Source organism: Lacrimispora sp. BS-2 (genome assembly GCF_040207125.1).
Classification (GTDB): Bacteria; Bacillota; Clostridia; order Lachnospirales; family Lachnospiraceae; genus Lacrimispora.
Map to the genome: position 1 here is coordinate 3,860,173 of NZ_CP157940.1, position 230,686 is coordinate 4,090,858.

The window sequence follows — 230,686 nt, forward strand, 5'->3', positions numbered from 1 at the left end:
ACAGGCGGAAGGCATATTAAAGGCCCGGGGAGTATTGGAAACAGATGACGCAGGAAGAGTAACGGCGCGGGGGATTGATGTAAAAACTCTTTTGGCGGAAGATGACATTATAAAGAACTATGTGATCCGGAGGATGATCCGGTCTGTCAATGAATCCATGAAGAATATTACCATGACTCACGTGGAAAGCGCGGCAGCGCTTATTTTTGGTTCTGACAGCAGGCAGGTGGATCTGCCCTGCGGACTTATTGGGGTGCGTATTTATGATGAATTGTGGATAAAAAGAAAAAAACAGGAAGGACCTGTGGATAAGGAAAGGGCTGTTTTGCTGCCTGAACTGGATTTTAAGGTCTTTCCTTACAAAAAAGGCCAGAAAATTCCCAAAAACGGGTATACGAAATGGTTTGATTATGATAAAATCAAATGTGCACTGTCTGTGAGGTATCGGGAAACCGGTGATTACATGACACTGGCCGGAGGCGGCAGAAAAACAGTCAAGGCATTTATGATTGATGAGAAGATTCCGAAAGAGGAACGGGGAAAAATACCGCTGGTAGCGGATGGTTCTCATGTCCTCTGGGTCATCGGATACCGGATCAGTGAATATTATAAGATAACAGATGATACCCATACAGTAATACAAATGCAGTTAAACGGAGGAACACTCTCCGGGCATACTACTATGCCGAAAATACAGGGCAGGAAAGAGGAAAAGATAATGGATGATAAGATACGTATATTGTTATCAGAGGAAGAGGTAGCGGCAAGAGTAAAAGAAATAGCAGAAAAGATCAGCAGGGATTATGAAGGAAAGCCCCTTCATCTGATCTGTATCTTAAAAGGAGGCGTTTTCTTTACCTGTGAGCTTGCAAAGCGGATCAATCTGCCGCTTACCATGGATTTCATGTCCGTATCCAGTTACGGTGCCGGAACGGTATCCAGCGGAATCGTCAAGATCACCAAGGACCTTGATGATCCCATTGAAGGGAAGGATGTATTGATCGTGGAGGATATTATTGATTCCGGCAATACTCTGGCCTATCTGATCGAGGTGTTAAAGCAGAGAAATCCAAACAGCATTGAGCTGTGTACTCTTCTTGATAAACCGGAGCGCCGGGTGAAAGATCAGGTCAAGGTGAAATATACCTGTTTTACCGTGCCGGATCAGTTTATCGTTGGATATGGTCTTGACTACGATCAGATATACAGGAATTTACCATATATTGGAGTTATAGAACAGCAATAAGGAGGCAGCATGTTGAAACAACAGCAACCATTCAGAGGCTTGGGCTTTCTGCTCCTTCTGGTCATCATGCTTTTATTTGCCAGTAGGCTGCCCCAAAAGAGTGGAATCATTACCAACCAGGAGCTGATGCAGGCGATTGATAATGGGACCATAGCCTCGGCAACTATCAGGCAGAACGATCCGCCCCCAACGGGAAGGATCGAGATGACCATGACTGACAACTCATCAAAACAGGCCAATGTGTCCAATGTCATTGAGATTCAGGACCGTTTGGACCGCAATGGAATCACCTATACGGTGGATGCAGTACAAAAGGAAAACTTATTCCTGACCATTACGCTTCCATTGATTCTCACAGCGGTAGTTTTAGTTTTTCTTTTCATGCTGATGAATGCCAGGGCAGGGGCAGGAAGCGCTAATGCCAAAATGATGAATTTTGGAAGAAGCCGGGCTCATCTTGCAAAGGATGCCAATAAGGTGAACTTCAGTAAGGTGGCAGGGCTTGAAGAGGAAAAAGAGGAGCTGGAAGAAGTCGTTGATTTCTTAAAGAATCCTCAGAAGTATACCAGCGTGGGAGCACGCATTCCAAAGGGGATCCTCCTTGTGGGACCTCCGGGAACAGGAAAGACCCTTTTAGCCAAGGCAGTGGCAGGAGAAGCCGGAGTGCCGTTTTTCTCCATTTCCGGTTCCGATTTTGTGGAAATGTTTGTAGGTGTGGGCGCTTCCCGTGTAAGAGACCTGTTTGAAGAAGGGAAAAAGCATGCGCCCTGTATCATATTCATTGATGAGATTGATGCGGTAGCCCGACGCAGAGGAACGGGTATGGGCGGTGGACATGACGAGAGGGAGCAGACCTTAAACCAGCTTCTGGTTGAGATGGATGGCTTCGGGATCAATGAAGGAATCATCGTTATGGCGGCTACAAACCGTGTGGATATCCTGGATCCGGCTATCCTGCGTCCCGGACGTTTTGACCGGAAGGTAGGAGTAGGAAGGCCTGACGTAAAAGGAAGAGAAGAGATCCTTAAGGTTCATTCCAAGGAGAAGCCTTTGGGAGAAGATGTGGATTTAAAGAGGATCGCCCAGACAACAGCGGGATTTACCGGTGCGGATCTGGAGAACCTTATGAATGAAGCCGCCATTTATGCGGCGAAGAACAGCAAGAAATTTATCAATCAGGCTGACGTTGACAGAGCTTTTGTAAAGGTTGGAATCGGAGCTGAGAAAAAGAGCAAGGTTATAACCGAAAAGGAAAAGAAAATTACAGCTTATCATGAGGCAGGCCATGCGATCTTATTCCACCTGCTTCCGGATGAAGGCCCGGTGCATACCATCTCCATCATTCCTACGGGAATCGGCGCGGCCGGATATACCATGCCATTGCCGGAGAATGACCATATGTTCAATACCAAAGGCAAGATGCTTCAGGATATCATGGTGGATTTAGGCGGAAGAATCGCAGAGGAGATCATTTTCGGCGATATTACCACCGGAGCTTCCCAGGATATCAAGCAGGCCACGGCCACAGCAAGGGCTATGGTGACCCAGTACGGAATGTCTGATAAAGTGGGCATGATAAATTATGATAATGACGGGAATGAGGTCTTTATCGGCCGTGATCTGGCTCATGCCAAGAGCTATGGCAACCAGGTAGCCAATACCATTGATAACGAAGTAAAGCGGATCATTGATGAGTGCTATGAAAAGGCGAAAGACATCATCTTAAAGCATGAAGAGGTTCTTCACGCCTGTTGTAAGCTGCTCATGGAAAAAGAAAAGATCGGCCAGCAGGAATTTGAAAGTTTGTTTCCTGCAGCAGCAGAAGGTTAAAAACCCTCTGCAGGCTTAAATAGGATAGAAGCGCAGAGTCTGGGAAAATATCTAAGTTTTCACCCCGGAATCTGCGCTTTTTTGTGCCTAGTGCAGAACTAAAGGAAAAATGCATAAAAAAATATAAGTAAAAAAATGATGTTTGTGCACACTTATTTTCACAGCCGTGGTATAGTAATAATCGTAAACCCCCCCAATACATTATATAGTTTTTGCTACACCCCATAAGAAACGAAATACCTTCTCCGAAAAACGGTCAGCTGCCCCGCTGGCCGTTTTTTATGCCTGTTAGTTAAAAAGGCAGGGTTGTATATTTGGATTTAATCGGATAAAATAGAATGTATAGACAATGAGAAAGGAAATGAAAATCATATGTGCTTCCAGGCTGAGGCGTTAAATAGAGATGCGTTATTTACTGATGAGACAGAAAGCTTCCGATTCCCGGCTGAACCCGGTGTGGGGGATGATGTGATTCTGCTTTTCCGAACAGCAAAGGGTAATGCAGACCAGGTCTGTTATATCCAGGAGGGATTAAAGGATGAGACTGCCATGGAAAAGGCAGAATCTGACGGGCTATTTGATTATTATAAACATAGATTGACGGCAGGGCATGAGAAAATCAGCTACAGCTTTAAGGTAGTCAAAGGCGGAGAAGTCTGCTACTATAACCGGCTGGGGGTTTCAGGGGATAATCCGGAAGGGTTTTACTTTCGCATTGTCCCCGGTTTTTCTACGCCTGACTGGGCAAAAGGGGCTGTCATGTATCAGATTTATGTGGACCGGTTCTGCAATGGAGATGAGTCCAACGATGTGGTGGACGGAGAGTATGTATACATTGGCCGTCCGGTATCCAATGTACAGGACTGGGGGAAGTATCCTGACCAGATGGACGTAAGGGATTTTTACGGCGGCGATCTGCAGGGGGTATGGGATAAGCTGGATTATTTAAAAAGTCTTGGCGTTGATGTAATATATTTTAATCCTATTTTTGTCTCCCCATCCAATCATAAATATGATTGCCAGGATTACGACTACATTGATCCTCATTATGGCGTGATTGTAAAGGATGGAGGGCAGCCGGTAGCATCCGATGCAAAGGATAACCGGTTTGCCACAAAATACATGATCCGGACTACGGATAAGGAGAATTTAGAAGCCAGCAATGAATTTTTTGCCCGGTTTGTGGAAGAGGTGCACAAGCGGGGGATGAGGGTCATCCTTGATGGGGTATTTAATCATTGCGGCTCGTTTAATAAATGGCTGGATGGAGAACGGATCTATGAGATGTCTGAAAAATACCAGCCCGGAGCCTATGTGTCAAAGGACAGTCCATACAGGACATTTTTTAAATTTCACGATGAAGGAGCCTGGCCCTATAACCGTTCCTATGACGGCTGGTGGGGGCATGAAACTCTTCCAAAGCTTAATTATGAGGATTCCCAGACTTTGTATGAGTATATCCTGCAAGTTGCCCGGAAATGGGTTTCCCCGCCCTACAACGTAGATGGCTGGCGTCTTGATGTGGCGGCAGATTTAGGCCACAGCAGCGAATACAACCATAAGTTCTGGAGAGATTTCCGAAAGGCGGTAAAAGAGGCTAATCCGGATGCCATTGTACTGGCAGAGCATTACGGTGACCCGTCTGGCTGGCTCCAGGGGGACCAGTGGGATACGGTCATGAATTATGATGCCTTCATGGAGCCGGTAACCTGGTTTTTGACGGGAATGGAAAAGCACAGCGATGAAAGCAACTTAAGTCTGTTTGGCGACGGAGAAAGCTTTTTTAAGTCCATGAACTACCATATGAGCCGTATGATGACAGGCTCCATTCAGACGGCTATGAATGAACTGTCAAACCATGACCATTCCCGCTTTATGACCAGAACCAATGGCCGGGTGGGACGGACTTCCACTCTGGGGCCGGAAGCAGCTTCCCAGGGCATTCATAAGGGGATTTTCAGAGAGGCGGTCATGATCCAGATGACCTGGCCCGGTGCACCTGCGATTTATTATGGAGACGAGGCCGGTGTCTGCGGCTGGACAGATCCTGATAACCGGAGAACCTATCCCTGGGGCAGAGAGGATTTAGAGCTGATCGAGTTTCACCGGTATATGACAGGACTTCATCACAGCATACCGGCACTGCGGTTTGGGTCCTTAAAGCAGCTTCTTGCCGGGAACCATCTCATTTCTTACGGGCGTTTCTGGAAGGACAGCATTTGTGCCGTGGCGGTCAATAACCTGGCAGAAGAACGGCAGATCAGTATCCCTGTATGGCAGCTGGGAATGAAGGATGGAGAAATCATGTCCCGATACATGCTGACCTGTGAAAACGGGTACAATGCAGGCAAAGTTCCCTATGAGGTGATGGACGGCCAGGTGCTTGTCTCCATGCCGGGAACAAGCTCTGTTTTGCTTGTGGCGGACCAGAATTAGAAAATTTATTTTTTTATAAAAAACCTTGATTTTTTAATGTCCCTGTGATAAAATAACACTCGCTTGCTTAATAAAAAGCATGGGTGGGTTCCCGAGCGGCCAAAGGGGGCAGACTGTAAATCTGTTGTCGACGACTTCGAAGGTTCGAATCCTTCTCCACCCAGTCCGTACCGTTGTTAAGAACTGATGCGGTATATGAGAATGCCGGCGTGGCGGAACAGGCAGACGCACAGGACTTAAAATCCTGCGGGACTAATCTCCCGTACCGGTTCGATTCCGGTCGCCGGCATGATGAAAAAGAGACCTTGTACTCTGATATGGAGCACAAGGTTTTTTGGCGTTTAAAAATGAGAAATCCAGGTATATCAATCTTATCTGTTCCCCGTAATTTTCAAAAACTCCTCCATTGCCCGGGTGAAGCGTCTGCCGGTCTTCCAATAGAAACATAAGTTTCGCTGGCAAATGCTACTTTCGATCTTATAATAGATAACATTTGGATGAGACAGAACCTGTGCGATCAGTGTGTCACTAATAAAGGATATTCCCATTCCTGAACAGGTTATATTATAAGAAGTAAGCTGCTGGTCAAGTTCAAATACAATTTCTGGAGCAATGTCGTACTCCTGCAGAATTTCTATTGCGCGCTTCCTTGTATCGTTCTCAGGCTTCAGCATAATAAATGGCTCTTTTTCAAACAGTTTAAGCGGTGCCGGTCTAATATTTTCTTCCAAAAAGGAACCATCAAGAATCCGTTTTACCGGAACCTGGTACTGCTTTGCTTCCCGGTTAATTTCAAAGGTTTTCGGCACAGCCAGAAGCAAATGTTCTTTTTTGTAAATGCGGCTGTCAAATATGGCTTTGTCCAGAGAACAATTATCAATCATCAAATCAATTCTGCCATTTTGGAGATAGGATGCCAATGCGGCTGTGCTCTCTTCAATCAGCTCCACCTTAACCATTGGAAAGCGCCGGGTAAATTCGCCAATTAAAGGAGGCAGTACCCATGAAGAAAAAAGGCTGCTTCCTCCCAGGACCAGCTTTCCAATTTTCAAATCTCCCCAGTCATTCACAAAGTTGTAAAAGTCACTTTCAATAAAAAGCATTTCCTCCACAGACTTAATATATTTTTCTCCACATTCCGTCAGAGTCAAAGGCTTTGTACTTCTGTCAAAAATCGGATAGCCGATTTTATTTTCTATTCTTTTTATGGTAGCGCTTAGGGAAGGCTGAGAGATAAATAATTTTTTTGCTGCGTTGGAAAAACTTTGTTCTTTGTACACCATGTATACATAATCCATTCCCTTAAACATCATGAACCTCCCATTTGGTTATATAACTCTAAAGTTATACTTGTTATAGAAATATACGTATTTGATTATATTATATATAAATTCTATAATAAATACAATACAAAATGGCATTTTGCCAATTATGGAGGATATATCATTGGATAATAAAAATAACAAAGATTACCGGATAGAAAAGGATTCCATAGGAGTCAAAGGTGTACCGGGGAATGTGTATTATGGCGTACAATCACTTCGTGCGGCAGAAAACTTTCATATTACCGGTCTCAACATTCACCCTGAAATCATTAACAGCCTTGCTTACATAAAAAAAGCAGCAGCAATTACCAATCTTGAGATCAATCTTCTGGACAAAAAAACTGCAGAAGCCATTGTTCAGGCATGTGATGAAATTCTGGCTGGAAAATTCCATAAAGACTTTATCGTTGATCCGATCCAGGGCGGAGCAGGAACTTCTCTGAATATGAATGCCAATGAAGTGATAGCCAACCGGGCCATTGAACTTCTGGGCGGACAAAAAGGCGATTATTCCATTGTGAATCCCAATGATCATGTAAACTGCGGCCAGTCCACAAATGATGTCATTCCAAGCGCCGGGAAAATGACTTCATTAAGACTTCTTAAAAATTTGAAAAAAGAACTTCTCCGGCTGAATAAAGCATTTTGTGAAAAAGCTGTCGAATTTGACCATGTCTTAAAGATGGGACGCACCCAGATGCAGGATGCAGTTCCCATTCGGCTGGGCCAGGAGTTTACAGCCTATTCAACAGCAATTATGCGTGATATCCGCCGCATGGACAAAGCCATGGAAGAAATGTGTACTTTAAATATGGGCGGAACAGCTATAGGGACAGGTATCAATGCAGATGTGAGTTATTTGAAACGTATTGTGCCTAATTTAGCCAAGGTGTCAAATATGGAATTGGTGCAGGCTTCAGATTTGATCGATGCAACACAAAATCTTGACTCTTTCGTTGCCGTATCAGGTGCAGTCAAGGCCTGCGCTGTAACACTGTCTAAAATTGCCAATGATCTTCGCCTGATGTCTTCCGGACCAAGAACAGGCTTTCAGGAAATCAACCTTCCTGCTAAGCAAAATGGTTCATCAATCATGCCCGGCAAAGTAAATCCGGTTATTCCCGAAGTTGTAAATCAGGTGGCCTTTAATATTATAGGCAATGATGTAACCATCACCATGGCCGCAGAAGCCGGACAATTAGAATTAAATGCATTTGAACCGATTATTTTTTATTGTATGTTCCAGTCGATTGACACTCTTGCCTATGCCGTACAGACATTTGTAGATAACTGCGTATCCGGTATTACGGCTAATGAAACAAGATGCCGTTATTTAGTAGAAAACAGTGTGGGAATCATCACAGCGATTTGTCCCCATGTTGGGTACCAAAAAGCGGCAGATATTGCTAAGAAAGCCATGAATAGCGGCAAATCCGTAAGAACATTAATTCTGCAGGAAAAACTTATAAGTGAAGAAGAACTGGACCTCATATTAGATCCGGTACATATGACAGAGCCAGGGATATCAGGCAAAAATTTATTATTAAACAAAAAACGGGAGGCATAGATACGCAATAGAGAAAACAAGGCGAAAATCATTTTACAGGACACTGTTTGCCCAGTTTGTAAAAAATAGCCTAAATAAATGTAAAACATTGGTAAAATATATATAGTTATCTGAAAATTTGCCGATATACGCATTAGACCGCTGTAATTGTAATGACAGAGGGGTAAAATGGATATCGGAGGATAACATAATATGAAAAGGAAATACAAGGGAATAAAAAAGGAACTGGTAACATTCACCATTGGATGTATCATCTGCATTGTATTCGTACTGTCCATAGGCTCCATTTATCTGACCTATCATACGACCCGGAGATCCTTGGCCAAGAGCTTAAAGGAAACTTCGTAACTGGTTTCTGAAAAAATAACTCAGAAGCTGGAGGAGTATTCCATCATATCCGAATCAATCGCCCTTTATATGAAGGGAAATGTGCAAAAAGAGGGCAGCATCAATATATTCTTACGGATATCATGTTCCCAGTACGGACTTAATAACATCGATATTATTTCATCTGACGGGACCTCTGTTGTCAATGGAAAATCCTATGAACAGGACAATGCATACCTCCAGGCCAAAAACGGAACTCCCTTTTTATCCGACCCCATGATTCATAAGGATTCCGCTTTCTTTGAATATGCATACCCTTATGATGATCTGGTCATTATGATTGAATTTCCTTATTCTGTTTTCCAGGAAATGATCCAGGATACGAAGCTTGGAGATACGGGAAGTACCTATATTTTAAATCAGGAAGGTACGAAAGTGGCCCACGAGGATTTTTCTCTGGTATTATCCCGGCAAAATGATGCAGAGGCGGCAAAGAAAGATCAAGCCGCTTATGGAGAAATCGCAAAACTGGAAACCGCAATGGCGGCTGGGGAAAACGGCTTTGGATTTTATCACTGGAACGGAGATAACAGATTTGGTTCCTATGCTCCTGTGAAAGGCACCAATGGCTGGTCGGTGAATGTGACCGCTTCGGAATCGGAATTTATGTCCGGTGTTATAACCTCCATGTTAAATGCTGTCATTTTGGGAGCTGTTTCCCTGATACTTGCGGTTTTTGTCATGTTTCGGATCACGGACCGGATAACAAAGCCCATCGGGCAGGTGGTTGATTCCATTGATCAGTTATCTGCCGGAGATTTGAGCATTGAACTGCATATGAAACGTCACGACGAAATAGGGGGAATCGGAGAAAAGGTCAATGAAATGGCAGGGAAATACCGGGATATCATCTATGATATTTCCGGATTTTTACAGCAGGTCTCCTGTGGCAACCTTACGGTTCAAAGTAATTGTGAATATCCAGGTGAATTTAACGGAATACGAAGTTCCATGGAAATGATCGCTTCCCGCTTAAATGATATCATATTAAACATCCGTTCCTCCGCCCAGGAGGTCAATTCCGGAGCAGAACAGGTTTCCGGCGCCTCCCAGGCTCTTGCTTCCGGAGCAGCCATGCAGGCGGCAACGGTGGAAGTATTAAATGCTTCCATTGTTAATGTTTCGGAAATGACAGAAAAGAATTCAGAGCATGTACGGAAGGCTTCCGATTATGTAAAGCAATCCGGATCAAGGGTCAGTGCAGGAAACCGGCATATGCAGAGCCTTCATTCCGCTATGGAAGAGGTAAGCCTGTCTTCTGAGAAAATATCCGGCATCACAAAAATGATTGAGGACATTGCATTTCAGACCAACATACTGGCTTTAAACGCAGCCGTTGAAGCAGCCCGGGCCGGAAGTGGGGGCCAGGGGTTTGCGGTGGTTGCAGGGGAGGTGCGGAACCTGTCAGCCAAATCCGCTGATGCGGCAAAACAGACTGCCAAACTGATTGAGAATACGGTAAAGGCGGTATCAGAGGGAAAAAGACAGACGGATGAGACCGCAGGAATCCTTAAGGAGATTGCAGATAAATCCATTCTTGTGGAACAGGTCATGGAGGAAATTGAATCATCCACTCTGGAACAGGCCAAGGCTATGGAGCAGATCTTAAAAGGGCTGTCCCAGGTATCTGCCGTTGTCCAGTCCAATGCAGCAGCGGAGGAAAGCTCGGCTTCCAGTGAAGAACTGGCGGCACAGGCACAGGCGTTAAAGCAGGAGGTTGCAAAGTTCAACTTGTTTGAGAGTAATTAAAAAAGCCAATCCCGGTTGGGAAGGCTTTTTTTGTTATGCCTCTGTTTTCCAGAATCCATGAAGATTGCAGTAGGCGAAAGCGGCCTTTGGAGAATCGCCGTTTTCCAGTGTAAAGCGGGCCACCGGTTCACAGTCCGGACTTAAGCTTACCCTCATAACGCTGCCTGCCGTTGTCTGCAGGCAGACCCAGGCAATGTTGTGATCCTCAGTCATGGGATGGAACGCGCTGCCTACCTTTACGGTCACATGATTTCCTTCTGTTTCAATGACCGGGGCATGCTTTTCTGCGGCTCCATCCGAGGTATTAGGCTCTAATATTTCAAAAGGTTTCAAGCTGTCCGGGAGTGCAGCGTTGGGAGTTCCGGCAATGGCTTCCAGAATGACGTTATGGTTTTTGTCGGTTAAAAATACAGGTTCGTTTTTCATGGGGATCCTCCAATCACAAATTCTTCTTTTTTATCTCATATCAATATAAATGGGTATTATTGCAGGCATTGATGTAACATGCTTCAATTCATTTATCAGAATTCCCAGATAGGAGCCGAACCATTATGCCAACTTTATCCAAAGGATGCCATGATCTTAAAAAACATGGTTTAAAGCCGTTGAAGCGGACACATTGGTGGCTTATAATGGTTTTATTAAGAAGAGACAGGAGTAAGATGAGATGATACTCAGTGTCAGCAGGCGGACTGATATTCCGCAGTTTTATCCGGATTGGTTTTTTGACAGGTTAAAAGAAGGGTATCTATATGTAAAGAATCCCATGAACAGCCGCCAGATCAGCCGGATCGATCTTTCCCCGGAGCAGGTGGAACTTATGGTTTTCTGGACGAAAAACCCGGAACCAATGATGGGACGGATAGGGGAGCTGGGGAGCATTCCTTTTTATATCCAATTCACATTGACTGGATACGGGAAAGATATTGAACCTGGCCTGCCGGATAAAAGACGTCTGATTGAAATTTTCCGGAATACGGCAGAACAGGTGGGAAGGGACCGTATGGTCTGGCGGTATGATCCCATATTCCTTAACGACCGGTACAGGGAAGAATACCATTTGCGGGCTTTTGAGGAAATCGCCAGGGGGTTATGCGGTTTAACAGAAAAGGTAGTGATCAGTTTTCTGGACAAGTATGGAAAAACAGAGCGTAACATGAAGGGAATCCCGGTAGAAGAACTGGACGAAGAGGGGATGAAGAAGCTTGGTGGAAGGCTGGCCGTGATTGCAGGAGGTTACGGGCTTAGAATTGAAGCGTGTGCGGAAAAAGCAGATTTAAGCTCTGTTGGAATTTTCCGGGGAAGCTGCATTGATCCCGTTATGGCGGAACATTTAACAGGCGGTCCGGTATGCCGGAGAAAGGATAAAAACCAGAGAATGGAATGCGGATGCCTGGAAAGTGTTGAGGTGGGAACCTATGACACCTGCCTTGCCGGGTGCAGGTATTGCTATGCCAATGACAGCGTTGAAGCAGTGAATAGGAAGAGGACTTTATATGATGTGCATAGCCCCCTGCTATGCGGAAGGGTAGAAAAAGAGGATAAGATCACGCAGCGGAAATGCAGGTCTGCCCGGGAAGAACCGACTCTTCCTTTTTTATGAACAAGATCATTTCTTAGAATACCGGATCCATTACAAAGTTTATAAAATTGTGTGGAAATTGCGGTGTGAAGTCTGGTATAATTTGTTATTAAAAGGATTTCTGATGACAGGAGATTTTACAAATGTATGAGTTAAATCAGGTTAGTACAAATAGTTATTACGTTCAAAGTCCGGCAAAAATTGGGATTGTTAAGCTTAACGATACGGATGTATGCCTTATTGACAGTGGAAGTGATAAGGATGCAGGGCGAAAAGTCAGGCAGATACTGGATGCCAATGGCTGGCGGCTGACAGCAATATATAATACTCATTCCAATGCCGATCATATCGGCGGCAATAAGTATTTGCAGAATCAAACCGGATGCAAAATTTATGCACCAGGTATTGAATGCGACTTTACAAATCATACGCTTCTTGAACCGTCCTTTTTGTATGGCGGGTTCCCTCCAAAGGACTTGCGGCACAAATTTCTGATGGCGCAGGAAAGCAGTGCGGAATATCTTACTGATGATGTTCTTCCAAAGGGTCTGAGCGCCATTCGGCTTCCCGGCCATTTCTTTGATATGGTGGGTTTTAGAGATGTGGATGATGTTGTTTATCTGGCAGATTGTTTATCAAGCAAAGAGACCCTGGATAAATATCAAATCGGGTTTCTCTATGATGTATCTGCTTACCTTGAAACCCTGGAAATGGTGAAGACCCTGAAAGCAAAGGTTTTTGTACCTGCCCACGCAGAAGTGACGGACAACATCGCCCCCCTGGCTCAGATTAACATTGACAAGGTTCATGAAATAGCAGACAGGATACTTGAAATTTGTAAGAAGCCGGTTATCTTTGAGAAAGTCTTACAACAGCTTTTTAATGATTATGGTCTGGAGATGAATTTTGAGCAGTATGTGCTTGTTGGCAGTACCGTTCGCTCTTATCTTTCCTGGTTAAAGGATACGGGGCGGATTGCAGTGATTTTCGAAAATGGACAACTGCTTTGGAAAACAAATATTGGGTTCAATGTGTAAAATCAGGAGATATTCAAGGTGTATAAGTTTTGAGCAGGCATGTGGTATGTTTTGATTTGGAAACTGCGTCAGATGAGTATCTGGCGCAGCAGATGAAAGAGGAAAATTTTACTTAGAATTATGTTTTTTTGACATAAATTAGAAAACTTAGCTTGACAAGAGAAGAGAAATCTTGTAAAATTGTTCATGTTGCAGGTGATTATGCCCAGATAGCTCAGTTGGTAGAGCAGAGGACTGAAAATCCTCGTGTCGCTGGTTCGATTCCGGCTTTGGGCATTGTGCTTTTCGAAGCACCTTTGAAATATCTTCGGAAATTCCCTGCGGGTGTAGTTCAATGGTAGAACACTAGCCTTCCAAGCTAGATACGTGGGTTCGATTCCCATCACCCGCTTTAAGGTTATCAGGCTAAAATAGATGCAAGGTTGTATCTGTTTTAGCCTGATTTTTTATGTTATATTTAGATAGCCCAGAACGAAAGATAGATTTGAATGAAATAGGGATTACTTATTTTATTGGAAGCACCTATCGAAGAAAAGGATATGCAACAGAAGCGGCGAAGGCTTATGCAGAAAATTAATGATAAAAATATAATTATGATGTGGTAAATATTTATGCTTATCTGTCATAATAATACTGGAACAAATTTAGCTTCGCTAAAATTTTGCACGAATGACCGGAGGATTTTCAAGTATAATCAGGCGGGACGCGTTGGGGAGATGAAATCTTGCTCTTTTGTTTCTTTTTTTAAATCAGGAATAATTCTTATTTGTGTAACAATGTCACTGAGACATTGCCATAAAACCGATATAATAAAGGCATCGTAAAAAGAATTATTTAAAATAAGAAGGAGATGTTTAAATGAGTATATTTAACTTTTTTTCTAACCGATCGGATTTTGCCTCAGCAGTTGAGCAGGCAAACCACACGCCTGGTGCCGTATTGCTGGATGTGCGTACGGTACAGGAATACGCCGATGGCCATGTTCCCGGCAGCGTTAATTTACCTCTGGAGCAGTTGGAATCCATTCAGCTTAACAAAAACAATCCAGTTTTTGTTTATTGCCGCAGCGGAGCACGCAGCAGACAGGCCTGCATTTATCTTCGGACCAATGGTTATTCCGTTACAGATATAGGCGGGATCGCGGATTATCGCGGCAAACTGGCAAAGGGAATAAAATAAGGAATCAAGATCATACGTATGCTTATCAATGCTTAAAGCAGCTTGAGGAGGAATGTGACCGTTCCGATGCTGTTTACCCGTATTTTGACACTTTCGCACAAATGCTTCAAGACTCGAACTCAGATGTCAGAACCAGAGGGATCATCCTGATTGCTGCCAATACCAAATGGGACAGGGATAACCGGATTGACGAAATAATTGATGAGCTTTTAAAGCATGTGATAGTTGAAAAGCCTGTTACGGTAAGGCAGTGTATTAAAGTTCTTCCTCAGATTGCTGCAAGTAAGTCCTGTTTGGCTGAGTGCATAACCCATGGGCTTTTATAAGCCAATCCGTTAAGATATAAAAGCAGTATGCAATCACTGATATGCAAAAATATTCAGAATGAGCTGGAACGCATCAATCGTAATCAATAAGGAGTATAAACTTCTAGGCAATATCTGCCCTGTTTTATTATTCTTTGCTGAAAAAAGCTGCTGAATTTAAAGCTGTCAATGCCGGCAGCGGGCTGGCGCAGTTGTCCAAAAGAGGTGAAATTAAAAGGAATTAATGAAAATATATAGCACAAAATAACAAAAAAAGTGATATTAACCTCTTGCATATTTTAAAAACCTATGATATAATTCCAGTGTTACAACAGATGAATAAAAGTTGATTTTTTTATGCGCGAGTGGCTCAGTTGGTGGAGTACGACCTTGCCAAGGTCGGGGTCGCGGGTTCGAGTCCCGTCTCGCGCTCTTTTTATTTGTAGCGGAAGCCTTAATTTTAAAGGATTTCCGCTATTTTTTTGCCTATCTCAGATTTAGACAGCTGTATACAATATCTGCAAAAAGCCACTCTCAACACTAAAAGGAAGCGAAAGGCAATGCTTCCGTTTCCTTCCCACCAGCCAAAGGCTATTCTACCTGAGGCAGACGAGGTGCGTGTTTCCTGCGTGGACAGGAATATCAATAAAGAACCTCTGGCCGTCTGCTGGCGTTGTTGTGACAATGGCTGTCATGCAGATTGCACGTGTCTATCATGTAAACATCAGAAGGATTGTGGTTTACCCTCAATTTCAACCAATATTAACGTAACATAATCGTCTCTGTCTTTTGTACCTATCTCAAATATAAGGTATTCCTCATAAGCATTTTTCCCAAGTTTTATCTGATGGTCCTTTGCGTACTGCATAATCTTTGTATACATTTCACTGATATTACGATAACTTCCTTTATAATAGACCTGGAGATACCAGCCTTCTTTTCGCACCAGAGTGTTATTTTTTTTATCAGAATTATTGGTTTTAGTATACAGATAGGAAAAGCTGTCGAATCTTTTATCACGGATACTATCAATGGTAAGTGATGCTCCAAGAAAGTCGATCATGCTTGCATTACCATTGTTTCGGAATGCGATCAGCTCTGTTAGAAAACTTGAGTAAGAATTATCCTTGTCATTATCCATTAAGGTACTGCAAAGGGCTTTCATACTTTTATGATAAGCCGGTTCTATGATATTGTATTCTACGGATAAGGCATTTACTGTTAATTCCTTAAGAGACTCTATCTCCCGTTTCGTGTTCTTTAACTTTTTAATTTCCTCAGACACTTCATTTGATTTTTGTTCCAGTAAATCAACTAATTTTTCAGGGTTTCTTTCATCCATGTACTTTTTAATTTCTTTTAATGGCATTCCCAGCCTTTTTAACGCAGAAATAATTGAAAAAGTATCGAATTGGCGGAAGGAGTAATAGCGGTAACCATTTTCTTTTATGATCTCAGGCTGAAAAAGCTTTATTTGATCGTAATGAAATAAAATATGCTTTGGAATTCCACAGAGTTTTGCAAATTCTCCTGTTGTTAAGTATTCACTTTTATCTTTAGACATAAAATTACCTCTGTTCTATGCTGCACCTTAAGAATTTTATGTTTGCGGCCGCAGCATAGACCCAAACCTGATTATTTCATTCCCACTTATGTGTTACCTAACTAAGCCAGTATTAAAAAAACAGGAAATATCAAACAATAAAGATAATGTACTTTATCGGATTTTTTCTTCTTGACTATAAGATAACCTTATAGTTTATAATAGTCGGGCAGCCTTTTCCTGTCAAGGAATGGGGCTGAAATTATTTATACATTTATTTAATAAAGAGAAAGGAGTTAAGTTATGAAGTTAATGTTAAGATATCTGAAAAGATATCCCAGACTAATTCTGTTAAACACTATAGGAATCTTTAGTTTCGTAGCAGTACAGCTTGGAATCCCTACAGTTATGGCATGGATGATTGATAACGGAATAGGCAAAGGCGATATAGATTATATTAAAAAGATGGGAGGAATCATGCTGATTGTCTGTATCCTTGGAGGTGCAGGAACCATTTTATTAACTTTCGCTTCTTCAAGAATTTCAACCTATATGATTCGTGACATCAGAAATGATGTTTTTGCTCAGTCACAAAAATTCTCTCACACAGAATATAATAAATTTGGTGTATCTTCAATGATTACGCGAACAACAAATGATGCATTTCAGTTAATGTTGTTCTCCAATTTGTTGTTTCGAACGGCACTTTTGGCGCCTGTGATGATTTTTATCAGTGTTTTTATGACGATCAAAACCAGTGTGAATCTTTCTATGGTTATCGGAGGAAGCCTTCCATTTATCGTAGCGGGTGTTATTATCATTGCCAAAGTGACCAATCCGCTTTCCGAGAAGCAGCAAAAGGGTATGGACCGGCTGAACCGGATTTCAAGAGAAAGTTTAACAGGGGTTCGTGTGATCAGAGCCTTTCGAAAAAGTGAATATGAAGCAGAACGCTTTGCAGAGACCAATGAATACTATGCTTCTAATTCCAAGAAGTTATTTAAAATCATGTCATTTACACAGCCGGCCTTTTTCTTCTTATTGCATATTGCAATGATGGCAGTGTTTTGGATATCAAGTGTAATGATTGATAAAGGTACCTTACAGGTTGGGCAGTTAGTTGCTTTCTTAGAGTATCAGTTCCATGCAATGTTCTCTATTATGCTATTTTCCATGGTATTTGTAATGTATCCGAGAGCGCAGGTATCTGCAAACCGTATTCAGGAATTATTAGATGAGAAACCGTTGGTGGAAAGTCCTTTAGAGGGGATCACGGCTGAAAATAAAGGTATCGTGGAATTTGATCATGTTACGTTTCAGTATCCGGATGGGGAGCTTCCCGTTATAAAGGAGGTTTCCTTTACTGCGGGCAAAGGAGAAACCGTTGCGTTTATTGGAAGTACAGGCAGCGGAAAGAGTACATTAATTAATTTAATTCCAAGATTTTATGATGTAACAGACGGTTCTATTAAAATTGATGGTGTGGATATACGTAACTATGACTTAAAGGCACTCCGTCAAAAAATTGGCTTTATCCCTCAAAAAGCATTTCTATTTAAAGGAACCATAGAAGAGAACCTTAAATTCGGCAATCCCAATGCAACTCCGGAAGAAATAGATCATGCAATTGAAGTGGCACAGGCAAAGGAATTTATTGAGAATAAGCCGGATAAATTGCAGGAATATATAAGTGAAGGTGCAAAAAATATATCAGGCGGTCAAAAACAGCGAATTTCCATTGCAAGAGCATTGGTCAGAAAACCTGAAATCTACATTTTTGATGACAGTTTTTCTGCTCTTGACTATAAGACAGATGCAACTTTACGTGCCGCACTTAAGGAAGAAACAAAAGAATCCGTTGTATTCATTGTTGCACAAAGAATTAGTACAATCATGAATTCGGACAAAATAATCGTACTAAATGAGGGCGAAGTGGTTGGCATGGGAACCCATAAAGAATTATTAAAGTCATGCAATGTGTATTATGAAATTGCAGATTCACAATTAACAAAGGAGGAGCTGGAACGATGAGAAAATTATATCCGTATATTAAACCATACTTAAAATTTTTTGTTGTGGCGATTCTCCTTACCATAGGATACTCAGGCTTCTTGTCAGCGGCACCAATGGTGGAAGGTCTAATCACAACAAGGCTGAAAGATGATATTATAGATATCGCGAATAAAGTTCCCGGGGCATCCATCAGCTTTTCCTATATTATTAAAATCTTAAAGATTCTCCTTGCTATTTATATTGGTAATGTGCTCAGCAACTTTGGTTCCCAATATTTTCTCACAAATGGCATACAAAATACAATGCGTGATTTAAGAAATGATGTGCAAAAAAAGATTTCAAAGCTGCCGGTCAGCTATTTTGATAAACGTACCGTGGGAGATATTCTCAGTATCATCTCCAATGATATCGATACCATGTCAAATGCGCTGCAGCAGAGTCTGTCAAGGATATTGAGTGCTTTCTTATCCATTATTTTGGCAACAGTACTAATGTTTTATATTAATCCGGTTATGGGTGCTGTTGCAGTATTACTGATACCGGGAAGTGCTTTTATTATGAAGTTTATTATGAACCGTTCTTCCGCCATGTTTGAAAAACAGCAGGTTGCACTTGGAGACTTAAATGGTTACATTCAGGAACGGTACACTGGGCTGACCGAAATTAAACTATATGGAAAACAGGAAGATTCCATAGAACAGTTTAAGGAGATTAATGATAATCTTTGTGAAAACGGATTTAAGGCACAGTTTATATCCGGGCTGATGTCGCCGTTGATTTCGTTCATCACTTATATAGGGATTGTAGCTGTTAGCATATTAGGTGCAATATTTGCAATTACAGGAGTCATAACGGTTGGACAGCTTCAGGCATTTATCCGGTATATCTGGCAGTTAAATGAGCCGCTTGAGCAGGTGGCACAATTATCTGCCTCCATTCAGTCTGCCATGGCAGCAGGGGGAAGAGTGTTTGAATTTCTCTCTGAAACAGAAGAAGTACCGGAAGCCTCCAACCCGGTAAAAATAGATAACCTGCAGGGAAATGTTACCTTTGAAGATGTATCTTTTGGTTACAGCAAAGATAAAATGCTCATTGAGCATTTAAATATTAACGTGAAAAGCGGTCAAATGGTAGCAATTGTCGGTCCCACCGGTGCCGGAAAAACCACGCTTATCAACCTCTTAATGCGTTTTTATGACGTAAATGAAGGGGCAATCAAGGTTGACGGTGTAAAGATTAAGGATATGAAACGGGATGATCTTCGTTCGATCTTTGGTATGGTGCTGCAGGATACCTGGCTATTTAACGGAACGATTGCTGATAATATCAAATACGGGAAAGAGGATGCAACGCGGCAGGAGATTGAAAATGCTGCAAAAACAGCTAATGTAAATCATTTTATCAAAACACAGCCAGATGGCTACAATATGATATTAAATGAAGAATCCTCAAACGTATCAGTGGGTGAAAAACAGCTTTTAACAATCGCGCGGGCGTTTTTAGCAGACCCGGCCATTTTAATCCTTGATGAGGCGACAAGTTCGGTTGATACCAGACTTGAGTTAATGCTTCAGACAGCTATGAAAAATATCATGAAGGGCAGAACAAGCTTTGTTATTGCGCACCGCCTTTCAACCATTCGAAATGCGGATTTAATCCTTGTTATGAATAACGGAACGATTATTGAACAGGGAAACCATGATGAATTAATAGCAAAGAAGGGATTTTATGAAAAACTGTATATGAGCCAGTTCCAAAATCAGGCTTAAATATAGTTCTAATTAATTTAAGCAGGCTTTCGTTTTCGAGAGCCTGCTTTTGGTTAAGGAATCAATCCCATTATTCTATTTCTTTCAACTTTTCCAGAACGTCCAACACTTCCCAAAGCCCGTTTATGGAGTAAGCCGCCAGGCTGCGGTCAAAACTAAACCTGTCATCAATGACGGAGGTAACGGTCATTCCTGCCCCGTGTCCTGCCATGATCCCGTAGGTGGAATCCTCCACTACCAGGCATTCCTTTGGCTCACATTTAAGGGTGTTCGCCGTATGGAGATATATTTCCGGATTAGGCTTACTTTCCTTAAATTCCTCGCCGCTTACAACGTAGTCAAAGTCACCTTTCAGCCCGCAGCTCGTAAGCACATCTTCAATTCCTGCCCTGCTGGTAGAAGATGCAAGGGCCACCAGATAGCCTTTTCGGTGAAGCTCCCTTAAAAGCTCCGGGACTTCCTTTCTTAAGATGGAGGGGTAGTCCGGGCGGCAATCGGCCCAAAGTCCTGCATACAATTCCTGGAAAGCAGGGGAATCCACATCCTCTCCGATCACACCGCTTATTATTTCCATAGTCCTTTTGGTGGTGGACCCCACCACGGCAAACAGCGCCTCTCTGCTGATATTAGGGTAAAGAAGCCTCAGCTTTTCATATATATGGTCTAAATATATGATTTCGCTGTCAATCAGGACTCCATCCATATCAAATATAACTGCTTTTATCATTGATTCAATTCCTTTCTGCCATACAGGGCTAAACCCGGCCTTTGGTCAGCTTACACCATTAAGTCCGCGCTTAACAATAATTATACTATCAAAGGAATTATATCACAATGCCAACTGGCAGCCCACTTAATATAGTAACCTTTTTTTAATCCTTTTAATAAGATAATGGGAATCAGGCATTGCAATTAGGGCAGGAAAATATTATAATACGGAAATGCAATTTCATAGTTGAAATACCAAGGAGGCACACATGGTACATGTTAAAAACATACTTAAAATTTTTACCGGTGATATAAAACGCATTGCGCTTAACCCGGTAGCCGTTATTATTGCGCTGGGGCTTACGTTGATACCGGCTTTATACGCATGGTTCAATATTGCTGCCAGCTGGGATCCCTATGCCAATACAAAGGGACTTAAGGTTGCTGTTGTCAACCTTGACAAGGGGGCTTCCATTGACGATATATTTGACTCGGATATCGATGATTCTTCCATTAATATTGGTGAAATGATCCTGGATGAACTCAGAAAGAATGAGCAGATAGGCTGGCAGTTCGTCAACAAGGAGGTGGCAATCGATGGAGTGGAATCCGGGAAATATTATGCGGCTGTCATCGTTCCCGAGGATTTCAGCCAGAAAATATCAAGCGTTCTCACCTCTCACATTGAACGGCCGGTGCTTGAGTACTATGTAAATGAGAAGAAAAATGCCATTGCCACAAAGATCACGGGCAAAGGGGTGGAGAGCGTACAGCAGCAAATCAATGAAACCTTTATTAATTCCACCTCAAAGGTAGCTGGGAAGGCCTTAAATAAATATTCAGATAACTGGAGTGTTGACAAGGAAACAGACAGGAACGATGCCATCACCACTCTTACTGATGTAAAAACAGACTTGGATCAGCTGGTGGACACCATCACCATGCTTCAGTCCACCCTCCACACCGTCAACAGTTTAAATGGCGGCATGAAGGGAACGCTCCCTGATGTGAGCAAAATGATTGATTCAGGCGGACAAACGGCTGAAAGTGCAAGAACTCTCATCGATTCGTCCAGAGGGTTCTCTGATACAATGACAGGAGGAATTAAAGATACCCTGGATCATATCAGCAAGGTAGAGGAATCCGTGTATGAATCCTTTCAGGTGATCGGCAAGCTGTCGGATACCTCCGCTGATGGGGCTTTGGATGCATTAAAAGCCACGGAAAATCTGGTTGAAGGAAGCATCAGCCAGTGCAACAGCGTAAATAAGGTATTAGGGGAAATTAACCAGAAGCTTCCCATTCCTCTGAAAGAAATAACAACTCTTCAGCAGAAGCTTACGGATACCGTTAAGCAGCAGCAGGATCTGGCCAGGAAGCTGCAGGCTGCACAGCAGACGATAAAGCAGACAAAAAGGCTGCCGGATAATATGGAAAAGGATATTGGAGATTCTCTTGATGGGGTTTCTAATTCCATATTAGACGTTCTTAACTTTTATACCGGTAAGGTGGAAATCCCCTTAAAAGACAGCCTTGATAAGACCTATGATGCCCTGGGCACCACTGCAGGGGCTTTAGACAGCATTGGGAGCATGGTGGGGCAGATCGATACTACCCTTGACAGCGTAACTGCCTCATCCCAGAGTCTGATCGAAGCTTTGGACAGCGCCGTCAGCCTGATGAACAGGAGCCAGGAACGGGTGGATGATATGATCGACAGTGTGAATAAGCTGGCGGATAATGAGAAGCTGAATAAGATCATGGATATTATGAAGAATGATCCGGATCAGTTCAGTGATTTTATGAAGATGCCTGCGGATATGGTTACCAACAAGATTTATCCTGTAGAAACCTACGGTTCTGCCATGGCTCCGTTCTATACCATTCTGGCCATCTGGGTGGGAGGACTCATTTTGGTGGCACTGGTAAAGTGTAAGGTGGAAGAGAACAGGTCGGAAGGTCTTAAGCTGTATGAGACCTATTTTGGACGGTATCTTACCTTTATGACGTTTGGAATCGCCCAGGCGCTGGTGGTGTCTCTGGGAGATCTGTATATGCTAAAGATCCAGTGCCTTTATCCAGGGAAATTTGTGCTGGCAGCCGTGGTAGCCAGTATCATATTCACCAATATTATTTATTCCATGACGGTTTCCTTTGGAGACGTGGGCAAGGCAATTGTGGTAGTCTTTATGGTCATTCAGGTGGCAGGCTCCGGCGGCACGTTCCCTATACAGGTAACTCCCCGGTTTTTCCAGGTTGTAAACCCTCTGCTTCCCTTTACCCACCTCATCAATGCCATGAGGGAGTGTGTGGGAGGTATTTATGGAAATGATTACTGGAAAGACATACGAAATGTACTGGTCTATATTCCCATATCACTGTTGGTTGGAATCGTATTACGGAAGAAGGTGTTAAAACTGAATGAATTTTTTGAAGAAAAACTCAGCCAAACAGGAATCATGTAAGCCGGGAAAAGGAAAGAGGCCGTCTGGAATCCGGCGGCGGCTGGCCTGGGCCGGCGGGGTGGTACTGCTTTTAGGGATTCTTGGTGTTTGGATGTGGCACGATCTTCCTGTGCATTATGCAAAGTTTTACCTGACCCGCTCGGCGCTCCAGACTAGAGGGAGGCTAATGGATCTGTGGGGCAGGGACCAGGAAGGAGCTAAGGAGGATTCCTTAAAGCTGATAGCAGATGAAGTGGAATGGAATGGTCATTCGGTGCTGATCCTTCCGGGAGGGTTTGGGATCAACTGGAAGGAACAAAGGGATGAGGGAAATACCTTTGCCCAGGGAAGCCTTGACGTGTATTTTCTGGGTGCTGTAAGAGACGGAGTCCATTACCTGGCGGATAAGGAAAATGCTTTGATTTCCGTGCCAGGGATTAACGGAACGACCATAAAAACCAGCCAGGATACATTAAAAAAGGTTCTGGGATTCTCCATTGTCCCGGATGAGCGAAACCACTTAAGAGATCAGCTTGAAACCTTAAAAAAGGATACCATCAGTATGGTGAACCAGAGCCATGTGGAATTTGTTGGAAGGGATGAGAATGGCGTAACAATTAAGGCATTGGTCCCTTCCGGCATCTTTGACTCTTATGTGAGCAAGATAGGAGCGCTGCTTAAAGAAGGCCCTGGAAAGGATATGAAACAATGGGGACAGATGTTAGAAGAACGGAAAACCCAGGGAGAGACCCAGGAAATTCTATTTACCATTGACAAAGGACTGCATATAACGGAGATTAAAGCAGAGGGGCTGTCTGATATGAGCCTTTTAATGGAATCCAATGGCGGGATCCAGCTGGCAGGAAGTGTCATGCTTAAAGAGCGGGAACTTCATATGAGTGCAAAGGTCTATTTCGGCAATGGGCAGGAAGGCAAGAGGGCATTTCAGATCCCCGAATTAAATATTACATATCAAAATGAGGGGTTCCGGCTTGGACTGAAACTGAGCGGAGGCTATGAAGGCGGTAAGATTTCCTCTGAAGCCCTGGAATATGGAAAGCTGTCTGAAACAGAGGCAGAATCCTCCGGGGACGGTTTACAGAAGGTCAAGGATGAGTTCCTTAAAAGAGCCGGAGAATTAGGTCTTGACTTATATAAGTAAATAAAAAAATCTATTGACAAATACAACTGTAACTTTTATAATAACAGTAAAGATACTGAAACTTACAAAGTTACAGTTATCCGGCAGGTAATAATCCAAAAAACGGGGATATTTAAGGCAATTGTGATAAAACTATAAAAAAGAAGACCGTTGTGAATAGTGAATGAAAGGCGCTTTTCGTGAATACACAAAAAGCAAGTCAAGAAGGAGGAACATGATATGGCAGTGATAACATTAACACAGGAAAATTTCCAAACGGAAGTAGCAAATAACAGCGGCATTGTGCTGGTGGATTTCTGGGCGACCTGGTGCGGTCCCTGTAAGATGTTTGCACCGATAATAGACGAAATTGCAGACGAGAATCTCCCGGACGTTAAGGTTGGCAAGGTGGATGTAGACCAGCAGCCGGACCTGGCTGGGCAGTTTAGGGTCATGAGCATTCCTACACTTGTACTTTTCAAGGATGGAAAGGCAGCAGTCACTTCCGTAGGAGTTAAGTCCAAGAAAGAAGTTCTGGAAATGATTGAGAAATTAAGATAAATATGCGCTAACAGGCCACGGGTCATCCGGATCACCGGAAGGCCGGTGGTTTTTTTAACAGATATTTACTGTTTGCAGATGCCATTTTATTTGTATAATTGATTGCATAAGTAGTTGTTGACATTCCCCTATACAGGAAGGATTATACTAAGTTCATCTGCATAAGGAAGCTTATAAATGAAAGGTAATCGAATATTTAACTCTTAGACAATGCACAAGCTTATGGGGGTTACTATGGAAGAAAAGAAATTGTATTCAATTGGGGAAGTTAGTAAGATCTGTAATATTTCTACAAAAGCCTTGCGGTTTTATGATAAAATCGGGATCATATCCCCTGATATGATCTGCAAGGAAAACAGCTACCGGTATTATAACAAAGAGTCCCTTCTGACTGTTCCGGTGGTGAAATACTACAAGCAAATGGGTTTTAAACTGGAAGAGATGCAGGGGCTGGTGGAAGGAAATACTTATTATTACCTGGAACAGAATTTCCGCAATAAGATTGACCAGCTATGTCTTCAGGAGCAGCAGATCCATAACAGCTATATTGCAGTTAAGGACTGGTATGAGCTGATACAGGAGGCCAAACTGGTGCTCCAGAATGATGTACATGATGTTGCTGTAAAATATATACAGCCCATCACCTATTGCGGTATGGAGCAGGACTTTGACTATAATTACATGGAATCCATCATTAATATAGAATGGACCAATCACTTAGAATCAGCTGAAAATGAGATCACGGGGCCGGTAATTTTAAAGTTCGATGCGTTTGAGGAAAAGATGGTTGGCAAGTGCAGCCGCACCAGAATCATGCAGCAAGCCATTCATCCATGCAGGGGCTGCTTGAACCGGCAGATCTTTGGAGGGTTTATGGCTGCATCGGTTTATCATATCGGCAAGCATGAAACCATTGATGAGGAGTATGAGAAGATTCTTAACTGGGCGGCTAAAAAAGGCTATAAGTGCGGAAAAGAAAGCTTTGAACGGTATGTGGTAGATTACTGGACCACCAGAAACCGGGAGGAGTTTGTTTCAGAGGTAATTGTTCCAATATACAGAGAATAAGGGAGCATGTTGTAAGGGTTGGCTTCCCTGGATACAGTATACAAGAGGTGCTGTTCCAGGGGAGCCTTTTTGCTATTCCCGGATGTGGCCGTTTCTCCCAATATTTGGAGCATAAAAAAGTTTAAAAACCTGTTGACATTTCCCCTAGGGGGAAGATTTATACTAAATGCATAGAAAAACACAAAGCGTCTACTTAAAATTAGTAACATTAACTGGCGTGATGTGTTTTCTAAACGTTTTCAGCTGAACGTAAAGAAAAAAGCAGTGAAACAGGCTAACTTGAATTTTGTGCAGTATCAAATGGGGAAGGAAAACTTAGATGACGGAAGCACGAAAGAAATTTAAAGCAATTGGCATTACGACAGGCTTAATATCCGGTCTTATGTATGGGTTATATACCACATTCGTTTTAATTGCCGGCTATTACAAGCCTCTTGCCGGAGCAGTTGGATTGTTTGCTGCTCCCTATGTAACCTCAGGCCTCAATGATTTGTTTGCAGGCCTCTGGCTGACCGCTTATAACGTTAAGACCGGAAGAATCCGGGAAATCGGAAGAAGCTTAAGCCTGTTCCCGGGAAAAATCATTCTGATCGGATCTCTGGTGGGCGGACCCATAGCAAGCGGTGCTTACCTTATGGGACTTGCCATGGCAGGAGCCTATGCAATACCGATTTCCGCCATGTACATACTCTTTGGAGCATTGTTTGCAAGGATTTTCTTAAAGCAGAAAATCGTTCCGAGAGTAGGCATTGGTATGATGATCTGTGTGGTTGGAGCGATTGTCATTAACTGGGTAAAGCCGGAAGGCAGCACTAATTTTACCCTTGGGATCATCTGCGCGTTTGTTGCAGCCATCGGCTGGGCTCTGGAAGGAGTATTTGCAGCTTACGGAAGTGCCATGCTGGATACCGATGTGGTAATCAACATACGCCAGCTGTTATCCGGTATTGTGGATTTGATTGTTATTCTGCCGCTGGTGGGAGGCATGGGACTTTTAAAGGGTACCCTTTTTGCACTGCCGCCGGTTGTGTGGCTGCTGGTTTCCGGACTTTGCGCCGCAATATCCTACTTGTGCTGGTATAAATCCAACAGTACAATAGGCTGCGCCATGGGAATGTCACTGAATATTACCTACGCGTTCTGGGGCGTGCTGTTTTGTATCCTGTTCTTAAAACAGCCATTGACCCCGACCATAATCATTGGTTCCATTATTATCATTCTGGGCGCGGTTTTAGTATCCGTAGACCCGTTTGAATTGCTCAATAAAAAGGAGGAAGTAAGCAATGAAATTTGATGCATTAGGAATGATTGAAACAAAGGGCCTGATCGGTTCTATCGAAGCTGCAGATGCAATGGTAAAGGCAGCAAACGTTACTCTGGTAGGAAAAGAATTTGTCGGCGGCGGACTTGTTACCATTATGGTAAGAGGTGATGTAGGTGCGGTGAAGGCAGCGACCGATGCAGGTGCGGCGGCAGCCCAGAGAGTTGGAGAGCTGGTTTCCGTTCATGTAATTCCTCGTCCTCACGCTGAGGTTGAGACCATTCTTCCGAAAGACAAAAAGGAGTGTAAATAATGAGTAACCAAGGAATGACATCTGGATCCGCGGATGCAAAAATGGCGGTAATAAACAAAAAATTCAGGACAACCGGTATGACAACCGGTGCATTATCCGGACTGACATACGGAATCTATACCGTACTTGTACTGGTGGCCGGATATTATGAACCTCTTGTCAGTGCGGCAGGACTTTTGGCAGGACCATATGTATGTTCCGGCTTAAATGATCTTTTCGCAGGAATCTGGCTGACTGCTTATAATGCAAAAAGCGGCCGTATCCGTGAGATGGGAAGAAGCCTTAATACATTCCCTGGTAAAATGATCGTTATCGGATCCCTTCTTGGCGGCCCCATTGCCAATGGCGCTTATCTGGTAGGTCTTGCCATGGCAGGTGCCTATGCGATTCCGATTTCCGCATTATGCAGTTTGTTCGGAGCAATTTTTGCATGGATCTTCTTAAAACAGAAAATTACCAAGAGAGTCATGATGGGTATGCTGGTATGCGTAGCCGGTGCCATCATCATCAACTGGACAAAGCCGGAAGGCAGTGATAACTTCACCCTGGGAATTATATTCTCCTTTGTCGCAGCCATCTGCTGGGCTTTGGAAGGTGTATTCGCCACTTACGGCGGAGCCATGATTGATACCGATGTGGCGGTAAACTTACGCCAGCTGATTTCCGGTATTGTAGATTTATTCGTGATCCTGCCAATCGTTGGCGGCATGGGACTTCTGGGCGGAACACTTTTTGCAGGAATTCCAGCCATCTGGCTTGCAGTATCCGGCTTAAGTGCCGCAGTGTCATTCCTTTGCTGGTATAAGAGCAACTCCACGGTTGGATGTGCTGTAGGAATGTCCTTAAATGTAACCTATGCGTTCTGGGGAGTTTTCTTCTGTATCCTGTTTTTGGGACAGGCAGTGACACCTACGATTGTAATCGGTTCTTTTGTAATCGTATTTGGTGCGATTCTGGTAACCATGAATCCACTGGATTTATTCAGGAAAGGGGAATAAAGATATGTTATTACCTGCAAGAACAGCGGTTTTAAATTATTTATACGGAGTAAAAAATGCGGATATCGGCCAGATCATGGAGGCTTTAAAGCCCCTTTACGGCGGAGAGCGCCAGTTCACCAAAGATCGTTATTTGGATCATGTCATGTCTTTGGAAGCAAACGGTATGGTCAACTTAAGCAGCTACGACCTGGATCAGAACGGGGAGCTTCGCATGTGCTACGAAATCAACGATGACGGAAGAAGCGCAGTTGACAAATATGTGGATAAGAAATACCGCAAATAAAAAAGTGGAGGTTTACGAAGGTGAGATATTACGGAGATGAAGCTTTAGGGCTGGTAGAGACCGTTGGACTGGTTCCTGCACTGGAAGCAGCAGACAAGATGCTCAAGGCAGCTGATGTAGAATTGATTTCCTATGAAAACGTAGGTTCCACCCTGGTGACCATTATGGTAAAGGGTGATGTGGCAGCGGTACGCTCCTCAGTCGATGCAGGTGCGGAAGCAGCGGCAGCCATCGGTAAGGTGACTGCAAAGAACGTGATGCCAAGACCCATCAAAGAGGTCGGCGACATTGTATCAGTGCACGATATTGACGCATAGAGAAAGGAAAACAGTATATGGAAAGATATGAAGCCCTGGGCTCAATAGAAACATTTGGTCTGGTATTTGTTCTCGAAGCGGCGGATGCAATGTGCAAGGCGGCAGATGTGGAACTCATCGGCTATGAAAATGTAGCTTCCGGTTATATTTCTGTATTGGTACGGGGAGATGTGGGAGCCTGCAAGACGGCTGTGGAAGCTGGAATCAAGGCAGTAAATGATATGGGAGCAGAAGTTTACAGCTCCGTAGTCATACCAAGACCTCATCCCCATCTTGAAAAAATCATCAGACGATATGCCTTAAATACTGCTCCTGAACAGGAATAGCAGGCATCCCGGATGAAGGGAGAATAGGAAATGAGTTTTGTAGATAAAGACCTGCTCTCCATACAGGAGGCAAGGATTTTAATGGAGGGTGCACGGGAGGCCAGAAAGACCATGCTTACCTTCCCCCAGGAAAAGCTTGATCTCATTACCGGCGCCCTGGCTTCGGCAGCAAAGGAAATGGCGGAGGAGCTGGCGGTCATGTCCGCGGAAGAAACCGGATATGGACGTTTCCAGGACAAGTACGTGAAAAACACCTTTGTCTGCAATTTCCTGCCGGAACGATTAAAAAATATGAGATGCGTCGGCATCTTAGAAGAAGATCCGCAGTTAAAGACCATGGCAGTAGGCGTTCCTGTGGGCGTGATTGCCGCCCTGACGCCGGCAGTGAGCCCGGTTTCTACCGCCATCTACAACGTACTGATTGCCGTTAAGTCAGGCAATCCCATCGTTATTGCCCCTCATGAAAGGGCAAAGAAGGTAACGGGCAGACTGCTTGACCGGCTGATAGAAGCAGGAAAAACCTGGGGGCTTCCGGAAGGAGCCATCGGGTATTTAAAGACAGTGACAAGGGCAGGAGCCCTGGAACTGATCCGTCACCCTGCAGCGGCCATGGTGGTCAACACCGGAGTCCCGGAGTTATGCCGGGAGGCAGCGGAAAGCGGAAAGCCATATATTTACGGCGGTACTGGAAACGGACCGGTCTTTGTGGAACGGACTGCCGATGTCAGACAGGCGGTAGAGGATATCATTGCCAGCCGTACCTTTGATTACGGTATCGTGTCTGCGGCCGAGCAGTATATGGTGGTAGACAGCCTCATTGCAGCAGAAGTAAAGGCAGAGATGTTAAAGAATGGCGCCTACTTCATGAATGGGGAAGAGGAGAAAAAGCTGATCGAACTCCTCTGCCTGGAAAGCGGGAAGGCGGATACGGAAATCATGGGAAGACCGGCAGCAGAGCTTGCAGTCAGAGCAGGATTTACGGTGCCTGAGTCCACCACGGTGCTGGTTTCCGAACAGAAGTATATTTCTGACAGGAATCCGTTTGCAAGAGAGCTTCTGTGTCCCGTACTGGCCTATTACATCGAAGATGACTGGATGCACGCCTGCGAGAAATGCATGAGCCTTCTGGTTAACGAAAGCCATGGACATACCCTGGTGATCCATTCCAGGGATGAAGAAGTAATACGCCAGTTCGCCTTAAAGAAGCCGGTGGGCAGAGTTCTTGTCAATACTCCTGCCACCCTTGGCAGCATGGGAGCCACAACGAACCTGTTTCCAGCCATGACTCTTGGCAGCATTACGGCAGGTGCCGGAATCACGGCTGACAACGTTTCGCCCATGAATTTCATCTACATCCGGAACGTGGGATATGGAGTCCGGAATGCCAGGGAATTCCTTGGGGCCGGGAAGAACGCTTCAGGCGGATATGAGAAAGCTCCTGAGACAAAGGGGAGCTGTGAGGATGCGAAAGCACTCCTTAGGCAGATTTTAGAAACCTTGTCCAAAGAGCTTGATGATAAGTGTTGAAAGAAAAGCGTCTTTCAACCTTGAATTTGTGAATCAACTGGATATGCAAGCATATCCCCTTGATTCATTAGGCGGCAAATAATTGAAAGAGAGGGAAACCAGATTGGATATTCGTGAATTTTCAAATAAATTTGTGGAAGCAACGAAGAACATGACACCAGAAGAAAGAGCTTCTCTGATGAAGATGTTTGAAACTGTTTCCGATGAAATCAACAAAAAAGAGCCAGTTACTCAGGCAGCAGCATGCTGTGAGGGAGGAACAGAGATACCGGCTGGCATTACTCCAAGACTTCAGAATTTAAAGGAAAACTATTTAAAGCATAAACCATCTATTACGACCTACCGTGCTCGTGCTATTACCAAGATTGCAAAAGAAAATCCTGGTATGCCAAAGATCATGCTTCGTGCAAAATGTTTCCGTTACTGCTGTGAAACAGCACCCCTGGTCATTCAGGACAACGAGCTTATCGTAGGCGCTCCCTGCGGCGCTCCCCGTGCAGGTGCATTCTCCCCTGATATCGCATGGAGATGGATGGTAGATGAGATCGATACCATCGGAACACGTGCTCAGGATCCGTTCTACATTTCTGAAGAAGACAAGAAAATCATGAAAGAAGAGCTGTTCCCTTACTGGTCCGGCAAATCTGTCGATGAGTATTGTGAGGATCAGTACCGTGAAGCAGGCGTATGGGAATTATCAGGAGAATCCTTTGTATCTGACTGCTCCTACCATGCCATCAACGGCGGCGGAGACTCAAACCCCGGTTATGATGTGATCCTTATGAAGAAGGGCATGCTGGATATTCAGCAGGAAGCTAAGGATCATTTAGAAGAACTGAAATATGAGAACCCTGATGATATTGAGAAGATTTATTTTTACAAATCCATTATCGATACTACAGAAGGCGTTATGATCTACGCAAAGAGGCTTTCCGAGTATGCAGCAGAGCTTGCAGCAAAGGAAACCAATCCAAAGCGTAAGGCAGAACTGTTAAAGATTTCTGAAGTAAATGCTTACGTTCCTGCTCACAAGCCAAGAACCTTCTGGGAAGCGATTCAGGCTGTATGGACCATTGAGTCTCTGCTTGTAGTGGAAGAGAATCAGACCGGTATGTCCATCGGACGTGTGGATCAGTATATGTATCCATTCTACAAAGATGATATTGAATCCGGACGTATGAATGATTTTGAGGCATTTGAGCTTGCCGGCTGTATGCTGATCAAGATGTCTGAGATGATGTGGATCACCAGCGAAGGCGGTTCCAAGTTCTTTGCAGGCTACCAGCCATTCGTAAACATGTGCGTAGGCGGTGTGACCCGCAGCGGACATGATGCTACCAATGATTTAACTTACTTACTTATGGATGCAGTCCGCCATGTAAAGATTTACCAGCCATCTCTTGCATGCCGTATCCACAATAAGTCCCCGAAAAAGTACATGAAAAAAATCGTAGATGTGGTACGTTCCGGTATGGGATTCCCGGCTTGCCATTTTGACGATGCCCACATCAAGATGATGCTTGCAAAAGGCGTATCCATTGAAGATGCACGTGATTACTGCCTGATGGGCTGTGTAGAGCCTCAGAAATCCGGACGTCTGTATCAGTGGACCTCCACTGCTTATACCCAGTGGCCGATCTGTATCGAGCTTGTTTTAAACCACGGCGTTCCGTTATGGTATGGCAAGCAGGTTTGCCCGGATATGGGTGACTTAACAAGCTTCAAGACCTATGAAGAGTTTGAAGCAGCTGTAAAAGAAGAAATCAAATATATTACAAAGTGGACTGATGTTGCCACCGTTATTTCCCAGCGGGTTCACAGAGACTTAGCTCCAAAGCCACTTATGTCCATCATGTACGAAGGCTGTATGGAAAAAGCCAAGGATGTATCCTCAGGCGGCGCAATGTACAACTTCGGACCTGGTGTGGTTTGGTCTGGTCTGGCTACCTATGCAGACTCCATGGCAGCGATCAAAAGGCTTGTATTCGAAGAGAAAAAATATACACTGGAGCAGTTAAACCAGGCGTTAAAGGCTGACTTTGTAGGATATGACCAGATCCGTACCGATTGCCTCAATGCTCCGAAATACGGAAATGATGATGATTATGCAGATTTAATTGCCGCTGACCTGGTTGACTTTACAGAGCATGAGCACAGACAGTATAAGACCTTATACTCTGTTTTAAGCCATGGTACCTTATCCATTTCCAACAACACCCCATTCGGACAGCTGACAGGCGCTTCTGCCAACGGCCGTAACGCATGGCTGCCTCTTTCCGACGGTATCAGCCCGACCCAGGGTGCAGACTTCAAGGGCCCGACCGCTATCATCAAGTCCGTATCCAAGCTGTCCAATGACAGCATGAACATCGGTATGGTTCATAACTTTAAGATCATGGCAGGACTTTTGGATACTCCGGAAGGAGAAGAAAGCCTTATCACCCTGCTTCGTACGGCATGCATGTTCGGAAACGGCGAGATGCAGTTCAACTACTTGGACAACAATACCTTAATTGAGGCTCAGAAGCATCCGGAGCTGTACCGCGACTTGATCGTCCGTGTAGCTGGCTATAGCGCATTCTTCGTAGAGTTATGCAAGGATGTACAGGATGAGATCATAAGCAGAACCATGCTGACACATTTCTAAAAGAAAACGGAGATAAATCATAATGGACCATGGAATGACAGGAGAGATTGAACGTAAGGCGTTTATCTTTAACGTGCAGAAGTACAACATGTATGACGGACCGGGAATCAGAACCCTGGTATTCTTTAAAGGTTGTCCTCTCCGGTGTAAATGGTGCTCCAATCCAGAAGGAATGGTGCGGAAATTCCAGGTGATGTTTAAGCAGAATTCCTGTACAAACTGCGGGGCGTGCGCTGATGTGTGCCCCGTAGGAATCCATGTGATGTCCAGTGAGACCGGGAAGCATGAAATCAAACGGGATAAGGATTGCATCGGATGCATGAAGTGCAAGAATGTCTGCCCCAATAAAGCGCTGACCATTGCCGGAGAGGTTAAGACCATTTCAGAACTGCTTAAAATTGTGGAAGAGGACGCTGCCTTTTATGATATTTCAGGCGGCGGCGTAACCCTTGGCGGCGGCGAAGTGACTGCCCAGCCGGAAGCAGCTTTAAACCTGTTAATGGCCTGCAAGCAGGAAGGAATCAATACGGCCATTGAGACCTGTGGTTATACCAATACGGAAACCATTTTAAAAATTGCGGAGTATGTGGACTTATTCCTGTTTGATATCAAACACATGGACCCTGTCCGCCACAATGAGCTGGTTGGTGTGAACAATGAACAGATCCTTACCAATCTTAAGGAACTGCTTCACCACCGTTTCAATGTGAAGGTCCGGATGCCCATGCTGAAGGGGATCAATGACAGCCGGGAAGAGATCGATGCGGTCATTAAATTCCTGATGCCCTTCCGTGATTACAAGAATTTTAAAGGAATTGACTTACTTCCGTATCATAAGCTGGGCGTGAACAAATACAATCAGCTTGATATGAAATACCCCATTGATGGTGATCCAAGCTTAAGCGCAGAGGATTTAGACCGGATCGAAGGGTGGATGAAAGAATATCAGTTCCCGGTCACTGTGGTAAAGCACTAAGAAAGGGGAAGAGGCCATGATTGAGATGCAGCGTGTCATAGAGGAGTCCGTTCCGGGCAAGCAGGTGACCATAGCCCATGTAATCGCATCTCCCATACCGGAGGTGTATGAATGCCTTGGCATTGATGAACTGGGTGCCATCGGAATTCTCACTCTGTCCCCTTTCGAAACCTCCATCATTGCGGCGGATATTGCGGCAAAGGCAGCGGACGTTGAAATTGGCTTCTTGGACCGTTTCACAGGCTCTGTGATCATTGCAGGCGATGTGGACAGTGTGGAAACCGCTTTGAATGCGGTATGTGATACCTTAAACCGCGGGCTGGGTTATATGGTGCCTGCGGTAACAAAAACATGAGAAAAAAAAGAATCATGATCATCGGTCCCTGCGGCAGCGGGAAAACTACCTTGGCTAATACCATTAACGGCTTTACCGGTCCTGCCAGGAGAACCCAGAACATGGTATATGGGGAAAAGACTCTGGATGTACCGGGGGTTTACTTGGAAAGTCCCTGGATGCATAAACATATCATTGCGGCGGCACAGGATGCCTCCCATGTGCTGATGCTGGTAGACCAGTCATCATGCCGGGAAAGTTATCCGCCTGGATTTGCAAAAGTGTTCCGAATCCCTGTGATCGGTGTGATTACAGGAAGCGGAGAAAAACCGGAAAATGATGAGTGGTGTATCCGTCAGTTAAAAAAAACCGGAGTTCCGGAGCCATATTACCATATCAATCTGTCTGAAGGGACCGGTCTTCATGAATTAATGAAAGCATTAAAATAAAAGGAAAGGAGGGAAATGTAACGTGGAGCAATTTGTAATGAATACAAAGGTATATATGGGATCTTCCTGTCTTGAAAAAATGAAGGAACTTCCAGTGACAAAGGCTTATATTATCTGCGACCCCTTTATGGCCCAGTCCGGAAAGGTGAACTGGATCACAGAGCTTTTGCAGGAGAAGGGGAGCAGCTATGAAGTGTTTTCTGAGGTAGTGCCTGATCCGACCATTGAAGTAGTTTCAAAGGCCATTGGCGGAATGAAGTGCTTTGGTCCGGATACAGTGATTGCCCTTGGCGGCGGCTCTGCCATTGATACGGCAAAGGCTGCAAGCCACATCTACAGTCAGATGGGAAATGAGAAACTGTGTTTGATCGCAGTTCCCACAACCAGCGGTACCGGAAGTGAAGTAACTAATTTTTCTGTAATATCCGATCCTCAGGCCCAGGCAAAATATCCGCTGCGTTCCGATAGTATGGTGCCGGATGCAGCCTTTCTTGACCCCCGCTTTACGGTATCGGTTCCGCCTCACATTACAGCGGATACCGGAATGGATGTTCTGACCCATGCCTTAGAAGCCTATGTTTCGACCAATGCAGGTGATTTTACTGATGCCTGCGGGGAAAAGGCTGTAAGGCTGGTATGGAACTACCTGGCACGTACTGTAGAAGATGGAAGCGACATGGAAGCCAGAACTCACATGCACAATGCATCCTGTCTGGCCGGAGTTGCTTTTAACGGAGCTTCCTTAGGGCTTTGCCACAGCATGGCACATGCGCTGGGTGCACGCTTTCACATTCCTCACGGAAGAAGCAATGCAATCCTGCTTCCCCATGTCATCAGCTACAACGCTGGTCTGGAAGATGCCGGAGAACAGATAGCCTGCGCCAGATATGTGGCGATCGCAAACATGCTTGGAATCGCGGCAGGAACAGATAAGGCCACGGTACACGGCCTGGTGCGTCACATCAAGAATCTGATGAACAAGATCAAAATACCTCAGCAGATTACAGACTTAAAGATTGATAAAGACGAATTTGAACAGGCTGTACATGAAATGGCGGAAAAAGCCCTGGCTGATAACTGCACATTGACCAATCCAAGAGTGCCTGCGGTAGAAGAAATTGAAGCCATCTACCGGAAATTGTGTAAGGGGGGCTATTAATGAAATTCATCACCGAAGACGATTTGAGGATTTTATTTAAAAAAGAACCCTTTACCTCCTATGATCTCCCTGTGGGAACCAGACTGACACCCGGAGCGCGCCAGTTCCTGGTGGATAAGAAGATTCCCATAAGTGACGATCCTATGATGGTAAAACGTAAAAATGAAAAACCTGCAGAGAAAAAAGAAGAAGCACCGAAAAAAGAAATCTGTCAGGATCATTTTTTATTAAAAAAGAAAACCCTTCAGGCACAGTTTCTGGAGGCTGGTCTTGAATTATTAAATCGGGACGTGCTGTTGGCAGAGCAGATATTTGACCTGGAACGAAAGCTTTCTGATCTTGGGAAAGAAGGCAGGGAAGTGGAAATCCCATTAGAGCCATGCACCGGATTTCATAAGGAGAACTTTAACCAGCCTTATGAGGACTGCTTCGAAATCACAGGTTTTCATGCACAGTCAGAAAAGGGAAAGGAAATCCTTATTCTGCACCGGCTGCGCTGCATCGTAAGAGAACTGGCGGCGGAAACGGAAAGTGGGATCCTTAACCCGGTAATCAACCGCTTATCACAGATGATATGTCTGGAATATGGAGGGAAAACATGTCAAAGGAAGTAATAACATTTGATGGCTGCAATGAGCTGGTGAGCCAGTTTGAAGCAGTTGTTAAACAGCCCGTTAAGGGAAGCTCCTCTGTTTATTATACCGGAGTCGATCTGGGAACAGCGTGTGTGGTACTGGCCGTGCTGGATGAGAATTACAAACCTGTGGCAGGTGCTTACCGGTATGCGGATGTGGTCCGGGATGGAATGGTCGTGGATTACATCGGTGCCATCCGGATCGTACGGGAGCTGAAAGAAGAACTGGAGGAAAAGCTGGGCACAGAATTGCTTTATGCGGCTGCAGCCATTCCTCCGGGCACTGATTCCCTGGACGGAGGAGCGATTAAGAACGTGGTCCAGGGAGCCGGATTTGAAATAACGGCCCTTCTCGATGAACCTACGGCGGCAAATGCTGTTTTAAAAATTAAAAACGGTGCAGTCGTGGATATCGGAGGCGGCACCACCGGAATCTCCATTTTAAAGGATGGAAAGGTGGTGTATGTAGCGGATGAACCAACTGGAGGAACTCATTTCTCCCTGGTGGTCTCCGGTGCTTATCAAATGTCCTTTCAGGAAGCAGAGGTTTATAAACGGAAGGAAGAACACCATAAAGAACTGCTGCCGGTCTTAAAACCGGTTGTGGAAAAGGTTGCTTCCATCATAAGCCGCCATATCAAAGGACATGATGTGCAGGAAATCTATCTGGTAGGCGGTACCTGCTGCCTTACCGGAATTGAAGCAATCATTGAAAAACAGACGGGAATCAGGACACGCAAACCTGAGAACCCAATGTTTGTAACACCTCTTGGAATCGCATTTTCCTGTACGCAGGAAGAGCTGGCATAAAGGATGTGGACAATATGGAATACCGTATAATTAAATCACCGTCAAAGGGAACCATGGATATTTTGAACCGAAGGAAAGGCTCCGGCACCTCCTCCCCCATAGGACCGGCGGATGCAGTGGGACTGATACAGGGCAGAATCATCGAAATGGTTTGTGCCGCAGATGTGGCAGAAAAAGCAGTAGGTGTTACGGTAGAAGACATCAGAGGAAGCTGCCCGCAGAACATGATCATGCTGGCGATTTTTGGAGATACGGCATCGGTAGAGGCAGCTATGGACGAGATTAAGCAAAGAGAGAAGAGAGGGGTGGAAGAATGGTAGCGGCCAGATTGATTGATAACATATGGGCGACCAGAAAAGCGGAGTCCTTAAATGGGTATAAATTTATGCTTGCCGAGATCATTGGAGGCACACGGGAAGGCGAACGGCTGATCGTAGCAGATATCATCAGCGCTGGCATCGGTGACCGTGTGATCATTTCCACCGGCTCTTCTGCCAGACGGATGCTGGGGAGCGATGAGGTTCCCGTAGATGCCGTAGTAATTGGGATTATTGATGAAGATTGCCAATTTATATAGGAGGGAAGTGATCATATGAAGCAGTTAATTTGTGCAAAAGATGTAGAAAAGTTAAACGCTGAGGGAAAAAAGGTATTTTACGTGGAAAGCGGAAGTATCATCACTCCATCTGCAAAGGATGCTGCAGATTCATTCGGCATCAAATTCTGCGATAAGGCAGAGGAGCAGCAGACACAGGCCCCGGCTGCTTTTGCAGGCATGGATATTGACAGCGATAAAATTTATATGGTACTGAAGACTTTGATGGAAAAGGGTCTGTTAAATGATATTTTAAAACCCTATGAGTCGGAAAGCCATGGAAACGGTCTTAAGGTAGTTCGCGGAAGCTCTGTGAAAATGGATGTATTTGATACAGGTGATCCTTCTGTCAAAGCTTACTACCAGGAACTTGTAAGCAAAGACGAGTCCCATATCAGTGCAGGTTTCCTTGTGATCGACCATTCAAGCTTTGAATGGGAATTGACCTATGAAGAGATCGATTATGTAATTGAAGGAACCTTAACCGTTACCATTGACGGAAAGACCTACACGGCAAAAGCCGGAGATGTGCTCTTCGTGCCGTCAGGTTCCAAGGTAACCTGGGGTTCACCAGATAAAGCGAGAGTATTTTACGCAACGTATCCGGCAAACTGGGCTGATTTGGTTTAAGGAGGTAAACAATGCAGGCACTTGGCTTTATAGAAACAAAAGGCGTGCTGGTGGCTATTGAGGCGGCAGATGCCATGTTAAAGGCAGCAGATGTGTCTCTTCTGGAAAAGACCAAAGTCGGCGGAGGTCTCGTCGCTGTTACGGTGACCGGTGATGTGGCGGCAGTAAAGGCAGCGGTGGACGCCGGAGCAGCAGCGGTGGAACGCATAAACGATGCTGCTTTAGTAACACGCCATGTAATTGCCAGGCCTCATGATGAGCTGACGGCTGTTATCGGCGGAGGCACTCCTGACGAACCGGAAAAAGAACCAGTTCCGGAAATCGCAGAAGACGTAGAAGAAACATCGGCTGAAGTACTTAAAGAGATACCGGCAGAAGAGCCGGTGGAAGAATCTTCCAATGAACCGGAAACCGTGGATACCATAAAGCGGGAAACAATGGACTTGTGGATGAAGCAGGACGGTCTGGAAGAAACCATGAAGATACTTGAAGATATGAAGGTAACAGAGCTTAGGACACTTGCCAGAGAATATCCGGAATTCAGCATAGCTGGACGGGAAATTTCAAAGGCAAATAAAACCCTGCTGCTGGAAGAATTCGGGAAGTATTACAGACAGAATGATTAATATTTTTAGAAAGGGAGAACGGGAACATGGAAAATTTTGATTATGATTTACGTTCCATCCAGGAAGCAAGGGACTTAGCAAGATGCGGCGAAGCTGCCGCAAAAAAAATCGCCGAATTTACGGCAGAACAGATTGACACCATTCTTAAGAGCATGGCAAAGGCAGGAGAGGAACACGCTCTTTGCCTGGCAGAGATGGCTGTAGAAGAAACAGGTTTTGGAAAGGTCATGGACAAGGCATATAAGAACCATGCTGCTTCCACTCTTTTATATGAAGAGATAAAGGATATGAAGACAAGAGGGATCCTTTCAGAGGATACCGTAAATAAGACCATTGATGTGGCAGAACCGGTAGGCCTTGTAATGGGTATCGTTCCATCTACCAACCCAACCTCAACCGTATTCTTTAAATCCATGATCGCCATTAAATCTGGAAACGCAATTGTATTTTCTCCTCATCCTTCTGCTGCTAAATGTACCTTAAAGGCTGCAGAGGTTATGCGTGACGCTGCAATTGCAGCAGGCGCACCGGAAGGAATCATCGGCTGTGTATCCATGCCATCCATGGGTTCTACCAATGAACTGATGAAGTGCAAGGAAGTTTCCGTTATCATTGCAACCGGCGGTCCTGGTATGGTAAAAGCTGCATACAGCGCAGGAAAGCCAGCCATCGGCGTAGGTGCAGGAAACTCCCCGGCTTACATTGAAAAGACAGCAGATGTAAAGCAGGCGGTAAAAACAATTCTTGCCAGCAAGACCTTTGACTATGGTACCATCTGTGCTTCTGAGCAGTCCATCATCTGCGAGGAGAGCAATCACGCAGAAGTCGTAGCAGAGTTAAAGAGCCAGGGCGGTTACTTCATGACAAAGGAAGAAACCGATAAAGTTTGTGCTATGTTATTTAAAAATGGTCATAACATGAATGCTAAATTTGTTGGCCGTTCCCCCCAGGTAATTGCACAGGCAGCAGGAATCCAGATTCCTGAGGGAACAAAAGTCCTCATCGGAAAACAGGAAGGCGTTGGAGAGGGATATCCTTTATCCTACGAAAAGCTGACAACCGTACTTGGTTTCTATACCGTAAAGAACTGGGAAGAGGCCTGTGGCTTAAGCATCCGTCTTTTACAGAACGGAATCGGACATACCATGAGCATTCATACCCAGGACAGGGATATGGTTCTTAAGTTCGCTGCAAAGCCTGCTTCCAGAATCCTTGTAAATACAGGCGGAAGCCAGGGCGGAACAGGAATCAGTACAGGTCTTCCGATTTCCTTTACATTAGGATGCGGAACCTGCGGAGGAAGCTCTGTTTCTGAAAACGTCAGCCCGAAACATCTCCTCAATGTGAAAAAGGTAGCTTTCGGTATCAAGGATTGTTCTACCATCGCAGCAGATGATCCAACCTTTACATGGAAGGAAACAACCCAGGCTGCATCCTTTAGTCCTGCTGACTTTGTAGCATCCTTTGATAAAAAGGAATGCGCACCGGCATCTTCCTGCCAGGGAGGAACCGATGAAAATGAGAAGCTGGCAGCTCTTGTAAAGGAGATCGTACTGGCTATGAAGGGCCAGTAAAACGAACCAGAAAAGGAGAACAGGAATGGATAAGTATGAAGCGGTAATCAAACTCTTAATGGAAGCCGTGAAAACGGAATCCGGAACCGATGAGTTTCGAATACCAGTTGGCGTTTCCAACCGCCACGTACATCTGTCCCAGGAAGACTTAGATGCTCTTTTCGGCCAGGGTTACCAACTGACCAAATTAAAGGAGCTATCCCAGCCGGGACAGTATGCATGCAAAGAAACAGTCACCGTATGCGGCCCAAAAGGAGCTATTGAAAAGGTCCGTATATTAGGTCCGGTCAGAAAGCAGACTCAGGTCGAAGTTCTGGCAGCAGACTGTTTTAAGCTTGGAACAAAATCAGAACCTAAGATGTCCGGGGAATTAGCCGGAACACCAGGAATCACATTGGTGGGTCCAAAGGGCTCCGTTCAAACAAAGGAAGGCCTTATCATCGCCCAGAGACACATTCATATGACTCCTCAGGATGCCCAGAAGTTCGGTGTACATGACGGACAGACGGTAAGCATTCAGACAGAAGGAATCCGCGGCGGTATCTTTCATCATACGGCAATCCGCGTAACCGATACGTCGAGCCTGGAATGCCATCTTGATACGGAAGAAGCAAATGCCATGGGACTTGGCAGTTCTTCAAGCGTAACCATTGTAAAGTAAGTGAACCATTAAAAATTAATTATAAATCAGGAGGATTTAAAAATGAAATACGATGCATTAGGAATGATTGAAACAAAAGGTTTAATTGGATCCGTTGAAGCAGCAGATGCTATGGTAAAGGCAGCAAACGTTACCCTGATCGGTAAAGAATTCGTAGGCGGCGGTCTTGTTACCGTTATGGTAAGAGGTGATGTAGGAGCTGTTAAGGCAGCAACTGATGCAGGTGCAGCAGCAGCTCAGCGCGTAGGAGAACTGGTATCCGTACATGTAATCCCACGTCCACATGCAGAAGTTGAAACAATTCTTCCGGGCACAAAAGAAGTATAATTAGTAATTTGATAAAGGTCTGTTTTTTACGGGTTTCTCTCGCAAAAAGCAGGCCTTTTTGCAAGGTTTTTTTTGTCTAAAACATGTAAAAGTATGGAGTTTTTTGACGTGTCCAGATTTATACAAAGTATTCATATACGATGGATATACAATTATTGATATTATATACATCTTCCATAAAAATCCAGATAAATTTCCGTATATAATAGACAAAATTAATTTTATTAGGTATAATACCAAGTATATGTGCAGGATGCAGAAAGCAGGTGGAATTATGCGCCATAAAAAGAGCGTAATGAGAAGTTTCATGATGGTGACCCAACTGGGTATCAGTGTCATGGTGCCTGTGTTTGTCTGTATTCTTGCCGGTTACTATATTGACCGGTATGCTGGGACAAAGCTGACGTTATTATTTCTGTTTCTGGGATTTCTGGCAGGAGGCTTAAATGCCTATAAGCTGGCAAAGACCACACTGGCCATGAATGAAAGGGAGGAGCGGGCTGAGGATCAGAAGGAGCGCATGGAGCGGCAGGAGGAGGCAAGACCCAAGGTCCATAAGCCGAAGCAGCCAAGCCGCGTGAAGGGACATGATGATGGGAAACTTTCGTAGACAGGAGGACTTGTAATGGGGAAGGAAACAAAGAATCTGATGCTTGAGGTTTCTGCCGGAATTGTGTTTTTCACGGCGGTAGTTATGCTTGGGGCATTAATTGTGTATCCCAGACGTGCTGTTTTTGCAGGATTGATTTTGGGAATGGCGTTAGCCCTGGCCATGTTTTTATCCATGGCTATGGTACTTGAACGTTCTATGAAGACGGAAGATCCAAAGACTGTTCAGAAGCGGAGTATTGTCAGCTCAGTCATTCGCTATCTGCTGCTTGTTGTTATAATGGTAGCAGTCATTGTCCGGTTTTCGGACTGGTTCAATCCGGTCGCAGTAGTAATCGGAGTCCTCGGACTCAAGGCTGGAGCATTTTTTCAGCCTGTTATACACAAGATCGCGGTCCGCAGGACAAAGGGAGAGTAATCTTTTTAGCGGTCAAGTGGGATCTCTTAAGAAAGGAGGCTTAAGCGTATGGTAGTTGCGAGTGCCAATAATGTGGACTTTATGATCAAAGGAGTAACAAAGTTTCAGGCTTTTGGTCAGGAACTTTGGATTACAACCACAGAAATAGGCCTTAGCATTGTGACAATCGTAATCCTGATTATAGCAGTGATTGCCAACCGGAAAATGAAGCAGGCCACAGAAGTGCCTGGCACCTTCCAGAATATAGTGGAGTTTGCTGTGGAAGCGCTTGATAACCTGGTGAACAGTACTATGGGTCACAATGCAAAAAAATTTGTTAATTATATCGGAACTATATTTATCTTCATACTGTTCTGCAATATTGGCGGCTTATTTGGCCTTAGAACGCCAACAGGAGACTTTGGTGTTACCTTTATGCTTGGTATTTTCACTTTCTGTATCGTGCAATACCAGGGAATCAAGAATCACGGAATCGGTCATCTGACAGGCTTGTTTCAGCCATTTCCGGTTTTGTTCCCGATTAACTTAATCGGTGAAATTACTAACCCATTATCCCAGGCGCTTCGTTTATTCGGCAACATGATGTCAGGTGTTGTTATTATGGGATTGTGGTATGGGATGATGCCAATTTTTGTAAATATTGGTATCCCAGCATTTTTACACGTATATTGCGACGTATTCTCAGGCTGTATCCAGACCTATGTGTTCTGTATGCTGACCATGGTATATGTCAATGATAAGATGGATTAAACTTCAATAATATTAAATTCAGGAGGAATTTTTCTATGAACGGATTTTCAGGACAGGATTTTATCTTAGGCTGCTCAGCAATCGGTGCAGGTCTTGCGATGATCGCAGGTATCGGACCTGGTATTGGACAGGGTATCGCAGCAGGCCATGCGGCTGCCGCAGTTGGACGTAATCCAGGCGCAAAGGCTGATATTACATCTACCATGCTTTTAGGACAGGCTGTTGCCGAGACAACAGGTCTTTATGGTTTCGCTGTTGCTGCTATCCTCATGTTCTTAAAGCCATTCAGCTAAAGAGTGGAGTGGCGGGTGGAAAAAGCCTGCCAGTAGAATGGGGAAAGAATAAAGAGCGAGAGGAGGCGAAACCTTGGAACGATTATTGGGATTTGACCCACAGCTGCTTTTTGGTTCATTTGTGACAGGCATTAACATATTCATCCTGTTTTTTGCGTTATCCTATATGCTGTTTAATCCGGTGCGGGAAGCCCTGGAAAAAAGAAAACAGAAGATTGCGGGAGCATTAAAAAACGCTGCAGACGATAAGGAAGCTGCGCACGCAATGAAGGAAGAATATGAAGCAAAGCTTCATGAAGTGAAGAAAGAGGCAGAAGAAATCTTAGAGGATGCCAGAAAAAGAGCAAAACAGCGTGAGGCTGAGATTATTGCAGAAGCCAGGGAAGAAGCGGACCGCATTGTTACACGGGGCAACCGCGAGGTGGAACTGGAGAGAAAGAAAGCGCTTGATGATATGAAGGAACAAATCATATCCATCGCTTCTGTTATGGCCGGCAAGGTCGTGGCTGCTTCCATTGACACTACGGTGCAGGATGCCCTGATTGACGAGACTTTGAAAGAGATGGGTGAGAGCACATGGCAAAGCTAGTATCAAAAGTATACGGCGATGCATTGTTTGAGGAAGCTTTAAGAAAGCAGGAAGTGGACGCTTTGTTTGAGGAAGTGAGAGGCCTGCAGGTGGTTTGGCGCGAAAATCAGTCATTGGCGGAGCTTCTTGATAATCCGAAGATTGTAAAAGAAGATAAAATCGGCATTATTAAGAATATTTTTGACGGACGCGTATCAGATGACCTGATGGGTTTTCTGGCAGTCATTGTCGACAAAGGCAGGCAGAAGGAGATTCCGGCAATCTGTGAATACTTCGTAAACACTGTCAAAGAATATAAGAAGATCGGCGTGGCCCATGTGACCAGCGCTGTTGAATTAAATGAGGGGCAGAAGGCCCGGCTTTTGGAAAAACTGCTGAACACGACTCAGTATGTGGAGTTTGAGATGGATTATCAGGTAGATCCGTCAATCATTGGCGGCATGGTGATCCGGATCGGTGACCGGGTAGTGGATTCCAGCATTAAGACGCAGATTTACGATCTGCGCCGCAGCCTGTTAAAGCTGCAGTTAGCATGATTTACTTAATGAAAGCAGGCGTAAGCGGAGCTTTTATTCAGCAAATCAGCTGAGGAGCCGTAAGGCGAATCGAGTTTCCATATAAATAAAGAAAGAAGGTGCAAACCTTAATGAATTTAAGACCAGAAGAGATCAGTTCTGTCATCAAGGAACAGATTCAAAGATATTCTACGAAACTGGATGTCTCTGATGTCGGTACAGTCATTCAGGTAGCGGACGGAATTGCCCGTATCCATGGCCTTGAAAATGCCATGCAGGGAGAGCTTCTTGAGTTTCCGGGAGAAATCTACGGCATGGTGCTCAACCTGGAAGAGGATAACGTTGGTGCGGTATTATTAGGTAGTGGCGCTATCAGCGAGGGCGATACGGTTAAGACTACCGGGCGAGTGGTGGAAGTACCTGTTGGCGATGCATTGACCGGACGTGTTGTAAATGCGTTAGGACAGCCCATTGATGGAAAAGGACCGGTCCAGACAGACAAATTCCGTAAGATCGAGCGTGTGGCTCATGGAGTTATTGACAGAAAATCAGTAGACACCCCTCTTCAGACAGGTATTAAGGCTATTGATGCCATGATCCCCATCGGAAGAGGACAGCGTGAGCTGATCATCGGCGACCGCCAGACCGGAAAGACGGCGATTGCCATTGATACCATTATTAACCAGAAGGGCCAGGGAGTTCATTGTATTTATGTTGCCATTGGCCAGAAGGCATCTACGGTTGCCAATATTGTTAAGACACTGGAAGAGTACGGTGCAATGGATTATACCACCATTGTTGTATCCACTGCTTCCGATTTAGCTCCTCTTCAGTATATTGCTCCATATTCCGGATGCGCCATTGGAGAGGAATGGATGGAAAACGGAGAGGACGTATTGGTTGTTTACGATGATTTAAGTAAACATGCAGCCGCTTACCGTACCCTGTCCCTGCTGCTTAAGAGACCGCCGGGCCGTGAAGCATACCCTGGTGATGTTTTCTATCTGCATTCCAGACTGCTGGAGAGAGCCTCCAGGCTTTCAGAGGAGCTGGGAGGAGGTTCTTTAACAGCCCTTCCCATCATTGAGACCCAGGCAGGTGACGTGTCCGCATATATTCCGACCAATGTTATTTCCATTACAGACGGACAGATTTATCTGGAGACAGAGATGTTTAATTCCGGTTTCCGTCCTGCCATCAACGCAGGTCTTTCCGTATCCCGTGTAGGCGGCTCCGCTCAGATCAAGGCTATGAAGAAGATCGCAGCTCCTATCCGTGTGGAACTGGCACAGTACCGCGAGCTTGCAAGCTTTGCGCAGTTTGGTTCCGAGCTTGATAAGGAAACAGCAGAGCAGCTTGCCCAGGGCGAGAGGATCAGAGAGGTATTAAAGCAGGGCCAGTATCAGCCGATGCCGGTTGAATACCAGATCATCATTATCTTTGCAGCGACCAAGAAGCTGCTCCTGGATATTCCTACCAGGAAAATCCTTGATTTTGAAAAGGCTTTGACCAGTTTTATTGATACCAAATATTCTGAAGTTCCCGCAAGCATCCGCGAGACAAAGCAGATCACGCCTGAGACAGAGGAATTGCTGGTAAAGGCAATTAACGAATGCAAAGCAGGTGTTTTTTAAAGGCAGGTGAACAATCATGGCATCCATTAGGGATATCAAACGAAGAAGAGACAGTATTTCCAGTACCGAACAGATCACGAAAGCCATGAAGCTCATATCTACCGTTAAGCTGCAGAAGTCCAAAGCAAAGGCGGAGGAATCCAAACCTTATTACGACATGATGTTTGATACCATAGGTTCCATGCTGCGCAAGTCCGGCAGTATTGAACATAAGTATTTAAAGTCAGGCGACTCTAAGCGGAAGGCAGTCATCGTCATCACTTCAAACCGTGGACTGGCAGGGGGCTATAACAGCAACATTGCCAAGATGGTTCATGGGGATGAGAGGCTTGCGCCAGAGCTTACGGATGTTTACGCCATTGGACGGAAAGGGAAGGAAGCACTGGTGAGAAGGGGATATACGGTTGCTGCGGATTATTCCGAAGTGATCAATGAACCGATCTACCGCGATGCGGCCGATATTACCATGGAGCTTTTAGACGCCTTTGGACAGAACCGGATAGGTGAAATTTATCTGGCTTATACATCTTTTAAGAATACTGTAACCCAAATACCGACTCTTAAAAAGCTTCTCCCGGTTGAAATGGAAAAGGAAAGTGAAAAGACGGATCTGACTTTAATGAATTATGAGCCGGATGAGGACCAGGTATTGGATTCCATTATTCCTAAGTATATGAGCAGCATGATCTATGGCGCTTTGCTGGAGGCCGTTGCAAGTGAGAACGGGGCCAGAATGGCAGCCATGGACTCTGCGACCAATAATGCGGAAGAGATGATAGAAGAACTTGGACTGGCGTATAACCGGGCAAGACAGGGTTCCATTACCCAGGAGCTTACCGAGATCATAGCCGGAGCCAATGCGATTTCATAAGGCGAATCGAACTTTATTTTTCAGGAACGAGAGAAATATATAAGAAGGAGAAACAAGATGGCAGGACAAAATATTGGTAAGATCACCCAGATCATCGGTGCCGTACTGGATATCAAGTTCAGCCAGGGCAAGCTGCCTGATATCAATGAGGCAATTGATATTGCTACAAAGGATGGCAGCAGACTGGTTGTAGAAGTATCCCAGCATCTTGGCGATGATACAGTAAGATGTATCGCCATGGGATCCACCGATGGACTGGTACGTGGTATGGACGCGGCAGCTACCGGCGCTCCGATTACCGTACCGGTTGGAGAGGAGACATTGGGACGTATATTTAACGTTCTGGGTGATCCGATCGATAATAAACCGGCACCGGAAGTAAAAGAGCATTTTCCGATTCACAGACCAGCCCCCAATTTTGAGGCGCAGTCCACGGAAACGGAGGTTCTGGAAACCGGTATCAAGGTCGTTGACCTTCTCTGCCCTTATCAAAAGGGTGGTAAGATCGGCCTTTTCGGTGGTGCAGGAGTAGGTAAGACCGTATTAATTCAGGAGCTGATCCGTAACATCGCCACAGAGCACGGCGGATATTCTGTATTCACCGGCGTTGGCGAGCGTACCCGTGAAGGAAATGACCTCTATCACGAGATGCAGGAATCAGGCGTTATTAATAAAACAACCATGGTATTCGGACAGATGAACGAGCCGCCGGGTGCCCGTATGAGAGTAGGTCTTACAGGCCTTACCATGGCTGAGTATTTCCGTGACCAGGGCGGCAAGGATGTACTGTTATTTATTGACAACATTTTCCGTTTCACCCAGGCAGGCTCCGAGGTTTCCGCTTTGCTTGGACGTATGCCTTCCGCAGTAGGCTATCAGCCGACCCTGCAGACCGAGATGGGCGCTCTTCAGGAGAGAATCACTTCCACAAAGAATGGTTCCATCACATCGGTTCAGGCAGTTTACGTTCCGGCCGATGACCTTACGGACCCGGCTCCGGCCAACACATTCGCCCATCTGGATGCGACCACGGTTCTTGACCGTTCCATCGTGGAGCTGGGTATTTATCCGGCGGTTGATCCTCTTGGATCCACATCAAGAATCCTTGATCCCCGTATCGTAGGTGAGGAACACTACCGTGTTGCCCGTGGGGTTCAGGAGGTTCTTCAGAAGTATAAAGAGCTTCAGGATATCATTGCCATGCTGGGTATGGATGAGCTTTCTGAGGAAGATAAGATCACGGTGGCCCGTGCAAGAAAGATTCAGAGATTCCTTTCTCAGCCTTTCTTCGTTGCAGGACAGTTTACCGGTCTGGAAGGCCGCTATGTGTCGCTTTCTGATACGATTCAGGGCTTTAAGGAGATCCTCGAAGGAAAGCATGATGATATTCCGGAGAGCTATTTCTTAAATGCAGGCAGCATCGAGGACGTTCTTGCCCGTGTGAAAAAATAGGGGGTGGGAATATGGCTGATTTATTCAAACTGCAGATCATCACACCGGAACGAAAGTTTTACGAGGGAGAGGCTTCCATGGTGGAGCTTACTACCACGGAAGGGGATATCGGCGTATACCGGAATCATATTCCCATGACTGCTATCGTTGCCCCGGGAGTCTTAAAGATTCACGAGGAAGACGGAGTGAAGGAAGCGGCCCTGATGTCTGGTTTTACTGAAATCTTACCGGAGAAGATCGTCATAATGGCGGAAGTTGTTGAATGGCCGGGAGAGATCGATGCAAACCGTGCAGAGGAGGCTAAGATCCGTGCAGAACGCCGCTTAAAGGAACAGAGCGGAGAAATTGATATTGTTAGAGCGGAAGCTGCTCTGAAAAGGGCTCATATAAGGCTTTCACTTACAAAGTAATGCAAAGGGATTTGGACCTTGTGAAACAGGTTCAAATCCCTTTTTCTATGACAAATGAATTTTTCCAAATGGGAAGTGGAACTGGGGATAATACGGTATCTATGGATTAAACCCTTTTTTTGTGGTATACTATTAGGCAGATTAAACAAACAGGGAGATAGTATTATGAAGAAAACATCATTAGTGATTATGGCGGCGGGCATTGGCAGCCGGTTTGGCGGGGGCATCAAACAGCTGGAGCCGGTAGGACCAAGCGGTGAGATTATCATGGACTATTCCATATACGATGCTTTAAACGCCGGATTTGACAAAGTCGTGTTCATCATAAGAAAGGATCTGGAACAGGATTTTAAGGAGATCATTGGAAAGAGAATCGAAAAGATCGCTCATGTGGAGTACGCCTATCAGGAGCTGGATGACCTTCCCCCAGGCTATAGGAAACCGGCTGACAGAACAAAACCATGGGGAACCGGCCAGGCGCTTTTATGTGCCAGATCGGTGATCCATGAACCCTTTGTGGTGATCAATGCGGATGACTATTATGGAAAAGAAGGTTTTATAAAGATTCATGAATATCTGGTAAATGAGATGGATCCAATGTCAAAGCCTTTTGATATCTGTATGGGAGGATTTGTTTTGGGCAACACCTTAAGCGAAAATGGAGGGGTCACCAGAGGAGTATGCCAGGTAGATGAAAGAGGGATACTGAAAGAGGTCACAGAGACATACGAGATCAGACGGTGTGAAGACTGGGCAGAGGGCCGCAGTGAGGAAGGAAACCCGGTAAAGATCCCCCTGGATCAAAATGTTTCCATGAATATGTGGGGACTTTCCCCAGCCTTTCTTGAGGAGCTGGAGAGAGGCTTTCCAGAGTTTTTAGCCGGTTTAAAAGAAGGGGATGTAAAAACAGAATATCTGCTTCCTAAGATCATCGATAAGCTGGTTCATTCCCAAAAAGCCCAGGTAAGGGTGCTGGAAACAAGAGACCGGTGGTTTGGCGTGACCTATAAAGAGGACAAGCCTGCTGTCGCTGCTGCGATCAGGGGCCTGGTTTCAGAAGGTGTGTATCCGGAGCGCCTGTTTGATGTGAGGTAAAAAAAGTGCGGTTTTCTGATGGCTTGCCCATGGGAAAACCGTATTTTCTTTTCATAGGATATAGCACCTTACCTTTTTGTTTTGCATACTATAGTGTTGTATAAGCAGAAAGCAGGGAGTGATAACAGTCGTGCCCATTTACCCGGATTATACTTATGGAAACAAATCTCAGGAACTGGAGCCATATATGCTTTATGGTGACAGGAGTGCTGCAGGGCGTTCCTTGGAAAGAAGGGATTCTATCGTACAGGATTTGGAATATCTACAGGGAATGTACCCAGGACATATGAAACAATTGCAGGAATATGTAGTTTCAGCGTGTGATCATCTGGATTATAAGAACAGTCCCATGTATGACGAATATCCGGACCGAATGATGATTAACCAGATCTGCGATTCTATATGCGATCAGATACGTAAGGATGGCATTCTGATGGATGAAGTGGCAGAAGGACCAGATTATGCAGAAACGACGGCTGCGGAGCAAGAACTGGCGGAACAGATGGAGTGGGGCGCAGAAGAGATGGATGAATCGGATCTGCTGTCCCAGGACCGTGGTTCCACATGGGATCCGTGGGGGCCAAGAGGACCAAGAGGACCAAGGGGGCCGAGAGGACCAAGAGGGCCAAGGGGACCCAAAGGGCCGTGGGGACCTTGCGGGCCGTGGGGGCCTTGCGGGCCGGGAGGCCATTGCGGGCCAGGAGGCCGTTGCGGTCCATGGGGTCCATGGGGACCGAGAGGTCCGTGGAGCCAGAGGTCCGACGGTATGCTGGATGGCGTCGTAAACGTGCTTCTGCTTAATGAGATGCACCGCAGGAGATGCCGCAGCGGACTTTGCAGATAAGAAAAAGGAAAGCAGCTGTCCCTGGCAGGACGGCTGTTTTTTATATGGTTAGCAGAGCTGCCCATTCTATGTAACGTTTAACGAATGTTTAAGAAAGTTTTCATTGTAGTTTTGGATATTATTGTATACAATAAAGAAGATAAGGTTGAAAGAAAAAGACTTTCTGCCCTCCGTTTGTGAATTGAACGGATATGCATGCATATCCAGTTGATTCATTAGTACACAAAATTGCAAAAACAGAGGAAATTTGAGATGAATCGATTGGTAAAAAAAATAGGAATTTTATCTGCGGTTTTTGTAGCAGCAATCGCAGTTTATTTTATGTGGAACCAGAAAAATACGGAAAAAAATGATGTTATGGTATATACCTCCATGGATGAGGCGGCTTTGCCCGTAGTATATTCGGATATGTACGGAAGAAAGATGAACCTTCTCCATGGGTATACCCAGGATATGAAGCAGGCGGTTTCCCGGGAAGCCCTTACCGTCCTGCCTGCGGACCGGTCCATGAACATACAGATATCGGATTATAAAGGCAGCATCCAGGGGATCGAGTATGAAGTCCGCAGCATGGACTTAGGACGTCTGGTGGAACGGACAAAGGTGGATACGTGGGACCAGGGAGAGGGAGGCGTCACGGCCACCCTTCCCATCCAGAACCTTCTGACAAAGGATAAAGAATACCTTCTCATCCTGTCGCTGGATACCTCCGGGAATGGAAAACTGCTTTATTATACCCGGATCATGTGGACGGACAGCACCAATGTAAAGGATATGATCGATTTTGCGGTTGATTTCACCACCAGGACCTTTGATTATGATCAGGCCCGGCAGCTGACCACTTATCTGGAAACCAGCCAGGGAGAGGATAACAGTTCCCTCGGCCATGTGACCATCCGTTCCAGCTTTTCCCAGCTTACATGGGGAGGACTTTCGGTGACTCCGGTAGGTGACATAAGGGCGACTCTTAAGGATTTAGATGGAATCATGTGCAGCGTTCAGCTGGAATATGAGGTGGAAAGGACCGGAGAGGATAATATTCAGGAGCTGTACGAGGTGGAGGACAGCTTTACTATGAAATGGGACAGCAGGCGTATCTACCTTATGGATTTTGAGAGAAATACCAATCAGGTATTTTCCGGCCAAAAGGGGCTTTTTTCCGGAAAAAGGATTATGCTGGGGATTTCAGGCCAGGATGCAATACGAACTGCAAAAAGCCCGTCTGGGGATTGCCTGGCCTATGTGGTAAATCGGGATCTATGGACCTTTGACCAGAGCCGGGAACACGCGGTAAAGATATTTTCTTTCCGAAGCGGTGAAGACGATGGACTTCGCAGCGGCTACAACCAGCACGATATCAGGGTATTGTCGGTCAGTGATAACGGAGATGTGGATTTCCTGGTTTATGGTTATATGAACCGGGGCATTCACGAGGGGAGCCTGGGAATTGCCATGTATCAGTATAGCAGCCAGGACAATGCCACCACGGAGCGCCTTTTCACTCCTGTGACCCTGTCCTTTGACATGCTTAAGGAGGAGATTGACCAGCTGGCCCACGTGGGAACCAATGGGATGCTCTATCTGATGGCGGACCGGGCGGTTTACGGTATAGATCTAAACAGCAATGAATATATGGTCCTGGCGGATTCCCTGATTGAGGGCGGATACGCGGTCAGCAGCAGGTCGCGCCGCTTTGCATGGCAGGAGGGCAATGACCATTATGGAGACGAAGTGGTTCATCTCATGGATCTGGACACCGGGGTGAAGCGAGAGATAACCGGCGGTGAGGATAATATTTACAGACCCCTTGGATTTGTAGGGGATGATTTCATTTACGGAATTGCCAGGAAAGGCGATGTGTGGGTACAGAACGGAAGGACAAAGGATGCTCCCATGTACCGGATCGAAATCATGGATCAAAGCGGAAAGATCGTCAAGGAATATGAGCATGAGAATGTTTACATTGCAGATGTGTCCGTGGATGCCAGCCGGATCCATTTAACACAGGTGACGAAATCCGGTGATCAGTCCTATGTGGCTTCCAAGCAGGATACCATTGTCTGCAATCAGGAGCTGGCAGAGGTCGAGATGGAAGGAATTGGCTGGTACGCCTCAGAGGACAGGAGAAAGCTGTATTTTGTCCAGCTGGAGAAAGACGCAGTAAGCCGGGATGTAAAGATCTCGGTTCCCAAAAAGGTTGCCTATGAAACCACGGAAGTGGTGGAGCTAAAGGGCAATACAAGAACCCAGGAAAACAAGTTCTATGCATATGGGGGAGGCCATTACCTTGGAAGCAGCCGTAGTTTTACCGATGCCCTTGCCCTTGCTTATGATAAAATGGGAGTTGTGACCGATAAGAATCAGGAAATCATATGGAGCCGTGTGAACCGTCCGCCGGTCCGCAACATGAAGGAGCCCTTAAAGACCGGAGCAGCCTTTTTGCGGAATCTGGAAGGGTTTACTGAAAACAGCTTCTATGGGGAGGGAGTCCTTATGCTGGATGCCAGGGGCTGCACCTTAAGCCAGGTACTGTATTTCATCGGACATGGTTGTCCGGTGGCAGCCTACAACCTTCAGGGCGGTTATGTGCTTCTTTCCGGCTATGATTCCTATAATGTGACGGTCTATAATCCGGTGTCCGGAGAGAGCCAGAAAATGGGCTTAAATGATGCCTCTGCTTATTTTTCAGGTCAGGGAAATGACTTTGTCTGCGGAGTATTTACAGAATAGAAAATGCGTTCTCTTTACAAATTCGTAAGATATGTTATAATCATAAAAGGCTAAAAGATGAAATTTAAGAATTTTGTAATAGATAACATGATAATCAGAGGTGTGAAATGGAGCAGTATATTATGAAGGGCGGAAATCCCCTGGTCGGTGAAGTGACCATTGGCGGAGCAAAGAATGCCGCTTTAGGAATTCTGGCAGCAGCGATCATGACAGATGAGGATGTTCTGATCGATAATCTTCCTGATGTCAGAGATATAAATGTGTTGCTGGAGGCCATAGAGGAAATTGGTGCAAAGGTGGAACGGATTGACAGACATACGGTCCGCATAAGTGGCAAGACCATCCGGGAAGTTTCGGTAGATGATGAATACATCCGTAAGATCAGGGCTTCCTATTATTTTATCGGAGCAATGCTTGGCAAATACAAAAGCGCCCAGGTCCCCCTTCCGGGAGGCTGCAACATCGGAAGCAGGCCCATTGACCAGCACTTAAAGGGATTCCGGGCTCTTGGGGCTGATGTAAGGATTGAACGCGGGGCAGTGATCGCCCATGCCATTGATCTGGTTGGAAGCCATATCTATTTAGACGTGGTAAGCGTTGGGGCTACCATCAACGTCATGATGGCGGCAACCCTTGCAGAGGGACAGACAATACTGGAAAACGTGGCAAAAGAGCCTCATGTGGTTGACGTGGCGAACTTTTTAAACAGCATGGGCGCCAATATCAAGGGAGCCGGTACGGATACCATCCGTATCCGTGGAGTGAGAAAACTCCATGGAACCGAATACTCCATCATTCCGGACCAGATTGAAGCAGGTACCTTTATGTGTGCTGCTGCCATTACCCGTGGAGATGTTATGGTAAAAAATGTCATACCAAAGCATTTGGAGGCCATTTCTGCAAAGCTTTTGGAGATGGGATGCGAGGTCGTGGAATTCGACGATGCGGTTCGTGTGGTCGGAAAATCCCATCAAAAGCATACGGATATCAAGACACTTCCCTATCCGGGATTTCCAACCGATATGCAGCCTCAGATGACAGTGACCCTGGCTCTTGCCAGAGGTACCAGCGTGGTCACAGAGAGTATTTTTGAAAACCGTTTCCGCTATGTGGATGAGCTTTCCCGTATGGGGGGAAATGTTAAGGTAGAAGGAAATGTAGCCGTTATTGACGGCGTAAACGGCTTTAGCGGGGCGTTTGTCAACGCTCCTGATCTCCGTGCAGGTGCGGCGCTGGTAATTGCCGGACTAGCTGCGGATGGATATACGGTTGTGGATGAGATCGGATATATTCAGAGAGGCTATGAATGCTTTGATGAAAAGCTTCAGGGCCTTGGTGCCATGATCGAAAAGGTAGATTCTGAACATGAAGTAAAGAAATTCAAATTAAAAGTAGGCTAGGCGGGGATATTTCCCGCCTTTTCCTATTTGGGTGAGCAACGGGCCGGGCTAAGGCTTTTCAGAGCCTTTTTCTGAAAGGGACCGTATGGAGGTGGCATATTCCGACGGCGTCATCCCGGTCAGCTTTTTGAACTGCCTGGAAAAATAGTGGACAGAGCTGTAGCCTAAGCGATCAGCAATTTCAGTAAAATTCAGCTGGTTGCTGCGGATGAGATGCTTGGCCGCGTCAATTTTCATGCCTGTAAAGAAATCGATGACCCCGCATCCATAGGCTTTATGGAAAATTTTCTGAAGCTGTGACCGTCCGGTTAAATTATCCCGGCAGATGGTTTCAATGGTAAGGTGATCCCCAATGTGCTCTTCCATATAGCGGACGATGCGGTTGTGGGCATCCCCATGCATGGGGCTTGCTGTCACCCGTCCTGTGGAGATCTGTTCCGGATTTGAAAAGTATCTGCGGTAAAGATGGATGATCAGCTCCTCCAAATAATTCCCGATCAGCTGTTCTGCCCCAAAGGACAGGGGCGGCTGCCTGCGGACCAGCTCTTCCTGGTACGGGTCGTCAAGCCTTCCTGAAAATGCATTCCGTGCCTCAATGATGATCTGCGCCAGCAGAGCCATTTCCGTCTCCTGTACGGAAAGGACTTCTCCCTCAAAGGCTTTCATGAAGGGAGAATTGCATTCAAAGCTTATTACCACCAGATTGGGGGCAACGGTTCCGTTGGTCAGGATATTGTGAAACTCTCCGGGCTTGTGGAAGATGATGTTTCCCCGCTTTAAAGGGATCCGCTTTTCACCGGCCATTACATCGATGACCCCCTTGTCAACACAGACAAACTCCCAGAAGTCATGGCTTTCTCCTGGAAAGGAGAAATCGCTCATGTATTCAAAATAATGAATGGTTATGACTTTTTTTACAATCGCTGAGGAACGCAGCTGGGTGCTCTTATATGCCATGGAAACCTCCTTCCGGACACGTGATTGTGGTTATAGACAGTATACCACATTCCGTGGTAAAATGGTGAGAAGAGTACGATAATGCAAATTAAATAATAAATAGTGCAAATATCTTTTGGCGTGCATTCATTATACTGAGGTTAATAGAATTTAGGAGGTAACATCGATGAACAAGAAACCGGTTCTGGTAATCATGGCAGCAGGTATGGGAAGCCGCTACGGAGGCCTAAAGCAGATTGACCCTGTGGATGCTTATGGAAACAAGATCATTGATTTTTCTATCTATGACGCGGTTTGTGCTGGATTTGAAAAAGTAGTCTTTATCATTAAAAAAGACATTGAGAAGGAATTTAAAGAAAATATCGGGAACCGCATGGCGGCTCATGTACAGGTGGAATACGTATATCAGGAGCTTGAAAAGCTTCCAAAAGGATATGCAATACCTGAGGGAAGAGTAAAGCCCTGGGGAACAGGACATGCAATTTTATGCTGCAAGGACGTGGTAGACGGACCTTTTGCGGTCATTAATGCAGATGATTATTATGGCAGGAGCGCTTTTATTTCCATTTATGACCAGCTTAACAAGGTTTCTGATGGGGAGAAGTACCAGTACACCATGGTCGGCTATCAGCTTTACAACACCCTGACAGAAAACGGCCATGTGGCAAGAGGCGTATGCAATACCGATAAGGCAGGAAAGCTGGTTGACATTCATGAGCGGACCAGAATAGAAAAACACGGCGGCAAGGCAGAATTTACAGAGGATGATGGAAAGACCTGGACAGAGCTTGGAGAGGACACCATTGTTTCCATGAACATGTGGGGATTTACAAGCAGCATATTAAAAGAGCTTGAGGAACGGTTTGCCGCATTTTTAGACAGGGAGCTGACTGTAAATCCGATGAAATGTGAATACTTCATTCCCTTTGTTGTTGATGAGCTGTTAAAGGAAGGCAAGGCAGAAGTTTCAGTATTAAAGAGTGTGGACCGCTGGTACGGAGTCACTTATAAAGAAGACAAAGAAACAGTGGTAAATGCCATCAAAGAACTGAAAAAAGCCGGCCTGTATCCGGAAAAGCTATGGGAGGAAAAGTAATGGGAGACGCACAGTGCGGAAAAATAAGAGAGGCCATTGGACTTCTGGCCTTTGAGGGAGAGCCTGTTTCATGGAACCGCTATGGAAGCGGCCATATTAATGATACGTTTCGCCTGATTTGTAAGACAGGAGAAGGGGAAAAACATTACATCATCCAGAGAATCAACCATGAGGTCTTTAAGGACCCGGTTTCTCTCATGAGAAATATTGCAGGTGTTACTTCCTTTTTACGGGAACGGATTAAAGCCCAGGGCGGAGATCCTGAAAGGGAGACACTGAATATCATAAAAGCACTGGATGGAAAGGATTATTGCCAGGACAGCGACGGGAATTACTGGAGAGGCTATCTTTTTATTGAAGGGGCCACCACTTATGATAAGGTGAGAAATCCTCAGGATTTCTATCAGAGCGGCAAGGCATTCGGGCGGTTTAAACGCCAGCTGGCAGAATATCCGGCAGGTGAACTGGCAGAAACCATTCCGGATTTCCACAACACCCCGGTGCGCCTGGAAGCCTTTAAGGCGGCTGTGAACGCTGATTCCTGCGGCCGTGCCCATCTGGTAAAGGAGGAAATAAAGTTCGTCCTTGACCGGGAGAATGAAGCGTCTGTTGCCATGGATATGTTAAAGGATGGCAGACTCCCTCTCTGTGTTACCCACAATGATACCAAGCTTAATAACATCATGATCGATGATACAACCGGAGAAGCTCTGTGCATTATTGACCTGGATACCATTATGCCCGGCCTGTCCATCTTTGATTTTGGCGATTCCATCCGTTTTGGAGCCAATACGGCAGAGGAGGATGAACCTGATGTGAGCAAGGTATCCTTATCCCTGCCCTTGTTTGAGACCTATACCAGGGGATATTTAGAGGGGTGCAGGGGAAGTCTGACGCCTGATGAAAAGAAGATGCTTCCCATGGGTGCAAAGCTGATGACCTTTGAGTGCGGCGTGCGCTTTTTGACAGATTTCCTTCAGGGAGATACCTATTTCCATACAAGCAGAGAAAATCACAACCTGGACCGTACCAGGACCCAGTTTGCGCTTGTGGCTGATATGGAGAAGAAGTGGAAGGAAATGGAGGAGATTGTCCGCAAGAGTGAAAAATAAGTTTTTAACTCTTGTATTTGTGACTCAACCGGATATACAGATTATATCTGCCTGAGTCATTGGCATACAAAATATAAATGAGAAAGAGGAGAGAATATGAGAATATTGGTAACCGGAGGCGCCGGATATATCGGCAGCCATACATGCATTGAGCTTTTAGAACAAGGCCACGAAGTAATAGTCGTGGATAATCTTTGCAATTCCTCCAGGGTGTCACTGGAGCGGGTAGAAGCCATCACCGGGAAAACGGTGACCTTCTATGAAGCAGACCTTCTGGACCGGGATGCGTTAGATGAGATATTTGATTATGAGAAAATCGATGCTGTCATCCATTTTGCCGGATTAAAGGCTGTGGGAGAGTCCGTTGCCAAACCTTTGGAATATTACCACAACAACATCACAGGGACCCTGATTCTGTGCGATGTTATGAGGGGGCATAAGGTAAAGAACATCATATTCAGCTCCTCGGCCACCGTATACGGGGACCCGGCCTTTGTGCCGATCACAGAAGAATGCCCCAAGGGGATTATCACCAATCCTTACGGGCAGACAAAGGGGATGCTGGAACAGATCCTTACAGACCTTCATACCGCTGATCCGGAATGGAATGTGATCCTTCTTCGTTATTTCAATCCTGTGGGTGCCCATAAGAGCGGTTTAATCGGAGAAGATCCTGCTGGAATCCCCAATAACCTGACTCCCTATATCACCCAGGTTGCGGTAGGCAAGCTGAAGGAAGTAGGAGTATTTGGAAATGATTATGACACACCCGACGGAACCGGAGTCCGGGATTATATCCATGTGGTAGATCTGGCTGTTGGACATGTAAAAGCACTTGAAAAGATGGCCTCCTCAGATCCGTCAGTACGTATTTATAACCTGGGAACCGGACAGGGTTTTAGTGTGCTTCAGATGATCGAAGCGTTTTCAAAGGCATGCGGAAAATCCATCCCATATTCCATCAAACCCCGCCGCCCAGGTGATGTTGCGGCATGCTATGCGGATGCCTCCCTGGCTAAGAAGGAACTTGGCTGGGAAGCGCAGCGGGGAATAGATGAAATGTGTGAAGACTCCTGGAGATGGCAGTCCGGGAATCCCAACGGATACAGATAAAGGCTTTAGGGTCTGTGCCCTGCATTATGCTCCGGCTGGTCTGATCGATGGCCAGCCGGGAGCAGATGCTCTTTGTAAAACGGAAAAGCCGGAGTCACAGGTAAATAACTTTGTAATGTTTTAAACTCATATTTCCTGTTGTCAAAGTATCTATCCTTAGGACCTTCATTCTTAGGACGGATGCTTTTTTTTAACCTGGAATCAATTATATAAAGATAATTTCATTATCGTGTTAAGGATTGAGTTTGATGTTAAAGACTAAGAAAGGAACGTATGACTGTATACTGCATACATAAAAAAATGCAAATTATTGAAAAATTTATAGCTTCAAAGTATGGCGATGATGCTTTGTGCGAGGATGGGTTATTTATCAATGATAAATTTATTGCTGTAATGGATGGAGTCACTGCCAAGGGAGATATTTTATGGAACAATAAGACCAGTGGATTTCATGCGAAAGAAACGCTGTTGAATGCAATGGCACAATTAAATGGAAGTGAAAGTGCGGTTCAGGCATTCGAATATTTAAATTCCCAGCTTCATAAGCAATACAATGGCAACGATGATTTTTTTCTTAAAAATACAACAGAGAGAATACGGTCTACCATTGTGATTTACAGCCGCAGGTATAAACAGATCTGGTGCTTCGGAGATTGCCAATTCAGCATTAACGGGCAAGTGTTTCAGGAAGAAATGGAAATTGATCGATTGCTGGCGGAAGTGAGATCCGTATATCTTCAATCAGAGCTTATCAGCGGAAAATCAGTAGAAGAACTATGTATTTCGGATTCATCTCATGAAATTATCTTTCCTGTCATAAAAAATCAGCTGTACTTTTCCAACTGTGATAAAGGCGGTAAGTATGGATTTCATGTATTAGATGGTTTTTGTAATGACTTCTCAAAGATAATCATCCGTGACGTGAAAGAGGGAGATACGGTCATATTGGCATCTGACGGATACCCCAGATTAGAACAATCATTACATGAAAGTGAGCGGTATTTAAAGGAGCTTAAGGAACATGATCCGTTGTGCATTGAAAATTATAAAGCTGGGTCCGGCTTTACAAACGGAAAAGTTTCCATCGATGACAGGACATATATAAGATTCATAGTATAAAAAAGCTGAGGCAGGCAAAGAAGAGACTTCACTGAATTCCGGTGAAGTCTTTTCTTTATTACTCTTTAATCAGCCGATGAACCGCTTCATGTATTTTTTTGGCAATGTAAGGATTGTTCATTGTATAAAGATGAATGCCATTAACGCCATGGACAACCAGATCAACAATTTGATCAATTGCATATGCAATGCCTGCATCGCGCATTGCCTCCGGATTATTTTCGTACCGATTCATCATCGCGATAAATTTTTTAGGCAGTTCCACATGGCAGAGTGATACCATGCGTTCAATCTGCTTTTTATTAATTACCGGCATAATTCCTGCTTCAATCGGAACATGGATTCCTGCAAGGGAACAGCGCTCCTGAAATTTATAAAGATAGTCATTATGAAAGAATAGCTGCGTAATTAACTGATCCGCGCCTGAATCCACCTTTTTCTTTAAATTACGGATGTCCTCAATGAGGTTCCCTGATTCCGTATGCCCTTCCGGATAGCAGGCCGCTGTTATGTCAAAATCTCCATGCTCCTTAATAAACGCAATCATGTCACTGGCATAGGAAAAGTCACCTCTGGACTGCTGAGAATCTAAGATATCTCCACGGAGCGCAAGAATATTTTCGATTCCGTTTTGCTTGAAAATCTCCAGCTGAGAAAGCAAATCTTCTTTCGTAAGGCCAACACAGGTTAAATGGGCCAAACTTTCAATTTTATATTGATTCTTAATCGTGGATGCAATTTCACAGGTAGCGTGACCGTTGCCATTGCCGCCCGCTCCATAGGTCACGCTGATAAAGTCGGGATTTAGTTCATGCAATGCGTTAAGTGTATTGTAAATTGTCTGGATAGAGCTGGTTCTTTTGGGTGGAAAAATCTCAAAAGATAACGTCGCCTGATTTTTTAGGATATTAGATAGTTTCATTTCTCAACCGCCTTGCCGCCTGAACCATGTTTTCAAGGCTGGGTTTTGTTTCTGCATACCGCCGTGTTTTCAGCCCGCAGTCCGGGTTTACCCATAATTTTTCTTTGGGCAGCCTTTTAAGCATTTCATGGAGAGCTGATTCTATTTCCTCCGCAGACGGAACTCTGGGCGAGTGAATATCGTAAACGCCTGGTCCGGCCTCTGTTTTAAAATGATTTTCTTTCAAAGAATCCAGGATCATCAAATCCGAACGGGATGCCTCAAAGGTGATCACATCAGCGTCCATATTGTCAATGGCAGGAATAATATCGGTAAATTCACTATAGCACATATGGGTATGTATTTGAGTCTCAGGCTTTACACCGCTGTGTACCAGCCGAAACGCGGGAATTGCCCAGCTTAAGTATTCGCTTTCCCAGTCGGATTTTCTTAAAGGAAGTTTCTCCCTGAGTGCGGCTTCATCAACCTGAATGATCCTGATGCCGTTTGCCTCAAGGTCAAGCACTTCATCGCCGATGGCCAGGGCGATTTGGTATGCAATTTCTTTCAGCGAAATATCCTCCCGGGGGAAAGACCAGTTAAGGATTGTAACCGGCCCTGTAAGCATACCTTTCATGGGCTTTTTAGTAAGACTTTGGGCATAAACAGACCATTCAACAGTCATGGGCTTTTCCCTGGAAATATCTCCCCATACCACCGGAGGCTTTACGCAGCGGGTACCGTAAGACTGAACCCATGCTTTCTCCGTAAACAAATACCCATTCAGGCATTCACCAAAATATTCCACCATATCGTTGCGTTCAAACTCACCATGTACCAGAACATCCAGTCCAATTTCCTCCTGGATCTTGACGCATTGGGCGATTTTTTCCTTAACAAAATCACGGTATTGTTCTTCTGTTATGCTGCCCCTCCGAAAGGCGGTGCGGTTGGCCTTTACATCGGCTGTCTGCGGAAAGGAGCCAATCGTTGTGGTTGGAAAATACGGAAGACCGAAATTCTTTTTCTGGATCGCCTCACGAACAGAAAACTCCGGAACCCGTGTAAATTCACTTTCTTTTATTTCAGATATCCTTTTCTGCACTTTCTCATTGCTGCAATTTCTGTCCTCCCTCAACAGACTGACGTTTCTTCTGTATTCCACTGTTTCAAAGGGGGTTTGAGATAAGCAAATTTCTTTTAATTCGTTTAGTTCCCCCAGCTTTTCTTCGGCGAATGAAAGATATCTCTTTTGCTGCTTGGGCAATTTTGTTTCATTCTGTAATGTATAGGGAACATGTAAAAGCGAGCAGGATGTCTCAAGGACAACATTGCGGCAATGCTTCTGCAATTCAGAGATAATTTCCAAAGATTTTGCGTAATTGTTTTTCCAGATGTTCTTGCCGTTTACAATACCTGCAAACAGCGTTTTACCGGAGGGGAATCCCTTCGCTTTTACAAGCTCCAGTGATTTTTTGCCCTCAATGAAATCTATTCCAATCCCGTCAAAATCCAGTTCTGTAATATCCTGATAACAATCGCGGACATCCCCAAAGTATGTTTGTAAAAGTACATTTACTGTTCCTTTTGCAGGTAGGATGGCACTGTAAAGCTGCTTAAATAAGAGAATGTCTTCACCAGTAAGATCGTGTACAAGGTATGGCTCGTCAAACTGCAGCCATTCAACTCCTATATCACGAAATGTTGCAAGTATTTCCTGATAAGCAGCTATGATAGCAGTTGTATAGTCACTGGCGTACCTTCCGCCTGTAAACCTTGCCAGCTTCAAAAAGGTAAATGGTCCAATTAAAACCGGTTTCGTTTTGATTCCCAGTTGCTGCGCCTCTTTAAATTCATCAAATGGCTTATTTCCTGCAAGCTGTATTTTTGTATGTTCATCAATTTCCGGAACCATGTAATGGTAATTTGTATTGAACCATTTTTTCATGGCAAGGGCTTTCACATCACCGTTTGCACCTTGGTATCCTCTTGCCATTGCAAAATAAGTATCTAAAGGCGATAACGCCAGATTACGGTAGCGGGCCGGAATAGCATTTAACAGAACCGCAGTGTCAAGAACATTGTCATAAAGAGAAAAATCATTACTTGGAATGAAGTCGATCCTATGATTCTGCTGTGTATACCAATGGGTACTTCTTAAACTTTTTGCAGTTGCCTGTAATTCATCTGCGGATATTTCTCTTCTAAAGTATTTTTCCGATGCAAATTTTAATTCTCTTAAAGCTCCCACCCTTGGGTAGCCAATAACAGATGTTTTCATATAGCATAATCCCTTCCATTTATTTTAATACAAATAATAACATGGAAATGGGGTTATTACGTAATATCAAATAAATATAGATACCTATAGAAAAAAACTATGACGCTTTAATAAAAACAGCCATAGTTTTTCTAAAAAATAATTCCCAAGGCTGCAGGCAAAAGCTTACAGGCTTGGGTCACGCAGCATATTTTTCTCAGACAGCTTTTTTATGGAGGTGGAGTACTCCGTAGGCGTCATCCCAGTCAAATGCTTGAATTGCCTGGAAAAATAGTGGACCGAGGTATACCCAAGCTGATTGGCGATCTGAGTGAAGTTAAGCTGCCGGTTCCGGATAAGCTGCTTGGCCGCATCGATTTTCATACTGTTAAAATATTCAATGACACCGGTGTTTCCCTTTTCAAAGAAAAGCTTTTTTAACTGGGAAGTGCTGATTAAATTGTCCCGGCTGATCTGATCAATGGTCAGCTGGGTGCAGATGTTCTTCTCGAAGTAAAGAAGTATGGTTTCATAGATGTCTTCTGCAGAAGGGGTGTCCTTATGGAGGGCGGGAGTCCGCCGGGATGAAAAGGAACGGCGGTACATTTGTATCAGGAACATCTCCAGATAAATTTTTATCATCTGCTCTGCCGCAAAGGGGCCATGGTCTTTTCGCACCAGCACTTCCTGATAGGGATTGTCAAGCCTTCCGTCAAAGCACTGGCGGGCTTCCGCAATGATCCGTGCCAGAAGCTCCTGCTCCTCCTGCCCCACCTTTAAGATCTGTTCCTTAAAAGAAGCCATGCGGGGCGACTGGCAGTCAAATCCGATGACCACAAGGTTGGGAGCGATGACCCCATTAGCCAGAACCCGGTGAAATTCATTTGGCTGATGGAAAATAACATCACCTTTTTGAAGCGTCAGCCGTTCATGATCGGCTACCACTTCCACCTCTCCCTTATCGACACAAAGCAATTCCCAAAAGTTATGAGATTCTCCTGCAAAGGTGAAGTCGCTCATATATTCAAAATAATGGATGCTGATGATCCGGTGTATTGTCAGCTCTTCTGTTAATACCGTATACTTATATTTCATGCTATCCCCCTGGTCTCATTTACTAAATGCTTTTCCATTCTCAAAAACGATATTGTGCAAAAGGTATATAATTTATCTATATTTTAACTTCTAATTATGAAAAAAGCAAACCATAAAAATCTAAAATGTTAAAAATGATGACCTTTTGTACAAAGCATTTTATCCAAAAGTATAATAATATAGACTCACCAAGAACATCTGACAGAAAAAGTTGGATAACAGAGGGAGGTAAAATTATGAAAAAACGTTTTATGAGTGTTATGCTGAGCACAGTCATGGCTGCCGGTCTTCTGGCAGGATGTGCAGGAGGGGCTTCTACTGCCACCACAGCGGCAACGACGGCTGCCGGGGATTCCACGGATGCGCCCAAGGAAACGGCTGCAGGCGGCGGAGACGGGCTTATTTACTGGTCCATGTGGGAATCAACGGAGCCTCAGGGTCAGGCGATCCAGATGGCAATCGACAAATTTACGGCAGATACAGGGGTTAAGGTGGATGTTCAGTTTAAGGGACGTACGGGAATCCGTGAAGGTCTGCAGCCGGCTTTGGATGCTGGAACCAACATTGATCTGTTTGATGAGGATATTGACCGTGTGAATACCACATGGGAGCAGTACCTGATGGATTTAGAGGACCTTGTAAAGACTTCCGGTTATGAGGCCAATGCCAATGCAGGCTTAATAAAGGCCTGCAGGGAAGTAGGAAAGGGAACATTAAAATCCATTCCTTACCAGCCCAATGTATTTGCATTTTTCTATAACCAGTCCATTTTTGATGAGGCAGGAATCAAGGAAGTACCAAAGACCTGGGAAGAGCTTGATGCAGCATGCCAGAAGATCAAGGATGCTGGCTATACTCCAATTACCTGCGATGACGCCTACATTACAGCCATGTTTGGCTATCACATGTCCAGACTTTTGGGCGAACCGGGAACAGAGGCAGTTGTAAAGGAAGGCAAGTGGGATGACCCGGCAGTCCTTAAAACAGCTCAGGCTTATGAAGACTTTGCAAAGAAAGGGTATTTTTCAGAGACCATTGCTTCTAACGTGTGGCCTGCAGGTCAGAACCAGGAGCTTGCAATGGGAACGGCAGCCATGTATTTAAACGGTTCCTGGCTTCCCAATGAAGTAAAGGATATGGCAGGAGAAGACTTTAAGTGGGGCTGCTTCAGCTATCCGGCAGTGGAAGGCGGAACGGATGGCACCAATGCATCCAATTATGGCGCCCAGGTTCTTGCAATCAACAAGAATTCCAAAAATGGAGAAAATGCATTTAAGCTGATTGAATACATCACTCAGGGAGAGTTTGACAAGAAGATGTCAGAGATGTCAATGGGTATCCCGGCAGATTCCAGAAATGCAGAGTGGCCGGCACAGCTTGCCAGCGTGAAGCCTGTTATGGAGAGCTTAAACGTGCGCTATCCATGGGCAGCCGGAGCGGAAGCCAATGCTGACTTAACACCGATTATCAAGGAAAACTTTATGAAGCTTTGCGGAGGTTCCATTACTGCTGCAGAGTTCACAGACGCTCTTAAAGCAGCAGGCAAATAATCCGGATCAACAGATCTTATATGGTGACACCGCTTTGGCGGTGTCACCATGTGATTAAGGAAAGCCGGGGGAGGTATTTAACGTGAAGAAGAATAAGACAATGATTGCCGTATTTCTAACGCCGGCAGTAGTAATGTTTGTCCTTGTATTCCTATATCCTATTCTCAGGACAGTTTTAATGAGCTTCTTTAAGATTGAAGGAATCACGGATTCCATGAGCAAGTGGCAGTTTACCGGATTAGCTAATTATAGCAAGCTGGCGGCGACCAGCTTATTCCGCATTTCCATGTGGAACCTGTTCCGCATCTGGCTCATAGGCGGGTTGGTTGTTATGTCACTGGCTCTTTTGTTTGCGGTGATCCTGACCAGCGGGATACGCTTTAAAAGTTTTTTCAGGGCAATGATCTATCTTCCCAATGTAGTCAGCGCGGTGGCTCTTGCGACCATGTGGCTTCAGTATGTATACAGCCCTAAGTTCGGTCTCCTTAAAAATGTATTTTCATCCATGGGACTTAAAGCTTTATCCAAGGTCCAGTGGCTTGACAATGATCATAAATTCATGGCCCTGCTTGTTGCTTACTGTTTTGGTATGGTTGGATACCATATGCTGATTTTTGCAAGCGGGATCGAGCGGATCGGGGAGGATTACTATGAGGCGGCCACTTTGGATGGAGCAAATAAGGTAAACCAGTTCCGCTATATCACCCTTCCCCTGTTAAAAGGGGTATTTAAAACCAACATTACCATGTGGAGCGTCACATCCGTAGGCTTTTTCGTCTGGTCCCAGCTTTTCTCAACAGTTACTGCGGATACCCAGACCATTACCCCCATGGTTTATATGTATATGATGATCTTTGGTGCCGGAAACAGCATGACCGAGCGGAATGCCGGTCTTGGAGCGGCAATCGGCGTTCTGTTGAGCATCTGTGTGGTAGCGGTCTTCCTGATATGCAATAAACTGATAAAAGAGGATGATCTGGAATTCTAAGGAGGGAAATCTATGGCTAAAAAGGGAAGGTTTATGGAGCCATTTAACTGGAAAAGAGAGCTTAGGCTTTTTCCGGGATACCTGCTCCTGAGTGTTTGGATTTTATTTACCATTGTATTGCTGGGCTGGGTGGTAGCTGCCAGCTTTTCTACGACAAAGGCTATATTTTCAGGCCATGTCCTGTCCCAGGGGATTCATTTTGAGAACTATGCGAAGGCCTGGACCAATTCCAATGTGTCCTCCATTTTCTTTAATTCCCTGATGTACTCCGTTGTTTCGTGCACACTTCTTATTTTGATCTGTGCACCAGCCGCGTATGTACTGTCCCGTTTCCGTTTTGCAGGAAATAAAATGATCCAGACCAGCCTTGTATCTGCCATGGGAGTGCCTGTGGTCATGATCGTTCTGCCTCTGTTCAGCCTGATCGCGGGTATGAACGTGTTGAACAACTACATTGCAAATAAGGCAGTACTGATATTTCTTTATGTGGGGATCAACGTTCCTTATACAACGATTTTTCTTCTCACATTTTTTGCCAATATCTCCAAGGCTTACGAGGAAGCGGCTGCCATTGACGGCTGTCCTCCCATGAGGGCTTTCTGGCTGATCATGTTTCCCATGGCTCAGTCCGGAATCATTACGGTTACTATTTTTAATTTTATTAATATATGGAATGAGTATTTCATTTCCCTGATATTCGCCAATTCCGACAGGGTACGGCCGGTTGCGGTAGGACTTTACTCCATGATCAATTCCATGAAATATACGGGAGACTGGTCAGGTATGTTCGCTTCTGTTATCATCGTATTTCTCCCTACCTTTATCCTTTATATCTTTTTGTCGGAGAAGATCATTGCCGGCATTACCGGGGGCGGAGTCAAAGGCTGATAAAAAACCTCCTGCTTTACGTGGGACTGCGAGATAATCCATTTACTGAAAGGATTATTATTTCACAGCCCAGGAAAGGCAGGAGGTTTTTAAGTTATTACTTATCTATGACTGGAATCGGCGTTTCATCCCTTTCGTCCAGGTGGTTTAAATAATATTTGGTATCCTTTGCTACAACACCTGATAGAAGCAGCACGGCCACAAGATTGGGGATCGCCATCAGCGCGTTTAGGATGTCTGAAATTGTCCACATCAGATCCAGCGACAGCACAGGACCGACAACTACGATCGACACGAAGATGATCTTATAGGGCAGCATACCTTTAGCACCGAATAAGTATTCGCAGCAGCGCTCGCCGTAATAAGACCAGCCAAGAATGGTGGAATAAGCAAAGGTGACGATGCCAATTACCAGAATCGCCGGACCAAGCACAGGAATCTGGCTGAAAGCAGCGGTGGTCATCTGGCCGCCGTTTTGAATCATATCCATGTTGATGTCCGGATTTTTCATTATGGTCGTAACCAGAACCAGACCGGTCATAAGGCAGACTACAACCGTATCCCAGAAGGTACCGGTAGAGGAAACCAGCGCCTGACGCACCGGATTTCGTGTCTGTGCGGCCGAGGCTACTAACGGCGCAGAACCCATACCCGACTCATTGGAAAACAGGCCGCGGGCAATGCCGTACTGCATGGCAAGCATAATGCCCCTGCCAACCAGACCGCCTGCGACTGCACCGGGCTGGAAGGCCAGGGTTACAATCGTCTTTAGCCCGGGAATGATGAAGTCAGCGTTGATACCAAGAATAATCAGGCAGCCTGCCACATAGAAAAACGCCATAAACGGTACAAGTTTTTCACATACTGTTGCGATGGACTTAATGCCGCCGATAATAACCACAGCGGTAATGGCACCGAAGGCAAGGCCGATTGCAATGCGCGGAATCGGGAGAGGTACGTTGTTTTCAATAATCTCAGCAATGGCGTTGATCTGAGTCCCGCTTCCGATGCCAAAGGAAGCGAACAGTGAGAACAGTGCAAAGAGTATGCCCAGCCATTTCAGGCCAAGTGCGCGCTCCAGGGCATACATGGCACCGCCCTGCATACGGCCATCTTTTGTCTGCACACGATATTTGACTGCAATCAGGGACTCTGCATATTTGGTGGCAATGCCGAATACACCGGTCAGCCAGCACCAGAGAACAGCACCCGGGCCGCCTAGGAATACCGCCGTACCCACACCGACAATATTGCCGGTGCCGATGGTGGAGGCAAGCGCAGTAGTCAGTGCCTGAAACTGGCTGACCTCACCAGGTGAATCAGGGTCCTTTGTTACAGACAGCTTAATGGCAGTAAAGGTTTTGCGCTGGATAAAGCCTGTGCGCACGGTCAAGAATAAATGGGTGCCAAACAGCAGTGCAATCATGGGCAACCCCCAAATTGCTGAGTCCAGCTTGTTGAAAAATTCTATAACAGCTTCCATTGTTTTTCTACTTCCCTTCCTTCGTATTTTTTGAAAAAAAAGAGTGGGATATACTCCCACTCACAAAAAAACAGAGATAACGCGATATTCCAAAAAGAAAGGGAAAAAATCGCCTCTGTCCTTTTGCCTGAGAGTTTCGCGCTTAAGCGCTTGCCCCTTCGGCCCCTGCATCTGTGCAGGCGTCTCCAGAGTGCCATCCGTCTACGGTCTGCGCTGGGGCATTCCGAAGATTTCATATGGCGACCATTTAAAGAATGGTGTCATTATACAATAATGATTAAATTTTTGCAAGAACTTTATCTATTGATGCAATGGGAAAAAATTCCCTTGACAGCCGTTTTTAAATACGATAAAATATATATGCAATAAAAAATTTACAATTGAATAACAAATGAAAAGTACGTAATATCCCTTATTCAGAGTGATGGAGATACAAAGGATCTGTGAAGTCACGGCAACCCCGACCGGAAATGATGGCCTTAGCCAGAAAAGAGCGGCTGGAAGGTGCCAACCTGAGCGAGAAATCGAGCAATAAGAGGATTTGATACATTGTTGAATCAAGTCCGCGTTGCTGCGGACTTTTCTTTTTGTTATTCCCCCATGTGATATCAAGGAGGAACGCCCTGCGGATATTGATCCGAAGAGCGCGGCAAGAAGGAGGAAATGACAACATGGAAAAGTTATTATTTACATCCGAGTCCGTTACAGAGGGACATCCGGATAAAATGTGTGACCAGATCTCAGATGCGATTTTAGATGCGATGTTAGAGCAGGATCCCATGAGCCGTGTGGCTTGTGAAACCTGCTGTACCACAGGTCTTGTTATGGTTATGGGAGAAATCACGACCCATGCTTACGTGGACATTCAGAAGGTGGTACGGGAGACTGTAAGAGAAATTGGCTATGACCGTGCAAAATACGGGTTTGACTGCGATACCTGCGGCGTGATCGTAGCTTTGGATGAGCAGTCCCCTGATATTGCCTTAGGTGTTGACCGGGCTCTGGAAGCAAAGGAACATAAGATGTCTGACGAAGAGATCGATGCCATCGGAGCGGGAGACCAGGGAATGATGTTTGGCTTTGCCAGCAATGAAACCGAGGAGTTTATGCCATACCCCATTGCTCTTGCCCATAAGCTGGCTCTCAGGCTTACAAAGGTCCGCAAGGATGAACCCTTACTTATCTCCGTCCCGACGGAAAGACCCAGGTAACCGTAGAATATGATGAGAACGGCAATCCTCTCCGATTAGATGCGGTGGTTTTATCCACTCAGCATGATGAGAGCGTGAGCCAGGAACAGATTCACGTGGATATTAAAAAGTATGTATTTGATGAAGTTCTGCCTGCAGAGCTGGTGGATGGGAATACCAAATTCTTCATTAACCCTACCGGACGCTTTGTGATCGGGGGACCTCATGGAGACAGCGGCCTGACCGGCCGTAAGATCATCGTAGATACCTACGGAGGTTATGCACGCCATGGCGGCGGCGCATTCTCCGGCAAGGACTGTACCAAGGTGGACCGTTCCGCTGCTTATGCGGCACGTTATGTTGCTAAGAACATCGTAGCGGCAGGCCTGGCTGACAAGTGCGAGATCCAGCTTTCCTATGCCATCGGTGTGGCACAGCCCACTTCCGTTATGGTGGATAGCTTTGGAACCGGAAAATTAAGCAATGAAAAGCTTGTGGGGATCATCAGGGAAAACTTTGACTTACGTCCTGCAGGAATCATCAAAATGCTGGATTTACGCCGTCCTATCTACAAACAGACTGCGGCTTACGGACATTTTGGAAGAAATGACTTAGACCTGCCATGGGAGAAGCTTGACAAGGTTTCACTTTTAAAAGAATATTTATAATCTGCATGTATAAGAAAGATGCCGCAAAGTCAGCTGGTTCACAGCTGCCAGACGGCATCTTTCTTTATTTGAGCCATAAAGTCAGATTGATTCTTAAGGATATCAGGATATTTAAGGTTTGGCACTAAAACTAGCGCCAAATCCTTGTTTCTTCCTGTTGAAACCGGAAGCTGACATTGATTATAATAAGGCTATCGAAAGGAATTGATTGGCCAATCATACCTTACACGGATCATACAGTAAATACTATATAATTAAGTGAGGGTATGTAATATGAAAGAGAAGGTACAAGTATTTGGCCGCTTTTTAAGCGGCATGGTAATGCCGAACATCGGTGCATTTATTGCATGGGGACTGATTACGGCATTGTTTATTCCCACCGGCTGGTATCCCAATGAAGCAATTGGTGCTCTGGTCTCCCCTATGGTTTCTATGCTGCTGCCGCTTCTCATTGCTTATACGGGCGGTTCAGCAATCTACGGACAACGGGGCGGCGTCATCGGTGCAATCACAGCCATGGGCGTGATTGTTGGCTCCAGTATCCCTATGTTTATGGGGGCAATGATCGTAGGACCTGTCAGTGCCTGGGTGATTAAGCAGTTTGACCGAAAGATCCAGAGCAAGATCCCTGCCGGATTTGAGATGCTGGTAAACAACTTTTCACTGGGCATCATCGGTGCCATCCTGACGGCCATCGCCTTAAAGGGGGTTGCTCCTTTTGTTGAGGTGATGAACCGGGTGATGGAGTCAGGAGTTGGTTTCTTTGTGGATCACAGGCTGCTTCCGCTGGCAAGCGTTTTTATCGAACCTGCCAAGATCCTGTTCCTTAACAATGCCATTAACCATGGAATCCTCTCTCCTATGGGAATCCAGCAGGTGGAGGAAATCGGAAAGTCCATATTCTTTCTTCTTGAGGCAAATCCGGGGCCTGGACTTGGTATTTTACTGGCTTACTGCCTTGCAGGAAAAGGATCAGCCAAAAGCTCTGCTCCCGGCGCAGTTATCATTCACTTTTTAGGCGGAATCCATGAGATTTATTTCCCATACATACTGATGAATCCCCTTTTACTTCTGGCGGTGGTAGCAGGCGGAGCCAGCGGAATCTTCGTTTTCCAGCTACTTGGTGTGGGATTAACCTCACCGGCATCGCCGGGAAGTATCCTTGCTGTTCTTGCAATGACACCAAGAGGCGGATACTTTGGAGTTTTGGCCGGCGTTACGGTGGCAGCCGTGGTTTCCTTCCTTGTAGCCCTTCCCTTGCTGCGGTTTTCAGGAAAAGGCGGGGATTTAGAAGAATCAACGGAAAAAATGAAGCAAATGAAGCAGGAGTCTAAGGGAAATCAGAACGCAGAAAAGAAAATGACGCCTGCAGAAACCGTTAAGAAGATAGTGTTTGCCTGCGATGCCGGTATGGGCTCCAGTGCTATGGGTGCTACTATATTAAAGAAAAAGCTGGCGGCAGCAGGGTTCGGAGATATTGAGGTGGTTCATTCCCCGGTGTCTTCCATTCCCAAGGATGCCCAGATTGTGGTAACTCATAAAGAACTGAAGGAGCGTGCGGCACGCAGCAATCCCGAGGCAGAACTGATATTGATCACTAATTTTATGGCAGCCCCGGAATATGATGAGCTGGTGGAAGCGTTAAAAAATAAACAGACACATTAATAGAATGAAATAGACAGCCTCCCTGGTATCCGATTACAAATCATGGTAAAATATACACGAAAGCAATGAGCAGTGCGAAATAAGGCAGGGAAAAAATTTCGTTGTGCTTGCACATAAGAAATTTTTTCCCTGTCTTATTTCATAGGGCGAATGCCCGTGAGCGGGTAAAACCGCAGGTTTTACCCGCTGCACTGCGGACTCACGCCACAATACTTTTAAATCATGTACAACAGGTTCAAAAGGGGATTCACATAAATGAAATTTGCGGGGAGAATACTGAAGTATTACAGCAGAGTAATTGCGGAGTGCATACCTTTGTTTGTGACAGCGGGGCTGCTGTCAGTTTTATCATCAGTAATATTCCAGAACAGATACGTATCTGAAATGTCCAATATATTATCTTTTCTGGTGATTCCGGTGTTTATGGGATACAAAGCAGGCACTATGTGCGGCGGGGATGCAGGCGGTTTAGCCGGCACCCTGGCCGCTTCTGCTGTTGTCATGACAGAACCTGCATCTGCCATGATTTTGTCTGCCATAGCAGGCAGTGCCGCCGGTTATTTATGCCGGAAAGGCCTGGACCGGATCAAGCACCGGATTCCGGCCGGATTTGAGATGCTCTTTATCAACTTGTACTTATCAGGTCTGGGGTTATTAGCCGGAGCACTTACCCATTATCTCCTGATACCGGTGGCTGCATGGCTGCTAACCTTTCTGGGAAATGGTCTGTCCCTTATGATCGCAAGGGGAATCATTCCTTTTATCAGCATTGTAGTAGAGCCTTTAAAAATAATTTTCTTTAATAACTGGATCAACCACGGCTTTTTCCTTCCCCTGGGATTGGAACAGATGAAAACACAGGGAAGCTCCATTTTATTTCTCCTGGAGACCAATCCAGGCCCGGGCTTTGGAATTCTCCTCGCCTATACCTTGGTCCACCGGAATACAAAAAAACAAATGCTTTCCAGCCTGATTATTCAGTCCCTTGGCGGCATCCATGAGGTTTATTTCCCCTATATTCTGTCAGATATCCGATTATTGGCTGCTGCCATAGCCGGCAGCATAGCCGGAAACTACTGTTTCATGGCCACTGGCAGCGGGCTTTTAGGACCGGCATCTCCCGGAAGCGTCATCACAATTATGATTATGGCAGACAAACAGCATTGGCTGGGAATCCTTATGGGAATTTTTGTCTCTGCCGGAGTGACCTGCCTTCTTTCCTGTTTAATTATGTCAGGAGAAAAACAAAAACCAGTTACTGATGAAGAAACAATACAGAAAGATAAAGGAATGCAGATGAAGAAAATAGAACATGCCAGAATCTATTTTGTTTGCGACGTTGGCATGGGATCCAGTGCCATGGCCAGTGCGCTGTTTAAGAAAAGGCTTAAGCTGGAAGGCATAACGGACGCCCAGGTATTTCATGTGTCGGCTGACCGTATTCCGCCTGATGCCGATGTGATTGTATGCCAGAAGGATTTTGCCCGTTCCTTATCAGGAATTGATAAACCATGCTTTACAGTCGATAATCTCACGGACATGTCCGGCTATAAGGAACTCTTAAACTGGTTAAGGGGAGGTGGAGAAGATGGCAGGTAGTGATTTTACACCCAGGATGCAGCAGATCGTCCTGGCTCTTCTTAAAGAGGACGGACCTGTTCCTGTTAAGCGGCTTGCGGATCAGATCCATATCAGCAAAAGAACAGTACAAAGGGAACTGGAATATATTCCAAAGGTATTAAAAAAATACGGGCTCACTTTTTGCTCAAAAACCGGAACCGGTATCTGGCTGGAGGGAGACAAAGTTCAGACTGAAGCCTTAAAAGCTGAACTGGAAGAGGCTGACGCTCTTGATGTTTCTGACCGTATTGAACGTCAGAAGCGTCTGACCCTGGAGATCCTCAAGGATAAGACACTGAAAAAGCTGTATTACTACAGCGATATGTTTGGAGTGAGCGAGGCCACCGTCAGTTCCGATTTAGAGGTGGTAAAAGAGTGGTTTCATAAGTATCATCTGGAGATAAAGAGAAAACCTGGATATGGTGTATTTATTGAGGGCAGTGAACGGGATTTCCGCCGCGCCCTGCGGGTGTTCATTGATGAAAACATCCATACAGAGATCATACAGGAGATGTATGAGGCCAGGAACCAGTCTGTGTTAAATGTGATTCAGAATAAAAGTGAGAGGAATATTTACCGGATCCTGGATGACGACATTGTTAAACGGGTAACAGCCTGTATCTTAAGAATCCGGGATAAACGGATTCTCAATCTGACCCAGGATTCCTACCTTGGACTGGTGATTCATGTGGCAATTGCTGTAAACCGGATCCGCAGGCAGGAGATCATTGAGGAAAATCCCCTTATGACAGATGGTTTGCGCAATGATCAGGACTATGATCTGGCAAAGACAATCACAAAATCCCTGGAAGCTGAATTTCAGATTCATATTCCGGAAATTGAGTGTGCCTATATCTGTCTGCATATTAAAGGCTCTAAGATCCAGCAGCTGAATATTGACGAGAAGTCCAGAAGTGAAATAGAGGAATCCAGGGAACTGTGGGATGTGGTCAATGAGATGATCGACTGCTATGACGACAGCATTGCCTATCTGCTGAAACAGGATGAGGAGTTTGTGGTCCAGGGACTGATAGCCCATTTAAAGCCCACTCTGGTCCGCCTTACCAATGGCATGAAGATCCAGAATCCTTTGCTGGAACAAATTAAGCAGGATTATCCGGTGATATTTGAACGGTGCAGAACCGTTGCAAAGGTGATCGAAGGGCGGTATGGATATGAAGTGCCGGAATCGGAGATTGGGTTTCTTGCCATTCATTTCGGTGCGGCAGAGGTCCGGATGGAAAGCAGGAAAGAAAGCCGGAGAAAGGTGAACATAGGGATCGTCTGTGCCAGCGGGATCGGAATCTCACGGCTTATGTCTTCCAAGATTGCCAGGGATTTTGCAGACAGGGTGGAGCTGTCGGTCTATGGAATGGCGGATCTGTCTCCTTACGTGCTGAGCAAGACGGATTTCTTTGTATCCACCATACCCCTTAAGGAGGAGGCTGATATCCTGTATGTAAGCCCTCTGCTTCCTGCTGAGGATATGGAGCAGATTGCCGGAAAGGTGCGCCGGTGTGAGTTCATGCCTAAAAAGCAGGACAACAAAGAATTCACCATTCAGCTGGACCAGGTGAATTTTATAGCCGTTCAGATTAAAAATGTCATAAGGCTTATGGAATACCAGAGGGTAAATAATGGGATCACCTTTGAGGAACTGCTGATTGCTGTCAGCGAGAAGCTGGCTGCCTACCCGGAACGGCAGGGCATCATTCAGGAGGATTTAATGAGGCGGGAAAGGCTGAGCAGCCAGATATTCCCGGACTTAAGCTTTGCCCTGCTTCATGCCAGGACCGAAGGCGTGGTAAAACCGGTGTTTTCCGTGTGCCAGACAAAGGACGGAGAGGCTTTTAACGACCCTTATTTTAAGGGGGTATGTGTCGTGTTAGTCATGCTGGTGCCAAAGGATGGCCATGAGGTAGAAAACAGCGACATACTGGGCGTCTTAAGCGAGCGGCTGATCGAGGAGGAAGAATTTCTGGAAGCTGTGAGACATGGAGGAAAAGAGGAAATAAGAGCGTTAGTTTCCCAGTATTTAAACCAATATTTCAAACATTATCTGGATAAGATATGATATAAATAGGTAATTAAAGCCGAAATCCCATTTTTGCTGTTTGAAGATGGGGTTTCTTGTTTATTATGAAATTCCTCAATTTGAAAAAGTAGTGTATAATAGAAGATGTAATAAAGAATCGCCGCTACTTTGTCCATGAAGTAATTTCAAAGGAATGAAAGGAGAAAAAATATGAAAAAAAGATTTGGAAGCCAAGAGGATTCCAGCGATCAAGGACCGGTAAATGACGAAAAACTTCCAAGAGAAAAGCAGAAAAAGGTAATTTTAAAGGGTATCTATCTTATATTAGGAGTGGCACTGGCTGTTTTCTTTTTTTTCAACAGCTTTTATACGTTGACGGAGGATAAGGTTGGGGTAGTATGTACATTTGGTAAACCTGCCAGTGTAACAAAGACGGGTCCTCATTTTAAGATTCCATTTGTACAAACAGTTTACAAGATGTCAAAAGAAATCAAAGGCATGAGGATCGGCTATAACGAAAATAATGAATCAACCGTTAGTGAATCCGAAATGATCACGAAAGATTTTAATTTTGTTAATGTTGACTTCTATGTAGAATATCAGGTTGTGGATCCGGCCAGAGCATATATTTACCGTGACAATGCTGTGGATATCTTAGAAAATCTTGCACAGTCTTATATCAGAGATACAGTAGGGGTTTATAGTGTAGATGAGGTGATCACCACAGGAAAAGCTGAAATCCAGGCAAAAGTAAAGCAGCTTCTTTCTGAACGATTGGAAAGAGAAGATATTGGTATCGGCATTAATAACGTAACCATACAGGACTCAGAACCGCCTACCGTAGAGGTCAGTAATGCATTTAAGGCAGTAGAAGATGCAAAACAGAGTATGGATACGAAAATTAATGAAGCGAAAAAGTATCAGTCCGAGCAGCTCCCGGCGGCAAATGCCAGGGCAGATAAGGCAAAAAAGGATGCGGAAGCCTATAAGCAGCAAAGAATTAGTGAAGCAGAAGGTCAGGTATCAAGATTTAACGATATGTATGGGGAATACATAAAGTACCCGCTGATCACAAAAAGGAGAATGTTTTATGAGACCATGGAAAGTATTCTGCCGTCGCTAAAGGTTATCATCGATGGATCTGATGGAACACAAACGATGCTTCCTTTAGAACCCTTTGTAAGCAGTGAGAAAGGAGAACAATAACAATGGTTAAAAAAATAAAATATGCGGTTATTATTTTACTTTTATTTTTTATAGGTTTAAATTCACTTGTTATTACAACGGCAAACGAATACACATTAGTCAAGCAGTTTGGTAAGGTCATGCGTGTGGAAAATACGGCTGGTCCGTCTTTTAAGATTCCTATTATTCAAAGTACACAAAAGATTCCAAGAAAAAAAATGATCTACGACCTCATTCCAAGTGATGTTACCACCAAAGATAAAAAAGTAATGAATGTTGACTCCTTCGTAATCTGGGAAATCACAGATCCGGTTAAATACTTATCCTCCTTAAATGCAAGCATTGAAAAGGCTGAGGTAAGGCTTGACAATGTTGTATATAATTCCATCAAAACGGTTATGTCTGCAACCAGCCAGGAAGAAATTATTTCAGGCAGGTCTGGAGAACTGGCAGAGGCAATTACAAATAATATAGGAACATCAATGGATTCTTATGGAATTCGTATCCTTGCTGTAGAAACAAAAAAGCTTGATCTGCCAGATTCCAATAAAGAGTCTGTATACCAGCGTATGATCTCTGAAAGGAATAATATTGCAGCCCAGTATACGGCAGATGGAGATTATCAGTCATCTCTAATCCGAAACGAAACGGATAGAACAACAAAAGAGACGGTAGCAAAAGCAGAAGCAGAGGCTGAAATGATTAAGGCAGAAGGCGAAGCTCAGTATATGCAGATTCTTAGTAACGCATATAATGACGAGTCCAAAGCGGATTTTTATAACTACGTCCGTTCTCTGGATGCCTTAAAGTCTTCATTAAAAGGTACGAATAAAACAATTATCTTGAATAAAAACAGTGAACTGGCAAGAATTTTGTCCGGAAATTAAAAAGTCCATATCCAAAAGGTCACTGTCGCGAAAGGCGCTATACAATGTTTTGAATTTCAAAAAAGGTTTATAAGCTCTAAGGGCTTATAAACCTTTTTTGTAGTTCCATGTTCTGGTAATACAGGCCTGACAAACCGTCTAGTGATTGCAATCTGATAAGCATATTTTTTCTTTGGGGCCATTGGCCCCTTATTTTATATAATTCTCGGCTTTCTATGCGGCATTTCAGATTTGGCGTTATCAGATGGCGCCAAATGCCATTTTGTTTTCATTGAAAAGAAGGAGATAAGGCCCCTATAATTTAGATAGAAAGTTAACACAGGAGGGCAAAAAACGTGTTTGGCTACGGAAAAAAGAATGAAAAGAAGAGTACAGAGCTTCTGGAAATTGGGAATATCCGTTTGAATTGCAGACCAGGAAAAAAGGAGGCTGTAATAAGGGAGGTAGGGCAGCTGCTTTATAAGTGCGGCTGTGTAGAAGAATCCTACATAGAAGCCATGCTTCAGCGGGAACTGTCGTTTTCTACGAATATCGGCAATGGAATTGCACTTCCCCATGGCATAGAGGCTGCTAAAAAATCCGTTAAGCGCTCCGGCATTGCAGTTATGGTATTCCCTGAGGGAACAGACTGGGGAGGAGAAAAGGTAAAGCTGGTCATAGGAATTGCAGGGGCAGGAGAGGAGCATTTGGAAATACTCTCAATTATCGCAGAGTGTCTGGCTGATCCGGCTGATGTGGACCGGATTACCGGGTGCAGTGCAGAAGAAATCCTTACCATGTTTACAGGAAAGAGGTGTCAGCAATGATTGTTACGGTCACTATGAACCCTGCCATTGATAAAACCGTAGATATTGACCGGTTTGAACGGGGAGATTTAAACAGAATAAAACGTGTGGAGCTGGATGCAGGAGGCAAAGGCATCAATGTTTCCAAGACCATTAAGGAATTGGGCGGAGAAAGCATTGCCATGGGTTTTGTGGGAGGAACCAGCGGAACCATCATCAGACATGTGCTGGCTGACCAGGGCATTCAAACAGATTTCGTGGAAGTAAAAGGGGAGACGAGAACGAATCTGAAGGTGGTAGAGAAAAATGGAGAAGTGACAGAGCTTAATGAACCCGGACCTGAGGTGTCAAAAGAGCAGCTGGAAGATCTTCTTAAAAGGCTGAATGGATATGCAGCTCCTGATACCTTGTTTGTACTGGCAGGAAGCATACCGGCAGGCATACCAACAGATATATACCGGAGGATCACGGAAGAAGTCCACCGGAAAGGGGCAAAGGTCTTGTTAGATGCAGACGGCCCGCTGTTTGCCGAATCCTTAAAGGCAGTACCGGATATGTTAAAGCCTAACCGTTCAGAGCTGGAACGTTATTACCAGATGGATTACCGTGCATCGGAGCAGGAACTGGTTTCCATGGGAGAAAAGCTGCTGGAGCATGGATCAGATATGGCTGTGATTTCTCTCGGCCAGATGGGGGCATTATTTTTAACAGGGGATAAACGGTACCGGTGCCCTGGGCTTCGCGTAAAAGCACATTCAACCGTTGGAGCCGGAGATGCCCTGGTAGGGGCCATGGCTTACGGGTGGAATGAAAAGCTTCCCCTTGAAACCTGCATCCGATTATGCATGGGGGCCTCTGCAGGTGCGGTTACCAGCATAGGAACCAAACCGCCCGGCCGCAGTCTGGTAGATGAATTGATGCAGCAGGTAGAATTGTTGGAAATCCGGAAGTAAATGGAATGAATAAGGTTGGAGGATAGAAAGATGAAAACAAAAGCGGTAAGAATGTATGGCACAGATGATTTAAGATTAGAGGAGTTTGAACTGCCCCAGATTGCAGAAAATGAGGTTCTTGTAAAAATCATGAGCGACAGCATCTGCATGTCTACCTATAAACTGGTAAAACAGGGCAAAAAGCATAAAAGAGCCCCTCAAAATATAGATACCAATCCGGTGATCGTTGGCCATGAGTGCTCAGGACTGATTGTGGAAGTGGGAAAAAAGTGGCAGGATCAGTTTCAGCCGGGACAAAAGTTTTCTCTCCAGCCTGCTTTAAACTATATGGGAAAACTGGATTCGCCGGGATATTCCTATGAATTCTGCGGAGGCGCCTGTACATACTGCATTATGCCAAACGAGGTCATGGAGCTGGGATGCTTGCTGGAATACACGGGAGAGAGCTTTTTTGAGGCATCCCTGGGAGAACCAATGAGCTGTATCATAGGTGGATTTCATGCCAATTATCATACCAACAAAAGAAATTACGATCATGCCATGGGAACAAAAGTGGACGGAAATATCCTGATCATGGGAGGCTGCGGCCCTATGGGGCTGGGGGCGGTCAGCTATGGCCTTCAGTTTGAGAATAAGCCGAAAAGGATCGTAGTTACGGATATCAGCGATGAGCGGATCGCCAGGGCCAGGGAAGTGATTTCAGAAGAATCCGCAAAGGAGAGAGGAATTGAACTTCTTTATGTAAATACAGATAAAATGGCTGATCCTGTTTCTGATTTAATGGCTGTTACCGGTGGCCATGGCTATGATGATGTGTTTGTATATGTGCCTGTAAAAGAGGCTGCAGAGATGGGAGATAAGCTTCTGGCCTTTGATGGTTGTATGAACTTTTTTGCCGGTCCTTCGGACAGCCGGTTTAAGGCGGAAATAAATCTTTATAACTGCCACTATACAAGCACTCATATTATGGGAACCACCGGCGGTAATACAGATGATCTGATTGAGGCCAATAAGCTTTCAGCAGAAGGAGCCATAGAAGCGGCTGTTATGGTAACTCATGTGGGAGGGATCGACAGCATTGCAGAAGCAACAAAAAATCTGCCTTCCATACCGGGAGGAAAGAAGCTTGCCTATACACAATTTGATATGCCATTGACAGCCATTGAAGATTTTGAAGAACTGGGCAAGAGTGATCCGCTGTTTAAAAAACTCAGTGAATCCTGTAAGGCTCACAAGGGATTGTGGAACGGGGAAGCAGAAAAAATTCTCTTTGATCATTTTGGTATAGACCCAAAGGAATTATAAAACAAAATAAAGACGAATGATCTTGTATGCTGTATTCTTTCATCTGTAGGAAGGATACAGCATTTTTGATTTGCAATGAGGAAATAATAGGACTGGATAAGTGTTTTTTTACTGGTAAAATTCGGAAATCTTGCAGAAATGCTTTAAATTTTAGAATTGTTTTATAAATTCTCTTGTCCATGTGTGTTATAATACCCCTATGTAATATTAATTTTTTGTTATAATAAAGTTTCAGAGCATGGGAGAGACGAGAAAAGTGAAATTAAGATTGAGAACCCGTCTTGTTGTGGCATTTTTGATTATAACGGTGATTCCCCTGGTCCTGATCTTTGGAGTGGTGGCAGGGCTTAGCAATTACCAGATGAAGGCGTTTCGTAAAGCCTATAATTTAACGGAGCAGATCGATCTTCTGTCAAGCAATTCCTTGCAGCTATTTAACCGTCTGACCTTGACGGAGCAAAGGGAAATCAGACAGATTCTTCAAAGTGATCCCGGACAGTTTCAAGATATGGATTATCTGGTAAAGCTTAATGAAAATCTGGTTTCAAAGTATGCTTATATGATCGTCCGAAAGGGAAACTCTCTTTTTTTTGACGGAAACAGCCATATCACCCAGGGCCTATACGGCCAGCTTCCCAAATTTGAGGATATAGACACCACCATTGACGGTGCCATTTATCTGGATGGAGAAACACAGCATCTGGTAAAGCAGATGGATTTTCTCTATCCCGATGGGGATAAAGGGAGTGTGTTCATTGTTTCCAATGTGAACGGCCTTCTTCCTGAGATCAAGGTCATGATGACGGAAATGCTGATGGCCATTATTATGATCATCGTGTTTACCGATGCCATCCTCATGATGTGGGTATACCGGTCCGTGGTAAGTCCTCTGGGACGTCTTCAAATCGCCACCAAGAAAATACGGGACGGAAACCTGGATTTCTCCCTTGAGGTGGAAAATGACGATGAGATCGGACAGCTGTGCCAGGATTTTGAGGAGATGAGGATCCGCCTTAAGGAATCTGCGGAAGAAAAGGTGGAGTATGATAAGGAGAACAAGGAACTGATCAGTAATATTTCCCATGATCTAAAGACTCCCATCACCGCTATTAAAGGATATGTGGAGGGGATCATGGATGGCGTTGCTTCCTCACCGGAAAAGCTGGACCGGTATATCCGCACCATCTACAACAAGGCCAATGACATGGATAAGCTGATAGACGAATTGACTTTTTACTCAAAGATTGACACCAATAAGATTCCCTATACCTTTTCCAAGATCAACGTGGCAGGCTATTTCAGGGACTGCGTTGATGAAGTAGGACTTGAGATGGAAGACCGCAGCATTGAGCTGGGATACTTTAATTATGTGGATGAGGATGTGATGGTCATTGCGGACGCAGAGCAGCTTCGCAGGGTCATTAATAATATTGTCAGCAATTCTGTAAAATACATGGATAAGAGGAGCGGGATCATCAATATCCGGATCAAGGATGTGGGAGACTTTATCCAGGTGGAGATTGAGGACAACGGAAAAGGTATTCCGGCAAAGGATCTGCCCAATATTTTTGACCGGTTTTACCGCACTGATTCCTCCAGAAATTCCGCTCAGGGCGGAAGCGGAATCGGTCTGTCTATTGTTAAAAAGGTCATTGAGGATCATGGCGGCCGGATCTGGGCTACCAGCAAAGAAGGCATTGGAACGGAGATACATTTTGTTTTGAGAAAATACCAGGAGGTCTTACAGGAATGAGCAGAATTCTGATAGTAGAAGATGAAGAAAGCATTGCAGAGCTGGAGAAGGATTATCTGGAGCTGAGCGGATTTGAGGTTGAGATTGAGAATGACGGAGAAGAAGGACTTCATATGGCACTCCACGAGGACTTTGATCTGGTGATCCTGGATCTTATGCTGCCGGGAGTGGATGGCTTTGAAATATGCAGGAAGGTCAGGGAAGTAAAAAACACCCCCATCATCATGGTCTCCGCCAAAAAAGAGGATATCGATAAGATCAGGGGACTGGGCCTGGGGGCTGATGATTACATCACAAAACCCTTTAGCCCAAGTGAGATGGTTGCCCGTGTAAAAGCCCATCTGGCCCGTTATGAAAGGCTGATCGGAAGCGGAGTGCCGGACAATGAGATCATTGAGATCCGGGGCCTTAAAATCGATAAAACAGCCAGACGGGTATGGGTCAATGGAGAGGAAAAGAACTTTACCACAAAGGAATTTGACCTATTAACTTTCCTTGCACAGAATCCTAACCATGTATTTACGAAAGAAGAATTGTTCAATAAAATATGGGATATGGAATCCATTGGCGATATCGCCACGGTTACCGTTCATATTAAGAAAATCAGGGAAAAGATTGAGTTTAATACGGCAAAGCCTCAGTATATTGAGACTATTTGGGGAGTTGGATACCGGTTTAAGGTGTAATCTTGGCATCATTCTAACTTTTGCATAATATAGAATTAGCTGGAAAGTTGAGTATGTCCATCTGAACATAAAGCGAAATCCCGTGTATGCCAGTACACGGGATTTCTTTTTGGCTGGCTGTCCTTATGGTTTGGGTCTGGCTATTTGCAGATAAAGCAGCCGGCAGTAAATTTATTGCCCCTAAAAAGGAAGGTGCCTGCAGAATGGTAAAAAGGATATAAAATATGAAGGAAAAATTATATGAGATACCGCTAAATGACGCCTTGGATGCAGATGACGAGTGCCTGTTCTGCTATCTCGAGAGAAAAGCGGAACAAGAGCTTATGGATTTTGTATTAGGTTCCTGCGCTTCCTATATGGAAAGTGATACAAGAGAAGCCACGGACCGGTCAGGCTTTTGCCGGATCCATCAAAAGAAAATGTTTGATTATGGAAATGCCCTGGGAAACGGCTGGATATTAAAAACCTATTATAAGAAACTGATAAAGGAAATGAAGGAGGAATTTAAGGAGTTTGCTCCCGGAAAAACCTCCTTAAAGGACCGGCTTACAGGAAAAACAGGAAATTGCAATTCCATCAGCGCCTGGATCCAAGGGAAGGAAAAGACCTGCTATATATGCGACCGGTTTTCTGAAACCTATGAGCGGTATGCAGCAACCTTTTTCCACTTATATAAAAAGGATCCTGTTTTCCGGGAAAAGCTTAATAAAAGCAAGGGATTCTGCCTTCACCACTTTGCTGATCTGTGCACCGGAGCGGATAAATATTTAAATGACAGGGAACGGAAGGAGTTTTATCCTGCCATTTTTCAGATCATGGAGCAAAATATGGAGCGGATATCCGGCGATGTGGACTGGTTCATTGAGAAATTTGATTACTTAAACCGGGATGCGGACTGGAAGCAGTCAAAGGACGCCATTCAGCGCGGGATGCAAAAGCTGCGGGGCGGTTATCCGGCAGACCCGGCCTATAAACAGCGGTAAGCCTACCGGCTTAACCGCTTAAACTGTCCGGGCGTATAGCCGGTGGTCTGGCGGAAGGTGCGGATAAAGTTGGAATAATCATGAAATCCTGATAGATGGCAGGCCTCTGAAACCGTATGTCCCTGGATAAGCAGCTCCTTTGCCAGGGCTACACGCTTTACCACGATATACTGGAAAATGCTGCTTTCTGTCTCAGATTTAAATAAGTGGCTGATATAATATTTATCAAGGGAAAGAGCCTGGGAAATAGAATCCAGGGTCATGGGAGTTGTTAAGTTTTTATCAATATAATTCATGATCGCCTGGGTCCGGTGGGGCTTTGGTGCTGCCCCTCCGGGACTTGTTTTTTGCCAGGCTATGTTAATGAGAATAAGGATCTGGATCAATGTGGTCATTGCTGTTAGATCGCTGCCGTAGGAGCAGCGATTTTTTATTGCCTCATGAAGGCTCTGAGCCATGGAAACCAGGCTCCCATATTCTTCTTTTGAAAGCAGGACCAGATTGCCTATGGCAGGTTCCCGGTGGAAACACTCCAAAAGGTTAGTGTCAGGGGTACAGTAAGGGCGGATAAAGGCGGGATTTACGTGAATGACCAGGCGGGTGAAGGCTTCACTTGTGGTGTTAATGGCCTTATGGATCTCCCGGTTGGAAAACAGGATCAGGCTGCCCGGCTTCATATCATAGCAGGAATTTTCCACAAAATACTGGATGTGTCCGTCCATGAGCAGATAGATTTCATGGCTGTTATGCATGTGAAAATCCACATTTCCGGCAATATGGCTGGTGGTAAAATCGCAGCTGAAGGGCTCGGAAAATTCGCTGTAATGGTAAAGGCTTTCCTTTTTCATGGCTTCCTCCTTAAATAGACAATCTATGCATACTTATAGTCAATCTACGCAAACAAATTGCGTTAAAAACAATATATAATAAATCTATCACAGAAAGAGGAAAAAGAAAAGAGGAGGCAATCATGGTTCGGGTTGGGGTAATCGGATGCGGAAACATCGGGGGAGTTCACGCCGTGGTACTGAATGATATAAAACAGGTCCGGATCTGCGCTCTGGCAGATATCCGCCTGGAACGGGCAGAGGAATATTCGGCCCGCTTTACGGCCGGAAAGGCAAAGGCTTATGAATCCATGGAGAATATGCTTGAAAAGGAAGAGCTTGACGTAGTTCATATCTGCACGCCCCACTACTGCCATGTGCCCATGGCGGCAGCGGCCTTAAAGAAAGGGCTTCATGTATTCATGGAAAAGCCGCCTGCCATAAGCAGAGAGCAATTTGAAGAGCTTTTAATGATTTCCGGCCAGAGCAGCGGAAGGTTAGGTATCTGTTTCCAGAACCGGTATAATGAAACCACGAAAAAGGTAAATGAGCTTTTGACCCAGGGAACTCTTGGCAGGATAAAAGGCGGAAGGGCCTTTGTGACCTGGCACAGGGATGCTTCCTATTACACAGAAAGCGGCTGGAGGGGAAAGCTTGAGACAGAGGGCGGCGGGGCGTTAATCAACCAATCTATACACGCTCTGGATCTGCTTCTTTCCTGGCTCGGAAAACCTGTAAGAACGGAAGGATCTATGAGCAACCACCACTTGAAAGGAATCGTTGAGGTGGAGGACACCCTGGAAGCCTATATGGCTTTTACGGAAGGAGCAGAGCCGGTAAGCGCCAGCTTTTATGCAACTACCGCCTACGCCATGGATGCGCCGGTTTTTTTAGAGCTTGCCTGTGAAAAAGGGTTTATCCGCCTGGAAGGAAATTCTGTCTGGTATCAGACGGAGGGACAGGAGGAGCCTGTGGTGTGGAAGGCAAAAAAAACTTCCCTTCCGGGAAAAACCTATTGGGGCGGCGGACACGAAGCCTGTATCAGAGATTTTTATGATTGTTTGGAAACCGGGAAGGCCTGTTTCAATGACCTGGCCTCGGTTCAGAATACATTTTACACCATGATGGATATTTATGATTCCGCAAGAAATGAGGGGAGATAGGGCATGGACAAGGTAAGACTGGGTATTATCGGAATTGGAAACATGGGGAGCGGTCACTTAAAGAATATTCTGGAGGGAAACGTTCCGGAGATGGAAGTGACTGCGGTGGCGGACCGCCAGGAAGGCAGAAGAATCTGGGCACAGGAGCATTTGCCGGATTCAGTTGCTGTTTTTGAGGAGGGAAAGGATCTGATTACGGCAGGTGTATGCGATGGGGTCTTAATTGCGGTGCCTCATTACCAGCATCCGGAGCTGACCATTGATGCCATGAACCACGGACTGCATGTGATGTGTGAAAAGCCTGCGGGAGTTTACACCAGGCAGGTTCAGGAAATGAATGATGCGGCTAAAAAAAGCGACAAGGTCTTTGGCATGATGTTCAACCAGAGGACCAACTGCATTTACCGGAAAATGCATGAGCTTGTAACCGGCGGGGAGCTGGGAGCCATCAAACGGGTCAACTGGATCGTAACGGACTGGTACCGCACTCAGTCCTACTATGACTCAGGAAGCTGGAGAGCCACCTGGGATGGGGAAGGCGGCGGTGTGCTGCTAAACCAGTGCCCCCATAACATGGACTTAATCCAGTGGATCTGTGGAATGCCAAGTAAGGTACAGGCATTCTGCCACAACGGAAAATGGCATGACATTGAAGTGGAAGATGATGTAACGGCTTATATGGAATATCCGAACGGAGCTACAGGAGTCTTTGTCACCACAACCGCAGATGCGCCTGGAACCAACCGGTTTGAGATCACTTTGGAAATGGGCAAGCTGGTCTGCGAAAACCATAAGCTCATGCTTCATAAGCTGTCGGAAAACGAGCGCACCTTCTGCAAAACAGCAAAGGGCGGGTTTGATACCCCGGAATGCACGGTGACAGAAGTCATGACAGATGGAGAGAATGAACAGCATGTAGGTGTTTTAAAGGCATTTGCAGGGAAGATCCTTCATGGCACTCCTTTGATTGCGGAAGGCGTGGAAGGAATTAACGGGCTGACCTTATCAAATGCCATGCATTTATCCAGCTGGTTAAAGCGGGAGGTGGAGCTCCCCTTTGATGAGGACTTATTCCTGGAGGAACTTAATAAGCGCCGCAGGGAATCCGGGAAAAAGGAAGGGACCGGCGTGGTATTTGACACAGAAGGAAGCTATTAGGAAACACCCTTCGGATATCCCTTTATGACCAAAGAGCATGGGCAGCAAATAGGAAACACCCTGCGGGTATCCCTTCATGCCCAAAGGACATGGACAATAAATAGGAAACACCCTGCGGGTATCCCTTTATGTCCAAAGGACATGGACAATAAATAGGAAACACCCTGCGGGTATCCCTTTATGTCCAAAGGACATGGACAATAAATAGGAAACACCCTGCGGGTATCCCTTTATGTCCAAAGGACATGGACAATAAATAGGAAACACCCTGCGGGTATCCCTTTATGTCCAAAGGACATGGACAATAAATAGGAAACACCCTGCGGGTATCCCTTTATGTCCAAAGGACATGGACAATAAATAGGAAATGAAAAAAGGAGAAACGATTATGTGGGATGGAATTTTATTATCTGGTTTTGCAGATGAAATCGATATGGACTTAGGAAAGCAGATTGAAGTATTAAAGAAGCTGGATATTCATCATGTGGAGATGCGGGGGGTTAACGGGAAGGGCCTGGTAGAGCATTCCATAAATGAAGTAAAGGAAATCAAAAAGCAGCTTGATGAGGCGGGAATCCGTTTATCCTCTGTGGGCTCTCCCATTGGAAAGATAAAAATCACCGATGATTTTGCCCCTCACATGGAGCTTTACAGGCATACAGTGGAAATTGCCCATGTGATGGAAGTTCCATACATCCGTATGTTCAGCTTTTTCATGCCTGAGAATGAAAGCTATGCTCCTTACCGTGGAAAGGTCATGGACCAGCTGGGACAGTTTGCAGACTACGCAAAGACCAGCCAGGCCGTACTTCTTCATGAGAATGAAAAGGATATTTACGGAGATGTGGCGGACCGTTGCATGGAAATCATGAAGGAATTCTACGGGGAGCACTTTAAAGCAGTCTTTGACTTTGCCAATTTCGTTCAGTGCAAACAGGACACCCTGGAAGCTTATGAGATGTTAAAGCCCTACATTGCCTATATTCATGTAAAGGATGCCCTGTGGTCCGATGCCAGCGTGGTTCCAGCAGGCATGGGAAACGGACATGTGGAAGAAATCTTAAAGGTGCTGAAAGCCGGACGATATAAAGGATTTTTATCTCTGGAGCCCCATTTAAGTGATTTTGCAGGGTTTCATGCCTTGGAGCAGAATGTTTCCCAAAAGAAAAAGATGAGCGGAGAAGAAGCATTTACCATGGCATATGAATCTCTTAAAAAGATATTAGAAAAAATCTAACCGAATTAAGTAGGGCGCGGATTGCAAGTATCCGCTTGACCCATATAAAATACAACTAAAAAGCGTATCTAAGAGTCCGGTCAGACGGAAACTCCTGGATACGCTTTTTTCCTGCCCCAGGGACAGAGCTCTGTCCTATGGTTCAGACGCGATCTCAATGGTACAGCCCAATTCCCGGCAGCTGGAGCTGAATTCATCATCAGGCATCTGCTCGGTCAATATATAATCAAACTGCCCGATCTCTCCGAAGGTCATGAGAGAGGTACGCCCAAATTTTGAGGAATCTGCCAGAAGATAATGCTTTTGGCTCTTTTTTAACGCCGTTTTCTTAATGATGTATTCCTCTGTGGAAGCGTTGCAGACCCCGGCCTGAAGGGAAACTCCTGTGCAGGCCATAAATGCCCGGACAATGTTATAATCCTCTAAGTATTCCACGCAGGCGCTGCCTACCAGGGAAGCGGTATTCCTTTTTAAAGACCCGGGCAGAACGATCAGGTTAATGTTTGGATAATTCATGGATTTGTTGATGACCTGGAGGCTGTTGGTAATAACCGTTACCATGTTCAAATGGGCCAGGTGATCCACAATGTTCATGGTGGTGGTCCCGCTGTCAATGAATATGATATCCCTCTCCCGCACAAAGGAAGCGGCCAGTGCGGCGATCCTCTGCTTGCTCTGGGCATTTTTGCCGGCACGTTCATGGAAGGCGACCAGATTGGGGACAGGGGACGCATTTTCACATGCAATGACGCCGCCGTAGACCTTTTCCACGGTACCCCGGGCAACAAGGATATCTAAGTCCCGGCGAAGGGTGTTTTTTGAAATTTCAAACTCTTCACACAGGGCATCAATGGAGGCTGTTCTGTGCTCCAGTATATATTGTTCCAGTTGGTCGATTCGGGAAATTCTCATAGGTGTACTCCTTGCTTAGCTGCCTCTCCGGCATGCTGTTATAGTTAGATTATAGCAGATGTGCAAGAAAATATCAAGAAGTAACCAACATTTAACCAATATTTAAAAAATATTACAAGATTATCTTGACCAATGCCTTAGAAAGTGCTAAGATATAACCATAATATAACACAAATGAAATCAAAACATGATCATAAGGGGGAAGGGTAAGAAAAACTCTTATTGTCACTGATGAAATGGTGGCGGGGTCAGGAAGTGTGATTTCCTCCTCAATACCGGAAAAGAGATGATTAGGGCTGACGCGGCGGAGATTCCCCCAGTCTGTGGGATTGAAGCCCGGTTAAAGGAGAAGAAGTATGGGATTAGTAAAAATGAAGGAATTGCTGAATCAGGCCTCAGAAAAAAACAGGGCGGTCGGAGCCTTCAGCGTGGGAAACCTTGAGATGGTGAAGGGAGCTGTAAAGGCAGCAGAAGATATGAATACTCCCATTATCTTACAGATCGCGGAAGTGCGTCTTCCCCATTCCCCGCTGACCCTGATGGGACCCATGATGGTGGAGGCGGCAAAGAATGCAAAGGTCGACATCGCAGTTCATTTAGATCACGGCAAGACCATTCAGGTGTTAAAGCAGGCCTTGGATTATGGGTTCACCTCCGTGATGATGGATGGTTCCAACCTTCCATTTGAAGAGAATATGGCAAAGACCCTGGAAGCGGTTAATCTTGCCAGGGAATATGGAGCCACCGTAGAAGCGGAGCTTGGACTGGTGGGCGGCAGCGAGGATGGGAGCACGGATGAGGGGATCCGCTGCACGAATCCTGAAGATGCCGGAACTTTTTGCCAGAGGACCGGCGTGGACGCTTTGGCAGTAGCAATCGGTAATGCCCACGGAAATTATCCGGTGGCTCCCAGACTGGCCTTTGATGTTCTGGAAGCCATTGATCAGAAGACCAACGTACCTCTGGTTCTTCACGGCGGGACCGGAATTACTCCGGAGGACTTTAGGAAAGCCATAGGTCTTGGAATCCGGAAGATCAACATTGCCACGGCCAGCTTTGACAGTCTGACTAAGGAAGCTGCAAAGTATCTGGAATCGGAAGGAAAACATGATTATTTCGGGCTGAATGAAGCCATGGTTCAGGGAGTGTATGAGAATGTAAAGCAGCATATCAGGATCTTTAGCTGTGTGGAGCCGCTTACATAAGGCCGGACAGACCGCTCACTTTTTTGTGATTTACCGTGTGCCAAATTCCATGTATGAAACTATAAAATAAAACCGCTTAAAGCATCCGTTTTTCATAACATTTTGTGTTTTAAGCCAAGAGAAAGGAAAGGATATAAAAATGGGAGAAGTAAAAAAATTAAAGTATCTTGTAAATGGCCAATGGAAGGAATCAACAACAGATAAGTATTCTGATGCCTACGATCCCAGTACCGGCGAAGTAATTGCCAAAGTACCATGCTGTACTCCGGCAGAAGTGGAAGAAGCTGTGGAGGCAGCCAAAGCGGCGTTTCCGTCCTGGTCATCTACTCCTGTGATAAAAAGAGTCCAGGTACTTTATAAGCTCAGGGATCTGCTCATAGAGCATATGGATGAACTGACCATGCTGGTAGCAAAAGAGAATGGTAAAAACTGGGAAGAGGCTCAGGGTGATGTACTGAAAGCCAAAGAAGGTACCGAACAGGCCATAAGTGCCCCGTCACTGATGATGGGAGACAGCCTGATGGACGCTTCCACCGGATTTGATACGGTGCTGTACCGTATGCCTCTGGGGGTATTTGCCGGCATCGTGCCATTTAATTTCCCGGCAATGATACCTATGGGCTGGATGACCCCCATGTGTATCGCCTGCGGCAACACCATAGTACTAAAGGCAGCATCCTTTACCCCACAAACCTGTATGCGGATCGCAGAACTGTATAAAGAAGCAGGGCTGCCGGATGGCGTTATTAATATTGTCACCTGCTCCAGAAAAGAAGCAGAGATTCTTCTCACCCATCCCGACATCAAAGGAATCAGCTTCGTAGGTTCTACATCTGTAGGCATGCATATTTACTCCACTGCTGCAGCCACAGGTAAGAGAGTTCAGGCTCTCTGCGAAGCCAAGAACCATGCCCTGGTTTTAAATGATGCTCCGGTAAAGCGGGTAGCTGCGGGAATTATTAATTCTTCTTTCGGATGCGCGGGAGAAAGATGTATGGCTCTGCCTGTTATAGTAGCACAGGAGGGAATAGCCGATGCCCTTGTGGCGGAGATAATAGCTCAGGCCAAGACTCTTAAAGTGGGTCCTGCCTATGATAAGAGCACAAAACTCGGCCCGGTTGTAAATAAGGCTCATAAAGATTCCATTGTGAAGTGGATCGAAAAAGGATTAGAAGAAGGTGCAGAGCTTGTACTGGATGGACGGGACATTGCAGTCGAAGGCTGCAAAGGCGGTTTTTACTTAGGACCCACAATATTTGATCATGTGACGCCCGACATGAGCATAGGAGAAAAAGAAATCTTCGGATCGGTACTGTGCATCAAGAGAGTGAAGACCTTTGAAGAGGGATTGAAGATAATGAATGCCAATCCATATGCAAATGGTTCTGTTATCTTTACCCAGAGTGGTCACTATGCCAGAGAGTTTGCCAGACACACGGACGGCGGTATGATCGGCATCAATGTAGGAATTCCGGTTCCGGTAGGCATGTTTCCTTTCAACGGCAAGAAACTGTCGTTCATCGGAGATCTGCACTGCTTAGGCAAGGACGGATATAGATTCTTCACAGAAAATAAAGTTGTCACCAGCAGGTGGTTCGACGAAGAAACCGGAGAATCCACAAACGTGAATACCTGGGATGGCACAATCTAAAGGATGCCGCCAATGATGGAAAAAACGCCCTGCAAGGTGGTTAAACCTTGCAGTGTGTTTTTTCACGCAATGGGAGGGATGTAACATGGAATATATAAAATTTGATGAAACCAGAGAGTTGGATTTAATTCTTCTTGGAAGGGTAGCTATTGATTTCAATCCGGCTTATAATGAGTATGTAAAAGAGGAATTCAAGCCGTTAAAAAAGGTGCACATGTTTGAAAAGTTTGTGGGAGGTTCTCCGGCTAACATTGCAGTAGGTGTGACCAGACATGGCATGAAGGCAGGATTCATCGGGAAAGTATCGGATGACCAGTTCGGTGAATTTGTAGTGGATTATTTCAATGAACAGGGAATCGATACCACTCATATTACAAAATGCAAAAATGGAGAAAAGCTGGGACTGACCTTCACGGAAATGCTTTCTTCCAGTGACAGCAATATCCTGATGTACCGGAACTGCATTGCTGACTTGCAGCTGGACGTAGAAGACATAGACGAAGGGTATATCAGGAAAGCAAAAGCAATTTTGATATCAGGTACGGCGCTTGCACAAAGCCCGTCAAGAGAAGCAGCCCTTAAGGCGGTCATGCTGGCAAAGAGAAACGATGTCAGGATTATCTTTGATATTGATTACAGGGCCTATAACTGGAAAAATGAGGATGAAATATCCATTTACTATTCCACAGTTGCCAAAGAAGCTGATATTATTATGGGATCAAGGGAAGAATTTAACCTGACGGAAAAACTGATCAAACCGGGCATGACAGACGAAGAGAGTGCATCCCTGTGGCAGAGCTATCGTGCCAGGATCGTGGTCATCAAGCATGGAATGAAGGGGTCTACTGCATATACCTGCGACGGACAGTCATTTTCCATCAAGCCGTTCCCGGTAGAGGCCAGAAAAGGATTTGGCGGCGGTGACGGATATGGTTCAGGCTTCCTGTACGGTCTTTACCAGGGCTGGGATATTATTGACTGCCTGGAGTTTGGTTCTGCAGAGGCTTCCATGATGGTAAAGAGCAATAATTGCTCGGATTCCCTGCCCACACCGGAGGAAGTGCATGCATTTATAAAAGAAGAAAAGGAAAAGTTTGGTGAAATGATTGCCCGTGTATAATAAGATAAAGGAGAGCGGAACATGTCAAAAACAATAAGAATGACAACAGCACAGGCACTTGTGAAGTTCCTGGATAACCAGTATGTTTCTGTTGATGGAGCGGAAACAAAGTTTGTTGAAGGTGTTTTTACTATTTTCGGTCATGGAATCGCGGTTGGCTTAGGAGAGGCTCTGGATACGGATCCCGGACAGCTTAAGGTGCTTCAGGGAAGAAATGAGCAGGGGATGTGCCACACGGCCATTGCATTTTCAAAGCAGAGTAACCGGAAGAAAATCATTCCGTGCGCCTCATCCGTGGGACCTGGTGCGGCCAATATGGTAACGGCCTGTGCAACCGCTACGGTAAATAATATTCCGCTTCTGGTATTTCCGGCGGATACCTTTGCCTCCAGACAGCCTGATCCGGTATTGCAGCAGCTGGAGCAAAGCAGCAGCCTTGCGGCCACCACCAATGATGCGTTCAAACCAGTGTGTAAATACTGGGACAGGATCACCAGACCGGAAATGATCATGAGCGCTTTGATCAATGCCATGCGTGTGCTGACGGATCCGGCAGAAACCGGAGCGTGCTGCATTTCCATCTGTCAGGATGTGGAAGGCGAATCCTATGATTATCCGGATTATTTTTTTAAGAAACGGGTACACCGGATTACCAGGCCTCTTGCGGTGGAAGAGGAACTGGATGAGATCGCAGACATCATTGCAGAGGCAAAGAAACCCCTTGTAATCGTAGGCGGAGGAGTCCGCTACTCTGATGCGGGAGAAACTGTAGAAAAATTTTGTGAAGAATTTAACATACCCTTTGGAGAAACACAGGGAGGGAAGAGTGCCTGTAAATCAAGCCATCCCTGCTGCCTTGGCGGAATTGGAGTTACCGGCACCTATGCCTCCAATGTGATCGCAAAGGATGCAGATGTGGTGATCGCCATCGGAACCAGGCTGAGCGATTTTACCACAAGTTCAAAGTGGCTGTTTAAAAGGGAAGATGTCAGATTTGTGACCATCAATAACAGCAGATTTCATGCATATAAGATGGATGCGGTCAAGGCAGTGGGAGATGCAAAAGTAACCCTTCAGGCCCTGACGGAAAAGCTTAAGGAAAAACAGTATGTGTCCCAGTACAAAAACGAGATCGCTGATGCAAAAAGTAAATGGGCTGAAGAAATGGAGCGTTTGGGCAGCATCGAATACACAGGTGATGATTTTGAACCCAACATAAAAGCACGGGATCCCAGGACTATCCCGGAGTTTGTCCGTTTGACCAATGGAAAGATCACCCAGACCGCCGCACTTGCAGCAATCAGAAGGGTCATTGATGAAGATGCCACCATCATTACGGCAGGAGGCTCTCTTCCAAGCTGTATGCAGCGTATGTGGACGACCGACAAGCGGGGCGGATACCATGCGGAGTACGGGTATTCCTGTATGGGGTATGAAGTGGCGGCCACACTGGGCGTTAAATTTGCGGAGCCTGAAACAGAAGTTTACTGTGTTGTAGGTGACTCCAGCTTCCAGATGCTCCACAGCGAGATCATGACCATTATGCAGGAAAGGCAGAAGGTCAACATTCTGATATTTGATAACTGCGGCTTTGGCTGTATCAACAATCTGGAAATGAACCACGGAATTGGAAGCCTTGCCACGGAATTCCGCTATTCGGACGGGAAAAAGCCTTCAGGGGATTTAATTCCCGTTGATTATGCCAAAATAGGGGAGGGTTATGGCCTGAAAGCTTATACCTGCAGAACCATCAAAGAACTGGAAGAGGCTCTGGAAGATGCCAAAAAACAGGAAAGAGCCTGTCTGTTTGATTTAAAAGTGATCCCCAAGACCATGTCCGATGGGTATGAATCCTGGTGGAATGTAGGAATTGCCACAACCTCGGAAAAGGGCAGTGTAAGAGAAGCATGGGATAGGGTCATGGAAGGCAGAAATGAAGCCAGAAAGTATTGATGTCGTAAAACCGGCGGTATAAAAAATATGATAAAACAGGGGGATTCAAACATGTTAAACAAGGAGAAAGTGAAATTAGGAATCGCACCGATTGCATGGACCAATGATGATTTGCCGGATCTGGGGAAGGAAAATACCTTTGAACAGTGTGTCAGCGAAATGGCCCTGGCAGGCTTCACCGGTTCCGAGGTAGGCAACAAATATCCAAGAGATGTGGAAAGCTTAAAAAAGGCATTAGACCTTCGTGGCGTAGAGATCTGCAACGCCTGGTTTTCCACCTTTCTGATCAGCAGGCCTTATGAGGAGACGGAAGAAGGATTTGAAAAGCATGTGGCTTTCCTGGCAGCCATGGGAGCCAAGGTCGTAGGTGTTTCCGAGCAGAGCTACAGCACACAGGGGATCCAGGACCAGCCTGTGTTCGAAGGAAAGCATGAGATGGATGACAGGGAATGGAATCTTCTGTGCGAGGGCTTAAACCGCCTTGGAAAGCTTTCCAAGGAAAAATACGGGGTGGCTTTGACCTTCCATCACCATATGGGAACTGTTGTCCAGAGTGCAGCAGAAGTGGAACGCATGATGGCTGGCACTGATCCGGAATATGTGAGCCTGTTATTTGACAGCGGCCATTTTGCATACTGCGGCGAGGACCCTGTTGCTATGGTGGAAAAGTATGTGGGACGCATCAAACATGTACATTTAAAGGACATCCGCCCGGAGATCGTGAAAAAGGTAAAAGAGGAAAAAATGAGCTTCCTGGCAGGGGTCCGGGCAGGTGCATTTACCATTCCAGGAGACGGCTGCGTGGATTTTGATCCGATTTTTAAGGTACTGGAGAAAGCTTCTTATGAAGGATACATGGTAGTGGAAGCAGAGCAGGATCCTGCAAAGGCAAATCCTCTGGAATATGCCATCCGCTCAAGAAAATTCATAGCCGAAAAGACCGGTCTTTAAGAAAAGAGAAGGAGAAGAAAATTATGGTAACAGTAGGAATTATTGGAGCAGGAAGAATCGGAAAAGTACATACCACCAGCATCTGCAACCTGGTAAAGAACGGAAGGATCAAGACCATTGCCGATCCATTCATGAATGAGGAAACTGACAAATGGGCAAAAGGCATGGGAGTTCCCAATACCACCAAGGATTACAAGGAGATTTTAGCAGACCCGGAGATTGATGCCGTGTTGATCTGCTCATCTACCAACACCCATTCCCCTATTTCCGTTGAGGCCATTCAGGCAGGAAAACACGTATTTTGTGAAAAGCCCATTGACCACGACATTGAGAAGATCAAGGAAGTTATGGAAGCCTTAAAAGGCAGTAAGATAAAATATCAGGTAGGTTTTAACCGCCGCTTTGACCACAACTTTGAAGCAGTGAGAAATGCGGTTGCAGCAGGTAAGATCGGAGAACCTCATATCATCAAAGTTACCTCCAGAGATCCGGAGCCGCCAAGTGCCGAGTACGCAGCAGTATCCGGAGGCATGTTCTTAGATATGACCATCCATGATTTTGATATGGTCCGTTACTTAGCTGGCTGTGATGCAGAGGAAATCTACGTTCAGTCCGCAGTACTTGTGGATCCGGCCATTGGGGAAGCAGGGGATGTGGATACCGCAGTCATTACCCTTAAAATGGAGAACGGTGCCATTGCAGTCATTGATAACTCCAGAAAGGCTGCTTACGGCTATGACCAGAGAGCAGAGGTGTTCGGCTCCAAGGGAATGGTGGCAACCACCAATGATACCGAATCCAGTGCAGTATTAAGCACTGCCGAAGGCGTTACCGGAGAAAAACCCTTATACTTCTTCTTAGAGCGTTACATGCAGTCCTTTGCAAAGGAAGTGAACTGCTTTATTGAAGCCATTGAGAATGATACCGATACCCCTCTTGGCGTAGAGGATGGATTAAAGCCTGTATTAATGGGCATTGCCGCCAAGAAGTCCGTGCAGGAGCACAGGCCTGTAAAGATTTCTGAAATCATGATGTAATGAGCGCAAGAGAGCGAAGATGAGCTCGCTCATCGGCGCGAACGGTGAATGCTGCTCAGGAACCGTAGGTTCATGAGATAATGAGCACAAGAGAGCGAAGATGAGCTTGCTCATCGGCGCGAACGGCGAATGTCGATCATGAACAGCAGGTTCATGATATAGGATATAAACGGAGAAAGGAGCTGCCATGAGCGAATTATTCAGTTATCCGGAGTTTGATCCCAAAGGAATAAAACTTCTCACCAAAGCAGGAGACAGGGAAAATGACATGTTAATGGACATTGCCGTTTATCAGATGAAGGCGGGAGAGGAACGGTCCTTCTCCTATCCGGAGGATGAGATGGCGGTCCTTCTCCTTACCGGAGAAATCTCGTTTTCCTGGGAAGAGAAGAAGGAGTGGGGAAAACGGAGCAGTCTGATAGAGGAAGGGCCATACTGCCTTCACGTTTCAAAGGGCGTTTTGGTCGGAGTGGAGGCAAAGGAGGACAGTCAGATCCTGGTTCAGTGCACCAAAAATGAAAGGGCATTTGACAGCGTTTTCTATAAGCCCGGGGACTGCACCAATGATATTTTTGGGGAAGGGCTTTTGGAAAACAAGATGAAGCGGACGGTCCGCACTATCTTTGACTACAAAAATGCCCCTTATTCCAATATGGTAAACGGAGAAGTCATCACTCATCAGGGAGGGTGGTCCAGTTACACCCCTCATGAGCATCCCCAGCCTGAGGTTTATTATTACCAATTTGAACGGCCGGAGGGCTTTGGTGCCTGCTTTATCGGGGAAGATGTTTTTAAGATCAAGGATGGGAGTTGTGCTGCCATTCCCGGCGGCAGGACCCACCCCCAGGTGACTGCGCCTGGTTACCCCATGTACTATTGCTGGATGATCCGGCACCTTCCGGGGGATCCGTGGACAACACGGGTAGATGACCCCAGATACAACTGGATCAAAGAATTAAAATAAATTGATCCTGGTCCCCCTTGCCAAAGGCCAGAAAAAGATGGAAAGCATTCAGGCTTCTGTCTTTTTCTGGCTTTTATCTGTTAAAAAGCTATTTCAGGAAAACATAAGGACAGAAAAAGGGCCGGCCCGTACAAACAGATGCCCTGCAAATGCCTTTTCACAAACATGATAAACTCTGTCAGCATATTTTATAAGATATTGAAGGATAATTGATATCAGAAAAGAGGAGTAATCATGAGCCAGGTTTGGAGAATCCTGGTAAGCCTTGTGGAAAGGTATGACCTTATCTACCAGACGGGTTTATTTTTTCGAATTGTTGTAGCAGGGTTTTTAGGGTATCTGATCGGATATGAAAGAACCAATCGTTATAAGGGTGCAGGGATGAGAACCCATGCCATTGTGGCTATGGGAGCGGCTCTTATGATGGTGGTTTCCAAGTACGGGTTCCGGGATGTTCCCAATTTTGATGCTTCCAGGATCGCTTCCCAGATCGTATCAGGGATCGGTTTTCTTGGAGCAGGAGTCATCTTTGTTAAGAATCATTCAGTCAGCGGTTTAACAACTGCAGCAGGCATCTGGGCGACGGCGGGAGTGGGGATGGCAATCGGCGCAGGCAACTACTTTTTGGGATGCGGAGCAGGCCTTTTTCTTATTTTTACCCAGATCATTCTTCATGATGTTCCCTTTCTTTCCAGGGAGCCATACCCAGGTGTCTTAAAAATAACCACGAATCAATACAACATCGTCATCACGGAGTTGCTTCATAACTTAAATGAGGAGAAGATCAAGGTTTTAAACATTAAGGCAGGAAAAACAAAGGAGGCGGTCAAGGTGGAACTGGACCTCCTTTATCCGGCCGGATATGAGAAAAATGATCTGGTCGTCAAGTGGTCAAATGATAAACGGATCGACTCCATCAGCGGCTAAAGTAACAGGTATGATCTTCCAGTAAAAGGAGCTTTTAACTGTTTTTCAAATTAAATCACCATAAAACCTATAGAAAAAGTAGGAAATAAGCTCAAAAACAGTTGCAAAATAACCGGAAATGTGTTTATAATGAATCTGACTTTTCAACTGATAGCCGGATACGCCATCAGTTATAATTAAGGGAAAACTGAAAGGAGAAATGTATGAAAAAAGTTTTTATGAAGAGTGCGGCATTCCTGCTGGCATCTGTCATGGTGCTGGGAGGCCTTACCGCCTGCGGAGGAAAGGACCCGGTTGCAGAAGGAACCACAGCTGCTAACGGCAGTTCAGCAGGCGGATCAGATGAAGGAGCCGGAACAACGGCTGCAGGAGGGGAAAGCACATTTACCTATGCAATTGCAGGCGATCCTGGAGCTAATGTGAATGTAATCACCACAAGCGACCGTTTCGGCCTTATGACCATAAAGATGATCTATTCCCCACTGTATATGTACAATGCGGATGGGATCAATTACTTCCTGGCAAAGAGCATAGACACCTCTGAGGACAAACTAACCTATACCATACACCTGCGGGATGATGTAAAATGGTCGGATGGAGAGAAATTCACTGCTGATGACGTTGTCTTTACCTTTGAAGCCATGGCAGACGAGAAAAACGCAGGCTGGGCATATTCACAGCTGGTATTCCCGGAAGGAGCAGTTAAGATCGAAAAGATTGACGACTATACGGTTTCCCTTACCATGCCTTTTGTAAACTCCGCTGCGGTGGAGATGTTTTCCCAGATATTCATCATGCCAAAGCATATCTATGAAAATGTGGAGAACTTTGAAAATAATGACGTGAACACCAAGCCTGTAGGCACAGGGCCTTACGTAATGGCGGAATACTCCCCGGGTTCCTACGTGAAATTCACGAAGAATGAGAATTACTTCCTGGGCGCCCCCTCCATTGACAATTTCGTATACAGGATCATTGAAAATGAAAATACAGCCATGACAGCGATTCAGAGCGGAGAAGTAAACGCATGGATCGGAACTCCTGCACAGGTGGCTCAGATGAATCTGGAAGCAGCGAATCTGACCGTTTATCCATATCAGGAAGGCCGTGTGGGATACATGATGATTAATGCAGGCCGCGTTAAGGATGAAAACTTCAGGAAAGCTATTTTCTATGCCCTGGATAAAAAGGCCATTGCAGATGCAGCTCTCTTAGATTCCCAGTATTACGACCTGCCATGGAGCTTCATGCCTCCTAACAGCCAGTTTTTTGCAGAGGATGTGGAGAAATATGAACAGAACCTGGATAAATCCAAGGAGTTTCTTGCTGCTTCCGGCGTGACAAATCCGGAACTGTCACTTGCCTATAACGCTTCCGACAGCCTTCAGTCCACCTCTGCCATCATGATACAGGAGCAGCTTCAGAAGGCAGGAATTAAAGTGAAGTTAACAGGCGTGGATTCCACTGCTCTCAGCCAGCAGATGAAGCAGGCTGATAACCCTTATGATATGTACTTTGGCGGCTATATCATGGGCATTGACCCGGATACGTTCTCAAGCTTATTTGAATCAGGTGCCCCATACAATTACATGCATTATGATTATCCTGAGATGAATGATCTGTTTGCACAGGGCCGTAAGGAAACGGATGAGGCAAAGCGTAAGGAAATCTATACAACCATCCAGCAGAAGCTGCAGGAAACCGCTTGCTTCTATCCGTTGTATTCCAATAAACGGCTTCTTGTAGTATCTAAAAATGTATCAGGAATTGAAGAATCAAAGCTGGTTCCTGTTTATACCTTTGAAGATACTTCCAAACTACAGATAAAGTAATACAGACAGCAGGTGCGTAAGCTCCAGAAATGGCGGGTTGGGGATCAGCTGTGAAGAGGAAAGGGTGTTCTGCTGCCGGAATCCTGCAGCAGGCACCTCTTTCTATATATAAGGAGAAACCATATGGCGAAATATATATTAAGACGAATATTAACAGCCATACCCATGGTCCTTTTCATTACAATTCTATGTTTTGCTTTGATGCATTTTGCACCTTATAATGCTATTGATGCTATGACAACACCAAAGATGTCACCGGAAACAATTGAATTGATTAAGGCAAAATATGGGTACGACAAGCCTCTGTTCATCCAGTATTTACGCTGGCTGAACGGAATATTAAATGGAAATTTCGGATATTCCATCGTAACCAAGCAAAGCATTGCAGGAGATCTGGCGGTGAGGATTCCAAACACCATAAAACTGGTACTTCCGGCCTATGCTACCGCTTATATCCTGGCAATCATCCTTGGGCTTTTAGCAGGCTCCCATAAGAATAAGACAGCAGACAAAGTGATTGACGGAATATCCTCCATAGCGATCGCCGTTCCGTCCTTCTGGTTTTCCATGCTTTTGATTTTTGTCCTGGGTTATAAGCTTAAGCTTCTTCCCATCGTGGGGATGCATTCCGTAGGAAAGGAAGCCTCCATGGTGGACTTTCTAAGGCATTTTATCATGCCTTTTATCACCCTTACCTTTACATTTTTACCTGCCAATGTAAAATTTGTCCGTTCCTCCACTGTCACCCAGTTTTCTGAGGATTATGTGCTGGTTCAGCGGGCCTTTGGGGCTTCCAGAGGGGAAATTATGTATAAGCATGTCTGTAAAAATGTGCTGCTTCCCATTATTACAAGGCTTGGCATGGCCCTTCAGCTGCTGGTAACAGGGGCCATCATTACGGAAACCGTATTTGGCTGGCCGGGAGTAGGACCTTATTTTATCAAGGCGATCCAGGGCATGGATTATCCGATTGTCATGATTGTTCTGGTGCTGTCCTCTACCCTTGTAATTCTTGGAAACCTTCTGTCGGATATCCTCTACTGCATTACAGATCCGCGCATAAGGGAAATGGGGTGACTGGAAGATGAAACCAAACAAAGAGAACATAAAGAAGAACAGATCCGTCAGAGTAGACAGCGTATTGCTGTCATTAAAGCATGATAAGGCGGCAATCATTTCCCTGATTCTTTTGGGAGTGATTATTTTATTTGCATTGATTGCGCCCCTTCTTCCTGTAGAGCCAAATGCCACTGATATAGCAAACCGCCTCCAGCCCCCATCGGCCGGGCACTGGTTCGGGACTGATGAAGTAGGAAGGGATTATTTTGCCAGAGTCATCTACGGGGGCCGTGTTTCCCTGCTGGTTGGATTCCTGGCCATGCTTACCAGCCTTACCATCGGAGTGGCGGTAGGCACTGTTTCCGGCTTTTGCGGCGGTATGGTGGATATGGTCCTTATGCGCATTGTAGATGTCCTGCATTCGATTCCATGGATGATCCTGGTTACCGTTGTCAGCATCTTTTTAAGGCCAGGGTTAAAATCCATTATTCTGGTCATCGGCTTTTTTACCTGGATGGAAATTGCCAGGCTGGTGCGGGCAGAGACACTTTCCCTAAAGGAAAGGGAATTCATCCTTTATGCCGAGTTTTCCGGCGTGGGCATCTGGAAGATCATTACCAGCCATATCATACCTTCCGTATTTCCCACGATCATTGTATCGGCAACTACCAGCATGGCAGATGCAATTATGACAGAATCTTCCTTAAGCTTCCTGGGAGTAGGCATTCAGCAGCCCATGTCTTCCTGGGGAAGCCTTTTGCAAAATGCCCAGGGAACCATGCAGAACACCTTTTACATGGCACTGATTCCAGGACTTTTGATCATAATCACGATTTTTGCCTTTAATAAGCTGGGAAACCTGCTCCGGGTTTTCGTGGAACCGAAAATTATGAACGACGAGAAAGAGTAAAGCGAGGAAACAGGAATTGGAAGAGACAAAGAAAAACGATGATAAAATCCTGTCCGTACAAAATGTGCATACCACCTTTCATACTCACGGGAAATCGGTAAAGGCGGTGCGCGGCGTAAGCTTTTACGCAGGCCGCCAGGAAATCCTTGCTGTAGTGGGAGAATCGGGCAGCGGAAAAAGTGTTCTGATGAAATCCATCCTGGGCCTGATGCCGGAAAATGCAGAGGTCACTGTGGACCAGATCATGTTCATGGATAAGGACATGCTTAAAATGACACCGGAACAGCTAAGAAAGATGCGGGGAAAAGAGATTGCAATGGTCTTCCAGGATCCCATGACGGCATTGAATCCTGTAAGAACCATAGGTTATCATCTGACAGAAGTACTTAAACGCCACAGAGGTATGGATAAGCGGGCAGCCCATAAGGAAGCCATGGCGGTTTTGGAACAGGTGGGCATTCCGTCTCCGGAAAAGAGGTTAAACCAGTATCCTCATGAATTTTCCGGCGGCATGAGACAGAGAGTGCTAATTGCCATGGCCCTTTGCTGCCGTCCGAAGCTTTTAATTGCAGATGAGCCGACTACGGCTCTTGATGTGACCATTCAGGCCCAGATTCTTGAACTTTTAAAAAAGCTGCAGGATGAGACGGGAATGAGTATCATACTCATCACTCACGATCTTGGAGTGGTGGCAAGCCTAAGCCGCCGGATCCTGGTTATGTACGGCGGGCTTCTGATGGAAGAGGGGCTGACCGAAGAAATCTTTTATGCACCAAAGCATCCCTATACAAGAGCCTTACTTCAGGCCATTCCCAAACCCCAGGCAGGGGACCGGAAGCGGCTGGAGCCAATCCCCGGAATAGCTCCGTCCCTGGTGGATCCTCCCGATGGCTGCCCGTTTGCAGAGCGGTGTAAATTTGCCTGCGAACAATGTGTAAAAGGAATTCCCAGGTACCGGGTATATTCAGACACTCAGAGAGCCATGTGCATCTTTTCGGAAGAGGAGCTTAATGCAAGGGAAAGGAAGGTGGAGTGATATGGATAACAGGAACCAGGAAATCCTGCTGGAAACCAGGGAACTATGTAAATATTTTCCTTCCAAGGACTTTTTTGGCCGTAAGAAGGCAGAAGTAAAGGCAGTGGACGGTGTGAACCTTACCATCCGGAAAGGGGAGACCTTTGGACTGGTAGGAGAATCCGGCTGCGGAAAATCCACCTTAGGACGGACTTTGATCCGCATGTACGACCCTACCAGCGGGTCCATCCTGTTTAAGGGACAGGACATCACCAGGGTGAAAGGCAGTAAATTACTTCCCATCCACCGGCAGATGCAGATCATTTTCCAGGACCCCTATTCTGCCCTGGATCCCCATCACAATGTGAGAGAAATCGTTGGAGAGTCCATGACGGCTGTAGCCGGCATAGCGGCCAGCGAGATAGACGGCCGGATCGAAGAAATGCTTATAAAGGTGGGAATGAAGCCGGATGACATGTATAAGTATGCCTATGAATTTTCGGGAGGCCAGCGCCAGAGGATCGGAATTGCCAGGGCGCTTGCAGTGGAACCGGAATTTTTGCTCTGCGACGAACCGATTTCAGCTCTGGATGTTTCCATACAGGCCCAGGTAGTGAACATGCTGGAGGATCTGCAGAAGGAAATGGGCCTTACCTACTTATTTGTGGCCCATGACTTATCCATGGTGCGCCATATATCCACAAGGATCGGTGTTATGTATCTGGGCAGGCTGGTGGAGATCGCAGACAGTGACGAACTGTATGAAAATCCCCTTCATCCGTATACAAAGGCGCTCCTTTCTGCCATCCCGGTGGCCGACCCGGAGCTTTCTGCAAAGTCAAAGCGCCTGATGCTTAAAGGAGAGCTTCCCAGCCCCATGCATGTGCCCTCTGGGTGCCATTTTCATACCAGATGCATGTATGCCAGGCAAGATTGCAGCAGTAAGGTGCCGGAGATGAAAGAGGTTTCTCCAGGACATTTTGTGGCCTGTTCCTGCCTTCCATTTATTGGATAAAAAGAAAATAATCCTTGACTTTTCAAATAAAACTTTTTATAATAACAACAATTAAAAAAAGACTAAGCAAAGACGCTTAAGAAATTAAAACTCTAAGGCGTCTTTTTGCATATTTTTAGGAAAATCTTACATAATGCCTTACAGGCATACCTTTGTGTCCAAAAAATATAGACAAAAAAGAGGAAAGGGGATGGAATTATGCCAGATATGGTGAAAGTTGAAAACTTAAAAAAGAACTTCGGAGATTTAGAGGTTTTAAAGGATATAAGCCTGACGGTAAAGGAGGGCGAAAAGCTGGTCATCATCGGACCCTCCGGTTCAGGAAAGTCCACCTTTATCCGCTGCATCAACTACCTGGAGGAACCCACCAGCGGAAAGATAACCGTGGCAGGTACGGAAGTGACAAAAAAGAATCATTTGGAAATGGCTAAAAAGTATTCCTCTATGGTCTTTCAGCAATTCAATTTGTATCCCCATCTCACTGTCTTAGAAAATCTGACTCTTGCACCCATCAAGCTTCAGCATGTTCCCAAGGAAGAGGCAAAGAACAATGCCATCAAATGCCTGGAACGAGTCGGCTTAAAGGAAAAAGCGGGGAATTATCCGGTCCAGCTCTCGGGCGGACAGCAGCAGAGGGTGGCCATTGCCAGGGCTTTATGTACCAAACAGCCATTAATACTTTTTGATGAGCCTACTTCTGCACTGGATCCTGAGATGGTTCAGGAGGTTTTAAATGTTATGGTGGAGCTGGCCCATGAGAATATTACCATGATCTGCGTAACTCATGAAATGGGCTTTGCACGCCAGGTGGCAGACCGTGTGATCTTTATGGATGGGGGCTACATCCTGGAAGAGGGAACACCGGAACACTTTTTTGAATGTCCGGAGCATGAGCGGACCAAAGCGTTTTTAAGCAAGATCCTTCATTAGGAGGCTGTTTAAATAATAACAATGAGGAGGGAACCAATTATGATGAAAAAAATGTTATCACTTGCCCTGGCTTTTGCAGCTATGGCATCCTTAACCGCATGCGGAGCAAAGGCTCCGGAGGCTACCACCGCAGAGACGACTGCAAAGGAAGGAACAACGGCGGCCGGTTCAGAGGCAGCAGGCGGAAACATGACTGCAGACGTACAGAAGATTATTGACCGAGGAGCTTTAAAGGTTGGCTGTAAGGCTGATATTCCAAAGTTCAGCTTACTGAATACGGCAACCGGTGAATATGAAGGCTTTGAGGATGACCTGGCTTATGAGATCGCCGGTACTATCTTTGGCTGCACTGCGGATGAAGCAAAAGAAAGGAAGCTGGTAGAATTTCAGGGCGTAACTGCTAAGACCAGAGGACCTCTTCTGGAGAACGGAGAGATCGACCTTGTTATCGCTACCTTTACCATTACACCGGAAAGAAAAGAGACTTACAACTTTTCTACTCCATATTTTACCGATGCGGTAGGACTTCTGGTCAATAAGAATTCCGGAATCGAGTCCATCGAAGATCTGGATGGCAAGATCATTGGTATCGCCCAGTCCTCCACCACTAAGGACGGCTTTAAGAAATATGTTGACGAAAAAGGATTCAAGGTTAATCCTCAGTTCCAGGAGTTTGACGGTTATCCGGCACTGGCTCAGGCGCTGGCAACCAAGCAGATCGACTGCTTCTCTGTAGACCGTGCTATCCTGACAGGCTATTTAAATGACGGCAACCAGATCTTATCTGACCGGTTCGCAGAACAGGATTACGGTGTGGCAGCAGCAAAGCAGAATGCAGGGCTTGCAGCCATTGTTGATGAAAAGGTGACTTCCATGGTTTCTGACGGCTCCCTTATGGCCCTTCAGGACAAATGGGAATTGCAGTAAAACCTTATGTAAAGGATAGATGACATGATAAAAGGTCTTTTTGATGCAAAACGTTGGAATGCCCTGTTTCAGGCATTTCCTGAATATTATATACCGGGCTTTCTTATGACGCTTAAAATATCACTGGTGGGGCTGGCCGTTGCGCTGGCCCTTGGAGTGATATTTGGTATGTTTTCCACGGCTAAATTTAAGCTGTTAAGGATAATTTCGCGAATTTATGTGGAATTCATACAGAACACGCCTTTGGCTTTGCAGGTATTATGCTATTATTCCGTGCTGCCCATGTTATTTTCCAGCTCAGGCTTCCGGATTCCCAAGTTCGTACTGGGAGTGATCGGAGTAGGTGTTTATCACGGCGCCTATATATCGGAGGTCATCAGGACCGGAATCGAAGCCATACCAAAAGGCCAGTCCGAGGCTGCTTCATCTCAGGGCTTTTCCTATCTGGAAACCATGTATCATATCATTCTGCCTCAGACCATAAAGATTATAATGCCGCCTCTTGCGAATCAGGCACTTAATCTGGTAAAGAATACTTCCATTCTGGCAATGGTGGCCGGTATGGATCTTATGTACTTTACGGATTCCTGGGGAGCTGACCGGGGATACTTTGCCCAGGCGTATTTTACAAGCGCCGTGATGTACTTTATCATCTGTTTCCCATTGGCAAGGCTGGCCCGTTATCTGGAGATCAGATCCATGCGGCTGCCTATCGCAAAAACGCTTGATATTAATGCAGATGAGGAGGCAGCATGTTAGAATTATTTCAGCAGATATTTACTCAGGCCAACGTGACTTTCATGCTGAAGGGACTGAGAATGACTGTCATGATTGCCGTTTTCGCCACCCTTATCAGTACATTTTTCGGAACGATCCTGGCTCTTATCAGAACCTATTCAACAGGAAAATGGAAATGGGCAGGAGGGATTGTGGCTGTTTATACAGAATTTTTCCGCTGTACGCCCAATCTTTTGTGGATACTCTGGATCTATTTCACCGTGAAGGGGAATAAGGTAGGAGTATCAGTATTTGCCATTTCCCTTTTCACTTCAGCGGTCATGGCTGAAATATTCCGGGGGGGCTTAAACTCCATTCCAAAGGGGCAGTTTGAAGGTGCCCAGTCCCAGGGATTTAGCTTTGTAGAGACTCTTATCTATATCGTGCTTCCTCAGATGTATAAAAAGGTGCTTCCGGCCCTGCTCAGTCAGGTGATCACCATCATCAAGGATACTTCCTTCTTAAAAATGGTGGATGTGGCGGAGTTTATGAGAAACTGCTCCGTTGTTCTTGGAAGCATTTACGATGTCAGGGGCATGCTGCTTTTGTTCGGCTTTGAAGCCCTCTGTTATTTTACCATCTGCTTTGCTCTTAGCTGTGTGGTGAGGGGATATCAGAAAACCATTGTAACTGGTTAGGGAGGAACATCTTGCTATGAAAAAGTTTACAATCACCATTACCCGTGAATTTGGAAGCCTGGGGCGCTCCATCGCCAAGGAGCTGTCCAGAGAACTGGGAGTGGAATTCTATGACCGTGATATTGTTGAGGAGGTAGCAAAAAAGCTGAACCTTCCTGTCTCCACGGTCAGCAATGAGGAAGAAAAATCAAAGCATAGCTTTCTGCCCCGTATGTTTCCTTTGGGGACGGACGAGACTTACATGCAGGACATTATTTTTGATGTTCAAAAAGGCATTATTCTGGATCTGGCTAAAAGGTCCAGCTGCATCCTGGTAGGAAGGTGCTCGGATTACCTTCTGGAAAAGGAAAAGAACAACATCAATATTTTTATTTATGCTCCTTATGAAAAAAGGCTGGAAAACTGTGTGAACACACTTGGCATGACTGAGAGTGAGGCGAAACGAATGATCGCGTCCGTTGACAAGGCCAGAAATACCTATCATAAAAAATACGCCGGTTATCTGCCCGGTGATCCGGAACATAAGAACCTGATGATCGATTCTTCCCTTTTAGGGGTCACGGGAACTGCAAAGCTGATCGCAGAGATTGTGCACCAGCTTTATGGAGAATAGTCAGAATAGGAAGCTTTTTAAAAACAGGTCTTTTTGGTAAAGCTTGGGTGAAAGCCCGGTTTTTCACTGAAGGGGCCTGTTTTGCCGACTAGGAGACAGGGGATGGAAATCATTTCCTGCTAAAAAAGATATGAAAAATTCAAGCCATCACCTTGACACTCAAAAGAAAATCTGCTATAGTATATCTTTGTGTGAAGCGAGAGGATGAAGGTCTGAAACGTGCCTGATACCTCTCGTTTTGTTTGCGAAAAGTGTGTGCGAGGCCGTCGGCAACATGGGAAGCCGGTTGGCCGTAAGAAAGGAACCAAGCATTTATGGAGACAGTTAGATTTGATGAATTACAGCTAGATGAAAGAATTCTGCGGGCAGTAGCAGATATGGGATTTGAAGAGGCATCTCCTATTCAGGCCCAGGCCATTCCGGTTCAGGCAGAGGGAAGGGATATTATTGGGCAGGCTCAGACTGGAACAGGAAAAACAGCAGCCTTTGGCATCCCTCTGTTGCAGAAAATTGATCCCAAGGTGAAAAAGCTTCAAGCGGTTGCCCTCTGTCCAACCAGAGAGCTTGCTATTCAGGTGGCAGATGAAGTCCGCAGGCTTGCAAAATATATGCACGGTGTGAAGGTTCTTCCGATTTATGGAGGCCAAGACATTGTAAAACAGATCCGTTCTTTAAAAGACGGTACTCAGATCATCATCGGAACTCCGGGACGTGTTATGGACCATATGCGGAGAAAGACCGTGAAATTCGAACACGTTCATACTGTAATCATGGATGAAGCCGATGAGATGTTAAATATGGGATTCCTGGAGGATATGGAAACCATTTTAAGCCAGCTTCCGGAAGAGCGGCAGACCGTTATGTTCTCCGCTACCATGCCGCCGGCTATCATGGAGATTGCCAGAAAGTTCCAGCAGGAACCGGTGATTGTCAAGGTGGTAAAAAAGGAGCTGACCGTTCCAAAGGTAACCCAGTATTATTATGAAGTAAAACCTAAGAGCAAGGTAGAGGTTATGTGCCGTCTCCTGGACATGTATGCGCCGAAGCTGTCTGTTGTTTTCTGTAATACCAAAAAGCAGGTAGACGAGCTGGTACAGGCCCTTCAGGGACGTGGATATTTTGCGGAAGGACTTCATGGAGATTTAAAGCAGATCCAGCGTGACAGGGTCATGAACAGCTTCCGTAACGGTAAGACGGAGATCCTTGTGGCAACTGATGTTGCAGCCCGGGGAATCGACGTAGACGACGTTGAGGCGGTATTTAATTACGACCTTCCCCAGGATGACGAATATTATGTTCACAGAATTGGCCGTACAGGCCGTGCAGGCCGTGAGGGGATTGCTTTCAGCTTTGTAGTGGGCAAGGAAGTTTATAAGCTTCGTGACATTCAGCGCTACTGCAAGACAAAGATCATTCCTCAGGCAATTCCATCCTTAAATGACGTAACTGCCATTAAGGTGGATAAGATTCTGGAAAATGTGGTGGGCACTATCGGTGATACAGATTTAAGCAAGATGGTGAACATCATTGAAAAGAAGCTTTTGGAAGAGGATTACACCTCTCTTGATCTGGCCGCAGCCCTGCTGAAAATGATGATGGGCGAGGAAAATGAGGATATCATTGATGCAAGACAGCCTCGTTCCCTTGATGAGCTGGACAGCTTCTACGGTGGCGGAAGCCGTGGCCGCAGCAGCAGAAGCGGAAATGGAAACAGCCGGGGAGGAAGATACGATTCTCCCAGAGAGGATATGGCCCGTCTGTTCATTAATATCGGAAAGAACCAGAACGTGAAGCCGGGAGATATCCTGGGTGCCATTGCAGGAGAATCCGGTATGCCAGGAAAGATGGTCGGAAGCATTGATATGTATGACAAGTATACATTTGTTGAGGTGCCGAGAGAAAGCGCTGACGCTGTGTTACAGGCCATGAAGGATGTTAAGATCAAAGGAAAAAATATCCATATGGAAAAAGCCAACGGAAAAGGCAGATAAATTTCCGGGAGCTGGGCGAGAAAGGAAGACGGAGCGTCTTACCGGATCCGCCTTGCTCCCGTTTTTTTGTCCACAGTCCGTAAAAGGTTTTCTTGCTTCTTGTGGAAAAAGAAGTTACAATATGTTCAAGATGTGCATATGGTACAGGTTTCAGGAGGTTATGATGGCAGAGTGGAAAAAGAATGATCGAATAGAAGTAATGATTGAAGATATGAGCGAAACCGGGGAAGGGATCGGCAAGACCGATGGATTTATCTGGTTTATTAAAGATACAGTTATGGGAGATAAGGTCCAGGCCAAGGTGATGAAGACCAAAAAGTCTTATGGGTTTGCAAAGCTGGAACGGATCACTGAGCCGTCTGTAAACCGTGTGACGCCCAGGTGTCCGGTTGCAGGCCCATGCGGAGGCTGCCAGCTTCAGGCAATGGATTATGAGGAGCAGCTTCGGTATAAGGAGCGGAAGATCTATAACAATATCACCAGGATCGGCGGCTTTTCTGAGGTTCCCATGCTGCCTATCATGGGTATGGACGAGCCATGGAGGTACCGGAATAAGGCGCAGTTTCCATGGGGGCTGGATAAAGATGGGAATATTATTGTGGGGTTTTATGCGGGGCGGACTCATTCCATTATAGGCTGTGAGGACTGCCTTCTGGGGGCAGAGGAGAACCAGGAGGTTTTAAAGCGGATAAAGGCGCATATGGAGCGGTATCATCTGCAGCCTTATGACGAAGCCACACATAAGGGGCTGATCCGCCATACTTTGATCCGCAAAGGATTCCGGACCGGAGAACTTATGGTCTGTCAGGTTATTAATGGAAAGAGCCTGCCACACAGCGGGGAGCTGGTGGAAAGTCTTCTGGAAATTCCGGATATGACCAGTATTTCCTTTAATGTCAATAAAGACAGGACTAATGTGATTTTAGGTGACCGGGTGGAAAATCTTTATGGGCCAGGGTATATCACGGATTATATTGGAGAGGTGAAATACCGTATTTCTCCCCTGTCCTTTTATCAGGTGAATCCGGTGCAGACGGAAAAGCTTTATGGCACTGCCCTTGAGTATGCGGGGCTGACAGGCGGGGAAACAGTTTGGGATCTTTACTGCGGGATCGGGACCATCTCTCTTTTTCTGGCTCAAAAGGCAAAAAAGGTGTATGGAGTGGAGATCGTACCCCAGGCTATTGAGGATGCCAGGGAAAATGCAAGATTAAATGGTCTGGACAATGTGGAGTTCTTTGTTGGGAAGGCGGAAGAGGTTCTGCCGGAGCAGTATGAGAAGAATCATGTGTATGCGGATGTGATTGTGGTGGATCCTCCCAGAAAGGGATGCGATGAGACTTGTTTGGAGACCATTGTAAAGATGGCGCCGAAGAGAGTGGTGTATGTGAGCTGTGATTCGGCTACTTTGGCAAGGGATATGAAGTATCTGGCGGAGAGAGGGTATGTGGCGGAGAAGGTCAGAGGGTGTGATATGTTTCCTCAGGGGCTGCATACAGAAAGTATCGTGTTGTTAAAAAGGAAATTCACAGATGCAGGAAAAATCAGTACAGAGCAAGCAAAGCTCCATGCAGAAACGGAATTTGAAAAATACTGAATTGTGCCGGAAATATGTGCACCAATATCCTGATAGTATCAAGTTTTATATTGGTGACCATCGAAAGGTGTAGGATTTTAAATGAACAATATATCGGTTGAGGCGACAGAAATACGAATTGAGATGGTATGGATTCACTGTACAAGTATTAATGGGTTAATTATGTGACTATTGAGTGTGGAAAGACACTGAGAGATATGAAATTGAATGATTGGAGGAGGGCGTAGTGGACAATCGTGGAGAAATTATAATCTATCAGACGGAAGACGGCCTGACGAAGATAAATGTCAATATGCAGAATGAAACTGTGTGGTTGCCTTTGGAACAGATGGCTGATTTGTTTCAAAGAGATAAATCCACAATTTCAAGGCATATTAAAAATATTTTTGATGAAGGTGAATTGGTTAGAAGTTCAGTTGTTGCAAAATTTGCAACAACTGCTTCTGATGGGAAGACATATCAGGTTGAATATTACAATCTTGATGTTGTCATCTCTGTCGGGTATCGTGTGAAATCTCAGCGTGGCGTACAGTTTCGTATATGGGCAGCAAGTATATTAAAGGAATATATTAAAAAAGGCTTTGCGATGGATGATGAGCGCCTGAAGGAATTGGGCGGTGGCGGCTATTTCAAGGAACTGCTTGAAAGAATTCGAGATATCCGGGCGTCCGAAAAGGTGTTTTACCGTCAGGTACTCGAAATCTATGCAACCAGTGTTGATTACAATCCCAAGGCAGAGGTATCCGTTCAATTTTTTAAGAAAGTACAGAATAAAATTCATTATGCCGTTTCCGGAGAAACTGCAGCTGAGGCAATTTACCATCGTGCGGATGCAGAAAAAGATTTTATGGGACTGATGACGTTTTCAGGTGACCAGCCTACACTGCGTGAAGCAAAAATAGCAAAGAATTATCTGAATGAAAAAGAACTGCGAGCTATGGGGCAACTTGTTTCTGGATATTTGGATTTTGCGGAGAGGCAGGCAGAAAGAGGAATCCCCATGACAATGGATGATTGGGCAAAACATCTTGATGGGATTTTGACTTCGACGGGAGAGAATCTCCTTACAGGAAATGGAACCGTTAGCCATCTTCAGGCTATGGAAAAGGTACAGACAGAATACAAGAGATATAAGACAAAAACGCTCAGTAACGTGGAGAAAGATTACTTGGATAGCATAAAGTCATTAGAACAAAAAGGTAAAAACAATAATTCTGGAATTTAAGGAGTGAATTATCCGGAATTTCCGAATAATTGAAGCTGCTGAAATCAACTATAAAAATTTCTTTATGGATGCCATGTCTAATTTCAGGTCGAGACATGTGGAAACAGTAATATTGTTGCAGAAAAAAGCTAAAATATTAGAGAAATAAATACAAAAATACAATAAAAATTATAAAATGGATATACGCCAAGGCCCAACCCCACCTTCCAAGAATCGGAATTATATCCTTATAAGTTGACAAAAAAACGCTGTGATGATAGTATGTTTAGGAATTGAATACTATATAGAGTAGAAACACCAAAGAAATAAACATTTAGTGTTTTTAAAGGGAATCAGGTGAGAGACCTGAACGATCCGGTCACTGTAAGAAAGGAGTCCTTCTTTATTAATCCATTGTAGCAAAGCTATGAGAAGGAAAAGAGGATGTTGAAAATCAAGTCAGGAAACCTGCTTTATGTAGAAGAACGATGACGCTTCCGAGCAAAGCAACCATCTAGAAGACTAAAGGTAAAAAAATTACTGAATAGTCTTTTTTGTGGTGCCTGTGTATACAGACACTTTTTTTCTTTGTTTTAGGAAATGAAGTTGTTCATTCAATAATAAAACAAGGAGAAAAGATTATTATGAGAAACAAGAAAAGAATTGCCAATTTATTATTGGCTATCATGCTTTTATTCACATTGACAGGCTGTGGATCAAATGTAAAGAATGAAAGTACTGGAAGAAAAGATGTAGAAAAAATTATCGAAGATAATGTGGATAATACCGCACATAACCAAGAAGATTCAAGTAGTGAAGAAAGTACAGCGAAGGAAAAAAGAACAGAGTATCCGGTAACTATAACTACATATGGAACCGATGGAAAAGAATTAATAACTACTTATGAGAAGGCACCTGAAAAAGTACTGGCCGTATATCAAGGAAGTATTGAGACCTTATTAGCATTAGGTCTTGAAGAACCCATAGTTGCAACGGCCGGATTAGATAATGAGGTACCAGATTCCTTAAAAGCTGCATTTTCAAAAACAAACTATTTGGATGAATTTACTCCTTCATTAGAAACAGTAACAATGCTGGAACCAGATATGATTTTATCATGGGGTTCTCTTTTCAAAGAAAAGACATTGGGAGATGCATCGGCTTGGATAGAAAAAGGCACGAATACTTATATTAATAGTAATACAAGACTAGCTACTGGAGAGGTTTCTTATGATAGAACACTGGAAAATGAGTACAAGGATATTTTAAACTTGGGTGTAATTTTTGATGTACAAGATAAAGCTGAGTCCATTGTAAAGGATATGAAGGATACAGTTGAAGCAGTAACAGAAGTAGCATCAAAACAGGAGAAAAAACCATCTGTCCTAATCTTAGAGTCCTATGATTCTACTTTTACAAATTATGGGGCAAGTAGTTTAGGTGGTGATATGGTTACTGCTTTAGGTGGTATATTAGCCAAAGAAGATGGCAGTGATTTAGGGAAAGAAGATATAATAGCTTTAAATCCAGATGTAATTTTTGTTGTATATATGCCTTATGAAGGAGACGATGCAGAAAAATTAAAACAGGAAAAATTAGATGTATTTCTTAAAGATGAGTCCTTGGCAAGTTTAAGTGCTGTACAAAACAGTAGAGTGGTGCCAATTATGTTAAGTGAAATGTATGCAAGTACGACTCGAACTAAAGATGGTATTGTGACTCTTGCCCGGGGATTATATCCAAATATTGAAATAAAATAGGTATGAAAACAGGAAAAAAGACAGGAAACTTATTTTGGGGCCTATGTTATCTGGGATTGATTATGGTGCTCATACTTTCGGTGCTGACTGCAATTACCTTTGGGAATGCAGAAATCACAGTCAGCCAGGTCTATGGGGTTATATTTTACAAATTATTTCATTTAGAACAATACGAGGCATTCTCGTCAGGTGCAATTCATGATGTTGTGTGGTTGATCCGTTTTCCCAGGGTACTACTTGCAATCGGGATTGGAATTGGACTATCTGTCTGTGGAGACGTTATGCAGGCAGTTGTAAAAAATCCTTTGGCTGATCCCTATGTATTAGGAATTTCCTCAGGAGCTTCTTTTGGGGCAACGCTGGCAATTATGTTGGGAATAGGAAGTCTATTTGGTAATAATTTTATAGGAGTTATGGCCTTTTTGGGTGCTCTTGGTTCTTCCTTCCTGGTAATTAGCTTATCTAACATCAGAGGAAAAGCAAAGACAGGAAAACTTATATTAGCGGGAATGGCAGTTAGCTCCATTTGTTCTGCCTTTTCCAATTTTGTGCTATATATTGCAAATGATCGAAATGCTACAACAGAAGTTGCTTTCTGGACTATGGGTAGTTTAGCCGGTGCAAAATGGGACATTGTCAAGGTGGTATTACCAATTATGATTTTAGGAGCTTTGTTTTTCTGGACACAATCAAGGAATCTCAATCTAATGCTATTAGGGGAAGATACGGCAATTACACTGGGAACAGACCTAAGAGCTGTAAGAATACTATACCTTATATTGGTATCTATTATGGTGGGGTTTTCCGTTTATTCTTCTGGTATAATCGGGTTTGTGGGATTAATTATCCCCCATGCAGTTCGTATGGTCACTGGAACTGATCATAAGAAATTAATACCAACTAGTGCGCTTGTAGGAAGTATATTCCTGGTATGGGCAGATGTAGTAAGCCGGGTCATACTAAAACATTCCGAGTTGCCAATCGGAATATTAATTTCTTTAATAGGTGCGCCTTGTTTTGTAATTTTAATGTTACGCAAGTCATATGGAATTGGAAGGAAGAAAACATGAGTATAAAGGTAGAAGACTTAACCTATTCCTATGGACATAAAAATGTATTAGATCGTGTGGAAATTCAGTTAAAAAGGAAAAGTTTTACCGGAATAATCGGTCCAAATGGATGTGGGAAATCAACCTTATTAAAATGTATTTACCGTGTACTTAAACCTCAAATAGGGACCATATGGCTGGAAGATAAACTTCTAAATAGTTATAGCGTAAAAGAATCATCAAAGTATATATCAGTTATGGCTCAGCACAATTCATACCAGTTTGATTTTAAAGTAAAAGATATTGTAATGATGGGAAGAGCCCCACATAAAAGACTGCTGGAAAGAGATACTCTAAAAGATTACCAAATTGTTGAAAAAGTTTTGGAGAGTGTGAATATGTTGGAATTTTTGGAAAGAGAATTTGCAACATTATCTGGCGGGGAACAACAAAGGGTACTCTTAGCAAGGGCATTAGCTCAAGACGCGAGGACACTCATACTCGATGAGCCAACCAATCATTTGGATATTACATATCAACTGCAATTAATGAGAATCTTAAAAAAACAAGATATCACCATATTTGCTGCTATGCATGATTTAAATATTGCCGCCATGTACTGTGATTACCTATATATTATGAAAGCAGGAAAAGTAATCGCACAGGGTGAAACAAAAAAGATATTAACCCCAGAGAAAATTTTTGAAGTTTATCAGGTTGAATCGCAAATAGTACAGGATAAGAATGGGAAACTTCATATATTATTTACAGGAGACCAGCTATAATAAGTCAAGCTAAAAGGAGACCTATGACTAATAGCCCTAAATTAATCACACAAGAAAAAATGGGAATAAAAATAGGTATATTACATTGCTTAGAGGCTACTAAGGTATGTGCCGGATGTGGATGTCTAAATGCTTTTAATCTAAAGAAAGGAAGTTTTACAGAATATGCGAAGGAAGATGTACTTGCAGCATATTTTACTTGTAATGGATGTAAAGAACAAAATTGGGCTTCTCCAACAGAAGATATGGGAATGATAGAAAAAGTAGAAAGGTTACAATCAGAAGGAATAGATGTGGTGCATGTTGGAGTCTGTTGTGAAAATGCAGATGGAAGTTTTTGTGAAAGAATAGTAGAAATTGTTGAAATGATAAAGCTAAAAGGGATTCGGATAAAAAACAGGACTCACATGTAAAACATAATTCTGGCATAATACCTTGTATAATTAACCTAAGATATCGGAAATGCTGTTAAGGCAAGCTTTTCAGCCTTAACAGCGTTTCCGATATCTTATATTACAAAACAGGCATTATGTCAACCAATATAAAACTTGAAACAGTCTCTATAGCCAAGCGGTTCTATGGCATATTCGCAGGCAGCCCACAACCCTGCATGGACATTTAAAGTTTCTGAATATGGTATTGAGTATTAATAATAAACCACATTTGTGCATCGAATTTCATAACAGTCCAAAAAGATAAGCCCTGGATATCATATTCTTCTACCAGTCCAACCCTTGCGTTAAAGCTTCTTGCATCTTTAGTCCATATTACATGAAGAATCTCATCACTATCCATATAGTAGAAGTAAGGTGCCTGTGCTATTTCGTTAAATTGTATTGGTATACCATTATCCGAGGCAATTTCTACCGCACTATTATAAGTTATTACAGTTGCTTCTGTGGCACCGGGAATATAGGGAAGTGTCCAATCATAACCCAGGGCAGTGATTCCCAGAAAAATTTTTTCAGGGGGAATAATACTAACCATGTAATCTAACAATTTTCTTATTATATTAATCGGAAGAATTGCGTTTGGATAGCTGTAATACCTTGCCCAATCATAGGAAGAAATTATGATTCCATCTACAAAGTCAGATAATTTTGAATAGTCTATTTTTTCGAAACTAATGTCAGGTGTAGCAATACTTGTAGCAGGCGTAACGGTAATCATCACCCTGAAACCTTCTGAATGAAATATTGCAGCGGCCCTTTTTAAATATTCTGCAAGGTAATTTATGTTATCAAAGGTTATAGTTTCAACATATATGTTTATACCATAAAATCCTTTCGCTCTTAGTATTTGAAGAACATTATCAATCAGGAGATTCTGCACAGAAGGATTATTTAAAATATCATAGGTCACTTCACGGCTAATGATTCCCTCTCCTGTCATAGTGGAAACAAACATCATGGGCGCGGTACCGTAAGATTTAGCCAGCTGGATAAGTTCAGTATCGTCAGCATTGGAGATAATTTCTCCGTCACTTGCAGCCCTGTAATTAAATATGGTCAGATAAGATAAAAAAGGAAGTGTTTTTATTAAAACAGATTTTTCTATATGAGGAAAGATATAACCATTAGTGGCAATTGTTCTTGTTTTATTGGTTTGATAGCTTATTACTATAGTTTCACCAGCGTACAGATATTCTCTATCGGATAGATAGGGATTATTTCTTAATAATTCCATGGGTGTAGTACCGTGCTGCTCTGCAATACTCTCCAAAGTGTCGCCAGGTTGGACGGTATAGAGTGTTTCCGGTTGTACAATCACGATGGTTTGGCCGATTGCTAAATTATCAGGGTTTGTAATTCCATTTTCCAATATCAATCGGCCAATAGGGATTTTATAATACTCTGATATAGAATAGATGGTTTCATTGGGTTGGACAACGTGTATGATCATGGATTTCCTCAAACGATCTTATTAATATTATTATATGCTAATCCTACATGTTCATAACATCATAGTATAATTATAATAGGTATCTCAATAATATTACGCGATATCCGGTTTAGGAAGTTGCGATAGATCATAATATAGGCGGGTATCCGCTATTCCGGGCCCGCCTCATGTTGTCAACGACTACGATTTGACAACCGTGTATAAGTTTTATTTTATTATATATTAACTGGATATTAGACTTTCATCTTATTACTATCTGAAAACCTCCAGTTTTTGCCGAAAGGTATGAGTTGCATTTAGAGATTTTCTTTATAGAATACAACTAACTTTTCAACGGCTTGTCTGACTGGTTCTGGCTGGTCATATAAATCATAGTGACTTTCACCTTCAAGAATAAATAAATCCTTTTTATTTGATGCTGCTCTATTATAAAACTCATGACCATCTCTGAAGGAACCAAATGCGCCTTGCTTATTACCTATTATGATTTGTAATGGCTGAATCAGCAGTGTTTCGGCTAGATTGAAAGCGTCAAAACCTAATACAGAAGCTAAGCTCGTAAATTTCAGCATGTTTGGAGAGTTAGGGCACTGTCCCCTCGGTGTTGTATAATAATCTACAGCCTCCACAATGCAGCTTAGTAAAAAGATAAATAAGATAAACTCTGAAAAGGATGCTGAAATACTTCTGCGATTTTTAAGTATGGCTGTCTTAGGCATTGTAGAATCCTTTGTATTGAACCAATTTAATATTGGTACGGAGCAACTGGCAAAACAAGTGAGAAAATTACTGGCACAAAATATTTCGCTAGCTTTAGATTAAGTTTTAGATTAAGTACGTCAGCCTGAGCAGACTGTATCAAATCTGCCGCCAAGGCAATGTTAGGCTCTGGCAGCATCCTTTTTGTATCCTCAAGGCATGTTGAATGGGTGGTATTGATGCTTTCAGACCTTTGGTATTGTTACTTGTTGCTTTGCAATTGGTAAGTCACCGATGGGGGATTATCAAATAGATATCAGGGCACAATAACAAGGAGCGCGGGTGAAATGTGGAAGTGCCCGAAGTGGCTCCCAGGATATAAGACTTCCAAGGGAGCAATTCAGCTGCCGCTTGGGAAGCCGATGGATTATAAACCCGTCACCCATATCGTGGGGTGGAGAATAAAACGGAAAGCGAAAGGGAGTGACACTTATGACAAACGAGCGCGTATACAAGATGGCGTTTTCGACGGTCTACCCGTTACTTGTTCAAAAGGCGGAGCGTAAAGGGCGCACTAAATCCGAGGTTGATGCTGTGATTTGTTGGCTGACAGGGTATGACGATTCTGGTCTGAAAGCACAAATTATGAAAAATATTGATTACGAAACCTTCTTTAACGAAGCTCCACAGATAAACCCCAACGCCACCAAAATTTCAGGAGTGATTTGCGGGCACCGCGTTGAGGAAATCAAAGAACCGCTTATGCAGAAAATCAGGTGGCTTGACAAACTGGTGGACGAATTGGCAAAAGGTAAGCCAATGGAGAAGATTTTAAGAAGCTGAAAGTGAATAGCTAATAAAACTCCGCAAAATGCTTGGCGACAAAAACGCAATGAAAGAAGTTAAGAAGAAGGTACCTGGTGCCAGCCTTGAGTTAATGATTTGCACAAAAGCCATAGCCACGACTTTGGATTCTCTTCCATAAAGCTCATGTTGTGCTGATGGAAGAGATAAATACAGCGTATATTGTTACATCATTGTGTAGGATACTTACCCTCCATTTTTTCTTTGTATCTGGCTTGGCGCATAGCCGGTGCGTTTTTTGAATAAACGGCTGAAATGAAGCGGATCGGCATATCCCACAGCATCCGCAGCCTCGGTCACGGTACAACCCTGTTCACGCAAAAGCTTAGCGGCCATATTAATCCTGTAATCTATAAGAAAATCAATGGGCCGGCACTGGGTATATTTATAAAAAAGATAGGAGAGCTGTGACTTGCTTTTCCCGATATAATTTGCCAGATCCTCCATTGTCAGTGGACTTCTGCAGTTATCTTCTATATAGTCCACAAGCTCTTTTACGATGCGGTAATCTTCGGCAGAATTATCTTTTTCACCGTTGAAAAAAATACTCTGAAAAATTTGCCGGGACAGTAACTGCTTTTGAAGGATAGAATGTATGTCTATCTCTTCATTGGCATCAGCCAGCTCCTGCAAAACCGGAGAAACAGCAGGCAGATCAATGGGTATGGAAAACAATAAATTACTGCTTATTTGATGGTAATAAATATTGATATGAGTAAACGGATTCTCTCCTGATACATGAAAGGCAAGCTGACACCCCGGGCAGCCATGCACCACTGTTCCCGGTTTTGCAAGAAAGCATTTATCATCAAACCTTATTTCTGCTTCTCCCTCAAGGGGAAAGATAAATGCCCCGTGTATGGTTTGGTAAGAGGTAGGCTTGTCTGATGGCTGCTTCACAAATCGTATTACATTATTTACGCGGAACGGAGAAAGCCGATAGGCCTGTTTCAGTATATTCAGAGCAGTTTGAGCCTCCATTTTATCCCTTCTTTCTTTCAATACGGTAATAGGGAAACCACCGCATAAGGACAGACTGCTCCTTTGCGGTGTTTTCCCAAATAGATTTAATTCGTATGGATTTATGCTTGTTATTGGAACTGCTTATCCAAATAAGTCAATGCCCCGGATAATTTCAGAGGAATATTTTCATGATGTCCGTAGGGATTCCACTGCATTTCTATATTGCACTGGGGCAAGTGATTTATGAGCGCTTCATAAGTATCCTTTGTTGCCTGTGCAGCATTTCTTTTTATATCATGGGCACCTTTTCCCTCATCTTCCCCTGAAGAAAGAAATACGGACGCCTTTTTGTTGATCAGAGAGTTCTTTTTCACAAATCCGGTCCAGTCCGGATACCAGAAAGAACCCGAAATTGATACAACATCATCGAAGATATCTGTCTTATACAAAGAATAAATCCCAAGCAGTCCGCTAAGGGAGTGCCCCAATAATGCGGTTTGAGAGGGAAATGCATTGCCAAACAGCTTCTTATTAACGCCTGGAATCAGAACCTTCCCCAAATAATCCAGAAACTCCCCGCCCTTACCTCCGAAATCGGCAAAACGTTCATGAAGCGCTTTGGCTGGCCAGGGTGTATACTCGGACAGCCGGTCCAAAGGCGGTATACCCACTAAAAGAAAACGGTATGATTTTTTTTCTCCCTGGATTTTTTCCAGCGCCTTGAAAATGATGTCCGAATCCAGCGCATATACAACCGGACAACTGCTTGTTCCGGGAGAAAAGCCGGATGGCACCAGTAGTTCTAAGTCTCTTCCTGCTATATGAATTGTTTGCATTTGTTTCACCTTAATCAGTTATAAAGGAAGTCTGAAAGTTCTTCCAACGTATCGAAATTGCGCACACCGTAGTCCATAAAAGCGTCATAGGGTATTTCGATGATCCGGTTGTTTACGATAGCTGGTATTGATGCCAGTATTTCTTCATTTTTTATACTTTCTACAGCCTTTGCATCAGTTTCCACGTTGCGGTCTGAAGTAATATAAATAATTACATCGGGATTTGCTTCTACAAGGTTTTCCAACGTAAGATTGGAGCCGCCCTTATCCATGACATTTGCACAATTTAATGCGGAAAGCATTCCATTTTGCAGCTTTGCATTTGCACCGAAAACCACAAAGGTTCCTTCTTTATAAGTTGCCATAACCAGGACTTGAAGAGTTTTGTCTTTGGCAGAGGCCGCCACCTTTTCTGAAACCGTGTTTAAACGTTCTGTCAGGTTTTCTGCATATTCCTTTGCTTTATCCTGAACATCGAAAATTTCACCAAGGGCAATTACGTCATCAATAATATTCTTCATGGAAACAGCCGTGCTCATATCACTGGCTTTTTGTGCATAAACATTGATTCCCAGCTCATTCAGTTCCGGAATGGAACCAAAGGTTCCCTCTGCAAACGTGGCGCTGCGTCCGATAATAACATCCGGTTCCGCTGCCGCAATCACTTCTTTGCTGATGGTCATTTTATCGCCCAGGATGTCCAGTGAATCATACAGTTCTTTCCAGTCCTCTCCCGGTGCATTATCAATTGCAATGGTACCGGCAATCTTATCTGAAAGACCTAAGTTGTAAAGCAGTTCTATGGATGAGGCGTTTGCTGTAACCACTCTGTCCGGTGCTTTGTTATATGTCTGCCTGGCAGGGACATAGTCGCTGCCTTTGGTTTCTACCGTAATTGGATATACTGTATTCCCGGCGCTGCTTTGTGGTGCTTCTGATGTAGGCGCAGACGTACTTTGTGAGGCAGAAGTATCTTGAGGGGTGTCCTTCTTTGGACTGCAACCGCTTAAAATTGCTCCTAATATCATAGTGCCTGCTGTGAAGGCCGCCATTTTTTTTCTCATTTTATTGATCCTCATTTCCTGCTCCTTTATTTATAATATTTGTCATGTTATACAAGGGGGAAATAGCTGATTGCCATTCCCGCCTGGCTGTCTTCCGTTATCTTACAATCAACGCCATAAATCCGGCGCACCATTTCACGGTTAATAATATTTTTGGGCGATCCAAAGGAATCAATCTCCCCTTTATTTAAAATGTAGATGGTATCGCAATATTGTGCTGCCAAAGATAAATCATGGAGGGCCGCCAATACGTTAATACCTAAATGTTTGATAATACTTAAAATCTGAAGCTGATATGTAATATCAAGGTGATTTGTGGGCTCGTCCAAAATAAGAAGGGACGGCTGCTGCGCAAGCGCCCGTGCCAGAACAATCCGCTGCTTTTCTCCACCGGACAAGGTGGAAAAGCTTCGTTTGGCATAGCTCTCCATACCTACCTTTGCTAAAGAATCCGACACAAGATCACGGTCCCTTTGCTTTTCTCTTTCCAGTGTACCAAGGTGGGGGGAACGCCCCAGCATAACAATTTCTTCAACCGTCAAATCAAAATTTATATTGTTGAACTGTCCCACTACTGCCATTTCTCTGGCCAATGCTTTTGGTTTGTAGCTTTGCAAGGGCTTTTCATCCAGCATTACCACACCATCGGATGCCTTTTGCATACGGTATACCGTTTTTAGCAGTGTTGATTTACCACTGCCGTTTGGCCCTAAAACACCAATAAATTTTCCGTTTGTAACCTCCAGGGAAACGCCTTTTAAAATCTCATTTGCTGCTAAATGAACCTTTAAATCCTTTACAGTAACATCCATGTTCAAACCTCACTAACCAAAACGGTAATGCCGTTTTATTAAAATATAGGCAAAGAACGGTGCACCAATCATAGATGTTACAATTCCAATGGCAAGCTCCCCATTGGGTATTATGATTCTTGCCAGTGCATCCGCCCAAACCAGAAATATCCCGCCCATCAAAACCGTAATGGGCAGCAGACGGCGGTGGTCCGCCCCCACAACCGCTCTTGCAATGTGTGGAATCATCAGTCCCACAAAGCCGATCACACCGCAGGCAGAGACCAATACGCCGGTCAAAAGAGCAGCCACTGACATGTACAGCTTTCTGTAAAAGCTGAGATTTACGCCCAGGGTAGATGCCGCCTCATCACCAAGCAGCATGGTATTCAGGGTTCGGTACTGGCTGAGAAAAAATATGCAGCTGGCAGCTACAACGCAGCTGGGCAAAATAAGGTTATTCCAGCTTCCCCGGGTCAGGGATCCCATTGTCCAGAATTTTATGCTTAACATCCCATTGCCATCGCCGGATACTGAAATAATAAAATTTGAAAAAGAGGTACATATGGCGTTAATAATTGTACCGGAAAGAATCAGCTTGCCGGATGTGGCTTGTCCGCCCATAGAAGCCAGAAATAAAACCGCACCAGTGGCTCCGGCTGCTCCCAAGAAAGCAAGCAGAGATACGGAAGATATGCTGCCGGCCAGCGGAACGGCTGTGCCGATAAAAACCGCAATCGTGGCTCCCAGGGACGCTCCGGAGGATATTCCCAGAATATATGGCTCTGCAAGAGGGTTTTGTATTGTGGCCTGCATGACTGATCCGCACAGTGAAAGACCGGCACCTGCGGCAACGCCCAGCAAAACTCTGGGGAAACGGATTTTCCATATGATTGAAGCATTGGCGCTTCGTAAAACTTCACCGGTTCCCGGCCGCTCCAGGCCAAACAAGCGGTTCATTATTATGGCATATGTATCAGGAAGGGATATGTGTACCGCACCAAGTCCGAGTGCTAAAAATATAGACAAAACAAGAGCGGCGCACAAAAGTGCAACAACCAGCCTGAAAGGAAATAACTCCGTATTGCCTGCTGCACTGCTTTTTTTACTCTTTAATACTTCCTGGCCAAATGTAATCTTGTTATTTGCAGAACTGAATTTTACCTTATTCAAAACAGGCCTCCTACTTTTGTTAGGCACAACTAACTACTGGGTTATTATACACAATTTTATCCTCTGTTACAATGGGGAATAATTCAATGACATGGACTATTATTAAAAAACTAGACTATGCCAATCCTGATCAATGCTTTAAAAGAGAACAGCGGCCTTGTATGGAGAAGTATAAAAGACAGTGTTTAATAAATTATACTTGACAATCATATTAATAAGTATTATATTCAAAACGGTGTTATGAAACACCGTTTTGAATACAGGAGGAAAAATGTATGGCAAAACAAATTGAAGGTGTATATGAGAAAGTGTATGAATGTGCGAAAAAGGAATTCTTAAGGAAAGGATTCAAGGACGCCTCTCTTCGTAATATCGCCCAGGAGGCTGGTACCAGCACAGGTTCCATTTATACACGTTTTCATAACAAAGAAGGATTGTTTCATGCCATGGTTTATCCGGTAGTGGAAGAATTAAAAGCATGGTTTCTGGGTATGCAGGAGTCATTTCATCAAATGAATGCTGATTATCAAAAGGAAAATATGCTTCATTATAGCGGAATGGAAGCTGAAAATTTAGTGGCTTACATTTATGATCACTATGATGTATTCAAGCTATTGCTGGAATGTTCAGAAGGAACAGAATTTTCAGATTTTTTAAATCAACTGGTTGAGATCGAGATGGAATATACGGTGAAGTATATGGATGCGACTAAGGATGATGCATTAAAAAATGAAATGATCACAACTGAGTTTCTTCACATTGTAACCAGTGCATATTTTTCCGGAATATTCGAGATGGTGCGGCATGATATGAAAAGAGAAGATGGTATGCTGTATGCAAAACAGCTGAGGGAATTTTATTACGCCGGTTTTGCAAAAATTTATAACTGGGAATAAGGATACACATACCTGAAAAATGCGGGATATACCCGCATTATTTTAAAACATAAGGTTAGCCTAAACTAACCAAAAGGAGGATTTATGGAACAAAAAGATCAAAGTCCACTAAAGCGGATATGGGCATTGGCAAAATCAGAGCATCCAAGGCTTAAACTGGCGGTTTTACTGGCTGTTATAGGTGTTATGGCAGGCTTTATCCCATATTTGTGTGCGGGGAAAATAATTATTATGCTGCTTTCCCATACGGCAGATATGCAAAGCTGCATTCCGTGGCTGGTTCTTGCCTTGGCAGGCAGTATTGGAAAAGTACTGCTTACTACCTTTTCGACTGCACAATCCCACAAGGCCACCTTTGCAGTATTGGCAGAAGTGCGGAACAGATGTGTACATAAACTGGCAAAGCTGTCTATGGGGACCTTACAGAATCAGTCTGTTGGAAGGTGGAAGAGCATTCTGGTTGACCAGATTGAGAGCATGGAAACGACCCTTGCCCATCTTTTACCCGAAATGACTTCCAATGTTTTATCACCGCTGGTTCTTTTAATTGCCTTGTTTTTCATTGACTGGAGGCTGGCGCTGCTATCAATTGCCACACTTCCACTGGGCATGGTTTTCATGATAGCCACCATGAAATCCTATCCGGTAAAATATCAGGAATCCGTTCATATTGGAAAGAAAATCAACGATTCGATTGTAGAATATATCAATGGCATTGAAGTTATTAAGGCTTATAATCAGGGTCATGTAGCTTATGCCGGATATATGGATGCGGTAAATGCCAATGCATTATTTTATTATAACTGGATGAAAAGCGCCCAGTTCGGCTCTGCCTGCTACCGGAATTTCAGCCCCGCTGTTTTGGTGGGCGTTTTACCGGCAGGCCTGGCATTTTATCTGAACGGCAGTATTACGGCCTCACAGTTTATTATGGTCATGATTTTGTCCATGGGAGTTGTTGGACCGATTATTGCTGCCACTAATTTTGTTGATTCCCTGGCACAGACAGGTACGATTATAGAATCCGTAGAGACCATATTAAAAGCGCCGGAACAGCACCATCCAAAGGAGCCGGTCCATCTGACAGGAACGGATATTGAAATGAATCATGTTTCCTTTGCTTATGAAAAAGAAAAGGGGAATATCTTAACAGATGTCACCCTAAAAATCCGTCAGGGCACAGTAAATGCCTTTGTTGGACCAAGCGGAAGCGGAAAATCGACGATTACAAAACTGATTGCAGGATTTTGGGATATTGAAAAAGGAAGTATCAGAATCGGTGGAAAGGAAATCAGTGAAATTCCCCTTGTACAGATAGCCGATCAGATAGCCTATGTATCCCAGGATAATTTCCTTTTTGACGATACCATCCGGGAAAATATCCGAATGGGAAAAGAAAATGCCACGGATAAAGAGGTAGAAGAAGTGGCAAAAAGGGCAGGCTGTGATGCATTTATCCGAAATCTGGAACGTGGATATGAAACCAGAGTAGGCGGAGGAGGAGCCCACTTATCCGGCGGCGAACGGCAGAGGATCGCCATTGCAAGAGCAATGCTAAAAGATGCACCCATTGTCATATTAGATGAGGCCACTGCTTATATTGACCCGGAGAATGAAGCTGTCCTTCAAAAGGCAATATCCAAACTGGTGCAGGGGAAAACGCTGATTATAATTGCACACCGGTTATCCACGATTGTTGGTGCAGATCAGATTCTTTTAGTGGATCAGGGAAGAATCAGTGCTTCCGGAACCCATGAACAGCTATTGCAGAAATCAGAATTATATCAGAACATGTGGAATGCACATATCGGAGTAAAGGATGGGGAAAAGGAATGATAGAAATTTTTCGTAAAATATGGAGATTCGCCGGAGAGGAACAAAAAAACATTCGAAACTCTATCATTATAGGGTTTATCAATGCGATTTTTCACATGCTGCAGATTGGAGCGATTTTTCTTACCATTCAGGCGCTGGTAGAAAAAGAAGCGGATAAAGCAACCATATGGTATGTGTTAGGACTAATGGTTGTAAGCATAGCAGGTAAAATTGTTACAAATTATTTTTCTCAGCTTCAACAGACACATGCAGGATATTTTATGGCTGCAAATAAACGAGTTTTTATCGGCAATAAGATGAAATTAATACCCATGGGATTTTTTAACCAGAGCAGTCTTGGAAATATTACAGGGATCTGCACCACAGTTCTTGGTGATGTGGAAACCACTGCCCCCATGGTTATGGTGCTGACGCTGGGCGGTTTTATTACTACCATCGTATTTACGGTTTATATGCTGGTCTTTGACTGGAGAATGGGACTAATTACAGCGGCTGGGGTTCTTTTCTATTGCCTGATTACATCCTCTATGGAGAAAAAGTCCCGGAATACGGCGCCAAAGAGGCAGAAAGCACAGGCTGTGCTTGTAGAGAATATGTTAGAGACCATTCAGGGAATGGGAATCGTAAAGTCTTTTAATCTTACAAGAATGGATAACAAAAAAGTCGATCAGGCGATTGAAAACAGTAAAAACACAAATCTGGCAATGGAGCAGCTGATTACGCCTTATACGATTATGCAGGAAGTGATACTGAGAATATTCAGTGTTATCATGATGGGGGCAGCACTGTTCTTCTATTTTAAGGGAACCATGGAGCTTACTTATTCCCTGATGTTTATTGTAGTTTCCTTTATTGTCTTTGAACAGATTGAATCTGCCGGACACGGAGTTGCGGTCCTTCGCATATGCGGAAGCTCCATTGAGCAGGCGAATCAGATGGATGATGTGCCATTAATGGATGAAAAGGGTAAGATTATAAAGCCAGACAATCATGAGATCATATTTGAACATGTGAATTTTTCTTATGAGAAGCGGCAAATCCTAAAAGACATGAACCTTCAGATTAAAGACAAGACAACGACTGCCATCATCGGACCAAGCGGCTCTGGAAAATCAACGATTTGTAATTTGATTTCCAGATTCTGGGATGCAGACAGCGGTAAGATTAAAATTGGTGGAATTAATGTGAAAACTTATACGCTGGAGTCCTTGATGGAACAGATCAGCATGGTATTTCAAAATGTATATCTTTTTCAGGATACCATTGAAAATAATATCCGGTTTGGAAGACCAGATGCGACCAGGGAAGAAGTCATTGAAGCAGCGAAAAAAGCATGCTGTCATGAGTTTATCTGCAGTCTTCCGAAAGGGTATAATACCGTGATTGGAGATAAGGGCTTTGCCCTTTCAGGAGGCGAAAAGCAGAGAATATCCATTGCAAGGGCTATCTTAAAAGATGCACCAATTATCATTTTTGATGAGGCCACAGCCAATGTAGATCCAGAGAATGAAGTACATTTACAGAAAGCCTTTGAAGAATTGACAAGAAATAAGACGATTATTATGATCGCGCACCGCTTAAAAACAGTCCGCAATGCGGATCAGATCCTTGTGGTAGATGGAGGGGAAATTGTTCAAAAGGGAAAGCATGAAGAGCTGATGAAACAGGACGGTATCTATAAACGTTTTGTGGGTGAAAGAAAACAGGCCGTTTCCTGGAACATTTAAGGAAGACTATAAAGACAAAAATAGATTTATGGGAGGTGGTTATAGCGGAGTCAGGCGGATTCTTAGAGTATGATGCATTTGAAGGAAATTCTGGTATCTGCCAGCCCTCCTGTACAAATCGTGCCGGATATCCATGTCTGGCACGATTTGTCATCTTTACAACCGGTATAGATGCTTCTGTTTGTAGTCTTTTATATTCTTTGGTTTAAACGTTCTTCTAGTTCACAACTCTCCGGTATTCTCCGGGGAGAATACCAACATTTCTTTTGAAAAGTTCTGCAAATCTGCTGGCATTGGAATATCCAATGGTCTGTGCAATCTGTGCGATACTCAAATCCGTATGAGATAATAAAAATTCAGCATGCTCAATCCGTGCCTGCTGGATAAATTCCGTAATGGTACAGCCATGAACCAGCTTGAAGCTCGTTTTTAATTTAGTCTGTCCCATACAAGCTATTTTTGATAGCTGTTCCAAGGTTAAAGGGAAAACAGCATGATCCTTAATATATGCCGAAACATTATAAATCTGTTCCGTATCGTTATCCGAAATATGAGGCTGTTTTCTGCCTTGCTTATGAAAATGTTCCACTACCAGAGAAACAGCCTCATTTACCTTTGCTTCATAAAATAGCTTTGCACTGATTCCGGTACCCCGGTATTCAGCTACCTGGTTAAGAAGTAACAACATTTCAGGGAAGTGCAGGGTTTCATCAATGGAGGAAAAGGCATCATAAGGGTTTAAATAATCATCCGGATACTTTTCTTTCAAATAGTGGAGGTAATAAGCAGGAAGTATTTCGATTCCTACTGCCTTAATGGGTATCTTTTTATGCATGACAGCTTTATAAGGACTCTTTCCGCCGATAATGGTCTTAATACAATTCGCATTGATTCTCCGATATGGATTCAGTTCATGACCGGCAATGGATTGATAATAGGACACGCTCATGCATTCCGGCAGTTGGCATTCGAATAAATAATCTTCAAAAAAGAAAAAATCATGTATCTTGATATCATATAAATCAGTTTCTGAATAAAGCCAGTAAAATCCTTCTCCTAAGTCTTTGGAAAGCTCATAGGTCTGTCCGCAGGAGTTAAATCTTCCGTTTGGGTCAATCGGCACAAAACCTCTGTCTGCCAATACATTTTCATAAAAAAAATCTATCTTCTCTTTCATTAGATTCTCCATTCTCTACAAAATACCTTGATTGGACGAATGATTACCACGATTAGACGAAACTAACCAATAACCATTGAAAACGAAACGCCTGTGTGGTAATTTTATTTACCGAGGTTAGTTGTAACTAACATATATCATAACATAATTTCTTGTAACGTCAAGAAATAAAAAAGGAGGAAGATTGTGAGTAATCAGACGAGAACAAACAAAAAAGAGCTAAGCATAAAAGACCTGGTAACGATCGGTATTTTTACCGCACTTTTATTTGTGACCATGTTAGTGGGGGGGATTGTATTTGCGCCTAATCCGGTTCTTACCTTTTATATGCCGCTGGGATCCGCTTTACTTGGAGGACCTGTGATGATGCTCCTGATTGCAAAAGTTCCGAAGCGGGGAGCGATTGCAATTGCCGGTATCCTGTGTGGATTGATATGGTTTGCAACCGGGATGCACTGGGCAATGGATTTAGGCTATATGGTTGGAGGAATTATGGGAGATTTCATAGCAGGAAGCGGAAAATACAGAAATAAACTGCTGAATATGCTTGCATTCATCTGTCTTAGCTTAGGCGCTTCCGGAACCTATATCTGCTATTTTGCAGACCGCAATACATGGTGCAATTACATGTTAAAAGGCGGAACATCTTCCAGCTATATTAACGCCATGAATGCAGCAGCAAAGAACTGGATGCTGGCTGTTATTTTAATTGGAACGGTTGTCGTGGCAGGAATCAGCGCGTGGGTTGGAAGTATACTGTTGAAAAAGCAGTTTGAAAAGGCAGGAATTACAGCGTGATGAAAGTTCGATTTGATCCCAGGACAAAGTTACTCCTGCTGTTGCTTTGTGTTCTTTGCACCATGTTTGCACCCTCTTTACAATATGAATTGGTTCTGGTGTGCCTGATCGCAGTGTTTTCCCTGTTGTCAGGGCAGGTTGTACATGGTTTATTGGGCATTTTATTTTACGGGCTGATTTATGCAGTTACTCTGTTTTCTATCACAAAGATGACAGGAACCACGCAGGCAATTTTTGCAGCTTTTTTGGGGCTGGTAAATAAGGTGTATCCCTGTGGACTCATGGCGGGCCTAATGATCAAAACCACCAAAACCGGAGAATTTATGGCGGCTTTTTATAAAATACATATGCCGGATCGGTTTGTTATTCCTTTTGCAGTTATGATGCGCTATCTTCCGGTTGTAAAAGAAGACTGGCATTATATCAAGGATGCCATGCGTATGAGAGGGATTTCGCCATCCATTAAAGATATCTTTCTGCGTCCCATGGTCGTAGCAGAATGTCTGTATGTACCGCTTATGATGGCTGCTTCCAATACAGCAGATGAACTATCCATAGCAGCCATAACACGGGGAATAGAAAACCCAAATCCCAGAACAAGCCTTACTGAAATTAAATTTTTATTCAGGGATCTGATAGCGGTATTTGTTTTTACCGGTTACTTTGTCATTGGGCTTATGGGACTTAAATAAGGAGGGCATGATTATGGATAAAATTCGATTTGAACATGTTTCCTTTGCCTATGACGGCACAGGGGATGGAAAAATTAAAAACATAAGCTTTTCCGTTCCGTCAGGAGGATGCATTGTATTAACAGGGCGCAGCGGCTGTGGAAAGACTACCGTTACAAGGCTGATCAACGGACTCATACCGGAGTTCTTTTCAGGGGAATTAACAGGCAGCGTATTTGTAGATGGCGAGGATCTCAGGGAAAAACAGCTTTATGAAATTGCAAAAAAGACAGGGTCTGTATTTCAGAATCCCAAGACCCAGTTTTTTAATACGGATACGGATGGCGAGATTGCTTTTGGGATGGAGAATTATGGAGTGCCAAGGCAGGAAATTGTAAAAAGGGTAAAGAAGACTGCAGATGATTTAAAAATCACCAATCTTTTAAACCGCAGTATCTTTTCCTTATCGGGCGGTGAAAAACAAAAGATAGCATTTGCTTCTGTATATGCCTTAAATCCTGAAGTGTACCTTTTGGATGAGCCATCTTCCAATCTTGATACCGATGCGATTTGTGATTTACGGGAATATATTCAAATCCTGAAGAATCAGGGAAAGACCATTATCATTGCGGAACATCGCTTATATTACTTAAAGGATCTGGCTGATACGGTTTACTACATGGATACCGGGGAAATCAAGTATAGATGGACGCAGGAGGCTTTTTTAAAATTATCTGTAGATGAGAGAAAGCAGCTTGGGCTGAGAAGTCTTCAATATGAAGAACCTGAAATTGAGGAAAAATCAATAAAAGATGACAACGCTTATTTTGAAATCAGGGACTTTTCCATTGGATATGGTAAAAAAGAAGTGTTAAATGATATTCATTTCAAAGCGAATAAAGGAGATATTATTGCAGTAACCGGACATAACGGAGTCGGAAAATCCACCCTGTTAAGAACCGTATGTGGTCTGCAAAAGGCTTTGGGCGGGACGGCCTTATGGAATGGAGAAGTCCAGAGCCAAAAGGATCTTTTAAAAAGAACTTATATGGTCATGCAGGATGTGAATTATCAGCTGTTTGCTGACAGTGTGGAGCATGAGACCTGTTTTGGTATAAAAAATCCCGATTTAGCAAAAGTGGAACAGGTATTAAAGGAACTTGATTTATATGAGTTAAAAGAGAAACATCCCAATACCCTGTCAGGCGGACAAAAGCAGCGCCTTGCAGTTGCAGTAAGCAGGCTTTATGAAAAGGATGTTCTGTTTTTTGATGAGCCGACCAGTGGCCTTGACTTAGAAAGCATGGGGCTGGTAGCGGAATTAATGAAAAATCTGGCAGGCATGGGGAAGATTATTTTTATTGTTACCCATGATTTTGAATTGGTTTCACTGGCGTGTACAAGAATTTTCAGGTTAGGTCTTGGAAGTATTAAAGAAGAAAGGAAGAACAATAATGAGGAAGAAAAAAGACAGTTCCATAGGTCTGCTCTTAAAGTGGGCTGGTAAGGATAAATATTTTCTGTATTTGTCTGCATTTTGTTCATTGATAAGCGGACTTTGCACGATGATTCCCTACTATGGGGTATACCAGGTGCTTACAGCAATTTATCAAAATGCCTGCACAAAAGAGGTGCTCCTTCATAACAGCATATTGATTCTGGCGGCAATTGTGGTCCGTTTTGTCTTATTTGGATGTTCGGGCGGATTATCACACAAGGGAGCCTACCGCACCCTTTATAAGGTCCGGTGCATGATCATAGACCACATGGCGAGGGTTCCGTTAGGTGTATTAAGTGAACATAATACAGGTTCCATTAAAACGGTATTAAATGAGGATATTGAAAAGCTGGAATTATTTCTGGCACATCATCTCCCGGAATTTATCTATTATATGTGCGGTCCGGTTGCAGTATTTATCTATCTTTGTTCTGTTAATGTCCCGCTGGCCCTGGTTTCTTTGGTTCCCCTGGTGCTTGCAATGGCAGTGATGGGCGTGATGTTTTCCGGCATGTCAAAGGTGTTAGGGGATGCAAATCAGTCTCTGGTAAATTTAAATTCGGTTATCATTGAATACATAAGCGGAATGAAAGTCATAAAAGCGTTCCACATGGGAAGCAACTCGTTTCAAAAATATAAAAATGCCATTGAGAAAGAAAATACAATATGGAATAAAATATCAAAAAAGATGGGGCCTCCTTATGCAGCCTATATCGTCATTACGGAATGTGGATTGCTTTTTATGGTGCCGATTGGAGGATATTTCTTTTTACATAAATCCCTTCCCATAAATGTATTTATTCTTTTTCTGTTTATTGGTTCGTTGTATCTGACAGAACTAAGACCGCTTCAGGAGCTTGGATCAAACTTTGCAAAGGTTCTCCATGCAGTGACGCAAGCAAAAGAAATACTGGATATCCCTGTTTTTGAGGGGGGCGGCGATTTTCCAAAGAAACATGATATCTGCTTAAGCAATGTAAGCTTTGCTTATCCCTCCAATGAGAACGAACCGGTTCTGACAAATTGTAATCTTTCTATCCGCCATGGAGAGAAGGTGGCTTTGGTCGGGAAATCCGGTGCAGGGAAAAGTACAGTCATTCAGCTGATTGCCAGATTTTATGATACAGGGAAAGGCAGAGTCACCATAGGTGGAACGGATGTGCGGGAATTAAATTATGAACAGCTGTTAGAGAATGTGTCCATTGTATTTCAAAAGACATTTTTAACAAGAGACAGTGTTTTTGAAAACATCAGAATGGGAACACAGGCAACCCTTGAGGAAGTCAGGGAGGCAGCAAAAAAAGCTCAGATTGATTCCTTTATCATGAGTCTGCCAAAGGGATATGAAACAAAGGTGGGAAGCTATGGCACTCGTTTTTCAGGAGGAGAAAAACAGAGAATTGCAATAGCAAGAGCGATCTTAAAGAATGCTCCCATACTGATTTTAGACGAGGCCACCTCCGCAGCAGACCCTGAGAACCAGTTAGAAATTGATAAAGCGATTCATAATCTGTGTGAGGGAAAAACGGTGCTTATTGTTGCCCATCGCCTCAGTGCATTAAAAATATGTGACCGTATTGCAGTAGTAGAAAACCATACGGTCAGCTGCATTGGAAGTCAGAAGGAGGTCTTAAGAGAAAACTCTTATTTCAAAGCAGCCTGGGAAAGCTTTCAGAAGGCAAGGACAATGGCTTATCAGATGGAAGGAGGTTTTGAAAATGAATGAGAATCATCCAATGAAATGGAACAAACAGCTTTTCCTCTCCATATTTTGTGTCATGTTAGAAGGACTTCTGTCCGGCTGTAATTTTATGGTGATGTATTATATATTTCAGTCCTTGTGGAACCATCAGATGGCCATGGGAAAAATCATGGAAATCACAGGAGGGATTGCCCTTATCTTTCTTCTCAGGCTTATTATTTACAGCTTTGGTTATGTAAAAGGCCAGATCGGCGGTGCCAGAGTCAGTAAACAGATACGGCTATTTCTTGGGGATAAGCTAAGAAGGATCCCTCTTTCCAGATTCCAAAAATCCCAGACCGGAGAGTATATCAATGCAGCAACTGCAAATGTTAATAGTTATGAGCAGATTTTAACACATAAAATAGGGGATATCATAAAAAATCTCACACTGGCGGTCATGCTGGTCATTTTCGTAGCAACCTTGTATGTGCCTTCGGCATTGATTTTACTGGCAGCTGAACTTTTATTCATACCTGCCATTGCCGCCTCTTTCTATGCCGTTAAAAAGTATGGGATGAGAAAGAATGCAATCTGTGCGGAAAATGTCAGCAGTATAGTAGAGTACATTGCCGGGATTCAGACCTTTCGGGCTTATGGAATCGGGGGGACAAAAAACAAATCGGTCACCAGCTCTATGAAGAAATTCAGTGATATCAGTTTTATTTATGAATTAAAAATCATTCCGGTTGGAGTGGTCTATAGTATTCTGATTGGGTGTACGCTGCCGCTGGAAATTCTGGTTGCCGGAGAACGCTGGATGAGCGGAACCATGGAAACCCCGTCTTTTGTCATAATTTGCCTGCTGCCCTTATTTTTGACGAAATTATTAGGCACCATATTTGTAGATATGACAAGCTATAAAAATCTGATGATTGCAAAACAGAAAATCAATGGGGTTGTTGAGATTCCGGAAGAAATGCAAAGCAGCCAGGCATTTGCTCCGCAAAAACATGATATCCTTTTTGAACATGTTGATTTTTCTTATGAAAAGGGAGAACTTATCTGCAAGGATATGAATATCCGGATCGATGATCAGAGATTGACTGCCATTGTCGGGGATTCCGGTTCTGGGAAATCTACGGTTCTGAATCTGATATCAAAGTATTATGAGCCGGATGGAGGAACGATCAGGATAGGCGGACATTGCATTCAGAATGTGGGAACGGAACAGGTTCTCTCACAGATATCCATGGTGGATCAGGATGTATTTCTTTTTGACGATACCATCCGGAATAATATCCGGTATGCAAGACCAGAGGCTACGGATGATGAAATTGAGTGGGCATGCCAAGAGGCAAATTGTGATGAATTTATACGAAAAATGCCCCAGGGATATGAAACAATGGCTGGCGAAAACGGAAACCAGTTATCAGGAGGTGAGCGGCAGAGACTTTCCATAGCAAGAGCCATCTTAAAAGACTCTCCAATACTTTTACTGGATGAAGCTACGGCAAATCTGGATGTGGAAAATGAATTAGCCGTAAAACAGGCAATTGTAAATCTGCTGAAAAAGAAAAAGACTGTTGTTATGATCGCTCATACCATGTCCATTGTTAAAAATGCGGATAAGATTCTTGTGATTGGTGACGGGAAAGTGAAGGAAGAAGGAAAGCATGAAGAATTGCTTTGTTTAAATGGAAAATATGCTGCCATGTGGAATGCAGAGCAGATGTTATAGCTGTTGTATGATATAAAAGACAAATCAGCATAAAAAATATGCAGCGATGCATATGCAAAATTGATTTACATTATTACTTTCGTCCAATTGGACCAAAATGGTCTGATTGGACTAGATTTTTCAAAAGGCTTTTTATATGCTAACAGATAGAAACGCTCTCAGAGCGTTTTTATTTGCCAGTTCAGTTAGCTGAGACTAATCAAAAGGAGGAGTCATTTATGTCACAAATATCAAGAGGCGGTAGTTTGAAAGGAAAAGACCTGATTACAATTGGCATCTTTTCTGCGATTTATTTTGTGATCAATTTTATTTTTATGCTGATGGGAGGACTGCATCCCATCCTGTGGATTCTTATGCCCGGATTTATCGCTTTGTTTACAGGGGTTCCCTTTATGCTGATGTGTTCCAAGGTTCAAAAAGCGGGAGCCATACTATTAATGGGAGTTATTACAGGTTTGATCTATTTTATAACAGGTATGTTTACTGTTGTGATATTGGCTACATTTACAGTTGCCTGTGTTTTAGGAGAAGCGGCACGTCTGATCAGTAAGTATCATAGTACAAAGGGAAATATAGGGGCGTTCGTCTTTTTCTCTCTTGGAATGACAGGATCACCGCTTCCGATCTGGATCATGCATGATAAATTTATGGCACAGATCAGCGGGCAGGGAATGCCGGACGCCTACATAAATACCTTGGAAAGTCTTTCATCTCCGGCCATGCTTTTGGTTCTTTTCCTTGCACCAGCTCTGGGAGCGGTTCTTGGGGCATGGATCAGCAAAGGACTGTTTCATAAACATTTTGTAAAGGCAGGAATGGTTTCTAATGCATAACAGGGCAGGCAGCGGTTCCTTTTTGGATCCACGAACCTTTTTACTTCTTTTGCTGTTCGCAAATGCAATCACCTTCTTTCAAAAAAGCTTATGGATTGAAATAGGATGGATTGTATTTATAGGTATTGTGATGATGGCAGCCGGAAGATACCAGATGGCAGTTCAGTGGCTCCTGTCATTTGGTATCTTGTTACTTTTACAATATATTGTGCTGCCTGCAGCACCTGAAATAATATCCGCGATTTTTGCGCTTTTGGTGAACTATTCAATCCGGATGTTCCCATGTCTGATGACAGGTGCTCTTATGATCAGGGAGATAACCTTGCGAAGATTTGTTCTTGCTATGAGAAAATTACATATTTCAGAGAAACTGATCATTTCGTTATCAGTCACCATCCGCTATTTCCCGGCCATTAAAGAAGAAACACGCTATATCAGAGATGCCATGAGTTTAAGAAAGATAAAATTTTCAAAGAAGCTGGAGGCAATGCTGGTGCCGCTTATGATGTCAGCTACTGCGACTGCGGAAGAACTATCTGCGGCAGCTGTAACAAGAGGGATTGAGAATCCCATAAAAAAGACAAGTTTACTGACATTAAAATTAAACTCTGCTGACTATATATGCTGTGTGACAGGCTGTTTGTTTCTTGTCGGAACCTTTATAATAAAATAAGGAGCAAAAGTTATGATATCCATACAAGGTGTATCCTTTGGCTGTGGTGGTCAGGACAAAATACTAAAAAATATTAATATGGAGATCAGGCAGGGGGAATGTATCCTTTTATGCGGGGAATCAGGCTGCGGAAAAACAACCGTGACAAAGCTGGTCAATGGTCTGATACCGCATTTTTGTGAGGAATGCCAACTGGAAGGAACTGTACTGATACAAGACATAGAAGTAGCAAGAACAAGGCTTTATAAGATTGCAGAATCGGTTGGTTCTGTATTCCAGAATCCAAAGAGCCAGTTTTTTCAACTGGATACGGATAGCGAAATTGCATTTGGAATGGAGAATCAGGGGAAAAGTCAGGAAGACATGAAAGCCAGACTGAAAGAGACCGTTCATAACCTTCATCTGGAGAAGCTGTTAGGCAGGAGTATATTTGAACTGTCAGGAGGAGAAAAGCAGATCCTGGCATTTGCATCGGTATATGCCGTGAATCCATCTGTCTATGTATTGGATGAACCTACTGCAAATCTGGATTTTTCTGCAATAAATTCATTAAAAAAACTGCTCCGCATTCTAAAACAGAATGGTCATACAATTATCATTGCCGAGCACAGGCTCTCATTTTTATATGATTTGCTGGACAGAGCGTTCTATTTGAAAAATGGAGAACTGATTCAGGTTTATTCCAGAGAGGAGTTTTTAACCCTGCCGGAGCAGGCACGTAAAAGAATGGGTTTAAGATGCTTGAAGGATGAAGAAGGGGAGCTTCCGGAAGCTCATTCTGCCGGAAAAGTAATTGGATTATCTGTAGAAGCAATTTCAGTTGGATATAAAAAGAAGTCAGCCCTGTTCCGGAACATTTCTTTTTCGGCACTTCCGGGTGAAATACTTGCCATAACAGGGTATAATGGAATTGGGAAAACAACCTTGATTCGTTGTATCTGTGGATTAATGAAACAAATGAGCGGGAACATATTACTGGATGGAAAGGCAATGTCCGAAAAAATGAGGCGTAAGCAGTGCTTTATTGTCATGCAGGATGTCAATCATCAGCTATTTGCTGAAAGTGTATGGGAAGAATGCAAAATGTCAGGAGATAGTCAGGAGGATTCTGTGATACGATCGGAATTAAAGCAAATGGGATTGTTATCTTATGCCGACAGTCATCCCATGGCTCTTTCAGGAGGGCAGAAGCAGCGCCTGGCGATTGTTACCGCTATCCTTTCTGATAAAAAAGTTCTGGTTTTTGACGAACCGACCAGTGGACTGGATTATGCAAATATGAAAATTGTATCCACTCGTTTAAAGAAACTTGCAGATTCGGGACGGATCGTAATTGTGGTGACACATGATAAAGAGTTTATGTTTTCTACCTGCGACAGAATGCTAAAGATATAGAATATTTATCAAGGAGGGGCTGGATTATGAGGTTTCGGGAAACAAACGAAGAAGAACAGATGCTTCTTTTGGCAGAAACAAAAGAATGCAGTGTTTTTCAGATGAAAAATAATACCGGAGAAGGTATCATGACAATGTATCAGGTATTTCCGGGAGTAAGCATTTCCTATAATGACTACCACATGGAAAGTTTTGATTCAACTTATACCACCAATCGTAATCTGTTCTGTATTGATCATTGCAGGGAGGGCAGGCTGGAATATGCTGCAGCGGAAGGAGCTTTTTCTTATTTTGAGGCTGGAGATTTAAAATTAGACCGGAGAATTACACATCAGGGACATTTTGAATTTCCCCTTGCTCATTACCATGGGCTGATGATTGCTTTCGATATGGATCAGGTGGGGGTAACTTTAAAAGAAGAAATAAAGGATTTTCCTGTAAATCTCTTAAGCTTGCAAAAGAAATTCTGTAAGGGGAAGCAGCCCATGGTGATTCATAATGCACCTGCCATAGAGCACATTTTCAGCGAACTTTATATGGTTCCGGAGAAGATCCGCATACCCTATTTTAAAATCAAAATATTTGAACTACTGCTATATCTGGACGCGTTAGAGCTTCCAAAGAACCTGGAGGAAAAACCTTATTTTTATAAAAACCAAGTTGAAAAAATAAAAGCCATACAGAAATTGATGACAGAAAATCTGGAAAAGCACTATACACAGGAACAATTGTCGGAACGCTTCGATATTCCCCTCACGCCCATGAAGATTTGCTTTAAAAATGTCTATGGAAGCCCTGTTAATACTTACATGAGGATATACCGGATGAACCGGGCTGCAGTTCTGCTGAAAAATCGAAACGATATGAGCGTTACGGATATTGCCGGTAAAGTAGGTTATGACAGCCCCGGCAAGTTTTCGGCAGCTTTTAAAATGGTAACAGGAAAATCGCCTTTGGAGTATCGTAAAATATTTGGTCCAAATGGAATAAAGTAGTCGGTATGGAGAAGAAAAAAACATAGTATAGTTTTATGATATGGATGGTCGGAGAATTCTGACGATCCATTTTTTAACCTTATCAAGGAAGCCTTCCTATATCCGATTTTACATACGGAAAGGGCAGAATTCGATGCAGAAAGAAAGGAGATATCATATATGGAAAAGAAAAAAGAAAACTGGTTTTCCTGCCTGATGAATTATGCAAATGGGAGCAAAGGGAAACTTTCGCTGTCTGTGCTGCTGTCTATTATAAGCGTCGTGTCAGGTCTTGTACCATATTATTGTGTGTACAGAATGATTGAGCTATTTACGGGAAATGAAGTAACAAATGCTTCCATGGTTCATTGGGGTGTAATGATCCTGGGAGCGTATGTGGTAAAGGTGGCTGCCTTCGGGCTTTCAACCGGTATTTCCCACCAGGTAGCCTACCATATTCTGGAGAACTTAAGACTTCGTGTCTCAGATGCATTTATGCATGCACCCCTTGGAGAGGTCACAAGCCATTCGATCGGAGAAATAAAGAATATTATGGTCGATAAAATTGAGAACATCGAACCTCCGCTGGCACATTTGATTCCGGAAGGAACCGGACATACCATACTGCCGCTGGTAAGTCTTGCCGGACTTTTTATGGTGGACTGGAGAGTCGCGCTTGCTTCACTGGTCACCCTGCCTCTTGCATTTGTCTGCATGGTGCTTACCTATAAAATCAGCGGAAAGAATTTTGATAAATATAATGAATCCAATAGTTATATGAACAGTACAATCGTTGAGTATATCGAGGGAATTGAGGTCATTAAGGCGTTTGGGAGGGAAGGGACTTCCTATGAGAAATTTGCAGGAGCAATTACGGATTACCGTGATTTTATCTTAAAATGGCTTTCTTCCACATGGGTCACCATGAAATTGTCATTTGCCCTTTTACCGTCAACACTTCTTGGAACGCTTCCAGCTGGGCTGTTATTATACAGTCAGGGAAGTTTTTCTCCTTCACAGGCAGCACTTTGCTGTATGTTATCCATGTCCATGATTGGTTCGTTAGCTAAGCTGGAGGTATTTAGTGAAGGCATAAGGGAAATGCAGTTTACCATAGAAAATTTACAGCAGTTTCTTAATATGCCATCATTACCAGAAGCAAAAAATAATGTGAAACTCAATAAATTTGATATCAGTTTTCGTAATGTTACCTTTTCCTATGATGGAAAAGAAGAGCATGAGGTATTGCATGGAATCAATATGAGCCTTCCTCAGGGAAGCTTCACGGCGCTGGTAGGGCCTTCTGGCGGAGGGAAATCAACCATTGCCAAATTGCTGGCACGTTTTTGGGATGTAACTGGCGGAACAATAGAGATTGGCGGTGTGAATGTAAAAGACATTCCGCTCAAACAGCTTGCAGATACGGTCAGCTTTGTCACGCAGGATAATTTTCTGTTCCGCTGTTCCCTTCTTGAAAACATTCGGTTAGGTAATCCTAACGCGTCAGATCAGGAGGTATATGCCGCTGCAAAAGCAGCCCAGTGTGACGAGTTCATCCGTAAGCTGGAAAAGGGTTATGAGACTTTGGCAGGAGAAGCTGGAAAAAGATTATCAGGCGGAGAAAAGCAGCGTATTGCCATTGCGAGAATGATATTGAAAAATGCACCGGTTGTTATTTTGGATGAAGCAACCGCCTTTACTGATCCGGAAAACGAAGAAAAGATCCAGCACAGTATTGCAGCACTTACAAAAGGAAAGACGCTTTTGGTGATTGCCCACCGTCTTTCTACAATTAAGAATGCAGATAATATCGTGGTCCTGAAAAATGGCAATATTACTGCTGAGGGAAAACAGGATGAATTACTGAAAAGCTCACCCCTATATGAGGATATGTGGAAGGCTCATATTGGCGCAAAGTCATGGTCTGTCGGATTACAGGGAAAGGAAGTGAGCCAGAATGTTTAAAACAATAAAACGAATCATTAACTGGTGCGGCGAATTTAAAGGGAAATTATATATAGGGTTTGTATTTTCCTTCTTTTCCTCATGGTTTGCGGCAATGCCAGTTATTATAGCTGCATATACAGTTGGCATGGTGATTGAGGAGAAAAGGGGAGGGGCTGAATTTGATACGAAATGGATCGGGCTCAGTATTATACTGATGTTACTCTTTATATTCCTTCGTTTTCTCTTTGATTATCTTAGAGCCATATTTCAGGAAGCAATCAGCTATGAGCTGGTTTCCAGAGACAGACTTGCAATTGGCGATTTGCTAAAACGGGTATCTCTGGGATATTTTCAGAATGTGAATACCGGTGATATCTTAAATTCAATCACAACAGGTCTGCATACCTTAGAGAATATGGGAATCCGAATGGTCAATGATTTTATCGGAGGATATCTGAATTTCCTATGCATCTTCATATGGATTACTGTAATTAATCCAATGGTATCGTTAATAACAATCGCAGGTGTGGCCGGTTCCTTTTTATTCCTGGTGGTAATTTCAAGATATAGTATGACGAATGCTCCTGTATCTGCGCAAACGGATCGTGATCTTACCAATGCGGCTATTGAATATGCAAGAGGATTGCCTGTAGTAAAATCCTTTGGACAGGATGGTGCATCCATAGCTACCATGAAAAAGGCTTGCAAAGAGAGCAGAATAATTCATTTGAAAATCGAATGGGGGTTTGTACCAGGCAACTGCCTGCACTTACTTGTGCTGAAAATTGCTTCTCTTGGTCTACTTTTGTCAAGCTTTTATCTTGGCTGGACGGATCAGATATCAGTCTCTAATATGCTGTTATTATCTTTCCTGTCATTCAGCGTATTTGCTTCCATTGAACCAATCAGCGATAGTGCACATGTTCTGGGTGTTATTGAAAACGCCATGAATCAGCTGGATGCACTGAAATCCGAAGAATTTATTGATGAAGGAGGAAGGGAGATTCCCCTTACTCACTATGGGATAGAGTTTCGTGACGTATCTTTTGGTTATGACTCCAGATTGATATTAAACCATGTGAGCTTTACAATTCCGGAAAAAACCACGACTGCAATAGTTGGATCATCTGGAAGCGGAAAAACCACGATTTGCAACCTGATTGCAAAGTTTTATAATGTAAACAGCGGATCCATTAAAGTAGGCGGTGTTAATGTAAAGGAATTTACCTGTGACAGTCTGCTGTCCAATATTTCAATGGTATTTCAGAACGTCTATTTATTCCATGATACCATTGGGAATAATATCTGTTTTGGAAATCCTGAGGCAACAGAGGAAGAAATGATACGTGCAGCTAAAAAGGCTTGCTGCCATGATTTTATCACAGCCTTACCGGAAGGATATGATACGGTAATTGGAGAGGGCGGCGGAACGCTTTCAGGCGGGGAAAAGCAAAGAATATCGATTGCAAGGGCAATCTTAAAAGATGCGCCTATCGTCATTCTGGATGAAGCTACCGCTTCCATTGATCCTGAAAATGAACACTATATCCAGGCAGCGATTTCAGAATTAACAAAAGGAAAGACGATCATCACAATCGCCCACCGTCTGGCAACCATCGAGAATGCTGATCAGATACTTGTTGTTGATCATGGGGAAATTGTTGAAAGTGGTACCCATAAGGAATTGGTAAAAAAAGACGGGATCTATAAGAAATTTGTTGAAATACGTGAAAAGGCAGAAGGGTGGTATATTGAATAAAACAAAATAAACCTTTTATAAAAAACATAAGTAAAAGAGCAATGCGGAAGTTTAAAGTCTGCAAGATTTGATTTCAAAATTACAATTTCATACAGGCAAAGTTAAGGACATCAGAACAGTAAATTCGGGTGTCCTTGTTAAGTAACATAATTCATTAGGTTTTTCAGATGTTTGTGAATGAGTAAGATCAAGATCAATAAATCTGGTATCAAGTTAATTGACAAAATTTATAATAAGGAGTAATATAAAAAACCATATCAATTTGATATATAAACGAGTGATATTCCATAAAGATATTTTTAAAGGCAGAATGATGGGATTAAAAACCCCCCATGGCACACAGCTGTTAAACGACTAAGAAAGGAGAATATGATATGCATAAAAAAACAACATACAATTATCTATGGAGGATAATACCTCTATAATTTGGAGGAAACATGTTAAAGAAAAATATTTCAATAAAAGGTATTCCTGCTATTTTATGGGGAAACGACAGCACAGAACTATTTATTGCTGTACATGGCAATATGTCTTCAAAATCAGATATTCCAATTCACATACTTGCCGAAGAAGTCGTTCCATCAGGTTATCAGGTGCTTAGTTTTGATTTACCGGAACACGGCGGCAGAAAAAATGAACCGACACTTTGCAATGTTGAAAATTGCGTTTCAGATTTGAAGAAGGTTATAACATTTGCAACCGAAAAATCAGATTCAATCAGCTTATGGGCCAATAGTATGGGAGCATATTTTAGTTTATTGGCTTATAAAGATGAAGCGATAAAGCAGAGCTTGTTTTTTTCTCCTGTGGTAGACATGAGCCGGGTGATTCAAAATATGATGAAATGGTTTGATGTTACGGAAGAACAGCTATGTAGGGAAAAAGAAGTATCTCTACCCATCGGTCAAACTTTATATTGGGATTACTACCGGTATGTTATGAATAACCCAATTGTAAAATGGAGTGCTCCCACCTCAATTCTATATGGGAAAAAAGATGAACTTTGTGAGTATGATATCTTATCATCATTTATTAAAAGATTCAATTGCAATCTTACTGTTTCAGATGCTTCTGAGCATTATTTTCACACAGAGGAAGATTTGGCTATTTATAGAAAATGGCTTGAGAAAAACATTCTTAAATAATTCAGGGTGCCCTGGAGCGGTAATAATACTGCTCCAGGGCATATTCATTATAATTTGGATATTATTAGGAAAAAAATCGCTTGTCAAAAATCAGTCAGAGCGATATTATCATTAAGGGATACAACATCCAAAGGATTAAAAAAAGCCGGTTCCAAATAAAGATAGAAAGCTGGAAGAGATAATGTTATAATATGAATTGTTTTATATACGTAGGATGATGTGTATCAACAAAATCTATCAGAACTGCCATTGGAGGTAATAATGAATAAAAAGATGCTGTTTACAATTATCACAACCTCTCTCCTTATTGTAGGTTGTGGAAAAAATGACACAACCAATAGTCTGCAACAAAATGAGAAACCGTCCCTGGAAGCTTCTACAGAAAATAATGTAACCACAGAATCTCAAGAAGAGAGTATATCTATAACAACAACTACAGCGGCTGCAACAGCAGCAGGTAATACAATTGACTATAAGCAATATCTTAAAAAGACATGGATTAGAAATACTGATTCCGATTTCCCAGATAATGGCGGCTTATCTATTTTAATTTCAAAGATTGGGGAAGGGAAGATTCAGGGAGAGGTCAGTGCAGTTGGCAATGGACCGGCATACAATATAGATAGCGCAGAATTTGAAGGAACCGTTAATAATGATACAGCGGAGTGCCAGCTTGTAAATGATTCCAGGGGAAATAAGGGAAAGATTGAACTTTTATTTAAATCGGATAACACCCTTGAGGCAACAATTACAATAACCGGGAGATCAAATGATACAGTAATGAGCCTTCCAGAAGGCAAGTTTGAGTTTACTCCGTATAATCTTAAAAATATAAAGGGTCTTGAGCTTATCAAAGAACAAACCTTTATGGTGGATTTAAATTCATGGGGTAATGTTAAATTCGTATCAGGAAAATTAACAGGAGGTGACCATATACCTGTTGTATTTTATTTGACCAATGAAGATGGAGATATTCTTTATAATTTCTATGCAGCTCTTCCCTATAGCATAGATGTTAAAGCAGTTTCATTTCAAGATGTAAACAAGGATGGGCGGAAGGATATAATCATTATTGTTGCAGATAACTATGACGGCGCAACTGGAGATCCTATCGCTACTGTTTTCCTGCAAGAGGCTGATGGGTCATTTACAAATGATTATAAGCTGGACCAGGAAATAAATGATTCTGGAAATAGTAAAGATATAAGTACTATAGCGAATTACATTTTAAGTAAATTCTAGTCATATTTTTGATTGTCTAATTGTCTATGGAAACAAAAAGATTTCAGCCGCATCAAATGATATAGTCAAAGTAAAGTTAAGAGAACTGTAAAAGGTTCTCTTTTTTATTCCTAAATTTCGGGAGGATAAAACGTGCAGCATGATATGCAGAAATAGGCGTAAAGTTCCCTGTTCTGAACATAAAATTGATTGTAAATAACAAATCCGTTGGCTTATGCAGATAAGAGGGGAGGTCACCAAAAAAAGCTTGGCAGAATATTATAGTAATACAGAATTTATATAAAGGAGTTAAAAAATATGGCAACGGTATCAGGTCAAATTATATTTGATAGAAATAGAAGTGCTGCTATGGATGCTGGAGATTCTGGAATAGCTAATGTACCTGTTGTATTACAGAATATAACACCAGGCCCAAATCCGGAGAATAACACTTCAACATCAGAGACACCAATATTAACTCCTGCACAAGCAGATGTTTCGGTTACAAAAACTGCATGTCCCAATCCAGTGGCTCCAGGACAAGAGATGACCTTTACTCTTGTAGTATCCAATGCAGGCCCCAATACTGCAGAAAACGTGATTGTAAATGATAATTTTTCAGCCAGCATTACAGGACCTGAATATTCACCCCATGGAGGGGCAGCATTTAATCCATGGCTGGGATCTCTTAATATAGGAGCACTGCCGGCTGGAGCATCAAGAACCATTATCATCAGAGGAACAGTATCAGAATCAGCTTCCGGGTGTATAAATAATACGGCAATTGTAATTTCAGCAACACCGGACCCTGATTTTCTGAACAACGTATCATCAATGTGTATAGTTGTAGCAACTGAAGAAGGATCAGATTACCATAGTGGTATCCAAGGCAGGACCAGCAATGTAGAAAAAGCATTTTAAATAATAATCTTGACAAATAGTCAGCGCTGAGTATAATTATAGTCAGTACTGACTATTTTTTGTTAAGAAAGGCGAATATTATGATCCCCCTTTATATTCTTGGTTTACTTCAAAGATACGGCCCCCAGCACGGCTATCAGATAAAAAAGATCATTGCAGAGCAGCTTTCCGATTTTACGCAGATCAAGCTGCCGACAATTTATTATCATCTGGAAAAGATGGAAACAGATGATCTGCTTTCTGCAAACAGAGAAAAGCCGGGCAGCAGGCCGGAAAAAACGATTTATACGATTACGGATAAAGGAATCGCGGCATTTAAGAACATGATCGCCGGGCTGGTTGAATTTGAATACCGGCCGGTCTTTCCTTCAGACGGTGTTTTCTACTTTTCAGATTACATTGAAAATGCAGAGATTTTAAGCCATTTAACGGCCTATATTCATAAGCTGAATGCAACGATATCCAATATTGAAAAACACAGGGAAGAGACCATGGATTTCGTACCGGAGAAGGACAGAACAATGGTAAATATCATATTCAGCCATCATCTGCACCATTACCGGGCAGAGCTTGAATGGGCGGAGGAAACATTAAAGCGTTTGAGTTTAAAGGGAGAGAGATGATGAAAAAGCAAAGAATTATAGAAACACACGAAGGCATTCAGGATAAGATGACGGTAGAAATCTTCGACGATTTCGCCAGAATCATGCGGGATAAGGGCTGGAACAATGTAGACGCCTTCATCAAAGCAGGGATCACAAAAGGAAATGTACTGGAGATCGGCCCAGGTCCCGGGTATATTGGCCTTGAGTGGCTTAAGAGATTTCCAGATTCTTCTCTTACCGGATGCGAGATAAGCCGGGAAATGATCAGGCTTGCAGAAAAGAATGCGAGGGATTACGGCTTTGAAAAAAGAACCACCTACGTTGAAGGCAACTGTATGCAGATGCCGCTTCCGGACAGCTCCTTTGATGCTGTTTTTTCCAACGGATCCCTTCATGAATGGGAAGACCCTGTAAAGGCTTTTAATGAAATAGACAGAGTATTAAAGCCCCAGGGACTTTTCTGCATCACAGACATGCGCCGTGATGTTAACCCTCTGATCAAGTGGTTCCTTTATTCCTCAACCAGGCCCAAAGAGATCCGTCCGGGCTTTTTAACTTCTTTTAATGCCTCATATACGGCCGGTGAGATAGAAAGCCTGCTCAGTCAGTCAAAGCTAAAAGATACTGCTGTCAGCAAGGAGTTTTTCGGTTTATGCATAACAGGAAAGAAGTCAGCTTTATAGCAGCAGTGTCATGTAATATGCTTACTATACAGATCCAGACTGTGTTTTATGAAATATGGCATATATGAAAAGAAAGGTGATTGTCCGTCTGGGGCAATCACCTTTCTCTTTCCACCTTAATTATAACATATACAACCAGCCACAACAAGACTGTTTTTATGATACGGGTTGTGCTAGACTATTCTGAATAACGGTTTAGGAAATAAATTTTCTGCCGATTCTATGAGAGAGGTGGTATTTGTTATGGATAATAACCGGACGGAATCAGAATTTGAAAAGAGCAGGCTGGAACAAACCATTGCTTTAGCGAAAAAGCATGTGGATCAAGCCAGAGATCGCAATGAGGAGAATAAGTCTGCCATAATTTCTGCCAAGAAAGAGCTGCGTGATAATACATCTCACTCCATATCAAATCTATGGAGTAGCGAAGGCTTTGAAGCCCTTGCCGCCTTAAACCAGTATATGGATCCGATCACAGATAAAATCGCCGATTATGAAGCGGTAGAAAACAAAATCCTGTTACTGGAGAACATGATCCAATCTCCTTATTTTGCCCGGATTGATTTTAAGTTCGATGATGAAGATACATTTGAAAAGGTCTACATTGGACGCACCTCCTTAAAGAAAGATGATACGAATGAATTTTTTATTTATGACTGGAGATCTCCTATAGCAAGTGTTTTTTACCGTTTTGTATTGGGGCAGGTATTTTACGATGCTCCTGGCGGAAGAATCACAGGAGAAGTTAATTTAAAGCGCCAGTATGAAATTACCAAAGGGGAGCTGGAATATTATTTCGATGCTGATGTACAGATTGTCGATGAATTTTTAAGGAAGCTGCTGTCCCAGAATACTTCTCCTAAGATGAAAACCATTGTAGAAACCATTCAAAAGGAACAGGACATTGTCATCCGGGATATGGAAAATGATCTGATGATGGTACAGGGAGTGGCAGGCAGCGGCAAGACGTCCATTGCTCTTCACAGGGCAGCCTACCTTATGTACCAGGGTCTGTCCTCAAAGCTGTCTGCTGACAATATATTGATTATTTCACCAAACTCTTTATTTGAGCAGTATATTTCCAATGTATTGCCCGAGCTTGGAGAAGATCATGTTGTTTCGGTGGTATTTGAGGATATCATTGCTTCTGTTCTGCAAAATGAGCACGTACAATCGAGAAATCAATTTTTAGAAAACCTGATCTCAAATTTTAAATACAGAGATATTATAAAAAGCACCATAGAATTCAAAACATCCCGCCGGTTTTTGGAAATACTGGATCGGTTCATTGATGATCTTCCCCACAAATGGATGAATTTTGAGGATGTCTGCTATGACGGCCAGTGCATCATAAGCGGAGAAATGATAAAAGAGAAAGTATTATCCGGAAGAAACGAAACCCCTCTGGGAATGAGATTAAAGCTGATAAAGGGATATATATTGGAGTTGATCAGCGAGTCAAGAAAATCCCGCTTAAAGAAATCAGAAAAAATTCTGATTCATGAAGAAATGCTGAAATTCATGGAACTTGATGTAAAGGCTGTTTATAGAAAGCTGTTCCATGATAAAGAATATTTTTACAGCCTGGCAAAAGATATAGAGCTTCCCGGCTCCATGGACCATATTTTAACCTTTACCCAGGAAAATTTAGATACCAATCTGCTATACTATGATGATGCAACGGTTCTCACTTATCTGAATTTAAAAATATATGGGGTTCATAAATATAAAGCCATTAAGCAAGTGGTAATTGATGAAGCACAGGATTACTATCTCCTCCATTTTGAAATTTTTCGTTTGCTGTTTCAAAAAGCAAAATTTACGGTACTGGGGGATATCAACCAGACCCTGGAAAAAAGAGAAGACCTATCCTTATACCAGCAGATCAGAAAAATCTTTAATAAGAAAAAAGCTTCCCTTGTTACAATGGACAAAAGCTTCCGCTGTACAAATGAAATTTTAAATTATGGTTTAAGATTCCTTGAACAAAGCACAGAGATAAAGAGCTTTAACCGAAAGGGGGATGAGCCGGAGATATTTGCGGCTGAAGACCAATTATCGTTTCATGATATGATTGCATCAGAAGTGAAAGCCTGTCTTGAAATGGGGTATCAGTCAATCGGACTAATCTGTAAAACTGAAAAAAATGCCCTTTTTCTCTTTGAGTGCTTAAAGGACAAAGCTGATATCCAATTAATAAAAAACGAAAGCACAACAGATTTACATGGTGTATTCATTATACCGGTCTATATGTCCAAAGGGCTTGAGTTTGATGCTGTTTTAATATGTGACGCTGATGCTGAAAATTATTACAGCCCGGATGATAAAAAGCTTTTATATATCGCCTGTACAAGGGCTCTTCACAGGCTCAACCTGTTCTGCAGAGGAGAGGCCAGTCCGTTGCTTAAAGAAAGAGAATCGTAGATTTGATTAATATGCTGATAAATTTTGTGAGGTAATGAAAAATGGATCAAATAATTATGCTGGATATAAATTTTCAATATCAGAATGAAACCCGGACAATTCATCCGGTTTTATTGTTAAGCGCCAATGATGTTGTTCTTGTGGACTGCGGATATCCCGGTTTCCTGCCTTTAATAGAAGAAGAGATGAAATCAAAGGGTATTGATCCAGGCTCCTTAACAAAGGTATTGATCACTCACCATGATGACGACCACATGGGGGCTTTATTTGAAATAAAGGAAAAATATCCTGAGATTAAGGTCGTGGCAGGCCATGCGGAAAGCGGGTATATTTCGGGCAGGAATAATCGCTGCGTTTGTTACAGGCGGAAGAAATGCTGAATGTGCTGCCCAAAGAGCAAAAGACTTTTGGAATTCAATTCTGTGAATCCCTGAGAATGGTAAAACCGGTTTCCGTGGACATAGAGGTCAAGAACGGGGAACATTTTGAAGGAGAGCAATTCCGTTATCACAGGAGATGCAGCAGTCATTGAGGGCGGCCAACTGGTCATCGCAAATCCACAGTTTACCCTGGATCTGGATACGGCCAAAGCTTCGTTTCATAAACTTATTTCTCTGGATGCAGACCGTTATTATTGCTATCATGGAGGAATACTGGAAAACCGGAGATAATGAGTTTTCCTTGTTGAGGACGGGCTTATCAAGTAAATGGCTCCTGAAGTATTTTTGCCGGAGGATCAGGGAACAAAAGGCTGAGTTTATTGGCGGTAATTATGGCCAATAAGCAAGGCTTTTTTTTAGTATGCATTTCAATGTTTGGCATGTCACTATATGTTGAAATATGTCGATTTTTGTGGTAAGTTATAGTAAATTACTATATTATGACAGAATATTTATAAGGACAAAAAGCTGGAAAAGTGGGGCATTGGGAAAAGAAGAAAGTCATATTCTCTCCCATCAGAAACAAGGGGGATTATTTTTGTATCCTCCATAGGAGGCTTGTATTTCAATGAAATGCCTGGCTATGGAGAAATAAACCAGTACCGAGGTGGCTGTAATGAGAAATAATTATTCCAGATATATAGCCGTACAAACGGTCATAATGCTAATCATTTTCATGACGATTGTTTTTGCTCTTTTGCGTTCCCAGCAGTCAGAAAATAATTTTCTTCTTTCAAGCATCGGACAATCTGTGTCCTATTCTGTGCAGCAGCATATTGCCATAACAGAAGGCGTATTAATCTCCCTTGCTTATAATTATGAAATTGATGATAAAATCGATAAGCGCAAGTTCGATATTTTGGCAGCCAAATACATGAAGGAAAACCCGGATATCCTCTATATCCAGCATAAAAATAAGGATACGGTCACAGATATGGTGTATCCAGATATTTATGACTATACCATTGGAGCCTCCCTATACGGACGTCCTGAGGTGGTGGAGGCCCTTGAAAAGGCAATTAAAAACAGGATCATAACAGTCAATGACCCCTTTATCCTAAAGGGCACCAGGGACCTGCTGGGGCTTGTCATACGGTATCCCTTATATAAGGACGGTCAGTTTGACGGATTTTTTGTTGTGGTTTTTAACTTTAATTCTTATATGGACAAGATGATCAAAGAGGCGGTACCGGATTCCTACCACATCAGCCTCTATAATAAAAAAGGAGATCTCATCTGGGGAGATTCCCCCTGGCTGGACAGGAATCCATACATAGTCCAGATCCCTGTCATGGATACTCTATGGACGATGAAGCTGTCAAAGGGCGGAAACAGCATCAATGCCAACGGAGCGGTTTTAGGGTTTATCTCGGTGTTAATATTGTTTTTAATGGGAGTTCTCATCTATGTGCAGACGTGGCTCTTTAAAAAAGATGAAAACATCCAGCATCTTGCCAGCCTTCATAAGGAACTGGAACGGATGAAGGAAAGTTATACCCTGGCTCTTGACAGTGCCAATGATGCGCTCTGGGAATGGAATCTCCTGACCGATGAGATCATTACTTCCGATAAATGGATCGATATTACCGGAAATGCTCCCAAAGGTCATGGGCTCCGGGGCATTTTGCAGGAAGAGACCATTCATCAGGAGGATTATCCGGCAGTGCTGGCAGCATTTGACTCCTGCTTAAAGGGGGAGACCCGGGAATTTCACCGGGAATACCGCATCAAAAATAAGGATGGCAGTTATACCTGGGTCTTGAACAGGGGAAAAGTCTATTTTGACGGGGAAGGCCTTCCCAGCAAGGTTGCAGGGGCTGTGTCCAATATTGAAGACCGGAAGCAGAAAGAATCAAAAATGGAATACATGGCATTTTATGATACGCTGACAGGGCTGCCTAATAAGGTGAAGTTTATGAGTACCCTTGAGGATACCTTAAAAAACATAGGAGAAACGCTGTGTCAGTATTCCATACTTATGATTGATCTGGACAATTTTAAGATTCACAATGATCTTCTTGGGCTTGATTTCTGCGACCAGCTGCTTAAGCAGGTGGGCAACCGGCTGTCACAGATCCTTGGCCAGGAAAATATGGTGGCAAGGTTCGGAGGGGATGAGTTTTTAATTCTCATCAGGGATCATCAGGACATCAGGGAGGTGGAAAAGATTTGCCAGACTATCTTAAGCATCTTTGGTGCCCCCTTTGTACTGATGGAAAAATCAGTTTATTTATCTGTCAGCATAGGTGTTGTCCATGGTCTTGAAGCCGGTCAGACGGCTAATGATGTGCTTCGGAACGCAGATACGGCTCTTAACAAGGCAAAGGAAAGCGGAAAAAACCAGTACTGCATCTACGGTGCACAGATGCATGATGAAATTATCAGAAAATCCAATGTGGAGGCATGCATCAGAGAAGCTCTGGCAAAGGATAACCTTCTGATTTATTATCAGCTGCAGCAGGACTTATCAGGGGATCAAATAAGAGGAGTGGAGGCCCTGGCAAGACTGTATTCAGAAAAATTAGGCATGATCCTGCCTCTTGAATTCATAGAGGTGGCTGAATATACGGGATTGATCATTCCTCTTGGCAGCTGGATCTTAAAAAATGCATGTAAGCAGGGAAAGGCCTGGATTGACAGCGGCTATGAAATCGGAAAACTGTCCGTAAATATCTCAGTCCATCAGCTGCGCAATGAGAATTTCTATGATCAGGTAAAAGAGGTCCTGAATGAGACCCGGTTTCCGGTAAACCAGCTGGAGCTGGAAATTACGGAAAGCGTTCTTTTGGAGTTTTCCCAGGACAACATTGAGATTCTCAAAAAGTTGCGGTCCCTTGGGGTCAGCATTGCCCTGGATGACTTTGGTACCGGATATTCCTCCCTTAATTATTTGACAGTCCTTCCTATTGACATATTAAAAATTGACAAGTCGTTTTTAAGACGAGCCCTTGAAAGCGAAACAGAACGTCAGGTAATAAAAAGCATTACAGAGCTGGCTCATGGACTGAATTTAAAGGTGGTGTGTGAGGGGGTGGAAACAGTTGAACAAAGGCAGATTCTAAAGGAGATGGGATGTGATTATATCCAGGGGTATTATTTTGCAAAGCCATGCGATGCAGAAAGTATTGAAAAGTGGTTTGGGAAAGGATCAGCAGAAGCTTAGGAGCAGATGCTGGGTTTTCAAAAGGCCGGAACTTACAGATACGTAGGAATTAATTAAGGAGGTCTTAGGATGATGAATAAACTTAAGAAAAAAGGAGCAGTCTCCATCAGGTTCAAGCTGATACTCTTTACCAGCCTGCTGATCTTAGTGCTGACAGCGGTAAACCTAATTACCAGCCTGTTTACCAGCTATCAGGGGATTTTAAAGAATGTCAGGGATGACCTTGCGTCCTTAGGGGCGGTTGCCAATCTGGCCCTTTCCGCTAAAGTAGAGGATTTAACAAGTGATTTAGAGGATGTGGCTGAGCTTGGGCTTTCGTCGGTTTCCTCTGCTGAGCTTGAAAAGCTTGCAAAGAAGAAAGGCTGGCTGTATCTTGCGGTTGCAGATGAAAATGGAATCATCAGAAGCGGGCCGGGGGGACACGAGGGGAGCAACATTGGCTCCCAGGACCTTTTAAACAAAGCTTTGGGGGGAGAAACCGTCATATCTTCTCCTTACACTGACAGCCAGGGAGCTTTTGTCCTCCAGGTGTACACTCCCATGAATGGCAAGGTTTTAATTGCCGGCATTGATGGGATGTATTTAAGCGGTCTGATCGGTGATTTCAGAGTAGGTAAAACAGGAAATATATTTATCATTGACAGCCAGGGGACAATGATTGCCAATATGAGGCCGGAGTTGGTGCAGGAGCAGCGGAATTTCATTGAAATGTCAAAAACAGACAGCAGCTACGCATCGGCAGCCAAAGTTTATGCCAAGATGATCACAGGGGCTTCCGGTGTGGATACCTATTCCTATGCCGGCGTTAAACGGATCTGTTATTATTCTCCTGTGTCAGGAAACAACGGCTGGTATTTTGGTGCAGTGGCACCTATCAATGAAATGACGTCTTCCATCCGCACCGTGTTATTCAGCCTTCTGGGCGCAGCCCTGATCATGCTGACCGGGGGGATACTGATTGCGGTTTTCTTTGCAGGAGGGATAGCAAATCCAATTATAAAGATCACAAACCGCATGAAATTGCTTTCTGAAGGAAATTTAACAGAGGAAACGCCGGAAATTAATAGTAAGGATGAGATCGGGGAGCTTTCATCCAGCATTGACAGTTCCGTTAAGACACTTTTTCTTTATGTGGAAGACATCACGAGAAATATGGAGCAGATTGCGGCAGGCAATCTTAGGACCGGCCCTGCTCAGGAATACATCGGTGATTTCAGGCGGATTGAGACTGCTATTTACGATTCTGTGAGAAATCTTTCAGCAACCTTGTCTATGATTCATACGGCCTCTGAAGAGGTCAGCACAGGAGCAAGCCAGGTTGCATACGGAGCCCAGGATCTTGCGGCAGGATCCACAGAACAGGCCGCTTCCATAGAGGAACTGGGAGCTTCCATAGGAAGGATTGCGGAGCAGGCTTTGGAAAATTCGTCCAATGTTAAAATGGCGGCACAATATGTGGGAGAGACAGGTGCCAGCGTCAATGACGGAGATGAACACATGAGCAGGCTTACTGAGGCGATGACGGATATCAGCACAGCGTCTGACCAGATCACCAGTATTACAAGAGTCATTGAAGATATTTCCTTCCAGACCAATATTCTTGCCTTGAATGCCGCTGTTGAGGCTGCCAGGGCAGGAGAAGCGGGAAAGGGATTTGCGGTTGTAGCAGATGAGGTCCGGAATCTTGCCTCAAAGTCCTCAGAAGCCGCAAAGCGGACAGCGGAGCTGATCCAGCACTCAGCAGCTACCGTGGCGGAAGGCTCCCAGATAGCGGAGAAGGCTGCCCAGATCTTGCGTAACATCAGAGAAAATGCTCTGAAGGTAAACGAAAGCATTGTTAAAATCGAGCAGTCTTCCATGGATCAGGCCAGTGCCATTGAAGAGATAAAGATAGGGCTTTCTCAAGTTTCTGCTGTGGTGCAGACCAATGCGGCTACCGCAGAAGAGAACTCTGCAACAAGCCAGGAAATGTCTGCTCAGGCTGCAACACTGCGCGCGCAGGTGGAAAAATTCAAGTTAAATAATGAGAGATAAACGGCTTTTATGATGATTTACTTATCGGCTGCATTTCTGGTGAAGTTTACCAGGATGCAGCCGGTTTTTTGTCTCTGTTCTTAACATGGAGCATGTATTATTTATTCAGGGATATGGCGAAGGAAATCATCAAGCATAAGCTTTTCAACTCCCGTCAAAATAGTGATTCCAACGCTCTCCATATACGTGGCAGGCGCTTTCTTCCCAAGGAAAGTAATTGTTATCGCTGATGTTGTAACTTTCGTATTTCATAAAAGATATCTTACAAGGTGCATCTCATCTTACTTTTAAGCCTGTAAAAGTTTTCTTATTAAGTTTATTAAGCTTCTTGGACTCTATATTTTATATTATAATGGATAATAGTATTATAAATCTTATGTAATTGGGACTTTTTTTGATTAAATCATACTTTTGGCTACTGATATGAAGGATGGAATGGAGTGGGAAAAATTGTTATAAAATTGTCTTTAACTATTATATAGAAAATGATAGAATAAACATGTCATTCTGGTATGATTTAAGTACAGATATCCTTTCACCATGGGTTGAGATAAATAAAAAAATGGATTAAAACAGGAGGAATTTTTATGAAGTTTTGCTGGAGCACTTTAAACGTTAAGAATTTAGAAGAATCAATTAAATTTTATGAGGAGATCATTGGTCTTAAGGTAACCAGAAGATTTCCTGCCGGCCCTGGTACTGAAATTGCATTTTTAGGCGGCGGGGAAACACAGATCGAATTGATATGCGGCGGGGACAGGGAAATCCACGTAGGAGATGATATCAGCTGGGGCTTTGAGGTGAAATCCCTTGATCAGACCCTTTCTCTGGCAAAGGAAAAAGGCGCGGCTATTTTAGGAGAACCGGTACAGCCAAATCCCCACGTAAGATTTGCCTTTATAAAAGATCCTAATGGCATGAGAGTACAGCTTGTGGAAAATATGGGGTAAGGAGCGGATAACCCGGGCGGCGGAAACTACAGAGCAAGGAGCAAAGAAAATGAAGCATTTGATTGATAAGCTGTATGAAACTCATAACCTGGAAAAGGACGAGTTCATTTACCTGCTGGAAAATTATGATAAAGATACCAGTGATTATTTATTTTCCCTGGCAAGGTCCTATAGTCAGGATCATTATGAAAAGGAAGTCTATATCAGGGGACTGATCGAATTTACGAATTACTGCAAAAATGACTGCTATTACTGCGGCATAAGAAGAAGCAATAAAAATGCCAGCCGGTACCGGCTAAGCAAGGAAGAGATCCTCTCCTGCTGTGAGTCCGGATATGGATTGGGCTTTCGGACCTTTGTGCTTCAGGGAGGGGAAGATCCTGCATTTACAGATGAGGTGATGGTGGATATTGTAAAAACCATCCGTGAGAGGTACCCGGACTGTGCCATCACCCTTTCCATAGGGGAGAAAACCTATGACCAGTATTTGAAATATTATGAGGCAGGGGCAAACCGCTATCTCCTCCGCCATGAAACGGCAGATGAGGAACATTATTCCCTTCTTCATCCGGATTCCCTGTCCCTGGCAAACCGGAAGGAATGCTTAAGGAATATAAAAAAGATCGGCTATCAGGTGGGCACCGGATTCATGGTAGGCTCCCCTTACCAGACGGCCAGGTGCCTGGCAGAGGATCTGGAGTTTATCAAAGAACTATCCCCCCACATGGTCGGCATAGGCCCTTTTATTCCTCATAAGGATACGCCCTTTAACTCCTTCCCTGCGGGAAGCGTTGATCTCACCCTGTTTCTCATAGGGATTTTAAGGCTGATGCTGCCGGGAGCGCTGCTGCCTTCCACTACAGCATTAGGGACTCTTGACCCCAAGGGAAGGGAAAAAGGGATCTTATCAGGAGCCAATGTCCTCATGCCCAATTTATCCCCCATAGGTGTCCGGAAGAAATATGAATTGTATGACAACAAGATCTGTACCGGAGAGGAAGCGGCAGAGTGTAATGTCTGTCTGAGAAACCGTGTTGCCTCCATTGGTTACAATGTGGTAGAAAAAAGAGGGGATTTTAAGGAGTGAAAAGGAGCCTGGTCCGGTCTGTGGTGAACCGGCTGCATGATGGGAAGAAGATTTGATGCTTAGTAAATAAGGAGCCGGACAATGGTTTAAGGCAGAGCAGGCGGTTTTACATCAGCCTGTATCTGCCTTTTAAAATCATTTCAAAGATGGACATTGCTATTGATTTTACCGGATCAATCGCCTATACTATGCTCAAAAAGTGAACATCCAGTGTTCAAGCCTTGTAAAGGGAGGTTTTAAAATCAATGTTGAATATATTTGTCTGGTTCATGCTCCTGGCAACAATGGGCTCCGTCATGCTGATGGTATACTCCGTTGCAAGCCACAGCTCTGAACGGTCATTTTTTCTGATCTTTGCTTCCATCTGTACTTTTTTGTACACTGCAGGCTATTTGCTGGAGATCATTTCCACCACTCTGGAAGCCTCCTTTATGGGAGTCCGGGTACAGAAAATGGGGACGCCGCTGCTTGTGGTTTTTAACTATCTTTTCATACGGGATGTTTATGGGGAAAAACGCTTTAATATTTCCGGGTACTGCCTGCTTTTTGCGCTGCCTGTTTTTAACCTGTTCACCGCTCAGGCATTTCCTTTTGTGCGGCTGCACTATACGGGCATAGAATATTTTCATAACGGATATTTTGCCAACTGCCAGGGGCATCCGGGACCCATGACCTATGTAGCGAATGATTATAATTTCCTGCTGGTTTTTTTGACCCTCCGGCGGATTCTTAAGCATTTAAAGGGCGCAAACAGGCTGCAGAAGCGTCAGGGCATTTGCCTGCTGGTGTCAATTCTGATTCCCCTTATTGTAAATATTTATCATGCTGTTTCCTACAATTACCTTCGGCCTGACATAAACCCTTTTGCGGTTTCTGTTTCACTGGCTCTGCTCCTGTATTCCGTCAGGAATCAGAATCTGCTCAATGTGGTGCCGCTGGCACGGGCCAAGGTGATCGAGTCTATGGCGGATGCCTTTATTGTCTGCGGCAAGGACTTCAGCTTCCTGGATGCAAACCAGGCGGCCAGGGAACTGTTTCCGGAGCTGAACACCCTGACTTCCGGTGAAACCATGGAGAAGATGAAGCAGTTTGAAGGCCATAGGGAGTTGTGCCTCAATGTAAACGGGGAAATGAGATTTTACAAGGTGACCCAGACCTACATCAGGCAAAGCAGTAAAAACAGCGGTATCTGCATTGTATTCCATGACATTACCGATAAGGAAAAGCAGCTGAAAAGCCTGTATGGCAAGGCGACCTTTGATCCTTTGATGCATATCTACAACCGGGCAGCCTTTTTTGATCTTGCAGGTTTTATGCTCCATGCCTGTGAAGCGAAAGACCGATCCTATGGTCTTTTAATGATTGACCTTGACCATTTCAAGATGGTAAACGATACCTATGGCCATCCCTGTGGGGATATGGTGCTGGAGACCATTGCTGCCATGGTCAGGAACCATTTTCGAAAGGAAGATATTGTGGGCCGATACGGCGGCGAGGAAATTGTGATCCTGCAGGAAAACGTCTCTGCCAGACAGATGCTTGACTCGGTGGAAAAGCTCCGTGCGGCCATTGAGAATGAAACTGTTTTCTTCCATGATACTCCCGTTTGTATTACCGTCAGCATAGGGCTGGCCCATTCTCCTGCCGGAAGCATTCATTCCCTGGAGGATATGATCCTTCAGGCGGATCTGGCTCTCTATGAGGCTAAAAACGGCGGACGCAACCGTGCCTGCGTGTATGGCGGGGCGGTTGCGTCCTTATAGAGAATGGAATATTTGATTATAGTCAAGCGGATATTCGCAGTCCGTGACCCTGCTTGATTCGGTTAAATCAGTTTAATGCGATAGGCAATGGATTGAGGAGGAATGCTGGCGGTCTGGAAGTTGGCATGCTCGACCTTTACCAGCTGTCCGGGCTGAAGGGAGCCTAAGGGAATGGGATTATCGTTTTGATCCAGTATTTCCGTAACCTGGGAAACGACAAATCTCATCTGGTCCGCTTTATCGCCGGGATTGCCGGTATTGAGAAAGCCATTTTTAACATCAACGGAAACGATCCGGTCCGTTGTTATGCGAAACAGGGGCTTTTGCAGGATTGCCACGATCCGGTATGCTTTTGATTGAGGAGGAATGCTTTTTGTCATGGCAGAGGAAAATTCTGCACTGACCCACATCCCCTTTTCTATGGTGCACAAGCTGATGGGATCGCCAAATTGATTGACTAAGATCGTGTCCCAGCCTATGTTCAATTGGAGAAGTTCAATATAGACCATTTCATTCTGGCCTGGGTTCGAGTAAGAAACGATGACATAGCCGGTTCTGCTGTTGGAAGTATATACATTTTCTACAAGGGCGTTATCAATGTGCAGGATGCTCCCGACCTGGGTGATGCTCCCCCTCCTGCCTGCAGCGGTATTATTCATATAAATCCCCTAAATAGCATGCGTATTAATTAATATTATATGACAACGACAGGAAATATTCCAAAATCACCATCCTTTACCTGGGGAGCATTTCTTAATTTTTTTAGTATAAGCTTAAGGAAAATTTCAGGAACTTTAGGCGGTGATTATTAGCAGGAACAGACGACAATTTTTCATGAATGTGATATACTGTTTTTTAAGCGTATCTTTCGCAAAATACAGGACCGTTAAATTGATTAACTGGAAAGAAGGGATTTTCCATTAAAAGGTATAATAAGTTAGTCAGGGACAGGATACCCGAGGTAATTGAAGCAGAAGGAAAAAAAGCGGTGTGCCGCATTCTGACTGATGAAGAATATATGGTGAAACTGGAAGAAAAGCTTAATGAAGAGGTAAAGGAATATCAGGAAGATAAGAGCCTTAAAGAGATGGCAGATGTGCTGGAGGTGTTATATTCTCTTTGCAGTGCCAGAGGTTATACGAAAGAAGAGTTGGAGGCTGAGCGGGAAAAGAAGGCAAAAGACAGGGGCGGTTTTAATAACAGGATTTTTCTGGAATATGTGGATGAGTAAATGAAAAGGTGCTTACATGATATGCAAAAATATACATTCCAAAAAAGGAGGAATGCGTTATCAAGCGTAAATACACAATATTTCTATCCACAATCATCAGCATGATCTGCATTGTCATGGTATGCTTTTATTTGTTTTCCATTGATAAGGTCGGCAATATTTATATAGAAAAGTCAGAGGAAGCGATCTATAACATTAAGAAGGATTTTCTAAAGGATACGGTCAATAACTTGATTTCCGAAATTGAATTAAGGCGGGCGGCCAAATCGTCATACGTGGAGACCTTTATTTCCAGGACGTCTGATATCATTAACATGAAAAAGGATCTTCCGGACAGCGAATTCAATGATTTTTTTATCCGGCTTTTTCGGGATAATCCGGATTATAAATCCATGACCGTGGTCCTATGGGACAATCAGGCAAATAAAGCTGTTTATGACCCTGGAAATCTGGCAGGAGCTACCTGGAAGGATACTCTTAAGGCCAATACCTCCGGCCTGTCCTCTTACCGGGTTTTCCTTCACGGAGATTACGCATTCCTCTTTGGATTTACAAAAAGCTACGTAAATGAGCTTGTTAAGTCGGATATTGCCAATGTGATCAGAAATTCAAAATTTGATGGAAATTCCTATATTTGGGTAAACGAGATACAGAATTACCAGGGGGGTAAAAATTATGCCATCCGAAGGATCCATCCCAGCCTGCCGGAAACAGAGGGAATCTATCTTTCTACGGATATGACTGATATTGCAGGAAATTATCCATATTTAACTGAGCTACAGGGAATTAATAAGGATGGAGAGCTGTTTTTCTCATACTATTTTAAGGAACCAGGCAGCGATAAGGTATCAAAGAAGCTGGCTTATGCCAAGCTTTATAAGGATTATAACTGGGTAGTTGCCATGGGAGTTTATCTGGATGACTTACAGCCATATGTTGATCAGACGAAAAAAGAAAGCAAAGAGCTGGTATCCCGGATTACCCTTCTATTGGTTTTATTGCTTATTGTTATATTGATCGTCAGCCTGTTTTCCGTTTCCTTATTGGAAAAAATATATTACCGCAATGCGGAAAAGGCAATGGAATCTGAGCTTAACCAGGATGTCCTTACAAAGGCGGGGAACAGAAGAAGCGGGACCAACGATTTGACCAATGCATTTGAAGAATTTAAACGGACAGGCTTGAGTCCCGGAATTATGATGTGCGATGTGGATCATTTTAAAGGAATCAATGACAGATACGGTCATTTTACAGGGGATATGGCTCTGGCGGAATTTGTAAACGTGATGAAAGGGACCTTAAGAAGCACAGACAAGATCATCCGCTGGGGCGGTGATGAATTCATTGTCATTCTTTATGGCATGGAAGAGAAACATGTGCTGGATTTTGGAAACAAATTTTTGTCAACCGTGTCTTCTTTGAAAATACTGAATCAGCAAGAAGAGATAGGGATCACTGTATCCATGGGCTTTTCCTTCTTTAAGGAAGGAGATGAGGATTTTCACTGGGCATTAAGGCGGGCGGATGAGGCACTTTATAAGTCTAAGTTAGAAGGACGGAACCAGGCCAATGTTATTTTATAGGCAATAAGGCTTTGAATCCGGAAGGAGAGAGCTTATATATCTGATTTTTGAAAATGATAAAACGACCCGTACTACCAGCGGGTCGTTTTAATTTTCACAAAAAGCAAAGGCTGCTTAAAAAGCACATTTTATGTAAGACTTTTATAGCCGGGTCAGGGCAGTGGCGGCGCTTTCCATATTTAAAAGATACATATGGTTGAATTTTTCAATGGCAGCCTTTTTTTGTTCCATAAGGGAATGGGAATACACATTAAGGGTGATGGAAACGCTGGAATGGCCCAGCAGTTCACTGATGGTCTTCACATCCACGCCCAGCTCCAGGGCCCGGGTGGCAAAGGTATGGCGGATGGCATGAAATTTACGGTCCTGGACGTGGGCTTCCCTTAATAGTTTCTTGTATAGCTTTTGAAAGCAGCGGGGATCTAAGGGAGTATTCCCGTCGGAAAAAATATAGTGGTCCGGGTTTGCATGAGAAAATCCCTGTTCCTGCAGCATCTTTAACACAAAGTCCGGCAGGGGGATTTTCCTTAAAGATTTACGGCTTTTTGGAGGACCTACCTGCAAGGATGTTTTATTCCCGCCTTCTTCAAAATGTTTTATTCTGGATACGGTCCGTGTTATGGACAGGGTACCGGTTTCCATATCAATATCTCCCCATTTAAGGGAACACAATTCTCCAAGGCGTATGCCGGTATAAAAGCTGAGGATAATTCCTGCCCCACGCCTGTCTTTGGAATACAGCGCGGTATTTTCTATGAGCCTCTGCTCTTTCAGCGAGAAGACGATAACCTCCTTGTCCTCCGGTCTTGGGACTTTTACCTGTTCAATGATGGAAAAACTCTCCGGCGTCCCCTTTAAGACCTCTTTTAGCGCTATTTTGAAGATGGTAAGATATTTTTTCTTAGATGAATCTGCCAGCCCGGTATTTTCTCTTATGGCTTTTACAAAACAAAGAACAGAGTCTTCTGTAATTTGCAGATTCTTTTCCTGCTTAAAAAAGGGAATCACGTACTTATCCATGCACCGGTAATAGCTTTCATAAGTAGAGGGCTTCACCCGAAGGGCGGCATCCTCAAGCCATGCCTCAAACAAGCTGCAGACATCGTTCCCGTCCTGGAAAAAGTTTTCCTTAACGGATTCCTTAATTTCCTGGAAATTTTTCATTTTTTCTTTTACGCCTTTGTAGGTTCTGGAGTAGAAATACCGGTACCTTCCATCCAGCTTTAAAGTTCTTCCCTCCCAGCGCCCATCTTTGCGTTTATAAATATTTTCTCCTCTTCTCGGCATTGTAAAATACTCCTTTGCTTATCATGTATTTATTATAAAATGATTTAAGTAACGGCAAATACTCCAAATATTACCAAAAAACTGTTGTAATATCCACAAAACAGATGGTTAAACCAATATACCGGAGCTTTAAGCGGGCTTTTGTCCATTGTTTTTGATGAAAATGAACTTTTATTAGCTTGTGCTATTAACGTCGTCTGTTGGAACGACTTTTTTTATTGCTATTTTATTTTCATTGGGGAATCATAATAAAGAAAGGATGATTCCAATGAAATTCATGAGAAAGAAAACAATCAGCACTCAGAGCCAGAAAAACAGGCTCGACACGGAAAAAAAACTCAGAGCCTATGCATTTCTTGAGGAAAAAATGCTCCTGTCAGCTCTTTCTGCTTCAAAGACCGGCCTTACCAGTGAGGAGGCTCAGGAAAAACAGGATGAATTCGGGGCAAATGTTATTACTGCAGGAAAGAAAGATACAATGCTTCACAGGCTGAGAGAAGCTGTCATCAATCCCTTTAATGTTATTTTGCTGGTCATTGCGGCTGTTAATTATTTCACAGATGTAATTGCTTCTTCAAGGCCTGATTATCTCACTGTTTCCATTATCATTTTCCTGGTGCTTGTCTCAAGTCTGGTTGCTTTTGTCCAGAATCAGCGTTCCAATGCCGCTGCAGAAAAGCTTTCAGAGATGATTTCCAACAAGGCAGATGTGTGGAGAGATGGAAAACTGACTGAGATCCCTATGGATGAGGTAGTTCCGGGAGACGTTGTCAAGCTTTCTGCGGGACATATGCTTCCGGCAGATGTACGTTTTTTGTCTACCAAAGACACCTTTTTGGCTCAGGCAGCCCTTACCGGCGAGTCTGCTCCTGTGGAGAAATTCTCTGACGGGGACAATAAGCCTGACGATGCATTAACAGATTTACAGAATATCGGCTTTATGGGATCCAATGTGGTAAGCGGAAGCGCCACAGCAGTGGTTCTGGCAACCGGAAATAATACCTATTTCGGCTCCATGGCCCAATCCCTGTCAGGTGATAAGGCTAAGACCAGCTTTGAGCGGGGAGTGGAATCGGTCAGCGGGCTTTTGGTCAGAAGGATGCTTGTCATGATTCCTGTGGTGTTTTTGATCAATGGAATTGCAAAAGGTGACTGGGCAGGAGCCCTTCTTTTTTCCATCAGTATTGCAGTTGGCCTTACGCCGGAAATGCTGCCCATGATCATGACCTCCACCCTTGCAAAGGGAGCGGTTTCCATGTCCAGGCACAAGGTGATCGTCCGCACTCTTGGAGCCATACAGACCTTTGGGGAAATGGATGTGCTCTGCACGGATAAGACAGGAACCCTGACCGAGGATAAGGTGATCCTGGAAAGATACATGGATTTAAATGGGGATGAGGATACCAGGATTCTGCGCCATGCTTACTTAAACAGCTATTTTCAGACCGGTCTTAAGAACCTCATTGATTTAGCCATCATAAACCGTGCAAAACAGAACGGACTGGAAACCGTTTTAAGCTCTTACCGCCGGATTGATGAAATCCCTTTTGATTTTACACGGCGCAGGATGAGCGTGGTATTAACCGATCAAAAGGAGAAACTCCAGCTTATCACAAAGGGAGCTGTGGAGGAAATTCTGGAGATCTCCTCCTTTATCGAGATAAACGGGACGGTTCTTCCAATGGATGAGGAAGCCCGCCACGTTGCCATGGCAACCTATGAAAAGTATAATAATGACGGCCTGCGCATGATTGCCGTTGCTCAGAAGAACGAGGTGCCCGGCATAGGGGTATTCAGCGTAGAGGATGAGCGGGATATGGTTTTAATAGGCTTTGTAGGATTTCTTGACCCGCCAAAGGAGAGCGCAGGCGCTGCCATTGCCGCCCTTCACGACCATGGGGTGAGAACGGTGGTCCTTACCGGAGACAGCGAGGGCGTGGCGGCAAAGGTCTGCGGCAAGGTGGGCGTAGATGCTTCCACCCTGATGACAGGCCGGGATGTGGAGCAGATGGATGACAAAGAGCTTTTGCATGCAGTAGGCACATGCAACCTGTTTGCAAAATTGTCTCCATCTCAGAAGGAGCGGGTAGTAAAGGCTTTCCAGAGCGCAGGGCATACGGTGGGTTATATGGGAGACGGCATCAACGATGCGCCGCCCTTACACCAGGCTGATGTGGGGATCTCCATTGACAGTGCTGTGGACATTGCCAAGGAAACAGCCGATATCATTCTTTTAGAAAAGGATTTAATGGTCTTAGAGGAAGGGGTCCTAGAAGGCCGCCGCACCTTTGGAAATATCATCAAATATATTAAGATGGCGGCAAGCGGAAATTTCGGAAACATGATCTCCGTTATCGCTGCCAGCCTGTTCCTGCCTTTTCTGCCCATGCTGCCGGTGCAGATATTGACCCAGAACCTGCTGTGTGATTTTTCCCAGATGGGGATTCCCTTTGATGATGTGGATAAAGAATATCTAAAAAAGCCTCACAAATGGGATACAAAGTCCATCAAATCTTTTATGGCTTTCTTTGGTCCCCTCAGCTCTGTTTTTGATATTTTATGCTTTGCGGTAATGTGGTGGGTCATTGGCGCTGATAAAGTGGAGCTTTCCCCATTGTTTCAGTGCGGCTGGTTCGTATTCGGAACCGTATCACAGGTGTTAGTTATCCACTTAATCCGTACTGAGAAGCTGCCCTTTGTGCAGAGCAGACCTTCCATGCCCCTGTTTTTCTCCACATTTATCGTTGCGGTCCTTGCGCTTGCCATTGGATTTTCGGGTCTTGCCATCGGTCTTGATATGTACCGCCTGCCGGCAGATTTTATTCCCTGGCTTGTTTTGATCCTGGCCGGTTATCTTGCAGTCGTGCAGATGATGAAAAAGGTATATATGCACCGTTATAAGGAATGGATGTAACCTTTCTTCAATCATTGAAAGAGCAGCCGGCATGTTTTTGCCTGACTGCTCTTTTTGTTTTCCTTTTTATGCTTCTTTGCCGCTGTTTACATGAGCTTTAATGGCTGCAAAGCTTTCCGCGCTTATTACATGCTCGATCCGGCAGGCGTCATCCAGTGCAGTCTTTTGGGTTACCCCCAGGTCAATCAGCCACTCCGAAAGCAGGGTGTGGCGTTCATAAATCCTTTCTGCTATTTCCAGACCTTTTTCCTGCAAAGTGATGTGGCCGTTTTCGTCTATCCCGATGTACCCGTTTTCCCGGAGATTTTTCATTGCCACGCTGACGCTTGGTTTTGAAAAATCCAGTTCTTCGGCAATGTCTATGGAGCGCACATGGCCATTGCGCTTCTTAAGCATAAGGATTGTTTCAAGATAGTTTTCGGCAGATTCCTGTATCTTCGTATCATCACCCTCTTTCATAGGATATTCTTTTATTCTAACATGAATCGGCATAGATTTTCAAGATGACTTCTCCTTATATTGTCTTGTTACTTAATTATTTTGGTTACAGAAAATTTCTGTTACCATTTTTTTGTTGAAATTTGTCGGAATTTTTATTATAATATAATATGGTTGACTTTAATCATTTGGCAGATATCCTATATTGATCAAAAGGTATCCCTCTTAATTGGGTAGTTAAATGAAAAAGCAAACAGAAAATGGTAATAATCAGGCAAGATATGCTTAAATAATGAATGTACAAGTAACTAACCCAGGGCGAAGCAATCAGGCCGTGCAAGCGAAGATACAGGAGGAGGCATATGTTCAATACGTTTCAAACAGGAGAAGAGAATAATTTTTCCTGGAACATGATAGGAAATATAGCGGAAGGGAGGAAGAATCTGGGGGAAGAGATGCCCGTCATGATGTACCGGCTGTTCCAATATTCCTTAAGAAGTGAATTGTCAAGGAAATTCAATGAAGAAATGGCAAGAGAGCTTTTCCGAAGTGCAGGAGAGATTTCCGGAAGAGAATTTGCCCTGCACATGCTTGATCTGACTCTTCCGCCAAATGACTTCCTTGCATCCCTGCAAAAAATCCTGGAGGTACATAAGATAGGTATATTAAGAATTGAAAAGTTTGATCCCCATACTGGAGATGTGGTTCTGACTGTTGGAGAAGACCTGGATTGTTCCGGCCTTTCTGTGACGGGGGATCAAATCTGTAATTATGACGAAGGGTTTCTTTCCGGTGTATTAAAGAAATACACGGGAAAGGAATATGTGGTAAAAGAAGTTGATTGCTGGGCCAGTGGTTCACGTGTATGCAGATTTGAGGCCAGTGTCGACCATCGGACGAAGGTGTAGTGGATGACAGAAAAAGATGCTTCTGTTCTTTTGGAGCAGATCCGCAATATCATTTTAAATAAGCCGGTTTCCGGGGAGCTGGAGGAGAAAACACAGGTGTTTTCAGACCTGGAGCAGGCAGTTTTCTATCTTTCTCACTGTCTCATGGAATCCAACGAGTTTCTTAAGAATCTGGCGGAAGGGAACTTAGACGTTCCTCTGCCTGCCCGCCATAATTTTCAGGCAGGAGAATTAAAACAGCTTTATGCCGCCTTAAAGCATTTAACGTGGCAGACCGGCCAGGTGATTAAGGGAGATTATAAGCAGCGTGTGAATTTTATGGGCGACTTTTCCCGGGCGTTTAATGAGATGGTGGTCAAGCTGGAGAAAAGGGAAAATGAGTTGAAAGAGCAGGCGGAAAAGATCAAAAGGTTTAACAGGCTGCTGATATCCATCATGGACAGCCTGAAGGAATGGGTCGTAGTTATTGATGAAGAGAATGGGGCGGTATTATATACCAATGAAGCAGCCAGAAGGCGGTTTTATGACCCTGGGACAGGTCAATATGCCTGTGGGGAAGAAAACTGTCTCTTAATGGACCGTATCAAGTCCTATGCCGGACTGGAGCAGGAGTTGCGGTATGAATTCAAATGCGCCCGCAATAAGACCTTACAGGTAAAGTCCTATTCTCTTATGTGGGAGGAGAAAAAGGCAGTGGTCCATCTTGTAACGGATATTACATATCAGAGAGAAAATGAAGCCTTCTTAGAGGTCATGGCCTATAAGGATGAACTGACAGGACTTGATAACCGGCGCAGCGGCCTGCGCACCATTGACTCTTATATCCAGAAGGGCATTCCATTTTCCCTTTGCATGATCGACATGGATGGGCTGAAAAGTATCAATGACCAGTTCGGCCATTTGCTCGGAGATGAATATATAAAGTCTGTTTCGGAAGCGCTGAAGGAATCTGCCCGGGATATTGACTTTACCTGCCGGTTCGGAGGCGATGAGTTTATCATGCTGTTCCGGGATTGTGAGAAACAGTTTGCAGAGGAGAGGATGGATCTTATCGATAAGAAACTGTCTGATGCTGAGTTAAACTATCCAATGTCCATAAGCTATGGAGTGGTTTACATTCCAAAGGGTACGGCACTGTCTCCGGAGGCTGCTTTAAACATGGCAGATGAGAGGATGTACCGCTTTAAAAGGCAGCGGAAACAGATAAATAACGGGCCAGGCGGTGAAGGAATTTAGAAACCTCAACTTTTCTTGTGTTTTTCATGATTTTACATTATAATAAAAGGCAGGTTAAAATGAAATAGGAGCAAGAAAAGAATGAGATTTATTGGAAGCAAGACATTGCTGCTGGACCAGATTAAGCATGTGATTGATGAAAAGGCGCCGGGAGCGGAGAGCTTTTGTGATATATTTTCTGGAACCGCAGCGGTTGCCAGATATTTTAAACAGTGGTACCAGGTCTGTTCCAATGACCTGCTGTACTTTTCCTATGTGCTGCAAAGGGCTACCGTTGAAAATGACAGTGTGCCAGAGTTTACCCGTTTGCAGGAAGAAACCGGGATCAAGGATCCTGTGGATTTTTTTAACGGCAGGGAAAAAAAGGATTTAGAGGAGCTTCAAAAGGAGCGCCGGTTTTTTCAGAACACCTACGCGCCTGAAGGCGGCCGCATGTATTTAAATGATGAGAACGCCCTGCGCATTGATTATGCCAGGTGTACCGTTGAGGACTGGAAGGCTGCCGGTCTTTTAAGTGAGGATGAGTATTATTATCTGGTCGCCTGCATTGTGGAGGGGATCCCTTTTGTTTCCAATACCTCAGGAACCTATGGGGCTTTCCACAAGGTCTGGGAGAGGCGGAGCTACAAACCGTATGAGTTGTACCGGCTTCCCGTGACCCAGAATGGAAAGCAGAACCGCTCCTTTAATGAGAACGGTGTGAGCCTTTTAACACGCATAGAGGGGGACATCCTCTACATTGATCCTCCCTATAATGCACGCCAGTACCTTTCCAATTACCATGTCCTTGAGACAGCCGCCAGATATGACTATCCAGTGGTGCGGGGAGTTACCGGGCAGCGGCCGGACGGAGGGCAGAAATCAGAGTTTTGCATGAAGAATAAGGTGGTTCCGGCGTTTGAGGAACTCCTTGAAAATGCACGGTTTAAGCATATCATATTAAGCTACAGCACGGACGGGCTTATGACGGTAGCTGAGATTGAAAAAGCCATGAAAAAGCATGGTAAGCCGGAAACCTTCCAGATCTATGAGATTCCTTACCGAAGATATAAAAGCCGGAAGGTGAAGGAAACAGAGCGGTTAAGAGAGCTTTTGTTTTACATAGAAAAGCAGGTGCCGCCATGTACATAAAAAGTCCCCTGAATTATACAGGGGGTAAATTTAAGATCCTGGAGCCCATCCTTCAGGTTTTTCCAAAGGATATCCGTACATTTGTGGATGTCTTTGCAGGAGGCTTTAACGTAGGGATCAATGTGAACGCTGAGCAGATCATCTGCAATGACCAGATCACGTATCTGATCGAACTGTATCAGATGTTCCGTTCCACAGATATCAAGGATATTCTGGATAGGATTCATAGCCTGATCTCAAAATATGAGCTGACCCAGCAGAACAAGGAAGGGTATTATGCCCTTCGTTCCGATTATAATAAAACAAAAGATTTAACAGAGCTGTTCGTGCTGGCCTGTTATGCGTTTAACCATCAGATCCGCTTTAATAACAGCCATGAGTTCAATTCCCCCTTTGGGAGGAACCGAAGCTCCTTTAACGGAAACATTGAAAAGAATCTGACGGAGTTCTGTAAGGCTCTCCATGAGAAAAACATTGCGTTTTCAAACCTGGACTTTACGGAGCTGGATTTTTCCGGCCTGGGAGGGGAAGACCTGGTTTACTGCGACCCGCCTTATCTGATCTCAACGGGGAATTACAACGATGGGAACCGGGGATTCAAGGACTGGAGGGAAAAAGAGGAGCGGGCACTTTTGGAGCTTTTGGACCGGCTTCATGAAAAGGGCATCCGTTTCGCCCTGTCCAATGTTCTGTATCATAAAGGATTGTCCAATGACCTTTTAATTGAGTGGAGCAAGGGGTATCAGGTCCATTATATTGATAATACCTATTCCAACTGCAGTTATCAGTTTAAAGAACGGAATGCGGTCACGGTTGAGGTGCTGATCACCAATTATTCATGAAGGCTGTGCTTTAGAACAAGGTTCATAATGGATTATAAAAGGGGAAGCCGCTCAAGGACTTCCCTTAATTTATGTTTTAAATAATTCCTTTATCTTAGAATAAAAGCCATATATTCTTCTTTTCCTGCTTCTGTCTCTGCGTACATGCATGGCTGCTGCTTTTATCAACAGTTCTTATTCACGGACACTCCGCTTTGGCCAGCCGGCAGTTTTTAATATATGATATGCCTCAACCGCCTTACGGCAGACATTACCCAGAAAGCTATGAACATGATAGCTGAAATACACAAGCGGCATATAAAAAAATACGTTCCGGCTGAATAGACTGGATAACATAAACAAATTGCCCAAAAGTGTGAAACATAGGATAAAGCTGCAGATCAGACCAATCAACAGCCATTGAATGCGCTGTGTATACGGTTTTGCCAGCTGTGCCAGCTGGTAAAAGCCCATTACCCCTATCAGGAAGACGACCATGGTTGAAGATTCCGTTGTGGGGATATGGAAGAGAATGCTGGCTGACTGTATATAAAGTGTATTAAAAACAACTGTTATTGCGGCAGGAATTGTATGTTCTAAAATATTAGTAAGCAGCTTTCCCTGTGGCCGTGAGTAATTTGCCTGCAGCGCCAAAAAGAATGACGGTATGCCAATCGTAAGTTCATTAATCGGCATCATTTGCAGCGGCGCAATGGGATAGGGATATGGAATAAAAATATAAATCAGGGTAAGCAAAACAGAGTAGACTGTCTTTAAAAGAAAAATTGCTGCAACTTTTTCAATGTTATTGATAACCCTCCGCCCTTCCTTTAAAACGTCAATCATGACACTGAAATCATCAGTTATTAACACGAAATCAGAAGCGGAGCGGGCAGCATCACTTCCGCCAACCATTGCAACGCTGCAATCGGCTTCGCGCATTGCAAGAATATCGTTTACACCATCTCCGGTCATACATGCTGTATGGCCGTTTTTCTTAAGGCCACGGATCAGCTCCCGCTTTTGCTGCGGTGTCACATGGCCGAATATGGTATATTCTTTGGCGATAGCTGCGTAGTCAGCTTCATTTTCCACCAGGCTCATATCAATGCTTTTTTCTGATCCTGAGATTCCAGCCTTTTCTGCAACCGCTCGGACGGTACGGGGATTATCTCCGGAAATCACTTTTAGAACCACACCTTCCTGTGAGAAATACCGGAAGGTCTCATTTGCATTCTCCCGCAGATGGTCAGATAGAATCAAAAGAGCAAAGCAGCTTAGTTCCTCTGGAAGCTTCTCTTCCGAAATAGATAGAGGAGAATGTGCAAGGCACAGTACTCTGAACCCTAAGGCGGCCTCTGCATTGGCTTGTTCTAAAAAATCTTTATTACTGCCCCTGAATACCATATTTGGTGCACCAAGGATATAGCTGCCCTTTTCTTTAAAAGCAGCACCGCTCCACTTGCGCTCCGAGGAGAAAGGTAAAATTATGTCAGCAGTCCAATTTTCAGTTTTCCCAAATGCTTTGGTCAATGCTGCGGCTGTTGCATTTTTATCTTCCAAAGTCCCCATTAGCTCAGATACGGCTGATGCCACCTCTTTTTCAGAAACCTGGGAATATAATTCCAGCCTTTCAAACTGCAGTGATCCGTCTGTTATGGTTCCTGTTTTATCCAAACACAGCACATCTGTCCGGGCTAAAGTTTCTATACTGTGTAATTCCTGGACCAGTGCCTTTCTTTTGGCCAGTTTAAGCGCTCCAACAGTCATAGTGACACCAGTTAATAAGATCAGCCCTGCCGGTATCATGCCCAACACAGATGCCGACGAGCCCAGCACGGCAGTCTCCAGCGTATCTCCAAGCAAAAAATATTTCATATAGAATAAGGTGGTGCCCAGCGGCAGTATCACAATGGTCAAAATCATGATAATGCGGTTTAATGTACGCAGAAGTGGAGGGACCTGTTTTTTGCTTTTTTTAGCCTCTGCGGTCAGAGAGTGAGCATAACTGTTTTCCCCTATGGCGATTATTTGAGCATAGCCATGTCCACTTGTCACATAACTGCCTGATAGAAGCGTATCGCCCTTTGATTTTTGAATTCTGTCCGCCTCTCCGGTCAAAAGGGATTCATCTACTTCAAGCCGCTCCGAAGAGACAACCATGGCATCTGCACATACCTGGTTACCGATAGCCAGTATCACAATATCGTCGAGTACAATCTCATCCTGAGCCACAGTATATTCAGCTCCATCCCGGATTACGGTTATATGTGCTTTTGCTAATACAGATAGTTTATCTAATCCGCGTTTTGCCCTTAATTCCTGAAAAATACCCATACACGTATTGCTTACGGCGATTCCAAGAAAAAGTATATTTTCCGGATGTCCGACAATTACCAGAATTACCGCCAGGAAAACATTGATGAAGTTGAATAGTGTAAAAATATTTTTTGAAATAATACTGGGGATTGTTGGGGTCAGACCTGTTCTCTGTACATTTACTGCCCCTGCATCGATACGGTTACGGACTTGTTCTGCAGTTAGTCCTATACTGATATCAGGGCTGCAGCGCTTTAAAGATTTGTAAGTTTTATTTATTAATAACCCTTTGTCTTTTCTATCTTTCATAAGATGATCACCATTACAATTAATATATAACTCCGTCGTTAACTGGTCCATAAGTATTCCAATTAGGTTTCCCGTTTTTTGGGCGAGTTAAACAAATCTTCCCTTACTTACAGAGGAAGGCACAGCCTTAATAAAAAAAGAGCGAAAATTTTTCGCTCTTTTTACTGTATTCCCATCTCCTGATGGTTAATTGGATTTTACTTCTTTCCAGGCCTCATTGTAAATGGAATCCACCTGATCCCCAAAATACTTATACACTTCGCTGTTCTTTAAAGTATCCATGTCCGGGAAAACAGCTTTGTTGTTCTGCAGTTCCGGGTCAAGCAAATCAAAGGCTCCTTTGTTTGGAGTAGGATAGGTGATGTATTCAAAGTTCTTTTTTGCAATATCAGGACGGCAGAGGAAGTTGATCCATTTCTCTGCATTCTCCTTATTAGGAGCATTGGTGGGAATGACCCAGGAATCCAGCCAAAGGTTGGTTCCATCCTCAGGAATCACGTATTCCAGGGAGTAGTCAAGGCCAAGATCCTTTACTTCATTCTGGATATAGAGCATTTCTCCGGAATAGATGACGCCTACGGCAGCCTCGCCGCCGATCATTTTATCCCTGACCTGGTCGATGACATAGGCCTGGACCAGGGGCTTTTGCTTGATCAGCAGTTCCTTTGCTTCCCTGATCTCTTCCTCATTGGTGGTGTTGGCGGAATAGCCAAGGGATTTTAATGCCACCATAAAGGCATCCCGGACGCTGTCCTGCATGAGGATATTGTTCTTAAACTTTTCATCCCAAAGGTCGGACCATTTGGTCGGAACGTCTTTCGGGTCTACCATGCTGGTGTTATAAAGGATTCCTACGGTTCCCCAGCAGTATGGAACGGAATATTTGTTTTCCGGGTCAAAGCTCTTTGACATCTCCTGGTATCTGGGATCAATCTCCTTTATATTAGGAACATTATCAGAATTGATTTCTGCCAATAGATTATTTTCAATCATTTTCTGGATCATATAATCGGAAGGGCACACCGCGTCATATTTTACGCCTCCTGCCTCAATGACAGGATACATCTCTTCGTTGGTTTCAAACATATCATAGATGACCTTGATCCCGGTCTCTTTTTCAAATTCCTGGATAACAGATTCATCAATGTATTCTCCCCAGTTGTATACGTAAACCTCTCCGGCACTTCCTGATTTGGGGGCGGATTTTCCGCAGCCGCTTAAAAGGGAGAGGGTAAGAGCACACAGGCAGCCGACTGCCATGACCTTAGATAAAGTTTTTTTCATGTATTTGTTCTCCTATTGTTTTTTACGCTTTGGTGCAAAGTTGGTGATGAGCAGCAGCACCAGCACCGTGATAAAGATGATGGTTGACAGCGCGTACATGGAGGGCTTGATCCCCCGGCGCACTTCGCTGTAAATTAAGGTAGAAAGAGTATTGATACCAGCTCCCCTGGTAAAGTGTGTGATGATAAAATCATCCAGTGACATTGTAAATGCAAGGAGAAAACCGGAAAGCACGCCCGGAAGGATATCCGGGAACACCACCTTGAAAAATGCGGAGACCGATGTGGCTCCTAAGTCCATGGCGGCTTCATAGGTGCTTTTATCTGTTTGCTTTAACTTGGGGCTGACGCTTAAAATGACATACGGTATGTTAAAGGTAATATGTGAAATCAATATGGTCTGAAAGCCCAGGGAAATTCCAAAGGCAATAAATGCCAGCATAAGAGAGATTCCTGTAACAATATCCGCGTTCAGCATGGGGATGTTGGTAATGCCCATGAGAAGGGATCTGGGGACCCGTTTCATGCTGTTAATGGCAATCGCTGCCGCAGTGCCTATAATGACCGCAATCAGGGAAGACAGAAATGCGATCAGCAGCGTATTGTAAAGGGCTGTCATAATGGTGCTGCTTGAGAACAGCTGTGTATACCATCTTGTGGTAAAGCCGCCCCACTGGGTACGGGATTTGGAGCTGTTAAAGGACAGCACAGCCATGGTGGCAATGGGGGCATATAAAAATACCATAATAATCACCAGGTAAAAATCCTGAATAAAACGTTTAATAAATCCAGTCTTGCTGTTCATCAGAATGCCGTTCCCTCCCCGTTCTTATCATATTTGGCAATAAGTGCCATGCTGATCAGAATGAAAATCATCAGAACCAGGGAAAGGCCGGAGCCTAAATTCCAGTTGCTTCCCTTGGTAAACTCCTGCTCGATCACATTGCCGATCAGAAGGATCTTGCTTCCTCCCAAAAGGTTTGAGATAACGAATGTGGTAAGAGCCGGCACAAACACCATGGTGATCCCGCTGACAATGCCGGGGACGCTTAAGGGAAACAGGATTCGGAATAAAACCTGGACCGTATTGGCCCCTAAATCCCTGGCAGCGTTTATCACGTTGTCATCAATTTTCATCAGGACATTATATATGGGGAGAACCATAAACGGCAGAAAATTGTAAACCATGCCGAGGATAATGGCTCCCGGTGTATTGATCAGATTCTGGTTAGGCAGATGGAGTGCGTTCAGCACGCCGTTTATGACGCCGTTCTTTTCCAGTAAAGTCTGCCATGCCAGGGTCCGAAGCAGGAAATTCATCCACATGGGAAGGATGAAGATAAAAACGATAAAGCTTCCCTGACCCATTCCCCTGGAACGCAGAACCATGGCCAGCGGATAAGCAAGGATCAGGCATAAGGCTGTGCTGATAAAGGAAAGCCCCAGGGAAAGCCAAAGGGCTTTTGAGTGCTCCGCCGTTGTTACGGAGAGGACATTTGCCAGGGTAAAGGCCCCGGACCGGTCCGTCAGCCCGTAAAACACAATCAGCGCCAGCGGGATCAGGATGAAGCCGATCATCCACATAATATATGGGCCGGATAATAATTTTTTATTCATTGATTCCCACAGCCTCCTCATCCTCAGATGTCGGCTTGTTCATGATCTGAATGTCGAAGGGATTTACGTGGATGCCCACCTTCTGTCCCACCGGGAACATATCCGTGCTGTGTACCAGCCATTCAAAGCCGTCAGGCGAGGTCACTTCCATTTCATAGTGAACACCCTTGAAAATCAAATGGGTCACAGTTCCTGTCAGTGTACCTTCCTCCGGAGCTACCAAATCAATATCCTCCGGGCGTATGACCACGTCAACCGGGGTATTGGTTCCAAAGCCCTTATCAACGCAGACAAATTTAGCATGAAAGATCTCCACCAGCTCATCCCGGACCATAATTCCGGGCACAATGTTGCTTTCACCGATGAAGTCCGCCACAAAGGCGTTTTCCGGTTCATTGTAGATGTTTTCCGGGGAGCCCATCTGCTGGATATAACCTTGGTTCATGACCACGATGGTGTCGGACATGGTCAGGGCTTCTTCCTGGTCATGTGTAACGTAAATAAAAGTGATGCCCAGCTCGTTTTTCAGTCGGATCAGCTCATACTGCATATCCTGGCGGAGCTTTAAGTCCAGGGCTCCCAAAGGCTCATCAAGGAGAAGGACCCTTGGTTCGTTTACGATTGCCCTGGCAATGGCGATCCGCTGCTGCTGGCCGCCGCTTAAGGAGCTTACGGAGCGGTTCTCATAGCCGTCTAAGTTCACCAGCTTTAAAGCATATTTGATCTTATCCTGTATATAAGTCTTTGGCTTATTTTTTATTTTTAATCCAAAAGCGATGTTTTCTGCAATGGACATGTGGTTAAACAAAGCATATTTCTGGAAAACCGTGTTAAGCTGCCGCTTGTTGGGAGGCAGATTGGTAATATCCTGCCCGTCAAAAATCACCTTTCCCTGGTCAGGGCTTTCAAAACCGCCGATAATCCGAAGAGTTGTGGTTTTGCCGCATCCGCTGGGTCCTAACAGGGTAACAAATGCGTTCTCCTTTACGGAGAGGTTTAAATCATCCAGTACCATAGTACCGTCAAAACTTTTTGTGATATTCCGTAAATCAATTAATGGCTGACCCATAACCCTTTATCCTCCTGTCAAAAGCTCGGCGGGGAACTGACCCAGATAAGGGTAGCGCCGGCCTTGCTGCTTAAGTAATGTTTTTTGTCTGATACAAAGTAAAAGGATTCCCCTTTTTTAACTTTGTATGTTTTATTTCCTATATGAATGGAGATATTACCCTGTAGCACATAGCCGAATTCCTCGCCCTCGTGGGGATTATCCGGATAGGTCTCCCCGCCGGCCTCCAGGGTGAGAAGGATCGGCTCCATCATGTTTTTCTGCGCATTGGGAATAATCCATTTGATTATATTCTTAAGTTCCGCATCGTGCTTTTCAAAGTAATCGGTTTTTCCGAATACAATCTGTTCCTCAGGGCTTTCATTGAAGAACTCGCCCACAGAGGTTCCAAGGCATTGCAAAATATCCAAAAGGGTAGCAATGGATGGGGAGGTCAAGTCCCTTTCCAGCTGGGAGATGAACCCCTTTGACAGCTCTGCGCGGTCAGCCAGCTCTTCCTGGGTAAGTCCCTTTAAGACCCGAAGCTCTTTTAGTTTTGTACCGATATCCATATGCTCCTCCTTTTTGTTAATAATAAGCTGAAAGTTTACCTATACTAACTGACGATGAAATTAATTAAAAAGTTTAGTAATGATAAACAAGCAGCAAGATACATTATACTGTTTTTTCTTTGTATGTCAATAGTTTTTAAGGAAGTTTTTCCTTAACAAACAAGGAAATTTATGATATGATAGTTTCAGGTTATACAAGGAAGTTCGATTCGCCTAAAAGCTTGTCGAACAGCTGATTTTCTGAGTTAAGGCTTCATCTGGAATTGTCTTTATTCAGAGAGTTATGCTAAGGAAGAAATCAGGAGGAAATGTATAATGAAAGGCAAGTATATGGCTTATGTAGGTTCTTACTCCTACAACGGACAGGCAAAGGGAATTACCGTATACGATGTTGATGTGAAAGAGGGCCGTTTTATTCCGAGATGCGAGGTTGAAGTTGATAATTCTTCTTATGTGATCGCTTCTAATGATGGAAAGACCCTGTACTCCATCGCAGACGAAGGAATCGTATCCTTCCGCATTCATGAGAATGGGGCGATTACAAGACTTAATTCAGCAAATATAAAAGGAATGAGGGGCTGCCATTTGTCTACCGATGCAGAGGACAAGTATATCTTTGTATCAGGATATCATGATGGAAAGTCCACCGTGCTGCGGCTGAATAAGGATGGCTCTGTAGGAGAGATCGTAACCGGAGTGTTCCATAAGGGCCTTGGCAGCGTGGCGGAGAGAAATTTCCGTCCCCATGTAAGCTGTACCAGGAGAACTCCTGATGGGAAATTTATCATGGTGGCTGATTTGGGGATTGATCAGGTCAAAATTTACCGTTTTAATGAGAAGGATGAGGAAATGATCCTTGTGGATGCCCTGCACTGTGAGCTGGAATCCGCTCCCAAATGCTTCCGCTTCAGTTCTGACGGAAGGTTTTTCTATCTTATTTCCGAGTTAAAGAATGTGATCGACGTGTTCACCTATGAGACAGGGGAGCGCCAGCCAAAGATTGAGAAGATACAGACAGTTTCCACTACCGGACTCAAGCACAGCCAGCTTACTGCGGCTTGTTCCATGCGCATGTCCAATGATGAAAAGTATTTATTCTGCGGCAATGCCGGGGACAATTCCGTTTCTGTTTACAAGCGGGACAAGGGCACAGGGCTTTTAGAAGCCTTATGCTGTCTTCCCATAAGCGGCAGTTATCCCAAGGATATCTGCGTTTTACCGGATGATAAGCATATTGCTTGCATCAACCATGAGACAGGCAGTATCACCTTCTTTACGGTTGATTATGGGAAAGGGCTTCTGGTCATGAACGGCAAGGAAATCAAGGTCAATGAGCCCAATAGCTGCGTGATCGTAAAAGTAAGCAATTAAATACCTTACAGGCATACCTCTATGCCCAAAAAGCATGGGCAATTGAGAGGAAAGGAGAGACATAATACATGGCAGGATCAACACTGGGGACAATATGGAAGGTGACAACCTGGGGGGAATCTCACGGAAAGGCAATCGGCGTTGTGTTAGATGGATGTCCGGCAGGACTTAACCTGGAAGAGGCAGATATCCAGGAATACTTAGACCGGAGAAAGCCGGGGCAGAGCAAATTTACCACAAAGCGCCAGGAGGCCGATCAGGTGGAGATCCTGTCCGGAGTTTTTGAGGGAAAGACAACGGGAACTCCCATTTCCATGGTGATATGGAATACAGACCAGCGCTCCAGGGATTACGGAAACATCATGGAGGTCTACCGTCCTGGCCATGCGGATTTTACCTTTGATGAAAAATACGGAATCAGGGATTACCGGGGCGGCGGCCGTTCCTCCGGAAGGGAGACCATAGGAAGGGTGGCAGCCGGTGCTGTTGCCGCCTGTTTTTTAAAGAGCCTGGGAATTACCGTGACCGCTTATACCAGATCCGTTGGGCCTTATGAGGTAAAGGCAGGCCATTTCAACATAAAAGAGAGGGATAATAACCATCTTTTCATGCCTGATAAGGAAACAGCGGCCCTTGCCTGCGAATACTTAGAAGAGATGATGGGAAAACTGGATTCTGCAGGAGGCGTGGTGGAATGCGTCATTGACGGTGTCCCAGCCGGAATCGGCGATCCGGTATTTGAAAAATATGATGCAGCTCTTGCAAAGGCTGTCATGTCCATTGGAGCGGTCAAGGGCTTTGAGATCGGAGATGGCTTTGGAGCAGCCAGAGCCCTGGGATCCCAGAACAATGATGGATTTTGTGCGAATCCGGGAAAGGGTGTTGAAAAGACCTCTAACCATGCAGGAGGAATCCTGGGAGGGATCAGCGATGGTTCCCAGGTGGTTCTGCGCGCGGCATTTAAGCCTACCCCGTCTGTGGCGCAGCCCCAGAAGACAGTGACGCGCCAGGGCGCGGAAACAGAGATTCAAATTAAGGGGCGTCATGACCCTATTGTTGTTCCCCGGGCAGTGGTGGTAGTGGAAGCCATGGCAGCGCTTACCACTGCAGATTTACTGCTTGCCAACATGGCCTCCAGAATGGACAGGATCCATGCCTTTTACGGCCGGTCATCGGCTTTGGAAGGTGACTTGGAAACTTGATAAAATCCGGCATTTATGATATGTTAAATGCCGGATATATTTTACGCGGTAATGAACGGAACAAATATGCCTGCATATTCATTCGGCGAATGCCGCGGCAAATAAGAAAAACCCACAAAGCGTGTTTTTTCTTATTTTACTCAGACAACGGTATGGCGGACATGTCTGCATGTTCTGCCGGCAATGACAGAATAACAGGAGAATGACGATGAAGATTGCAATGGGAAATGACCATACGGCCATAGAAATGAAGAATTACATTAAGGAATTTGTAGAGAGCAAGGGATATGAGGTGATCGACTTTGGAACCAATTCCACAGAAAGCTGCGATTATCCGGAGTATGGGGAAAAGGTAGGACGCGCTGTTGCAGACGGAGAAGCTGATTTGGGAATCGCAATCTGCGGAACAGGAGTGGGAATCTCCCTTTCCTGCAATAAGGTCAGAGGGATCCGGGCCTGCGTCTGCAGCGAACCCTATACTGCAAAGCTTTCCAGAATGCACAATGATTCCAATGTGCTCTGCTTTGGAGCCCGTGTCATTGGAGTGGAAATGGCAAAGATGATCACGGAAGAATGGTTGGATGCCAAGTACGAGGGCGGAAGGCATCAGCGCCGGGTGGATATGGTAATGGATATCGAAAAAAGAAGCTAAAAAATATGGGAGGGGGAAACATATGAAAAAGATCGGGTTTATCGGAATTGGAATTATGGGAAAGTCCATGGTGCGCAATTTAATGAAGGCAGGTTATGAGGTGGCAGTATACTCAAGAACCAGGAGTAAGGCAGAGGATGTCATTTCAGAGGGAGCCATATGGTGCGAAGATGTGAAGGCATGCTCCAAAGGCAGGGATGCGGTCATCTCCATCGTAGGATATCCTAAGGATGTGGAAGAGGTCTATTTCGGGGAAAATGGGATCATCGCAAACGCAGACAAGGGAACCTGCCTGATTGACATGACCACCACAAGCCCAAAGCTTGCTGTGCGGATTTATGAGGAAGCAAAACAGGCAGGGCTAAAGGCCCTGGATGCCCCGGTGACAGGAGGAGATACCGGGGCAAGAGAAGGAACCCTTACCATACTGGCTGGAGGAGATAAGGATACTTATGACCACTGCCTTCCTGTTTTTGAAGCAATGGGAAAGGCCATCCAATATGAGGGAAAGGCCGGAAACGGCCAGCACACCAAAATGTGCAATCAGATCGCCATTGCAGGAGCTATTTCCGGGGTCTGCGAGGCAATGGCCTATGCAAAGGCCAATGGCCTTGACGTAGGGACCATGGTGGACTCCATCGCTACCGGTGCAGCAGGAAGTGCCCAGTTAAATGCAATGGCTCCCAGAATCCTTTCCGGGGACTTTGCCCCAGGGTTCTTTATCAAGCATTTTATCAAGGACATGAAGCTTGCAGCCGAGGAAGCGGAAGATACCGGCATACGGCTTGGTGTGCTTGATTACGTACTTTCCATGTATGAAACCATGGCTGCCTCTGGCCATGAAGACGAGGGAACACAGGCTTTGGTCAAATATTACCAGTGGTAAGAGATATATAAAAACGCAGGCAGAAATGCCCTCTACCAGTAAGGATGTTTTCAGCTCTTGAGATTTGCCGTAGGATGTTAAGTCCTACGGCTTTTCTCTTGGCCTAAACCCTGCCAACAAAATTGAAATTATCCTATGTGTGGGGGGCACCTCGCCCATTTTATTTTACCTGTAACAGCGCTACTAGTTCAATTTAGAATCTTTCATTTATTGCAGTATAAAATAAATTGTTTGCTTGACAATCATTATATATGTATGCTATGCTTACATATGAAGTTAGATGAAACTAACTGAATTTCTGTTAGAGGAAGGAGGATTTCAGCATGGCATACAACGTGGAAAATAGTCCCGGCAGATACTATCAAATTATGCACAATTATCAAGAAGCCCAACTGCTTTTTGCGGCCATTCGTTTGAATGTATTCTCGCATCTCGATGCTCCACAGACGGCAGATGCGGTTGCGGCGGCTCTCGATTGCGATAAGAGACAGATTGAATTATTGTTGCTTTCCCTGACCTCCTGCGGATGGGTAAACAGGCAGGGGGATTTTTATTTCAATACGCCGGAAACCAAGGATTTCTTGTCCCGGAGCAGCGAGGTATTCTTGGGGGATGCTCTGCTTTTTCGTGAGAACATGACCTCGCTGGCAAGGCTGGAGCAACAGGTGAAATCATCCGACACGCCCAAGACTACTTATGATTTTTCGGAGATGGCAAGGGTTACTATTCCTGAACTATATACCGGGCGGGTGCAGGCCTTTTTGAACCAGATGACCAAGCTGTATCCTGATACTGAGCGCCCCTTGCATCTCTTAGATTTAGGCGGTGGAACAGGTATCTTAGCGATTGAGTTTGCAAAGAAGTTTACTAACAGCAAAGCAACGATCTTTGAAGCCCCCGATGTAGCAGAGGTCACAAAAGAGATTGTGAGTCAGCATCATGGGGAACGGCGAGTTGATGTGATTGCCGGAGACTTTAATGCGGATGTTCTTGGCGGCCCTTACGATGTGATTATCGCCTCCGGTATTCTGAACTTTGTGAAAGGTAATCTGTCGGATTTCATTGGTAAAATATCCGCATCTTTAATGGAAGGCGGATATTTGTTGATTGTCGGTCAGTACGCGGAACACGAGCAGAACGCTCCACCCAATATGCTCAGTTGGCTGTCAGGGTTGCTGAACGGTGCGCCTCTGCCCCCCAGCAGTCGGGAAATTGGATTGGCTGTACAAGACGCAGGGCTGACAGTGGCCGACCGCATGGAGGATGCGCGGTATGAAGGACAAATCTATCGCAAGGGAGTATCTAATTCAGATGTTTGTTCGGGCGACGTCATTCGCTCTTTTATTGAACTGAACGAACAAATTTCCAACACGAAAACCAATATCCTTGACTTTGGCAGTGAGGACATGACCTTCTATCGAGGGGAAATCCACATTATCAAAATGATTGGTGATTTTCCAGGTATTCACAGCGCTGAGCTTGCTCGGAAATTCGGTATTACCCGACCTGTCGTTCACAAGACGCTGCAAAAGCTCATGGAGCAGGGATTGATTATAAAAGAGGATGATACCGAGGATAAAAAACGCAGTCTGCTCTACCTGACTGAAAAAGGGAAGGTCGCCTATCGGGAACATGAGAAATATCACAACGAGCAGGATAAGGCGCTTTTCGATTTCCTTGCAGATATGCCCGGCGAAAAATTAGCCGCCATCAAGGGCTTTTTGGACAACGCAATCGGTCTCATTAAAAACCATGCGTAATCCAATCAGCGTCATATCAGAGCGAAAGCGGGGTGGTGATGTGGAAAAAACCGAATGGGTTCGGTGTCCTGTATGCGGACATAAAACGAGGGTTCAAATTCGGGAAGATACAGTTTTGATTCGGTTTCCCCTGTTTTGCCCGAAGTGCAAGCACGAAAATTTAATCAATGTGAAAAATTATAAAGTTTTTATTGCAGATAGGCCAGACGCTAAGACGCAGTGCCGGTAAAACATATGGGTGTTTTATCGGTATTGCGTTTTTTCTGTGTATTGAGGGGAGGTAATGCTTTGAATCAAGACTTATTGGTCAAAGAAATGAAAAGAAAAAATACCGGCTCGAATCTTCTGATTGCAGTCGGTGCGGTGCTGGACTTGGTTCCACGATTTTTAACAATTCACATGGCAGCATCTTTCATTGCTGGACAGCTTACATGGAGGACGATTGGGCTGGCTGGAGGTCTCATGCTTTTGTCCATGGTCCTAAAATCGGGGTGTTTTTACTTTTCCACATGGATGGCACACAAGGCAGCATATACCACCTTGACCGATTTGCGGTTGCGGCTGATTCGCCATCTGAAAAAGCTGCCGATTCGCTTTTTCCAAGAGCGCAAGACTGGAGGACTAACAAGCATCATTGAGCATGATGTAGAGCAGGCCGAGTTCTACCTTGCTCACGGTTTGCCGGAAATTATGACAGCCACCGTGGTTCCAGCTGTCCTTTTCATCACCATGCTCCTGATTGACTGGCGGTTGGCTCTGCTGATGGTTTCCACATTGCCGCTGATGTTGCTCACAAGAAAATTATCTGCGGCAATCTGGAAAAAGAATCAGCAAACCTTTTCGGAAAGCACAAAGACCATGCAAGAAAATGTGCTGGAGTATGTGCAGACTATCGCCGTTATCAAGGCATTTGGCAAAGAGGAAACCAAAACCGAGCGCACCATCCAGTTCGCAAAAGATTATGTTCGTGCCGCCCGGAAAGCGGCGGCAGGCGTTTCTGTGTCAATGGGAATTCTGGATGTTTTCATGCAGGGCGGCGTTGTCCTCATGATGATTGCAGGCAGCCTGTTCCTTGCTACGGGGGAACTCTCCGTTCCCATGTTCGTGCTGTCCATCCTATTGGGTACTGCTTTTACATCATTCATTGCAAAGGCAGCTACCCTGCAACACTATGGCATTGTATTTTCCAGTTCCATGAAAGAGGTCGCCTCCGTTTTAGATGCACCTATTGCAGAAGCAAAAGAAGTGTTGACGAACATCACCCATGGGGACATTGAAATATCCAGCTTGTATTTTGCCTATCCCGGAAAGGAAACCACGCTGAATAACATTTCCGTCACATTTCCGCAAGGCTCCCGAAGCGCACTGGTGGGAGCATCCGGCTGTGGAAAAAGCACCCTTGTGTCTTTGCTTATAGGATTTTGGCAGCCGCCCCGCGGCAGCATCAAGATTGGCGGCGTGGATGTGACGGATTTATCCGAGAGTGAGCTAAACGCACTGATAGGGATTGTACAGCAGGATGCGTTCCTCTTTAATATGAGCATTGCCGAGAATATACGAATGGGCAAGCCGAGCGCATCCGAGGATGAAATCATAGCGGCGGCAAAAAAAGCCCGCATTCATGATTTCATCCAGTCACTCCCGGAGGGTTATCAGACAAAAGCCGGTGAATCCGGGGTGAAGTTTTCGGGGGGTGAAAAACAGCGGGTCGCCATTGCCAGAATGATTTTGAAGGATACTCCTATACTTATTTTTGATGAAGCGACAGCGGCGGTAGATGCTGAAAATGAAAAGCATATCCATGCCGCAATCGAGGAATTTAGCCGGAATAAGACGGTGATTACCATTACCCATCACCTGAATACCATCCGGGGTGCGGAACAAATCATTGTCATGGAGACAGGCCAAGTCGTTGGAATCGGCACACACAGCGAACTTACCGCCCGATGTCCGCAGTATGGAGAGCTTATTTCCCAACAGGACAAAGTTGACCGCTGGAACATCAAGGAGGGATGCGTATGATACGGCAAATTCTTAACACCTTAACCGCACAGGGCCGACGCGCATTGTCTTCTGCAATCACATGGTTTACGCTGTATGCCCTTTCTGGCATTGGGACGGTGCTTCTGGTTTTGCGCATATTGGACAAGGTTGTATCAGGGAGCGGCGGTTCACTGATTCCCTTTTGGTTGGGGCTTGTGGTTCTGCTTCTAATCCGGGGTGCGTCCAATGCGCTTGCGGATATGCGCAAACACTTTGCTGGATTCGACTTAAATTATGAGCTGCGGACAAGGATTGTCCGCCGATTGAAGGACTTTTCTTTGGGTTTCTATACAAGTGAACGGCTTGGCGAGGTCAGCACCATCGTCCATAAGGATGTAAACAATATGGTGATGGTGGTGGGCCACCTGTGGCCAAGAATGCTGGGCGACATCATCGTATCGCTTGTGGTTGCCGCAGCACTACTTGTCCTGAATTGGCGGATGGGTCTGCTGATGATTTCTGTTCTGCCGCTTGCACTCTGCCTGCTTTTTTGGGGACTAAGGCGTGGCTCTGAACTTGAAGCGGAAAGTGGAAATCAGCTTGCTGATTTTGTCAGCCTGTTTGTGGAGTATGTCAAGGGCATCCCCTTGCTCAAAGCCTTTTCGGGCAGTAGGCAGCTCGATGAAGAAATAGAAAAGCGTACAGAGGCGTTTGGCGAGAGCAGTAAGCGGTTATCCCGGTACAAAGCCCAGAAGTTGTCTTACTATGGCTTGCTGGTGGATATGGCCTTTGGCATTATGTCCGTCATGGGAATGGTACTTGTGTTCAGCGGAAAGTTGGAGCTAATAACCTTTTTTCTATATATCATCATCAGCAAGGAGTTTTACAAACCCTTTTCCGCAATGGAAAGTTATTGGATGAACTACCTGACCGTCACAGACAGTTACCGCAGGATTCAAAAACTGTTGGATGCCCCTTTGGTAAGAGAAGCGGAACATCCCCGCCAGCCGGCCGGTGCGGACATCGCATTTTGTGATGTGGGATTCTCCTATGGGGAGAATGATTTCGCTCTAAAGAAAATGACATTTTATGCACCGGAAAGAAGCATCACCGCCCTCGTGGGGGCATCAGGTTCCGGCAAAACAACCGTAACAAATCTTCTGCTTCGTTTTTGGGATGTGGACAGCGGGAGCATCCAAATCGGCGGGGTAGATATTCGGGATATGCGCTATGACGATTTGCTGGATTCCATCAGCATTGTTATGCAAAATGTTCAGCTTTTTGCGGACACCATCGAAAACAACCTCCGCATCGGCAAATCAGCTGCCTCAGAAGAAGAAATTGTGATGGCGGCAAAAAGGGCCAGAATCCATGACTTCATTATTTCGCTGCCGCAGGGCTATCAAACACCAATCAGTGAAAACGGAACAACCCTATCTGGCGGTCAGAGGCAGCGCCTTTCCATCGCCAGAGCGTTCCTAAAGGATGCCCCCATTCTGGTTCTGGATGAATTTACAAGCAATGTTGACCCCGGAAACGAACTGCTGATTCAAGAAGCCATATCAGAGCTTGCGAGGGGAAGGACAGTGCTGGTCATTGCCCACCGTCTACGAACAATCCGCACAGCGGATAAAATATTGGTTTTTAGGGACGGTGAGATTACGGAACAAGGCAGCCATGAGGAACTCATGCACAAGGATGGTCAGTATAGCAGCCTTTTCCACGCACAATCCGCCGTTCTTTGAAACAGATAAACACACATACACAAGGAGGATATTTACATGAAAAACAAGATTGTTTCCGCAGTACTGGCGGCTGCTCTGTGCTTGTCACTTGCAGCTTGCGGAAAGCCCGCGTCGCAGGGCGGTAAATCCAATGTACCCGTTACATCCGAAACGCCCTCCAGCACCGCCCCGGTGGAATCGAGCGGGCTGCGCACCATTACAGATTTGGGCGGTCATGAGGTCACCATTCCCGCCCCCGCCGATATTCAGAAAATCGTAATTCTAAGCCCGCCGGTCATGTCCTTTGTGGTGAGCGCCATCCCGGACACCGAGATGATCGTCGGTATCAACTCGCGCTCCTTCCTGACCTCTAACCCGCAAATCGTCGAAAAAGTATTCCCCAACTGGAAGTCGGTGGAATCTTCCTTTGTCGATGTAAACTTTGCCGTCAACACCGAATCCCTGCTTGCGCTGGAGCCTGATATTATCTTTTATTATGGTGATTTCCAGAAAAAAGGCATTGAGGGCCTCAATGTCCCGGCGGTGGACTTTCTCATGAAAGGCGTCAATAGCCCGGAAAAAATGTCCGTTGCTTGGGATGCGCAGATTAGAGGAATTTTAGGTACGGATACCTCCGTGGGCATTCAGAAGGAATGGGACGACGCCAATGCAAAGCTGGAGAGCCTGCTGAAAAATGTGGGAGACCAGAAAAAACGAGGGCTTTGCATCAAACTCAATCAGGCAGGCAGCGTGGTGGTCATGGGTTCTGACTCCTTTGACGGCTGGGCGCAGAGCTTTTTTGCTCTGAGCGGCATAGAGAATGTCGCTGCATCGGTTGAAGGCACGGGCGAGGTCAGCATGGAACAGATTTATGAGTGGAATCCTGACTTTATCATGTGCTTTCAGGATGTTCCCGCAAGCTATATTCTGGACAATTCCATTGAAGGACAAGACTGGTCTCTGCTGAGTGCATGGAAGAACAAGCAGGTCTTTGATGTGCCAAGAACAACCTATGCTTGGGTAACGCCTTGTGCAGATTCCCCACTCTTTCCTTTTTGGCTGGTTTCCAAGGCATATCCTGAGCTTGTAAGCGACGACGAGGTTCGCACAGAAATCAAGGAATACTACCAGCGCAATTACAATGTTGAATTGACAGAAGGGGACCTTGATTCCATCTTGGATTATCGGGAAGCGACAGGGATATGAGGAAAGAGCATAACGCAAATTACAACAAGACGATGTTCATCGGTATCTTGCTGTTGGCAGGCGCAGTTATCAGTGGGGTGTTGCTGGGGAAATACGGCATCCACCTTTCTGACCTTGCGGCTATCCTGTCCGGCAAGCTGAACGGCAATATAGACAGCACCCTGGAAACAGCCTCCTTTGTCGTTTTCAATGTGCGTATTCCACGAATCATTTTAGCTGCAATGGTCGGGGCCGGATTATCCATATCCGGCTCCGCCTTGCAGGGCACGTTTCAAAATCCGTTGGTAAGCCCTGATTTGCTGGGGGTCAGTTCCGGCGCAGGTTTTGGCGCGGCGTTGGGCATTCTGCTCACCGGCGGCTTGGGGTTGTTCACGCCGGTTCTGTCTCTGGCACTTGGACTGACCAGCGTGATTCTGGTGTTCTTTCTGGCAGGGACGAAAAATGGAACGGGAACGCTGTCAGTCGTGTTGGGCGGCATTATTGTGTCCTCCATCTTTTCGGCGCTCATTTCCCTGATTAAGTATGTGGCCGATTCATCCGAAACACTCCCTGCCATTACCTTTTGGCAGATGGGTAGCTTTGCAAACGCCACCTATCGCGATATAGGGATTGCCTTTATCCCCATCATAGGCGGCATCATCGGGCTATATCTGCTGCGCTGGAAAATCAATTTGCTTTCTCTCGGCGACGAGGACTGTTTCACACTTGGAATCAATCCGAACACCACCCGCTGGCTGGTGATTTTATTTGCCACGCTGACAACGGCTGGCAGCGTGACCGTTTCAGGAGTCATCGGCTGGGTGGGCTTGGTCATCCCCCACATTTGCAGGCGGCTGGTCGGTGTCAACCACGGGCATCTGCTGCCCGCCTCTTGTTTGACGGGCGCAATCTTCATGATTCTGGTCGATACCGCCGCAAGAAACCTGACCTCCGCGGAGATTCCTATCGGAATCCTGACCGCTCTAATTGGCGCACCATTCTTTGCAATTATCTATAATCGCGGCAGAAAGGAGGGGTGAATCCATGAGTAAACTATTGGAAGTGCAGGATGGCTGCTTTGCCTACACGCAGAATCACCCCCTCCTACAAAACATCACATTCTCTTTGGATGGGGGGCAAGTGATGGCTATCATGGGCAGAAACGGCATCGGCAAAACGACGCTGATTAAGTGCATTGTCGGTATTCTAAGTTGGAACAGCGGTTTCTCTGCCATAAGCGGAAAGAGAAGCCAGAAAAACAAGCCTATGAAAGAAATCGGCTATGTCCCACAGGCGCATAGGGTTTCCTTCGACTACTCTGTGCGGGATATGGTCGTTTTCGGCAAGGCTGGCCACAGCTCCTTTTTTGCAATGCCAAGCCCAAAGGATTACGATTTGGCAGACCAAATGCTCAAAAAGATAGGGATTTATGACCTGCGGGACAATCCCTGCAACAAATTGAGCGGAGGGCAGCTTCAACTGGTGTATATTGCTCGTGCGCTCATCAATGCCCCTCAGCTTCTGGTATTGGACGAGCCGGAATCCCATTTGGATTTTCGTAATCAAATCCGGCTGCTCAAATTGATTCAGTCTGTTGTGTCCGAGAAAAACATTGCCTGCATCATCAATACCCACTATCCCAATCATGCGCTCCGCATTGCGGATAAATGTTTTCTGCTGGGCGAACAGGATTACATTGTGGGCAAGACGGAACAGGTCATGACAGGTGCAAACATTCAGAAGTTCTTTGGCGTGTATTCTCACTCGGTCGAGTTTCAATACAAGGGAGAAAGGATGACATCGTTCTCGTTCTTGGATGAGGCGTGAAGTAAGTACTAAAGCGGAAGGCGGGAGCCAAACGCAGACGGCACAAGGATAATTAAGATAGCGACAACAAAATAAATACGACCAAGGGCAAACCCGGCAAAAGCAGGGGACGCAAAGTTGAGGATTTAAGGCGTTTATGTGCTATGATAGTCTGGCTGCCAAAACCGAGTAGAGTCTGCCCTCTATTCTGGGATTGGGTTTCTGTTATGTTTTCCAGGCATTTTGGGTATTGGACGGAGCTTTCGTTGCAGACCACGGTGGAAGGGGGCCTTTATGAGTATACCCTGCTTCTTGCTTTTTTGCAGGCAGATATACGGGAGCGGCCCGTACATACCGCTCTTTATACGTATAATTTCATACCGATAATCTAAAAAAGTCAGTATTTTGCCATGAGCAACATACTGACTTTTTTTGTTCGACAAAATTCCTATCAATCTTGCAAAGCATCCCACATTCAGGGATTGGCAGTATCCTATCTGCTTCGCCGCGCTGTCATTCCCCACCCTCCGATCTGTTTTAGCATTTCAGCAAAACAGACCGCATTGTAGAAATCACGCTGGTGGACTACCTTGCAGAGAACCCCGGCAAGACGGCACAGGATTTTTTTATATGAAAGCCTTATCGGATGAAATCTACCATCAGCAAGTCACACATGAAAATGGGACAAGCCGTTTGGATGTGAGCATCAATGGGCTGGAGGAAACTGAGCAGCTTGCCGCCCCTCCCCTTGATTTGGACTTGATACATAAAAGCGATACCAGAAAAGCGATACCAGAAAAGCCAAGGAAGCCGCAAGGCGGCTGCTGGACAGTGGAGAATTGACAGAAATCCAGCGGCGTCGGTTTTCCACCAATTTCAATATTGGGATACAACACCCCATCAATTTCCGTGTACTCAAACTCGAACTTTGCCATAAAGCAAATCCTCCAATAAAGATTATTTACAATTCATCGGTGATCGTTCGGCTGTGTGCTAAACAATTTTGATTTTCGTAAACATCCTTATTAGAGGACTGCTAAAGCGGCCTGCGTTTTTTTCTTATTCAATTTTTTTAATGGAAGGGAAATACCGGAACAGAACCTTTGCAATGATCTTGTCTTTTTCCACGTATTTATGTTTCCATCTTCTTGCATCTGCGGAGAAATTCCGGTTGTCTCCAAGCATGAAGTAACAGTCTTCCGGCACTTCATAATGGGCATCAGGCTCCGGTTCCATTGGCTCCGGAAGATAAGATTCCTCAAGAGGTGTTTCGGAATTATTTAAATATACCTTTCCGTCCCGGATATCGATGATATCACCCGGAAGGCCGATGACACGTTTTACGTAATAGGTCTTACCGGTAGGATCATCTGGAAAATGGAAAATAGCTATATCGCCCCGCTTTGGGTCGCCAAAATAATAGGATAGCCTGGAGCCGATGACCCGGTCTCCTGTCATAATGGTCTTTTCCATGGATCCGCTGGGTACCCTGCTGTTTGCGATGATAAAATTATTGAGCAAAAACGCAATGACAGCTGCAGTAATGATGATTTTGATCCAACTGATGATTTCTTCCCTCCAGCTGAACGGTTCCCGTTCTTTTGGCATGTTATCGTCTCTTTTCATATGATCTCTTCTTTTCCTTATTATTGTCCACGTTTTCTGGGCATAAAGGTATACCCGCAGGGTGTCCCCTTCCTGGTGGTCCCATTACAAAGTTTAAATGAGATTGATTTATAACGCAAGGGGTTTTACAAAATGGTAAGAAAATATTCACAAATACTCTACGGATTGTCCATAAAATCGCGATAGAATGAACGCAAGAGAGTGAAGATGAGCTTGCTCATCGGCGCGAAGGTTGAATGTCGATCATGAACCACAGGTTTATGATATCATGATTTACAGATAAAAAAATCACAGCAGGGGGAGCCGGATCATGGAAGGGAGAAGCCGGAATCAGGATAGGAGGCTTATTGCAGCTTCTGCATTAATGTTTGCAGTTTCATTGCTGCTTCAGATACTGGCAAGAAAGGTTCCGGGATTTGGGGACTGGTACGCCAGACGGGTTTACCGGTTTGTGGTAGGAAGTGTGGGAAGGCTGTCCGGGGTTTTTTCCTTTGCACTTGTGGAGGCCGGCATTTACCTGCTTATTTTGTATATTATTTATTACGTTTTTACCCACCGTAAGGAGGGGAAAAAGATCCTCATAAGAGCCGTGTTTCTTGTTACCGGCCTTTTTTTACTCTTTACGGTTAATTGCGGGATCAACTATTACCGGAAAACATTTTCCAGCTATTCGGGGCTGGATGTGAGACTGTCTTCCTTAGAGGAACTAAGGAGCCTTTGCCTTACCCTTACGGATGAGATAAACAGGATATGCAGGGAAGGCTTGGCAAATGATACGGATCTAAAAAGTCTGGAAAAAGAAAGTGTGAAAGCCATGAAAAGCCTGGGAGAGGCTTATCCGGAGCTGGCAGGCTATTACCCGCCCCCCAAGGCGCTCCTGTGGTCTTACTTCTTTTCGGTTCAGCAGCTTTGCGGCCAGTATTCCCCTTTTACGGTGGAGGCTACTTATAACCGGTCCATGCCGGATTACAACATTCCCCATACTGTCTGCCATGAGCTGTCCCATTTAAGAGGGTTCATGAGAGAGGATGAGGCCAACTTCATCGGATATCTGGCCTGCATCGGCTCTGATGATGCCGCATTCCGTTACAGCGGATACTTAACCGGATGGATTTACGCCACCAATGCCCTGGCAAAGGCGGACCAGGAGGCATACGCAGAAATCTGTGGATCGCTCAGTGAAAGGGCTTGGGAGGATTTAAGGTACAACAATGAATTCTGGGGGAAATACGAGGGGAAGACTGCCGAGGTTTCCAACTTGATGAACGATACTTATTTAAAGCTCAACAGCCAGTCCGATGGGGTAGGCAGCTATGGCAGAATGGTTGATTTAATGCTGGCCTATGCACGGTTTAAATAAGCCTCAATTCCGGTAAGCTATTGAAAATTACGTGTCCTGGTGATAAAATATTTTCATAAAGAGGGACCAGGAGGAGCCATGTATGGATGGAAAATTGTATGATTTGATGGATTGGGCCGGCATTGAAGAAGTTGTATATTCAGAAGCAGCGAATCCCCACGAGATTCTGGGCCCGCACGTAACAGAGCAGGGGCTGCTTATCCAGGCATTTATTCCTACGGCTGAATCGGTGACTGTCCGGTTTAGGGAAAGCGGTAAGGAATACCCCATGGAGCTTGCAGATGAAGCCGGGTTTTTTGCGGCTCTCATACCGCGCAAAAAAGCAGAAGCTTATACTCTGCTGATCACTTATGACAATGGGACGTCAGAGGAATGTCTGGATCCCTATTCCTTTCCGCCTTTCTATAAGTCGGAAGATATCAAAAAGTTTGAATCCGGAATTCACTACAGCATCTATGAAAAAATGGGGGCGCACCCCATGTCTGCAGGCGGAGCGGAAGGGGTATACTTTTCCGTGTGGGCTCCATGCGCCATGCGTGTCAGCGTGGTAGGGGACTTTAACCTGTGGGATGGCAGGCGTCATCAGATGAGGAGGCTTGGGGATTCCGGTATTTTTGAATTGTTTATTCCCGGCTTAAAGACAGGAACCATATATAAGTATGAGATAAAGCATATGGATGGAAATCCCCAGCTTAAAAGCGATCCCTACGCCAATTACTGTGAGCTGCGTCCAGATAATGCTTCCATTGTCTGGGATATTGACCAGTATTCCTGGAGTGACCAGGAATGGATGAAAAAGAGGGCGGGTTTTGATTCCAAGCAAAATCCCATGTCTATTTATGAGGTGCACTTAGGCTCCTGGCTTCGGAAGGAAGCGGAGCTTGATGAAAGCGGAGCGGCAGTTGTTGGTTCTGAATTCTACAATTACCGTGAAATTGCGGAAAAGCTTGCAGAATATGTTAAAGATATGGGCTACACCCATGTGGAAATCCTTCCCATCATGGAGCATCCCCTTGATGCATCCTGGGGTTATCAGGTGACCGGGTATTATGCACCCACCAGCCGCTACGGAACGCCGGATGATTTCATGTATTTCATGGATTATATGCACAAACAGGGCATCGGCGTGATTTTAGATTGGGTTCCGGCTCATTTTCCCAGGGACAGCTTTGGGCTTGCCGGCTTTGACGGAACCTGTGTTTATGAGCATAAGGACCCAAGACAGGGGGCACATCCCCATTGGGGAACTTTGATTTATAATTACGGAAGACCTGGAGTCAGCAACTTCCTCATTGCCAATGCCCTTTTCTGGGCGGACAAGTACCATGCGGATGGAATCCGTATGGATGCAGTGGCTTCCATGCTGTACTTAGATTACGGCAAAAATCCGGGAGAATGGATTCCCAATATTTACGGCGGCCATGAAAACCTGGAAGCTGTGGAATTCTTAAAGCATTTGAATTCCATATTCAAGGGGCGAAAGGATGGGGCGGTTCTGATTGCAGAGGAATCTACGTCATGGCCCAGGATCACGGCTGATGTAAAGAATGAAGGCCTGGGCTTTGACTATAAATGGAACATGGGCTGGATGAACGATTTTATCGGCTACATGCAGTGTGATCCATACTTCCGGAAGCATCATTATGGAGAGATGACCTTCAGCATGCTCTACGCCTACAGCGAAGATTTTATTCTTGTTTTCTCCCATGATGAGGTGGTTCATGGAAAAGGTTCCATGATGGGTAAGATGCCGGGGGAGACCCTGGAGGAAAAGGCAGCGAATTTAAAGGCGGCCTACGGCTTTATGATGGGACATCCCGGTAAAAAGCTTCTGTTCATGGGTCAGGACTTTGCACAGATCAGTGAATGGAATGAAAATAAGAGCCTTGATTGGGAGATTCTTGAATACCCCCTTCATAAACAGATACAGGATTACGTAAAGGCCTTAAATTATCTTTATAAGAGCCAGCCGGCCCTGTACCAGATGGATTATGATCCGGACGGCTTTGAGTGGGTGGAATGCACGGATTCCAAGGACAGCATCGTGGGCTTTTTAAGAAAGACAAAGAAAAAAGAAGAAACCCTTCTTATCCTCTGCAATTTTGATACAATGCATCATGAGAAATATCCCGTAGGGGTTCCCTTTGAAGGAAAATATAAGGAAATCTTAAACAGCGATGACAAGGCCTTTGGAGGACAGGGCCGTGTAAATCCCCGGGTAAAAACCTCTAAGAAAAAGGAGGCAGATGAAAGGCCGTATTCCATGGAAATTACCGTGGCTCCCTTAAGCATCATGGTCTTTACCTGCATTCCAGAGAAAAAGAAGCCGGCTTTGGCTGGGAAAAAGGCTAAGAAGCCCGCATATACTAAAAAAGCAAAGGTTGAAAGCAAAGGCCTTTCAGCCCGGGATTTATAAATCAAAGGGATATGCCTGCATATCCGGATGATTCATTGGTCTTAAAAATTAAAAGGATCAGGAGGTTTTTAAATGATATTCCATATGGTTTCCGATGTGCTTCCCGGTGTGCTTCCGGGAGAGTCCCTGGCGGATCTCCAGCAGGAGGTACAGGAAAACTTAAACCAGCTAAAGCCTAATGTTATGCTGGAAACCTTAAAGGGCTGGGCCCCCGAGCTGATTGCATTTGGGATAAAGCTTTTAATTGCTCTGGTGATTTTTTTCATTGGCTCCAGGATCATTAAAGTCCTGCGCAATATGCTGAACCGCTCATTTAAGAGAGTGGATATGGAGGTCAGCTTAAGAAAGTTCCTTCTGTCCGTTTTAAACGCCGTCATGTACTGCCTGCTGGCTTTTATCATAGCAGGGCAGATCGGGGTGAATTCGGCTTCCATTGTGGCTTTGCTGGGATCTGCAAGTATAGCCGTGGGTCTGGCAGTCCAGGGAAGCCTGGCCAATTTTGCGGGCGGGGTGCTGATCCTTCTTATGAAGCCGTTCCGGGTAGGGGACTATATCGTATCGAAGGATGGAGAAGGTACGGTCCGTACCATCGGGCTTGTGTACACTGTTTTGAACACAGGCGATAATAAGCAGGTGGTCATTCCCAACGGGACCCTTTCCAATTCTCCCCTTACCAACGTGACAGCCATGGATAAGAGACGGCTGGATGTTTTAGTGGGGATCGGGTATCATTCAGATTTAAAGAAGGCAAAGGAAATTTTGGAAAACATTTTCCGCAGCCAGAATGGAATCTTAAAAGAAGAACCCATAGAAACCTTTGTCAGTGATTTAACGGAAAATGCAGTTACCATCGGAGGCCGGGGCTGGACCTCCCTGGACGATTACTGGCCGGCCAGGTGGGAGATATTAGAAAAGGTGAAGCTTGGATTTGAAGAGGCCGGAATTGAGATTCCTTACAGCCGGATGGAGGTGCAGATGGAGGATCGCCATTCCTGATACAAATGAGCTTTAAAATAGTGAAGTGCACCGGAGGTTAGATATGATTTCGTCTAACAGCCGGTGCACTTTCAATTAATTAAGATTCATTATTACACTGTTTTTTACTAGAATGCTTACGGCGGTTCCTTTAAAGCCTGGTGCCTCTTCGTTTATTACTTTACCCGGAAGGTCACGGTTACCTGGGCTTCTACGCCGATCTGTCCTGGCTCCACAACCACGGATTTGGCTGCTGCTGAGATATCTTCCGTTGCTACGGAAGAGGAGTACCTGATATTCGGGTAGGAATTAAGCTCTTCGATGTGAGCGATTCCATCCAGGGTGACTCCGCTGGCAGCTGCAATTGCCTCTGCCTTGACTTTGGCTGCATCAACGGCCTTTTTAAGGGCTTCCTTGTAGTTATCATCGTATTTGCTGGAAAGATAGTTTACGCTGTCAATGCAGTTAATGCCTGCTTCTACGCTGGAAGAAAGCATGGTGCCCACCTGGTCAATGGGAAGGTCGGATACGGTAATGCTTGTGCGCATCTGATATCCGGTGATCTGCTGGCCGGTATTGTTCCAGTCATACATTGGCTCAAGGCCGTAGCTGGAAGTCTGAATGGATTTTTCATCGATGCCGGAATTTTTCAAAAATGTTATGACACTGCTTGTATCTGCGCTGTTGTTTTCCTGGCAGGCCTTTGGGTCTCCGGCCTGGGAGAGCACTGCAAAATTGACCTGGGCCATATCGGGAACCACTTTTACGCCCTCTGTGCTGTTTACCTGTATGGTATTGGTATCCACATTGCTTATGGTGGTCACATTGTTTCCTGGTACGGAAGCGGTTCCTGTCTGGGCACATGCGGTCATGCTTAGTACGGCTGCAGCAACGAGAGTGGCTGCCAGTGGTTTATTCATTTTTCTCATAAATAGTTCCTCCTTTTTATATTTTATATTCTACAGGAAAATTAAGGAATTAGTATTTCTTTTCTCTTAACATTCCAGTCAAATTTCCTAGGTTTTATTTACAAAAATCTGACTATGGAAAAATATGGATATAAGGGCTAAAAGATAATGAGAATAAGCTGATGAAAAGGAATAAGCTATGCAATGTGCACAAAGAAAGAAACAAAAATTCAATAGATTAACGAAAAACAAAATTTTGGCTAAATCTATTGCATTTTTTTGTGCATTATGTTATCTTATAGCCATAAGGTTATTGGAAACGTTACCGATATCGTTACCAGAACCGGTGTATTCAATGACCAGGATAGATAAAGCCTGGGAATAAGCAGGTGCAACAAGTTTCTGTATGGAAGGCATGCAGGAAAAAAATTGGGGGTTGAGCGGACGATTCATCAGATCCATCAACCGGAGGGTGCATATGCACGGAAGGAGGATATTATGAAACTTAGGAAACTGGCAGTACTTACGCTGGCTGCGGCAATGGCGGCAGGAACACTTGTGGGATGTTCTTCCAACAAGGCGACGGAAACAACGGGGACAGAGCAGAAGACCGAGGCAGGGGAAACCACTGCTAAAGCCGGAGATACAGCAGAAGCCAAAGGGCAGGTTTATTATCTGAATTTTAAACCGGAGGTTGCAGACACATGGGTGGAACTTGCGGCGAAGTATACCGAGGAAACCGGCGTACCTATGAAGGTACAGACAGCGGCAGCAGGTACCTATGAGCAGACCTTAAAATCAGAGGTAGCAAAAAAGGAACCGCCGACACTGTTCCAGATCAACGGACCGATCGGCTATAAGTCCTGGGCAAAATACTGCAAGGATTTAAAGGATTCCGCGATCTACGGACATCTGGTTGATAAGGATATGGCAGTAAAGGACGGAGATGGAGTTTACGGCATTCCTTACGTAGTGGAAGGATATGGAATTATATATAATGATGCCATCATGCAGAAGTACTTTGCTCTTGACGGTGCAAAAGCAAAATCCATGGATGAGATCAATAACTTTGCTTCTCTTAAAGCAGTTGCAGAAGATATGCAGGCAAGAAAAGCAGACCTTGGAATCGAAGGCGTGTTTGCTTCCACCTCCTTTGCTCCTGGCGAGGACTGGAGATGGCAGACCCATCTGGCAAACCTTCCGGTTTACTATGAATATAAGGATGACAACGTATCCGATAAAGATGCTCTTGACTTTAAGTATGCAGACGACTACAAGAACATTTTTGACTTATACATTAACAACTCCTGTACAGATCCAAAGATGGTAGGCGCAAAGACCGTTGAGGATTCCATGGCGGAATTTGCTCTGGGCAAGGTTGCCATGGTTCAGAACGGAAACTGGGGCTGGGGACAGGTGTCCGGTGTTGAAGGAAACACGGTAAAGGAAGAGGATGTGAAATTCCTTCCTATCTATACCGGTGTGAACGGTGAAGAAAAGCAGGGACTTTGCATTGGTACGGAAAACTTCTTCTCCATCAACGGCCAGGCAGCAGAAGAGAACCAACAGGCATCTCTCGATTTCCTGGAGTGGCTCTTTACTTCCAGCACAGGAAAAGATTATGTGACCAACAAGCTGGGCTTTATCGCTCCATTTGATACCTTTGCAGCAGATGAAAAACCAACTGATCCTCTGGCAAAAGAGATCGACCGGTATATGAACAACAAGGACTTATATTCTGTATCCTGGAACTTTACCTCCTTCCCAAGCCAGACCTTTAAGGATAACTTCGGAGCATCTCTTCTTGAGTACGCTCAGGGAGGCAAGGAGTGGAAGGCAGTAGTGGATGAGATGAAGGCCGACTGGGCAAATGAAAAATCCATGACAAAATAAAAGAGTTAAAATAGTTTTAAAGGAAATGGGTGAGCGCGGGGGAAATGCCTCACCCATTTTTATACAAGAAATTCAATTACCCTCGGATCACTGAGGGGTTTTACAGAATACCCTGCGGGTATATCTTTACGCCCGATGCCCGATGATACGGGGCACGCTGTAAAGCGGGGCGGGCCCTGTTCAATAACATGGACAGTAATAAAGAAAGGAGAACTGCTATGCAAAAGTCAATGAAACGGTACTTCCCAATATTTGTTCTTCCCACACTGACTGCATTTACCATTGCATTCCTGTACCCGTTTATCATGGGCATTTATTTATCCTTTACAGAATTCACTACGGTAAAGGATGCATCCTGGGTAGGGATATCAAATTATAAAAAAATATTTTTGGACAGGAATTTTATCAATGCACTGGTATTTACCGTGAAGTTTACCCTTGTGTCAGTTGTGACCATTAATACCCTGGGATTTCTGCTGGCCTATGTCCTCACAAGAGGAATTAAGGGAACCAACCTCTTCCGGACTGTATTTTTCATGCCAAACTTAATCGGAGGCATTGTGCTGGGTTATATCTGGCAGCTTCTGTTAAACGGAATTCTTGCAAAGTTTGGCGTTACCCTTTCTTTCAGCGCTAAGTACGGCTTTTGGGGCCTGGTGATCTTAATGAACTGGCAGCTGATCGGGTATATGATGATTATTTACATTGCCGGACTTCAAAATGTTCCTGGAGAGCTGATTGAGGCCGCAAGGATCGACGGGGCTACCGGATCCCAGATATTAAAGCGTATCATGATGCCCATGGTCATGCCGTCCTTTACCATCTGTCTGTTTCTGACCCTGACAAATTCCTTTAAGCTGTTTGACCAGAACCTTGCGCTGACGGCAGGCGGGCCTGGAAGGCAGACCAGCATGCTGGCCCTTGATATTTACAATACCTTTTACGGCAGAGTTGGCTGGGAAGGGGTAGGCCAGGCAAAGGCCACGGTGTTCTTTCTTATGGTTGCGGTCATATCTTTGACCCAGCTTACATTAACAAGGCGTAAGGAGGTGGAAAACTGATGAGCAGAAAGGGAAAAAACACAGAAATTCAGCAGATGGAAGTAGGAAAAACCACGGGAGCGTTTTTAACGGCTGTTTTGGCGGTCCTTTCCCTGACATTTTTGTTCCCCATTGTCCTGGTTTTCATGAACTCCTTTAAGAGCAAGCTGTTCATCAGCGATGCACCGTTTCAGCTTCCAAAGGCAGGCACCTTTGTGGGACTTACCAACTATGTGGAAGGCATCCGGAAAACAGGGCTTTTCCCGGCTTTTGGCAGGTCTTTGTTTATTACGGTAGCTTCTGTGGCAGTGATCATCCTGTTCACCTCCATGACGGCCTGGTTTATAATCAGAGTGAAATCTGCATTTACAAACGTCTTGTACTATGTCTTTGTATTTGCAATGATCGTGCCGTTTCAGATGGTTATGTTCACCATGTCAAAGACAGCCAATGACTTATATTTAAACTCCATGTATGGTCTTGTGCTTCTTTACCTGGGCTTTGGATCCGGGCAGGCGGTATTTTTATTCTGCGGCTTTGTAAAGGCAATTCCCCTCGAAATCGAGGAGGCGGCTATGATCGACGGCTGTTCTCCCATTCAGACTTATTTTCATGTGGTATTCCCTATGTTGAGGCCCACGGCAGTGACCGTTGCCATCTTAAATGCCATGTGGATATGGAACGATTATTTACTTCCAAGCTTGATTCTTCCCCAGGAAAAAGGTACAATACCAATGGTCATCCAGAATCTTAAGGGCGGATATGGTTCCATCGATATGGGAGCCATGATGGCAATGCTGGTTCTGGCGATTTTTCCTATCATTGTATTTTATTTAAGTTGTCAGAAATATATCATAAAGGGCGTAGCTGCAGGTGCGGTGAAGGGCTAAAATTACAGAGTATTTGGTCCCTGCAGCATTCGCCGGATGCAGGAATGCAAGTCTCCCTGCGCCTGGCTCATTGCTTGCGGAAATAAACAGAAAAAGGAGACTGATTATGCGGGAATGTGGTATGTTGCTCCCGGTTGCAAGCCTACCGTCAAAATACGGGATCGGGGCATTTTCAAAAGAGGCATATGAATTTATTGATCTATTAAAAAAAGCAGGTCAGCAGTATTGGCAGATACTCCCTCTGGGGCCCACCGGCTATGGGGATTCTCCTTACCAGTCATTTTCCGCATTTGCGGGAAATCCCTATTTTATTGATCTGGATGAACTGGTTGCTGAGGGACTGCTTACCATAGCGGAATGCGAGGCAGTGGATTTTGGAGATGATCCGAGAGATATTGACTATGAGAAAATGTATTATAACCGTTTTCCTCTGCTAAGAAAGGCTTATGGACGATGGAAAGAGCAGGGACATACGTCAGATGAGCCGGAAAAGCTTCTTGGAGAGGAAACGGCCGGATACTGCTTTTACATGGCAGTTAAGGATCATTTTAAGGGAAAAAGCTGGATCTGCTGGGATGAGGATATCCGTCTCAGAAAGGAAGAGGCAGTCTCCCGGTATGAAAAGAAGCTGTCAGATGAGATCGGATTTTATGGTTTCCTTCAGATGAAGTTTGAAGAGCAGTGGAGCCGGTTAAAGTCCTATGCAGGAAAACAGGGCATCAGGATCATCGGCGACATGCCTATCTATGTGGCATTTGACAGTGCGGATTCCTGGTTTCATCCGGAGCTGTTCCAGTTTGATGAAAACTGTGAACCTGTTGCGGTGGCAGGCTGTCCGCCGGATGGATTTTCCGCTACCGGACAGTTATGGGGAAATCCCCTTTACCGCTGGGATTACCATGGAAAGACGGGCTACGAGTGGTGGATGAAGCGGATGGAATACAGCTTCCGCCTTTACGATGTGGTGAGGGTGGATCATTTCCGCGGTTTTGATGAGTACTATACCATTCCTGCAGGAAGCGAGAATGCCATCCACGGTGCCTGGAAAAAAGGGCCTGGAATTGATATTTTTAACAAGATGCGGGAGAAATTCGGGACCTTTGATATCATAGCGGAAGACCTTGGATTTTTGACCTCATCGGTTTTAAAGCTGGTAAAAGACACGGGATTCCCAGGCATGAAGGTGCTGGAGTTTGCTTTTGATTCCAGAGAGGAAAGTGATTATCTGCCTCATAACTATACGCAGAACTGCGTGGTATATACGGGAACCCATGATAATAATACCATCAGTGGATGGTATGAAGACTTATCTTCAGATGACCGTCAGCTTTCCATTGACTATATGAATAACGAAAGAACGCCTCGAGAAGAGATCCACTGGGATTTTATCCGCCTGGCACTGGCAAGTGTTGCCAGACTGGCAGTGATACCGGTTCAGGATTATCTGGGTCTTGGCGGGGAAGCCAGGATCAATGTACCTTCCACTCTTGGGAAGAACTGGAGATGGCGTATGGTTTCCGGAGAAATAACAGAAGAGCTTGCAGAAAAATGCAGAAAAATTGCCAGGCTTTACGGCAGGGCATGATGAAAGGAGATGAGTATTTCTGATGGACTCCATTAATATTAAGGATATAGCCAGATTATGCGGGGTGGGAGTGAGCACCGTATCCCGGGCCATCAACGACCATCCGGATATCAATCCAGAGACAAAGAGCATGATCATGCAGGTGATTAAGGAAAACAACTATATTCCCAATAACAGCGCGCGGAATTTAAAACGTACTGATTCCAGGGCCATTGCGGTACTGATCAAAGGAATCGGTAATCCCTTTTTCAGCAAAATGATCCGTATCTTTGAGGAGGAGATCCAGAAAAAGAAATACTCATTCATCCTGCAGCGGGTCGATGAACAGGAAGATGAAGTGGATGTGGCTTTGGAACTGATCAAGGAAAAGAAACCAAGGGGAATCGTATTCCTTGGGGGATATTTTTCCCACAGCATGGAAGAGCTTGAGCAGCTTACTGTTCCTTATGTGCTAAGTACCATCGGAATGACAGAGTACTTAGGCGAATCTCCTGATTTTTCCTGCGTATCCGTAGATGACTATGCTGAAAGCTATAAGATGACGGATTATTTATGTAAACTTGGCCATAAAAAGATCCTTATCCTGACCGCCGCTTCTGATGATGAGAGCATCGGACGCCTCCGTCTGGAAGGATACAAAAAGGCCCTTTCAGACAACGGCATCACTCCTTCCCCATCCCTGATCATATTCTCAGAGGAATGTGAGGAATGCTATACCATGGACAACGGGTATCGGATGATGAACCGTGTTCTGAATGAAAAGCCGGAATTTACGGCTGTTTACGCGATCTCAGACAGCATTGCCATCGGTGCATGCAAAGCCATCTTTGAGCGTGGCATGCGGATACCGGAAGACTATTGTGTGGCCGGCTATGACGGCCTTGATATCGCCCGCTATTATAACCCCTCCATCACCACCATCCGCCAGCCGGTAGAAGAGATGGCAAAGGCCACCATTAAAATCTTATTCGATGTGATCAAAAACAAAGCAGAGCATCAGAAAAAGGTATTTAAAGCCGAGTTAATTGAAGGAGAGTCCACAAGAAGGATCAAGTAATTTCACATATCGGAAACAATCCCTCCAGATCAAATGCAACATTATGAGAAACTATATCATTAATGCTTCATTTTTACGCATTATTTGATATAATTATTATTAATATCTCATATTCGATCAAGGAGGGATTATTCTATGCCTGATACCATGTTTTTCAGTCTTCTGCTAAATATTGGCCTCCTGGTGCTCATCGCCACTTTGCTGACTAAAATACCCATCGTACGCAGCATGCTTCTGTACGATAAAAATTCCGTCGGCTGTACGGTAACTCTGTCAGCCATATTCGGTCTGGTCAGCATTATTTCCACCTATACGGGCGTGCGGGAACAGGGAGCAATCGTTAACACTCGCGTGATCGGTGTATTGGCGGCCGGTCTGTTAGGAGGCCCCTGGGTCGGTATGGGGGCGGCTCTGATCGGAGGACTTCACCGTTACTTTTTTGATATTGGGGGCTTTACTGCCCTTTCCTGTGCCTTGTCTACCCTGATGGAAGGCCTGGCAGGCTGCATATTTTCCCGCCGGTTCAAAATGGGGAAAATAAGAGGTACCGGGATCTTCCTGATCACCGCAATTGTTGAAATGGGGCAAATGGCAATCATACTCCTGATTTCAAGGCCTTTTCAGGCGGCCATGCAGCTGGTGAGGGTGATCGCATTTCCTATGATCATCATGAATGCTCTGGGCATGATCGTCTTTTTAGGAACCTTTAACATGGTATTCATGGAGGAAGACAGCCAGTTTGCCGAAAAAATGCGTCTGGCATTGGGAATTGTAGAGAAAAGCCTGCCCCATCTGCGCAAGGGTTTATACAGCAAAGCAGATGTGGAGGCTGCTGCGGAGATCATTTACCGCTCTACTTCCTGTGCCGCTATATTGATCACGGATACCCAGAAGATCCTGGCTATGAAATCCGATGCAGGCTTATGCGCCCTAAAGGGAGATTCCATCCTGGCTCCTATCCTGGCGTCTCTTCATGACCGTAAGCCCACCATTTTTGATCATGCAGAAAAAGAAGACCCTTTCTATCCTATTTTAAAAAACCACATGATCGTAGCTGCTCCCATGATCGAAATGGACCATCTTATCGGCAGCCTGACTATGGTAGTCAAAAAGCACTGGCACAGTTCACAATCAGACTTAAGTTTTGCTTCTGAACTGGCCAGGCTTTTCTCTACCCAGTTAGAGCTATCTTATCTGGAATACCAGAAAAAGCTGCGGCGCAAAGCGGAATTTAAGGCTTTGCAATCTCAGGTAAATCCCCATTTTTTATACAATGCACTTAATACCATTTCTTATGTCAGCCGGGAGAATACGGATAGGGCAAGGGAACTTCTCCGATCCCTCTCCACCTACTACCGGCAGACTCTGGAAAATGACCAGTATATGCTGAACTTACACACGGAACTTTATCACATCTCAAGCTATCTGGACCTTGAAAAAGCCAGGTTTGAAGAAAAGCTATGTGTGGAAATCGATGTGGAAGAGGATTTAAACTGCATGGTTCCCGCCTTCATTCTCCAGCCCCTGGTGGAAAATGCCATTCGTTACGGTGCCGATCAAATAGGAAACCGACTGGTGTCTATTCACGCCCATACCGGCAGCGGCTGGGTCGAAATAGCGGTTTCCGACCATGGGACCGGATTCCCCCAGGAGGTCCTTACACGATTGTATGCAGGAGAGCGCTATGGTGGAGTAGGCCTGGAGAATGTACATAAGCGGTTAATGAGCATCTACGGACAGGATAAGGGACTTCACATTCAAAGCTCAGAAAATGGCTCCAAGGTCTTTTTTCTGATTCCTGAGGCGATTTCAGAATCCAGATATATTGATGAGCTTGCTGTAACCACTTGGCAAAAAAACAATGGAATGGAGGAACCTTCATGAAAATTGCAGTAATCGATGACGAACGTCCTGCCCGAAAAGAGCTGATCCACCAGATCTTATCCATTTTGCCGGACAGCCTGATCAAAGAGGCAGACAGCGGAGCTGCCGCCCTGGAACTTCTTGAGGAGGAATCCTTTGATCTCATGTTTTTGGACATTGACTTAAATGATATGGAAGGAACTACGCTGGCATCGGTGGTAAAGCGCATGCTGCCGGAGACCCAGATTGTTTTTGCCACGGCCTACTCCCAATATGCGGTGAAGGCATTTGAACTGGGGGTAAGTGATTACATCCTTAAACCCTTTGAACTGGTAAGAGTACGGCGGGTCCTTGAAAAATGCAGCCGGGATCTGGCCAGGGCGCAAAAAGAAAAGTTCACGGAGGAAGACAGGATCCCGTCTTTTTCAGCCAACCGGATGCCCATCTGCGTGAACCGTACCATCATACTGTTAGATATCAGCCAGATCGTCTATATTGAAACCTGCTTAAGAAGCTGTATCATACATACCGTCTCAAAGGATTACACGGAAAACCAGCTGCTGGGAGAATATGAAAAGCGTCTGGTGCCTTACGGCTTCTGCCGCATCCATAAAAGCTATCTGGTCAATTTAAACCACATCGCAGAAATGTTTCCCTGGGCCGGAAACAGTATGGCGGTCAAGATGCAGGGATTTGAACAGAATATCCTTCCTGTAGGCAGGGAAAAAGTCAAACATTTAAGACAGCTCATCGGGATTTAAATTTATTCATCCTGTTTATGACACCCATTCTGCTTTTTGTGCATTTAGCACTTCCGTTCATGCAAAAAACGTTTATTTTTATGCATATTATTGTATAATTGGTAATAAGAATGGTTTTCATAATATTTTACAGGAGGTATGAATATGATAAGTTTCTTTGTGTGTCTGGCACTGCTGATCATCGGTTTCTTAATCTACAGCAAGGTGACTGAAAAGGTTTTTGGCCCGGATGACAGAAAAACTCCTGCTCTGACCATGACAGACGGGAGTGATTATGTACCAATGGGAACGCCCAGGATTTTTCTGATCCAGCTTTTAAACATTGCAGGCCTGGGGCCAATTTTCGGTGCTCTGGCCGGAGCCTGCTGGGGTCCCAGCGTATTCCTTTGGATCACCTTTGGTACTCTTTTAGGAGGGGGCGTCCATGATTATATGGTTGGCATGATGTCCATGCGCCATAAAGGAGCCAGTGTTTCTGAGCTTACGGGTACATACTTAGGAAATACCATGAAGCAGGTCATGCGTGTGTTCTCGGTGGTCCTTCTGGTTCTGGTCGGGGTTGCTTTTTCAACCGGTCCCGCAAATCTGTTAGCCATGCTGACTCCGGATGTACTTGATTCCCGCTTTTGGCTTGTGGTAGTATTGATTTACTATTTTATTGCGACTTTTGTTCCTATCGATAAGGTTATCGGCAAGATTTACCCGTTTTTCGGCATTTGCCTGATTGTTATGGCGCTGGGGGTAGGAGGTGCCATTCTTTTTAAGGGTTACCATATTCCTGAAATCACCTTATCAAATCTTCATCCATCAGGAACTCCCATCTGGCCGACCATGTTCATATCTGTTGCATGCGGCGCGATTTCCGGCTTTCATGCAACCCAGTCTCCGCTTATGGCCCGCTGCCTTACCAATGAAAAGGATGGCCGCAAGGTATTTTATGGAGCAATGGTGGCAGAAGGTGTGATCGCTTTAATCTGGGCGGCTGCAGGTGTTGCATTTTACAACGGTACAGGCGGGCTTTTAACAGCAATAGGCAACGGACAATCCAGCGTAGTTTATGAAATCTGCTTCAAACTTTTGGGGCCGGTGGGTGCGGTCATCGCTATGATCGGAGTCATCGCCTGCCCAATTTCTTCTGCGGATACCGCCTATAGAAGTGCCAGGCTGACGCTGGCCGACTGGTTCCAGATGGACCAGAAGCCTGTAAAAAACCGCTTGATTCTTACAATCCCCCTGTTGACAGTCGGTGCCATACTGACCCAGTTTGATGTACAAATCGTATGGAGGTACTTCTCCTGGAGCAACCAGACTCTGGCAATGATTGCACTCTGGTCCGCAAGCGTGTATTTATACCGGAGGAAACGTTTTTACTGGATCACAGTGCTTCCGGCAACTTTTATGTCCGCAGTATCCTTTACTTACATCCTGATTGCGAAAGAAGGGTTCCAGCTTTCCACCGGAATTGCTTATCCGGCTGGTATTCTGTTCGCCGCAGTATGCTTTGGAGCTTTCGTTTATACCTGTGTTCTTGGTAAAGGTAAGAATGCTTCCGCTGCCTCAGAAGAGGAAGAGGCCACAGCATAATTTTTTAAGGGGTTTGAGAATTAAAAATTCCATGCGAGCTTATTTAAGAGCAGAGAAATTTGCATCTTGAATAAGCTCTCCTTTTAATATTCAGTAGAAAGACTCCATGATAGCCCTCTTTTATCGTGTCCTTGGCAAAGATACGGCTTACCCTTTCTTTCATTGATTTAAAAATATTAAACATTATCATAAAATAATTAAATTATACATACATGTGTTTTTATGGTACATTAGAGTTACTTAGAAATCCGTACATATTGGTATGTATTTTCCGGAAGATCAATGATATTGCAGAAAGGACTTAAAGTTAGTATGGAAAAGGCAGATATAAAATATGGTGCCTTTGTGCAGATATTGAGAGAAGAGCTTATTCCTGCCATGGGCTGTACCGAACCGGTCGCTTTGGCCTATGCTGCTGCCGTGGCAAGAAGAACGCTGGGGGAACTGCCAGACAGAGTGGTAGTAGGGGTAAGCGGAAGCATCATCAAAAATGTGAAATCTGTGATTGTTCCTAACACAGGCCATTTAAAGGGCATATTTCTGCTGCAGTGACAGCGGGTATCGTGGCAGGGAAGCCAGAGAAAGAGCTGGAGGTCATTGGCGCGGTAATGCAGGAACAGATCATGCAGATGAAAGAATTTATGGAAGAAACGGAGGTCAGGATAGAGCACATTAAAGACGGATTTACCTTTGACATTATAGTCACTCTGTATAAAGACTCTTCTTACAGTAAAGTTCGCATTGCCAATTTCCATACCAATATCGTTCTCATTGGGAAGGACGGAAACATATTGAAACAACGGGAAGCATCGATGGAAGAACAGCCATTGACCGACCGGGGTTTACTCAATATGGAGGATATCTGGGACTTTATCAATACAGTAGACATCTCGGATATCAAGGAAATCCTGGACCGGCAGATTCAATATAACTGGGCTATTGCTGAGGAAGGGCTTAGGTGCAGTTATGGGGCTAATATCGGCAAGGTTCTTTTATGGACGTCCGGGAATGATGTTGCTGTGAAGGCAAAGGCTATGGCGGCAGCTGGTTCGGATGCCCGCATGAATGGCTGTGAATTGCCGGTCATAATTAATTCAGGAAGCGGTAATCAGGGGATTACAGTTTCCGTACCTGTCATTGTATATGCAAAAGAGCAAAAGGTCAGCGAGGAAAGAATGTACCGGGCCCTGGCTTTATACAATCTGGCTGCAATTCATCAGAAAACGCCCATCGGCAGATTATCCGCTTATTGCGGGGCGGTTAATGCAGGGGCGGGGGCAGCAGTTTCTTGATGGTGACGGCATCGTTACCAAAGGTGTGGAGGCCACACTAAAAAATGTTGGTAGATTAGGGAAAGAGGGTATGAAGAAAACCAACGAGGAAATTATTAAAATCATGATAGGAGAATAGGTATGAAAAAAATAATAAGTAGTTTACCTTTTAAATTACTTCTGGGGGTTGTTTTGGGGATCTTGATCGGACAGGTAGCAGGCGAACCTGTCATGAATTTTGTCGTGACAGTGAAATACATATTAAATCAGGTTATTACATTCTGCGTTCCTCTCATTATCATTGGCTTTATCGCCCCTTCGATTACAAGGCTGGGCAATAACGCTTCTAAAATGCTGGGCGTAGCAGTTACTGTTGCATATATATCTTCCATTGGAGCGGCGCTTTTTGCAATGACGGCCGGCTACGTCATGATTCCTTATCTGTCCATTACTACCGATGTAAACGGACTCAAGGAACTTCCTGGAATCGTGTTCCAGCTGGATATCCCGCAGATCATGCCGGTAATGAGCGCATTGGTATTTTCCCTTCTCCTGGGTCTGGCCGCAACCTGGACAAAGGCAAAGGTGATTACCGAAGCATTGGAAGAATTTCAGGAAATTGTGCTTTCCATTGTAACAAAAATTGTTATCCCTATGCTGCCTGTATTCATCGCATTTACCTTCTGTGCCCTCTCCTACGAGGGAACCATTACTAGGCAGCTTCCGGTATTCTTCCAGGTTGTCCTTATCGTCATGGTAGGCCATTTTATCTGGCTGGCACTGCTTTATGCAATCGGCGGCATTTATTCCGGGAAGAATCCTATGGATGTCATCAGAAATTACGGACCTGCTTATATCACCGCAGTAGGTACTATGTCATCGGCCGCTACCCTGGCCGTAGCACTCCGCTGTGCAAAAAAGTCTCAGCCTACTTTACGTGATGATATGGTGGATTTCGGCATTCCGCTGTTTGCCAACATTCATCTGTGCGGCTCCGTTTTAACAGAGGTATTCTTTGTATTGACTGTCTCAAAAATACTATACGGAGCCTTTCCGTCCTACGGAACCATGTTGTTGTTCTGCATTTTATTAGGTGTATTTGCCATTGGCGCCCCAGGCGTTCCAGGGGGTACCGTGATGGCGTCCCTTGGTCTTATAACAGGAGTTTTAGGCTTCAGTGAAACCGGGACGGCACTTATGCTGACCATTTTCGCATTGCAGGACAGCTTCGGCACAGCTTGCAACGTAACCGGTGACGGTGCATTGACCATGATTCTGACCGGATTCGCTGAAAAGCATGGAATAAAACGAGAAAAAATAGAATCAGGAATTTCATAAAAATAATTTACCAAATAACCCCTGCAGCCGTTTCCTGGCTGCAGGGGTTATTTGAAACTATTTTACGGCATAATTAACAAGGTTTATTTTTATAGCACCAGATTGTGTAAGAATTGTTATTTTTGTGGTGAGCTTGTTCAGATTGATTGGAATAAGGCGGTTCCCGTTGGTGCAAGACATAAATAAAAAAAGACCACTTACAAGCAGTCTTTTTTATCACGTGATTTATGCAGTTTGAACATTAACGGCCTGTAATCCACGATTACCTTCTGTTACATCAAATGTTACAGACTGACCATCGTCTAAAGACTTATAACCGTCCATAGCAAGACCTGAGAAATGAACGAAAATTTCGTTACCCTGCTCATCGCTGATAAAACCAAATCCCTTTTGTGCATTAAACCATTTTACTGTACCTTTTTTCATGAAAGATACCTCCTTAATTATTAAAATTATATTTGCTAAAACTAAAAATCGCATATATAAGTAAATCATCAATAGAATAATGACTTACGTATATATGCGAAATCAAGACTTTATTAAAGTACTTATTTAATATAACACAATAGTCTGAATAAGTCAAGAAAAACTTGGGAAAGAGGTTCCCCATTGAAAAATTATCAAAAAGGTATAAATGAACAGCGCGAGGCGAAGGGTGTTCTAGTCTGAACTTGGTAAGGAATCAGGATAATAATCCGAATTCAGTAAGATGGTAAGAAAACATCATTTATTGAATAATATTGCAGATTAGGTTTAAAAGGTATCTGGTGATTAGTTAGGTTTCAGCCAGCTGCCAGATACCTTATGTGGCCTCTTCACTGGTAATTATAACATTTTTTTACCTTTTACTATAAACTCAGGTTCGTTTTACGTTAAAACAGATCTTATCTTTGGGGAATAATTATAATGAAAACAGTAGTTGATTTTTATGGGAGTTGAAGTGGTCTTGACACGCTAATAAGGAATGATAATGATTTGCATTTGATAAACTGTAAAATTTAGGTTCTCTGCTGCTCATAGATAAACGGAATAACCTCTTCACGCTTGATGTTCAACACGTAAGCAAATTCCTCGCAAAGTGTTTTTTCAGCATCCTTGAGAAAGTCTTCATCGAAATTCTGTAGTTTCTTATTTTTATTTATGTTTTTTAACTCTTGTTTGTGCCAACGTAAAGTTTTTATCATTTTTATAAGTTCGGAATGGTTACCATCTGCAAGAATCTGCCTGTATAATTCTTTACGCTTAAGATTATCCTTATTCCAAATGTAATCTTTATCCGACATTTTCTTAACTAGAGAGAAAATGTCATCGGCAGAGAGAATGTGGCGAATTTCAGTTTTTCTTCTGTTACTTATAGCTGAAACGTATACTGTCGCGGCAGTATGGTAAATAGGTTTGAGTACATAATATGGACGGATTTTTTCATCCATGCACATATCCTGTAATCCGGTAACCTTACAAATACCATGACTTCCGTATATGATGATATCACCTATGTTTATAATATCTCACCTCTTTCTAATAAAATAAAAAATGCGGTTCACTAAAACTGGACTTACGTCCCTGTAAAGCAAACTACATATTTGGTATATATCATACCATAATTGTAGATGAAATGTATATGGTAATTTTACCCAAAGTTTACGACTATATCATGCGCTAACCTATTTAGTGTTTCCCGGAGTACCGGGAGAAAGGAATGAGATATGACAGTAGAACAGATTGAATTAAGGATCAAGAAGATCCAGCCAAAGAGACCTTTATGAGTTTGTGCAAAACAGAGAAATTATCTGAGGAGAAAAAATGCATTTCTTTTTCATAAATACACTTATCCACAAGAGAATACAAGGACTTTTCTCCTGGCCCTGATCCCTCTTTTGCAGAGCGGATTCCTTGTGGATAATAGTCCCGGATATCCTGATTTTTTAGTCATTTCTACTCTTTTTTCTACCTGTCCTGTTTCGTCAAAATGCTGATGCCTCCGAATCCTTAGATTCGCTTTTTCCTGCTCTGTGTAGTATAATAAGGCTATCATAATCAGGAGTGGGTGAGCCAGATGAACCGGAACATGGAACTTCTGATTGAACAGCTTTCCATTGCAAACCAGAAGCGCTTTGGACGTTCCAGTAAGAAGCTGGAAATTGATGGCCAGCTGAGCATGAATGACTGCTTCCCTGGTCTAGTGGCCTGCCAGCAGAATGGCGGAAAGCTAATCCGTAGCTCAGACCGTCAGAAATGGCGTCCGTTATTTTGTCAAGGGACTGGCTATGGTGCGGTTCTTTCCAGAGTTGGTTGTATTCACATTAATAAAGATGTATAATTACTCTATAGGACGGTGATTACATGGAGACTAAAATTATAAAACTATTGGATTCTTCTTTAGAATGTATTGATTGTAAAATTAAAAATGATAAGATAATTCTACATGTTTATTCCACAAAGCAAAAACTGATCTGCCCTTATTGTGGTAATGCATCTTCAAAAATACATTCTGTTTATCAAAGGGAAATTCAGGATATCCCTTTACATGAGAAACAAACAATTCTACTATTGGATACAAGAAAGGTATACTGTGATAATCCGGAGTGCAGTCACAAAACTTTTTCGGAACGCTTTGATTTTGTTGTACCTAACGGAAAGAAAACGAAACGTCTTGTTGAAAAGATATTAGTGACATCTGTTAAATTAAGTTCAGTAAATGCATCATCTTTACTTAAAGCGGATTATGTCAAAACCAGTAAAAGCAGCATCTGTGATCTGATTAAAAAAAATGCCTTCCCTTGTGGATAAATCTGCTGTTACAAAAGTTTGTGTGGACGATTTTGCTTTTCGAAAAAGATATACTTACGGCACAGTTATGGTGGATTTAGAAACACACAGAATTATTGATATTATCGACTCAAGAGAAACGAAACAGGTTGAGGATTGGCTAAAATCCTATCCTAACTTAGTGGTTATTTCGCGTGATGGAGCCCAAACATATTCATCTGCTTCAACGAATTCTCATCCAGATGCACTTCAAATCAGTGACAGGTTCCATCTGTTGAAAAATCTATCGGATGCAGTACAAAAATATATGTACCGTCTATTTCCTTCCAGATTGGTGATATCTGCCACTTCACAGAATGCAGAAATGCAGGCGCTATATGATACAAGAAACCGTACAGAAAGAATCCATTTTGCACATAAAAAGCGTCAGGAAGGATATATGACGGCTGATATTGCTTTGCTTTTGCACTCATCATCCTCTACGATAAGAAAATATCTTGCTATTCCAAAAGATAAAATCCCTGAAGCGAAGGAAAATGCCCGGGAACGTCAGCATATCAGGCAAATGCAAAATAAACAGCAAGCAATTGAAGAAGTCAGAACTTTATATGCACAGGGGAATGCAATTGACAAAATCACATATTTAACTGGTCATACTACCTTAACGGTAAAAAACTATCTGAAAAAAGACTGCCCACTGAGTAATGGACACTACGATTGCAGGAGGCCAGGAAAATTGGCACCTTACGAGCAAACAGTCATTGAAATGCGTTCAAATGGAATAACTTATGAAAAAATTCATGAGCATATTTGTAAAAATGGGTACACAGGCACGGTTGCTTCTTTAAGAATGTTTATGCAGAAAGAAAGAACACATTTAAAGAACGTATCAAAAAATGAAAACGAGCCTGTTGAATATATTCCACGCAAGTTCTTTTGTCAGCTTATTTATAGGGAATTAGAACGTGTAAAAGGGTTAACACTTAAACAATATGAAGCTGCAATTAAAAGATATCCTGTCTTAGGAAAAATCTATTGGCTGCTTAGGGAATTTCATCGTATTATATTTTCCCGTCAAAGTAAGGAATTGGATTCATGGATTACAAAAGCAAAACAATTAGAAATTGATGAGGTGGATACATATATTAATGGTTTGAAACATGATATTACAGCAGTAAAAAATGGTATAGATTTTGAATATAATAATGGGTTGGCTGAAGGAAGTGTGAATAAAATCAAGCTGATCAAACGAATTATGTATGGGAGAAACAGCTTTTTGCTATTAAAAGCAAAGCTGCTTCTCAATGAATATTATTATCAAATCAACTAACTCTGGAAAGAACCTATGGTGCGTTTACTATTTGCCTGTGAAAAACACTAATCTGATTATTTTAATAATTATTCCAAAAGCAGAAGTGCTTTATCAGTTAACTAATATTAGCCACATTATTTTATTTATATTTCTTGCGTTAACGGCTAGTGTATTATATATTTAAGTTAATATGTTACAACATCTATATTTGAGTTTTTTCGAGAAATCTGAGAGGGAGGGGTCAGGGGAGCACATCTCAAGGGATTATCTGGAAATAAGATCCCTTTAACAAGTAGAATTATTGCAGTTGATGATTCATACGAGGTCATAATGGGAGACCGGCCTTACAGGAAATCAATAGAATATTCAGACTGATTAAAGTTTTACATAAATATTAGTTGATAGAATGATGTAATGATTATTTTGATGGTTGCACCATTTAAAGCTAAATATAAATGTAACTTTGTCCCTGCATAGCATTTTTATGACAAATAATATTATTAAAGGAGGTTAAATTATGGAATACGACTAAAAGTTTAACTCAAACTAATATTTTATTAGAATCAGAAACCAACCAGGAGGTGAGGAAGGTGTAGCAACTGGAATTGCTGAATATAGCAATAAATTAATCACCATCTTTGATTTAAAAAAAATTATTGCTGAGATTAGTCTGGAGACCAACATTCAAAAGCAGTCTATTGAAAAATTTGGTCATATGAGAGTTAGTGACAAAAATTTTTTCATTGCTAAAAATTCAATGCTTTTATCGAAATTAATACTTGAGTTTTTCGTCGTGCAGGTTACAGTTATACAATAAAAACTGATAATGGATAGGAAGCACGGAATTATTTACTGAAAACAAAAGCTTCTGGTGATCCATTAAAGGATCATGTAGCATGTATTGTTTCTGATATTGAAATGCCATTAATGAATGGAAATAGACTTACAAAACTTGTTAAAGACAAAAGATGGGAGGCTTTTTATGAGATTTATAAGTAAAAGTATTACTCGAAAACTGCTGGTTTGGATATTAGCACCATCTATATTAATGTTTGGAGTCTTAAGTTTTTTGATTTTAAGCAATGTAAAAAAGAATATGAGTCTTAAAACTGAAGAAGTAATTAAAAGAAGTAGTATTAGTGCAGCGTGGGAAATTAATCAATTTTTTACTAAGTATATTAATATTGTTGATACAGGTTCTGTAAATAATGAGTTTGCTGATTTTCTAGAAAGTTTAATACCTGGCACGAAGTTTAATGAAACAGAAGAGTACAATAAAATAAAAGAACAATTAAATGATATTTTAACACTTGATAAAGATAATATATTAGCAACCTGGATTGCAGATACAGATTCAAGTCAAATAATGATTTCTGATGGATTTGTTTCAGGAAAGGATTGGATTATAACAGACCGCCCATGGTATACCCCTACCATAGAAAGTGGAAGGGCATATTTGACTGAGCCATACATAGATTCAAATACAAACGAAGTTGTAATAAGTATAATTGCTCCTATTTATAATAATCAAACTGTTTTGGGTTGTTTTGGAATTGATATGACTCTAAAACATTTAAATGAAATTATGCAAACTTTTAAATTAGGAGATACGGGATATTATACATTTATAACAAAAGAAAATATGGTGATTTATCATAAAAATAGCGATTACATACTAAAAAGTATAAGCGATTTACCGTTAGATTCGAATCTAAAGCAAATACTATCGAACAAACAGGAAGGGGCTATTACATATTATTTAAACGATGATTTGATCCATGGATATAATGCGACTATAGGTGACTTATCATGGAGGGCATTATCCACATTATCAGACACAGAGTTCAGTCAAGATTTTAATCATTTACGTAATTTATTATTATCAATTATAGTTGTAATTATGTTTTTAATATGCATAACAGTATATATATCTTCAATAAATATTGTTAGACCTTTGAAAAAGCTTGCTTTTGCATCTGATAAAATAGCTGAAGGTAATTTAGACGTTAATTTAGATATAAAAACAAAAGATGAAACTTTCATTGTTGCAGATTCCTTTAATAGAACTGTAGTCAGATTAAAAGCATATATTTTATATATCAATGAAATTTCTGAACTGCTAGTTCAGGTTGGCGATGGAAACCTTAACTTATGTTTCAATCAAGTATATGATGGAGGCTTCAAGAAAATTAAGGAATCACTACTACATGCAACGGATAAGCTAAATAATACTCTTATTCAATTTAATTCTGCAGCAGATCAAGTGTCAAGTGGCTCTGAACAAGTATCTTTTGGAGCACAAGCTCTTGCACAAGGAGCAACCGAGCAGGCAAGCAGTATTGAAGAGCTTTCTGCAACGATTAATGAAATTTCACAACAAATTAAGCATAATGCTGATAATGCTCAACTTGCCAACACAGAGGCCTTGTCGGCAGGTAAGGAAGTTAAGAACAGTAATAATCAAATGCAAGAAATGATTGTTGCAATGAATGATATTAATGCAAAATCTAAACAAATCAGCAAAATTATTAAAGCAATCGAAGATATTGCATTCCAAACAAATATCTTGGCCCTTAATGCTGCTGTTGAGGCGGCACGTGCTGGTGCTGCTGGAAAGGGATTTGCTGTTGTTGCTGATGAAGTTAGAAATTTGGCACAAAAATCAGCTGAAGCGGCAAAAAGCACAACGATACTTATTGAAGAAACAGTACAAGCGGTTCAAAATGGTACAAATATTGCTGATAGTACAGCACAATCAATGTATTATGTGGTTGACAGTACCGATAAGTTAATTGGCCTGATTAATGAAATAGCACAAGCTTCAAATGAACAAGCAAATGCTGTCTTACAGGTGACTACAGGTATTGACCAAATCTCTGCTGTTGTACAAACAAATAGTGCAACTGCCGAAGAAAGTGCTGCGGCAAGCGAAGAACTTAATAGCCAAACCCAATTGCTAAAACATCACATAGAGCAATTTAAATTAAAGGATGATACTAATACAATATATGGCACTTTTGATGCTAACCAGGAATATAACTCATTATCTGAATCAAAGGCCAATAATAATAGCAAATACTAACTTGAGTAAAGTATCCCCTATAATTGTAGGTTGGACCATCCTGAAATACTATATTGCAGTTACAAATTCTGCACTAAATTTTTGGGAATACTCAAAAGTAGTGAATTAATAAAATGATCCCCGGGCTTTTTTCGCTTGGGGATCGTTATGTATTAAGTTTGCTTTTCTTAAATTGTCATTATTAGTGGTAAACACTTATCCTTTAACTAGGTGACAGTACCCGGAACTTCAGCAAACATAGAGGGTTGGGAGACAACTGTTTGAACTTTAGGTTTTCTTTCAGCAGGAATTGTATCAAACGCTTCGCGCTTGATCTTGCGAAGCCAGTAATAATAGGATTTTATACTGACATCATGAGCGGGTACACCAATCAGATACGTTTTGATTGCTTGCCCTGCATTCCTGAATCCGTTCAATCCAAAGGCTGAGTTTCTGGGAATCAGTTGCAACGGTTAAGCGCTCCATAGATAAATCTACAATCCCTTAAGGTACTTAATTTGACGCTTACGTAACAGGAGACAGAACAGGACACATGAAAGGTGTTAAAGTAATATTTTACGAAAACGATTAAGTAAAAACAAGAGAGATATAGAGAAATAATAAAGCAGCTATTTTAAATTAACAAGAGTTATTTAGAAAAATGAGGGACAACATTCTTACGGATTAGTTGTTTTATATAAAATATATTATTGAAAACTATATAAGTTAGATAAAGAATAAAAATATATTGATTTATCTCCTGAAAAGGAGTATATTGGAATTGCGAAAACGATTAAGTAAAAGGGTGAGGCATATGACTTCTATGAAAGAACTGGCACAGTATTGCGGAGTATCTGTTGCCACAGTAAGCAAAGCACTCAATGACCAGAGCGACATCGGGGAAAGTACAAAAATCAGGATTAAAAATGCTGCAGGAAAGCTGGGATATTATCCCAATGCAGCCGCAAGGTCTTTAAAGACAAACAGAAGCTATAACATCGGTGTTTTGTTTGTTGACGAGGCAAGCAGCGGATTGACTCACGAATATTTTGCTGCAGTACTGGAAGGCTTTAAGGTGGAAGCGGAGAAACAGGGGTATGATGTAACGTTTATCAATAGTCAGATAGGAACAAGAAAGGTCTCTTATTATGACCATTGCAAATACAGAAATTTAGACGGTGTGGTAATCGCCTGTGTAAATTTTGATAACCCGGAGGTAATCGATCTTTTGGGAGGTGATATTCCTGTGGTTACCATTGACCACATCCACGAAAACTGTTCCTCTGTTTTATCCGATAACATTAAAGGAATCCAGTGCCTGATGGAATATATTTATGAAAATGGGCACAGAAAGATTGCATATATACATGGACAGATGAGTTCGGCCGTTACAAAGGCAAGGCTTACCAGCTTTTACCGTTTTATGGAGAGCCATGATCTGCATATACCAGACAAATATGTATTGGAAGCAGATTATCTGGATGTCGGCCAGGCTATGGCATACACCAGGGATCTGCTGGACAGAAGGGATCCGCCCACCTGCATTTTATACCAGGATGATACGGCTTTAATAGGTGGATTAAATGAAATGCGGGTGAGGAATTTAAGGGTTCCGGAGGATATTTCCATTGCCGGATATGATGGCAACCGGATCTCACAGCTATTAAATCCCAAGCTGACCACCATACGTCAGGATACGGCCGCCATTGGCATGAAGGCCGCTAAAAAATTAATAAACACCATCGAAAAACCTAAGACAACTTTTACAGAACAGATCATTGTAGAAGTGGAGCTGCTAAAAGGGGAATCGGTTGGAAAAGTAACTATTTAATAATATAAATAAAGTGGGGCCCCATGTCCGGGAACCCCACTTTATTTGTATTCTTTCTGTTTACTTATCATACGGCACAGTTTAAGATTCTGTCTGATCCTCTGCCTGGAGGTCTTGTAATTCTTCCTCTTCAATGCTTTCGCCCTGAGGGGTAAAGGTTCTATGAAGCTCATTGCCGATTTTGTCTTTGGCAGTGATGGTTAAATTATCCTTTTTAAGCTCAAAGGTCACGCGTCCTGTACTCCGGTCTATGGACAGGGGAGAAATATCCTGGTTGTCCTCATCACAGCCGGAAATGGAGGAATAATCCACGCCTGACTGAGTGTCTTCCAAGCGGAAGGAAAGAACTCCGTCTTCAAATACCTGGTCCTTGATCACTGGAGGAGTATCATCTAAAACATTCACCTGTTCATGTAAAATGGTCTTCATTTTGTTAAAGGATGTAAGCTTTATTTCAAGCCCACCGTTATTTGTAAGGACTGTGGAATAGGTCTTAAGGCCTGTTTTCGTCAATTCAACAGGAGTGCCGTCCAAAGTCACTTCCATGCCCTTTACAGGAAGCAGGGAATTGATCTTAAGTTCCATGGTTGTGGATATATAATCGCTGCTTTCACCGATCGTAATCTCGCCCTTTGGTTTTGAAGTCACCAGAAAAAAAATCAGGCTATTTACAACGATGAAAGGAAGCACATAAAACAGAAGGATCGATAGAAAACCGTTGTGCCCTGCATCATTCCTGTTGCCGGAGCGCGTTTTCCTGCGGTTTGATCTGACTTGGTTGTTATATTGGTTCATACTGATTCCCTTTCCTCCTGATGATTTTTACGCCTATAAGCATATCAGAAAATGATGAATCTTACAAGATTATCTATTAAATCGTAATAATTTAATTTATTCTTACAGAATGCCCTGTTCATGCGTGTTTGAAGGCCATTAACTTGTTCTCTGACTGCATTTTGACGAATCCGGCTGGGAATAGTATCCTGAAAAACCCTTATTAAAAAGGAGGCCGGCAGGATCGGGGAAGTCCTGCCGGCCGCAAAAAAATGTTGAAATGCTGTTCTGCAAGGCAGGATCAGGAATTTCTTGTTCTCTGGACCGTATTCCATGGATGACTGGGAGGAGCATAAAAAGATGATATTTTTAGTGGACTGTTGCCAATATTAATGATGTTATGAAAAATACCGGCGGGTACTATTATAATATAATTAGGAAATGCAAGATATTGTCCGTACATTGAGAGTTTATCTTCACCTAGCTGAACTAAGCCCAGCCCTTCCTCTATTCGTAAAATCTGGTCAAGATCAGGGTGAGACTCAATACCAATACTACCATGGACAGGAATGCTCATGAGAGTAACCTGTAAATTAGTTCCTGTCCATAAAGTCGAACGGAAATTATCGTTCTGCTGAGCCGCCTTGTTGAGATCAATAATGAAAGGGTTCGGCCCATAATCATAAGGGAAGGTTGGTATATTAGCATCATCATAGTTTGAGTTTTCTGAATTAGACATGCAGTAAGTCACCTTTTATATGTTTTATACTAATATATGTTACATAAATATCACTGCTATCAAAAATAAGGAATTTCTAAAAAAAGGAAAATGTGATGATCTGTCTGGATCCCCATTATATTACCAACGCGGACCAGGAAGCCGGAAAAATCGGGGAATCCTGCCGGCTGTGAATATCTAATACAGAGTGGTTATCATATTAAAAAATTTATCATATATTGTAAATAATATATATAAGCGGAGACAAAAGGTGAATTTCACTGTGAACAAGTATCTGCAGAAGTCATACATGCAACAAGCTCCATATAGACAGAGGGAGATTGATACCAATAGAATAAGTGTACCTGTAGGTTATCAAATAGAAGTCTTTGCTCAAGGATTAAATGCACCAATTGGCATGGCTTTCACAGAAAAGGGTGATATGTTAATTGCTGATTCCGGAATGACTACAATGAATCCGTTGGTTATGCGTATAAGTAATGGAAGTATGGAGGTTATTGCCGATGGCTTTAATGTCCCCATAACTGGAATCAATTATAAAAATGGATACATTTATGTATCCCATAGAGGAGTTGTAACTGTTCTTAATCCGGATGGTACAAGACAGAATATTATAAGTGGCTTGCCAAGCAATGGGGACTTTAGCAACAACCGGGTTGAGTTTGGTATTGATGAGAAAATATATTTTGGGCAGGGAACCACAACGAATTCCGGAGTAGTAGGACTGGATAATGGCTGGCTTCTTGAGCATCCTCATTTACATGATTATCCAGGTTCCTTTATATTCCTTAACTACGAAAATTTTGAAACTAAAAATGTGTTGATACCAGCCATGGAGACGGCTGCTACCGGAGCTTTTTCCCCCTTTGGGGTTCCCACTATCCAACAATATCAAGTAAAAGAAGGCAGACTTTTAGCTTCCGGCAGTGTATTAAGGGCAAATATGGATGGCTCTAATATAGAACAGGTTGCATGGGGGCTTCGTAATCCATTTTGTATGAAATTTGACAGCTTGAACCGGCTAATCATATCAAACCAGGGAATGGAGGCAAGAGGAAGCAGACCGATTGCCAATGCAATGGATGAATTGCATTTGCTTAATATGGGTGCATGGTATGGCTGGCCAGATTACTCAGGAGGAGTTCCTGTTACATTGCCCAGATTTAATCCAATCAGAGGCAGAAAACCAGAATCATTACTTCATACCATTCCATCGATCCCGCCAGCACCAAGTGCAGTTTTCCCGTCTGGATCCAACATCATGGGATTTGACTTTAACAAGTCATCAGATTTTGGACTGATCGGCGATATTTACATTGCGTGTTTTGGCGGAATCCAATACGAAGAGTCCAGTGATTATATACGTTCAGGTTTAGGACACAGGGTATCGAAAGTTAATGTTATTAATGGAGATATATCGACATTTGCCATAAATAAATCAGGATTTCCGGAGGATAGGGGGTTGAGCAGGCCCACTGATGTTGTTTTCGGACCTGATAATTCAATGTATGTATCAGATTTGGCAATCTCTGATTTAGATATGCAAAATGTATATTTGCCTAACACAGGAGTAATATGGAGGATAAGAAAGATAAAGTTGTAGATGTAATTTATAAACGAAAGGTAATGAAGAAAGAAGTGTTTGAATGATTATTGAAAAGAGAACCTTTAAGAAAAGCTGAGTTCTTTTTCTAAAATATTTTCAAATAATGCATTTTCCACTCATATCATTGATAGTCAGTAAGTTTGGTGATATTCTACTTATAAGAATCTTTTGATTTATTACAAAGCGAAAAGGAATAATAAAAATGAAAAACTGGTTTACACTCGATCAAATTGATGAGGACACTCACATTATCAGCGAATACCGCCATTGGGAGGAAACGCACTGCTACCTGCTTGAAGGTGAAGAACGATGTTTGCTCATTGACACCGGGCTTGGTATCTGTAACATTTCCGAAGAGGTGAAAAAATTAACAGACAAACCCGTAACTGCCGTGGCGACACATATCCATTGGGATCATATCGGCGGACACGAATACTACCCGGATTTCTACGCGCATGAGGCGGAACTAAGCTGGCTGAACGGCAAATTCCCTCTGACAATGGATACTATCCGGAATATGGTCATAGATCGCTGCGATTTGCCTGAGGGCTATGACGTCAACGCCTACAAGTTCTTTCAGGGAATGCCTGCACGGGTACTACAAGACGGTGATATCATCGATCTGGGTGGACGTAAGATTACTGTGCTACATACACCAGGGCACTCTCCAGGGCATCTATGTTTTTGGGAAGCGCAAAGAGGATACTTATTTACTGGTGATCTTGTCTACAAAGACACGCTGTTTGCGTACTACCCATCTACCGACCCGCAGGCATATCTTGCGTCTCTTGAAAAGATAGCGGTATTGCCCGTGAAAAAAGTATTTCCGGCTCATCACAGTCTGAACATTCAACCGGAGATTCTGGGACGTATGCGGGACGCTTTCCGCCAGTTGAAAGCCGATGGCAACCTTCATCATGGCAGCGGCACCTTTGATTACGGGGATTGGGCTGTTTGGCTCTGATATCCATTGAATTTCTGTTGATGGTTGATCTGGTATATTAACGACAGCGGCAGACTAATCTGCAACATTCAGCAGGGTGTCTCACGTCCTCATACTGTCATTATGACCTACAGTAAGATGATACTGCCTTTGGTATCCCATTTTTAGATGAAAGCTTGTGGTTTTATGTCAATTAAATTGTGTTTGCGATTATATATTTAAAATGAAACTGTTAAAGTATGCATTTATCAAAGGAGGAATTTAAATTGATGAAAATGAAAAAAAGATTAACCAGCTTTGGCCAATATACACCATTTGCTGGTTTTTCGTTAGATTTTGATTGGTCGGAAAATAGTATTGGTGCAACAATTTCTTCTAGTGGAAAAGATGTACATGTTTATAATGACGGAACACTTGATAATTATTTTTCAATAGATGGATTGTTAAAACTTAATAGCAAGCCGATTCGTATGTCTGGGGATGCAGCTATAATATGGTGATTATCATGGGATTAATTGATTACATTTGGTCAGTTATGAATTATTCTTTAGTAATAATTGTTATTGTTTTAATTATAAAATATATAAAAAACCATAAGAGGTAAAGATTAATTTTACATTTGTTAATTTTAAAAATAATCAAGGGGCAAGGCGAAGACGAGATGCCGTAGGGCAATCCTTGATTCTCGCATCCCCTGCAGTATCCTTGCAATACAAAGGATTAGTGAATCTTTTTCGGCATCTTTTCGATTTTTCTTTCAACCAAGAAAATGCAGTTTTTTTGGCTGTGGCAGACGGCATGGCATATGCTTTAAATGGTAAATTGAAAGCTGCTTCTAATGACAATTTTGATAAATGGTTCGGATACCATATTTCAACATGCGAAGAGCCAAGTATTTTGGGAGCAAGTCTGCATGGATTGTATATTGGTAAGTTTGTTTAATTTTATTATATTAATCATCAACTACTAACTATCAATATTGGGTTAGTAGTTTTTTATTATGGGTCGTGACCCTGTTGAGCACGCATAGCGTGCGAAATATAAACCACCCGCTATGCGGGTGCGCGTCGCGTGTTATACAAAAAAATCACCTTTCCGTTATAATAGAGTTGTTCAAGCTACTATATAACGAAAGGAAAGGTGATTTTAATGGCAAACAAGAGTAACAGTCTTGCACATACAAAATGGATGTGCAAGTATCACATCGTGTTCACACCTAAGTATAGACGAAAAATAATATATTATCAATACAAAGAAAGCCTCCGTGACATATTAAAGCAGTTATGTAACTATAAAGGTGTAGAAATTATAGAAGGACATATCATGCCAGATCATGTACACATGCTGTTAAGTACCCCACCTAAAATGAGTGTATCCAGTTTTATGGGATATTTAAAAGGAAAGAGTGCTCTTATGATGTTTGATAAGCATGCAAATTTAAAGTATAAATTTGGGAATCGAAAGTTTTGGTCGGAAGGATATTATGTGAGCACGGTAGGACTGAATGAAGCCACCATCAAAAAGTATATAGAAGAACAGGAGAAACACGATATCATGGTGGATAAATTAAGCGTAAAGGAATACGAGGACCCTTTTAAGGGTTAGAAGGTATTACGAACGCCTCTTTAGAGGCAGCAAAGGTGGCAAAGGCATAGTGGCTTGAACGAAGTGAAAGCCAGCGTCTTGAGGCGCTGGCCGGTAACAAAGGCTTACAGCCTTAGTGCAAACCACCCGTTTTTACGGGTGGTCATGATTGCTGTAAATCAGAATTACAAACTTAAAGACCCAAAAGCTAATGCTCATAGCACAACGATGTCAGCTTATCCATATACGAGCTTATGCCAGTATCAGAAAGTGGGAGTGCGAATAGACAAACATTAGGATTGACGATAGCCAGAAACAGTTAGACCTGCTTGAATATATAGATAATAAAAAGAGCCATGGAAATGATGCCATGGCTCAATAATAGTTACTTATTATATACGTCTTCTATTACGTATTCAAAAGGAATTGAAATGTCACAAGGAGCAACTGAATAATGGTGGGAATC

The 230,686-nt window shown here is 44.0% G+C and carries 200 protein-coding genes, 5 tRNA genes, 3 pseudogenes and 4 riboswitches (2 of these 212 running past the window's edge); of the genes and pseudogenes, 172 read left to right on the forward strand and 36 right to left on the reverse strand.

The features are described from left to right. The 6 genes and pseudogenes from tilS to ABFV83_RS18170 form a co-directional block, all read left to right on the forward strand. Nucleotides 1–622: pseudogene (gene tilS, locus ABFV83_RS18145) on the forward strand (tRNA lysidine(34) synthetase TilS) (its annotated part extends 701 nt beyond the left edge of the window); the annotation flags it as partial. A gap of 96 nt (nt 623–718) precedes the next feature. Next, nucleotides 719–1,246, forward strand: coding sequence for a hypoxanthine phosphoribosyltransferase (gene hpt / locus ABFV83_RS18150; protein WP_349948948.1), 528 nt, complete (start codon nt 719–721; stop codon nt 1,244–1,246). 12 nt (nt 1,247–1,258) lie between these two features. After that, nucleotides 1,259–3,076 carry an ATP-dependent zinc metalloprotease FtsH gene (ftsH, locus tag ABFV83_RS18155; protein WP_349948949.1) on the forward strand — a complete coding sequence of 606 codons (1,818 nt, stop codon included), beginning with the start codon at nt 1,259–1,261 and terminating at the stop codon, nt 3,074–3,076. Between the two features lie 372 nt (nt 3,077–3,448). Beyond that, entirely contained in the window at nt 3,449–5,512 is a 2,064-nt protein-coding gene (locus ABFV83_RS18160) for a glycoside hydrolase family 13 protein (RefSeq protein ID WP_349945839.1), read from the forward strand. Nucleotides 5,513–5,593: 81 nt separating this feature from the next. Continuing rightward, nucleotides 5,594–5,675 (forward strand) — tRNA-Tyr (locus ABFV83_RS18165). Nucleotides 5,676–5,715: 40 nt separating this feature from the next. Next, nucleotides 5,716–5,801 (forward strand) — tRNA-Leu (locus ABFV83_RS18170). An 82-nt stretch (nt 5,802–5,883) separates the two neighbouring features. On the opposite strand, the gene ABFV83_RS18175 is transcribed toward ABFV83_RS18170, so the two are convergent. Further along, nucleotides 5,884–6,825, reverse strand: coding sequence for a LysR family transcriptional regulator (locus ABFV83_RS18175; RefSeq protein WP_349945840.1), 942 nt, complete (start codon nt 6,823–6,825; stop codon nt 5,884–5,886). Nucleotides 6,826–6,958: 133 nt separating this feature from the next. On the opposite strand from ABFV83_RS18175, the gene ABFV83_RS18180 reads away from it, so the two are divergent. The 3 genes from ABFV83_RS18180 (at nt 6,959) to ABFV83_RS18190 (ending at nt 10,540) form a co-directional block, all read left to right on the forward strand. After that, nucleotides 6,959–8,404, forward strand: coding sequence for an aspartate ammonia-lyase (locus tag ABFV83_RS18180; RefSeq protein ID WP_349945842.1), 1,446 nt, complete (start codon nt 6,959–6,961; stop codon nt 8,402–8,404). Between the two features lie 192 nt (nt 8,405–8,596). Next, a complete protein-coding gene (locus tag ABFV83_RS18185) occupies nt 8,597–8,752 on the forward strand; it encodes a hypothetical protein (protein ID WP_349945844.1) in 156 nt (51 codons plus the stop codon). Nucleotides 8,753–8,833: 81 nt separating this feature from the next. Next, nucleotides 8,834–10,540, forward strand: a complete 1,707-nt coding sequence (locus ABFV83_RS18190; protein WP_349945846.1) for a methyl-accepting chemotaxis protein — start codon at nt 8,834–8,836, stop codon at nt 10,538–10,540. A 33-nt stretch (nt 10,541–10,573) separates the two neighbouring features. On the opposite strand, the gene ABFV83_RS18195 is transcribed toward ABFV83_RS18190, so the two are convergent. After that, nucleotides 10,574–10,966 (reverse strand): desulfoferrodoxin family protein, encoded by a 393-nt coding sequence (locus tag ABFV83_RS18195; protein ID WP_349945848.1) that lies wholly within the window; start codon nt 10,964–10,966, stop codon nt 10,574–10,576. A 241-nt stretch (nt 10,967–11,207) separates the two neighbouring features. Between ABFV83_RS18195 and ABFV83_RS18200 the strand changes: the two genes are divergently transcribed. The 7 genes from ABFV83_RS18200 (at nt 11,208) to ABFV83_RS18230 (ending at nt 15,075) form a co-directional block, all read left to right on the forward strand. Next, a complete protein-coding gene (locus ABFV83_RS18200; RefSeq protein WP_349945850.1) occupies nt 11,208–12,143 on the forward strand; it encodes a DUF1848 domain-containing protein in 936 nt (311 codons plus the stop codon). A 122-nt stretch (nt 12,144–12,265) separates the two neighbouring features. Next, nucleotides 12,266–13,159 (forward strand): MBL fold metallo-hydrolase, encoded by an 894-nt coding sequence (locus ABFV83_RS18205; RefSeq protein ID WP_349945852.1) that lies wholly within the window; start codon nt 12,266–12,268, stop codon nt 13,157–13,159. A 203-nt stretch (nt 13,160–13,362) separates the two neighbouring features. Then, a tRNA-Phe gene (locus ABFV83_RS18210) sits at nt 13,363–13,435 on the forward strand. A 44-nt stretch (nt 13,436–13,479) separates the two neighbouring features. Next, nucleotides 13,480–13,550 (forward strand) — tRNA-Gly (locus ABFV83_RS18215). A 467-nt stretch (nt 13,551–14,017) separates the two neighbouring features. Beyond that, complete coding sequence (locus tag ABFV83_RS18220; RefSeq protein WP_349945853.1) at nt 14,018–14,338, forward strand: rhodanese-like domain-containing protein; 321 nt, start codon at nt 14,018–14,020, stop codon at nt 14,336–14,338. A gap of 101 nt (nt 14,339–14,439) precedes the next feature. After that, complete coding sequence (locus ABFV83_RS18225; RefSeq protein ID WP_349945854.1) at nt 14,440–14,664, forward strand: hypothetical protein; 225 nt, start codon at nt 14,440–14,442, stop codon at nt 14,662–14,664. Between the two features lie 338 nt (nt 14,665–15,002). Next, a tRNA-Gly gene (locus ABFV83_RS18230) sits at nt 15,003–15,075 on the forward strand. Between the two features lie 292 nt (nt 15,076–15,367). Here the strand turns inward: ABFV83_RS18230 and ABFV83_RS18235 are convergent. After that, nucleotides 15,368–16,207, reverse strand: coding sequence for a MerR family transcriptional regulator (locus ABFV83_RS18235; RefSeq protein WP_349945856.1), 840 nt, complete (start codon nt 16,205–16,207; stop codon nt 15,368–15,370). Between the two features lie 282 nt (nt 16,208–16,489). On the opposite strand from ABFV83_RS18235, the gene ABFV83_RS18240 reads away from it, so the two are divergent. Next, nucleotides 16,490–18,217 (forward strand): ABC transporter ATP-binding protein, encoded by a 1,728-nt coding sequence (locus tag ABFV83_RS18240; protein WP_349945858.1) that lies wholly within the window; start codon nt 16,490–16,492, stop codon nt 18,215–18,217. Next, a complete protein-coding gene (locus ABFV83_RS18245; protein ID WP_349945859.1) occupies nt 18,214–19,968 on the forward strand; it encodes an ABC transporter ATP-binding protein in 1,755 nt (584 codons plus the stop codon). Before ABFV83_RS18240 ends, ABFV83_RS18245 begins: the two co-directional genes overlap by 4 nt. Nucleotides 19,969–20,038: 70 nt before the next feature. Here ABFV83_RS18245 and ABFV83_RS18250 read toward each other — a convergent pair whose 3' ends face one another. Further along, entirely contained in the window at nt 20,039–20,695 is a 657-nt protein-coding gene (locus tag ABFV83_RS18250; protein ID WP_349945861.1) for an HAD family phosphatase, read from the reverse strand. 250 nt (nt 20,696–20,945) lie between these two features. Between ABFV83_RS18250 and ABFV83_RS18255 the strand changes: the two genes are divergently transcribed. From ABFV83_RS18255 to ABFV83_RS18445, 39 genes are all read left to right on the forward strand, one after another. After that, nucleotides 20,946–23,141, forward strand: coding sequence for a YhgE/Pip domain-containing protein (locus ABFV83_RS18255; protein WP_349945863.1), 2,196 nt, complete (start codon nt 20,946–20,948; stop codon nt 23,139–23,141). Beyond that, entirely contained in the window at nt 23,098–24,282 is a 1,185-nt protein-coding gene (locus ABFV83_RS18260) for a hypothetical protein (protein ID WP_349945865.1), read from the forward strand. Before ABFV83_RS18255 ends, ABFV83_RS18260 begins: the two co-directional genes overlap by 44 nt. Before the next feature lie 219 nt (nt 24,283–24,501). Then, on the forward strand, nt 24,502–24,822 hold the full coding sequence (gene trxA / locus ABFV83_RS18265; protein ID WP_349945867.1) for a thioredoxin: 321 nt from the start codon (nt 24,502–24,504) through the stop codon (nt 24,820–24,822). A gap of 234 nt (nt 24,823–25,056) precedes the next feature. After that, nucleotides 25,057–25,890 carry a MerR family transcriptional regulator gene (locus tag ABFV83_RS18270; protein WP_349945868.1) on the forward strand — a complete coding sequence of 278 codons (834 nt, stop codon included), beginning with the start codon at nt 25,057–25,059 and terminating at the stop codon, nt 25,888–25,890. 319 nt (nt 25,891–26,209) lie between these two features. After that, nucleotides 26,210–27,184, forward strand: coding sequence for a DMT family transporter (locus ABFV83_RS18275; protein ID WP_349945869.1), 975 nt, complete (start codon nt 26,210–26,212; stop codon nt 27,182–27,184). Beyond that, on the forward strand, nt 27,174–27,464 hold the full coding sequence (eutM, locus tag ABFV83_RS18280; protein WP_349945871.1) for an ethanolamine utilization microcompartment protein EutM: 291 nt from the start codon (nt 27,174–27,176) through the stop codon (nt 27,462–27,464). Before ABFV83_RS18275 ends, eutM (ABFV83_RS18280) begins: the two co-directional genes overlap by 11 nt. Next, nucleotides 27,464–28,462: a DMT family transporter gene (locus ABFV83_RS18285; RefSeq protein WP_349945873.1), complete on the forward strand. Its 999-nt coding sequence runs from the start codon at nt 27,464–27,466 to the stop codon at nt 28,460–28,462. Before eutM (ABFV83_RS18280) ends, ABFV83_RS18285 begins: the two co-directional genes overlap by 1 nt. A gap of 4 nt (nt 28,463–28,466) precedes the next feature. Beyond that, the gene (locus ABFV83_RS18290) at nt 28,467–28,748 is read left to right on the forward strand and encodes a hypothetical protein (protein ID WP_312441077.1); all 282 of its coding nucleotides are present in this window, start codon (nt 28,467–28,469) and stop codon (nt 28,746–28,748) included. Between the two features lie 20 nt (nt 28,749–28,768). Continuing rightward, entirely contained in the window at nt 28,769–29,065 is a 297-nt protein-coding gene (locus ABFV83_RS18295; RefSeq protein WP_054738270.1) for a BMC domain-containing protein, read from the forward strand. A gap of 17 nt (nt 29,066–29,082) precedes the next feature. After that, nucleotides 29,083–29,391, forward strand: a complete 309-nt coding sequence (locus ABFV83_RS18300; RefSeq protein WP_054738271.1) for a BMC domain-containing protein — start codon at nt 29,083–29,085, stop codon at nt 29,389–29,391. Between the two features lie 30 nt (nt 29,392–29,421). Then, the gene (locus ABFV83_RS18305) at nt 29,422–30,918 is read left to right on the forward strand and encodes an aldehyde dehydrogenase family protein (protein WP_349945875.1); all 1,497 of its coding nucleotides are present in this window, start codon (nt 29,422–29,424) and stop codon (nt 30,916–30,918) included. Between the two features lie 82 nt (nt 30,919–31,000). Beyond that, nucleotides 31,001–33,565, forward strand: coding sequence for a choline trimethylamine-lyase (cutC, locus tag ABFV83_RS18310; protein ID WP_349945877.1), 2,565 nt, complete (start codon nt 31,001–31,003; stop codon nt 33,563–33,565). 22 nt (nt 33,566–33,587) lie between these two features. Beyond that, nucleotides 33,588–34,541, forward strand: a complete 954-nt coding sequence (gene cutD, locus ABFV83_RS18315) for a choline TMA-lyase-activating enzyme (protein ID WP_349945879.1) — start codon at nt 33,588–33,590, stop codon at nt 34,539–34,541. A gap of 16 nt (nt 34,542–34,557) precedes the next feature. Then, a complete protein-coding gene (locus ABFV83_RS18320) occupies nt 34,558–34,896 on the forward strand; it encodes a BMC domain-containing protein (protein WP_349945881.1) in 339 nt (112 codons plus the stop codon). Further along, entirely contained in the window at nt 34,893–35,324 is a 432-nt protein-coding gene (locus ABFV83_RS18325) for a EutP/PduV family microcompartment system protein (protein WP_349945883.1), read from the forward strand. Before ABFV83_RS18320 ends, ABFV83_RS18325 begins: the two co-directional genes overlap by 4 nt. 22 nt (nt 35,325–35,346) lie before the next feature. Further along, nucleotides 35,347–36,483, forward strand: a complete 1,137-nt coding sequence (locus tag ABFV83_RS18330; RefSeq protein WP_349945885.1) for a 1-propanol dehydrogenase PduQ — start codon at nt 35,347–35,349, stop codon at nt 36,481–36,483. After that, nucleotides 36,483–37,097 carry a hypothetical protein gene (locus ABFV83_RS18335; RefSeq protein WP_349945886.1) on the forward strand — a complete coding sequence of 205 codons (615 nt, stop codon included), beginning with the start codon at nt 36,483–36,485 and terminating at the stop codon, nt 37,095–37,097. Before ABFV83_RS18330 ends, ABFV83_RS18335 begins: the two co-directional genes overlap by 1 nt. Next, the gene (eutJ, locus tag ABFV83_RS18340; protein ID WP_349945888.1) at nt 37,082–37,927 is read left to right on the forward strand and encodes an ethanolamine utilization protein EutJ; all 846 of its coding nucleotides are present in this window, start codon (nt 37,082–37,084) and stop codon (nt 37,925–37,927) included. Before ABFV83_RS18335 ends, eutJ begins: the two co-directional genes overlap by 16 nt. A 14-nt stretch (nt 37,928–37,941) precedes the next feature. Further along, nucleotides 37,942–38,247: a BMC domain-containing protein gene (locus ABFV83_RS18345; protein ID WP_349945890.1), complete on the forward strand. Its 306-nt coding sequence runs from the start codon at nt 37,942–37,944 to the stop codon at nt 38,245–38,247. Continuing rightward, nucleotides 38,241–38,504 (forward strand): EutN/CcmL family microcompartment protein, encoded by a 264-nt coding sequence (locus tag ABFV83_RS18350; protein WP_054738277.1) that lies wholly within the window; start codon nt 38,241–38,243, stop codon nt 38,502–38,504. Before ABFV83_RS18345 ends, ABFV83_RS18350 begins: the two co-directional genes overlap by 7 nt. Nucleotides 38,505–38,519: 15 nt before the next feature. Continuing rightward, entirely contained in the window at nt 38,520–39,152 is a 633-nt protein-coding gene (locus ABFV83_RS18355; RefSeq protein ID WP_349945891.1) for a cupin domain-containing protein, read from the forward strand. 11 nt (nt 39,153–39,163) lie between these two features. Then, the gene (locus ABFV83_RS18360) at nt 39,164–39,778 is read left to right on the forward strand and encodes a BMC domain-containing protein (protein WP_349945893.1); all 615 of its coding nucleotides are present in this window, start codon (nt 39,164–39,166) and stop codon (nt 39,776–39,778) included. 26 nt (nt 39,779–39,804) lie between these two features. Next, nucleotides 39,805–41,352: an acetaldehyde dehydrogenase (acetylating) gene (locus ABFV83_RS18365; protein ID WP_349945895.1), complete on the forward strand. Its 1,548-nt coding sequence runs from the start codon at nt 39,805–39,807 to the stop codon at nt 41,350–41,352. A 25-nt stretch (nt 41,353–41,377) separates the two neighbouring features. Next, nucleotides 41,378–42,013 (forward strand): phosphate propanoyltransferase, encoded by a 636-nt coding sequence (locus ABFV83_RS18370; RefSeq protein ID WP_054738279.1) that lies wholly within the window; start codon nt 41,378–41,380, stop codon nt 42,011–42,013. Nucleotides 42,014–42,055: 42 nt separating this feature from the next. After that, nucleotides 42,056–42,340, forward strand: coding sequence for an ethanolamine utilization microcompartment protein EutM (eutM, locus tag ABFV83_RS18375; RefSeq protein WP_313580089.1), 285 nt, complete (start codon nt 42,056–42,058; stop codon nt 42,338–42,340). Between the two features lie 274 nt (nt 42,341–42,614). Continuing rightward, nucleotides 42,615–42,950 carry an AtpZ/AtpI family protein gene (locus ABFV83_RS18380; RefSeq protein WP_349945897.1) on the forward strand — a complete coding sequence of 112 codons (336 nt, stop codon included), beginning with the start codon at nt 42,615–42,617 and terminating at the stop codon, nt 42,948–42,950. A 15-nt stretch (nt 42,951–42,965) separates the two neighbouring features. Then, nucleotides 42,966–43,367 carry an ATP synthase subunit I gene (locus ABFV83_RS18385; RefSeq protein WP_349945898.1) on the forward strand — a complete coding sequence of 134 codons (402 nt, stop codon included), beginning with the start codon at nt 42,966–42,968 and terminating at the stop codon, nt 43,365–43,367. 48 nt (nt 43,368–43,415) lie between these two features. Then, on the forward strand, nt 43,416–44,117 hold the full coding sequence (gene atpB, locus ABFV83_RS18390; RefSeq protein WP_349945900.1) for a F0F1 ATP synthase subunit A: 702 nt from the start codon (nt 43,416–43,418) through the stop codon (nt 44,115–44,117). A 35-nt stretch (nt 44,118–44,152) separates the two neighbouring features. Beyond that, nucleotides 44,153–44,410, forward strand: coding sequence for an ATP synthase F0 subunit C (gene atpE, locus ABFV83_RS18395; protein WP_054738282.1), 258 nt, complete (start codon nt 44,153–44,155; stop codon nt 44,408–44,410). Between the two features lie 73 nt (nt 44,411–44,483). Further along, complete coding sequence (gene atpF / locus ABFV83_RS18400; RefSeq protein WP_349945902.1) at nt 44,484–44,999, forward strand: F0F1 ATP synthase subunit B; 516 nt, start codon at nt 44,484–44,486, stop codon at nt 44,997–44,999. Then, a complete protein-coding gene (gene atpH / locus ABFV83_RS18405) occupies nt 44,987–45,535 on the forward strand; it encodes an ATP synthase F1 subunit delta (RefSeq protein ID WP_349945904.1) in 549 nt (182 codons plus the stop codon). Before atpF ends, atpH begins: the two co-directional genes overlap by 13 nt. Nucleotides 45,536–45,645: 110 nt before the next feature. Next, nucleotides 45,646–47,148 (forward strand): F0F1 ATP synthase subunit alpha, encoded by a 1,503-nt coding sequence (gene atpA, locus ABFV83_RS18410; protein WP_349945906.1) that lies wholly within the window; start codon nt 45,646–45,648, stop codon nt 47,146–47,148. A 16-nt stretch (nt 47,149–47,164) separates the two neighbouring features. Then, entirely contained in the window at nt 47,165–48,019 is an 855-nt protein-coding gene (gene atpG / locus ABFV83_RS18415; protein WP_054738283.1) for an ATP synthase F1 subunit gamma, read from the forward strand. A 57-nt stretch (nt 48,020–48,076) separates the two neighbouring features. Continuing rightward, entirely contained in the window at nt 48,077–49,471 is a 1,395-nt protein-coding gene (atpD, locus tag ABFV83_RS18420; RefSeq protein WP_349945908.1) for a F0F1 ATP synthase subunit beta, read from the forward strand. An 11-nt stretch (nt 49,472–49,482) separates the two neighbouring features. Next, nucleotides 49,483–49,881: an ATP synthase F1 subunit epsilon gene (atpC, locus tag ABFV83_RS18425; RefSeq protein WP_349945909.1), complete on the forward strand. Its 399-nt coding sequence runs from the start codon at nt 49,483–49,485 to the stop codon at nt 49,879–49,881. Nucleotides 49,882–50,046: 165 nt separating this feature from the next. Further along, nucleotides 50,047–50,976 carry a sugar phosphate nucleotidyltransferase gene (locus ABFV83_RS18430; protein WP_349945911.1) on the forward strand — a complete coding sequence of 310 codons (930 nt, stop codon included), beginning with the start codon at nt 50,047–50,049 and terminating at the stop codon, nt 50,974–50,976. A 118-nt stretch (nt 50,977–51,094) separates the two neighbouring features. Continuing rightward, a complete protein-coding gene (locus ABFV83_RS18435) occupies nt 51,095–51,820 on the forward strand; it encodes a hypothetical protein (RefSeq protein WP_349945913.1) in 726 nt (241 codons plus the stop codon). Nucleotides 51,821–52,072: 252 nt separating this feature from the next. Beyond that, nucleotides 52,073–54,550, forward strand: a complete 2,478-nt coding sequence (locus tag ABFV83_RS18440; protein WP_349945914.1) for a hypothetical protein — start codon at nt 52,073–52,075, stop codon at nt 54,548–54,550. 107 nt (nt 54,551–54,657) lie between these two features. Beyond that, nucleotides 54,658–55,950, forward strand: coding sequence for a UDP-N-acetylglucosamine 1-carboxyvinyltransferase (locus ABFV83_RS18445; RefSeq protein WP_349945915.1), 1,293 nt, complete (start codon nt 54,658–54,660; stop codon nt 55,948–55,950). 48 nt (nt 55,951–55,998) lie between these two features. Here ABFV83_RS18445 and ABFV83_RS18450 read toward each other — a convergent pair whose 3' ends face one another. Further along, nucleotides 55,999–56,907 carry an AraC family transcriptional regulator gene (locus ABFV83_RS18450; protein WP_349945917.1) on the reverse strand — a complete coding sequence of 303 codons (909 nt, stop codon included), beginning with the start codon at nt 56,905–56,907 and terminating at the stop codon, nt 55,999–56,001. Nucleotides 56,908–57,073: 166 nt separating this feature from the next. On the opposite strand from ABFV83_RS18450, the gene ABFV83_RS18455 reads away from it, so the two are divergent. The 4 genes from ABFV83_RS18455 to ABFV83_RS18470 all read left to right on the forward strand — a co-directional run bounded on the left by ABFV83_RS18455 (nt 57,074) and on the right by ABFV83_RS18470 (nt 61,347). Next, complete coding sequence (locus ABFV83_RS18455) at nt 57,074–58,003, forward strand: sugar phosphate nucleotidyltransferase (protein ID WP_349945919.1); 930 nt, start codon at nt 57,074–57,076, stop codon at nt 58,001–58,003. Further along, nucleotides 58,003–59,115, forward strand: a complete 1,113-nt coding sequence (locus ABFV83_RS18460) for an aminoglycoside phosphotransferase family protein (RefSeq protein ID WP_349945920.1) — start codon at nt 58,003–58,005, stop codon at nt 59,113–59,115. Before ABFV83_RS18455 ends, ABFV83_RS18460 begins: the two co-directional genes overlap by 1 nt. A gap of 96 nt (nt 59,116–59,211) precedes the next feature. Continuing rightward, nucleotides 59,212–60,228, forward strand: coding sequence for a UDP-glucose 4-epimerase GalE (galE, locus tag ABFV83_RS18465; protein WP_349945922.1), 1,017 nt, complete (start codon nt 59,212–59,214; stop codon nt 60,226–60,228). Between the two features lie 300 nt (nt 60,229–60,528). Beyond that, the gene (locus ABFV83_RS18470; protein WP_349945923.1) at nt 60,529–61,347 is read left to right on the forward strand and encodes a hypothetical protein; all 819 of its coding nucleotides are present in this window, start codon (nt 60,529–60,531) and stop codon (nt 61,345–61,347) included. A 58-nt stretch (nt 61,348–61,405) separates the two neighbouring features. Here the strand turns inward: ABFV83_RS18470 and metF are convergent, their stop codons facing one another. The 3 genes from metF to ABFV83_RS18485 all read right to left on the reverse strand — a co-directional run bounded on the left by metF (nt 61,406) and on the right by ABFV83_RS18485 (nt 65,603). Continuing rightward, entirely contained in the window at nt 61,406–62,269 is an 864-nt protein-coding gene (gene metF / locus ABFV83_RS18475) for a methylenetetrahydrofolate reductase [NAD(P)H] (RefSeq protein ID WP_349945925.1), read from the reverse strand. Continuing rightward, nucleotides 62,256–64,529, reverse strand: coding sequence for a 5-methyltetrahydropteroyltriglutamate--homocysteine S-methyltransferase (metE, locus tag ABFV83_RS18480; RefSeq protein WP_349945926.1), 2,274 nt, complete (start codon nt 64,527–64,529; stop codon nt 62,256–62,258). The genes metF and metE overlap by 14 nt, the downstream gene beginning before the upstream one ends. A gap of 165 nt (nt 64,530–64,694) precedes the next feature. Continuing rightward, the gene (locus ABFV83_RS18485; protein WP_349945928.1) at nt 64,695–65,603 is read right to left on the reverse strand and encodes an AraC family transcriptional regulator; all 909 of its coding nucleotides are present in this window, start codon (nt 65,601–65,603) and stop codon (nt 64,695–64,697) included. A gap of 275 nt (nt 65,604–65,878) precedes the next feature. Between ABFV83_RS18485 and ABFV83_RS18490 the strand changes: the two genes are divergently transcribed. From ABFV83_RS18490 to ABFV83_RS18500, 3 genes are all read left to right on the forward strand, one after another. After that, nucleotides 65,879–67,153, forward strand: coding sequence for an ABC transporter substrate-binding protein (locus tag ABFV83_RS18490; RefSeq protein WP_349948950.1), 1,275 nt, complete (start codon nt 65,879–65,881; stop codon nt 67,151–67,153). Nucleotides 67,154–67,235: 82 nt separating this feature from the next. After that, nucleotides 67,236–68,141, forward strand: coding sequence for a sugar ABC transporter permease (locus ABFV83_RS18495; protein ID WP_349945930.1), 906 nt, complete (start codon nt 67,236–67,238; stop codon nt 68,139–68,141). A gap of 12 nt (nt 68,142–68,153) precedes the next feature. Continuing rightward, nucleotides 68,154–69,029, forward strand: coding sequence for a carbohydrate ABC transporter permease (locus ABFV83_RS18500; RefSeq protein WP_349945932.1), 876 nt, complete (start codon nt 68,154–68,156; stop codon nt 69,027–69,029). A 97-nt stretch (nt 69,030–69,126) separates the two neighbouring features. Here ABFV83_RS18500 and ABFV83_RS18505 read toward each other — a convergent pair whose 3' ends face one another. Next, complete coding sequence (locus tag ABFV83_RS18505; RefSeq protein ID WP_349945934.1) at nt 69,127–70,512, reverse strand: alanine/glycine:cation symporter family protein; 1,386 nt, start codon at nt 70,510–70,512, stop codon at nt 69,127–69,129. A gap of 105 nt (nt 70,513–70,617) precedes the next feature. Beyond that, nucleotides 70,618–70,711: riboswitch (glycine riboswitch) on the reverse strand. Nucleotides 70,712–70,921: 210 nt separating this feature from the next. Next, nucleotides 70,922–71,050: riboswitch (SAM riboswitch) on the forward strand. A gap of 133 nt (nt 71,051–71,183) precedes the next feature. Between ABFV83_RS18505 and metK the strand changes: the two are divergent. The 12 genes and pseudogenes from metK to ABFV83_RS18565 all read left to right on the forward strand — a co-directional run bounded on the left by metK (nt 71,184) and on the right by ABFV83_RS18565 (nt 86,227). Then, nucleotides 71,184–72,370, forward strand: a pseudogene (gene metK / locus ABFV83_RS18510) (methionine adenosyltransferase). Between the two features lie 273 nt (nt 72,371–72,643). Beyond that, nucleotides 72,644–74,035 (forward strand): PTS mannitol transporter subunit IICBA, encoded by a 1,392-nt coding sequence (locus ABFV83_RS18515; protein ID WP_349945935.1) that lies wholly within the window; start codon nt 72,644–72,646, stop codon nt 74,033–74,035. A 255-nt stretch (nt 74,036–74,290) separates the two neighbouring features. Then, nucleotides 74,291–75,634: a protein-N(pi)-phosphohistidine--sugar phosphotransferase gene (locus ABFV83_RS18520; RefSeq protein WP_349945937.1), complete on the forward strand. Its 1,344-nt coding sequence runs from the start codon at nt 74,291–74,293 to the stop codon at nt 75,632–75,634. After that, complete coding sequence (locus ABFV83_RS18525; protein WP_349945938.1) at nt 75,624–77,729, forward strand: BglG family transcription antiterminator; 2,106 nt, start codon at nt 75,624–75,626, stop codon at nt 77,727–77,729. Before ABFV83_RS18520 ends, ABFV83_RS18525 begins: the two co-directional genes overlap by 11 nt. A gap of 171 nt (nt 77,730–77,900) precedes the next feature. Then, a complete protein-coding gene (gene hflK, locus ABFV83_RS18530; protein WP_349945939.1) occupies nt 77,901–78,896 on the forward strand; it encodes an FtsH protease activity modulator HflK in 996 nt (331 codons plus the stop codon). Between the two features lie 2 nt (nt 78,897–78,898). Then, nucleotides 78,899–79,762, forward strand: a complete 864-nt coding sequence (locus tag ABFV83_RS18535) for a protease modulator HflC (protein WP_349945941.1) — start codon at nt 78,899–78,901, stop codon at nt 79,760–79,762. A 335-nt stretch (nt 79,763–80,097) separates the two neighbouring features. Continuing rightward, nucleotides 80,098–80,568: a PTS sugar transporter subunit IIA gene (locus tag ABFV83_RS18540; RefSeq protein WP_349945942.1), complete on the forward strand. Its 471-nt coding sequence runs from the start codon at nt 80,098–80,100 to the stop codon at nt 80,566–80,568. Further along, entirely contained in the window at nt 80,565–81,500 is a 936-nt protein-coding gene (gene pfkB / locus ABFV83_RS18545; protein ID WP_349945944.1) for a 1-phosphofructokinase, read from the forward strand. The genes ABFV83_RS18540 and pfkB overlap by 4 nt, the downstream gene beginning before the upstream one ends. Before the next feature lie 30 nt (nt 81,501–81,530). Further along, nucleotides 81,531–82,805: a zinc-binding dehydrogenase gene (locus ABFV83_RS18550; protein WP_349945945.1), complete on the forward strand. Its 1,275-nt coding sequence runs from the start codon at nt 81,531–81,533 to the stop codon at nt 82,803–82,805. Nucleotides 82,806–83,061: 256 nt separating this feature from the next. After that, complete coding sequence (locus tag ABFV83_RS18555) at nt 83,062–84,558, forward strand: ATP-binding protein (protein ID WP_349945947.1); 1,497 nt, start codon at nt 83,062–83,064, stop codon at nt 84,556–84,558. Further along, nucleotides 84,555–85,244 (forward strand): response regulator transcription factor, encoded by a 690-nt coding sequence (locus ABFV83_RS18560; protein WP_349945949.1) that lies wholly within the window; start codon nt 84,555–84,557, stop codon nt 85,242–85,244. Before ABFV83_RS18555 ends, ABFV83_RS18560 begins: the two co-directional genes overlap by 4 nt. Nucleotides 85,245–85,468: 224 nt before the next feature. Beyond that, nucleotides 85,469–86,227, forward strand: coding sequence for a DUF6062 family protein (locus ABFV83_RS18565; protein ID WP_349945951.1), 759 nt, complete (start codon nt 85,469–85,471; stop codon nt 86,225–86,227). 2 nt (nt 86,228–86,229) lie between these two features. On the opposite strand, the gene ABFV83_RS18570 is transcribed toward ABFV83_RS18565, so the two are convergent. Next, entirely contained in the window at nt 86,230–87,075 is an 846-nt protein-coding gene (locus tag ABFV83_RS18570) for an AraC family transcriptional regulator (RefSeq protein ID WP_349945952.1), read from the reverse strand. A 122-nt stretch (nt 87,076–87,197) separates the two neighbouring features. Here ABFV83_RS18570 and ABFV83_RS18575 point away from each other — a divergent pair, with 122 nt between their 5' ends. From ABFV83_RS18575 to ABFV83_RS18585, 3 genes are all read left to right on the forward strand, one after another. Beyond that, the gene (locus ABFV83_RS18575; RefSeq protein ID WP_349945954.1) at nt 87,198–88,217 is read left to right on the forward strand and encodes a Gfo/Idh/MocA family oxidoreductase; all 1,020 of its coding nucleotides are present in this window, start codon (nt 87,198–87,200) and stop codon (nt 88,215–88,217) included. A gap of 3 nt (nt 88,218–88,220) precedes the next feature. Then, nucleotides 88,221–89,375: a Gfo/Idh/MocA family oxidoreductase gene (locus ABFV83_RS18580; RefSeq protein ID WP_349945956.1), complete on the forward strand. Its 1,155-nt coding sequence runs from the start codon at nt 88,221–88,223 to the stop codon at nt 89,373–89,375. Nucleotides 89,376–89,763: 388 nt separating this feature from the next. Further along, complete coding sequence (locus ABFV83_RS18585; RefSeq protein WP_349945957.1) at nt 89,764–90,612, forward strand: sugar phosphate isomerase/epimerase; 849 nt, start codon at nt 89,764–89,766, stop codon at nt 90,610–90,612. Between the two features lie 135 nt (nt 90,613–90,747). On the opposite strand, the gene ABFV83_RS18590 is transcribed toward ABFV83_RS18585, so the two are convergent. Further along, nucleotides 90,748–91,524: a DeoR/GlpR family DNA-binding transcription regulator gene (locus ABFV83_RS18590; RefSeq protein WP_349945959.1), complete on the reverse strand. Its 777-nt coding sequence runs from the start codon at nt 91,522–91,524 to the stop codon at nt 90,748–90,750. A 356-nt stretch (nt 91,525–91,880) separates the two neighbouring features. On the opposite strand from ABFV83_RS18590, the gene ABFV83_RS18595 reads away from it, so the two are divergent. From ABFV83_RS18595 to ABFV83_RS18715, 25 genes are all read left to right on the forward strand, one after another. Continuing rightward, on the forward strand, nt 91,881–92,729 hold the full coding sequence (locus tag ABFV83_RS18595) for a class II fructose-bisphosphate aldolase (protein WP_349945961.1): 849 nt from the start codon (nt 91,881–91,883) through the stop codon (nt 92,727–92,729). 139 nt (nt 92,730–92,868) lie between these two features. Beyond that, nucleotides 92,869–94,380, forward strand: coding sequence for a CoA-acylating methylmalonate-semialdehyde dehydrogenase (locus tag ABFV83_RS18600; protein ID WP_349945963.1), 1,512 nt, complete (start codon nt 92,869–92,871; stop codon nt 94,378–94,380). Between the two features lie 85 nt (nt 94,381–94,465). Further along, nucleotides 94,466–95,500, forward strand: coding sequence for a 5-dehydro-2-deoxygluconokinase (iolC, locus tag ABFV83_RS18605; protein WP_349945965.1), 1,035 nt, complete (start codon nt 94,466–94,468; stop codon nt 95,498–95,500). 21 nt (nt 95,501–95,521) lie between these two features. After that, on the forward strand, nt 95,522–97,453 hold the full coding sequence (iolD, locus tag ABFV83_RS18610) for a 3D-(3,5/4)-trihydroxycyclohexane-1,2-dione acylhydrolase (decyclizing) (protein ID WP_349945967.1): 1,932 nt from the start codon (nt 95,522–95,524) through the stop codon (nt 97,451–97,453). A 51-nt stretch (nt 97,454–97,504) separates the two neighbouring features. Then, the gene (gene iolE / locus ABFV83_RS18615; RefSeq protein ID WP_349945968.1) at nt 97,505–98,404 is read left to right on the forward strand and encodes a myo-inosose-2 dehydratase; all 900 of its coding nucleotides are present in this window, start codon (nt 97,505–97,507) and stop codon (nt 98,402–98,404) included. A 23-nt stretch (nt 98,405–98,427) separates the two neighbouring features. Then, nucleotides 98,428–99,441, forward strand: a complete 1,014-nt coding sequence (iolG, locus tag ABFV83_RS18620) for an inositol 2-dehydrogenase (protein WP_349945970.1) — start codon at nt 98,428–98,430, stop codon at nt 99,439–99,441. Nucleotides 99,442–99,628: 187 nt separating this feature from the next. Next, nucleotides 99,629–100,405 (forward strand): 5-deoxy-glucuronate isomerase, encoded by a 777-nt coding sequence (locus ABFV83_RS18625; protein ID WP_349945971.1) that lies wholly within the window; start codon nt 99,629–99,631, stop codon nt 100,403–100,405. 234 nt (nt 100,406–100,639) lie between these two features. Further along, entirely contained in the window at nt 100,640–101,332 is a 693-nt protein-coding gene (locus tag ABFV83_RS18630; protein ID WP_349945973.1) for an MgtC/SapB family protein, read from the forward strand. Nucleotides 101,333–101,535: 203 nt separating this feature from the next. Further along, nucleotides 101,536–103,164 (forward strand): ABC transporter substrate-binding protein, encoded by a 1,629-nt coding sequence (locus ABFV83_RS18635; protein ID WP_349945975.1) that lies wholly within the window; start codon nt 101,536–101,538, stop codon nt 103,162–103,164. 123 nt (nt 103,165–103,287) lie between these two features. After that, the gene (locus ABFV83_RS18640; protein WP_349945976.1) at nt 103,288–104,241 is read left to right on the forward strand and encodes an ABC transporter permease; all 954 of its coding nucleotides are present in this window, start codon (nt 103,288–103,290) and stop codon (nt 104,239–104,241) included. Nucleotides 104,242–104,248: 7 nt separating this feature from the next. Then, nucleotides 104,249–105,133: an ABC transporter permease gene (locus ABFV83_RS18645; protein WP_349945978.1), complete on the forward strand. Its 885-nt coding sequence runs from the start codon at nt 104,249–104,251 to the stop codon at nt 105,131–105,133. 16 nt (nt 105,134–105,149) lie between these two features. Then, entirely contained in the window at nt 105,150–106,169 is a 1,020-nt protein-coding gene (locus ABFV83_RS18650) for an ABC transporter ATP-binding protein (protein WP_349945979.1), read from the forward strand. A 1-nt stretch (nt 106,170) separates the two neighbouring features. Further along, nucleotides 106,171–107,163 carry an ABC transporter ATP-binding protein gene (locus ABFV83_RS18655; RefSeq protein WP_349945981.1) on the forward strand — a complete coding sequence of 331 codons (993 nt, stop codon included), beginning with the start codon at nt 106,171–106,173 and terminating at the stop codon, nt 107,161–107,163. Between the two features lie 198 nt (nt 107,164–107,361). Next, a complete protein-coding gene (locus ABFV83_RS18660; RefSeq protein WP_349945982.1) occupies nt 107,362–108,093 on the forward strand; it encodes an amino acid ABC transporter ATP-binding protein in 732 nt (243 codons plus the stop codon). A gap of 39 nt (nt 108,094–108,132) precedes the next feature. Beyond that, nucleotides 108,133–109,020: a transporter substrate-binding domain-containing protein gene (locus tag ABFV83_RS18665; RefSeq protein ID WP_349945984.1), complete on the forward strand. Its 888-nt coding sequence runs from the start codon at nt 108,133–108,135 to the stop codon at nt 109,018–109,020. Nucleotides 109,021–109,044: 24 nt separating this feature from the next. Continuing rightward, on the forward strand, nt 109,045–109,779 hold the full coding sequence (locus ABFV83_RS18670) for an amino acid ABC transporter permease (protein ID WP_349945986.1): 735 nt from the start codon (nt 109,045–109,047) through the stop codon (nt 109,777–109,779). Then, nucleotides 109,773–110,435, forward strand: a complete 663-nt coding sequence (locus tag ABFV83_RS18675; protein ID WP_349945987.1) for an amino acid ABC transporter permease — start codon at nt 109,773–109,775, stop codon at nt 110,433–110,435. The genes ABFV83_RS18670 and ABFV83_RS18675 overlap by 7 nt, the downstream gene beginning before the upstream one ends. A gap of 16 nt (nt 110,436–110,451) precedes the next feature. Beyond that, nucleotides 110,452–111,048 (forward strand): cytidylate kinase-like family protein, encoded by a 597-nt coding sequence (locus ABFV83_RS18680; protein ID WP_349945988.1) that lies wholly within the window; start codon nt 110,452–110,454, stop codon nt 111,046–111,048. Between the two features lie 314 nt (nt 111,049–111,362). Beyond that, on the forward strand, nt 111,363–113,039 hold the full coding sequence (locus ABFV83_RS18685; RefSeq protein WP_349945990.1) for a DEAD/DEAH box helicase: 1,677 nt from the start codon (nt 111,363–111,365) through the stop codon (nt 113,037–113,039). 163 nt (nt 113,040–113,202) lie between these two features. Beyond that, nucleotides 113,203–114,636, forward strand: a complete 1,434-nt coding sequence (gene rlmD, locus ABFV83_RS18690) for a 23S rRNA (uracil(1939)-C(5))-methyltransferase RlmD (RefSeq protein WP_349945992.1) — start codon at nt 113,203–113,205, stop codon at nt 114,634–114,636. A gap of 226 nt (nt 114,637–114,862) precedes the next feature. Next, nucleotides 114,863–115,861: a virulence RhuM family protein gene (locus ABFV83_RS18695; protein WP_349945993.1), complete on the forward strand. Its 999-nt coding sequence runs from the start codon at nt 114,863–114,865 to the stop codon at nt 115,859–115,861. 299 nt (nt 115,862–116,160) lie between these two features. Then, nucleotides 116,161–116,331, forward strand: a riboswitch (cobalamin riboswitch). Nucleotides 116,332–116,484: 153 nt separating this feature from the next. Beyond that, a complete protein-coding gene (locus tag ABFV83_RS18700; RefSeq protein WP_349945995.1) occupies nt 116,485–117,600 on the forward strand; it encodes an ABC transporter substrate-binding protein in 1,116 nt (371 codons plus the stop codon). Between the two features lie 2 nt (nt 117,601–117,602). After that, entirely contained in the window at nt 117,603–118,670 is a 1,068-nt protein-coding gene (locus ABFV83_RS18705; RefSeq protein WP_349945997.1) for an iron ABC transporter permease, read from the forward strand. Next, complete coding sequence (locus ABFV83_RS18710) at nt 118,667–119,434, forward strand: ABC transporter ATP-binding protein (RefSeq protein ID WP_349945999.1); 768 nt, start codon at nt 118,667–118,669, stop codon at nt 119,432–119,434. Before ABFV83_RS18705 ends, ABFV83_RS18710 begins: the two co-directional genes overlap by 4 nt. A 23-nt stretch (nt 119,435–119,457) precedes the next feature. Then, entirely contained in the window at nt 119,458–119,847 is a 390-nt protein-coding gene (locus ABFV83_RS18715) for a CGGC domain-containing protein (RefSeq protein WP_349946000.1), read from the forward strand. Between the two features lie 205 nt (nt 119,848–120,052). Here the strand turns inward: ABFV83_RS18715 and ABFV83_RS18720 are convergent, their stop codons facing one another. Both ABFV83_RS18720 and ABFV83_RS18725 read right to left on the reverse strand, forming a co-directional pair. After that, on the reverse strand, nt 120,053–121,336 hold the full coding sequence (locus ABFV83_RS18720; RefSeq protein WP_349946002.1) for a LysM peptidoglycan-binding domain-containing protein: 1,284 nt from the start codon (nt 121,334–121,336) through the stop codon (nt 120,053–120,055). 296 nt (nt 121,337–121,632) lie between these two features. After that, nucleotides 121,633–122,055 carry an alpha/beta hydrolase gene (locus ABFV83_RS18725; protein WP_349946003.1) on the reverse strand — a complete coding sequence of 141 codons (423 nt, stop codon included), beginning with the start codon at nt 122,053–122,055 and terminating at the stop codon, nt 121,633–121,635. Nucleotides 122,056–122,527: 472 nt separating this feature from the next. Here ABFV83_RS18725 and ABFV83_RS18730 point away from each other — a divergent pair, with 472 nt between their 5' ends. After that, complete coding sequence (locus tag ABFV83_RS18730; RefSeq protein ID WP_349946005.1) at nt 122,528–122,878, forward strand: DUF2200 domain-containing protein; 351 nt, start codon at nt 122,528–122,530, stop codon at nt 122,876–122,878. Nucleotides 122,879–123,085: 207 nt separating this feature from the next. Here ABFV83_RS18730 and ABFV83_RS18735 read toward each other — a convergent pair whose 3' ends face one another. The 5 genes from ABFV83_RS18735 to ABFV83_RS18755 form a co-directional block, all read right to left on the reverse strand. Next, entirely contained in the window at nt 123,086–123,880 is a 795-nt protein-coding gene (locus tag ABFV83_RS18735; RefSeq protein WP_349946007.1) for an AraC family transcriptional regulator, read from the reverse strand. Nucleotides 123,881–123,990: 110 nt separating this feature from the next. After that, a complete protein-coding gene (locus ABFV83_RS18740) occupies nt 123,991–124,698 on the reverse strand; it encodes an alpha/beta hydrolase-fold protein (RefSeq protein ID WP_349946009.1) in 708 nt (235 codons plus the stop codon). A gap of 14 nt (nt 124,699–124,712) precedes the next feature. Next, nucleotides 124,713–125,762, reverse strand: a complete 1,050-nt coding sequence (locus ABFV83_RS18745) for an ABC transporter substrate-binding protein (RefSeq protein ID WP_349946011.1) — start codon at nt 125,760–125,762, stop codon at nt 124,713–124,715. Between the two features lie 47 nt (nt 125,763–125,809). Next, nucleotides 125,810–126,574, reverse strand: coding sequence for an ABC transporter ATP-binding protein (locus tag ABFV83_RS18750; RefSeq protein WP_349946012.1), 765 nt, complete (start codon nt 126,572–126,574; stop codon nt 125,810–125,812). A 12-nt stretch (nt 126,575–126,586) separates the two neighbouring features. Further along, the gene (locus ABFV83_RS18755) at nt 126,587–127,726 is read right to left on the reverse strand and encodes an iron ABC transporter permease (protein WP_349946014.1); all 1,140 of its coding nucleotides are present in this window, start codon (nt 127,724–127,726) and stop codon (nt 126,587–126,589) included. Between the two features lie 275 nt (nt 127,727–128,001). Here ABFV83_RS18755 and ABFV83_RS18760 point away from each other — a divergent pair, with 275 nt between their 5' ends. The 3 genes from ABFV83_RS18760 (at nt 128,002) to ABFV83_RS18770 (ending at nt 132,185) form a co-directional block, all read left to right on the forward strand. Further along, nucleotides 128,002–128,622, forward strand: a complete 621-nt coding sequence (locus tag ABFV83_RS18760; protein ID WP_349946015.1) for a TetR/AcrR family transcriptional regulator — start codon at nt 128,002–128,004, stop codon at nt 128,620–128,622. An 84-nt stretch (nt 128,623–128,706) separates the two neighbouring features. Beyond that, a complete protein-coding gene (locus ABFV83_RS18765) occupies nt 128,707–130,458 on the forward strand; it encodes an ABC transporter ATP-binding protein (RefSeq protein WP_349946017.1) in 1,752 nt (583 codons plus the stop codon). Further along, nucleotides 130,455–132,185: an ABC transporter ATP-binding protein gene (locus ABFV83_RS18770; RefSeq protein WP_349946019.1), complete on the forward strand. Its 1,731-nt coding sequence runs from the start codon at nt 130,455–130,457 to the stop codon at nt 132,183–132,185. Before ABFV83_RS18765 ends, ABFV83_RS18770 begins: the two co-directional genes overlap by 4 nt. A gap of 217 nt (nt 132,186–132,402) precedes the next feature. Here ABFV83_RS18770 and ABFV83_RS18775 read toward each other — a convergent pair whose 3' ends face one another. Further along, entirely contained in the window at nt 132,403–133,362 is a 960-nt protein-coding gene (locus ABFV83_RS18775; RefSeq protein WP_349946021.1) for an AraC family transcriptional regulator, read from the reverse strand. 186 nt (nt 133,363–133,548) lie between these two features. On the opposite strand from ABFV83_RS18775, the gene ABFV83_RS18780 reads away from it, so the two are divergent. The 24 genes from ABFV83_RS18780 (at nt 133,549) to ABFV83_RS18895 (ending at nt 163,768) form a co-directional block, all read left to right on the forward strand. Then, nucleotides 133,549–134,160 (forward strand): MptD family putative ECF transporter S component, encoded by a 612-nt coding sequence (locus tag ABFV83_RS18780; RefSeq protein WP_349946023.1) that lies wholly within the window; start codon nt 133,549–133,551, stop codon nt 134,158–134,160. Then, nucleotides 134,160–134,852 (forward strand): energy-coupling factor transporter transmembrane component T, encoded by a 693-nt coding sequence (locus tag ABFV83_RS18785; RefSeq protein WP_349948951.1) that lies wholly within the window; start codon nt 134,160–134,162, stop codon nt 134,850–134,852. Before ABFV83_RS18780 ends, ABFV83_RS18785 begins: the two co-directional genes overlap by 1 nt. 13 nt (nt 134,853–134,865) lie before the next feature. Beyond that, complete coding sequence (locus tag ABFV83_RS18790) at nt 134,866–136,338, forward strand: energy-coupling factor ABC transporter ATP-binding protein (RefSeq protein ID WP_349946024.1); 1,473 nt, start codon at nt 134,866–134,868, stop codon at nt 136,336–136,338. Further along, nucleotides 136,286–138,055, forward strand: coding sequence for an ABC transporter ATP-binding protein (locus ABFV83_RS18795; protein WP_349946026.1), 1,770 nt, complete (start codon nt 136,286–136,288; stop codon nt 138,053–138,055). Before ABFV83_RS18790 ends, ABFV83_RS18795 begins: the two co-directional genes overlap by 53 nt. Then, entirely contained in the window at nt 138,048–139,751 is a 1,704-nt protein-coding gene (locus ABFV83_RS18800) for an ABC transporter ATP-binding protein (RefSeq protein ID WP_349946028.1), read from the forward strand. Before ABFV83_RS18795 ends, ABFV83_RS18800 begins: the two co-directional genes overlap by 8 nt. A 218-nt stretch (nt 139,752–139,969) precedes the next feature. Beyond that, on the forward strand, nt 139,970–140,584 hold the full coding sequence (locus ABFV83_RS18805; protein WP_349946029.1) for an MptD family putative ECF transporter S component: 615 nt from the start codon (nt 139,970–139,972) through the stop codon (nt 140,582–140,584). Continuing rightward, complete coding sequence (locus tag ABFV83_RS18810) at nt 140,577–141,257, forward strand: energy-coupling factor transporter transmembrane component T (RefSeq protein ID WP_349946030.1); 681 nt, start codon at nt 140,577–140,579, stop codon at nt 141,255–141,257. Before ABFV83_RS18805 ends, ABFV83_RS18810 begins: the two co-directional genes overlap by 8 nt. Nucleotides 141,258–141,269: 12 nt before the next feature. Next, on the forward strand, nt 141,270–142,652 hold the full coding sequence (locus ABFV83_RS18815) for an ABC transporter ATP-binding protein (protein WP_349946031.1): 1,383 nt from the start codon (nt 141,270–141,272) through the stop codon (nt 142,650–142,652). A gap of 26 nt (nt 142,653–142,678) precedes the next feature. Then, a complete protein-coding gene (locus tag ABFV83_RS18820; protein WP_349946032.1) occupies nt 142,679–143,647 on the forward strand; it encodes an AraC family transcriptional regulator in 969 nt (322 codons plus the stop codon). Between the two features lie 159 nt (nt 143,648–143,806). Further along, on the forward strand, nt 143,807–145,591 hold the full coding sequence (locus ABFV83_RS18825) for an ABC transporter ATP-binding protein (protein WP_349946034.1): 1,785 nt from the start codon (nt 143,807–143,809) through the stop codon (nt 145,589–145,591). Further along, nucleotides 145,584–147,332 carry an ABC transporter ATP-binding protein gene (locus ABFV83_RS18830; RefSeq protein WP_349946035.1) on the forward strand — a complete coding sequence of 583 codons (1,749 nt, stop codon included), beginning with the start codon at nt 145,584–145,586 and terminating at the stop codon, nt 147,330–147,332. The genes ABFV83_RS18825 and ABFV83_RS18830 overlap by 8 nt, the downstream gene beginning before the upstream one ends. 437 nt (nt 147,333–147,769) lie before the next feature. Continuing rightward, nucleotides 147,770–148,477, forward strand: a complete 708-nt coding sequence (locus ABFV83_RS18835; RefSeq protein WP_349946037.1) for an alpha/beta hydrolase — start codon at nt 147,770–147,772, stop codon at nt 148,475–148,477. A gap of 261 nt (nt 148,478–148,738) precedes the next feature. After that, nucleotides 148,739–149,719, forward strand: a complete 981-nt coding sequence (locus ABFV83_RS18840; protein ID WP_349946039.1) for a hypothetical protein — start codon at nt 148,739–148,741, stop codon at nt 149,717–149,719. A 297-nt stretch (nt 149,720–150,016) separates the two neighbouring features. Beyond that, a complete protein-coding gene (locus tag ABFV83_RS18845) occupies nt 150,017–150,619 on the forward strand; it encodes a DUF11 domain-containing protein (protein ID WP_349946040.1) in 603 nt (200 codons plus the stop codon). Between the two features lie 80 nt (nt 150,620–150,699). Continuing rightward, nucleotides 150,700–151,242, forward strand: coding sequence for a PadR family transcriptional regulator (locus tag ABFV83_RS18850; protein WP_349946042.1), 543 nt, complete (start codon nt 150,700–150,702; stop codon nt 151,240–151,242). Beyond that, nucleotides 151,242–151,907, forward strand: coding sequence for a methyltransferase domain-containing protein (locus ABFV83_RS18855; protein WP_349946043.1), 666 nt, complete (start codon nt 151,242–151,244; stop codon nt 151,905–151,907). The genes ABFV83_RS18850 and ABFV83_RS18855 overlap by 1 nt, the downstream gene beginning before the upstream one ends. Before the next feature lie 243 nt (nt 151,908–152,150). Then, nucleotides 152,151–154,331, forward strand: coding sequence for a 3'-5' exonuclease (locus tag ABFV83_RS18860; protein WP_349946045.1), 2,181 nt, complete (start codon nt 152,151–152,153; stop codon nt 154,329–154,331). A 41-nt stretch (nt 154,332–154,372) separates the two neighbouring features. After that, complete coding sequence (locus ABFV83_RS18865) at nt 154,373–154,711, forward strand: MBL fold metallo-hydrolase (RefSeq protein WP_349946047.1); 339 nt, start codon at nt 154,373–154,375, stop codon at nt 154,709–154,711. 105 nt (nt 154,712–154,816) lie between these two features. Next, nucleotides 154,817–155,002, forward strand: coding sequence for a hypothetical protein (locus ABFV83_RS18870; RefSeq protein WP_349946049.1), 186 nt, complete (start codon nt 154,817–154,819; stop codon nt 155,000–155,002). A gap of 385 nt (nt 155,003–155,387) precedes the next feature. Next, nucleotides 155,388–157,934, forward strand: coding sequence for an EAL domain-containing protein (locus ABFV83_RS18875; RefSeq protein ID WP_349946050.1), 2,547 nt, complete (start codon nt 155,388–155,390; stop codon nt 157,932–157,934). Nucleotides 157,935–158,003: 69 nt separating this feature from the next. After that, nucleotides 158,004–159,968 carry a methyl-accepting chemotaxis protein gene (locus ABFV83_RS18880; RefSeq protein WP_349946052.1) on the forward strand — a complete coding sequence of 655 codons (1,965 nt, stop codon included), beginning with the start codon at nt 158,004–158,006 and terminating at the stop codon, nt 159,966–159,968. Nucleotides 159,969–160,555: 587 nt separating this feature from the next. Beyond that, the gene (locus ABFV83_RS18885; protein WP_349946053.1) at nt 160,556–160,918 is read left to right on the forward strand and encodes a VOC family protein; all 363 of its coding nucleotides are present in this window, start codon (nt 160,556–160,558) and stop codon (nt 160,916–160,918) included. A gap of 49 nt (nt 160,919–160,967) precedes the next feature. Further along, complete coding sequence (gene hydE / locus ABFV83_RS18890) at nt 160,968–162,005, forward strand: [FeFe] hydrogenase H-cluster radical SAM maturase HydE (RefSeq protein ID WP_349946054.1); 1,038 nt, start codon at nt 160,968–160,970, stop codon at nt 162,003–162,005. Nucleotides 162,006–162,250: 245 nt separating this feature from the next. Beyond that, nucleotides 162,251–163,768 (forward strand): diguanylate cyclase, encoded by a 1,518-nt coding sequence (locus ABFV83_RS18895; protein ID WP_349946056.1) that lies wholly within the window; start codon nt 162,251–162,253, stop codon nt 163,766–163,768. Nucleotides 163,769–163,830: 62 nt separating this feature from the next. Here ABFV83_RS18895 and ABFV83_RS18900 read toward each other — a convergent pair whose 3' ends face one another. Continuing rightward, nucleotides 163,831–164,427 (reverse strand): hypothetical protein, encoded by a 597-nt coding sequence (locus tag ABFV83_RS18900; protein ID WP_349946058.1) that lies wholly within the window; start codon nt 164,425–164,427, stop codon nt 163,831–163,833. 329 nt (nt 164,428–164,756) lie between these two features. Here ABFV83_RS18900 and ABFV83_RS18905 point away from each other — a divergent pair, with 329 nt between their 5' ends. Continuing rightward, nucleotides 164,757–164,999: a nucleoside triphosphate pyrophosphohydrolase gene (locus ABFV83_RS18905; protein ID WP_349946060.1), complete on the forward strand. Its 243-nt coding sequence runs from the start codon at nt 164,757–164,759 to the stop codon at nt 164,997–164,999. 116 nt (nt 165,000–165,115) lie between these two features. Continuing rightward, nucleotides 165,116–166,582 carry a diguanylate cyclase gene (locus ABFV83_RS18910; RefSeq protein ID WP_349946062.1) on the forward strand — a complete coding sequence of 489 codons (1,467 nt, stop codon included), beginning with the start codon at nt 165,116–165,118 and terminating at the stop codon, nt 166,580–166,582. Between the two features lie 141 nt (nt 166,583–166,723). Here ABFV83_RS18910 and ABFV83_RS18915 read toward each other — a convergent pair whose 3' ends face one another. Further along, nucleotides 166,724–167,869 carry a tyrosine-type recombinase/integrase gene (locus ABFV83_RS18915; protein WP_349946064.1) on the reverse strand — a complete coding sequence of 382 codons (1,146 nt, stop codon included), beginning with the start codon at nt 167,867–167,869 and terminating at the stop codon, nt 166,724–166,726. A 268-nt stretch (nt 167,870–168,137) separates the two neighbouring features. Between ABFV83_RS18915 and mgtA the strand changes: the two genes are divergently transcribed. Continuing rightward, nucleotides 168,138–170,783 (forward strand): magnesium-translocating P-type ATPase, encoded by a 2,646-nt coding sequence (gene mgtA, locus ABFV83_RS18920; RefSeq protein WP_349946066.1) that lies wholly within the window; start codon nt 168,138–168,140, stop codon nt 170,781–170,783. 66 nt (nt 170,784–170,849) lie between these two features. Here the strand turns inward: mgtA and ABFV83_RS18925 are convergent, their stop codons facing one another. Then, the gene (locus ABFV83_RS18925) at nt 170,850–171,242 is read right to left on the reverse strand and encodes a metal-dependent transcriptional regulator (RefSeq protein WP_349946067.1); all 393 of its coding nucleotides are present in this window, start codon (nt 171,240–171,242) and stop codon (nt 170,850–170,852) included. 341 nt (nt 171,243–171,583) lie between these two features. On the opposite strand from ABFV83_RS18925, the gene ABFV83_RS18930 reads away from it, so the two are divergent. From ABFV83_RS18930 to ABFV83_RS18945, 4 genes are all read left to right on the forward strand, one after another. Beyond that, a complete protein-coding gene (locus ABFV83_RS18930; RefSeq protein ID WP_349946069.1) occupies nt 171,584–172,129 on the forward strand; it encodes a V4R domain-containing protein in 546 nt (181 codons plus the stop codon). Between the two features lie 3 nt (nt 172,130–172,132). Continuing rightward, entirely contained in the window at nt 172,133–173,365 is a 1,233-nt protein-coding gene (locus ABFV83_RS18935; RefSeq protein ID WP_349946070.1) for a GGDEF domain-containing protein, read from the forward strand. A gap of 81 nt (nt 173,366–173,446) precedes the next feature. Continuing rightward, nucleotides 173,447–174,496 (forward strand): DNA adenine methylase, encoded by a 1,050-nt coding sequence (locus ABFV83_RS18940; RefSeq protein WP_349946072.1) that lies wholly within the window; start codon nt 173,447–173,449, stop codon nt 174,494–174,496. After that, a complete protein-coding gene (locus tag ABFV83_RS18945) occupies nt 174,487–175,338 on the forward strand; it encodes a Dam family site-specific DNA-(adenine-N6)-methyltransferase (protein ID WP_349946074.1) in 852 nt (283 codons plus the stop codon). The genes ABFV83_RS18940 and ABFV83_RS18945 overlap by 10 nt, the downstream gene beginning before the upstream one ends. A 174-nt stretch (nt 175,339–175,512) precedes the next feature. Here the strand turns inward: ABFV83_RS18945 and ABFV83_RS18950 are convergent, their stop codons facing one another. The 6 genes from ABFV83_RS18950 to ABFV83_RS18975 form a co-directional block, all read right to left on the reverse strand. Beyond that, nucleotides 175,513–177,945 carry an HAD-IC family P-type ATPase gene (locus tag ABFV83_RS18950; protein ID WP_349946075.1) on the reverse strand — a complete coding sequence of 811 codons (2,433 nt, stop codon included), beginning with the start codon at nt 177,943–177,945 and terminating at the stop codon, nt 175,513–175,515. A 186-nt stretch (nt 177,946–178,131) separates the two neighbouring features. Further along, complete coding sequence (locus ABFV83_RS18955; protein ID WP_349946077.1) at nt 178,132–179,229, reverse strand: ABC transporter substrate-binding protein; 1,098 nt, start codon at nt 179,227–179,229, stop codon at nt 178,132–178,134. A 12-nt stretch (nt 179,230–179,241) separates the two neighbouring features. Then, entirely contained in the window at nt 179,242–180,033 is a 792-nt protein-coding gene (locus tag ABFV83_RS18960) for an ABC transporter permease (protein ID WP_349946079.1), read from the reverse strand. Then, nucleotides 180,033–180,845: an ABC transporter permease gene (locus tag ABFV83_RS18965; protein ID WP_349946081.1), complete on the reverse strand. Its 813-nt coding sequence runs from the start codon at nt 180,843–180,845 to the stop codon at nt 180,033–180,035. Before ABFV83_RS18965 ends, ABFV83_RS18960 begins: the two co-directional genes overlap by 1 nt. Further along, a complete protein-coding gene (gene potA, locus ABFV83_RS18970) occupies nt 180,838–181,914 on the reverse strand; it encodes a spermidine/putrescine ABC transporter ATP-binding protein (RefSeq protein ID WP_054738354.1) in 1,077 nt (358 codons plus the stop codon). Before potA ends, ABFV83_RS18965 begins: the two co-directional genes overlap by 8 nt. 17 nt (nt 181,915–181,931) lie before the next feature. After that, entirely contained in the window at nt 181,932–182,465 is a 534-nt protein-coding gene (locus tag ABFV83_RS18975) for a helix-turn-helix domain-containing protein (RefSeq protein WP_349946083.1), read from the reverse strand. Nucleotides 182,466–182,780: 315 nt separating this feature from the next. Between ABFV83_RS18975 and ABFV83_RS18980 the strand changes: the two genes are divergently transcribed. The 11 genes from ABFV83_RS18980 to ABFV83_RS19030 all read left to right on the forward strand — a co-directional run bounded on the left by ABFV83_RS18980 (nt 182,781) and on the right by ABFV83_RS19030 (nt 195,055). Further along, entirely contained in the window at nt 182,781–183,836 is a 1,056-nt protein-coding gene (locus ABFV83_RS18980) for a beta-propeller fold lactonase family protein (RefSeq protein WP_349946084.1), read from the forward strand. Between the two features lie 68 nt (nt 183,837–183,904). Further along, complete coding sequence (aroC, locus tag ABFV83_RS18985) at nt 183,905–185,038, forward strand: chorismate synthase (protein ID WP_349946086.1); 1,134 nt, start codon at nt 183,905–183,907, stop codon at nt 185,036–185,038. A gap of 208 nt (nt 185,039–185,246) precedes the next feature. Then, the gene (gene rpiB / locus ABFV83_RS18990) at nt 185,247–185,690 is read left to right on the forward strand and encodes a ribose 5-phosphate isomerase B (RefSeq protein ID WP_349946088.1); all 444 of its coding nucleotides are present in this window, start codon (nt 185,247–185,249) and stop codon (nt 185,688–185,690) included. A 22-nt stretch (nt 185,691–185,712) separates the two neighbouring features. After that, on the forward strand, nt 185,713–186,576 hold the full coding sequence (locus ABFV83_RS18995) for an NAD(P)-dependent oxidoreductase (protein WP_349946090.1): 864 nt from the start codon (nt 185,713–185,715) through the stop codon (nt 186,574–186,576). Nucleotides 186,577–186,899: 323 nt separating this feature from the next. Beyond that, the gene (locus ABFV83_RS19000; RefSeq protein WP_349946092.1) at nt 186,900–188,336 is read left to right on the forward strand and encodes a methyltransferase domain-containing protein; all 1,437 of its coding nucleotides are present in this window, start codon (nt 186,900–186,902) and stop codon (nt 188,334–188,336) included. Beyond that, nucleotides 188,329–188,565 (forward strand): cysteine-rich KTR domain-containing protein, encoded by a 237-nt coding sequence (locus ABFV83_RS19005; protein WP_349946093.1) that lies wholly within the window; start codon nt 188,329–188,331, stop codon nt 188,563–188,565. The genes ABFV83_RS19000 and ABFV83_RS19005 overlap by 8 nt, the downstream gene beginning before the upstream one ends. 59 nt (nt 188,566–188,624) lie before the next feature. After that, nucleotides 188,625–190,358: an ABC transporter ATP-binding protein gene (locus ABFV83_RS19010; RefSeq protein WP_349946095.1), complete on the forward strand. Its 1,734-nt coding sequence runs from the start codon at nt 188,625–188,627 to the stop codon at nt 190,356–190,358. Then, the gene (locus ABFV83_RS19015) at nt 190,355–192,064 is read left to right on the forward strand and encodes an ABC transporter ATP-binding protein (protein WP_349946097.1); all 1,710 of its coding nucleotides are present in this window, start codon (nt 190,355–190,357) and stop codon (nt 192,062–192,064) included. Before ABFV83_RS19010 ends, ABFV83_RS19015 begins: the two co-directional genes overlap by 4 nt. A gap of 36 nt (nt 192,065–192,100) precedes the next feature. Then, nucleotides 192,101–193,249 (forward strand): ABC transporter substrate-binding protein, encoded by a 1,149-nt coding sequence (locus ABFV83_RS19020; RefSeq protein WP_349946098.1) that lies wholly within the window; start codon nt 192,101–192,103, stop codon nt 193,247–193,249. Then, nucleotides 193,246–194,268, forward strand: a complete 1,023-nt coding sequence (locus ABFV83_RS19025) for an iron ABC transporter permease (RefSeq protein ID WP_349946100.1) — start codon at nt 193,246–193,248, stop codon at nt 194,266–194,268. Before ABFV83_RS19020 ends, ABFV83_RS19025 begins: the two co-directional genes overlap by 4 nt. A gap of 4 nt (nt 194,269–194,272) precedes the next feature. Continuing rightward, a complete protein-coding gene (locus tag ABFV83_RS19030) occupies nt 194,273–195,055 on the forward strand; it encodes an ABC transporter ATP-binding protein (RefSeq protein ID WP_349946102.1) in 783 nt (260 codons plus the stop codon). A 76-nt stretch (nt 195,056–195,131) separates the two neighbouring features. Next, nucleotides 195,132–195,218: riboswitch (cyclic di-GMP riboswitch) on the forward strand. Nucleotides 195,219–195,693: 475 nt separating this feature from the next. Here the strand turns inward: ABFV83_RS19030 and ABFV83_RS19035 are convergent. Together ABFV83_RS19035 and lepB are read right to left on the reverse strand one after the other, a co-directional pair. Then, complete coding sequence (locus tag ABFV83_RS19035; protein ID WP_349946103.1) at nt 195,694–195,969, reverse strand: hypothetical protein; 276 nt, start codon at nt 195,967–195,969, stop codon at nt 195,694–195,696. 124 nt (nt 195,970–196,093) lie between these two features. Next, nucleotides 196,094–196,660: a signal peptidase I gene (gene lepB / locus ABFV83_RS19040; RefSeq protein WP_312441274.1), complete on the reverse strand. Its 567-nt coding sequence runs from the start codon at nt 196,658–196,660 to the stop codon at nt 196,094–196,096. Between the two features lie 310 nt (nt 196,661–196,970). On the opposite strand from lepB, the gene ABFV83_RS19045 reads away from it, so the two are divergent. From ABFV83_RS19045 to ABFV83_RS19055, 3 genes are all read left to right on the forward strand, one after another. Next, the gene (locus tag ABFV83_RS19045; RefSeq protein WP_349946105.1) at nt 196,971–198,020 is read left to right on the forward strand and encodes a DUF3810 domain-containing protein; all 1,050 of its coding nucleotides are present in this window, start codon (nt 196,971–196,973) and stop codon (nt 198,018–198,020) included. 82 nt (nt 198,021–198,102) lie between these two features. Next, nucleotides 198,103–200,436 carry a 1,4-alpha-glucan branching protein GlgB gene (gene glgB, locus ABFV83_RS19050; RefSeq protein WP_349946107.1) on the forward strand — a complete coding sequence of 778 codons (2,334 nt, stop codon included), beginning with the start codon at nt 198,103–198,105 and terminating at the stop codon, nt 200,434–200,436. 72 nt (nt 200,437–200,508) lie between these two features. Beyond that, nucleotides 200,509–201,432, forward strand: coding sequence for a mechanosensitive ion channel family protein (locus tag ABFV83_RS19055; protein WP_349946109.1), 924 nt, complete (start codon nt 200,509–200,511; stop codon nt 201,430–201,432). A gap of 155 nt (nt 201,433–201,587) precedes the next feature. On the opposite strand, the gene ABFV83_RS19060 is transcribed toward ABFV83_RS19055, so the two are convergent. Beyond that, nucleotides 201,588–202,340: an SIMPL domain-containing protein gene (locus ABFV83_RS19060; protein ID WP_349946111.1), complete on the reverse strand. Its 753-nt coding sequence runs from the start codon at nt 202,338–202,340 to the stop codon at nt 201,588–201,590. A gap of 477 nt (nt 202,341–202,817) precedes the next feature. On the opposite strand from ABFV83_RS19060, the gene ABFV83_RS19065 reads away from it, so the two are divergent. The 10 genes and pseudogenes from ABFV83_RS19065 to ABFV83_RS19110 all read left to right on the forward strand — a co-directional run bounded on the left by ABFV83_RS19065 (nt 202,818) and on the right by ABFV83_RS19110 (nt 215,601). Continuing rightward, nucleotides 202,818–204,212: an ABC transporter substrate-binding protein gene (locus ABFV83_RS19065; protein ID WP_349946112.1), complete on the forward strand. Its 1,395-nt coding sequence runs from the start codon at nt 202,818–202,820 to the stop codon at nt 204,210–204,212. 218 nt (nt 204,213–204,430) lie between these two features. Further along, nucleotides 204,431–205,273: a sugar ABC transporter permease gene (locus tag ABFV83_RS19070; protein ID WP_349946114.1), complete on the forward strand. Its 843-nt coding sequence runs from the start codon at nt 204,431–204,433 to the stop codon at nt 205,271–205,273. Then, nucleotides 205,273–206,142, forward strand: a complete 870-nt coding sequence (locus ABFV83_RS19075) for a carbohydrate ABC transporter permease (protein ID WP_349946116.1) — start codon at nt 205,273–205,275, stop codon at nt 206,140–206,142. The genes ABFV83_RS19070 and ABFV83_RS19075 overlap by 1 nt, the downstream gene beginning before the upstream one ends. Nucleotides 206,143–206,248: 106 nt before the next feature. After that, a complete protein-coding gene (gene malQ, locus ABFV83_RS19080) occupies nt 206,249–207,727 on the forward strand; it encodes a 4-alpha-glucanotransferase (protein WP_349946118.1) in 1,479 nt (492 codons plus the stop codon). Nucleotides 207,728–207,749: 22 nt separating this feature from the next. Further along, nucleotides 207,750–208,784: a LacI family DNA-binding transcriptional regulator gene (locus ABFV83_RS19085; protein WP_349946119.1), complete on the forward strand. Its 1,035-nt coding sequence runs from the start codon at nt 207,750–207,752 to the stop codon at nt 208,782–208,784. A 135-nt stretch (nt 208,785–208,919) separates the two neighbouring features. Further along, the gene (locus ABFV83_RS19090) at nt 208,920–210,668 is read left to right on the forward strand and encodes a LytS/YhcK type 5TM receptor domain-containing protein (RefSeq protein WP_349946121.1); all 1,749 of its coding nucleotides are present in this window, start codon (nt 208,920–208,922) and stop codon (nt 210,666–210,668) included. Further along, nucleotides 210,665–211,408 (forward strand): LytTR family transcriptional regulator DNA-binding domain-containing protein, encoded by a 744-nt coding sequence (locus ABFV83_RS19095; protein WP_349946123.1) that lies wholly within the window; start codon nt 210,665–210,667, stop codon nt 211,406–211,408. The genes ABFV83_RS19090 and ABFV83_RS19095 overlap by 4 nt, the downstream gene beginning before the upstream one ends. 144 nt (nt 211,409–211,552) lie before the next feature. Further along, nucleotides 211,553–212,992 carry a carbon starvation CstA family protein gene (locus ABFV83_RS19100; RefSeq protein ID WP_349946125.1) on the forward strand — a complete coding sequence of 480 codons (1,440 nt, stop codon included), beginning with the start codon at nt 211,553–211,555 and terminating at the stop codon, nt 212,990–212,992. Nucleotides 212,993–213,304: 312 nt separating this feature from the next. After that, nucleotides 213,305–214,402 (forward strand): annotated as a pseudogene (locus ABFV83_RS19105) (L-serine ammonia-lyase, iron-sulfur-dependent, subunit alpha). A 2-nt stretch (nt 214,403–214,404) separates the two neighbouring features. Further along, entirely contained in the window at nt 214,405–215,601 is a 1,197-nt protein-coding gene (locus tag ABFV83_RS19110; RefSeq protein WP_349946127.1) for a dicarboxylate/amino acid:cation symporter, read from the forward strand. A gap of 225 nt (nt 215,602–215,826) precedes the next feature. Here the strand turns inward: ABFV83_RS19110 and ABFV83_RS19115 are convergent, their stop codons facing one another. Both ABFV83_RS19115 and ABFV83_RS19120 read right to left on the reverse strand, forming a co-directional pair. Beyond that, nucleotides 215,827–216,027, reverse strand: a complete 201-nt coding sequence (locus ABFV83_RS19115) for a cold-shock protein (protein ID WP_349946128.1) — start codon at nt 216,025–216,027, stop codon at nt 215,827–215,829. Nucleotides 216,028–216,599: 572 nt separating this feature from the next. Beyond that, complete coding sequence (locus tag ABFV83_RS19120; RefSeq protein WP_349948952.1) at nt 216,600–217,106, reverse strand: CarD family transcriptional regulator; 507 nt, start codon at nt 217,104–217,106, stop codon at nt 216,600–216,602. 551 nt (nt 217,107–217,657) lie between these two features. Here ABFV83_RS19120 and ABFV83_RS19125 point away from each other — a divergent pair. From ABFV83_RS19125 to ABFV83_RS19145, 5 genes are all read left to right on the forward strand, one after another. Beyond that, nucleotides 217,658–217,921 carry a transposase gene (locus ABFV83_RS19125; protein ID WP_349946129.1) on the forward strand — a complete coding sequence of 88 codons (264 nt, stop codon included), beginning with the start codon at nt 217,658–217,660 and terminating at the stop codon, nt 217,919–217,921. Nucleotides 217,922–217,944: 23 nt separating this feature from the next. Continuing rightward, the gene (locus ABFV83_RS19130) at nt 217,945–218,391 is read left to right on the forward strand and encodes a transposase family protein (protein ID WP_349946130.1); all 447 of its coding nucleotides are present in this window, start codon (nt 217,945–217,947) and stop codon (nt 218,389–218,391) included. Continuing rightward, nucleotides 218,384–219,700: a transposase gene (locus ABFV83_RS19135; RefSeq protein ID WP_349946131.1), complete on the forward strand. Its 1,317-nt coding sequence runs from the start codon at nt 218,384–218,386 to the stop codon at nt 219,698–219,700. The genes ABFV83_RS19130 and ABFV83_RS19135 overlap by 8 nt, the downstream gene beginning before the upstream one ends. Before the next feature lie 964 nt (nt 219,701–220,664). After that, a complete protein-coding gene (locus tag ABFV83_RS19140; RefSeq protein WP_349946133.1) occupies nt 220,665–222,764 on the forward strand; it encodes a methyl-accepting chemotaxis protein in 2,100 nt (699 codons plus the stop codon). Nucleotides 222,765–223,557: 793 nt separating this feature from the next. Beyond that, on the forward strand, nt 223,558–224,574 hold the full coding sequence (locus ABFV83_RS19145; protein WP_349946134.1) for a LacI family DNA-binding transcriptional regulator: 1,017 nt from the start codon (nt 223,558–223,560) through the stop codon (nt 224,572–224,574). A gap of 81 nt (nt 224,575–224,655) precedes the next feature. On the opposite strand, the gene ABFV83_RS19150 is transcribed toward ABFV83_RS19145, so the two are convergent. Together ABFV83_RS19150 and ABFV83_RS19155 are read right to left on the reverse strand one after the other, a co-directional pair. Beyond that, the gene (locus ABFV83_RS19150; protein ID WP_349946136.1) at nt 224,656–225,369 is read right to left on the reverse strand and encodes a hypothetical protein; all 714 of its coding nucleotides are present in this window, start codon (nt 225,367–225,369) and stop codon (nt 224,656–224,658) included. Nucleotides 225,370–225,649: 280 nt separating this feature from the next. After that, entirely contained in the window at nt 225,650–226,087 is a 438-nt protein-coding gene (locus tag ABFV83_RS19155) for a cupin domain-containing protein (protein WP_349946137.1), read from the reverse strand. A 262-nt stretch (nt 226,088–226,349) separates the two neighbouring features. Here ABFV83_RS19155 and ABFV83_RS19160 point away from each other — a divergent pair, with 262 nt between their 5' ends. From ABFV83_RS19160 to tnpA, 4 genes are all read left to right on the forward strand, one after another. Next, nucleotides 226,350–227,690: a hypothetical protein gene (locus tag ABFV83_RS19160; protein ID WP_349946139.1), complete on the forward strand. Its 1,341-nt coding sequence runs from the start codon at nt 226,350–226,352 to the stop codon at nt 227,688–227,690. 205 nt (nt 227,691–227,895) lie between these two features. After that, on the forward strand, nt 227,896–228,657 hold the full coding sequence (locus ABFV83_RS19165) for an MBL fold metallo-hydrolase (RefSeq protein ID WP_349946140.1): 762 nt from the start codon (nt 227,896–227,898) through the stop codon (nt 228,655–228,657). Nucleotides 228,658–228,905: 248 nt separating this feature from the next. After that, on the forward strand, nt 228,906–229,136 hold the full coding sequence (locus ABFV83_RS19170; RefSeq protein WP_349946142.1) for a hypothetical protein: 231 nt from the start codon (nt 228,906–228,908) through the stop codon (nt 229,134–229,136). Between the two features lie 649 nt (nt 229,137–229,785). Continuing rightward, nucleotides 229,786–230,241 (forward strand): IS200/IS605 family transposase, encoded by a 456-nt coding sequence (tnpA, locus tag ABFV83_RS19175; protein ID WP_349946144.1) that lies wholly within the window; start codon nt 229,786–229,788, stop codon nt 230,239–230,241. 364 nt (nt 230,242–230,605) lie between these two features. Here the strand turns inward: tnpA and ABFV83_RS19180 are convergent, their stop codons facing one another. Beyond that, nucleotides 230,606–230,686, reverse strand: partial view of a hypothetical protein gene (locus tag ABFV83_RS19180; protein WP_349946145.1) — the final stretch only. 378 nt of this gene lie beyond the right edge of the window; the window shows 81 of its 459 coding nt (coding positions 379–459); its start codon lies off the right edge, out of view; its stop codon occupies nt 230,606–230,608.

Excerpts from the sequence above, each read along its gene's own strand:
- hpt (WP_349948948.1), top strand. The coding sequence starts at position 719 with ATGGATGATAAGATACGTATATTGTTATCAGAGGAAGAGGTAGCGGCA.
- ABFV83_RS18160 (WP_349945839.1), top strand. The coding sequence starts at position 3,449 with ATGTGCTTCCAGGCTGAGGCGTTAAATAGAGATGCGTTATTTACTGAT.
- ABFV83_RS18175 (WP_349945840.1), bottom strand. The coding sequence starts at position 6,825 with ATGATGTTTAAGGGAATGGATTATGTATACATGGTGTACAAAGAACAA.
- ABFV83_RS18185 (WP_349945844.1), top strand. The coding sequence starts at position 8,597 with ATGAAAAGGAAATACAAGGGAATAAAAAAGGAACTGGTAACATTCACC.
- ABFV83_RS18195 (WP_349945848.1), bottom strand. The coding sequence starts at position 10,966 with ATGAAAAACGAACCTGTATTTTTAACCGACAAAAACCATAACGTCATT.
- ABFV83_RS18200 (WP_349945850.1), top strand. The coding sequence starts at position 11,208 with ATGATACTCAGTGTCAGCAGGCGGACTGATATTCCGCAGTTTTATCCG.
- ABFV83_RS18205 (WP_349945852.1), top strand. The coding sequence starts at position 12,266 with ATGTATGAGTTAAATCAGGTTAGTACAAATAGTTATTACGTTCAAAGT.
- ABFV83_RS18220 (WP_349945853.1), top strand. The coding sequence starts at position 14,018 with ATGAGTATATTTAACTTTTTTTCTAACCGATCGGATTTTGCCTCAGCA.
- ABFV83_RS18225 (WP_349945854.1), top strand. The coding sequence starts at position 14,440 with ATGCTTCAAGACTCGAACTCAGATGTCAGAACCAGAGGGATCATCCTG.
- ABFV83_RS18235 (WP_349945856.1), bottom strand. The coding sequence starts at position 16,207 with ATGTCTAAAGATAAAAGTGAATACTTAACAACAGGAGAATTTGCAAAA.
- ABFV83_RS18240 (WP_349945858.1), top strand. The coding sequence starts at position 16,490 with ATGAAGTTAATGTTAAGATATCTGAAAAGATATCCCAGACTAATTCTG.
- ABFV83_RS18245 (WP_349945859.1), top strand. The coding sequence starts at position 18,214 with ATGAGAAAATTATATCCGTATATTAAACCATACTTAAAATTTTTTGTT.
- ABFV83_RS18250 (WP_349945861.1), bottom strand. The coding sequence starts at position 20,695 with ATGATAAAAGCAGTTATATTTGATATGGATGGAGTCCTGATTGACAGC.
- ABFV83_RS18255 (WP_349945863.1), top strand. The coding sequence starts at position 20,946 with ATGGTACATGTTAAAAACATACTTAAAATTTTTACCGGTGATATAAAA.
- ABFV83_RS18260 (WP_349945865.1), top strand. The coding sequence starts at position 23,098 with ATGAATTTTTTGAAGAAAAACTCAGCCAAACAGGAATCATGTAAGCCG.
- trxA (WP_349945867.1), top strand. The coding sequence starts at position 24,502 with ATGGCAGTGATAACATTAACACAGGAAAATTTCCAAACGGAAGTAGCA.
- ABFV83_RS18270 (WP_349945868.1), top strand. The coding sequence starts at position 25,057 with ATGGAAGAAAAGAAATTGTATTCAATTGGGGAAGTTAGTAAGATCTGT.
- ABFV83_RS18275 (WP_349945869.1), top strand. The coding sequence starts at position 26,210 with ATGACGGAAGCACGAAAGAAATTTAAAGCAATTGGCATTACGACAGGC.
- eutM (WP_349945871.1), top strand. The coding sequence starts at position 27,174 with ATGAAATTTGATGCATTAGGAATGATTGAAACAAAGGGCCTGATCGGT.
- ABFV83_RS18285 (WP_349945873.1), top strand. The coding sequence starts at position 27,464 with ATGAGTAACCAAGGAATGACATCTGGATCCGCGGATGCAAAAATGGCG.
- ABFV83_RS18290 (WP_312441077.1), top strand. The coding sequence starts at position 28,467 with ATGTTATTACCTGCAAGAACAGCGGTTTTAAATTATTTATACGGAGTA.
- ABFV83_RS18300 (WP_054738271.1), top strand. The coding sequence starts at position 29,083 with ATGGAAAGATATGAAGCCCTGGGCTCAATAGAAACATTTGGTCTGGTA.
- ABFV83_RS18305 (WP_349945875.1), top strand. The coding sequence starts at position 29,422 with ATGAGTTTTGTAGATAAAGACCTGCTCTCCATACAGGAGGCAAGGATT.
- cutD (WP_349945879.1), top strand. The coding sequence starts at position 33,588 with ATGGACCATGGAATGACAGGAGAGATTGAACGTAAGGCGTTTATCTTT.
- ABFV83_RS18320 (WP_349945881.1), top strand. The coding sequence starts at position 34,558 with ATGATTGAGATGCAGCGTGTCATAGAGGAGTCCGTTCCGGGCAAGCAG.
- ABFV83_RS18325 (WP_349945883.1), top strand. The coding sequence starts at position 34,893 with ATGAGAAAAAAAAGAATCATGATCATCGGTCCCTGCGGCAGCGGGAAA.
- ABFV83_RS18335 (WP_349945886.1), top strand. The coding sequence starts at position 36,483 with ATGAAATTCATCACCGAAGACGATTTGAGGATTTTATTTAAAAAAGAA.
- eutJ (WP_349945888.1), top strand. The coding sequence starts at position 37,082 with ATGTCAAAGGAAGTAATAACATTTGATGGCTGCAATGAGCTGGTGAGC.
- ABFV83_RS18345 (WP_349945890.1), top strand. The coding sequence starts at position 37,942 with ATGGAATACCGTATAATTAAATCACCGTCAAAGGGAACCATGGATATT.
- ABFV83_RS18350 (WP_054738277.1), top strand. The coding sequence starts at position 38,241 with ATGGTAGCGGCCAGATTGATTGATAACATATGGGCGACCAGAAAAGCG.
- ABFV83_RS18355 (WP_349945891.1), top strand. The coding sequence starts at position 38,520 with ATGAAGCAGTTAATTTGTGCAAAAGATGTAGAAAAGTTAAACGCTGAG.
- ABFV83_RS18360 (WP_349945893.1), top strand. The coding sequence starts at position 39,164 with ATGCAGGCACTTGGCTTTATAGAAACAAAAGGCGTGCTGGTGGCTATT.
- ABFV83_RS18365 (WP_349945895.1), top strand. The coding sequence starts at position 39,805 with ATGGAAAATTTTGATTATGATTTACGTTCCATCCAGGAAGCAAGGGAC.
- ABFV83_RS18370 (WP_054738279.1), top strand. The coding sequence starts at position 41,378 with ATGGATAAGTATGAAGCGGTAATCAAACTCTTAATGGAAGCCGTGAAA.
- eutM (WP_313580089.1), top strand. The coding sequence starts at position 42,056 with ATGAAATACGATGCATTAGGAATGATTGAAACAAAAGGTTTAATTGGA.
- ABFV83_RS18380 (WP_349945897.1), top strand. The coding sequence starts at position 42,615 with ATGCGCCATAAAAAGAGCGTAATGAGAAGTTTCATGATGGTGACCCAA.
- ABFV83_RS18385 (WP_349945898.1), top strand. The coding sequence starts at position 42,966 with ATGGGGAAGGAAACAAAGAATCTGATGCTTGAGGTTTCTGCCGGAATT.
- atpB (WP_349945900.1), top strand. The coding sequence starts at position 43,416 with ATGGTAGTTGCGAGTGCCAATAATGTGGACTTTATGATCAAAGGAGTA.
- atpE (WP_054738282.1), top strand. The coding sequence starts at position 44,153 with ATGAACGGATTTTCAGGACAGGATTTTATCTTAGGCTGCTCAGCAATC.
- atpH (WP_349945904.1), top strand. The coding sequence starts at position 44,987 with ATGGCAAAGCTAGTATCAAAAGTATACGGCGATGCATTGTTTGAGGAA.
- atpA (WP_349945906.1), top strand. The coding sequence starts at position 45,646 with ATGAATTTAAGACCAGAAGAGATCAGTTCTGTCATCAAGGAACAGATT.
- atpG (WP_054738283.1), top strand. The coding sequence starts at position 47,165 with ATGGCATCCATTAGGGATATCAAACGAAGAAGAGACAGTATTTCCAGT.
- atpD (WP_349945908.1), top strand. The coding sequence starts at position 48,077 with ATGGCAGGACAAAATATTGGTAAGATCACCCAGATCATCGGTGCCGTA.
- atpC (WP_349945909.1), top strand. The coding sequence starts at position 49,483 with ATGGCTGATTTATTCAAACTGCAGATCATCACACCGGAACGAAAGTTT.
- ABFV83_RS18430 (WP_349945911.1), top strand. The coding sequence starts at position 50,047 with ATGAAGAAAACATCATTAGTGATTATGGCGGCGGGCATTGGCAGCCGG.
- ABFV83_RS18440 (WP_349945914.1), top strand. The coding sequence starts at position 52,073 with ATGAATCGATTGGTAAAAAAAATAGGAATTTTATCTGCGGTTTTTGTA.
- ABFV83_RS18445 (WP_349945915.1), top strand. The coding sequence starts at position 54,658 with ATGGAGCAGTATATTATGAAGGGCGGAAATCCCCTGGTCGGTGAAGTG.
- ABFV83_RS18450 (WP_349945917.1), bottom strand. The coding sequence starts at position 56,907 with ATGGCATATAAGAGCACCCAGCTGCGTTCCTCAGCGATTGTAAAAAAA.
- ABFV83_RS18455 (WP_349945919.1), top strand. The coding sequence starts at position 57,074 with ATGAACAAGAAACCGGTTCTGGTAATCATGGCAGCAGGTATGGGAAGC.
- ABFV83_RS18460 (WP_349945920.1), top strand. The coding sequence starts at position 58,003 with ATGGGAGACGCACAGTGCGGAAAAATAAGAGAGGCCATTGGACTTCTG.
- galE (WP_349945922.1), top strand. The coding sequence starts at position 59,212 with ATGAGAATATTGGTAACCGGAGGCGCCGGATATATCGGCAGCCATACA.
- ABFV83_RS18470 (WP_349945923.1), top strand. The coding sequence starts at position 60,529 with ATGCAAATTATTGAAAAATTTATAGCTTCAAAGTATGGCGATGATGCT.
- metF (WP_349945925.1), bottom strand. The coding sequence starts at position 62,269 with ATGAAACTATCTAATATCCTAAAAAATCAGGCGACGTTATCTTTTGAG.
- metE (WP_349945926.1), bottom strand. The coding sequence starts at position 64,529 with ATGAAAACATCTGTTATTGGCTACCCAAGGGTGGGAGCTTTAAGAGAA.
- ABFV83_RS18485 (WP_349945928.1), bottom strand. The coding sequence starts at position 65,603 with ATGAAATATAAGTATACGGTATTAACAGAAGAGCTGACAATACACCGG.
- ABFV83_RS18490 (WP_349948950.1), top strand. The coding sequence starts at position 65,879 with ATGGCTGCCGGTCTTCTGGCAGGATGTGCAGGAGGGGCTTCTACTGCC.
- ABFV83_RS18500 (WP_349945932.1), top strand. The coding sequence starts at position 68,154 with ATGGCTAAAAAGGGAAGGTTTATGGAGCCATTTAACTGGAAAAGAGAG.
- ABFV83_RS18505 (WP_349945934.1), bottom strand. The coding sequence starts at position 70,512 with ATGGAAGCTGTTATAGAATTTTTCAACAAGCTGGACTCAGCAATTTGG.
- ABFV83_RS18515 (WP_349945935.1), top strand. The coding sequence starts at position 72,644 with ATGAAAGAGAAGGTACAAGTATTTGGCCGCTTTTTAAGCGGCATGGTA.
- ABFV83_RS18520 (WP_349945937.1), top strand. The coding sequence starts at position 74,291 with ATGAAATTTGCGGGGAGAATACTGAAGTATTACAGCAGAGTAATTGCG.
- ABFV83_RS18525 (WP_349945938.1), top strand. The coding sequence starts at position 75,624 with ATGGCAGGTAGTGATTTTACACCCAGGATGCAGCAGATCGTCCTGGCT.
- hflK (WP_349945939.1), top strand. The coding sequence starts at position 77,901 with ATGAAAAAAAGATTTGGAAGCCAAGAGGATTCCAGCGATCAAGGACCG.
- ABFV83_RS18535 (WP_349945941.1), top strand. The coding sequence starts at position 78,899 with ATGGTTAAAAAAATAAAATATGCGGTTATTATTTTACTTTTATTTTTT.
- pfkB (WP_349945944.1), top strand. The coding sequence starts at position 80,565 with ATGATTGTTACGGTCACTATGAACCCTGCCATTGATAAAACCGTAGAT.
- ABFV83_RS18550 (WP_349945945.1), top strand. The coding sequence starts at position 81,531 with ATGAAAACAAAAGCGGTAAGAATGTATGGCACAGATGATTTAAGATTA.
- ABFV83_RS18560 (WP_349945949.1), top strand. The coding sequence starts at position 84,555 with ATGAGCAGAATTCTGATAGTAGAAGATGAAGAAAGCATTGCAGAGCTG.
- ABFV83_RS18565 (WP_349945951.1), top strand. The coding sequence starts at position 85,469 with ATGAAGGAAAAATTATATGAGATACCGCTAAATGACGCCTTGGATGCA.
- ABFV83_RS18570 (WP_349945952.1), bottom strand. The coding sequence starts at position 87,075 with ATGAAAAAGGAAAGCCTTTACCATTACAGCGAATTTTCCGAGCCCTTC.
- ABFV83_RS18575 (WP_349945954.1), top strand. The coding sequence starts at position 87,198 with ATGGTTCGGGTTGGGGTAATCGGATGCGGAAACATCGGGGGAGTTCAC.
- ABFV83_RS18580 (WP_349945956.1), top strand. The coding sequence starts at position 88,221 with ATGGACAAGGTAAGACTGGGTATTATCGGAATTGGAAACATGGGGAGC.
- ABFV83_RS18585 (WP_349945957.1), top strand. The coding sequence starts at position 89,764 with ATGTGGGATGGAATTTTATTATCTGGTTTTGCAGATGAAATCGATATG.
- ABFV83_RS18590 (WP_349945959.1), bottom strand. The coding sequence starts at position 91,524 with ATGAGAATTTCCCGAATCGACCAACTGGAACAATATATACTGGAGCAC.
- ABFV83_RS18595 (WP_349945961.1), top strand. The coding sequence starts at position 91,881 with ATGGGATTAGTAAAAATGAAGGAATTGCTGAATCAGGCCTCAGAAAAA.
- ABFV83_RS18600 (WP_349945963.1), top strand. The coding sequence starts at position 92,869 with ATGGGAGAAGTAAAAAAATTAAAGTATCTTGTAAATGGCCAATGGAAG.
- iolC (WP_349945965.1), top strand. The coding sequence starts at position 94,466 with ATGGAATATATAAAATTTGATGAAACCAGAGAGTTGGATTTAATTCTT.
- iolD (WP_349945967.1), top strand. The coding sequence starts at position 95,522 with ATGTCAAAAACAATAAGAATGACAACAGCACAGGCACTTGTGAAGTTC.
- iolE (WP_349945968.1), top strand. The coding sequence starts at position 97,505 with ATGTTAAACAAGGAGAAAGTGAAATTAGGAATCGCACCGATTGCATGG.
- iolG (WP_349945970.1), top strand. The coding sequence starts at position 98,428 with ATGGTAACAGTAGGAATTATTGGAGCAGGAAGAATCGGAAAAGTACAT.
- ABFV83_RS18625 (WP_349945971.1), top strand. The coding sequence starts at position 99,629 with ATGAGCGAATTATTCAGTTATCCGGAGTTTGATCCCAAAGGAATAAAA.
- ABFV83_RS18630 (WP_349945973.1), top strand. The coding sequence starts at position 100,640 with ATGAGCCAGGTTTGGAGAATCCTGGTAAGCCTTGTGGAAAGGTATGAC.
- ABFV83_RS18635 (WP_349945975.1), top strand. The coding sequence starts at position 101,536 with ATGAAAAAAGTTTTTATGAAGAGTGCGGCATTCCTGCTGGCATCTGTC.
- ABFV83_RS18640 (WP_349945976.1), top strand. The coding sequence starts at position 103,288 with ATGGCGAAATATATATTAAGACGAATATTAACAGCCATACCCATGGTC.
- ABFV83_RS18645 (WP_349945978.1), top strand. The coding sequence starts at position 104,249 with ATGAAACCAAACAAAGAGAACATAAAGAAGAACAGATCCGTCAGAGTA.
- ABFV83_RS18655 (WP_349945981.1), top strand. The coding sequence starts at position 106,171 with ATGGATAACAGGAACCAGGAAATCCTGCTGGAAACCAGGGAACTATGT.
- ABFV83_RS18660 (WP_349945982.1), top strand. The coding sequence starts at position 107,362 with ATGCCAGATATGGTGAAAGTTGAAAACTTAAAAAAGAACTTCGGAGAT.
- ABFV83_RS18665 (WP_349945984.1), top strand. The coding sequence starts at position 108,133 with ATGATGAAAAAAATGTTATCACTTGCCCTGGCTTTTGCAGCTATGGCA.
- ABFV83_RS18670 (WP_349945986.1), top strand. The coding sequence starts at position 109,045 with ATGATAAAAGGTCTTTTTGATGCAAAACGTTGGAATGCCCTGTTTCAG.
- ABFV83_RS18675 (WP_349945987.1), top strand. The coding sequence starts at position 109,773 with ATGTTAGAATTATTTCAGCAGATATTTACTCAGGCCAACGTGACTTTC.
- ABFV83_RS18680 (WP_349945988.1), top strand. The coding sequence starts at position 110,452 with ATGAAAAAGTTTACAATCACCATTACCCGTGAATTTGGAAGCCTGGGG.
- ABFV83_RS18685 (WP_349945990.1), top strand. The coding sequence starts at position 111,363 with ATGGAGACAGTTAGATTTGATGAATTACAGCTAGATGAAAGAATTCTG.
- rlmD (WP_349945992.1), top strand. The coding sequence starts at position 113,203 with ATGGCAGAGTGGAAAAAGAATGATCGAATAGAAGTAATGATTGAAGAT.
- ABFV83_RS18700 (WP_349945995.1), top strand. The coding sequence starts at position 116,485 with ATGAGAAACAAGAAAAGAATTGCCAATTTATTATTGGCTATCATGCTT.
- ABFV83_RS18705 (WP_349945997.1), top strand. The coding sequence starts at position 117,603 with ATGAAAACAGGAAAAAAGACAGGAAACTTATTTTGGGGCCTATGTTAT.
- ABFV83_RS18710 (WP_349945999.1), top strand. The coding sequence starts at position 118,667 with ATGAGTATAAAGGTAGAAGACTTAACCTATTCCTATGGACATAAAAAT.
- ABFV83_RS18715 (WP_349946000.1), top strand. The coding sequence starts at position 119,458 with ATGACTAATAGCCCTAAATTAATCACACAAGAAAAAATGGGAATAAAA.
- ABFV83_RS18720 (WP_349946002.1), bottom strand. The coding sequence starts at position 121,336 with ATGATCATACACGTTGTCCAACCCAATGAAACCATCTATTCTATATCA.
- ABFV83_RS18725 (WP_349946003.1), bottom strand. The coding sequence starts at position 122,055 with ATGCCTAAGACAGCCATACTTAAAAATCGCAGAAGTATTTCAGCATCC.
- ABFV83_RS18730 (WP_349946005.1), top strand. The coding sequence starts at position 122,528 with ATGACAAACGAGCGCGTATACAAGATGGCGTTTTCGACGGTCTACCCG.
- ABFV83_RS18735 (WP_349946007.1), bottom strand. The coding sequence starts at position 123,880 with ATGGAGGCTCAAACTGCTCTGAATATACTGAAACAGGCCTATCGGCTT.
- ABFV83_RS18740 (WP_349946009.1), bottom strand. The coding sequence starts at position 124,698 with ATGCAAACAATTCATATAGCAGGAAGAGACTTAGAACTACTGGTGCCA.
- ABFV83_RS18745 (WP_349946011.1), bottom strand. The coding sequence starts at position 125,762 with ATGAGAAAAAAAATGGCGGCCTTCACAGCAGGCACTATGATATTAGGA.
- ABFV83_RS18750 (WP_349946012.1), bottom strand. The coding sequence starts at position 126,574 with ATGGATGTTACTGTAAAGGATTTAAAGGTTCATTTAGCAGCAAATGAG.
- ABFV83_RS18760 (WP_349946015.1), top strand. The coding sequence starts at position 128,002 with ATGGCAAAACAAATTGAAGGTGTATATGAGAAAGTGTATGAATGTGCG.
- ABFV83_RS18765 (WP_349946017.1), top strand. The coding sequence starts at position 128,707 with ATGGAACAAAAAGATCAAAGTCCACTAAAGCGGATATGGGCATTGGCA.
- ABFV83_RS18770 (WP_349946019.1), top strand. The coding sequence starts at position 130,455 with ATGATAGAAATTTTTCGTAAAATATGGAGATTCGCCGGAGAGGAACAA.
- ABFV83_RS18775 (WP_349946021.1), bottom strand. The coding sequence starts at position 133,362 with ATGAAAGAGAAGATAGATTTTTTTTATGAAAATGTATTGGCAGACAGA.
- ABFV83_RS18785 (WP_349948951.1), top strand. The coding sequence starts at position 134,160 with ATGAAAGTTCGATTTGATCCCAGGACAAAGTTACTCCTGCTGTTGCTT.
- ABFV83_RS18790 (WP_349946024.1), top strand. The coding sequence starts at position 134,866 with ATGGATAAAATTCGATTTGAACATGTTTCCTTTGCCTATGACGGCACA.
- ABFV83_RS18795 (WP_349946026.1), top strand. The coding sequence starts at position 136,286 with ATGAGGAAGAAAAAAGACAGTTCCATAGGTCTGCTCTTAAAGTGGGCT.
- ABFV83_RS18800 (WP_349946028.1), top strand. The coding sequence starts at position 138,048 with ATGAATGAGAATCATCCAATGAAATGGAACAAACAGCTTTTCCTCTCC.
- ABFV83_RS18805 (WP_349946029.1), top strand. The coding sequence starts at position 139,970 with ATGTCACAAATATCAAGAGGCGGTAGTTTGAAAGGAAAAGACCTGATT.
- ABFV83_RS18810 (WP_349946030.1), top strand. The coding sequence starts at position 140,577 with ATGCATAACAGGGCAGGCAGCGGTTCCTTTTTGGATCCACGAACCTTT.
- ABFV83_RS18815 (WP_349946031.1), top strand. The coding sequence starts at position 141,270 with ATGATATCCATACAAGGTGTATCCTTTGGCTGTGGTGGTCAGGACAAA.
- ABFV83_RS18820 (WP_349946032.1), top strand. The coding sequence starts at position 142,679 with ATGAGGTTTCGGGAAACAAACGAAGAAGAACAGATGCTTCTTTTGGCA.
- ABFV83_RS18825 (WP_349946034.1), top strand. The coding sequence starts at position 143,807 with ATGGAAAAGAAAAAAGAAAACTGGTTTTCCTGCCTGATGAATTATGCA.
- ABFV83_RS18830 (WP_349946035.1), top strand. The coding sequence starts at position 145,584 with ATGTTTAAAACAATAAAACGAATCATTAACTGGTGCGGCGAATTTAAA.
- ABFV83_RS18835 (WP_349946037.1), top strand. The coding sequence starts at position 147,770 with ATGTTAAAGAAAAATATTTCAATAAAAGGTATTCCTGCTATTTTATGG.
- ABFV83_RS18840 (WP_349946039.1), top strand. The coding sequence starts at position 148,739 with ATGAATAAAAAGATGCTGTTTACAATTATCACAACCTCTCTCCTTATT.
- ABFV83_RS18845 (WP_349946040.1), top strand. The coding sequence starts at position 150,017 with ATGGCAACGGTATCAGGTCAAATTATATTTGATAGAAATAGAAGTGCT.
- ABFV83_RS18850 (WP_349946042.1), top strand. The coding sequence starts at position 150,700 with ATGATCCCCCTTTATATTCTTGGTTTACTTCAAAGATACGGCCCCCAG.
- ABFV83_RS18855 (WP_349946043.1), top strand. The coding sequence starts at position 151,242 with ATGAAAAAGCAAAGAATTATAGAAACACACGAAGGCATTCAGGATAAG.
- ABFV83_RS18860 (WP_349946045.1), top strand. The coding sequence starts at position 152,151 with ATGGATAATAACCGGACGGAATCAGAATTTGAAAAGAGCAGGCTGGAA.
- ABFV83_RS18865 (WP_349946047.1), top strand. The coding sequence starts at position 154,373 with ATGGATCAAATAATTATGCTGGATATAAATTTTCAATATCAGAATGAA.
- ABFV83_RS18875 (WP_349946050.1), top strand. The coding sequence starts at position 155,388 with ATGAGAAATAATTATTCCAGATATATAGCCGTACAAACGGTCATAATG.
- ABFV83_RS18880 (WP_349946052.1), top strand. The coding sequence starts at position 158,004 with ATGATGAATAAACTTAAGAAAAAAGGAGCAGTCTCCATCAGGTTCAAG.
- ABFV83_RS18885 (WP_349946053.1), top strand. The coding sequence starts at position 160,556 with ATGAAGTTTTGCTGGAGCACTTTAAACGTTAAGAATTTAGAAGAATCA.
- hydE (WP_349946054.1), top strand. The coding sequence starts at position 160,968 with ATGAAGCATTTGATTGATAAGCTGTATGAAACTCATAACCTGGAAAAG.
- ABFV83_RS18895 (WP_349946056.1), top strand. The coding sequence starts at position 162,251 with ATGTTGAATATATTTGTCTGGTTCATGCTCCTGGCAACAATGGGCTCC.
- ABFV83_RS18900 (WP_349946058.1), bottom strand. The coding sequence starts at position 164,427 with ATGAATAATACCGCTGCAGGCAGGAGGGGGAGCATCACCCAGGTCGGG.
- ABFV83_RS18910 (WP_349946062.1), top strand. The coding sequence starts at position 165,116 with ATGGTATGCTTTTATTTGTTTTCCATTGATAAGGTCGGCAATATTTAT.
- ABFV83_RS18915 (WP_349946064.1), bottom strand. The coding sequence starts at position 167,869 with ATGCCGAGAAGAGGAGAAAATATTTATAAACGCAAAGATGGGCGCTGG.
- mgtA (WP_349946066.1), top strand. The coding sequence starts at position 168,138 with ATGAAATTCATGAGAAAGAAAACAATCAGCACTCAGAGCCAGAAAAAC.
- ABFV83_RS18925 (WP_349946067.1), bottom strand. The coding sequence starts at position 171,242 with ATGAAAGAGGGTGATGATACGAAGATACAGGAATCTGCCGAAAACTAT.
- ABFV83_RS18930 (WP_349946069.1), top strand. The coding sequence starts at position 171,584 with ATGTTCAATACGTTTCAAACAGGAGAAGAGAATAATTTTTCCTGGAAC.
- ABFV83_RS18935 (WP_349946070.1), top strand. The coding sequence starts at position 172,133 with ATGACAGAAAAAGATGCTTCTGTTCTTTTGGAGCAGATCCGCAATATC.
- ABFV83_RS18940 (WP_349946072.1), top strand. The coding sequence starts at position 173,447 with ATGAGATTTATTGGAAGCAAGACATTGCTGCTGGACCAGATTAAGCAT.
- ABFV83_RS18945 (WP_349946074.1), top strand. The coding sequence starts at position 174,487 with ATGTACATAAAAAGTCCCCTGAATTATACAGGGGGTAAATTTAAGATC.
- ABFV83_RS18950 (WP_349946075.1), bottom strand. The coding sequence starts at position 177,945 with ATGAAAGATAGAAAAGACAAAGGGTTATTAATAAATAAAACTTACAAA.
- ABFV83_RS18955 (WP_349946077.1), bottom strand. The coding sequence starts at position 179,229 with ATGAAAAAAACTTTATCTAAGGTCATGGCAGTCGGCTGCCTGTGTGCT.
- ABFV83_RS18960 (WP_349946079.1), bottom strand. The coding sequence starts at position 180,033 with ATGAACAGCAAGACTGGATTTATTAAACGTTTTATTCAGGATTTTTAC.
- ABFV83_RS18965 (WP_349946081.1), bottom strand. The coding sequence starts at position 180,845 with ATGAATAAAAAATTATTATCCGGCCCATATATTATGTGGATGATCGGC.
- potA (WP_054738354.1), bottom strand. The coding sequence starts at position 181,914 with ATGGGTCAGCCATTAATTGATTTACGGAATATCACAAAAAGTTTTGAC.
- ABFV83_RS18975 (WP_349946083.1), bottom strand. The coding sequence starts at position 182,465 with ATGGATATCGGTACAAAACTAAAAGAGCTTCGGGTCTTAAAGGGACTT.
- ABFV83_RS18980 (WP_349946084.1), top strand. The coding sequence starts at position 182,781 with ATGAAAGGCAAGTATATGGCTTATGTAGGTTCTTACTCCTACAACGGA.
- aroC (WP_349946086.1), top strand. The coding sequence starts at position 183,905 with ATGGCAGGATCAACACTGGGGACAATATGGAAGGTGACAACCTGGGGG.
- rpiB (WP_349946088.1), top strand. The coding sequence starts at position 185,247 with ATGAAGATTGCAATGGGAAATGACCATACGGCCATAGAAATGAAGAAT.
- ABFV83_RS18995 (WP_349946090.1), top strand. The coding sequence starts at position 185,713 with ATGAAAAAGATCGGGTTTATCGGAATTGGAATTATGGGAAAGTCCATG.
- ABFV83_RS19000 (WP_349946092.1), top strand. The coding sequence starts at position 186,900 with ATGGCATACAACGTGGAAAATAGTCCCGGCAGATACTATCAAATTATG.
- ABFV83_RS19005 (WP_349946093.1), top strand. The coding sequence starts at position 188,329 with ATGCGTAATCCAATCAGCGTCATATCAGAGCGAAAGCGGGGTGGTGAT.
- ABFV83_RS19015 (WP_349946097.1), top strand. The coding sequence starts at position 190,355 with ATGATACGGCAAATTCTTAACACCTTAACCGCACAGGGCCGACGCGCA.
- ABFV83_RS19020 (WP_349946098.1), top strand. The coding sequence starts at position 192,101 with ATGAAAAACAAGATTGTTTCCGCAGTACTGGCGGCTGCTCTGTGCTTG.
- ABFV83_RS19025 (WP_349946100.1), top strand. The coding sequence starts at position 193,246 with ATGAGGAAAGAGCATAACGCAAATTACAACAAGACGATGTTCATCGGT.
- ABFV83_RS19030 (WP_349946102.1), top strand. The coding sequence starts at position 194,273 with ATGAGTAAACTATTGGAAGTGCAGGATGGCTGCTTTGCCTACACGCAG.
- ABFV83_RS19035 (WP_349946103.1), bottom strand. The coding sequence starts at position 195,969 with ATGGCAAAGTTCGAGTTTGAGTACACGGAAATTGATGGGGTGTTGTAT.
- lepB (WP_312441274.1), bottom strand. The coding sequence starts at position 196,660 with ATGAAAAGAGACGATAACATGCCAAAAGAACGGGAACCGTTCAGCTGG.
- ABFV83_RS19045 (WP_349946105.1), top strand. The coding sequence starts at position 196,971 with ATGGAAGGGAGAAGCCGGAATCAGGATAGGAGGCTTATTGCAGCTTCT.
- glgB (WP_349946107.1), top strand. The coding sequence starts at position 198,103 with ATGGATGGAAAATTGTATGATTTGATGGATTGGGCCGGCATTGAAGAA.
- ABFV83_RS19055 (WP_349946109.1), top strand. The coding sequence starts at position 200,509 with ATGATATTCCATATGGTTTCCGATGTGCTTCCCGGTGTGCTTCCGGGA.
- ABFV83_RS19060 (WP_349946111.1), bottom strand. The coding sequence starts at position 202,340 with ATGAGAAAAATGAATAAACCACTGGCAGCCACTCTCGTTGCTGCAGCC.
- ABFV83_RS19065 (WP_349946112.1), top strand. The coding sequence starts at position 202,818 with ATGAAACTTAGGAAACTGGCAGTACTTACGCTGGCTGCGGCAATGGCG.
- ABFV83_RS19070 (WP_349946114.1), top strand. The coding sequence starts at position 204,431 with ATGCAAAAGTCAATGAAACGGTACTTCCCAATATTTGTTCTTCCCACA.
- ABFV83_RS19075 (WP_349946116.1), top strand. The coding sequence starts at position 205,273 with ATGAGCAGAAAGGGAAAAAACACAGAAATTCAGCAGATGGAAGTAGGA.
- malQ (WP_349946118.1), top strand. The coding sequence starts at position 206,249 with ATGCGGGAATGTGGTATGTTGCTCCCGGTTGCAAGCCTACCGTCAAAA.
- ABFV83_RS19085 (WP_349946119.1), top strand. The coding sequence starts at position 207,750 with ATGGACTCCATTAATATTAAGGATATAGCCAGATTATGCGGGGTGGGA.
- ABFV83_RS19090 (WP_349946121.1), top strand. The coding sequence starts at position 208,920 with ATGCCTGATACCATGTTTTTCAGTCTTCTGCTAAATATTGGCCTCCTG.
- ABFV83_RS19095 (WP_349946123.1), top strand. The coding sequence starts at position 210,665 with ATGAAAATTGCAGTAATCGATGACGAACGTCCTGCCCGAAAAGAGCTG.
- ABFV83_RS19100 (WP_349946125.1), top strand. The coding sequence starts at position 211,553 with ATGATAAGTTTCTTTGTGTGTCTGGCACTGCTGATCATCGGTTTCTTA.
- ABFV83_RS19110 (WP_349946127.1), top strand. The coding sequence starts at position 214,405 with ATGAAAAAAATAATAAGTAGTTTACCTTTTAAATTACTTCTGGGGGTT.
- ABFV83_RS19115 (WP_349946128.1), bottom strand. The coding sequence starts at position 216,027 with ATGAAAAAAGGTACAGTAAAATGGTTTAATGCACAAAAGGGATTTGGT.
- ABFV83_RS19125 (WP_349946129.1), top strand. The coding sequence starts at position 217,658 with ATGAACCGGAACATGGAACTTCTGATTGAACAGCTTTCCATTGCAAAC.
- ABFV83_RS19130 (WP_349946130.1), top strand. The coding sequence starts at position 217,945 with ATGGAGACTAAAATTATAAAACTATTGGATTCTTCTTTAGAATGTATT.
- ABFV83_RS19140 (WP_349946133.1), top strand. The coding sequence starts at position 220,665 with ATGAGATTTATAAGTAAAAGTATTACTCGAAAACTGCTGGTTTGGATA.
- ABFV83_RS19145 (WP_349946134.1), top strand. The coding sequence starts at position 223,558 with ATGACTTCTATGAAAGAACTGGCACAGTATTGCGGAGTATCTGTTGCC.
- ABFV83_RS19150 (WP_349946136.1), bottom strand. The coding sequence starts at position 225,369 with ATGAACCAATATAACAACCAAGTCAGATCAAACCGCAGGAAAACGCGC.
- ABFV83_RS19155 (WP_349946137.1), bottom strand. The coding sequence starts at position 226,087 with ATGTCTAATTCAGAAAACTCAAACTATGATGATGCTAATATACCAACC.
- ABFV83_RS19165 (WP_349946140.1), top strand. The coding sequence starts at position 227,896 with ATGAAAAACTGGTTTACACTCGATCAAATTGATGAGGACACTCACATT.
- ABFV83_RS19170 (WP_349946142.1), top strand. The coding sequence starts at position 228,906 with ATGAAAATGAAAAAAAGATTAACCAGCTTTGGCCAATATACACCATTT.
- tnpA (WP_349946144.1), top strand. The coding sequence starts at position 229,786 with ATGGCAAACAAGAGTAACAGTCTTGCACATACAAAATGGATGTGCAAG.